The organism is Flavobacterium ginsenosidimutans, from assembly GCF_003254625.1.
Lineage (GTDB): Bacteria > Bacteroidota > Bacteroidia > Flavobacteriales > Flavobacteriaceae > Flavobacterium > Flavobacterium ginsenosidimutans.
Genome location: NZ_QJRJ01000077.1, coordinates 1 through 230,686 on the forward strand (window position 1 = coordinate 1; position 230,686 = coordinate 230,686).

The 230,686-nt window shown below is 32.9% G+C and carries 211 protein-coding genes, 2 tRNA genes and 1 pseudogene (1 of these 214 cut by a window edge); 82 read left to right on the top strand and 132 right to left on the bottom strand.

All coding sequences use genetic code 11. The annotated features are described in order from the left end of the window. Positions 1-203: 203 nt before the first annotated feature. From DM444_RS23630 to DM444_RS11880, 3 genes are all read right to left on the bottom strand, one after another. Positions 204-464, bottom strand: coding sequence for a hypothetical protein (locus tag DM444_RS23630; RefSeq protein WP_162614958.1), 261 nt, complete (start codon positions 462-464; stop codon positions 204-206). Between the two features lie 501 nt (positions 465-965). Next, positions 966-2,201 carry an ABC transporter permease gene (locus DM444_RS11875; RefSeq protein ID WP_111286899.1) on the bottom strand — a complete coding sequence of 412 codons (1,236 nt, stop codon included), beginning with the start codon at positions 2,199-2,201 and terminating at the stop codon, positions 966-968. Between the two features lie 99 nt (positions 2,202-2,300). Next, positions 2,301-2,795, bottom strand: coding sequence for a YkgJ family cysteine cluster protein (locus DM444_RS11880; protein WP_111286901.1), 495 nt, complete (start codon positions 2,793-2,795; stop codon positions 2,301-2,303). A 72-nt stretch (positions 2,796-2,867) separates the two neighbouring features. Here DM444_RS11880 and DM444_RS11885 point away from each other — a divergent pair, with 72 nt between their 5' ends. Together DM444_RS11885 and DM444_RS11890 are read left to right on the top strand one after the other, a co-directional pair. Continuing rightward, a complete protein-coding gene (locus DM444_RS11885; RefSeq protein WP_111286903.1) occupies positions 2,868-3,575 on the top strand; it encodes a class I SAM-dependent methyltransferase in 708 nt (235 codons plus the stop codon). Positions 3,576-3,595: 20 nt separating this feature from the next. Then, complete coding sequence (locus DM444_RS11890; RefSeq protein WP_111286905.1) at positions 3,596-4,141, top strand: YfiT family bacillithiol transferase; 546 nt, start codon at positions 3,596-3,598, stop codon at positions 4,139-4,141. Between the two features lie 75 nt (positions 4,142-4,216). On the opposite strand, the gene DM444_RS11895 is transcribed toward DM444_RS11890, so the two are convergent. From DM444_RS11895 to DM444_RS11930, 8 genes are all read right to left on the bottom strand, one after another. Next, the gene (locus DM444_RS11895) at positions 4,217-4,849 is read right to left on the bottom strand and encodes a 7-carboxy-7-deazaguanine synthase QueE (RefSeq protein ID WP_111286907.1); all 633 of its coding nucleotides are present in this window, start codon (positions 4,847-4,849) and stop codon (positions 4,217-4,219) included. 100 nt (positions 4,850-4,949) lie between these two features. Next, positions 4,950-6,617, bottom strand: coding sequence for a tetratricopeptide repeat protein (locus tag DM444_RS11900; RefSeq protein ID WP_111286909.1), 1,668 nt, complete (start codon positions 6,615-6,617; stop codon positions 4,950-4,952). Positions 6,618-6,635: 18 nt separating this feature from the next. Then, complete coding sequence (locus DM444_RS11905; protein WP_111286911.1) at positions 6,636-7,559, bottom strand: PstS family phosphate ABC transporter substrate-binding protein; 924 nt, start codon at positions 7,557-7,559, stop codon at positions 6,636-6,638. Between the two features lie 2 nt (positions 7,560-7,561). Further along, positions 7,562-7,792 (bottom strand): hypothetical protein, encoded by a 231-nt coding sequence (locus DM444_RS11910; protein WP_111286913.1) that lies wholly within the window; start codon positions 7,790-7,792, stop codon positions 7,562-7,564. Beyond that, positions 7,792-8,592 carry an energy transducer TonB gene (locus tag DM444_RS11915; protein ID WP_111286915.1) on the bottom strand — a complete coding sequence of 267 codons (801 nt, stop codon included), beginning with the start codon at positions 8,590-8,592 and terminating at the stop codon, positions 7,792-7,794. The genes DM444_RS11910 and DM444_RS11915 overlap by 1 nt, the downstream gene beginning before the upstream one ends. 30 nt (positions 8,593-8,622) lie before the next feature. Further along, the gene (locus DM444_RS11920) at positions 8,623-9,189 is read right to left on the bottom strand and encodes an ExbD/TolR family protein (protein WP_111286917.1); all 567 of its coding nucleotides are present in this window, start codon (positions 9,187-9,189) and stop codon (positions 8,623-8,625) included. A gap of 19 nt (positions 9,190-9,208) precedes the next feature. Next, positions 9,209-9,820: an ExbD/TolR family protein gene (locus DM444_RS11925; RefSeq protein ID WP_111286919.1), complete on the bottom strand. Its 612-nt coding sequence runs from the start codon at positions 9,818-9,820 to the stop codon at positions 9,209-9,211. Between the two features lie 41 nt (positions 9,821-9,861). Further along, complete coding sequence (locus DM444_RS11930; RefSeq protein ID WP_008464979.1) at positions 9,862-10,686, bottom strand: MotA/TolQ/ExbB proton channel family protein; 825 nt, start codon at positions 10,684-10,686, stop codon at positions 9,862-9,864. A gap of 381 nt (positions 10,687-11,067) precedes the next feature. Here DM444_RS11930 and DM444_RS11935 point away from each other — a divergent pair, with 381 nt between their 5' ends. Further along, positions 11,068-12,585 (top strand): helicase HerA-like domain-containing protein, encoded by a 1,518-nt coding sequence (locus DM444_RS11935; protein ID WP_111286921.1) that lies wholly within the window; start codon positions 11,068-11,070, stop codon positions 12,583-12,585. Between the two features lie 130 nt (positions 12,586-12,715). Here DM444_RS11935 and DM444_RS11940 read toward each other — a convergent pair whose 3' ends face one another. Beyond that, entirely contained in the window at positions 12,716-14,059 is a 1,344-nt protein-coding gene (locus tag DM444_RS11940; protein WP_111286923.1) for an FAD-dependent oxidoreductase, read from the bottom strand. Positions 14,060-14,274: 215 nt separating this feature from the next. Here DM444_RS11940 and DM444_RS11945 point away from each other — a divergent pair, with 215 nt between their 5' ends. Beyond that, complete coding sequence (locus tag DM444_RS11945; protein WP_111286925.1) at positions 14,275-14,868, top strand: GNAT family N-acetyltransferase; 594 nt, start codon at positions 14,275-14,277, stop codon at positions 14,866-14,868. Between the two features lie 50 nt (positions 14,869-14,918). On the opposite strand, the gene DM444_RS11950 is transcribed toward DM444_RS11945, so the two are convergent. Continuing rightward, positions 14,919-16,364: a DUF1214 domain-containing protein gene (locus DM444_RS11950; RefSeq protein WP_111286927.1), complete on the bottom strand. Its 1,446-nt coding sequence runs from the start codon at positions 16,362-16,364 to the stop codon at positions 14,919-14,921. A gap of 164 nt (positions 16,365-16,528) precedes the next feature. On the opposite strand from DM444_RS11950, the gene DM444_RS11955 reads away from it, so the two are divergent. From DM444_RS11955 to DM444_RS11970, 4 genes are all read left to right on the top strand, one after another. Beyond that, entirely contained in the window at positions 16,529-17,317 is a 789-nt protein-coding gene (locus DM444_RS11955; protein ID WP_111286929.1) for a helix-turn-helix domain-containing protein, read from the top strand. Positions 17,318-17,388: 71 nt separating this feature from the next. Then, on the top strand, positions 17,389-18,921 hold the full coding sequence (locus DM444_RS11960; protein ID WP_111286931.1) for a serine hydrolase: 1,533 nt from the start codon (positions 17,389-17,391) through the stop codon (positions 18,919-18,921). 371 nt (positions 18,922-19,292) lie between these two features. Continuing rightward, on the top strand, positions 19,293-20,753 hold the full coding sequence (locus tag DM444_RS11965) for a serine hydrolase (protein ID WP_111286933.1): 1,461 nt from the start codon (positions 19,293-19,295) through the stop codon (positions 20,751-20,753). Positions 20,754-20,895: 142 nt separating this feature from the next. Continuing rightward, on the top strand, positions 20,896-21,339 hold the full coding sequence (locus DM444_RS11970; RefSeq protein ID WP_111286935.1) for a hypothetical protein: 444 nt from the start codon (positions 20,896-20,898) through the stop codon (positions 21,337-21,339). A gap of 136 nt (positions 21,340-21,475) precedes the next feature. On the opposite strand, the gene DM444_RS11975 is transcribed toward DM444_RS11970, so the two are convergent. Next, a complete protein-coding gene (locus DM444_RS11975; protein ID WP_111286937.1) occupies positions 21,476-23,866 on the bottom strand; it encodes a penicillin acylase family protein in 2,391 nt (796 codons plus the stop codon). 116 nt (positions 23,867-23,982) lie between these two features. Here DM444_RS11975 and DM444_RS11980 point away from each other — a divergent pair, with 116 nt between their 5' ends. From DM444_RS11980 to DM444_RS11990, 3 genes are all read left to right on the top strand, one after another. Beyond that, complete coding sequence (locus tag DM444_RS11980) at positions 23,983-25,539, top strand: hypothetical protein (protein WP_111286939.1); 1,557 nt, start codon at positions 23,983-23,985, stop codon at positions 25,537-25,539. A 143-nt stretch (positions 25,540-25,682) separates the two neighbouring features. Further along, on the top strand, positions 25,683-27,479 hold the full coding sequence (locus DM444_RS11985) for a hypothetical protein (protein ID WP_111286941.1): 1,797 nt from the start codon (positions 25,683-25,685) through the stop codon (positions 27,477-27,479). Between the two features lie 178 nt (positions 27,480-27,657). Next, complete coding sequence (locus DM444_RS11990; RefSeq protein WP_162614959.1) at positions 27,658-28,023, top strand: hypothetical protein; 366 nt, start codon at positions 27,658-27,660, stop codon at positions 28,021-28,023. A gap of 292 nt (positions 28,024-28,315) precedes the next feature. Here the strand turns inward: DM444_RS11990 and DM444_RS11995 are convergent, their stop codons facing one another. From DM444_RS11995 to DM444_RS12080, 18 genes are all read right to left on the bottom strand, one after another. Beyond that, entirely contained in the window at positions 28,316-28,741 is a 426-nt protein-coding gene (locus tag DM444_RS11995; RefSeq protein WP_111286945.1) for a YMGG-like glycine zipper-containing protein, read from the bottom strand. A gap of 405 nt (positions 28,742-29,146) precedes the next feature. Continuing rightward, the gene (gene kynU, locus DM444_RS12000; protein ID WP_111286947.1) at positions 29,147-30,421 is read right to left on the bottom strand and encodes a kynureninase; all 1,275 of its coding nucleotides are present in this window, start codon (positions 30,419-30,421) and stop codon (positions 29,147-29,149) included. A 315-nt stretch (positions 30,422-30,736) separates the two neighbouring features. After that, positions 30,737-31,786 carry a tRNA preQ1(34) S-adenosylmethionine ribosyltransferase-isomerase QueA gene (queA, locus tag DM444_RS12005; RefSeq protein ID WP_111286949.1) on the bottom strand — a complete coding sequence of 350 codons (1,050 nt, stop codon included), beginning with the start codon at positions 31,784-31,786 and terminating at the stop codon, positions 30,737-30,739. Positions 31,787-32,060: 274 nt separating this feature from the next. Beyond that, positions 32,061-33,290, bottom strand: a complete 1,230-nt coding sequence (gene aroA, locus DM444_RS12010; RefSeq protein ID WP_111286951.1) for a 3-phosphoshikimate 1-carboxyvinyltransferase — start codon at positions 33,288-33,290, stop codon at positions 32,061-32,063. Positions 33,291-33,424: 134 nt separating this feature from the next. Further along, positions 33,425-33,751, bottom strand: a complete 327-nt coding sequence (locus DM444_RS12015; protein ID WP_012022600.1) for a nucleotide pyrophosphohydrolase — start codon at positions 33,749-33,751, stop codon at positions 33,425-33,427. A gap of 3 nt (positions 33,752-33,754) precedes the next feature. Continuing rightward, positions 33,755-35,746 carry a DUF3857 domain-containing protein gene (locus DM444_RS12020; RefSeq protein ID WP_111286953.1) on the bottom strand — a complete coding sequence of 664 codons (1,992 nt, stop codon included), beginning with the start codon at positions 35,744-35,746 and terminating at the stop codon, positions 33,755-33,757. Position 35,747: 1 nt separating this feature from the next. After that, entirely contained in the window at positions 35,748-37,760 is a 2,013-nt protein-coding gene (locus DM444_RS12025) for a DUF3857 domain-containing protein (protein ID WP_111286955.1), read from the bottom strand. Between the two features lie 34 nt (positions 37,761-37,794). Further along, positions 37,795-39,702 (bottom strand): DUF3857 domain-containing protein, encoded by a 1,908-nt coding sequence (locus tag DM444_RS12030; protein ID WP_111286957.1) that lies wholly within the window; start codon positions 39,700-39,702, stop codon positions 37,795-37,797. Positions 39,703-39,766: 64 nt separating this feature from the next. Then, a complete protein-coding gene (dtd, locus tag DM444_RS12035; protein ID WP_111286960.1) occupies positions 39,767-40,219 on the bottom strand; it encodes a D-aminoacyl-tRNA deacylase in 453 nt (150 codons plus the stop codon). Between the two features lie 148 nt (positions 40,220-40,367). Next, positions 40,368-41,345 (bottom strand): ribosome small subunit-dependent GTPase A, encoded by a 978-nt coding sequence (gene rsgA, locus DM444_RS12040; RefSeq protein ID WP_111286962.1) that lies wholly within the window; start codon positions 41,343-41,345, stop codon positions 40,368-40,370. 140 nt (positions 41,346-41,485) lie between these two features. Next, positions 41,486-44,557: a VIT domain-containing protein gene (locus DM444_RS12045; RefSeq protein ID WP_239455670.1), complete on the bottom strand. Its 3,072-nt coding sequence runs from the start codon at positions 44,555-44,557 to the stop codon at positions 41,486-41,488. Positions 44,558-44,778: 221 nt separating this feature from the next. Next, the gene (locus DM444_RS12050; RefSeq protein ID WP_053472520.1) at positions 44,779-45,861 is read right to left on the bottom strand and encodes a bifunctional 3-deoxy-7-phosphoheptulonate synthase/chorismate mutase type II; all 1,083 of its coding nucleotides are present in this window, start codon (positions 45,859-45,861) and stop codon (positions 44,779-44,781) included. Positions 45,862-45,873: 12 nt separating this feature from the next. Continuing rightward, complete coding sequence (locus tag DM444_RS12055; RefSeq protein ID WP_111286964.1) at positions 45,874-46,731, bottom strand: prephenate dehydrogenase; 858 nt, start codon at positions 46,729-46,731, stop codon at positions 45,874-45,876. 203 nt (positions 46,732-46,934) lie between these two features. Beyond that, complete coding sequence (locus DM444_RS12060; RefSeq protein ID WP_111286966.1) at positions 46,935-48,080, bottom strand: pyridoxal phosphate-dependent aminotransferase; 1,146 nt, start codon at positions 48,078-48,080, stop codon at positions 46,935-46,937. 90 nt (positions 48,081-48,170) lie between these two features. Further along, a complete protein-coding gene (locus DM444_RS12065) occupies positions 48,171-48,998 on the bottom strand; it encodes a prephenate dehydratase (RefSeq protein WP_111286968.1) in 828 nt (275 codons plus the stop codon). A 526-nt stretch (positions 48,999-49,524) separates the two neighbouring features. Beyond that, positions 49,525-51,918 (bottom strand): ribonucleoside-diphosphate reductase subunit alpha, encoded by a 2,394-nt coding sequence (locus DM444_RS12070; protein WP_111286970.1) that lies wholly within the window; start codon positions 51,916-51,918, stop codon positions 49,525-49,527. 265 nt (positions 51,919-52,183) lie between these two features. Then, positions 52,184-53,161, bottom strand: coding sequence for a ribonucleotide-diphosphate reductase subunit beta (locus DM444_RS12075; RefSeq protein ID WP_111287426.1), 978 nt, complete (start codon positions 53,159-53,161; stop codon positions 52,184-52,186). A gap of 334 nt (positions 53,162-53,495) precedes the next feature. After that, positions 53,496-54,065 (bottom strand): DUF3109 family protein, encoded by a 570-nt coding sequence (locus tag DM444_RS12080; RefSeq protein WP_111286972.1) that lies wholly within the window; start codon positions 54,063-54,065, stop codon positions 53,496-53,498. Positions 54,066-54,450: 385 nt separating this feature from the next. Here DM444_RS12080 and DM444_RS12085 point away from each other — a divergent pair, with 385 nt between their 5' ends. From DM444_RS12085 to DM444_RS12095, 3 genes are all read left to right on the top strand, one after another. Continuing rightward, positions 54,451-55,029: a MarC family protein gene (locus tag DM444_RS12085; protein WP_056208369.1), complete on the top strand. Its 579-nt coding sequence runs from the start codon at positions 54,451-54,453 to the stop codon at positions 55,027-55,029. A gap of 104 nt (positions 55,030-55,133) precedes the next feature. Continuing rightward, positions 55,134-55,337: a hypothetical protein gene (locus DM444_RS12090; RefSeq protein WP_008465053.1), complete on the top strand. Its 204-nt coding sequence runs from the start codon at positions 55,134-55,136 to the stop codon at positions 55,335-55,337. A gap of 1 nt (position 55,338) precedes the next feature. Then, entirely contained in the window at positions 55,339-55,944 is a 606-nt protein-coding gene (locus tag DM444_RS12095) for an FAD-dependent oxidoreductase (protein ID WP_111287432.1), read from the top strand. Positions 55,945-56,126: 182 nt separating this feature from the next. On the opposite strand, the gene DM444_RS12100 is transcribed toward DM444_RS12095, so the two are convergent. The 5 genes from DM444_RS12100 to DM444_RS12120 all read right to left on the bottom strand — a co-directional run bounded on the left by DM444_RS12100 (position 56,127) and on the right by DM444_RS12120 (position 59,524). Next, the gene (locus DM444_RS12100; protein ID WP_111286974.1) at positions 56,127-56,444 is read right to left on the bottom strand and encodes a hypothetical protein; all 318 of its coding nucleotides are present in this window, start codon (positions 56,442-56,444) and stop codon (positions 56,127-56,129) included. Positions 56,445-56,534: 90 nt separating this feature from the next. Next, positions 56,535-56,900, bottom strand: coding sequence for a nuclear transport factor 2 family protein (locus DM444_RS12105; protein WP_111286976.1), 366 nt, complete (start codon positions 56,898-56,900; stop codon positions 56,535-56,537). A 16-nt stretch (positions 56,901-56,916) separates the two neighbouring features. Beyond that, on the bottom strand, positions 56,917-58,494 hold the full coding sequence (locus DM444_RS12110) for a S41 family peptidase (protein WP_111286978.1): 1,578 nt from the start codon (positions 58,492-58,494) through the stop codon (positions 56,917-56,919). Then, positions 58,494-58,925, bottom strand: coding sequence for a deoxycytidylate deaminase (locus DM444_RS12115; RefSeq protein WP_111286980.1), 432 nt, complete (start codon positions 58,923-58,925; stop codon positions 58,494-58,496). Before DM444_RS12115 ends, DM444_RS12110 begins: the two co-directional genes overlap by 1 nt. 5 nt (positions 58,926-58,930) lie before the next feature. Further along, the gene (locus DM444_RS12120; RefSeq protein ID WP_111286982.1) at positions 58,931-59,524 is read right to left on the bottom strand and encodes a HupE/UreJ family protein; all 594 of its coding nucleotides are present in this window, start codon (positions 59,522-59,524) and stop codon (positions 58,931-58,933) included. A gap of 169 nt (positions 59,525-59,693) precedes the next feature. Between DM444_RS12120 and DM444_RS12125 the strand changes: the two genes are divergently transcribed. Next, positions 59,694-60,125: a TerB family tellurite resistance protein gene (locus DM444_RS12125; RefSeq protein ID WP_111286984.1), complete on the top strand. Its 432-nt coding sequence runs from the start codon at positions 59,694-59,696 to the stop codon at positions 60,123-60,125. 137 nt (positions 60,126-60,262) lie between these two features. Here the strand turns inward: DM444_RS12125 and DM444_RS12130 are convergent, their stop codons facing one another. Both DM444_RS12130 and fbp read right to left on the bottom strand, forming a co-directional pair. Then, positions 60,263-60,745 (bottom strand): hypothetical protein, encoded by a 483-nt coding sequence (locus tag DM444_RS12130; protein ID WP_111286986.1) that lies wholly within the window; start codon positions 60,743-60,745, stop codon positions 60,263-60,265. Positions 60,746-60,902: 157 nt separating this feature from the next. Continuing rightward, positions 60,903-61,907: a class 1 fructose-bisphosphatase gene (gene fbp / locus DM444_RS12135; protein WP_111286988.1), complete on the bottom strand. Its 1,005-nt coding sequence runs from the start codon at positions 61,905-61,907 to the stop codon at positions 60,903-60,905. 171 nt (positions 61,908-62,078) lie between these two features. Between fbp and DM444_RS12140 the strand changes: the two genes are divergently transcribed. Both DM444_RS12140 and DM444_RS12145 read left to right on the top strand, forming a co-directional pair. Beyond that, entirely contained in the window at positions 62,079-62,567 is a 489-nt protein-coding gene (locus DM444_RS12140; RefSeq protein ID WP_111286990.1) for a GNAT family N-acetyltransferase, read from the top strand. Between the two features lie 107 nt (positions 62,568-62,674). Next, on the top strand, positions 62,675-63,934 hold the full coding sequence (locus tag DM444_RS12145; protein WP_111286992.1) for an aspartate kinase: 1,260 nt from the start codon (positions 62,675-62,677) through the stop codon (positions 63,932-63,934). Between the two features lie 65 nt (positions 63,935-63,999). On the opposite strand, the gene DM444_RS12150 is transcribed toward DM444_RS12145, so the two are convergent. Beyond that, positions 64,000-64,341: a helix-turn-helix domain-containing protein gene (locus DM444_RS12150; RefSeq protein ID WP_162614960.1), complete on the bottom strand. Its 342-nt coding sequence runs from the start codon at positions 64,339-64,341 to the stop codon at positions 64,000-64,002. Positions 64,342-64,507: 166 nt separating this feature from the next. Here DM444_RS12150 and DM444_RS12155 point away from each other — a divergent pair, with 166 nt between their 5' ends. From DM444_RS12155 to DM444_RS12175, 5 genes are all read left to right on the top strand, one after another. Then, positions 64,508-64,735, top strand: a complete 228-nt coding sequence (locus DM444_RS12155) for a hypothetical protein (RefSeq protein ID WP_162614961.1) — start codon at positions 64,508-64,510, stop codon at positions 64,733-64,735. Positions 64,736-64,815: 80 nt separating this feature from the next. Next, complete coding sequence (locus DM444_RS12160) at positions 64,816-65,037, top strand: hypothetical protein (protein WP_111286998.1); 222 nt, start codon at positions 64,816-64,818, stop codon at positions 65,035-65,037. 130 nt (positions 65,038-65,167) lie between these two features. Continuing rightward, positions 65,168-65,809, top strand: coding sequence for a hypothetical protein (locus DM444_RS12165; protein ID WP_111287000.1), 642 nt, complete (start codon positions 65,168-65,170; stop codon positions 65,807-65,809). 164 nt (positions 65,810-65,973) lie between these two features. Beyond that, positions 65,974-66,495, top strand: a complete 522-nt coding sequence (locus DM444_RS12170; RefSeq protein WP_111287003.1) for a TlpA family protein disulfide reductase — start codon at positions 65,974-65,976, stop codon at positions 66,493-66,495. After that, the gene (locus tag DM444_RS12175; RefSeq protein ID WP_111287005.1) at positions 66,495-68,651 is read left to right on the top strand and encodes a peptidase domain-containing ABC transporter; all 2,157 of its coding nucleotides are present in this window, start codon (positions 66,495-66,497) and stop codon (positions 68,649-68,651) included. The genes DM444_RS12170 and DM444_RS12175 overlap by 1 nt, the downstream gene beginning before the upstream one ends. A 6-nt stretch (positions 68,652-68,657) precedes the next feature. Here DM444_RS12175 and DM444_RS12180 read toward each other — a convergent pair whose 3' ends face one another. The 3 genes from DM444_RS12180 to DM444_RS12190 all read right to left on the bottom strand — a co-directional run bounded on the left by DM444_RS12180 (position 68,658) and on the right by DM444_RS12190 (position 73,285). Next, entirely contained in the window at positions 68,658-71,057 is a 2,400-nt protein-coding gene (locus tag DM444_RS12180) for a TonB-dependent receptor domain-containing protein (protein ID WP_111287007.1), read from the bottom strand. Positions 71,058-71,169: 112 nt separating this feature from the next. After that, positions 71,170-72,225 carry a helix-turn-helix domain-containing protein gene (locus DM444_RS12185; RefSeq protein WP_111287009.1) on the bottom strand — a complete coding sequence of 352 codons (1,056 nt, stop codon included), beginning with the start codon at positions 72,223-72,225 and terminating at the stop codon, positions 71,170-71,172. A gap of 1 nt (position 72,226) precedes the next feature. Further along, positions 72,227-73,285: a helix-turn-helix domain-containing protein gene (locus tag DM444_RS12190; protein ID WP_111287011.1), complete on the bottom strand. Its 1,059-nt coding sequence runs from the start codon at positions 73,283-73,285 to the stop codon at positions 72,227-72,229. Between the two features lie 196 nt (positions 73,286-73,481). Between DM444_RS12190 and DM444_RS12195 the strand changes: the two genes are divergently transcribed. The 3 genes from DM444_RS12195 (at position 73,482) to DM444_RS12205 (ending at position 79,199) form a co-directional block, all read left to right on the top strand. Continuing rightward, entirely contained in the window at positions 73,482-76,916 is a 3,435-nt protein-coding gene (locus tag DM444_RS12195; protein WP_111287013.1) for a hypothetical protein, read from the top strand. Positions 76,917-76,979: 63 nt separating this feature from the next. After that, on the top strand, positions 76,980-77,576 hold the full coding sequence (locus DM444_RS12200) for a hypothetical protein (protein ID WP_204251681.1): 597 nt from the start codon (positions 76,980-76,982) through the stop codon (positions 77,574-77,576). Positions 77,577-78,119: 543 nt separating this feature from the next. Further along, positions 78,120-79,199, top strand: a complete 1,080-nt coding sequence (locus DM444_RS12205) for a glycosyltransferase (protein ID WP_111287015.1) — start codon at positions 78,120-78,122, stop codon at positions 79,197-79,199. Between the two features lie 157 nt (positions 79,200-79,356). Here DM444_RS12205 and DM444_RS12210 read toward each other — a convergent pair whose 3' ends face one another. The 3 genes from DM444_RS12210 to DM444_RS12220 form a co-directional block, all read right to left on the bottom strand. After that, the gene (locus DM444_RS12210; protein ID WP_111287017.1) at positions 79,357-80,667 is read right to left on the bottom strand and encodes a porin; all 1,311 of its coding nucleotides are present in this window, start codon (positions 80,665-80,667) and stop codon (positions 79,357-79,359) included. A 163-nt stretch (positions 80,668-80,830) separates the two neighbouring features. Beyond that, positions 80,831-81,916, bottom strand: coding sequence for a sensor histidine kinase (locus DM444_RS12215; protein ID WP_111287019.1), 1,086 nt, complete (start codon positions 81,914-81,916; stop codon positions 80,831-80,833). 236 nt (positions 81,917-82,152) lie between these two features. Next, a complete protein-coding gene (locus DM444_RS12220; RefSeq protein WP_008465097.1) occupies positions 82,153-82,836 on the bottom strand; it encodes a response regulator transcription factor in 684 nt (227 codons plus the stop codon). Positions 82,837-83,079: 243 nt separating this feature from the next. Here DM444_RS12220 and DM444_RS12225 point away from each other — a divergent pair, with 243 nt between their 5' ends. From DM444_RS12225 to DM444_RS12240, 4 genes are all read left to right on the top strand, one after another. Continuing rightward, positions 83,080-85,854 (top strand): TonB-dependent receptor, encoded by a 2,775-nt coding sequence (locus DM444_RS12225; RefSeq protein WP_111287021.1) that lies wholly within the window; start codon positions 83,080-83,082, stop codon positions 85,852-85,854. Positions 85,855-86,061: 207 nt separating this feature from the next. After that, on the top strand, positions 86,062-87,189 hold the full coding sequence (locus DM444_RS12230; protein WP_111287023.1) for a hypothetical protein: 1,128 nt from the start codon (positions 86,062-86,064) through the stop codon (positions 87,187-87,189). A gap of 230 nt (positions 87,190-87,419) precedes the next feature. Then, a complete protein-coding gene (locus DM444_RS12235; RefSeq protein WP_111287025.1) occupies positions 87,420-87,758 on the top strand; it encodes a T9SS type A sorting domain-containing protein in 339 nt (112 codons plus the stop codon). A gap of 207 nt (positions 87,759-87,965) precedes the next feature. Next, positions 87,966-88,946, top strand: a complete 981-nt coding sequence (locus DM444_RS12240; protein ID WP_111287027.1) for a LuxE/PaaK family acyltransferase — start codon at positions 87,966-87,968, stop codon at positions 88,944-88,946. A gap of 88 nt (positions 88,947-89,034) precedes the next feature. On the opposite strand, the gene DM444_RS12245 is transcribed toward DM444_RS12240, so the two are convergent. From DM444_RS12245 to DM444_RS12255, 3 genes are all read right to left on the bottom strand, one after another. Next, entirely contained in the window at positions 89,035-89,379 is a 345-nt protein-coding gene (locus DM444_RS12245) for a hypothetical protein (protein ID WP_111287029.1), read from the bottom strand. 344 nt (positions 89,380-89,723) lie between these two features. Next, positions 89,724-91,019, bottom strand: coding sequence for a tyrosine--tRNA ligase (tyrS, locus tag DM444_RS12250; protein WP_111287031.1), 1,296 nt, complete (start codon positions 91,017-91,019; stop codon positions 89,724-89,726). Between the two features lie 163 nt (positions 91,020-91,182). Continuing rightward, positions 91,183-91,677: a hypothetical protein gene (locus tag DM444_RS12255; RefSeq protein WP_111287033.1), complete on the bottom strand. Its 495-nt coding sequence runs from the start codon at positions 91,675-91,677 to the stop codon at positions 91,183-91,185. 209 nt (positions 91,678-91,886) lie between these two features. On the opposite strand from DM444_RS12255, the gene DM444_RS12260 reads away from it, so the two are divergent. Continuing rightward, the gene (locus DM444_RS12260) at positions 91,887-92,888 is read left to right on the top strand and encodes an NAD-dependent epimerase/dehydratase family protein (protein ID WP_111287035.1); all 1,002 of its coding nucleotides are present in this window, start codon (positions 91,887-91,889) and stop codon (positions 92,886-92,888) included. On the opposite strand, the gene DM444_RS12265 is transcribed toward DM444_RS12260, so the two are convergent. From DM444_RS12265 to DM444_RS12275, 3 genes are read right to left on the bottom strand one after another with little or no spacing between them, the layout of a single operon-like run. Continuing rightward, positions 92,883-93,371 (bottom strand): DUF4296 domain-containing protein, encoded by a 489-nt coding sequence (locus tag DM444_RS12265; RefSeq protein WP_204251682.1) that lies wholly within the window; start codon positions 93,369-93,371, stop codon positions 92,883-92,885. The two genes, DM444_RS12260 and DM444_RS12265, sit on opposite strands and share 6 nt — an antisense overlap. 9 nt (positions 93,372-93,380) lie before the next feature. Beyond that, positions 93,381-94,721, bottom strand: coding sequence for a dihydroorotase (locus DM444_RS12270; RefSeq protein WP_111287037.1), 1,341 nt, complete (start codon positions 94,719-94,721; stop codon positions 93,381-93,383). A 10-nt stretch (positions 94,722-94,731) separates the two neighbouring features. Continuing rightward, on the bottom strand, positions 94,732-95,457 hold the full coding sequence (locus DM444_RS12275; protein WP_111287039.1) for a polyprenol monophosphomannose synthase: 726 nt from the start codon (positions 95,455-95,457) through the stop codon (positions 94,732-94,734). A gap of 106 nt (positions 95,458-95,563) precedes the next feature. Here DM444_RS12275 and DM444_RS12280 point away from each other — a divergent pair, with 106 nt between their 5' ends. The 3 genes from DM444_RS12280 (at position 95,564) to DM444_RS12290 (ending at position 97,702) form a co-directional block, all read left to right on the top strand. Further along, positions 95,564-96,232, top strand: coding sequence for a DUF4271 domain-containing protein (locus tag DM444_RS12280; protein ID WP_111287041.1), 669 nt, complete (start codon positions 95,564-95,566; stop codon positions 96,230-96,232). A gap of 14 nt (positions 96,233-96,246) precedes the next feature. Continuing rightward, on the top strand, positions 96,247-96,996 hold the full coding sequence (locus tag DM444_RS12285) for a uroporphyrinogen-III synthase (RefSeq protein ID WP_109190797.1): 750 nt from the start codon (positions 96,247-96,249) through the stop codon (positions 96,994-96,996). A 235-nt stretch (positions 96,997-97,231) separates the two neighbouring features. After that, the gene (locus tag DM444_RS12290; RefSeq protein ID WP_035681816.1) at positions 97,232-97,702 is read left to right on the top strand and encodes an Lrp/AsnC family transcriptional regulator; all 471 of its coding nucleotides are present in this window, start codon (positions 97,232-97,234) and stop codon (positions 97,700-97,702) included. A 200-nt stretch (positions 97,703-97,902) separates the two neighbouring features. Here DM444_RS12290 and DM444_RS12295 read toward each other — a convergent pair whose 3' ends face one another. The 3 genes from DM444_RS12295 to DM444_RS12305 form a co-directional block, all read right to left on the bottom strand. Further along, positions 97,903-98,589, bottom strand: coding sequence for a zinc metallopeptidase (locus DM444_RS12295; protein WP_111287043.1), 687 nt, complete (start codon positions 98,587-98,589; stop codon positions 97,903-97,905). 102 nt (positions 98,590-98,691) lie between these two features. Beyond that, complete coding sequence (locus DM444_RS12300; protein WP_239455672.1) at positions 98,692-99,321, bottom strand: response regulator; 630 nt, start codon at positions 99,319-99,321, stop codon at positions 98,692-98,694. Next, positions 99,311-101,323, bottom strand: a complete 2,013-nt coding sequence (locus tag DM444_RS12305) for a tetratricopeptide repeat-containing sensor histidine kinase (RefSeq protein WP_111287047.1) — start codon at positions 101,321-101,323, stop codon at positions 99,311-99,313. The genes DM444_RS12300 and DM444_RS12305 overlap by 11 nt, the downstream gene beginning before the upstream one ends. 167 nt (positions 101,324-101,490) lie before the next feature. On the opposite strand from DM444_RS12305, the gene DM444_RS12310 reads away from it, so the two are divergent. Continuing rightward, positions 101,491-101,889 carry an MmpS family transport accessory protein gene (locus DM444_RS12310; protein WP_111287049.1) on the top strand — a complete coding sequence of 133 codons (399 nt, stop codon included), beginning with the start codon at positions 101,491-101,493 and terminating at the stop codon, positions 101,887-101,889. Positions 101,890-101,966: 77 nt separating this feature from the next. On the opposite strand, the gene DM444_RS12315 is transcribed toward DM444_RS12310, so the two are convergent. From DM444_RS12315 to DM444_RS12330, 4 genes are all read right to left on the bottom strand, one after another. Beyond that, positions 101,967-102,563, bottom strand: coding sequence for a hypothetical protein (locus tag DM444_RS12315; RefSeq protein WP_111287051.1), 597 nt, complete (start codon positions 102,561-102,563; stop codon positions 101,967-101,969). Continuing rightward, a complete protein-coding gene (locus tag DM444_RS12320; protein WP_111287437.1) occupies positions 102,550-103,023 on the bottom strand; it encodes an RNA polymerase sigma factor in 474 nt (157 codons plus the stop codon). Before DM444_RS12320 ends, DM444_RS12315 begins: the two co-directional genes overlap by 14 nt. Positions 103,024-103,028: 5 nt before the next feature. Continuing rightward, positions 103,029-103,874 carry an alpha/beta fold hydrolase gene (locus DM444_RS12325; protein ID WP_111287053.1) on the bottom strand — a complete coding sequence of 282 codons (846 nt, stop codon included), beginning with the start codon at positions 103,872-103,874 and terminating at the stop codon, positions 103,029-103,031. Between the two features lie 531 nt (positions 103,875-104,405). Beyond that, positions 104,406-107,498, bottom strand: a complete 3,093-nt coding sequence (locus tag DM444_RS12330; RefSeq protein WP_111287055.1) for a leucine--tRNA ligase — start codon at positions 107,496-107,498, stop codon at positions 104,406-104,408. Positions 107,499-107,693: 195 nt separating this feature from the next. Here DM444_RS12330 and DM444_RS12335 point away from each other — a divergent pair, with 195 nt between their 5' ends. From DM444_RS12335 to DM444_RS12370, 8 genes are all read left to right on the top strand, one after another. Beyond that, on the top strand, positions 107,694-108,041 hold the full coding sequence (locus DM444_RS12335) for a winged helix-turn-helix domain-containing protein (protein ID WP_111287057.1): 348 nt from the start codon (positions 107,694-107,696) through the stop codon (positions 108,039-108,041). Positions 108,042-108,220: 179 nt separating this feature from the next. Beyond that, positions 108,221-110,770 carry a TonB-dependent receptor gene (locus DM444_RS12340; RefSeq protein ID WP_111287059.1) on the top strand — a complete coding sequence of 850 codons (2,550 nt, stop codon included), beginning with the start codon at positions 108,221-108,223 and terminating at the stop codon, positions 110,768-110,770. A 12-nt stretch (positions 110,771-110,782) separates the two neighbouring features. Beyond that, positions 110,783-111,373: a molybdopterin-dependent oxidoreductase gene (locus DM444_RS12345; RefSeq protein WP_111287061.1), complete on the top strand. Its 591-nt coding sequence runs from the start codon at positions 110,783-110,785 to the stop codon at positions 111,371-111,373. A 483-nt stretch (positions 111,374-111,856) separates the two neighbouring features. Continuing rightward, on the top strand, positions 111,857-112,732 hold the full coding sequence (locus tag DM444_RS12350; RefSeq protein WP_111287063.1) for a cell division protein FtsX: 876 nt from the start codon (positions 111,857-111,859) through the stop codon (positions 112,730-112,732). 97 nt (positions 112,733-112,829) lie between these two features. Beyond that, positions 112,830-113,087 carry a DUF3098 domain-containing protein gene (locus DM444_RS12355; RefSeq protein ID WP_111287065.1) on the top strand — a complete coding sequence of 86 codons (258 nt, stop codon included), beginning with the start codon at positions 112,830-112,832 and terminating at the stop codon, positions 113,085-113,087. Positions 113,088-113,190: 103 nt separating this feature from the next. Then, on the top strand, positions 113,191-113,988 hold the full coding sequence (locus DM444_RS12360; RefSeq protein ID WP_111287067.1) for an undecaprenyl-diphosphate phosphatase: 798 nt from the start codon (positions 113,191-113,193) through the stop codon (positions 113,986-113,988). Beyond that, positions 113,988-114,674, top strand: a complete 687-nt coding sequence (truB, locus tag DM444_RS12365) for a tRNA pseudouridine(55) synthase TruB (RefSeq protein ID WP_111287069.1) — start codon at positions 113,988-113,990, stop codon at positions 114,672-114,674. The genes DM444_RS12360 and truB overlap by 1 nt, the downstream gene beginning before the upstream one ends. 56 nt (positions 114,675-114,730) lie before the next feature. After that, a complete protein-coding gene (locus tag DM444_RS12370) occupies positions 114,731-116,029 on the top strand; it encodes a DUF2268 domain-containing putative Zn-dependent protease (RefSeq protein ID WP_111287071.1) in 1,299 nt (432 codons plus the stop codon). A gap of 347 nt (positions 116,030-116,376) precedes the next feature. On the opposite strand, the gene DM444_RS12375 is transcribed toward DM444_RS12370, so the two are convergent. Both DM444_RS12375 and DM444_RS12380 read right to left on the bottom strand, forming a co-directional pair. After that, complete coding sequence (locus DM444_RS12375) at positions 116,377-116,994, bottom strand: thioredoxin family protein (protein ID WP_111287072.1); 618 nt, start codon at positions 116,992-116,994, stop codon at positions 116,377-116,379. A gap of 65 nt (positions 116,995-117,059) precedes the next feature. Beyond that, a complete protein-coding gene (locus DM444_RS12380; protein WP_111287074.1) occupies positions 117,060-117,320 on the bottom strand; it encodes a hypothetical protein in 261 nt (86 codons plus the stop codon). A 196-nt stretch (positions 117,321-117,516) separates the two neighbouring features. Here DM444_RS12380 and pyrH point away from each other — a divergent pair, with 196 nt between their 5' ends. From pyrH to DM444_RS12395, 3 genes are all read left to right on the top strand, one after another. Next, positions 117,517-118,224: a UMP kinase gene (gene pyrH, locus DM444_RS12385; protein WP_111287076.1), complete on the top strand. Its 708-nt coding sequence runs from the start codon at positions 117,517-117,519 to the stop codon at positions 118,222-118,224. A gap of 163 nt (positions 118,225-118,387) precedes the next feature. Continuing rightward, positions 118,388-118,951, top strand: coding sequence for a ribosome recycling factor (frr, locus tag DM444_RS12390; RefSeq protein WP_111287078.1), 564 nt, complete (start codon positions 118,388-118,390; stop codon positions 118,949-118,951). Positions 118,952-119,069: 118 nt separating this feature from the next. Next, positions 119,070-121,562 carry a DUF5686 family protein gene (locus DM444_RS12395; RefSeq protein ID WP_111287080.1) on the top strand — a complete coding sequence of 831 codons (2,493 nt, stop codon included), beginning with the start codon at positions 119,070-119,072 and terminating at the stop codon, positions 121,560-121,562. Positions 121,563-121,616: 54 nt separating this feature from the next. Here the strand turns inward: DM444_RS12395 and DM444_RS12400 are convergent, their stop codons facing one another. The 4 genes from DM444_RS12400 to DM444_RS12415 all read right to left on the bottom strand — a co-directional run bounded on the left by DM444_RS12400 (position 121,617) and on the right by DM444_RS12415 (position 126,164). Beyond that, positions 121,617-122,057 carry an ankyrin repeat domain-containing protein gene (locus tag DM444_RS12400; protein WP_111287082.1) on the bottom strand — a complete coding sequence of 147 codons (441 nt, stop codon included), beginning with the start codon at positions 122,055-122,057 and terminating at the stop codon, positions 121,617-121,619. A gap of 278 nt (positions 122,058-122,335) precedes the next feature. Then, positions 122,336-124,606, bottom strand: coding sequence for a cation:proton antiporter (locus DM444_RS12405; protein ID WP_111287084.1), 2,271 nt, complete (start codon positions 124,604-124,606; stop codon positions 122,336-122,338). Between the two features lie 114 nt (positions 124,607-124,720). Continuing rightward, positions 124,721-125,440 carry a LytR/AlgR family response regulator transcription factor gene (locus DM444_RS12410; protein WP_111287440.1) on the bottom strand — a complete coding sequence of 240 codons (720 nt, stop codon included), beginning with the start codon at positions 125,438-125,440 and terminating at the stop codon, positions 124,721-124,723. Beyond that, complete coding sequence (locus DM444_RS12415) at positions 125,403-126,164, bottom strand: sensor histidine kinase (RefSeq protein WP_111287086.1); 762 nt, start codon at positions 126,162-126,164, stop codon at positions 125,403-125,405. The genes DM444_RS12410 and DM444_RS12415 overlap by 38 nt, the downstream gene beginning before the upstream one ends. A 198-nt stretch (positions 126,165-126,362) precedes the next feature. On the opposite strand from DM444_RS12415, the gene DM444_RS12420 reads away from it, so the two are divergent. The 4 genes from DM444_RS12420 (at position 126,363) to rpoN (ending at position 132,813) form a co-directional block, all read left to right on the top strand. Beyond that, positions 126,363-128,729: an efflux RND transporter permease subunit gene (locus DM444_RS12420; protein ID WP_111287088.1), complete on the top strand. Its 2,367-nt coding sequence runs from the start codon at positions 126,363-126,365 to the stop codon at positions 128,727-128,729. Positions 128,730-129,225: 496 nt separating this feature from the next. Then, positions 129,226-130,671 (top strand): asparagine--tRNA ligase, encoded by a 1,446-nt coding sequence (asnS, locus tag DM444_RS12425; protein ID WP_111287090.1) that lies wholly within the window; start codon positions 129,226-129,228, stop codon positions 130,669-130,671. 197 nt (positions 130,672-130,868) lie between these two features. Next, complete coding sequence (locus DM444_RS12430; RefSeq protein ID WP_111287092.1) at positions 130,869-131,264, top strand: GxxExxY protein; 396 nt, start codon at positions 130,869-130,871, stop codon at positions 131,262-131,264. A gap of 88 nt (positions 131,265-131,352) precedes the next feature. Then, positions 131,353-132,813, top strand: coding sequence for an RNA polymerase factor sigma-54 (gene rpoN / locus DM444_RS12435; protein WP_111287094.1), 1,461 nt, complete (start codon positions 131,353-131,355; stop codon positions 132,811-132,813). A gap of 379 nt (positions 132,814-133,192) precedes the next feature. On the opposite strand, the gene DM444_RS12440 is transcribed toward rpoN, so the two are convergent. Together DM444_RS12440 and DM444_RS12445 are read right to left on the bottom strand one after the other, a co-directional pair. After that, positions 133,193-133,612, bottom strand: a complete 420-nt coding sequence (locus tag DM444_RS12440) for a hypothetical protein (protein ID WP_111287096.1) — start codon at positions 133,610-133,612, stop codon at positions 133,193-133,195. A 43-nt stretch (positions 133,613-133,655) separates the two neighbouring features. Further along, a complete protein-coding gene (locus DM444_RS12445) occupies positions 133,656-134,246 on the bottom strand; it encodes a thymidine kinase (RefSeq protein WP_111287442.1) in 591 nt (196 codons plus the stop codon). Between the two features lie 236 nt (positions 134,247-134,482). Here DM444_RS12445 and DM444_RS12450 point away from each other — a divergent pair, with 236 nt between their 5' ends. The 10 genes from DM444_RS12450 (at position 134,483) to DM444_RS12495 (ending at position 144,220) form a co-directional block, all read left to right on the top strand. After that, the gene (locus tag DM444_RS12450) at positions 134,483-135,532 is read left to right on the top strand and encodes a hypothetical protein (RefSeq protein WP_111287098.1); all 1,050 of its coding nucleotides are present in this window, start codon (positions 134,483-134,485) and stop codon (positions 135,530-135,532) included. Between the two features lie 111 nt (positions 135,533-135,643). Then, positions 135,644-136,363 carry a 16S rRNA (cytidine(1402)-2'-O)-methyltransferase gene (gene rsmI / locus DM444_RS12455; protein WP_111287100.1) on the top strand — a complete coding sequence of 240 codons (720 nt, stop codon included), beginning with the start codon at positions 135,644-135,646 and terminating at the stop codon, positions 136,361-136,363. A gap of 117 nt (positions 136,364-136,480) precedes the next feature. Continuing rightward, a complete protein-coding gene (locus DM444_RS12460) occupies positions 136,481-136,825 on the top strand; it encodes a HopJ type III effector protein (RefSeq protein ID WP_035681760.1) in 345 nt (114 codons plus the stop codon). Between the two features lie 288 nt (positions 136,826-137,113). After that, positions 137,114-138,826 carry a single-stranded-DNA-specific exonuclease RecJ gene (recJ, locus tag DM444_RS12465; protein ID WP_111287101.1) on the top strand — a complete coding sequence of 571 codons (1,713 nt, stop codon included), beginning with the start codon at positions 137,114-137,116 and terminating at the stop codon, positions 138,824-138,826. Next, positions 138,813-140,096 (top strand): MFS transporter, encoded by a 1,284-nt coding sequence (locus tag DM444_RS12470; RefSeq protein ID WP_111287103.1) that lies wholly within the window; start codon positions 138,813-138,815, stop codon positions 140,094-140,096. Before recJ ends, DM444_RS12470 begins: the two co-directional genes overlap by 14 nt. Beyond that, positions 140,097-141,011: an alpha/beta fold hydrolase gene (locus tag DM444_RS12475; RefSeq protein ID WP_111287105.1), complete on the top strand. Its 915-nt coding sequence runs from the start codon at positions 140,097-140,099 to the stop codon at positions 141,009-141,011. Between the two features lie 130 nt (positions 141,012-141,141). After that, the gene (locus DM444_RS12480) at positions 141,142-141,498 is read left to right on the top strand and encodes a hypothetical protein (protein WP_111287107.1); all 357 of its coding nucleotides are present in this window, start codon (positions 141,142-141,144) and stop codon (positions 141,496-141,498) included. 125 nt (positions 141,499-141,623) lie between these two features. Next, positions 141,624-142,487, top strand: a complete 864-nt coding sequence (locus DM444_RS12485; RefSeq protein WP_111287109.1) for a carboxypeptidase-like regulatory domain-containing protein — start codon at positions 141,624-141,626, stop codon at positions 142,485-142,487. Positions 142,488-142,568: 81 nt separating this feature from the next. Continuing rightward, positions 142,569-142,925: a hypothetical protein gene (locus tag DM444_RS12490; protein WP_111287111.1), complete on the top strand. Its 357-nt coding sequence runs from the start codon at positions 142,569-142,571 to the stop codon at positions 142,923-142,925. 83 nt (positions 142,926-143,008) lie between these two features. Further along, the gene (locus DM444_RS12495) at positions 143,009-144,220 is read left to right on the top strand and encodes a cytochrome c3 family protein (RefSeq protein ID WP_111287113.1); all 1,212 of its coding nucleotides are present in this window, start codon (positions 143,009-143,011) and stop codon (positions 144,218-144,220) included. Positions 144,221-144,296: 76 nt separating this feature from the next. On the opposite strand, the gene DM444_RS12500 is transcribed toward DM444_RS12495, so the two are convergent. From DM444_RS12500 to DM444_RS12510, 4 genes are all read right to left on the bottom strand, one after another. After that, on the bottom strand, positions 144,297-145,040 hold the full coding sequence (locus tag DM444_RS12500) for a UDP-2,3-diacylglucosamine diphosphatase (protein ID WP_111287115.1): 744 nt from the start codon (positions 145,038-145,040) through the stop codon (positions 144,297-144,299). An 87-nt stretch (positions 145,041-145,127) separates the two neighbouring features. Beyond that, positions 145,128-145,580 carry a 6-pyruvoyl trahydropterin synthase family protein gene (locus DM444_RS12505; RefSeq protein ID WP_111287117.1) on the bottom strand — a complete coding sequence of 151 codons (453 nt, stop codon included), beginning with the start codon at positions 145,578-145,580 and terminating at the stop codon, positions 145,128-145,130. A gap of 33 nt (positions 145,581-145,613) precedes the next feature. Further along, positions 145,614-145,790, bottom strand: coding sequence for a hypothetical protein (locus DM444_RS23775; protein WP_204251683.1), 177 nt, complete (start codon positions 145,788-145,790; stop codon positions 145,614-145,616). A gap of 90 nt (positions 145,791-145,880) precedes the next feature. Then, positions 145,881-146,645 (bottom strand): enoyl-CoA hydratase/isomerase family protein, encoded by a 765-nt coding sequence (locus DM444_RS12510; RefSeq protein ID WP_111287119.1) that lies wholly within the window; start codon positions 146,643-146,645, stop codon positions 145,881-145,883. A gap of 266 nt (positions 146,646-146,911) precedes the next feature. Between DM444_RS12510 and DM444_RS12515 the strand changes: the two genes are divergently transcribed. From DM444_RS12515 to DM444_RS12525, 3 genes are all read left to right on the top strand, one after another. Beyond that, a tRNA-Ala gene (locus DM444_RS12515) sits at positions 146,912-146,985 on the top strand. 68 nt (positions 146,986-147,053) lie between these two features. Then, the gene (locus DM444_RS12520; RefSeq protein ID WP_111287121.1) at positions 147,054-147,302 is read left to right on the top strand and encodes a GIY-YIG nuclease family protein; all 249 of its coding nucleotides are present in this window, start codon (positions 147,054-147,056) and stop codon (positions 147,300-147,302) included. 181 nt (positions 147,303-147,483) lie between these two features. Then, positions 147,484-147,885, top strand: a complete 402-nt coding sequence (locus tag DM444_RS12525) for a hypothetical protein (RefSeq protein ID WP_111287123.1) — start codon at positions 147,484-147,486, stop codon at positions 147,883-147,885. 75 nt (positions 147,886-147,960) lie between these two features. Here the strand turns inward: DM444_RS12525 and DM444_RS12530 are convergent, their stop codons facing one another. Continuing rightward, the gene (locus tag DM444_RS12530) at positions 147,961-148,182 is read right to left on the bottom strand and encodes a hypothetical protein (RefSeq protein WP_111287125.1); all 222 of its coding nucleotides are present in this window, start codon (positions 148,180-148,182) and stop codon (positions 147,961-147,963) included. A gap of 243 nt (positions 148,183-148,425) precedes the next feature. On the opposite strand from DM444_RS12530, the gene DM444_RS12535 reads away from it, so the two are divergent. After that, a complete protein-coding gene (locus tag DM444_RS12535; protein WP_111287127.1) occupies positions 148,426-149,010 on the top strand; it encodes an SMI1/KNR4 family protein in 585 nt (194 codons plus the stop codon). Between the two features lie 291 nt (positions 149,011-149,301). On the opposite strand, the gene DM444_RS12540 is transcribed toward DM444_RS12535, so the two are convergent. The 6 genes from DM444_RS12540 to DM444_RS12565 all read right to left on the bottom strand — a co-directional run bounded on the left by DM444_RS12540 (position 149,302) and on the right by DM444_RS12565 (position 154,184). Next, on the bottom strand, positions 149,302-150,318 hold the full coding sequence (locus DM444_RS12540; protein ID WP_111287129.1) for a type I restriction enzyme HsdR N-terminal domain-containing protein: 1,017 nt from the start codon (positions 150,316-150,318) through the stop codon (positions 149,302-149,304). A 167-nt stretch (positions 150,319-150,485) separates the two neighbouring features. Continuing rightward, positions 150,486-150,896 (bottom strand): hypothetical protein, encoded by a 411-nt coding sequence (locus DM444_RS12545; protein ID WP_111287131.1) that lies wholly within the window; start codon positions 150,894-150,896, stop codon positions 150,486-150,488. Positions 150,897-151,007: 111 nt separating this feature from the next. Then, positions 151,008-151,274, bottom strand: a complete 267-nt coding sequence (locus DM444_RS12550) for a hypothetical protein (RefSeq protein WP_111287133.1) — start codon at positions 151,272-151,274, stop codon at positions 151,008-151,010. 63 nt (positions 151,275-151,337) lie between these two features. Beyond that, positions 151,338-152,306 (bottom strand): lipid A deacylase LpxR family protein, encoded by a 969-nt coding sequence (locus DM444_RS12555; RefSeq protein WP_111287135.1) that lies wholly within the window; start codon positions 152,304-152,306, stop codon positions 151,338-151,340. Further along, positions 152,284-153,072, bottom strand: a complete 789-nt coding sequence (gene mtgA, locus DM444_RS12560; protein WP_111287137.1) for a monofunctional biosynthetic peptidoglycan transglycosylase — start codon at positions 153,070-153,072, stop codon at positions 152,284-152,286. The genes DM444_RS12555 and mtgA overlap by 23 nt, the downstream gene beginning before the upstream one ends. After that, positions 153,072-154,184 (bottom strand): NAD(P)/FAD-dependent oxidoreductase, encoded by a 1,113-nt coding sequence (locus DM444_RS12565; RefSeq protein ID WP_111287139.1) that lies wholly within the window; start codon positions 154,182-154,184, stop codon positions 153,072-153,074. Before DM444_RS12565 ends, mtgA begins: the two co-directional genes overlap by 1 nt. A gap of 352 nt (positions 154,185-154,536) precedes the next feature. Here DM444_RS12565 and DM444_RS12570 point away from each other — a divergent pair, with 352 nt between their 5' ends. Together DM444_RS12570 and DM444_RS12575 are read left to right on the top strand one after the other, a co-directional pair. After that, entirely contained in the window at positions 154,537-156,438 is a 1,902-nt protein-coding gene (locus DM444_RS12570; protein WP_111287141.1) for a S9 family peptidase, read from the top strand. A gap of 175 nt (positions 156,439-156,613) precedes the next feature. Then, the gene (locus DM444_RS12575; RefSeq protein ID WP_111287143.1) at positions 156,614-159,058 is read left to right on the top strand and encodes a hybrid sensor histidine kinase/response regulator; all 2,445 of its coding nucleotides are present in this window, start codon (positions 156,614-156,616) and stop codon (positions 159,056-159,058) included. Positions 159,059-159,086: 28 nt separating this feature from the next. Here DM444_RS12575 and DM444_RS12580 read toward each other — a convergent pair whose 3' ends face one another. The 12 genes from DM444_RS12580 to pdxA form a co-directional block, all read right to left on the bottom strand. Then, a complete protein-coding gene (locus tag DM444_RS12580) occupies positions 159,087-160,433 on the bottom strand; it encodes a sigma-54-dependent transcriptional regulator (protein ID WP_111287145.1) in 1,347 nt (448 codons plus the stop codon). A 137-nt stretch (positions 160,434-160,570) separates the two neighbouring features. Further along, positions 160,571-160,867 (bottom strand): hypothetical protein, encoded by a 297-nt coding sequence (locus DM444_RS12585; protein WP_111287147.1) that lies wholly within the window; start codon positions 160,865-160,867, stop codon positions 160,571-160,573. Positions 160,868-160,883: 16 nt separating this feature from the next. Continuing rightward, on the bottom strand, positions 160,884-161,177 hold the full coding sequence (locus DM444_RS12590; RefSeq protein WP_111287149.1) for a PepSY-like domain-containing protein: 294 nt from the start codon (positions 161,175-161,177) through the stop codon (positions 160,884-160,886). Between the two features lie 18 nt (positions 161,178-161,195). Beyond that, positions 161,196-161,486, bottom strand: coding sequence for a hypothetical protein (locus DM444_RS12595; protein ID WP_111287151.1), 291 nt, complete (start codon positions 161,484-161,486; stop codon positions 161,196-161,198). Between the two features lie 29 nt (positions 161,487-161,515). Then, positions 161,516-161,812 (bottom strand): hypothetical protein, encoded by a 297-nt coding sequence (locus DM444_RS12600; RefSeq protein WP_111287153.1) that lies wholly within the window; start codon positions 161,810-161,812, stop codon positions 161,516-161,518. Positions 161,813-161,886: 74 nt separating this feature from the next. Continuing rightward, entirely contained in the window at positions 161,887-162,183 is a 297-nt protein-coding gene (locus DM444_RS12605) for a hypothetical protein (RefSeq protein WP_111287155.1), read from the bottom strand. Between the two features lie 350 nt (positions 162,184-162,533). Beyond that, positions 162,534-163,880: an acetyl-CoA carboxylase biotin carboxylase subunit gene (gene accC, locus DM444_RS12610; protein ID WP_111287157.1), complete on the bottom strand. Its 1,347-nt coding sequence runs from the start codon at positions 163,878-163,880 to the stop codon at positions 162,534-162,536. 108 nt (positions 163,881-163,988) lie between these two features. Continuing rightward, a complete protein-coding gene (gene accB / locus DM444_RS12615) occupies positions 163,989-164,474 on the bottom strand; it encodes an acetyl-CoA carboxylase biotin carboxyl carrier protein (RefSeq protein WP_095928350.1) in 486 nt (161 codons plus the stop codon). 23 nt (positions 164,475-164,497) lie between these two features. Further along, the gene (locus DM444_RS12620; protein ID WP_111287159.1) at positions 164,498-165,496 is read right to left on the bottom strand and encodes a beta-ketoacyl-ACP synthase III; all 999 of its coding nucleotides are present in this window, start codon (positions 165,494-165,496) and stop codon (positions 164,498-164,500) included. Between the two features lie 175 nt (positions 165,497-165,671). Next, on the bottom strand, positions 165,672-165,866 hold the full coding sequence (rpmF, locus tag DM444_RS12625) for a 50S ribosomal protein L32 (protein ID WP_008465217.1): 195 nt from the start codon (positions 165,864-165,866) through the stop codon (positions 165,672-165,674). A 9-nt stretch (positions 165,867-165,875) separates the two neighbouring features. Then, positions 165,876-166,418: a YceD family protein gene (locus tag DM444_RS12630; RefSeq protein WP_111287160.1), complete on the bottom strand. Its 543-nt coding sequence runs from the start codon at positions 166,416-166,418 to the stop codon at positions 165,876-165,878. 105 nt (positions 166,419-166,523) lie between these two features. Further along, complete coding sequence (gene pdxA / locus DM444_RS12635; protein ID WP_111287162.1) at positions 166,524-167,573, bottom strand: 4-hydroxythreonine-4-phosphate dehydrogenase PdxA; 1,050 nt, start codon at positions 167,571-167,573, stop codon at positions 166,524-166,526. Positions 167,574-167,630: 57 nt separating this feature from the next. On the opposite strand from pdxA, the gene DM444_RS12640 reads away from it, so the two are divergent. Then, positions 167,631-168,221 (top strand): riboflavin synthase, encoded by a 591-nt coding sequence (locus DM444_RS12640; protein ID WP_111287164.1) that lies wholly within the window; start codon positions 167,631-167,633, stop codon positions 168,219-168,221. A 33-nt stretch (positions 168,222-168,254) separates the two neighbouring features. Here DM444_RS12640 and DM444_RS12645 read toward each other — a convergent pair whose 3' ends face one another. Continuing rightward, complete coding sequence (locus DM444_RS12645) at positions 168,255-168,524, bottom strand: hypothetical protein (RefSeq protein ID WP_111287166.1); 270 nt, start codon at positions 168,522-168,524, stop codon at positions 168,255-168,257. Positions 168,525-169,015: 491 nt separating this feature from the next. On the opposite strand from DM444_RS12645, the gene DM444_RS12650 reads away from it, so the two are divergent. Then, complete coding sequence (locus DM444_RS12650) at positions 169,016-170,002, top strand: DNA cytosine methyltransferase (protein ID WP_111287168.1); 987 nt, start codon at positions 169,016-169,018, stop codon at positions 170,000-170,002. Here the strand turns inward: DM444_RS12650 and DM444_RS12655 are convergent. From DM444_RS12655 to DM444_RS12700, 10 genes are all read right to left on the bottom strand, one after another. After that, a complete protein-coding gene (locus DM444_RS12655; protein WP_111287170.1) occupies positions 169,999-170,418 on the bottom strand; it encodes a very short patch repair endonuclease in 420 nt (139 codons plus the stop codon). The two genes, DM444_RS12650 and DM444_RS12655, sit on opposite strands and share 4 nt — an antisense overlap. 470 nt (positions 170,419-170,888) lie before the next feature. Then, positions 170,889-171,569 (bottom strand): DUF2290 domain-containing protein, encoded by a 681-nt coding sequence (locus tag DM444_RS12660; protein ID WP_111287172.1) that lies wholly within the window; start codon positions 171,567-171,569, stop codon positions 170,889-170,891. Beyond that, complete coding sequence (locus DM444_RS12665) at positions 171,569-171,856, bottom strand: hypothetical protein (RefSeq protein WP_111287174.1); 288 nt, start codon at positions 171,854-171,856, stop codon at positions 171,569-171,571. The genes DM444_RS12660 and DM444_RS12665 overlap by 1 nt, the downstream gene beginning before the upstream one ends. A gap of 170 nt (positions 171,857-172,026) precedes the next feature. Further along, the gene (gene istB / locus DM444_RS12670) at positions 172,027-172,764 is read right to left on the bottom strand and encodes an IS21-like element helper ATPase IstB (protein ID WP_041515719.1); all 738 of its coding nucleotides are present in this window, start codon (positions 172,762-172,764) and stop codon (positions 172,027-172,029) included. A 12-nt stretch (positions 172,765-172,776) separates the two neighbouring features. After that, positions 172,777-174,330 (bottom strand): IS21 family transposase, encoded by a 1,554-nt coding sequence (gene istA, locus DM444_RS12675; RefSeq protein WP_111287176.1) that lies wholly within the window; start codon positions 174,328-174,330, stop codon positions 172,777-172,779. A gap of 110 nt (positions 174,331-174,440) precedes the next feature. Then, on the bottom strand, positions 174,441-175,154 hold the full coding sequence (locus DM444_RS12680) for a phage integrase SAM-like domain and Arm DNA-binding domain-containing protein (protein ID WP_111287178.1): 714 nt from the start codon (positions 175,152-175,154) through the stop codon (positions 174,441-174,443). A gap of 224 nt (positions 175,155-175,378) precedes the next feature. Beyond that, positions 175,379-175,452 (bottom strand) — tRNA-Ile (locus tag DM444_RS12685). Positions 175,453-175,598: 146 nt separating this feature from the next. Further along, the gene (mce, locus tag DM444_RS12690) at positions 175,599-176,003 is read right to left on the bottom strand and encodes a methylmalonyl-CoA epimerase (protein WP_095928359.1); all 405 of its coding nucleotides are present in this window, start codon (positions 176,001-176,003) and stop codon (positions 175,599-175,601) included. Positions 176,004-176,013: 10 nt separating this feature from the next. After that, entirely contained in the window at positions 176,014-178,374 is a 2,361-nt protein-coding gene (locus DM444_RS12695; RefSeq protein WP_111287180.1) for a hypothetical protein, read from the bottom strand. Then, entirely contained in the window at positions 178,334-179,314 is a 981-nt protein-coding gene (locus tag DM444_RS12700) for a hypothetical protein (RefSeq protein ID WP_239455674.1), read from the bottom strand. Before DM444_RS12700 ends, DM444_RS12695 begins: the two co-directional genes overlap by 41 nt. 195 nt (positions 179,315-179,509) lie before the next feature. On the opposite strand from DM444_RS12700, the gene DM444_RS12705 reads away from it, so the two are divergent. Further along, the gene (locus DM444_RS12705) at positions 179,510-181,198 is read left to right on the top strand and encodes an Ig-like domain-containing protein (RefSeq protein WP_111287182.1); all 1,689 of its coding nucleotides are present in this window, start codon (positions 179,510-179,512) and stop codon (positions 181,196-181,198) included. Here the strand turns inward: DM444_RS12705 and DM444_RS12710 are convergent. Both DM444_RS12710 and DM444_RS12715 read right to left on the bottom strand, forming a co-directional pair. Further along, a complete protein-coding gene (locus DM444_RS12710) occupies positions 181,195-181,962 on the bottom strand; it encodes an amidohydrolase (RefSeq protein ID WP_111287184.1) in 768 nt (255 codons plus the stop codon). The genes DM444_RS12705 and DM444_RS12710 overlap by 4 nt on opposite strands. 40 nt (positions 181,963-182,002) lie before the next feature. Continuing rightward, a complete protein-coding gene (locus DM444_RS12715) occupies positions 182,003-182,779 on the bottom strand; it encodes a DeoR/GlpR family DNA-binding transcription regulator (protein WP_111287186.1) in 777 nt (258 codons plus the stop codon). 158 nt (positions 182,780-182,937) lie between these two features. On the opposite strand from DM444_RS12715, the gene DM444_RS12720 reads away from it, so the two are divergent. Beyond that, positions 182,938-185,229 (top strand): family 20 glycosylhydrolase, encoded by a 2,292-nt coding sequence (locus DM444_RS12720; protein WP_111287188.1) that lies wholly within the window; start codon positions 182,938-182,940, stop codon positions 185,227-185,229. A gap of 52 nt (positions 185,230-185,281) precedes the next feature. On the opposite strand, the gene DM444_RS12725 is transcribed toward DM444_RS12720, so the two are convergent. From DM444_RS12725 to DM444_RS12740, 4 genes are all read right to left on the bottom strand, one after another. Continuing rightward, entirely contained in the window at positions 185,282-186,298 is a 1,017-nt protein-coding gene (locus DM444_RS12725) for a hypothetical protein (RefSeq protein ID WP_111287190.1), read from the bottom strand. 103 nt (positions 186,299-186,401) lie between these two features. Further along, positions 186,402-187,148 carry a succinate dehydrogenase/fumarate reductase iron-sulfur subunit gene (locus DM444_RS12730; RefSeq protein ID WP_111287192.1) on the bottom strand — a complete coding sequence of 249 codons (747 nt, stop codon included), beginning with the start codon at positions 187,146-187,148 and terminating at the stop codon, positions 186,402-186,404. A gap of 51 nt (positions 187,149-187,199) precedes the next feature. After that, complete coding sequence (locus DM444_RS12735; protein ID WP_111287194.1) at positions 187,200-189,200, bottom strand: fumarate reductase/succinate dehydrogenase flavoprotein subunit; 2,001 nt, start codon at positions 189,198-189,200, stop codon at positions 187,200-187,202. A gap of 11 nt (positions 189,201-189,211) precedes the next feature. After that, entirely contained in the window at positions 189,212-189,877 is a 666-nt protein-coding gene (locus DM444_RS12740) for a succinate dehydrogenase cytochrome b subunit (RefSeq protein ID WP_111287196.1), read from the bottom strand. A 356-nt stretch (positions 189,878-190,233) separates the two neighbouring features. Here DM444_RS12740 and DM444_RS12745 point away from each other — a divergent pair, with 356 nt between their 5' ends. Next, the gene (locus DM444_RS12745) at positions 190,234-191,595 is read left to right on the top strand and encodes a hydroxymethylglutaryl-CoA synthase family protein (protein ID WP_111287198.1); all 1,362 of its coding nucleotides are present in this window, start codon (positions 190,234-190,236) and stop codon (positions 191,593-191,595) included. Positions 191,596-191,872: 277 nt separating this feature from the next. On the opposite strand, the gene DM444_RS12750 is transcribed toward DM444_RS12745, so the two are convergent. From DM444_RS12750 to DM444_RS12775, 6 genes are all read right to left on the bottom strand, one after another. Continuing rightward, positions 191,873-192,055, bottom strand: a complete 183-nt coding sequence (locus tag DM444_RS12750; RefSeq protein WP_111287200.1) for a hypothetical protein — start codon at positions 192,053-192,055, stop codon at positions 191,873-191,875. A 57-nt stretch (positions 192,056-192,112) separates the two neighbouring features. Continuing rightward, positions 192,113-192,484: a hypothetical protein gene (locus tag DM444_RS12755; RefSeq protein WP_162614962.1), complete on the bottom strand. Its 372-nt coding sequence runs from the start codon at positions 192,482-192,484 to the stop codon at positions 192,113-192,115. 37 nt (positions 192,485-192,521) lie between these two features. Then, a complete protein-coding gene (locus DM444_RS12760) occupies positions 192,522-193,010 on the bottom strand; it encodes a hypothetical protein (protein ID WP_239455675.1) in 489 nt (162 codons plus the stop codon). A 90-nt stretch (positions 193,011-193,100) separates the two neighbouring features. Then, a complete protein-coding gene (locus DM444_RS12765) occupies positions 193,101-193,541 on the bottom strand; it encodes a GNAT family N-acetyltransferase (protein WP_111287206.1) in 441 nt (146 codons plus the stop codon). Between the two features lie 4 nt (positions 193,542-193,545). Beyond that, the gene (locus DM444_RS12770) at positions 193,546-193,923 is read right to left on the bottom strand and encodes a nuclear transport factor 2 family protein (RefSeq protein ID WP_111287208.1); all 378 of its coding nucleotides are present in this window, start codon (positions 193,921-193,923) and stop codon (positions 193,546-193,548) included. 11 nt (positions 193,924-193,934) lie between these two features. After that, complete coding sequence (locus DM444_RS12775; RefSeq protein WP_111287210.1) at positions 193,935-195,287, bottom strand: polymer-forming cytoskeletal protein; 1,353 nt, start codon at positions 195,285-195,287, stop codon at positions 193,935-193,937. Positions 195,288-195,485: 198 nt separating this feature from the next. Here DM444_RS12775 and DM444_RS12780 point away from each other — a divergent pair, with 198 nt between their 5' ends. Together DM444_RS12780 and DM444_RS12790 are read left to right on the top strand one after the other, a co-directional pair. Continuing rightward, positions 195,486-195,887, top strand: a complete 402-nt coding sequence (locus DM444_RS12780) for a helix-turn-helix domain-containing protein (RefSeq protein WP_111287212.1) — start codon at positions 195,486-195,488, stop codon at positions 195,885-195,887. Positions 195,888-196,681: 794 nt separating this feature from the next. Further along, a complete protein-coding gene (locus DM444_RS12790) occupies positions 196,682-197,974 on the top strand; it encodes an aminopeptidase P family protein (RefSeq protein ID WP_111287216.1) in 1,293 nt (430 codons plus the stop codon). Between the two features lie 342 nt (positions 197,975-198,316). On the opposite strand, the gene DM444_RS12795 is transcribed toward DM444_RS12790, so the two are convergent. Both DM444_RS12795 and DM444_RS12800 read right to left on the bottom strand, forming a co-directional pair. Next, on the bottom strand, positions 198,317-198,835 hold the full coding sequence (locus DM444_RS12795) for a ferritin (protein WP_095928386.1): 519 nt from the start codon (positions 198,833-198,835) through the stop codon (positions 198,317-198,319). 89 nt (positions 198,836-198,924) lie between these two features. Beyond that, on the bottom strand, positions 198,925-199,281 hold the full coding sequence (locus DM444_RS12800) for a hypothetical protein (RefSeq protein ID WP_111287218.1): 357 nt from the start codon (positions 199,279-199,281) through the stop codon (positions 198,925-198,927). A 177-nt stretch (positions 199,282-199,458) separates the two neighbouring features. On the opposite strand from DM444_RS12800, the gene DM444_RS12805 reads away from it, so the two are divergent. The 3 genes and pseudogenes from DM444_RS12805 to DM444_RS24105 form a co-directional block, all read left to right on the top strand. Next, a complete protein-coding gene (locus DM444_RS12805) occupies positions 199,459-200,262 on the top strand; it encodes a TIGR00266 family protein (protein WP_095928388.1) in 804 nt (267 codons plus the stop codon). A 170-nt stretch (positions 200,263-200,432) separates the two neighbouring features. Continuing rightward, positions 200,433-201,209, top strand: coding sequence for an alpha/beta fold hydrolase (locus DM444_RS12810; protein ID WP_111287220.1), 777 nt, complete (start codon positions 200,433-200,435; stop codon positions 201,207-201,209). Then, a pseudogene (locus DM444_RS24105) lies at positions 201,182-201,247 on the top strand (hypothetical protein); the annotation flags it as partial. The gene DM444_RS12810 and the pseudogene DM444_RS24105, both read left to right, overlap by 28 nt. 46 nt (positions 201,248-201,293) lie before the next feature. Here the strand turns inward: DM444_RS24105 and DM444_RS12815 are convergent. Both DM444_RS12815 and DM444_RS12820 read right to left on the bottom strand, forming a co-directional pair. Then, on the bottom strand, positions 201,294-201,668 hold the full coding sequence (locus DM444_RS12815; protein WP_095928390.1) for a hypothetical protein: 375 nt from the start codon (positions 201,666-201,668) through the stop codon (positions 201,294-201,296). A 24-nt stretch (positions 201,669-201,692) separates the two neighbouring features. Next, the gene (locus tag DM444_RS12820) at positions 201,693-202,013 is read right to left on the bottom strand and encodes a roadblock/LC7 domain-containing protein (RefSeq protein ID WP_095928511.1); all 321 of its coding nucleotides are present in this window, start codon (positions 202,011-202,013) and stop codon (positions 201,693-201,695) included. A gap of 289 nt (positions 202,014-202,302) precedes the next feature. Between DM444_RS12820 and DM444_RS23635 the strand changes: the two genes are divergently transcribed. Then, positions 202,303-202,446, top strand: coding sequence for a hypothetical protein (locus tag DM444_RS23635; RefSeq protein WP_162614963.1), 144 nt, complete (start codon positions 202,303-202,305; stop codon positions 202,444-202,446). A 188-nt stretch (positions 202,447-202,634) separates the two neighbouring features. Here DM444_RS23635 and DM444_RS12825 read toward each other — a convergent pair whose 3' ends face one another. The 6 genes from DM444_RS12825 to DM444_RS12850 all read right to left on the bottom strand — a co-directional run bounded on the left by DM444_RS12825 (position 202,635) and on the right by DM444_RS12850 (position 212,551). Next, positions 202,635-205,397 (bottom strand): PD-(D/E)XK nuclease family protein, encoded by a 2,763-nt coding sequence (locus tag DM444_RS12825; RefSeq protein ID WP_111287222.1) that lies wholly within the window; start codon positions 205,395-205,397, stop codon positions 202,635-202,637. A 63-nt stretch (positions 205,398-205,460) separates the two neighbouring features. Continuing rightward, complete coding sequence (locus DM444_RS12830; RefSeq protein WP_111287224.1) at positions 205,461-206,927, bottom strand: OmpA family protein; 1,467 nt, start codon at positions 206,925-206,927, stop codon at positions 205,461-205,463. Positions 206,928-207,040: 113 nt separating this feature from the next. Next, positions 207,041-208,234, bottom strand: a complete 1,194-nt coding sequence (gene kbl / locus DM444_RS12835; protein ID WP_111287227.1) for a glycine C-acetyltransferase — start codon at positions 208,232-208,234, stop codon at positions 207,041-207,043. An 83-nt stretch (positions 208,235-208,317) separates the two neighbouring features. After that, on the bottom strand, positions 208,318-211,476 hold the full coding sequence (locus DM444_RS12840) for a UvrD-helicase domain-containing protein (RefSeq protein WP_111287229.1): 3,159 nt from the start codon (positions 211,474-211,476) through the stop codon (positions 208,318-208,320). Positions 211,477-211,615: 139 nt separating this feature from the next. Continuing rightward, positions 211,616-212,215 (bottom strand): lipoprotein signal peptidase, encoded by a 600-nt coding sequence (locus DM444_RS12845; RefSeq protein ID WP_111287231.1) that lies wholly within the window; start codon positions 212,213-212,215, stop codon positions 211,616-211,618. A gap of 120 nt (positions 212,216-212,335) precedes the next feature. After that, positions 212,336-212,551, bottom strand: a complete 216-nt coding sequence (locus tag DM444_RS12850; protein WP_111287233.1) for a hypothetical protein — start codon at positions 212,549-212,551, stop codon at positions 212,336-212,338. Positions 212,552-212,731: 180 nt separating this feature from the next. On the opposite strand from DM444_RS12850, the gene DM444_RS12855 reads away from it, so the two are divergent. Together DM444_RS12855 and DM444_RS12860 are read left to right on the top strand one after the other, a co-directional pair. Next, positions 212,732-213,088: a roadblock/LC7 domain-containing protein gene (locus DM444_RS12855; RefSeq protein WP_091494460.1), complete on the top strand. Its 357-nt coding sequence runs from the start codon at positions 212,732-212,734 to the stop codon at positions 213,086-213,088. Positions 213,089-213,124: 36 nt separating this feature from the next. Next, positions 213,125-213,505 carry a hypothetical protein gene (locus tag DM444_RS12860; protein WP_057115205.1) on the top strand — a complete coding sequence of 127 codons (381 nt, stop codon included), beginning with the start codon at positions 213,125-213,127 and terminating at the stop codon, positions 213,503-213,505. A 249-nt stretch (positions 213,506-213,754) separates the two neighbouring features. Here the strand turns inward: DM444_RS12860 and DM444_RS12865 are convergent, their stop codons facing one another. The 5 genes from DM444_RS12865 to gdhA all read right to left on the bottom strand — a co-directional run bounded on the left by DM444_RS12865 (position 213,755) and on the right by gdhA (position 222,214). Beyond that, positions 213,755-214,135 carry a TraR/DksA family transcriptional regulator gene (locus DM444_RS12865; RefSeq protein WP_012022792.1) on the bottom strand — a complete coding sequence of 127 codons (381 nt, stop codon included), beginning with the start codon at positions 214,133-214,135 and terminating at the stop codon, positions 213,755-213,757. 7 nt (positions 214,136-214,142) lie between these two features. Continuing rightward, complete coding sequence (gene ileS / locus DM444_RS12870; RefSeq protein ID WP_111287235.1) at positions 214,143-217,544, bottom strand: isoleucine--tRNA ligase; 3,402 nt, start codon at positions 217,542-217,544, stop codon at positions 214,143-214,145. Between the two features lie 130 nt (positions 217,545-217,674). Next, positions 217,675-218,388: a DNA repair protein RecO gene (recO, locus tag DM444_RS12875; RefSeq protein ID WP_111287237.1), complete on the bottom strand. Its 714-nt coding sequence runs from the start codon at positions 218,386-218,388 to the stop codon at positions 217,675-217,677. Positions 218,389-218,459: 71 nt separating this feature from the next. After that, the gene (gene porZ, locus DM444_RS12880) at positions 218,460-220,742 is read right to left on the bottom strand and encodes a type IX secretion system anionic LPS delivery protein PorZ (RefSeq protein WP_111287239.1); all 2,283 of its coding nucleotides are present in this window, start codon (positions 220,740-220,742) and stop codon (positions 218,460-218,462) included. A 128-nt stretch (positions 220,743-220,870) separates the two neighbouring features. After that, positions 220,871-222,214: an NADP-specific glutamate dehydrogenase gene (gene gdhA, locus DM444_RS12885; protein WP_111287241.1), complete on the bottom strand. Its 1,344-nt coding sequence runs from the start codon at positions 222,212-222,214 to the stop codon at positions 220,871-220,873. Positions 222,215-222,537: 323 nt separating this feature from the next. On the opposite strand from gdhA, the gene DM444_RS12895 reads away from it, so the two are divergent. Continuing rightward, positions 222,538-223,332, top strand: coding sequence for a THC0290_0291 family protein (locus DM444_RS12895; RefSeq protein WP_111287245.1), 795 nt, complete (start codon positions 222,538-222,540; stop codon positions 223,330-223,332). 79 nt (positions 223,333-223,411) lie between these two features. Here DM444_RS12895 and DM444_RS12900 read toward each other — a convergent pair whose 3' ends face one another. Next, positions 223,412-224,554 carry a cystathionine gamma-synthase gene (locus DM444_RS12900; RefSeq protein ID WP_111287247.1) on the bottom strand — a complete coding sequence of 381 codons (1,143 nt, stop codon included), beginning with the start codon at positions 224,552-224,554 and terminating at the stop codon, positions 223,412-223,414. A 104-nt stretch (positions 224,555-224,658) separates the two neighbouring features. Between DM444_RS12900 and DM444_RS12905 the strand changes: the two genes are divergently transcribed. Then, positions 224,659-225,402: a DUF3298 and DUF4163 domain-containing protein gene (locus DM444_RS12905; RefSeq protein ID WP_111287249.1), complete on the top strand. Its 744-nt coding sequence runs from the start codon at positions 224,659-224,661 to the stop codon at positions 225,400-225,402. 105 nt (positions 225,403-225,507) lie between these two features. On the opposite strand, the gene DM444_RS12910 is transcribed toward DM444_RS12905, so the two are convergent. From DM444_RS12910 to DM444_RS12920, 3 genes are all read right to left on the bottom strand, one after another. Then, positions 225,508-226,653: an ATP-binding protein gene (locus DM444_RS12910; RefSeq protein WP_111287251.1), complete on the bottom strand. Its 1,146-nt coding sequence runs from the start codon at positions 226,651-226,653 to the stop codon at positions 225,508-225,510. A gap of 111 nt (positions 226,654-226,764) precedes the next feature. Further along, positions 226,765-227,520: an SDR family NAD(P)-dependent oxidoreductase gene (locus tag DM444_RS12915; protein WP_111287253.1), complete on the bottom strand. Its 756-nt coding sequence runs from the start codon at positions 227,518-227,520 to the stop codon at positions 226,765-226,767. Between the two features lie 141 nt (positions 227,521-227,661). Then, the gene (locus DM444_RS12920; RefSeq protein WP_111287255.1) at positions 227,662-228,537 is read right to left on the bottom strand and encodes an aldo/keto reductase; all 876 of its coding nucleotides are present in this window, start codon (positions 228,535-228,537) and stop codon (positions 227,662-227,664) included. Positions 228,538-228,749: 212 nt separating this feature from the next. Between DM444_RS12920 and DM444_RS12925 the strand changes: the two genes are divergently transcribed. After that, positions 228,750-229,754, top strand: coding sequence for an AAA family ATPase (locus tag DM444_RS12925; RefSeq protein WP_017497457.1), 1,005 nt, complete (start codon positions 228,750-228,752; stop codon positions 229,752-229,754). A gap of 79 nt (positions 229,755-229,833) precedes the next feature. Continuing rightward, on the top strand, positions 229,834-230,686 hold the 5' portion of the coding sequence (locus DM444_RS12930) for a DUF58 domain-containing protein (RefSeq protein ID WP_111287257.1). The gene runs 11 nt beyond the window's last position; the window shows 853 of its 864 coding nt (coding positions 1-853); it begins with the start codon at positions 229,834-229,836; its stop codon lies beyond the right edge, outside the window.

Here is a 230,686-nt window from a genome sequence, read left to right on the forward strand (position 1 = left end):
AGCCTGCCGCTAGCGTTCATCCTGAGCCAGGATCAAACTCTTCATCGTATATTTTTATATTATATCTCAACGAAATCTATCGGTTCTTTTTCGAATCTTCCGATTCTACTGCTCTTATTCTTTTTGTTTTAAGACCTCTCTTAAAACGGCTGTCAATTCAATATGTCTACGAACGTATCTTTCTTTTTGTCTTCGCCTGTGTTTCAAAGCGGGTGCAAAACTAAAAATTCTTTTTGTCTCCTGCAAGAAAAACCTAAAAAAATTTGAAACTTTTTTTTCGTCCCATTTTTTCGTTTTTCCTCCCAGTCTGTCAATGAATTTTCCCTGTTTTGCGGGGTGCAAATATAAAAAGCATTTTCAAATCCCGCAAGCTTTTCCGAATCTTTTTTCAGAAAATTTCTTTTCATCCGATTCTTCTTTCCTGCCAGTATTTCGATGAGCGCCTTTCGCTGTTGCGGGTGCAAAAGTAGAACCTTTTTCCGCTTGCGCAAGCTTTTTATCCGCTTTTTTTGATCTTTTTCTAAACTTTTTCCTAACTCGCTGATAGCGGATTCTTTACAATCCGTATTTTCCTGAAGAATTATAGGTTTTTTCTGTACTGCAATAAAGCTTCTTCATTTTGAGGGCTTTTTTTGGATGGGATTTTGACAGTTTTCTGCTCTTCATGTCTGGTTTTTGAAGAAAAATCAAAGTTCAGGGGTTAAGCTTCTGCCGTTTTTAATCCCGCAATGGCGCCAAGGCGCAAAGTTCTGCCTTCCCTTTCTTCTGGAAACCGATGCCCTAGCCCCGATAGGAGCGGAAATCCTTTTGCTTTTTTCTTTAAAAAGCAAAAGATTGAAGCGGATAGCGGGAAACAGCTCCTTAAAAACCATAATATTCAAATCATACATATTATATATGTACACAAAAAACAAACCCGACAGGCTTTTAAAACCTGTCGGGTTATTTATTGATTAGATTTTGTTTTAATCGAAACGAATCGCTTTTACTGGAGATATTTTCGTTATTATATAAGACGGTATTAATAAAACTAGAAAACAAATGCCTACCGTAAGCAAATTCAACAATAATATATAAATCCAATTTAAATAAACTGGAGCTTGATTTACGTAATAATTTTCAGGATTTAACTGGATCACTCCAAATTGCTGCTGGATCAACAACAATGAAATTCCAATTAGATTTCCCCAAAAAAGTCCGCGAAGGATTAAATAGAAGGCATTATATAAAAATATTTTACGAACTGACCAGTTATTAGCTCCCATAGACTTTAAAATCCCAATCATTTGGGTTCTTTCTAAAATAAGAACTAACAAAGCTACGACCATATTAATTGTAGCCACAAGAATCATAACCGCTAAAATGATTATGATATTAAAATCAAACAGCTGGAGCCAGTCAAAAATGTAACTGTATTTTTCGACAATGGTTTTTGTATCGAGATTTGAAGACGTTTGTTCGTAAACTTTATTTCCTACTTCTTTAATTGTATTAAAATCTTTGACAAAAATCTCAAATGACCCGATTTGGTCTTCGTTCCACTTATTGATTCTTTGAATATGTCGAATATCACCAATAATATATGTGGCATCAAAATCCTGAAATCCTGAATTAAATATTCCAGCAATTTTAAATCGGCGACTGTTTGGAAGCTTTCCTTGTTCTTCCTTTATAAAAAAAGTATTGAATTGATCTCCGACTTTCAAGTTTAGACGATCTGCAAGAAATCTAGAGATAATTACATCTTCATTTAATGCTTTTGTAAAATCAGGCAGTTTACCTTCTACAATATATTCTTTTATATTATTCCAATCGTAATCGGCTCCAACTCCTTTAAATATAATTCCTTCAAATGCATTTTCTGTTCGTATAATTCCTGCTTTACTAGCCACTGCTTGGATATGACTGACTTCTGGAACTGATTTAAAATTTGGATAGAAATCTTGCTTCTTTGAAATTGGAACTGTTGTAACTTCAGAATTATTATTATCATAGTTCGAAATTATAATCTGACCATTAAAAGCAGAAACTTTATCACGAATTTTTTTCTGAAGACCAATTCCTGTTGCCACAGAAACAATCATCATAATCATTCCGATTGCGATCGCAGAAATAGCAATTTTTATAATAGGTGCCGAAATACTGCTTTTATAATCTTTTGCAGTAATAAGTCTTTTGGCTATGAAATATTCTAAATTCAAATTATGAGTTTTCTTTATGTTCTTTAATTATTCCTTTCTCAAAAATACATCTTAAAAAAGGAAATCAAGATATTATTAGAAACAATTACCAGTTTTTAGTTATAGTGGCAGTTTCTTTTTCATTTCTTCTACAATATTAAATGCTGCTGGGCAAATTTCAACATTTTTCAAAGTTAGATTTGAAATCTGATAAAATTTATTTCGGTCTGTATGTGGAAATTCTCTGCAGGCCTTTGGACGAACATCATAAATCATACAATAATTTTCATTATCCAAAAAAGTACACGGAACGCTTTTCAAAACATAATCTTTGTCCTCATCAATTCGAAGATATTGTTCGATAAATTGCTGTGGCTTTTGTCTAAAATGTTTCGAAATTCGTTCAATATCTGCCAATGTAAATAGCGGACCCGTTGTTTTACAGCAATTAGCGCATTTTAAACAGTCAGTTCTTTTAAATTCTGCATTGTGCAAATCCTGCATAATGTAATCTAAATTCTTTGGCTGTTTCTTTTTAAGCTTATCGAAATACTTTTTATTCTCGTTATGCTTATCTTTGGCTAACTTACTTAAGTTATTTAAAATCTGTTTCAAGTTTAAAATTTAAAGTTGATCTGCAAAATTAAACAACTTTGAACTTGAAACCTTAAACTTTACACTAAAACAATGAAAGATCTTTTTGGGAAAGCGATATTTGATTTTTACACCAAAAATTCGCCCGAGGATATTATTACCGAAACTTCAATTTCTGAAGAAGACGAAATGAGCGTTGAATATCTTTTTCGCAATTATAATGAAATGCCAAAAATTGAACAAAAGGCTTTACAATTGGCAAAAGGAAAAATATTAGACGTAGGATGCGGAGCCGGAAGTCATGCTCTTTCCTTACAAAATGAACGCAGTTTGGATGTAACTGCCATTGATATTTCAGAAAAAGCAATCGAAACTTGCCTACTTCGAGGAATAAAAAATGCTAAAGTTGAAAATATTCTAGATTTTGAAGGAGAAAAATTCGATACTATTTTACTTTTAATGAACGGAACTGGTATTTTTGGCCAATTAAAAAACTGCAATACCTATTTAACTAAATTAAAATCACTTTTAAATCCTGGAGGACAAATTTTAATTGACAGTTCTGATATCATTTATATGTTTGATGAAGATGAAGACGGCGGAAAATGGATTCCGTCTGAAAATGATTATTATGGAGAACTTGTTTTTAATATTAGCTATAAAGGAGAAAAAGAAGAGTCTTTTGATTGGTTGTATTTAGATTACAATACGCTTCAAAATGCAGCAATTTCGAATGGTTTTAATTGCGAACTTGTTCTTGAAGGCGATCATTATGATTATTTAGCGAAACTTTCCATTTAAAACAAACCACAATAAAACTTATGAAAGAACTAGATTTAGAAAAATTAAAATATCCCATCGGAAAATTTATTGCTCCAGAAAATTATTCAACGGAGTATCTTTCTGAAAGAATTAAAGAAATTGAAGCTCTTCCAGAAAAATTAGCAAAAGAAACAATTCATTTAACTGATGAGCAATTGGACACTCCATATCGTCCAGATGGATGGACCGTTAGACAGGTTATTCACCATTGCGCTGAAAGTCACATGAATTGTTACATCAGAATTAAATGGGCTTTAACAGAAAATAATCCTGTTATTAAAGCTTATGATGAAGTTCTTTGGTCTGAATTAAATGATAATTTAACTATGCCTATTCAACCGACTTTAGATTTACTGAAAGGTCTTCATTTTAGATTAGGTTATATTATGAGAAATTTATCTGAATCTGATTTAGAAAAAACTTTTATTCATCCTTCCGATAATTCAGAAAACAAACTAAAGAAGATTATAGGATCTTACGCTTGGCACGGTAATCATCATTTAGCTCACATTACAACTTTAAAAAATTATAAAAACTGGAAATAATTGATTGTCTATTTTTTATACAGTGTATACTCATAATAGACAAAAAATCTCTTCGCTTGAAGAGATTTTTTTGTTTTATGGAATATTAAGATACTTATGTGTTTGTAATGAAACCCTCCATTTTGGATTATTCATAACATAATCGACAATCAATGGGGTCATTTCTTCTTTTTTGCTCCATTCAGGCTGAAGGAATAAAATTGCATTATCGTTTACTAATTCTGCCTGTTCTTCGGCAAAAATAAAATCGTGTTTGTTGTAAATGATCACTTTTAGTTCGTGAGCATTGTCATAAACCGTTTGTGTAGGTAATTTATTTTTTTTCGGAGAAAGACAAATCCAATCCCAAGTTCCTGATAACGGAAAAGCACCAGAAGTTTCAATATGAACTTTTAAATTTCTTTCTTTCAAACGTTTTGTTAGAAGAGTCATATCCCAAGACAATGGCTCTCCACCAGTTACAACAACTGTGTCAGCGTACTTCGCTGCATTATCCACAATTAAATCAATACTTGTTGGCGGATGAAGTTCGGCATTCCAGCTTTCTTTCACGTCACACCAATGACATCCTACATCGCATCCTCCAATTCTAATAAAATAAGCAGCTCTTCCTGTATGCGAACCTTCCCCTTGAATGGTATAGAATTCTTCCATCAAAGGAAGCATAGCTCCTTTATTTACTTCTAATTGTATTTCTTTTGGTAACATTTTAATATTTTAAGAGTGCAAAGATAGTCAATAAAATACGTAACAAAAAAAACCGATAGCTTTTGAACTATCGGTTTTTCATTTATTTTAAAAATCTAAATTATTTTAAAGATTTTAAAGATTGTGTAGCGTAAGCATTTGCTGGATCCAACACTAAAGTTTTATTGAAGTACTCGATAGCTTTTGCTTTGTCAGTATTAGCGTAACTAGCAGCTATATTGTTGTAAGCTTCAATAAATTTAGTTTTTACTGCTGGTTTAGCTAACTCATCAGCACCTTTAGCAGTAATTTTAGTTACATAATCTTCGTAGTTTTTAGTCATTACATCATCTTTCTCTAACAATCTGTTGATTCTTGCTTTGTATAAGTAAGCCTCATCGTAATTTGGAGATGCAACTAAAATTTTATCGAAAGTAGCTTCTGCTTTTGCTAAAGCTGCAGCATCTGGAGCTCCTGTAGATTTATTTACGTTTGCATAATAAACAGAGATACCGTAGTAAACACTGTCATCTAAATAGTTTTTAGATTCTGAGTTGCCAGCTCCAAGTTCAAAAATAGAAGCAGCTTGTAAATATTGTTTTTTACCAAATAAAGCTTTTCCAAAATCAGCTAATTCTTCAACTACTAAAGGCTCCATTTCTACCGCTTTTTTAATATCTGCAAGACCTGCATCAAAAGCAGTTTGCTCTACATTTCCAGCTGCATCAGTTCCTTTTTTAATTTTAGAAAGACCTAAGTATAAATAATCTCTTCCAATTACTTTATTTGATGGAGTTTTGATATAATCTTCGATAGATTTAATAGCTACATCAACATTTCCGTTTTCGTATGCTGCGTAACCTAAATATCTAAAGATTCTAGGATTAACTTTATCTTGAGCAATCATTTTGTTAGCAACAACTTCTAAGTTTTTGTAATCTTTTACTAAAACTAAGAAATCTGCGTGACGCATTTTAGAATCAAGAGAATAATCTGTTAAACTTAAATACTTCTCGTAGTTTGTAATTGCATTTTGTAAATTAACTTTAGAAGTAGAAGGTTTATTTCTAGCCCATTTGTAATATGTTTCAGCAAGTTCTCTGTAAACTGGTCCGTAATTAGCATCTAATGCAATAACTTCATTGAAAGATTTAATAGCTTCATCATACGATTTAGCACCTTTTAATAAAACTCCTAATTGCATTTTAGCTCTTAACAAAGTATTGTCAGCTGTAAAAGCATCACGGTATGCTTTATAAGCATCATTTTGATTGTTTGCTCCGTAGTAAGCATCACCAATAGCCAAAAGAGCTTGAGCATTTTGAGGATCAACTAATAGAGCACGTTTTAAAACATCAGTAGCATTTTTATAATCTGGATTTTCAGAGTTCATGTAAGCTCTAGCGATATAAATAAACTCATTTACATCTTTTTTCTTCATGTCTTTAGTAGCTAAAGCGAAATTTGCTTGAGCTGCCGCTGTATTTTTGGCATCAAGATCTAATTGACCTAAACCAATATAGTTTAAGTTTTTCTTATCAGAAGCTTGTAATCCATTATTGTAATAGATTTTAGCAGAATCTACAACAGATTGATTTAAATAAACGTTTCCTAAAACAAAATTTGCCTCACCATCAGATGGTTTAGATTTGATGATTGATTTAAGCATTGTTTTAGCTTTATCAAATTGCTCTGCATCAATTGCCTTTTTTGCTTGGTTGATATCTTGCGCTTTTGCCGCCGTAGCAGAGGCAACTAGTGCAAGACCTAAAATTTTAAATTTATTCATCTTTTTATCGTAATTAATTTATTCTTTATCTTTTATAATTTCACTTCTAATTTTAAGCTTTCGTCCAGGAGTTTTGTATGGCAATAAACCTGATTTCAAAACTATACGCTGACCGATGTCTCCTGCGATGAATGAAGCAAACCCCATTCCTAGCCCAGAATAGCCTTGACAATTGATAATAAACAAATCACGTGCCAAAGGATATTTCTCTTCTCCCAGGTCGTTTTGTGTAGGACTATAGTATCCAGTACCATTTAATCCCTTTACACTCAAAACATTTATTTTTTTAATCGTTTCTGTCATATCTGGTGTTGGTTGATATAACCAATTTACACCAACAACTCCAATCATTCCATCATTTTCAGAAACAAACTTTATTACTTCATTGTTTGTTTTAAAAGAGAAAACTCCATTTGTTGGAATAGCATTAACCTTTGCTAATTCTTTCATGTAACGAACAGTACTAGAATTAGGATTATCAAAAACTAACCCTTTAATTTTAGAATCTGGCTTACCTTGTATAAAATCGATTACACTTTTCAACGCAATAAGTGTATCATTATTGTTCTTGTTTGAAATAAATGCAATTGCATCTTGAGCGAAAGGTGTTACTCTTGGATTGATTTTACTTTTATCAAAACGAGCTAATTCTTCTTTTGTTAAATTCCGTGTGGTAATTACAACTTTAGCCTTTTGATTTAATAAATCATTAATTACTTCGGCTTCAGATTTTGGTTTAACCGTAATTTTTGCATCATAGTAAGTACCCTCAAAAACTGCAACCTGATCGTCTACGATTTGTTTTACCGTTTCATCGACAGTAATATCAAGTGATCCTTTTAAAATTGTTTCTTTTTCAGTTTCACTTTTGCTTTTTTGGTTGCACATGGCAAACAAAAAGACAAAAACTATCAAACCTAAAGCCTTACTATATTTCAACATAATTATTCTTCTTTTGAATTAATTAATCTTAAAAATCTTATTCCCGAATATACAATTAGTAATCCACCAAAAGCATATCTATATTTTGGTTCCATATTTAATGGTAGTTTTTCCCAAAACATAATCATTAAACCGAGTACAAGATAAATTAAAAAAAACAGTATTCCTAAAACAAGAAGAAATCGCTCTTTGAGCGATTTCTTCTGAATATTATTAAGCATATCTTTTAACATTATTCTGCAGATTGAATAGTAATAGGCAGAGAGTAAAGTACTCTAACTTTTTTACCATTTTGCTCGCCGGGAGTCCATTTTGGACATTTTTTAAGAACACGAATTGCTTCTGCTCCTGTACCGTAACCGATATCTCTTAAAACTTTAATATCTGTTAACGACCCGTCTTTTTCAACTACAAACGTAACGTAAACTTTACCTTTTAAACCTTCTTCTTCTGGAGTTTTGTAATTGTTTCCTACGAATTTGTAGAATTTATCAATTCCTCCTGGGAAATCTGGTTTTACCTCGATACCAGCTGTGTTATAAACGTTGTTATCTTCTTCTACTACTTGAGAAACAGGTCCTGTTCCTACTGGTTCATCTACAGTTAATACTGCATCTGGATCTCCTTTAATAGTTTCGGCTCCAACTTTTTTGTCTTTCAAATCCACAATTTTTGGCGGATCCTCAGTAACTTCCTCAGCTTTCGCTACCACAGGTTTTACGAATTTTACCTGATCCACTTTTGGTGGTGGTGGTGGCGGTGGTGGAGTGTTTGGTTTAATTTCCTCTTTTTTAGGAGGTAATTTAACCGTTGCAATCTTGATATCTTTATTCACATCTTCTTCCGTAGAATCTGGTAAAAAACTTGCAATAAGAGGAGCAGCCACAGCAGCGCTAAAGATAAGTGAACCGATAACAAGTGCTTTCACAGTTGTTTTTCCGTTCGATTTTCTCAGCTCATATGCACCATATATCTTATTACGTCCTTCGAATACGATATCAAGCCACTGATTTTTTATAATATCTAATTTCATATCTCTTGATTTTTAATTTGATAAAAAAGATTATTCAGCTTTTTTATCTATTAATTTCGTTTCCTCTGGTGTAAACTCAGGAACAATCGCGTAAGTTTCAACTCCAGTAATAGCCATCTCGTCTAAGATATCAACCAAATTACGGTAATTTGATTTCTTCGTTGGTTTGATGATTACAATGATTCCGTTTTTAGGTTTCCCTAAAGCTGTAGAATAAGCTAAAACATTTTTCTTTTGTTTTAACAGTTCTTTACGGATACCATCTTTACCATATGCAATATCCTTTGGCCCAACTTTTGGTGTCGCTAATAACCCCATATAGAAAACCATCTTATTATCAGCCCCTAACATTACAGTCATGGTACGATTCTCATCTACCTTCGTGTCCACGTTTGGTTTATTAGGATCCTCATCTTTATTTGGCAATGATAAATCCATCGATTGAGGTTTTGACAACGAAGTAGTTAACATAAAGAATGTGATCAATAAGAATGCCAAATCCACCATTGCCGTTAAATCGACTTTCGAATTCTGCTTCTTGCTTCTTACTTTACCACCTTTACCACCACCGCCGTCGCCGGTATTTAATTCAGCCATTTTAGTGTATTTTTTTTAATTAAAAGTCTTTCCCTCTCGTACCTGTAACTAAGTTAAAGGAATTGATTTTCTGATCTTGTAAGATATCCATAATTTTTTTAATTTTTGGATATTCTTCCTTAGCATCTCCTTTAATTGCAATTTGCAATTCTTTGTCATCAAGGTCAATTGTAGCTCTTCGAGAAATTAGAAGCCATTCTTTTAATTGATTGTCTAAAGAGTCTAAAGGAATCCCAGGTTGATTTGCCTTGGTTCTGTCCGCCGCTTTCATATCAATGATTTGCTTTAAACCTGTAATTGGCACACCAAAATCATCCATAAGAGCAAATTTGGTTTTATCTTCTTCTGAAAATTCAATACCATATTTTGCACCCATTCCTTCAAGAGTTCTTTTACGAACCTCTCTTCCTTTGATGTCAAAAAATACTTTTCCTTTTCCTACTGTAATAATCGCCAAATCTGTATCTGGCAATTTAGTTTGTACAGTAGATGCAGGAGTATCTACAGGTAGTGCCTCTGGCACTTTAGCAGTCGCGGTTAAGATAAAGAACGTAAGCAAAAGGAACGCTACGTCACACATCGCAGTCATATCTGTCGATGTAGACTTCTTTTTCATTTTTATTTTAGCCATTATCTTTTATTTTATTTTTTTGATATAAAATCAAAAATTAATTATTGTCTTAAACTTCCTCTGAATTTTCTGTAAGTATTAACGATTGTAGTACCAGCCTCATCGATAGAGTAAGTTAAATCGTCAATTTTAGCAGTAAAGAAGTTGTAAGAAACAATTGCTAAGATAGAAGTAGAGATACCTGTTGCAGTGTTGATAAGTGCCTCAGAGATACCTGTTGCAAGAGCAGCTTGGTCAGGAGTACCAGCAGAAGCTAACGCACCAAACGCTTTAATCATACCAGATACAGTTCCTAATAATCCTCCTAATGTACCTAAAGATACTAAAGTAGAGATAATAGTCATGTTTTTCTCTAGCATTGGCATTTCTAATGAAGTTGCCTCTTCAATTTCTTTGTGGATTACTTCTGAAGCTTCTTCGCTATTGAATCCTTCTTTTTTAACATCTTGGTATTTTACCAAAGCAGATTTAATTGCATTTGCAACTGAACCTTGTTGTTTGTCGCAAGAAGCGATAGCAGCTTCGATGTTTCCTTCTTTAATACTACCTTGAACACTTTTCATGAATTTGTCAAGGTTAGTTTTTCCAGCAGCTTTACCGATAACAATAAATCTTTCGATAGAAAAAACAACAACCATTAAAAACATACCTAATAATACAGGTACAATGAAACCTCCTTTATAAACTTGTCCTAATGTATTGATTGGATGTCCAGTTTCTGGATTACCTCCTTCGAAGTTCGCAGAGTCCCCCATGATTACTTTCCAAATAAACACCCCTACTAAGATACACGCAACAATAATGATTCCAGTAATCATTCCTCCCCCATTTGAAGTGCTTTCTTTTTTAACTTTAACGTTTGCCATTTTTTTTAATTTTAATAGTTTTAAATAATTTTTATTTTTTAGTTATATTTAACTTGTAGAGGAGCAAATTTATACGTTTAGTTTAAATAAAAAAACTTTTTTTAATTTAATTGACCGAAATTTAACTTCAATTTAAAAAATATCTCATTAAATTGCCGGCATCATTTTTTAGATAAACCAAAAAAAAGGACTATAATTGGAAAAATTACAACGTTTTAGTAAATATTCAAAGATTCCTTTGATATCTTCTTAAAAAGCTGAGAATTTTTTTTTTATTAAATTTTCAATCAAAAAAAGCTTTTTCTTACTAAAAAAAACTATAATAAAAATGCCCAAACACACAGCAATACTCATATAACCAACTAAATTACAAATAAAAACATGAATAAAAAAGACAATTTTATTGCAGATATAAATACAGGGTATTCTTCTAAAGGTGACAGCATCATTCTAGGAGGCGCAATACTTGATGGTGAGCCACTTGCAGAAGCACATGTCAAAATTCCGCTGAAAACTTTAAATCGTCATGGCTTAATTGCTGGAGCAACAGGAACAGGAAAAACGAAAACAATTCAGGTCTTTTCTGAACAGCTTTCTAATGCTGGAATTCCTGTTTTAATGATGGATATTAAAGGAGATTTTAGTGGTATTGCTAAAGAAGGTAAAGAAGAAGGTTTCATTACAGAACGTCATGCAAAAATAAATATACCTTATAATGTATCATCATTTCCTGTTGAGCTGATGTCTTTATCTAAACAGGATGGAGTTAGACTGCGCGCCACAGTTTCTGAGTTTGGACCTGTCTTGTTTTCCAGAATCCTGGATTTAAATGACACTCAGGCTGGTGTTGTGGCTGTTATCTTTAAATACTGCGATGATAACCAAATGCCTTTGCTTGATTTAAAAGACATTAAAAAAGTAATCAATTATATTACTGAGGAAGGCAAGGATGAAATTGCTGCGAGTTACGGAAAAATTTCAACAGCAACAACTGGAACAATTCTTAGAAAAATTATTGAATTGGAACAGCAAGGCGGTGATTTGTTTTTTGGCGAATTATCATTTGAAACTGATGATTTGATGCGAATCGACGAAAACGGGAAAGGCTACGTAAATATCATCCGCTTGACGGATATTCAGGATAAGCCAAAATTATTCTCGACTTTCATGTTAAGTCTTTTGGCAGAAATTTATCAGAAAATGCCAGAAAAAGGAGATGCGGAACAACCTGAATTGGTAATTTTTATTGACGAAGCGCATTTAATTTTTAATGAGGCAAGCAAAGCTTTATTGGAACAAATTGAAACAATAGTAAAACTGATTCGTTCAAAAGGTGTTGGTATTTATTTTGTAACCCAAAACCCAATGGACGTTCCAAGCGGTGTTTTAGCTCAGCTTGGATTGAAAATTCAGCACGCGCTTAGAGCTTTTACAGCAAATGACCGTCAGGCAATTAAGAAAACTGCCGACAATTATCCTACTTCTCCATATTATAAAACAGACGAATTACTAACGAGTTTAGGAATTGGAGAAGCTTTGGTTACCGCGCTTAACGAAAAAGGTATTCCAACTCCGCTTGTTGCTACAATGATGCGTGCACCAATGAGCCGAATGGACATTTTATCTGCACAAGAAATTGAGGAAATAAATGGAAAATCAAAATTGGTTAAGAAATACGAAGAAGAAATTGACCGCGAAAGTGCTTTCGAAATCTTAAATAAAAAATTAGCTCAAGCAGCTGAAGTTGCAGCACAGCAAGAAGAACAAGCTCCAGCAAAATCGTCAAAATCAGAACCAAGTACTACAGAGGTTGTTACAAAATCTGTTTTGAAAGTTGTTACAAGCGCTACCTTTATAAGAGGCGTTTTTGGAGTTTTATCTAAATTTCTAAAGAAGTAAAAAACTTATTTAAACCATATTAAGTAATATTAGTTCATTTAATTTTACAAATACAAAACCCGACAGATTTTTAAAACCTGTCGGGTTTATTTTGCGCACAGTATTATATTTACTTATTGGTTTAAAAATTTTATCTTTTTTCTAGTAATTCCAGAATCTTATTTTCAACTTCTGGTGTATTCCAGATGTTTTCGACATTTTCCATTCGAAGCACTTCTTCCATAATTCCGTTTTGATAATCTCCAATTGCCAAGGCTTCGGCATACGGGCGATCACTAAAAGTAACACGGCTATAAAGCGGAATCCATTTATCTGGATGTTTGTCTGAAAAGACTTTTTCTATTTTTTTCTGCAATAAGAATTTTTCATCTGCAGTCTTGGTACTCATTTCCAAGAAATTTCGATACGAAAGTTCAGCAATTGCATCTGCATTTGGTTTTCTAGAAATTTGATATTCTGCGAAGATCTTTTTCCAATCATCTCCGTACTTTTCAATCATTTCGTTCAAAACCGTAATATCTTCAAAACCAGCATTCATACCTTGTCCGTAAAAAGGAACAATTGCATGGCAGGCATCTCCAATTAAGGCAATTTTATTTTCGTAAGTCCAAGGAAAACATTTCATTGTAACCAATGTACTTGTTGGGTTTTTAAAGAAATCGTTTGCCAATTCTGGAATCACTTCAATTGAATCTGGGAAATTTTTCTCGAAGAAATCTTCGACCATTTTTCGATCTACAAGCGATTCAAAAGAATTTTCTCCTTCAAAAGGCATAAATAAGGTACAAGTAAAACTTCCGTCTAGGTTAGGAAGTGCAATTAGCATGTACTCGCCTCTCGGCCAAATATGAAATGAATTTTTATCTAACTTATGTGTTCCATCAGGGTTTGCTGGAATATTCAATTCTTTGTAACCCATATTTAAAAATTCCTGAGAATAATTAAACATACTCTGACGCTGCATTCTATGACGAATTCTAGAAAAAGCTCCATCGGCACCAAAAACCATGTCGAACTTTCTTTCTTCCCATTCCCCTCTTTCGCTTTCGCCAATATGAAGTGTTGCATCGTTTAAAGTAACATCCCAAACTTTTTGTTCAAAATGAAATTCAGCTCCAGCTTCTTCAGCCAAATCGATCATTCTTCTGTTTAGTTTTCCTCTTGAAATAGAATAAATCGATTCGCCTTCTTGTCCATAATTCTGAAAATTCAATTTATCGACCAAATGAATTGCACGTTTATCCATCGGAATTGCAATTTCTCGAACCGAATCGCCAACGCCAACAGCATCCAAAGCCTTCCAGCCACGATTAGACATTGCTAAATTAATAGAACGGCCAGAGAAATTTATTTTTCGGATATCTGGGCTACGATCATAAACATGAACGGTGTGACCAGCTTTTTTAAGATAAATTGCCAGAAGCGACCCTACAAGTCCGGAACCAACAACAGCAATTTTTAATGAAGTTTGCATCGAGGAAAATCTAATATTGGGTCGTAAAAATAACTAATAATTATACATGAGCCGTAAAATAAATGAACAAATTGTGTGTAAATAGTGATTCAGAAAGATTAGTCTGTTTTATATCTTTTTAAAAATATAACAAATTGTTGTTTTATTTGATTTGTTTAAAGAAATCAAACAATTACTTTCGCTCTTCATTACTTCATTAGATAAAATAAAAATTCATGAACAGCGAAATAGTACAATCAGACATTATTTTAGAAAATGAGAAAGTGCTTTTAATTCCATTTGAAAACGAAAGGAATATAGAATTGAAAGAAATCATTTTTGATGACGAAATTTGGAAATATATGGAAATGTATGTTCGAAACGATCAAGATTTCGAAAACTATATAAAAAGTACATTTAAACAAAAAACAGACGGCATTTGTTATCCTTTTTTAATAATTGACAAAGCGACTAACAAAGTTGCTGGAAGTACGCGTTATGGCTATTTAAATCACGCCAGTCAAAAATGTGAAATTGGCTGGACTTGGTACGGAAAAGCATTTCAGGGAACTGGATTAAATCAGGCCTGCAAATTTGAACTGCTTAATTTTGGTTTCGAAAAAATTCAATTTAGAAGAATACAATTCAGCGCAGATCTTGAAAATATAAGATCACAAAAAGCCATTGAAAAATTGGGCGCTGTAAAAGAAGGCGTTTTCAGAAACAATTATGTTGATTCTGAAGGAAAAAGTAAATCTGATGTTTATTTCAGTATTATTTTGGAAGAATGGGAAAATACTAAAAAAGAATATTTTTCGGAATTTGTTTGAGACTTTTGAAATAAAAAACAACCCAGTTTTTAAGCTGGGTTGTTTTTGAGTCAATTAACCTTCTCGATATCATTCAGCTTCCAAGATTGATCGAACAATGCTGGAGTTGGTCCATAGAATCTTGCTAGTATTTCGAAATCGCCTTTTGGATCTGTCGGAACCCAATTACTTTCTCCTTCTGGCGGTGGTTTTGGCCCAAAGTACAAAGTAACTGTTCCGTCGGAATTCTTTTTAATTCCAGGTGTTTGAGAAGAACGCGCTGCCCATTTTAAATCTCGAATAAAAGTATGTGTATCACGGTTGTAAGCCGTCATTGACCAATATTGTTTTACCGGAACATTTGCAGGAACTATCACTTTATAAGAGGAGCTTCCTTTCAATATATTACCTTCTTTATCTTTTATCGCCATAAGATAATATTGAGATTCTCCTAGATGTTTTGCACTAAAAAAAGCTATCATATAACAAATGCCTCTATTATCAATTGGGTAAATTTCTTTTATACCAAAAGAACTCTTTACACTCTTTATATTCTCTTCATCTGCCGGAAAAAACCAATTAGCACTTCCGTAAAAAGGTTTTATATTTTCGTAATTATAAATAAGCCAGTCCCTCGCTTCATTAACAGCAGCTTTAAAAATTTCTTTAGTTCTTGCATCAGGACTAAAGTTTTGTCCCCTATTTATCCCAATTGTTCTTAGAGGATCAATCATTACTCTATCACGCTCAAGAAAAGGTTCTTGCTGAACTATTTCATTTAATGTTTGATAAAAACTTTCATCATATTTAATAGCGGAATCATAAACTGCTTTTGAAGCATCTACAAATGTTGTTTTTGGCGAATTTGAAGCTTCAGAATAAGGATATAATTTTACTCTTTTGCTATAATCAATAGCGGTTTTGACATCTGAGGGGCTACCGCTTTTTAGAACCGAACGCAAAAGTGCATAACCACGATACGTATCAGACTGCATTACAAAATAACCAGACGGAATTTTACTTTTATCATAACCAGGAGGCAGAATAAGATATTTTCCGCCTTTTCCTTTATCCATTCCTCCAGGCCCAACGTCTTCAATAGCTGCTTGCCAGTAATTCATCACGCTTCCGTTAAAAACGCCATTGTCTGCAGGAGGAATTTCTAAAACTACTGGCCCTTTTTCAGTATTGAAAAAAGGCATTAAATATATAACATCTGGATTTGGAGTAAGAGTTTGATTTTTCCAATTTAATAAACCCGGCCAATACACAATTTGATTGTAAGAACCGTTAAGTTTTTCCATCTCTTTATACATAAGCTGAAAATTTACTGCTGGTATTCCCCAAATAGCCGCTTCGACAGCTCTGTTGTAGAGTATTTTTTCTTTTATATTTTCAGGCTGAAAACTGGTTTGAGGAGTTTTTTCATTCTGATTAACTGCTGTTTCTTTATTTTCTTTTTTACAAGCTGTAATAAAGCACATTAACAAAAATATACTAGGAATAATTTTTTTCATCGCTTCTGAGTTAATTTGTTAGACAGGAATTTCCAATCAAATGTAAAGCATGCAAGGAAAATAAAATTATTCTCACAGTTCTATTAGGTTTCACTTTATAAAATGAAACCATTTTTTTGGCTTAAATTTGAAACAGAATAGGAGTTTTTAATTCAGAAAAATAAATGCAGTTATATTCAGAACATTATGTAAGTCCGAAAACCGAGAGATTCGTCAATAAAATTTGGTGTTTGAATAACAGCATTGGCGAAAGCCTGATAGAAAATAAACTCGTTTTACCAAATGGCTGTTTTAATTTGGCCGTTGTGAGCGGCAATGCAATTGAAGTCCATACGAGTAAAAACAAATGCGAAATGAACGAAGGCATTTATTTCTGTTCTCAAATGACTAATAAAGTGCTCGTTAATATTCGGCCGAAAACAAAAGTTACGATTATTCAATTGCATACATGGACACTTTCAATGTTTCCAAAATACGATTTGAACAATTTTACAGATTCGATTATTAAAATTAATTCAGCTGAATTGCCTTTTAAACTTGAGATTCAATCTGATATTGAAAAAGTATTAAAAACAATAAATACTTATTTTGAAGCATTAGCAGATTCAAATCAAAATACAATTGAAAAAATCTGTGAAATTATAAGACTTCATGAAGATGAAATTTCAGTTTCAGAAATAGGAAAATTGTTGAATTCTTCGCAGCGATTACTTCAAATAAAATTTAAAACGGCGACTGGGCTTACGATTAAAAAATACATTCAGATTTTAAAATTCAGAAAATCGGTTGATCAAATGCTGAATGCCGATTTAGAGAAAATGAGTTTAACCGAAATTGCGCTTTACAATAAATATTTCGATCAATCGCACTTTATCAGAAAGTTTAAAGACGTGACTAAAATAACTCCAAAAATGTTTAATCCAGAAATGTATTTTCTTTCGCAAAAAAGATAAGATTTCGCATTTGTACAATTTTGTTAATCTTGATTGATTTATTTTTGTAAAATCATCAATCAATCAACAAAATGAAAATCATCCATCACATTCATTTTCAATTAAAAACCTTCTTAATTGGAATTTTAGCTTTCTCTTTTCAAACCGTTTTTTCGCAAGAAGAAAAAAACTCCGAATTGTACAAAACCATCATGTCGCTCGACAGTTTGCTTTTTGATGTCGGTTTTAATACCTGCGACATTTCTGTATCTGAAAGCCTTTGTAGCGATCAATTAGAATTTTACCATGATAAAAACGGACTTTCGAATAAAGCGGATTTTGTAAAAACGATGAAAAGCGGTTTATGCGCTTCTCCAACAACGTATCAATCTAGAAGAGAACTAGTTGATGAAAGCACTAAAATTTATCCGTTATATAAAAACGGAGTTTTGTATGCTGCTTTACAAACTGGAATTCATTATTTCTATGAAAACAAGACAAACAAAGGCGAACCGTTCTTAAAGAAAAACGAAAAATTAGTTGGAAAAGCAAGGTTTTCACATCTTTGGGTTCTAGAAAACAACGTTTGGAAATTGAAACGAATTTTAAGTTACGATCATCAACCCACTAATTCGATAGAAGAAAAAAACAGTCTTTTTGACAATGATGCAGAAACTGAAAAATGGCTAAAAGAAAATAATGTTCCGACTTTAGGACTTGGAATTATTTCTGACGGAAAACTAAAACAGGTAAAAGTTTTTGGCAATCTTAAAAGAGGCGTTGCTGCGCCATATAATACGATTTGGAATGTCGCTTCGTTGACCAAACCTGTTACGGCAATTGTAACTTTAAAACTAGTTTCGCAAGGAAAATGGGATTTAGACGAACCGCTTGATAAATATTGGATTGATCCAGATATTGCTAAAGATCCGAATCATAAATTATTGACTACAAGAATTATTTTAAGCCATCAAACTGGTTTTCCGAATTGGAGGTATTTGAACGAATCTAAAAAACTGGATTTCAAGTTCAAACCCGGAACACAATATCAATATTCTGGAGAAGGCATGGAATATTTGCGAAAAGCTTTAGAAAAGAAATTCCATAAAACTTTAGATCAATTGGCTTCAGAATTAGTTTTTGATCCTTTGAAAATGGCCGATTCTCAATTGATCTGGAATGATAAAATTGATCTTTCGAGATATGCAACTAATTATGATAAAGACGGAAATGCTTATGAACCAACTAAAAATAAAACGGCAAGCGCCGCAGACGATCTTTTGACTACAGTTGAAGATTATGGCAAATTTTTATCAAGCGTAATGAACAGCGAAGGCTTAAGCCAAAAGGTTTTTGACGAAATGGTTTCGCATCAAGTCCAAACAAAAAAAAACAAATATTTTGGTTTGGGTTTTGAAATCTATGATTTAGGAAACGAAAATTACGCGCTTTCTCATGGCGGAGCTGATAAAGGTGTTCAGACTATCGTTTTTATGCTTCCAAAAACAAAGCAAGGTTTAATCATTTTTACGAATGTTGACGATGGCTACAAAGTTTATGAAAATATCCTCGTTCATTATCTAGGAGAAAACGGCAGAAAAATAATCGATATCGAAACCAAATAATTTCTATCACAATCAGATATTAACCTTAATCTGAGTAACATGCTAAAATTATTTATCCTTTTATTATTATATATAAGTAAAGTTTTAACTACTTAATATTCTTGAAAATATTTGTTAGTTATGAGCATAGGCCAGCTTTTAAAGTTACTTTGGTCTGTGCTCTACTTTTTTATATTTTGAAAAAAAATAAAAAAAATGGATTAATCTTGAAACCAATTCGCAAAATGATCGTCTAAACTTTTATCAGCATTAATTTTATTCAAGTAAAAATCGTAATTTCGATTTAACCTATTGAATATCTTTTTATTACGAAGTTTCAATCATCAATCAAAAACGAATCAATCATTAATCTAAACCATAATCAATCCATTATGAAAAAATCAATCAAACTTATTGCGCTCTTTGTCGCTTTTCAACTCTCAATGGTGAGCATTTTTGCTCAAAATAAAGCACAGCAAATCGAACAGCTTTTAAGCAAATACAACGAATACGGACAATTTAATGGTTCTGCATTGGTAGCTGAAAACGGAAAAGTGATATTCAAAAAAGGTTTTGGTTCTGCTAACATGGAATGGAATATTCCAAATCAGCCTGATACGAAATTTAGATTGGGTTCTATCAGTAAACAATTTACTGCGCTTTTAATTGTAAAATTAGCAGAAGAAGGAAAAATAAAACTGGATGTTCCAATTACTACTTACCTTCCAGATTATCCAAAAGAAAATGGCGATAAAATCACGATTCATCATTTATTGACGCATACTTCAGGAATTCCGAATTATACCAATTCACCAAATTTCTTTAAAGATAAAGCTAGAAATCCTTACACTCCAGCAGAATTTGTAAAAACGTTCTCAAGTTTGCCCCTTGAATTTGCGCCAGGTGAAAAATTCAATTACTGCAATTCTGGTTATTTCTTATTGGGATATATTATCGAAAAAATTACAGGTAAAACCTACGAGCAATATTTACAGGAAACTATTTTCACACCTTTAAAAATGGTTAATTCTGGATACGATCACAGCGATGTAATTTTAAAAAACAGAGCTGCTGGTTATGAAAGAAAAGGAAAATTAATTAGCAATGCACCTTATGTTGATATGAGTATTCCGTATGCCGCAGGATCTTTATACTCAACAGTAGAAGATTTATATTTATGGGATCAGGCACTTTATACCAATAAATTGCTTTCAGAAAAATCAATGGAATCTTTATTCAAACCTTACATAAAAGTTGGAGACGCCTCTTATGGTTATGGATGGTTTGTGGATGAATTTGATAATGGAGATAAAGGCAAACTGAAGATGGTTGGTCATGGCGGTGGAATAAATGGCTTTAATACCATCATTTCACGCATTTTTACAGATAAAAACTTGGTAGTTTTATTAAACAATACTGGTGGAACTGTTTTAGGTGAAATGACCGATGCAATTCAAGCTATACTGTACAACAAACCATTTGAGCAACCAAAAAAATCATTGGCGCTTGAATTATTAGATGTTTATACAGAAAAAGGTGCTGTTGCAGGAACTGAGACTTTTAAAAAGCTAAAAAATGATCCGTCTTATGCTATTAAGGAAGATGATATGAACAGAGTTGGATATCAGTTACTGCAAACTGGGAAAAAGAAAGAAGCTATTGAAATTTTCAAAATCAATGTAGAAACTTTCCCTAAATCTGGAAATGTTTATGATAGTTTAGGCGAAGCTTATTTAGCTGATGGTGATAAAAAATTAGCGATTTCAAATTATAAAAAATCCGTTGAATTAGATCCAACAAATGAAAACGGTAAAAAAGTTCTAGACGAGCTTTTAAAAAATAAAGCCAAGTAATTTTTTAGAAAATAATTTAAAAAAAAGCTCCGATAAATAAGATTTTATAGGAGCTTTTTTTGTTACAACTTGTAACAGTGAAATTTGAAGATTTATTTTAAAAAAGTACTATTTTCGCCTTTCCCAAAACAATTGAAAACCTATGAAAAATCTAAAAAACTACAGTTTTCTAGCTGTATTATTATGCCTTTTTATTTCTGCAAAATCTTTCTCTCAAAATAATCATCCGCTGATGCCAACGCAGCAAAACAAAATCATAATTGACAAAATTGTTGAAGCTGCCAATTATAAAAACTATGTTATTGATTTCTGTCTGGCAAAAATAAATGAAGCTTCCGCGAAAGAAGGCTGGAATGAACAAAAAGCAATGGAAATTACGGGAAGCATTAACTACAAAAATTTCAGAGATGCGATTTACAACAGTTTTGTTGTTTTTGATGAAGTTGAACTGGAAATTTTATTAAAAGCATATGAAAAAGACCCAGCTTATCAAAAACAAAATGTTATGACTAACAATAAGGTTCTAATTAATAATCTGAACATTTTTGCAAATGATATTGTTTTGGGGAAGTATATTTCTAAATAAGGCGTCAAGGTTCTGAGATGCTAAGTTTCTAAGCTTTTTAACCTTTGTCAAAGTTTAAAACTTTGACAAAGATTGTAACTTGAAACTTGAAACCTGACTCGAGAGCTTCAGTTCGAACAGGCGAAGCAAACAAAAACTATTTCGTTGGTTTCAGAACCAGTTTGGTCGAAGTTTTTATAATCTCTTCTTTGTTCAATTTCATTTTTCTGAACTTTCCTGCGTTGTACATTTCGGCTTGATCGTCGTAATGTTTGCTGAAAGGATTTCCAGATTGTCCTGTTGGTAAAATGCTCCAACTGTTTTCTACATCAGCAAAATCGACAATTCTTCTTGTTGAAGGTCCGCCTTTAGTGTAATATTTTCCTTCATCATTAAATCCGAAAAATAAATTATTAATCACTTCATTTGAACCTGGAGAATTAAAAGGTCCAACATTAAATAATCCGCGAAGTGCTGCAACTTTTCCAAGCGGATGTTCGTGTTCTACAGTATGTACTTTGCCCCAATTCCATTCTGAAACATTTTCTCCTAATTGATTTTGCAAAGCAATAACCGCATCGTGAAATGATTTTGAAACAATATCTGTTCTGGTTTCTTTTACATTTTTGGTTTTAATATTATCCCACCAAACCGAATTTTCATTTTTTATCTGATTTGCAATAACTTGTTTTCCAGTAGAAATTCCCAAAAATAAATTGAAATTGTCTTTACCCATTTCATCTTCAAATGTATTTTTCAGATACAAATAAATCCATTTATTGTAAATCGTTGGCGCAACATCTTCTAAGTTTGTTGTTCCTTTCCAAGATTTTAAAACTTTTAAAACTTCTTTTTCATTATTCGAAAGCAGCTTATTATCTAAACTTGCCATTAAATTTTTAGAAACCTCAACTGCAACATCCGAAGTATTATCGTAAATCATTTTACTGATCGCTTCTTTATCCCAATCTGATTTTGCATTTAGAATTCCCGAAATTCTTTTCGCACGATCTTCTGGCAAATAATACCCTGGATATAAATAACCATTATCAATAGCTTCTGGCTGATTGTTTGCAGAATAAACATATCCCCATTCTGGATTTTCCGCCGACGGATTTTGTTCGAAATCTAAAAATTTAGTGATATCCTCTTTTCCGCTTGAACCGTCTAAAATCAAATGTGTATTAACGCCTTCATTGTGCCTGTACAATTTCCCGCTCGCCCACCAAGCCACATTTCCTTTTGCATCTCCATACATTACGTTTAATCCAGGAGCAGCAATTAAAGAAACTGCTTTTTTAAAATCAGTTGTATTTTTAGCATGCGAAAGTCCGTATGCTGCATCCAAAATCTGAATTGGTTCTCTCGTGTAAGTCCACGACATTGCGATTGGATTTTTCTTTTCCAAACGTTCCATCAAATCGTTCATAATTGGACCGTGACGCGTTATTTTAAACGTCATCACAACATCTGAAGAATCTTTTACTTTTATCGTTTTTTTTCTGATTTCATATTTACTGAAACCCGTTGGAGTTTGATATTGAGAAGCATCGTTTGCTTTATTTTTTTCTTGGTAAAAATCGATATCATCATTTTCAAACATCGTTAATCCATAAGCATAATCTCTGTTGTGCGCTAAAAGCGGAAACGGAGTTCCTGCCAAATAACAGCCGTATAATTCATGTTGTGGCGTTACCAAATGTGCTTCGTACCAAGTTGCAGGTTGCGAAAACCCAATGTGCGGATCATTCGCAAAAATAACTTTTCCAGTTTTCGTTTTATGTGGCCCAACAACCCAGCTGTTACTTCCAACAAACGGCGGAATCGGAGATTGATCCAACATTGCAGTTATAGATTTTGAAATCTCGGTATATTCTTCTGTTTTTTCTTTTGAAATTTTAATTCTTGTGTTATTGAATTCTCCTTCAATCCCTAAATCTTTCAAATATGCAACGCCATATTTATTTTTAACATCCGTCAATAATGGATCTGTTTTCTGCGCCATCGCAAAACTGAAAGACATATATCCGAAAATATTATAAACATCTTTTATTGTGAATTTTTGTTTTTTGACACCAACCAAAGTGAATTCTATTGGCGTAACTCCTTCATCCAAATATTGGTTAATCCCGTCCAAATAGGCCTGAGTCAGTTTATAGCTTTCGCTGTTTTTATCCAATCTAGCAATGGCTTTCGCCGAAGCTTCTTCGATTCCAATTCCAGCAAAAAACTTATCGTTTTTAAGCGCAACCGTGCCGAAAATTTCAGACAAACGCCCTGGAGCAATTCGGCGTAATAATTCCATTTGCCACAATCTTTCTTGTGCATGTACATAACCAAGTGCGGTCATGGCATCTTTTTCAGAATCTGCATAAATATGGGGAACTCCAAAATCATCAAAATAAACCGTAGTTTCTTTTTCGAGATTTTTTAATTGAAGTGAACCTTCATATTTTGGTTTCAAATGAAAAATATAAGCGCACAAACCAATCGCAAGCACTGCAATCAAAACCAATAAAACAAGCAGGATTTTTTTAATTATTCTCATATTCTAAAAAAAGTAAAATGGATCAAAATTCGTAATGATGTAACTTTTCTATAAAATTTTATAAGAAACAACATTTTTTAAAGTCTAAATTTATGTATTTAAAATTAATACTATAAATGTCAATATATAAAAAAATAGCGATTGGACTAATTTCTCTATTTATCATTGTGATTTTGGCCAACGTTGGTTTGAATTACTGGATAAAAAAGCAACTTCCTATTATTATTCACGAAAAAAACAAAACGGCATATAATATTAATTATGAAAAAATTGAAGTCTCCCTTTTTTCTCGAAATATCTACGCACAAACATTATTGGTAAGTCCGAAAAACGAACCAAAAGACAGCAAAAATGGACTTTTTTCTAAAATAGAATCTATTACCATAAAACATTTCAATATTTGGGATTTGGCTTTTCGCGATATTATTCAGGCAGAAAGTATTATCATCAATAAACCTCGAATCATTTTATATAAAAAAGGAGAAAAATTAATTAATAATCACAAAAGCATTGAAAAAGAAATTATCGATCCGTTCCGAAAAATTGTTGCCGTTTCGAATATTTATTTGAACGAAGGAGTAATCGATGTTGTTTCTTTAGATACAGAAAAACCTATTTTCAGTATTAAAAAAATCCTTTTAAAACTGGAAGGAATTTTAATTACTGATGCAACTTTAAAAGAAAAAATTCCGCTTCAATATAAAAGTTATGCTTTAGTAATTGACAGTTTGTTTTATAGACCAAATGGTTTTTATTATATCAATATTGGAAAAATAAGCACCGAAAAGAATTTCTTAAAAATCAATAATTTCTCTACTCTGCCTCAATTTGAGCGAAATGATTTTCTAAAACGCCTTGAAAAAGAAAAGGATATTTACAACTTAAAGTTCGACTCGGCTCAAGTCGAAAAAATGGATTGGGGTTTTAAAAATGACCGTTTTTATTTCAAAGCAAATTCGCTAGTGATTAATCATTTTGATGCCAATATTTACCGCGGAAAAATGCTGAAAGACGATTTGAGCAAGAAATATCTATACAATCATTTACTGAGAAATCTAAAATTCCCGCTTCAAATTGATACGCTTCAGGTTTTAAAATCGAAACTGGTCTATGAAGAAGAACTTGATTTTGCCAAAGGGCCAGGAGTGCTAACTTTTGACAAATTCAATTTACAAGCAACCAATCTGCGAAGTGGTTTTGGTTTGAAAAAAATGGATGATGTGAAGATCAAAGTCAAATGTATTTTTATGAAAAATTCTCCTTTAGATGTCGATTGGAATTTTAATGTTCTAGACAAAAGCGACGGATTTCATATTCAAGGCGTGATTTCAAATTTTGATGTTGCGGCAATGACGCGTTTCAGCAAACCTTACATTGGCACAACTTTTACTGGAACTTTTAATAAATACCGTTTCAATTTTTACGGAAATGATAACGGCTCAAAAGGAAATGCTTCTTTAGATTATGATGATCTAAAAGTGAAATTATACAAAAAGAAAAACCCTGAAAAAGAAGCCAAACTTAAAACGGCTGTTGCCAATTTATTCGTAAAAAATGATTCAAAAGATAAAGCGAAAACGGCTGAAGTTGAAGTAGAACGGCTTCAAGATAGATCGTTTTACAACCTTTTATGGAGAAGCATTGCAGAATCTTTGAAGAAGATTTTGATATAGTTTTTTTCCGCCACGAATTGTTTTAAATTAAATTCGTGAATTCGTGGCGGAAAAACTTTCTCAACAATTTACAAACCTGACAATTATCAGGTTTTAGGATGAAATATTTTTCTTCATTTGTCTCTATTTTAATCCGAATACAAATGACAAAAAAAAATCTGCATACTTTTCATATTCCAGTAATGGGATTGGCTTATACGATAGACAGTCCGATTCGAGTGGCGCAGTATGGAATTTCATCTGTTATAGCTTTAGCCGACGATGATTTGATTGAAAAGATGCGTAATTTTTACAGCACAAAATTCAACTTCCCTTACGAAGAAATCAGTCAAAAATTTCACGATTACCGCGCAGAGCGAATTACTTCTTATTTAAATTTAGTCGATAAAATTGTCAAAGAGAAATTTGAAAATTTTAAAACTGAATTGGCCGAAAGCAAAACGGCTCTTGATAACTTTATGTCGATGTTACCCAACACTTCTGACATTAAGAAAGGATTTCAAAACTTACTAGATGATGGAATTTCCTTTAAAGAAAACATTCAAAATTATATTGAAACGCATCTCTTTCCTGGAGAAATCGATGTTAACATTATGACGAAACTAGATAAAGATAACTTTATCAAAAATGAACAATTACCAATTGAATTTAACGATGCGCATGCCGCTTTAAGAGGTTTTGCAAATAGTAATTTAGAATCTTCTGTTGTACTTTCCGCTGGAATGAACCCAAGATTGTTTGGTTATTTCGAAAACTTCAAAGATTTTTTTCCGAATGAAAATAACGAACTGAAAAAGAAAATCGTCTTAAAAGTAAGCGATTTTAGATCGGCGATGATTCAGGGAAATTTCTTGGCTAAAAAAGGACTTTGGGTTTCAGAATATCGAATTGAATCGGGATTAAACTGCGGCGGTCACGCCTTTGCAACCGATGGACTCTTATTAGGTGCCATTTTAGAAGAATTCAAGCAGAAAAAAGAACAATTGGTACAATCTGCCCACGATTTAATGATTAAAGCTTTACAGGCAAAAAATCAGCATTTTCCAGAAAACCCTTTAGAATTAAAAATTACAGTTCAAGGCGGTGTTGGAACTTCTCAAGAACATGAGTTTTTATTAGACGAATATCACGTAGATTCTATTGGCTGGGGTTCTCCATTTTTATTAGTTCCAGAAGCAACATCTGTAGATCAAGAAACTCGCAATTTATTGATGAATGCCAAAGAAGATGATTTCTATTTAAGTAACATTTCGCCTTTGGGAGTTCCATTCAACACTTTGAAAGGAACAACTAATGAATTTTTAAAACAGAAAAGAATTCAAGAAAATAAAGCTGGAAGTTCTTGTCCAAAGAAATTCTTAGCATTAAGTAAAGAATATGACCCACACGGAATTTGTACGGCTTCAAAAAAATATCAGGATATTAAACTGGAAGAATTAGAAGCAAGAAAAGATTCTTTATCTGCTGATGAATTTGAAAAAAGCAAAATCAAAATAACCGAAAAATCATGTTTGTGCGTTGGTTTAGCAAATGCATCTTATTTAGAAAATGACATAAAAGTTAAAGGCCAGGCTCAAGGTGTAGTAATTTGCCCAGGTCCGAATTTGGCTTATTTTGATCAAGAAGTTTCTTTGAAAGAAATGCTGCATCATATTTATCATGGAAAATCAGTTATCAGAACTGAGCGTCCTAACTTATTTATTAAAGAGCTTAAAATGTACATAACGTATTTTAGAAATGAAATTCAGTCTATTTCTGGAGAACTTACAACAGCTCAGCTTAAAAAATGGAATTCTTTTAAATCTAATCTGTTAGATGGAATTGAGTATTATAAAAATTTATTTGAATCGACGAAAGTCTTTAAAGGTGACCTTGATCAACTCGATTCTTGTAAATCAGAATTAGTTGGTATTAAAATTCCCGTTTCAGAGTTGGTTTAAAATTGAAAACCCCAAATTAAAAGTAATTTGGGGTTTGTTTTTCCACATTTTTTCTTTAAAAATGATTTAAAAAATAAAAAATTCAATTCAATTTTTTATAAACTAGAATTAAATATCATTCAGATTTCAACATATAAATTTAGCTTGAAATTATTATATTGATAAAACATCAAGAACCATGTTTAAAAAAACTATAGCGGCTAGTTTAACATTTGTATTATTCTCTCTGATGAATTGTTTTGCTAAAGAAAATTTAAAGATTAAAGATTTTTGTAAAATTAACATTGGAACAAAACGTGCTGATATAGAAAAATTTATTGGCAAACCGCAAGAAAAATTAAAATCAAATTTTATCTACAATTTAGATTATGAATGCAAAATGAAACTAATCTACAAAAACAACAAACTCAGTAAAATGTTTTTTATAGATCCTTGCAAAAGAGAATATCAATTAAAATCAAATCAAACTTCTGTTTCGTCTACAGCAAAAATAGGAATCCTTCATAGTGGACCAAATCAAAAACAGAACAATATCTATAAATGATTTCTGTAAAGTAAAAGAAGAAATTACACATAACAAAGCAATAAATTTAATTGGCCCTAGTATGGGTTCTATAGGTTTTGGAATGGTTTGGGATGTTTATGAATTCCCTGATGGCTCTTATATGAAATTGTGGTATAACAATAACATTTTAGCTTTTTTTAATTTTGTTGATTGTTGCAATAGGGAATATGCATCAGTAAATTAAAACATTAAAGTTCTTTAATAAACTAAAAATGGCAAACAAATAAATTGTTTGCCATTTTTTTATATCAAGTTATCCAAATGATTATTATTATTCTTTTTTCTTATTCTTACTGTCAATAACAGCTCCAGTTCCAGTTCCTACTGCAGCTCCAGCTAGACCTCCAATAATTGCACCTTCACCTTTTTTCTTACTGACAATGGCTCCAGTTGCGGCACCAACGCCAGCACCAATAACAGCGCCTTTAGCAGTTGCACTCCAACCTTTCTTTTTAGCAGTTGTGGCATTTGTTCCATCTTGTTGATGCACAACAACGACTTTCTCTTTTTGAGCTTCGATCTTTTCCTCGTTTAATTTAGCCATTTCTGTCTTCATCGAATCGATAACACGCTGTTTGTTAATCTCAACTTTCATTGAATCAATGCTGGCTTGCTTGGCTTTATTTATATCTTCTTTGCTTTGTTGCTGACAAGAAGTTAAAAATATCACGGTTAATAATATATATAAGCCTTTCATGACTATAAGTTTTAAAATTATACATTACAAAGTACTTAATATTTGTTTTAATACTTATTACAGGATTTTTTAGAAAGTTTATAAGATTTGAAGATTTCGCCGTATTTCTGGCTGAATTATTTTTTTTTAAGCTGTATGATTTAATCTCGCAAAGTCGCGAAGACGCAAAGTTTTATCTTTTAAGTACAATAGCTTCCTGCTTTAGCTGGATGAAAAATTGGTTAAAAGAAAAAGCTTTAACCAAACTATGCCGTTTGGCTAAAGCCTTCTTAAGTTTTATTTTTAATACCTCCAGTTAAAATTGGAGGCAATTCAAAAAAATCTTTTTAATCCTATTAATCTGTGGCTTTAAACAAAAAATGCTATTCAGCTCCCCGATGGCTATCGGGATTGCGAGATTAATTTTTACTTCCCTAAAATTCCTTTTTTCAGAATTTGTCCGAAATCATACATATCTTCATAAGAGCAGTACAAAGGAACCGGTGCCAAACGAATTACGTTTGGTTCACGCCAATCTGTGATTACTCCATTTTTCATTAAATAATCAAATAATGCTCTTCCTTCTCCGTGAAGGAAAACAGACAATTGTGAAGCTCTTTCACTTGGGTTTGAAGGCGTAATAATTTCAAAAGTGCTTTCTACTTCTTTATCAATTTCGTGTAGAATAAATTCCAAATAAGAAGTAATATGATCACGTTTTTTAATTAAGGCATCCATTCCAACCTCAGCAAACATTTCTACCGAAGCCAAATATGGCGCTAAAGATAAAACTGGAAGATTACTAATCTGCCATCCGTCTGCGCCGTGAACGGGATCAAAGTTTGGTTCCATTTTAAAACGACGTTCTTTGTTGTGTCCCCACCATCCAGCAAATCTTGGTAAATCTGAATTATGATGTTTTTCGTGAACAAAACAACCCGAAGCATTTCCAGGTCCTGAATTCATATATTTATAACTGCACCAAGCTGCGAAATCTACATTCCAGTTATGAAGTTCTAATTTGATATTTCCAGCAGCATGAGCCAAGTCCCAACCTACTTTTGCTCCAGCTTTTTGTCCAGCAGCAGTTATGGTTTTGATGTCAAAAACTTGTCCTGTATAATAGTTTACTCCGCCAATTAAAACCAAAGCAAGTTCATCTCCGACTTCTTCAATTTTTGCTAAGACATCTTCAAGACGAATATTGTGTTCCCCTTCTCGACGTTTAATTTCTACAATCGCATCTTCAGGCTTGTATCCGTGAAAGTTAACTTGACTTTGAAACATATATTGATCTGATGGAAAAGCTTTTTCTTCGCAGATAATTTTATAACGTTTGCCTTTTGGCTGATAAAAAGAAACCATCAATAGATGAAGATTAACAGTCAAAGTATTCATAACCGTAACTTCTGATGGAAGCGCGCCTACAATTTTACTCAAGGGTTCTGCAAATCTTTCTTGATAATCCCACCAAGGTTTTTCAGCATAAAAATGACCTTCAACTGCCAATTCTGCCCAATCGTTCATTACTTCATCAATATAAGCTTTGGTGCGTTTTGGCTGTAATCCTAATGAGTTTCCAGTAAAATAAATTACTCTTTTGTCGTTTACTTTAGGAAAAATGAATTGGTCTTGGTAATGTTTTAATGCGTCTTTCGAATCTAGCTCTCGTGCAAATTCGCGTGTATTTTGAAAAGTCATTGTGTTTTTGTTTTGTCTGCTAAAATAACAAATTTTGTTTGTTTTGTTTCAGGTTTAAGGTTTCAAGTTGAAATGCTTTGTATTTTTTAACCGCAAAGTTCGCAAGGATTTTTTATCAAGGTTAACGTTTACAAACGCTAAGTTCGCAAAGCTTTGCGTTCTTTTATATTTAGCAAACACAAACTAAGTAAAAAATCCTTGCGAACTTTGCGGTTAAACTTGAAACCTGAAACTTGAAACAAAACTATTAAAAACAAAAAAACCGACAGGTTCTAAAAACTTGTCGGGTCTTTTTTTTATAATATAAAACTCTAATTAAAGAATTAACATCGCGTCTCCGTAAGAATAGAATTTGTATCCTTCTTTGATCGCTTCTTCGTATGCTTTTTTCATTAAATCGTGTCCACAGAAAGCAGAAATCATCATTAATAATGTTGATTTTGGAGTGTGGAAGTTTGTGATCATACAGTTTGCAATACTAAAATCGTGAGGAGGGAAAATAAATTTATTTGTCCATCCTTCGTAAGGATTCAAAGTATTTGCAGAAGAAACAGAACTTTCGATTGCACGCATAGAAGTTGTTCCTACAGCACAGATACGTTTTTTCTTTGCTTTTCCTTCGTTTACGATATCACAAGCTTTTTGATTGATAATTAATTCCTCAGAATCCATTTTGTGTTTAGATAAATCCTCAACCTCAACTGGGTTAAAAGTTCCTAAACCAACGTGTAAAGTTACCTCAGCAAAGTTCACTCCTTTGATTTCTAATTTTTTCAAAAGGTGTTTTGAGAAGTGTAAACCAGCAGTTGGTGCCGCTACAGCTCCTTCTTCTTTTGCGTAGATTGTTTGGTATCTTTCAGCATCTTCAGCAGTTACTTCTCTGTTGATGTATTTAGGAATTGGAGTTTCTCCAAGTTCTGTCAATTTGTTTCTGAATTCTTCGTATGATCCATCGTATAAGAAACGTAAAGTTCTACCACGAGATGTTGTATTGTCGATTACCTCAGCAACTAATGAATCGTCATCACCAAAATAAAGTTTGTTACCAATACGGATTTTTCTAGCAGGATCTACTAAAACGTCCCATAAACGTTGCTCAGAGTTTAATTCTCTTAATAAGAAAACCTCAATTCTAGCTCCCGTCTTTTCTTTGTTTCCATACAAACGCGCAGGGAAAACTTTTGTATTGTTAAGAATTAAAACGTCTCCGTCATCAAAATAGTTGATAACGTCTTTAAACATTTTATGTTCGATTGTGTTTTTTTTACGGTCAATTACCATTAAACGAGATTCATCTCTGTTTTCTGCTGGAAATTCAGCCAAAAGTTCTTTCGGTAAATTGAAATTGAAGTGTGATAATTTCATATTTGAAGTTAGATTTTAAAATATCAATCTTAGATTTTTTTATCTAAAATTTTAAATCGACTGCAAATATACGATTGTGAAATAGGCGTTGTCAAGTGTTTTGGCTATTATTTTCAAAAGTCCTTGATTTACTGAGCTTTCAGATTGACTTAGAAAGCTATTCTTTAAGTCAATTTTAACTTTTTTGATTCATACATATAAAAAAACCTCTGGTTGAAACCAGAGGCTATGTTTTATGCAGCTTTTATTTAAATAAACTTTATATATTCAAAAACTACAATTCTGAGATTTGAAAATTTAATGCTTTTAAATCATTCCAGAAATCTGGGTATGATTTTGAAACAACTTCTGCGTCATCAATAATAATTGGCACATTGATAGCTAAAGGTGCAAATGCCATTGCCATACGGTGATCATTGTATGTTGCAATATGTACATCGTGCTTTATATTATCAGATTTAACTAAAGTTAAACTGTCATTAGTCACCGAAATATTAGCGCCTAATTTTGTCAACTCCGTTTTTAAAGCTTCCAAACGGTCCGTTTCTTTAATTTTTAAAGTATGAAGACCTGTTAAATGACATCCGATTCCTAAACCTAAACAAGTAACTACAATCGTTTGTGCGATATCTGGAGTATTATTCAAATCGAAATTTACATCTTGATAATTAAAACCAGCTACTTTTTCCAAAGTCATTTTATTGTTTTGGAAAGTCGTTTTCACACCCATTTTTTGGTAAAGAGAAACTAATTCTGAATCTCCTTGAAGGCTATTTTCTTTATAACTGCTCAAAGTAATTTTTGCAGCATCTGATAAAGCAACAAGACTGAAGAAATAAGAAGCAGAACTCCAATCTGATTCTACAACCATTTCTTTTGTTTCAACTGATTCTTTAGGAAAAACTTTAATTACATTTCCTTCAAAACTAGTTTTAATATCCAAATCATTAAGCAAAGCTAAAGTCATTTTGATATATGGAATTGAAGTAATTTCCCCTTCCAAAGTCAATTCTAAACCATTATCTAATTTTGAAGCCATTAATAAAAGTGCCGAAATATATTGGCTGCTCACATTTGCCGCCAGAGTTACTTTTGAAGCTGTAACTTTTTTTCCTTTAATTCTAATTGGCGGATATCCTACTTCTTTCTCGTATGAAATCTCAACACCTAATTGTGCCAAAGCTTCAACAAGAATTTTAATCGGACGTTCTTGCATTCTGCTAGATCCTGTCAAAACCACTTCTCTTCCTTCGTTAACCGAAAAATAAGCCGTTAAGAAACGCATTGCAGTTCCTGCGTGGTGTATATCTACAATTTCGTCATTTCCAGCTAAAGCTTTTTGCATTACTTCGCTGTCGTCTGAATTTGAAGTATTGGCTAAAGTGATATTTGGAAATAACGCTTTTAGTAACAATAAACGGTTAGTTTCGCTTTTTGATCCTGTAATATTTAATTGCGAATCATCAATGGTGAATGGTGAATTCGTGCTTAGTTTTAAATTCATTTTTTTAATTGTAAGTTGTGAATTATGAATTATGAATGATTAGATACATAATTCAGCACCGCAATTTACCACTCCCCATTCATAATTCAAAATTGAAAACTCATAATTCAAAACTTATGAGTGATATTTCACAATTATTTCAATTTATCATTGTTTTTATGGCGGTCTTTATCTCTAACCGATTTCAAATCCATTTTTTTATCAAAAGCCGCTTGCAAATCAATTCCTGTTTGATTGGCTAAACATAACACAACAAAAACAACATCTGCCAATTCTTCGCCAAGATCTTTATTTTTATCGCTTTCTTTCTCAGATTGTTCTCCATATCTGCGAGCAATGATTCTTGCTACTTCTCCAACTTCTTCTGTTAGCTGCGCCATATTGGTTAATTCGTTGAAATAACGAACACCGTGCTCTTTTATCCAAGTATCAACATCTAACTGTGCGTTTTTTAAATCCATTTCTTAAGCTTTTTTTAGAACAATTTTTTCATTTTGGCTTACGATAATCTTTTGAAAAAACTCTTTAAGCATTTCGTAATCCTCAGCTGCAAAAATACTATTGTTAATTTCTTTTATGCTCACAATTTGAATTTTGTTTTCTACAACTGAAAAATTTAAGAGAAATGACATTTGCTTGTCTTCTGAAGTAATTCTCACTGGTTTCGGAACTGATTCTATGGCGTAACCGTCTGGAATTTCAATGCTAAGACTAAACTTTTCTGAATTTTTATAGCCGAAATAAACAGGCATTTGTCTCTTTTCTTGATTAAATGGATTTTTACTTTTTGTAAAAAACAATAATGGGTTTACAAAAATTTTTCCTCCAATGATTTCTGTCTGTCCATTTGAAACAAAAGAAAAAGTCTCGACAATAGGCTGTCCAACATTTGATTTCTTGTTTTCGATTCTATAATTTGAAATTGTCAAACCTCCAAGTTCTTCCTCAAATTTCTCTAAATAATTGTCCTCCGATTTTGCATTATTCTCTACTCTAAATCGGTATGCATCGTAATCTGTTCGCTGAATTCTTGCACTACCATCCATTTTCCCTTCAGGACTAATTTTAACCATCAAATTAAAATTTTCTCTAGATGCCAAGGCTGGATCTAATTCTATTTCTTGCGAAGTCCCATCTTTTCTTACCAATCTTCCCTTCCAATTTAAGGTGTTTAATGGCAAAATATTAGGAGAGGTAAATTTGTGCGTTGCATCGAGCAAAGTTAATTTTCCATCAATTTCGGCAGCGGCAACTATGTAATTAAATCCTGCTCGTGTAGGGTAAACTGGCAATCCGTTTTCAACTGTGCTGACTAAAACTGGATTTGCAGTAACTCCAGCCATTCGAAGCATATTTATTAGAATAAAATTGATTTCGGCAACATTTCCCGTTTGATCTTGATAGGCTTTTTTGACACCTTTGTCAGTGTAACAGCCATAGGTTTCATTCCAATTCATTCGATTCTGAACATAGGTAAAAACAAGTTTTAATCGTTCATTTTGGGATTCTACATTAGCCAATAATTTTTTTAAATCTTCAGCAAAGAAAAGTGTTTCGTTTAATTGTTTTCCAAAATCATCATCTTTAAAGATTGTTTTTGCAACACCTTCCCAAGTTACACTGTAATCTTTAACGGGCTGTTCTGGCAGACGAACTCTTTCAAGCTCTTGCTGAATACTTCCGCGGTAATTTTCCAAATTATTTACATAAGGTTCATCTTTCAATGCAGGAATATCTTTTCCTGTATAGTATGATTCGATTTGTTTGTAAGTAAATGAATTTGTCTGGTTGAAATTGTTATCGTAACTCTGTGATCCGTTTGTTAATTTTGCTTCTGTTTCAAGCGGAATTCCTCCAATTAAAATAGGTTTATAAATATAGAATTCAGGGATTTGAGTTTTATAATAAAAATAATTAACTGGAATTTTGAACTGAATATCAAAATCAGGAAACTTTACCAGATTTTCAGATTTCAAAACATATTTATATTCTATAATAGAGCCCACTTTTACATTTGGTAAAGTGATTGTTTTCTCTTTCCAGTATTTATTAATTTTATTTTTAAATTCTCCTTGATTTTCAAGTTTCGTCTTTACAATACTTCCATTTTCTAAGTTATAGGTTACTGCTTCTGAGAATTCTAAACGGTCGTCATTTAGATTTTCATATCCAATATAAAAGCGCACTTTTTGATCGGCCCAACTCAAGCCTTCTTTTTTATAAATTTTGATTTTTACCTCGCAAATATGATTTGCAATAAAACCTGTATTTCGGTCGTATGTAAAATATGTTCTTCCCTTTTTAAACAAGATAGCAGCTGGTGCGCTGCTATCTTTAGGATGAATATTTTCTTTAAGTTCTGCTATTGTTACTTTTCCAAGCTCATAATTTTGAGCTTGTGTATTTGTAATGCTCCAAAAGAAAGCAATGCAAATTAGAAATGATCTTATAAACATATTAAATGCGTTTTAAAACAATTTTTTCGGTTTCTTTCGCAACCATTCCTTTGTAATACTCTTTCAGCATTTCATATTGTTCTGTATTAATAATTGCCTCATTGATCTGATTGACAATCATCAATTGTAAAACATCGCCATTTGCAGCAATATTAAATTTAAAACTTCCCAGATTGTTTTCCATACTATAAGCAACAGCAGTTGGCAATGTTTCTACTGCAAAACCTTCTGGAATTTTAATTGTGATATTGTATTTATCCATAAATGGATAACCAAAATCTACTGGATACTCGCGAGATTCTTGTTTAAATGGATTCTTGTCTTGACTAAAGAATAACATTGGACTAACATAAATCTTACCACCGATAATTTCGCATAAATCGTTTCCAGTAAATGAATAAGTCTCAAGTGTTGGAGAAAGTAACTCTTTTTCGTTTGTTCTTGAATATTCGCTTACCTCAATTTTTCCATTGTTATTTTCTAATTTTTCAAGATATTCTTCTTCTTTTAGTTTTTCGAAGTTTTCTCTGGCGATCATAGCGTTATAATCTGTGCATTGTCTTCTTGCTTTTCCAGTAACTTTTCCTTCAGCATTGATGTCATAATTCATGAAAACAAAATCATTTGATGTCTTTTTAGGCATTAAATCTATTTCTTGTGAAGAGCCATCTTTTCTGATTAATCTTCCAAGCCAATTTAATGTTCTAAAAGGAAGAACATTTGGAATCGAATATTTATCAGTTGCATCCAATAAAATATATCCGTCTGGTGTTTCAATAGCAGCAATTACATAATTAAAAGCATTTCTATTTGGGAACAATGCAATTCCATTAGAACGTGTACTAACTAAAACCGGATTTGCTGTTAAACCCGAAGAACGAAGCATTGCAGTAAGCATTAAATTGATATCTGCAATATTTCCTGTTTTTTCTTTATATGCTTTTTTAACTCCGCTATCACAGCTGTAACCTGTATAGCCATTCCATTTTATGGTTGCTTTCACATAATTGAAAATGGCCCAAATTCTTTCATCCTGCCCATTTAATCCAGTCAGAACTTTTTTCAAATCCTCTTCAAAATATCCTGTTTTGTTTAACTCTGGACCAAAATCATCATATTCGTAGATCGTTCTTACCACTGAATTCCAATCTGTAGAGTATTCTTTTATTGGACTATTTGGAAAGTGAGTCAACGACAATTCGTGCTGAACACTTGCTGTATAATTATCAATATTATTCACAAAACTTTCATCTTTCAACGCTGGAAAATCTTGTGCTACATACGTTACTTCAGTTTCTAAATAATCAATTTTATCTGAAGAGAAACTAGTTCCAGACACCAGTCCTACGTTTCTTTCTTTACTATTGATCGTTATCGATTTCGGATTTTTTAATGTTGTAGCTTTTGGAAATAAATATCCTTTTTGTACCGGTTTAAAGACATAATATTCTGGATAAGCGACTTTAAGTTCTGAATAGTTTACAGGAATTGACGTTTGAAAATCCCAGTCACGTATGATTCCTTCGTTAGGACATTTTATAGTATAACGAAATTCGATTACAGATCCTTCTTTTACATTTGGCATCGTAATCTTTTTTTGCCCTCTGTATTTAGAAATGACTTCATCAAAAGATCCGTCGCTTTTTAATTTTGTTTTCTCTATTTTACCATTCACTAAATTATAAGTATTTGCATCTGTAAAAAACACACGTTCTTTTAAGTTAGTAGTGTTGTAATACCAAACTTGCTGGTTTGCCCATTCATAGCCTTCTTTTTTATAAATTTTGATACGGGTTTCTACTTCGGTCATCATGTAAAAACCATCATTTTGATCGAACTCCATTCTTGAAACTCCTTTTTTGTAAAGAACTGCTGCTACTGCTGAAGTATCTTTTGGATGGACTTTCTGTTCCAATTCTGCAACAGAAACCTTTCCTAATTTGAATTCCTGAGAAATCGCTTTGGGAGCGATTAATAGAATCACAGAGAGGCTAAATAGTTTAATAATTTTCATTGGTAATTCTTGGTTTATATTGGTTATAATTGGTTTAATTTTTTGTCAATATTATTTTGGCATTATCGTTTCTAGAGACCTGCTCCATAAACAAACGGTATTCGTCATATTCTTTATTCGAATATTTACCTTTGTTAAGGAACATTGACCTTTTATACGTTAGTTTGTTATTTTCTTTTTTTATGATTTCGGTTTTATATTCACCAAATTTTCCTTTTAACTCATAATTTGAAGGAAGAAATTCGATACTGTAACCTGCAGGAAGGCTGATTTCGATTTCATCTGTATCCAAATATCCGCGCTGGATTTGAAATGGATTTTTACGATTTCTCATTCGTTTTATATTTCCCGTATATTGATTAAATGCATCAACTACAAAAATCATTTTATTGCCAGAAAGTGTTCCGTAATTTGAAGCACTTACTTGAATATCTTCTGTAAAACGAACATTTTCTTTATCGTTGGTAAAAGTTATTTTACCTAATTTTAAGTTATTGATATTATCCCAGTAATCTTTGTAGTGCTCCTCTTTTTCATTCGGCTGCATGGTTTCTACTCGAGATTTAGAAGCATATTGACTTCCTCGTGAAGCTATTTTTAAAACTCCCGAAAAATTCCCAGTTTCATCAATGGTATAAGTTCCTTTTCCATCTTGAGTATTTCCTTTGTCATCGTAGATTTTAGTGCGGACAATTTCTCCGCCTTCAGGTTTTACAACCAAAACATCGCGATCATCTGTAAAAACACCTTGATATCCAAACGGATCATCTTGACTTGTACATTCTAACCAGATATAATTATTCTCATTTGGGACCGCTAAAATCATGTGGTTTCCTTGCATCGAAACAAAATCAGATTGAATATCTGACTTGTAGCGATCTCCATATAAAATAGTATTATAAGACGGAACATCTACAACCTCCAAAAGTGCTTTTGTATAATTTGATAATGCTTTACAATCACCATAACCTAAACGATCTACATCGCTTGCCAACATTGGTTTCCATCCGCCAATTCCAACGGCAATATTTACATATCTGGATTTCTTTTGGACATAATCATAAATAATCTTTGCTTTCTTAACAGGATCTTTTTCGTTCCCAACCAAAGCTTTGATTTTTACTTTTGTCTCTTCTGGCAAAATGGTAGTTCCTGTTAAGATTTTTTCTCCATACCATTTACCAAATGCTTCCCATGTTGTAGCTTTTCCATCAACTCCTTCTAAATGGAAATTCTCTAATCCCATCATGACTTTAGGAAAAAGGTCTGATGGATTAGGACTAAGATCTTCTTGTTTTTGAGCAACAAGATTGGTAGCTAAATAACTTAGTTTGGTATCTGTCTCTTCTGTCTTTTTAATATTGAAACCGTTAAAACGGAACTCTTTCTTTTTAAAACCCAAGTCTTTAGGAAAAGTAACATTCAGAACACATTTTTCTACACTTAAGTAATAACCACCTAAAAAATACCATTGTGGTATAAATGCAGTATTCGAAGTTTCAACTTCGCATGTATAGACAATAGTAAAAGGATATGAAATTGGAGTATAATCTAAGTAAAGCACACGGTTATCTGAAAAAAGAGTACTGCCACTTACCGCGCTTTGATCTTTAAAATCTTTTCGTTTGATTTTTTTTATTTCGTTTCCGAATGCATCATAAACAATTGCTTCAATATTTTTGATTGAAGTTGTTTTATCATAATGACTAAAGGCGTCAATATCATTTAGTCCTTTATCATTTAAAACAGAAACTATTCTTTGAGTTTTGATGTTCATGCTTCTTTGCGAAGCAATAAGGATATCCATCTGGTCTAATCGAAGGACAGCATTGGCATTTTGCTTAAGACTATCGGGTATTGATAGTATAGAATAATCGCTCTTTTGAGCAGAAGAATTAACAAGAAATAAGAAAAAAAAGAATGCGCAAAAGAGTTTTTTCATTAGTAAGTATTTTCGTCAAATATATATTTTTTTGCGAAATCCTTAACAAATGTTTAATAATATTTTACTCCTTGTTTTTACTATCCATTACAATAGTTACAGGTCCATCATTTAGAAGATTTACTTTCATATCTGCGCCAAAAATTCCAGTTTGTACTTTCTTGCCAAACTCTTTTTCCAGAGATTTTACAAAGTTCTCGTAAGTTGGAATTGCAAAATCTGGCTTTGAAGCTTTTATATAAGATGGGCGATTTCCTTTTTTGGTTGATGCATGAAGCGTAAACTGACTCACGACAATAATATCGCCATCAATATCCTGAACCGAACAGTTCATAACATCATTTTCGTCACCAAAGATTCTCATTTTTATGATTTTCCCAGCAAGCCAATCAATATCTTCCTGTGTATCGGCATCTTCTATTCCGACTAAAACCAATAAACCTTTTTTAATATCTGCAACAATATTAGAATCGACAGTTACAGATGCTTGAGAAACTCTTTGAACGACTACTTTCATAGAAAATTGTGAATTGTGGCTCTATGCCACAGATTAAAGGATTTAACAGATTTTAAATTCTAGCGTTAGATGCACTGCAGTGCATCTCTACAATGCAAACTTTTCATGTTTCAATTGGAATTCACAATTTACCATTCACAATTCACAATTATTTTCTTGTTTCATCACTCGCAGCGCGATCTTCGCCATACGTATCGGTACGGTAATGCTCTTCGTCACCTTCAAGGATTTTAAGATAACTATTGTAACGTGACCACGCAATTTCGTCTTTTTCTAAAGCTGTTTTGATTGCACAATGCGGTTCTTCTTTATGTAAACAGTTGTTAAACTTACATTGATCTTTGAGTTTGAAGAACTCTGGAAAGTATCCGCTAATTTCTGATGGTTCCATGTCTACAATTCCAAAACCTTTAATTCCTGGTGTATCGATAATTCGGGCATCAAAAGACAAATCATACATTTCAGCAAAAGTAGTTGTGTGCTGGCCTTGCTTGCTTTGTTCTGAAATTACTGAAGTTTTTAAATGAAGACTTGGTTCCATTGCATTTACCAAAGTTGATTTTCCAACTCCAGAATGCCCAGAAAACATACTCACTTTACCCACCATCATTTCTTTTAGCTTGTCAACACCTTTATTTTCAGTTGATGAAATTCGAAGGCATTTATATCCAATTTCAGAATAAATATGCTGAAGATAAAGCTGATCATCTAAAGTCTGATCGTTTAAAGTATCTATTTTATTAAAAATCAAGATTGCTTCAATTCCGTATGCTTCGGCAGTTACCAAAAAACGGTCGATAAAACTTGTAGTTGTTGGCGGATTATCAATTGTAATCAACAAGAAAACTTGATCGATATTTGAAGCAATAATATGAATCTGCTTAGACAAGTTAACCGATTTACGAACGATATAGTTTTTTCGTTCATGAATATTATGAATCGTTCCCGTTACGGCATCTGAAGTTTCGTCTAATTCATAATCGACTATATCGCCTACAGCAATAGGATTGGTACTTTTTATACCTTTTATTCTGAATTTCCCTTTCATACGGCATTCCACAAAATCTCCATTTTCAGATTTTACGGTGTACCAGCTTCCTGTAGATTTATATACGGTTCCTGTCATTCTTTAATTTTAGATTGCTGATTTTAGATTTTAGATTACGCTTTAAAACCTAAAAAATAAAAGGCAAAATTACGTTTTTAGAATTGAACAACGCAACTTCGCCTTTTAAATTTAAAAAGTGAATTCTTAATTTACAGTCTTTACCAATTGATCTCGGCTAGAATCTCATTTTCTTTTACTTTTCCTAACTGAATTGTTTTCAAAGTTTTTGATGTTTTTCCAGCTTTAGTTGTATAAATTTCCAACATTACGGTTGCAGGACCATTTTCTGTTAATGTGCTTTCGCCAAAATAATTGGTTTTGATTTGATATTTTCCTTTTACCGCATTTCTAATCAAATATTGCTCTGGCCCATAACCTTGCGTAAAATCTTTTGAAAATCTTCCGCCAATCTCAGTGTTCTTATGGCTGTAGTAACATTCTTCTCCAGTTGGTTCAATTACATGTAAATCTAAATCGACATCCATTTGATTCCAGTTCATTATAATTCTGATATCTACAGGCATTTTTTCAAGATATTTTTTATCTAGTTTACCTGTTTTTAATCCTGGATGTTCACTCATCAAACGGTTAATATCCATTAAAATAATATCTTCTACACCTTCATATTGTCCACTCATTTCTCCATAATAATTTACTTCTAGAGATTTTACCAATTCGTCAAAAGCTGCCTGATATTTTCCTGCATCTTCAAGAGCCAATGCATAATCCCTTAAACTTTGTGGTTCATGCGCTCTCCATTTTGCCACTTGTTTTGCCGTAAATACTGCATCATCATAATCTTTCCATTGACGTAAAGTATAAGTAAGTGTTTTATAAAGCTGATGATTTTCTAAACCTAAATCGGCAATATTGCTGATTACTTGTAACGCTTTTTTCACGTCACCTTGATTATAGAAAAAATGTGCTACATCAAAATAAAAGCTCGGATTTCGTTCTTGTGATTTTCTAAGTTCAAAATACAAATCATATTGTTTTTCTTTTGGTGCTGAGGCTAAAGCTTTTAAATACAATCTGTCTGGATTCCAGATTTTATCTTTGTTTTTAGAATCAAAAGTTAGTGTATCAGTAACAGAATAATTTAAGGATGATACTGTCTCATTTCTTGTGTCAACTGCAACTCCCGCAACTCTTCCTTGCAATTTTTGCTGTACATCTCCATCCCTTGCAATAATTTGGCTAGAATTTGTGGTCATCCTCGCATATCCTACATAGACTACTTCTTCACTGGCTACTTTTTTATCTTTTATCTCTTCAATTTTTGGAGCATTATATACCGCATTATCTTCTTCCACAACACTCATTGCTGGAGCAGAGCCTACTGGTTCATCTATTGTTAAAACGGCATCAGGATCTCCTTTGATCGTTTCATTCGCTTTTTGCTTTTTGTATTTCGCTAAAGCTGCTGGGCTAGTTGTAACATTATTTTTCCACCAAGCATTAATACCTTTAAAATAGCTTTCAATACTTCCCCAATTATTTTTTTGTTGTGCCAATGCTCTATCTTGATCTTGTTTCTTAATTAGGTCAAAGTCAGCACGCAATTCTGCAGGTGGCAAAATATCATACATAATATAATCGCGGACCGTTTCCAGAACAATCAAAGAAGTATTTTTGGTTACGATTCCGAATTTCTTTCCGAGAAGCTCAATTTCATCAGCATTTTTAGCATATTCTAATTCAAGATTGGCGATTTTTTTCTGTGCCCAAAGTTTCTCAACATTAATATCAGTTGTGTTTTGAGTTGCTGCATCTAAAGTTATTTTTCGCTCTAAAACAACATCATTTCCATAACCAAAAAGCAAGGTGATTTCATTTTTTGGATTCAGAGAAATTCCTGAAAAACTAAAATTTCCAGAAACCGAAGTTCCTTCCATCGGAAATAAATCAGTCAAAGTTAGATTTTCTTTTATGCCTAAAAATTTCAAATTAACATTTGTCAATTTATCCAAAGCCGTTTCAGCATTTATCTGATTCAAATTGATCAGATTTCCACCTGTTTTCATTGAAGAAAAATTCAAAAAAGCAAAATCCGCAGAAACTGAAGATGTAATGGCATAAACAGGTTTTTTAGTTTTTGGAAGAAGATTTTCACTCAAAGAAGATAATCCGTCAGAGAAAAATAAATATTCATCTTGATTTTCAAAGTTAATTTGAGAGAAACGAGTTCCGCCATCGTATTTTGTTTTTTCTAAAATCGCTTTTAATTCAGACCAATTTCCATTCGAAATCACAAATTCTTTTTGTTTCTCAAAAGTATAATTCAAAAAGTATAAACTCACTTTTGTATTTTTTATCTTCTGAAAATAAGCGTCCAACAAATCCAATTCCTTTTTCAAATCTCGATTTTTGCAACTCAATGAATTATCCCAAATCAAACCAATTGAAGCTGGATTTTTTTTAACCATTTTATTTCCTTCAACAAAAGTGTTTCCATAGAAATAATACTGCCCGCCAACATTTTGGGTCACAACACTTGGAACATTTTGCTGTACTGGAATTTTAAATACTATTTTTTCAGAAGGCTGATAATTTTCTTTTTTTATAGACGCATTAAAAGACTGATTCCATTTCGAAAAAACAATTTCCTTTTCAGAATCTCCATTTACAGCCGGCTCCGCAGACGCTCCTAAAACCGAAACATTAATTTCAAATTTATCTAGTTTTTTAGGATAGCGACTCAACAATTGGTACACCAGATTGTCTTTATCGAAAGCTGAAAGTTCTTCTTCATAACCAATAACAACAATTCGCTCTCCATTTGGCATCAACGGATAAATTCTCGTTTTAAAGTTGTTCCCATCTACTTTTTCCAACAATCCGGGGTCAACACGTCGATGTTCAATTGCTTCAAAAACTTGTTTCCCTTTGTTTTTATTTACTGGAACAGCTTCGCGAAGTTTTCCGTTAATATCAATTGCATATCTAGAAACGGAAACATTTTCAGGCAATGGAAAAATAAGTTCGGCTTCCATTTGGCGTGTTCCAGAATTAAAAAAATGCATTTCAGAAGTGGTATAAGCAATATTGCCAACGACTTTTACATTGACTTTTAACTGACTCATTCTTACTTTCTCGGCATCATCACCTTTAACTGTCAATTCTGGACTTTGTGCAAAAGTTTTTGTTCCGATAAACAACAGAAAACAAAGTGATAAATAAAACTTTATTTGCGAAAACATCAACATTGAAAAAAGCGATTTTGATTTCATGGCATAGAAATTTAAAGTTGTATAAAAGTATAGAGAACAAAAAACTTAAAAAGGTTGGGAAAGATAAAAATATTTATACAAAAAAAATCCCCATCACTTCTTTCAAAGTAATAGGGATTCTTAAAAAACAATCTATTTTTAATTAATGCTATAAGAAAATTTAGAGATTCATTTTGCTTAAACTTAAATTATCTTATATCACTTATAGGATTTAAAGAAAATTATGCGTTGAAAATTTTCTCTTGGTGACCAATACTTTCTTGGTGAATTGCTTTGAACATTCTCAAAACGAACTCTTCTGTAAGACCTTTTTTCTCACCTTCCAAAATCATTTTTCCTAAAATTTCGTTCCAACGGTTGTTTTGAAGAATTGCAACGTTTGCATCTTTTTTCACTTGACCAATTTCGTCAGCAACTTTCATACGTTTTCCTAATAACTCTAATAAGTTAGCATCCAAAACGTCGATATTTGCTCTTAGTTTAGTCATTTTTTGGCTGTACTCGTCTGTAGTATCATCCGTTTTTCTGATAGTCAAATCTTTGATGATTTGTTTCAAAGCATCTGGAGTAACTTGTTGTGCAGCATCAGACCAAGCGTTGTCTGGATCAAAGTGTGTTTCGATGATCATACCATCGTAATTCAAGTCTAAAGCTTCTTGAGTTACTTCGAAAATCATTTTACGATCTCCAGTAATGTGAGATGGATCGATGATTAATGGTAAATCAGGGAATTTATTTTGTAATTCGATAGCAATTTGCCATTCTGGAATGTTTCTGTATTTTGTTTTTTCGTAAGTAGAGAAACCTCTGTGAATAACACCTAATTTCTCAATACCTGCCATGTGTAAACGCTCAACACCACCTAACCATAAAGCTAAATCTGGGTTTACTGGGTTTTTCACCAAAACAATTTTATCAGTTCCTTTTAATGTATCAGCAATTTCTTGAACTGCGAATGGGTTTGCAGTTGTACGTGCACCAACCCATAATACGTCGATATCGTGTTCTAAAGCTAGTTTACAGTGAGCTGCAGTTGCAACTTCAGTTCCCATTAATAAACCAGTTTCAGCTTTAGCTTTCTGTAACCATTTTAATCCAATTTCACCAACACCTTCAAATCCTCCTGGACGAGTTCTTGGTTTCCAGATTCCAGCTCTGAATACGCTTACTTTTGAATCTTTTAATTCGTGAGCAATTTTCAAAACCTGATCTTCAGTTTCTGCACTACAAGGTCCAGCTATCACAAGTGGGTGATTTAAATTGAAATCCTCTAACCACTTTCTCATTTCTTTCTTATTTTCCATCTTTTTTATAGTTTACTTTTTTATAGTTATTCCGTTTAATATTTCTCTAATTTTATTTACACCTTCCATTTCTTCAAAAATGGCACTGTAATTATCGTCTGCCAGCAAATCTCTAAACTGAGTTAAATTTGCAATATAACCTTCTAAGGTTTCCAGAACGTATTCTTTGTTTTGTTTAAAAATTGGTGTCCACATTGCAGGTGAACTTTTTGCCAGACGAACGGTGCTTTCAAATCCACTACCCGCCATATCAAAAATATCTTGTTCGTCTTTTTCTTTGATCATTACTGTTTTTCCGAGCATAAACGAACTAATGTGCGATAAATGCGAAACGTAAGCAATGTGTTTATCGTGCGAAACGGGATCCATATATCGAATTCTCATTCCAATTTCTGCGAAAAGATTTAATGCCTTTTCTTGCAGTTTAAAAGTGGTTTTTTCCACTTCACAAATAATGTTTGTTTTTCCTTTAAACAAACCTTTTATTGCTGCTGAAGGTCCAGAAAACTCTGTTCCTGCAATTGGATGCGTGGCAATAAAATTTCTTCTTTTCGGATGATTCGCTACTGCATCGCAGATTGGCTTTTTTGTCGATCCTACTTCAAAGACAATGGTCTTATCTCCAACGGCATCCAGAACTTTCGGCAAAACTGTCAGCGCAACATCTACCGGAACTGAAACGATTACAAAATCTGCTTTTTGCAAATCTTCAAAGCTTCCCGCTTCGTCAATAACTCCAAGATCAAGTGCTTCTTGCAAATGTTTTTCGTTATTGTCAATTCCGAAAATAGTCGCATTCGGATGCTTCTCTTTGATGTCCAACACCATTGAGCCGCCTATTAATCCTATTCCTATTACGTATACTTTCATATTTATTTTAAATTCCAAGTTTTAAAATTGCTTCGCCTGTTCGCTATCGCTCGAGTCCAAATCCAAATCTTGCTTTTCAATTTGTCACCCTGAGCGATCCCGAGGCTTCGGGAGAAGGGCGTTCCAATTGGCACGGGCTTCGACTCCGCTCAGCCTGACAATCTGGATAAAAATCTTAATACTTAATTCTAAAGTCTTAATACTTAAAACCTATCAATCGCTTCTTGTACTTTCTCTTCTTTCACACACAATGAGAATCTGATATACCCTTCACCGTTGCTTCCAAAAATGGTTCCCGGTGTAATGAAAATATGTTTCTCATATAATATTTCGTCAATGAACTTCTCTGCCGATTCGATTCCTTCCGGAAGTTTTGCCCAGACAAAAAGTCCAACTCCTTCTTTATATACTTTACAGCCTAATTTTTCTGCCAGTTTTTCGGTTAATTCTCTACGGCGTCTGTAAATTTTGTTTTGGTCTTCGAACCAAGATTTATCACATTTTAAAGCTGCAATTGCACCTTTCTGAATTCCGTAGAACATTCCGCTGTCCATGTTACTTTTCACTTTTAGAACCGCATCAATAATTTCAGGATTTCCTAAAACCATTCCTACTCTCCAGCCTGCCATGTTGAATGTTTTACTTAAAGAGTTTAATTCTAAAGCCACATCTTTCGCACCTTCAACTTGAAGTAAACTCATCGGATTATCATTCAAAACAAAACTATACGGATTGTCGTTGATCAATAATATGTTGTGTTTTTTAGCAAAAGCAACCAATTTTTCAAATAACGCTAAACTTCCTCTAGCTCCTGTTGGCATGTGCGGATATCCCAGCCACATTATTTTTACTTTCTCCAGCTCTAATTTTTCTAAAGCTTCGAAGTCTGGTTCCCATGCATTTTCTTCTTTCAAATCATAATAAACTGGAACTGCTTCAACCAAATTGGTTACCGAAGTATAAGTCGGATAACCTGGATTCGGAATTAAAACGTGATCGCCTGGATTTAAAAATGCAAGCGAAATATGCATTATTCCTTCTTTCGAACCCATAAGAGGTAAAATCTCATTATTAGGATTCACTTCAACACCAAACTGATCACGATAAAAATCTGCCATCGCCTGCCTCATTTCTGGTAATCCCTGATAGCTTTGATAGCCATGTCCGTTTTCGTCTTGAATTGCCGCAGCGACTGCTTCAATTACTGCTTTTGACGGACTCAAATCAGGGCTTCCAATTCCCATGTTGATGATCGATTTTCCTTCAGACATCAACTGACGAACTTCTCTTAGTTTTGATGAGAAGTAGTATTCTTCAACTGTGTCTAATCGTTTTGCTGTTGTAATCATTGTTTTTAATTTTTGCTATATGCTTTAAGCTTTACGCTGTATGCTTTTCTCTTCTTTACTTTAAGACTTTCGACTTTCCGACTTTAATACTTAAGGTCTGGTATTTTTATATTCTCCCAACACTTTAAAATATTCTGCCATAATATTTAATAATGCTTTGGCTTTTGCAAAATCTTCGTATTTCTCGAATGTCACGTCTACGAAGAATGAATATTTCCAAGGTGTTTCGATTTTTGGAAGCGACTGGATTTTTGTCAAATTCAGTTTGCAGTCACTCATTACATTCAAAACCGCAGCTAAACTTCCTCTTTTATGATCTAATTCAAATTTTACAGATGCTCTATTAATTTCGCTTTCTGGCAAAAATGAATTTTGCTTTTTGATGATTACGAAACGCGTCATATTGTTTTTAATCGTTTGAATCGACGGTGCAATAATATCTAGATCGTACATTTCAGCAGCCGTAACACTTGCAATTGCTGCAATTCCAGTCAATTGTTTTTCCTGAATTCTTCTTGCTGTTTCCGCTGTATCTTTATCCTCAACCAATTTGATATTTGGATATTGTTTCAAGAAATCCATACACTGCAAAAGTGCCATTGGGTGCGAATGAACTTCTCTAATATCTTCAATTTTCTGACCTTTTAAAGCCATTAAATTTTGCTGAATATTTAAATAATGCTCTCCAATAATGTGCAAATTATTCTTGTCGATCAAGGCATAATTTGGAATAATTGGCCCCGCAATCGAGTTTTCGATCGCCATAACCGCCTGATCTGATTTTCCGGCAATAAGGCTGTCGATCAATTCTTCAAAAGACAAACATTCATCAATATCCACACTTTCAGAGAAATACTCTTTCACAACTTGATGATGAAATGATCCTTTAATACCTTGTATTGCAATTTTCGTTGTCATATAGTCAAAAAAAAATCCTGATTTGCATCAGGATTGTATATTAGTTTTATTTGTCTTAAAATTTTATCTCAAATAACCATAGCACAATCCTGACTTCTACTAAAGAAGAAATAAAAGTTGTTGCTAAAATAAAAACGGTTACTTGCCATTTTGTTTGTGTTATTTTGTAAATTCTCTGCGAATGTATAAATTATTTTTAGTGCACCAAAAAAAAGATTGCATTTTATGAAACAAAAAAGGATTTCTTAACAAATTTAGCAGGTTTTGTATGATAATATAAAAATATGGGCTTAAAATGAGAATATTAAAATGAGTTTCTGAGGTTCTAAGTTACTGAGAGTCTAAGATTTTTTTGCCACGAATTCACGAATTGACTCAAATCATTATGATTATAAAATATAATTTCACTGATTTTTCAAATAAAATTCGTGAATTTGTGGCTATAAAAAAAGCAGCTATCATTACAATAACTGCTTTTATATATCAAATTAAAAATCTAAAATCTCAGATCTAAACTCTAAAATAATTAAGATCCACACATTTCACAATCCTCAGGATCTGCAGCTTGTGCTTTTAAAAGCATTGCTTTGTAATCCTCAACGCTGATTGATTCAGTTTCTGCAACTAATGTTGGAGCAGTTTCTTCTTTTTTATCGTTGTTTAATGTGAATTTAATTGCATCTACAGCTGCTTTTGTTCTTAGGTAATACATTCCTGTTTTTAAACCAGACTGCCAAGCGTAGAAGTGCATTGAAGTTAGTTTAGAATAGTTGGCATCCTGCATGAATAAGTTCAACGATTGAGACTGGTCAATAAAATAACCTCTTTGACGAGACATATCGATAATATCTTTCATCGACATTTCCCAAACTGTTTTATAAAGGTCTTTTAAGTCTTGCGGAATCTTATCGATATTTTGAACAGATCCGTTATGACGCATAATTTCTTGCTTCAAATCTTCGTTCCATAAACCTAGTTTTACTAAGTCTTCTAGTAAATGTTTGTTTACTACGATGAACTCCCCAGACAATACACGACGTGTATAAATGTTAGATGTATATGGTTCGAAAGCTTCGTTGTTTCCAAGAATTTGTGAAGTCGAAGCAGTTGGCATTGGTGCTACTAACAATGAGTTACGAACTCCGTGCTCTACAACTTCTTTTCTTAATGAAGCCCAGTCCCAACGACCTGATAATTCTTCATCTTTCATTCCCCACATATTGTGCTGGAATTCTCCTTGTGACATTGGCGAACCTTCGAAAGTTGAATATGGCCCTTCTTCTTTTGCCATTTCCATAGAAGCGGTTACAGCAGCGAAATATAATGTCTCGAAAATTTCTTGGTTTAATTTTTTAGCTTCATCGCTTGTAAACGGCATACGCAACATGATGAAAGCATCTGCTAAACCTTGCACACCTAAACCAACTGGACGGTGACGCATGTTAGAGTTTTCCGCTTCTTTTACTGGATAATAGTTTCTATCGATTACTTTGTTCAAATTACGAGTTACACGTTTTGTAACATTGTAAAGCGCTTGGTGATCAAATTGTCCATTATCAATAAACATTGGTAAAGAGATTGAAGCCAAGTTACAAACTGCAATTTCATCTTTAGAAGTAAACTCCATAATCTCTGTACACAAGTTAGAAGAACGAATAGTTCCTAAATTCTTGTGGTTCGATTTACGGTTTGCCGCATCTTTATACAACATATATGGTGTTCCAGTCTCGATTTGAGATTCTAGGATTTTTTCCCATAACTCACGAGCGCGGATTGTTTTTCTTCCTTTTCCTCTAAATTCATAATCTGTATATAATGCTTCGAATTCATCTCCGTAAACATCATATAATCCTGGACATTCGTTCGGGCACATTAAAGTCCACGTTGAATCTTCCTGAACACGTTTCATGAATAAATCTGAAGTCCACATTGCGAAAAATAAATCTCTCGCACGCATTTCTTCTTTTCCTGTGTTTTTCTTTAAATCTAAGAAATCAAAGATATCAGCATGCCAAGTTTCGATGTAAATCGCAAAACTTCCTTTACGTTTTCCTCCACCTTGATCTACATAACGCGCTGTATCGTTGAAAACTCTCAACATCGGAACAATTCCGTTTGAAGTTCCATTTGTACCACGAATATAAGATCCTGTTGCACGAACGTTATGAATAGAAAGTCCAATTCCTCCCGCTGATTGCGAGATTTTTGCTGTTTGTTTTAATGTATCGTAAATTCCGTCAATACTATCGTCTTGCATTGCCAAAAGGAAACAAGAAGACATTTGTGGTTTTGGAGTTCCAGCATTGAACAATGTTGGCGTTGCATGCGTAAAGAACTTTTTAGACATTAAATCGTAAGTTTCAATTACTGATTTTAAATCATCTAAGTGAATACCAACCGAAACACGCATCAGCATGTGCTGCGGACGCTCTACGATTTTTCCGTTTATTTTAAGAAGATAAGAACGTTCTAAAGTTTTGAAACCAAAGTAATCGTAATTAAAATCTCTTGTATAAATAATATGAGAATCTAAAAAAGCTGCATTTTCTTGAATCACTTTAAATACGTCATCAGCAATTAACGGTGCATCTTGACCATTTCTTGGATTAACGTAGTGATACATATCTTTCATCGTCTCTGAGAAAGATTTTTTAGTATTTGAATGCAGGTTAGAAATTGCTACACGAGCTGCCAATTGAGCATAATCTGGATGCGCAATTGTCATAGAAGCCGCTGTTTCTGCTGCAAGATTATCAAGTTCAGAAGTCGAAACCCCATCATACAATCCTTCGATAACTCTCATCGCTACCTTTACTGGATCTACGAGCTCATTCAAGCCGTAACACAATTTTTTGATTCTTTCTGTAATCTTATCAAACATTACGGGCTCTCTGTGGCCATCTCTTTTTACTACATACATAAGCTTACCTTTTATAGTTATTGAAAAAATGAAAGTACCTAGAGAACGAACTCCAGCACTTAAACATTGCGTGTTTTTAAATTATTTTTTGAGAATTACCGAATTCTCAATAGCTACTCGTTTCAAATTCGAATTTCGAATTTAAATGCGTCAAAAATTGCTATTGAATCTGCGACTTGGGGAAAGAGATTCAACCTTAAAATATTTTTTTGTAATCTTTTTTTCAGTATCTCTAGAAGATAGACACTAAAAGTATTTTTGTTGTCTAAAAATCTGCATCAAATGAAATTTTTTGAGCGTCACTATCTGTGTTCATCACACCAGATTTTTGATACTCTGCAACACGTTTTTCAAAGAAATTAGTTTTTCCTTGAAGAGAAATCATGTCCATGAAATCGAATGGATTTGCTGATCCATATACACGCTCGCAACCTAATTCTACTAATAATCTATCGGCAACGAACTCTAAATATTGTGTCATTAAAGTAGCGTTCATACCAATCAAACTTACCGGAAGAGATTCTGTTACAAATTGTCTTTCGATATCTAAGGCATCGACAATAATTTCTTTAATTCTTTCTTTTGGAACTTTGTTTACCAAATGGTGATTGTGCAAGTGAACCGCAAAATCACAATGTACGCCTTCGTCACGAGAAATCAACTCGTTAGAAAATGTTAAACCTGGCATTAAACCACGTTTTTTCAACCAATAAATTGAACAGAAAGCTCCTGAGAAAAAGATTCCTTCAACAGCAGCAAAAGCAATAAGTCTTTCAGCAAATGAATCAGACTCGATCCATTTTAAAGCCCATTCTCCTTTTTTAGCAATTGCAGGGAATACTTCTAAAGCGTTAAACAATTCTGTTTTTTCTGCTTCGTCTTTAACGTAAGTATCAATTAATAATGAATAAGTTTCACTATGGATATTCTCCATCATGATTTGAAATCCGTAGAAAAATTTCGCTTCAGCATATTGCACTTCATTTACAAAATTTTCAGCAAGGTTTTCGTTTACGATTCCATCAGAAGCCGCAAAAAATGCTAAAATATGTTTAATGAAATATCTTTCGTCGTCATTCAACTTATTATTCCAATCTGTCAAATCTTGGTGCAAGTCGATTTCTTCTGCAGTCCAAAAACTTGCTTCCATCTTCTTATACCATTCCCAAATATCATGATGTTTAATCGGAAAAATAACGAAGCGGTTTTTATTTTCTTGTAATATTGGTTCGATTTGTGACATGACAGATTCTGTTAATTTTTTTATTGAATTTTTACTCATTCAGTAGACTACAAAGATTGTCAATTAACGTCAAAAATAAAAGCCAAACTTATTCACAATCGGACGTAGTTTTTAACAAAGGCCTAAATTTGAAAAATTTTTCAGACAATAATTAATTTGCTGCTAATGAGTCGATTAAAAATGTTTTCTATTGCTCAAAGCCCGTAAAATATAGACTTTTTCGAATAAAAAGCAAGAAATTTTAAATAGTTTTAAAAAGTTTTTTTTGAGTCAAAACTTTATTTTTTCAAGTCAAAAGATGTAGTCAAAAAGACTATATTTTTCAGTGTGGATTTTATGAATTTTTATGCTCTTCAGCAACCTTTTCAAGTTCCAAATACCAGTCTTCGCCAAAACGTCTAATTAACGCTTCTTTTACAAATTTGTAAACTGGAACTTCTAATGCTGCACCCAATGAGCAAGCATCATCGCAAATATCCCATTTGTCATAATTGACCGCCGCAAATTCTGTGAAGTCTTTTACGCGAATTGGATACAAATGGCAAGAAACTGGTTTTTTCCAATCAACGACTCCTTGGTTGTACGCTTGTTCGATTCCGCAAAGTGCAGTTTTTCCGTCGAAAATTACATAAGCACAATCTTTATTATCAATAAGCGGAGTTTCTAAATCACCATCAGTTCCTTTTACCCAAGTTCCCTGCGCCTCGATTGCTTCTATTCCTTCTTTTCTTAAAAAAGGTTTTACTTTAGGATAGATTTCTTCTAAGATTTTAGTTTCAGCCTCATTTAAAGGCGCGCCCGCATCTCCATCAACGCAACAAGCTCCTTTACAAGCAGACAAGTTGCACACAAATTCTTTTTCCAGAATATCTTCTGAAATAATAGTTTTACCTAACTGAAACATGATATTTAATACTGTAATTTATAAAGTGCAAAGATAGTCAAAGAAAGCAGATAATTTTTTATTCTTTTTTCACGCAGATTTGGCAGATATGAGCAGATAAAGAGATTGATTTTATTTGGTAAATCTTAAAAACGATGAAAATGATTTAAGAAAATTGAAAATCTGCTCATATCTGCTAAATCTGCGTGAAATTTTTTTATACTATCCAAAAAAAATCTTCAGAGTTGTCTTTGATTTAGCAATCTAAACCACACAATTGTTACAAATATCACTTTTTTAGCTAATAAAACATGTTTTTATAACAAAAATACATTGTAACGAAAAATCACCTAACTTTATTAACTACTTTTGCAGCAGTTTTTTAAACCCTAAAAATCAAAGCGATATGTTAGAAATCGATTTTAAAGAAATCATTACCGTTAGTATGGTACTTTTTGCCGTAATTGATATTGTTGGATCAATTCCTATTATTGTGAATTTAAGAGCAAAAGTCGGTCACATAGAATCTGAAAAAGCTTCTATCGTTGCAGGAGCGATTATGATTGTTTTTCTTTTTGTTGGAGAAGGTTTACTGAACTTAATTGGCATTGATGTGCATTCATTTGCCGTTGCGGGATCGTTTGTATTGTTTTTTCTTGCTTTGGAAATGATTTTAGGAATCAGAATTTATCGTGACGAAGAACCTGGATCTGCATCTATTGTACCTTTGGCTTTTCCTTTGATTGCTGGAGCAGGAACAATGACTACTTTATTATCACTTCGATCTCAATTTCACACCATTAATATTATCATCGCAATTTTGCTAAATATTATCTTGGTTTACGTCGTTTTAAAGTCCTCGAAAAAAATCGAAAATTTGTTAGGAGAAAACGGACTTGGAGTGGTTCGCAAGACATTTGGAGTAATACTTTTAGCTATTGCTGTTAAATTATTCGCCGCTAATGTTAAAGGTTTGTTTGTCTAAAATTAATTTTTATACATTTACCCCGTAAATTATTCTAAAAATAAAACTCTTAATCATTTTTCTAGAGTTCTACTTTATTATTTTAGACAAACAAAAACAATCTTATGAAAATTTTCACTTCAATCTTAGTGCTTTTGGCATTAGCTTTAATTGTTTTTAATATTACGTTATTAGACTTTAAAAACCCTTTTCAAGGAGATAGTATGGTAGCTTTTATTGGAATCGCCGCTTCATTTTGCGCTGTTTTGATTCTTTTGATTTTTAGAATTTCGAAAAGAATTGAAGAAAAAATGAATGACAACAGATAATATGTTTGATGTTTTAATTATTGGCGGAGGAGTATCTGGAATGTCTTGCGCTCTTGTCTTAGGATCCGCAAAAAACAAAACTTTTGTTACTGACAAAAAAATCGGAATTTTTACTCATCAGAAAAATTCTTCTTTACAAGAGGCAATATTCTATAACGCTTACGGAATTACTCCAGGAAAATTAGGTTCTGAGCTTTTAACTGAAAGCACACAGGATTTAGCAACCACTTACCCGCATATTAATCAGATTCCAAATGAAAAGGTGATGAAAATTGAGGGCAGTTATCCTGAATTTACCGTAGTGACCAACAAAAATTCATACAAAACAAAAAATATCGTGGTCGGAATTGGTTCTGCTAATACTTTCGACATTGAAGGTTTAATGCAATTTGTTGAGCCTCATAAAAAAGCACTTCCTGAAAAACAACGTATTCAGCTTAAAAACGAAGATCATAAAGTTGCTGACGGAATTTATGCAATTGGGACTTTGGCAGGCTGGAGAAGTCAGCTTGCAATTGCAGCCGGAAGTGGCGCTGCTGTAGCAACAGATATTCTGACTTTATGGAATAACGGCGTACAGACTCACGCACACGATAGTATTCGATAATTTTTTTGTTTTTACCATTAAGAGATTAAGAAAAATTAAGTTTTATTCTGACGCAAACTTAATTATCAAGTTACATTAAGAAAAAAACTCAAAACATAAAACCATTAAGAGATTAAGAAAATAAGCCATACAGCTTAATAAACTTAATCTCTTAATGGTTTTAAAGTAATTTTATGTTTCTGTTATTTCACCGAAACGATTTCTGTTACTTTAATATGGTTTTCATCGTCGGTTTTCCATTTTTCTCCTTTTACAGAAACTACATCTCCAATTTTTAATTGTTTATAGTTTTGAGGTCCGCCAACGTTTACAATACTAATTGTTGCAAAATATACTTCTTTAGCATCTGTAGTAATTTTTGCTGTGTAACCATCTTTTCCAGCTTCAATAGAATCTACTTTTCCTGAAACTGCTGCATTAGCATCGTTTTTCATAGTGGTGCATGAGATTACAAAAGTCATTAGAAGTACTAAGAAACTTATTCTTTTTAGATTTTTCATATAATTTAATTTAACCGCGAAGTTCGCCAATGTTTATGCTTATTTCAACGGATTTATTTTAAGTTAATATTATTTTTCCAGCTTCAAACTTTATGCCAGCTGAACGCAGCTTCCTGCGATAACTTTTAAATTTTTACCCGATTTTTTCCAAACTCTAATATATTTGAAAACCCCATTTATTGGATTATTATCATAAGCTCCTTTTAATGAAACTGTAACAGCAACTATAGCCGAATCATCAATTATATTGACAATTTGATCTGAAGCTTCTAAAAAATCTATTTTCATTTTTCCCGAACGATACGATTGCAGATCAAAATCTTTAGTTATCGTTTGTCCGTCTGGCATATTGAATAATAAATCGTCATGAAGAATTGTTTCTAAAGCCAAAATATCCGATTTCTTAATAGCAGTTAAAAGTTCGATTTCTGCATTAATAACGGTTTCTACTTTCATGATATAAAGATTGAAGTTATTTCTTCGGATTAAGAATTGTTTTTATCATCGCATCTTCTTTCAAGATCACATCATAATAATACAATTCTCCATAAAGCTGGCGTGCAAATTCTGCCGTAATATATCTATTTACAAGCGCTTTGGTTTTGTCAAGTTTTAGATCTAAACCTGTCATCAGAATATAATTCTTGAATTTCTTAAAATAAACATCTGAGCTTTTCATTTTAGCTAAAAAATCAGCAAAGTTATCGCCTGCAAAAGCATTTCTGTTTTTATCTAACTCTTCAAAAACAAAATGACCAACAATTCCGGTTTGCAGTAAATAAGCAACGTTTTCATTTCCATGCTCTGCTTCCATCGGGACAAAAACATCTGGAACAATTCCGCCGCCGCCATAAACTATTTTCCCTTTTGGCGTTTTGAATTTTAAAGAATCGGCTACTTTTATACTGTCTTTTGCATAAAGTTCACCAGTAGCAATTCTTGATTCAGATTCTTTAAAATATTCTTCGTTTCCTTTTTTATACGGTTTTTGAATCGATCTTCCAGTCGGAGTATAATAACGCGCTACAGTTAATCTTACTGCAGATCCGTCATTAAAATCCATTTCCCTTTGAACGAGACCTTTTCCGAAAGAACGTCTTCCAACAATAGTTCCGCGGTCATTATCTTGTATTGCTCCTGCTAAAATTTCGCTCGCAGAAGCGCTATTTTCATTAATTAAAACATACACTTTCCCAGTTTCAAAACTTCCTGCTTTTGTTGCGTATGTTTTTTCGGTTGAGCCGTTTTTGCTTTTCGTGAAAACGATTAATTGTTTGTCTTTTAAAAATTCATCAGCAATGGCAATCGCTTCTTCCATATAACCGCCGCCATTATCACGAAGGTCAATTACAAGCGACTGAATTCCTTTTTGTTTTAATCTCGCTAAGCCAGTTTTAAACTCATTGAAAGTGGTTTCTGCAAAACGATTTATTTTGATGTAGCCAATATTATTTCCAATCATTAAAGAAGCATCAACGCTCTTAATTGGAATAATATCTCTTTTTACTTTAAACTTCAGTTTCTTTTGTTCTGATTTTCTAAAAACAGTCAGTTCGATTTCAGAACCTTGCAATCCTTTTAATTTCGAAAATAAACTATCAGAAGGCAGTCTTCTACCGTATAACTTGGTTTTTCCTGCAAATAAAATTCGGTCTCCAGATTTTAATCCCGCTTTCGCTGAAGGGCCATTTTCTACTGGTTTTATAATCGCAACTGAATCTTTATACATATAAAAATTGATTCCGATTCCAACGAAATCACCTTTCATACTTTCAGCAACTTCTGCTTGTTCGCTTGGCGGAATATAAACAGAATGCGGATCTAATTTGGAAAGAATATTATCGACTGTTAGATTTACAATCGAATCGGTATTGACACTATCAACATATTCTGTATTGATAAAATCAATTAGTTTATTCAATTTGGTTTTAGAGTAATTTTTAGCCAAAAGCTGATCGCTTGCGGGAGCATTCATAAGGCTTCCGACAATTGTTCCAAGAGCAAAAGTTGCTCCTATTACTATTGGTAAATATTTCGAATTAAATTTCATTACTCTTCTAAAACAGGAATATGTTCTACTTCGACACCCGCTTTTATTAAAAATTGAATTCCGGAATCATCGCGATATCCATCTTTATACACCACTCTTTTTATTCCCGACTGATGTATTAATTTACTGCATTCTTTACAAGGCGAAAGTGTAATGTATAATGTTGCACCTTCGCAAGACTGTGTTGATCTTGCTACTTTCAGGATTGCATTTGCTTCGGCATGCAAAACATCCCAGCGCGTTAATCCGTCTTCATCTTCGCAGCAATTTTCAAATCCAGATGGTGTCCCGTTGTAGCCATCCGAAATGATCATTCTGTCTTTTACGATAATTGCTCCGACTTGTTTACGTTTACAGTAAGAAAGCTGGCTCCACTCTTTTGCAATTCGCAGATATGCTTTATCGTATTTATTCAGTTTTTTTATTTCCATTTAATTTATCTGTTCCAAATTGGGCTTTCAATAATCATCGGAATTACAACTCCAATAACGAAAGCCGACATTACAAGTGCCCAGTCACGTTTTGAAAAACGAAAAACTGTCTGCACTATATATGAAATTACCAGAACAACAAAGACTACTATTAACTGAGCAGCTTCTATTCCTAAGGCAAACTCTCCCAAAGGTAACAATTTTGAGGTTGCTGAACCTCCTAAAATTGTTTTGAAATAATTAGAAAAACCTAAACCATGAATAATTCCAAAGAATAAAGTTATGAAAAATACCAGATTTATACTATCATTTTTAGAAGTCTTACCTGCCGTAAATAAATGATAAAGAGCGGTTATCAGAATTGTAATCGGAATCAGGAATTCTACAGTATTCACTTTTATTGCAATAATTCCGTAAACCGAAAGAATTAAAGCCAAAGTGTGACCAACTGTAAAAATAGAAACCAAAAGAAAAATTCTTTTCCAGTCTTTAAACAAATACGGAACCGTTAAGGCGATTAAAAAAAGAACGTGATCGTAAGCATTGATATCTAAAACGTGTTTTAATCCTATTTGAAAATAAATCCAAAATTGTGACATAGGTATAATGTAATTAAATAATTAGGGGTTGTAAACTTACGATTAATTTTCAGAATTAAAGATTCATGTTTCCAATTCCTTCAATAAAAATAAGTTAAATTTTATGAGAAATTTAAAATTGTTAATGTAAAATAAAATTTATATTTGTGTTTTAAAAATTTAAATAATTATGTCATTTTCAGAATTATTCGATAGCGAATTTAAACAAAGAAACAAAGGACACTTTTCTGCTATTGTTCGTGTAGCATTGGCTGACGGTGTTGTATATCCAGAAGAAAAAGAGTTCTTAGACAAATTGGCTTCTCGTTTAGAAATAACAGAGTCAGAATACGAAGAAATTCTTAGTGATCCTTTAAAATATCCTATTAATCCGCCATACTCTTATGTACAGCGTTTGGAGCGTTTGTATGATTTAACAAGAATGGTACATGTTGATCATCATCTTGAAGACAAACAAGAAGTATTATTGAAAAAAATAAGTGTTGCGCTAGGATTCACGCCAAGCAATGTAGATTATATCATTGCAAAAGCATTGTCATTAGTTGACAATAAAGTTGACGCAGATACTTTTATCTACGAAATGCAGCACATGCATAAATAATAGTTTTCAGTTTTCGGTCACAGTTTACAGCTTATAGTGATATTGGAAATTTGAAACTTCTAAAAGATAAAAACCCGACAGATTATCAAAAATCTGTCGGGTTTTTTATTTTCAATTGATTCTGAATTTTATTGAGGTTATTCCATTACGATTTTACCGTTTAATGCACCTTTAAAATTTACTTTTTTATTGTTTATTCCATCGTAAACTTCTGGAGAAACAAATTCAAAATTAAAATTAGAATCACCATTATCCGTTATTTTGAGAGAATATCCACTAATATAATATCTTTTATCTGGAGCATAAAACTCAGCCATTGCCAATAATTCATCAGCCGTTCCAATTCCAAATGAATATTCGCCAGTCAAACTTTTCTGAGTTGCAGGAAACGAAATATCAATATATAAGAATTCTTGCATTCCTTCATTGCTAATTACAAACCGAACTCTTTTCTGAGATTCAAAACTTGCCGGCTGATAAGAGTAAACTGCTTTATTGGGTTTAAAGGTTATTCCATCAATAACAATTGATGAATTCACTCCCGATTTACCGTCTTCATCAGATGAACACCCAACTGCAAAACCTAGCACTAGAAAAAGAATTAAAGTAATATTTTTCATATAATAATTTTAATCAAATATATGTAAAAGACTGAAATACGAGTAGTTTTTATTTTGTTTTTTAATTGATTAAAAAACAAAACCCGACAAGTTTTAAAAACCTGTCGGGTTTGCTATTTTATAGTCCAGACTGAAAACTGAGACTGAGACTGAAAACTTATTCAGCCGCCATAAATTCCTCTGCTTTTTCTACCATATCAAGGCTTCCGCAGAAAAAAGGAACTCTTTGATGCAGTTCGGTTGGCTGAATTTCCATGATTCTATTGAACCCGTCTGTAGCTTTTCCTCCCGCCTGTTCTGCAATAAAGGCCATTGGATTACATTCGTACAACAAACGTAATTTCCCTTTTGGCGCTTTTGAACTTGTTGGATAAATATAAATTCCGCCTTTAATCATATTTCGATGAAAATCGGCTACCAGACTTCCGATATATCGAGAAGTATACGGTCTGTCTTCTTCCTCCTTCTGGCAGTATTTAATGTAATTTTTTACGCCTTGCGGAAAATGAACATAATTTCCTTCGTTTACCGAATAGATATTTCCGATTTTTGGAAATTTCATATTCGGGTGTGAAAGGTAAAATGTACCAATCGCCGGATTTAACGTAAAACCATTTACACCATATCCAGTGGTATAAACAAGCATTGTCGAAGTTCCATAAATTACATAGCCTGCTGCAACTTGATTGATTCCCGGTTGTAAAAAATCCTCGCTAGTTACCGGAGTTCCTATGGGTGTAATTCTTCTGAAAACAGAAAAAATAGTTCCAACAGAAACATTAACATCAATGTTTGAAGATCCGTCAAGCGGATCCATTAAGATCACGTACTTATTATTATGACAGTTGTCGCTCCCCTGAACTGTAATAAAATCGTCGTTTTCTTCAGAAGCAATACCACAGACAATCTCACGGTTTATTAACGTCTGGATAAATACTTCGTTTGCATAGACATCTAATTTTTGCTGATCTTCTCCTTGAATATTCTGTTCGCCCGCGGCGCCAATAATATCCACTAAACCTGCTTGATTAACTTTATGATTGACAACCTTGGCTGCCAAACGAATAGAGTTGATAATTCGCGAGAGTTCTCCCGACGAATACTGAAATGCTTTTTGGTTCTCAATAATAAACTCTCCCAGTGTTTTATTGCGTTCTTCCATTGCTAAATCGTTATAGTTTTATTTTTAAGTCACAAATATCGTCTATTTTGTGAGAATGATTTAAAAATTATTTTGTTAGTTTGTTACTATTGTATATTTGCTAATAATCTTCAAAAAGCAACCTTTAAAACGTTGCTTTTTTAGATAATAAATACTTAAAAATACGAATACATGAATATTAGAAAAGGAAATCCTGAAGACATGAAATCGGTGCTGGGGCTTATTCAGGAGCTGGCTATATTCGAAAAAGAACCTGAAGCAGTCGTTATTACGGAGGAAGATTTAGTGCGGGACGGTTTTGGCGAAAAACCATTATTTCACGTTTTTGTGGCAGAGATTGAAAACGAAGAAAAACAAAAAGAAATTGTTGGAATAGCTTTGTACTATTACCGCTATTCTACTTGGAAAGGAAAGACAATTCATCTTGAAGATTTAATTGTAAAAGAAAAGATGCGTGGGACAGGTTTGGGCTCTGCACTTTATGCTGAAATCATGAAACAAGGTAAAAAAGACAATGTTAGAAGAGTGGAATGGAATGTTTTGGCATGGAATACTCCGGCAGTAAATTTCTATAAGAATTCTGGCGCAAGAATTCTGGAAGACTGGCAAGTTGTTCAAATGGATGAAACAGGACTTAATTCGTTCTTAGAAAAATTATAAAAATATAGTTTTGCTACTCCCGATAGTTATTGGGAGTGACAAAAAATCAAAAAATACTAGATTTCCTCAAATCTAAAATCTAAAATCTAAAAAATCTAAAATTAAAAATGAGAGTATTTAAATTTGGTGGTGCGTCGGTGAAAGATGCAGATGGAATTAAAAACGTATACGACGTTTTACAAAAAGTAGGTTATGAAGACGTAATTCTTGTGGTTTCGGCTATGGGAAAAACAACAAATGCTCTTGAAGTTGTAATCAAGAATTACTTTGAAAAATCGACAGAATTAAATTCTTCCGTTCAGGAAATTAAAAAATATCACAATCAAATCTTATTGGATTTGTTTGAAGACGAAAATCATGAAGTTTTTGCAGCTGTAAATGCACAATTTACTGAATTGGAATACTTTTTAGCTCATAATAAATCTCCAAATTACAACTTCGTTTACGATCAAGTTGTAAGTTTTGGAGAGTTGATTTCGACTAATATTTTAAGTCATTTTATGAATTTCATGGGAATTCAAACGCAATGGCTTGATGTTCGTAACTTCATTAAAACGAATGCAAATTACAGAGATGCAGAAGTTGATTGGGAAACGACTCAACAAAATATCAGTAAAAATGTTCCGAGAAAACAGCTAAATATCACACAAGGATTTTTAGGTGCTGACGAAAATAACTTTACCACAACTTTAGGCCGTGAAGGTTCTGATTATACTGCAGGAATTTTTGCTTATTGCTTAAATGCTGAAAGTGTAACGATCTGGAAAGACGTTCCTGGAGTTATGAATGCCGATCCGCGTTATTTTGAAAATGCAAGTTTGTTAAACCAAATTTCATATCGTGAAGCGATCGAATTAGCATTTTACGGTGCAACTGTTATTCACCCAAAAACATTACAGCCTTTACAGAAAAAAGAAATTCCTTTATATGTAAAATCATTCGTGAATCCTTTGTTGAAAGGAACTTGCGTTTCTAAAGGTGTTGATTTAGAACCACAATATCCATGTTTTATCGTAAAAAGAGAACAGCTTTTAATCTCTCTTTCTTCAATTGATTTCTCTTTCATTATGGAAGAAAACATCAGTGAGATTTTCGGATTATTCCACGAATTTAAAATCAAAGTAAACTTGATTCAGAACTCTGCAATTAGTTTTTCTGTTTGCGTGGAAGATAAATTTGGAAATTTCTCAGAATTGAATGCGATTCTTTCTAAAAAATTCAAAGTAGAATACAGCGAAAATGTAACTTTATATACAATCCGTCACTTTACAGAAGAAGCTGCTCAGACAGTTGAAGCTAATAAAGAAGTTTTATTGAAACAAGTTAGCCGTGAAACCATGCAGATTGTAACTAAAGAATTAAATTAATTTTCTAAGCGTTAATTATTTCAATTCATTATAAAAGGTTTCATCTTAATTGATGGAGCCTTTTTTTATTCTTTTCTTTTTAAATTTTTAATCGTTTTCTTCAATTCTTTTATGCGTGCTTCATATTGTTCAATTATTTTTTCTGATAATTGATTTACAATTTCTACAGAATCTGATTCCTTCTCGTAATTTTTAAATTCCTCTTCATTTTTACTTACTAGAATCTCAGGTTTAATTTCAAAAAGAGCGCAGATTTTATTAAAATGAGTTGCCCAAGAAGTACTCTCTCCTCTTTCCATTCTAGCATAAGCAGACTGCGAAATATTTAGATAATCTGCTATTTCTTCTTGTGACATGTTTTTTGCTTGACGAAGTTTTTTAAGTTTATTTCCTACAATTATATTCATATTTAACATTTTTACAAATATAAACATAAGAATTATTTTACAATTATTCGAATTTAGATTTTAAAAAATCGATTTTCGACTAAGAGTTTCTAACAACTCCAACTAAATTTGAAAAATATTATTCAATAAATTTTTAGTTATTATGAAAAAATTAGAATTAAATCAAATGGAAACTTTGATAGGAGGAGCTAATGTGCAATTAAAAGATGCAAATCAATACGATGCAACACATGGAGGTGGTGGTAGCTTTTTAACAAGCTGTGCAGGGGCATCTGTTGGTCTAGTAATAGGATTTGCAGGTCTAGTAGCTGGAGGTGCTTCTGTTGTAGGAGCAGGAATTGGTGCAGCTGGCTTCATATATGCTTCTGCTCAGTGGGGGGCAAGTTGTCGTTAAAAATCAAACTAACAGTTAAAAACACGAAAAGCAAAAATAAATTACTAAAAAACAGTAATTTCAATTAAACTTCAAAAATCATGAAAATTAACAAAAGTGTACTGTTCATTTTACTTGTGATTTCCTTATTTTATTTAGGTTTAACCTTAAGTTGGTTATTTGAAAGAAAAAATTTTGATGATTTAAAATTTTCAGATTTCAGATATTCGATAGGACCATTTTTATCCTCAATCGCAATTTTTATAGGATACATAAATGCTCTTAAAAAAAAAAACAAAGAAAAGTTAGAAACTAAGAGTTAGAAACAAAAACTAATCTAATGATAGCAAATAGAAGAGCATTATCCTTTAAAAGATAATGCTCTCTACAAAAAAATATACTTAACGTTTGTTTTTATGTCAGTAAAAAACACCCATAATTTCAAAATCTCTAATGCAAAAAAAAAAATACAGATCCCTTTTTAAGTTTATAATTCTAGCTGTAGCATTTGTATTTATTAATAAAATAACAAACGATCTATTAAATATAAACCAATTACTTCAACATTTTATGTCTGATCTTTTAACGCAAAGAGAAGTAAATAACTTTATAGAATTTCAAGATAAATGGCATTGGTTAACTTATTTATACATTCCTTTATTAATCTTAATTAAGACTTCTGTAATCTCTCTAATTTTATATGTTGGAATGTTTTTATTATCAAAAGAAACAAAGTATAATCAATTGTGGGATGCAACTATAAAAGCAGAATTTATTTTTTTGTTAGTACCCGTTTTTAAAATTATATGGTTTTACTTCTTCCAAACGAATTATGATTTAAATGATATTCAATATTTCTATCCACTCTCAGCCCTTAATATTACGGGTTATAAAGATTTAGAAACATGGTTTATTTATCCATTTCAAGTCTTAAATTTTTTTGAGTTTTTCTACATCATTTACTTAAGTTTTCAAATTGGCAAATTAACCAATACAAATGCTGATTATGGTCTAAAAATAGTTGGAATAAGTTATGTCCCTGCTTTGTTTTTATGGGTAGCAACAGTAATGTTTTTTACACTTAATTACAGTTAAAATGTCAAAACTTAAAAAAGTTTTTTTCGTATTATCCTGCATCATGATTATAATTTACATAATCAGATACTTTTTTATGACACTAATTTACTTCATGCCTTATCAGGGATCGTTTCAATGATCTTACTAATTATTATAACCTTATTGAAGGAAAATTAAGAAAAATGAGAAAATCACTTAAAAGCATTTTTATCTTATTATTTGTAAGCACTTTTCTTTTTCTAGGCTATCAAATACTCTCCAAAATAAATTATAAAAAAGAAGTTCAACAAAACATTAAAACGATTCCTAAATTTTCTTATCAAAATATAAAAGGAGGAATTTTTACCAATGAAAATTTAAAGACAGAAACTCCAGCTATTTTTGTTTACTTCAATACAGAATGTGAATATTGCAAGGAAGAAGCTCAAATGATACATCAAAATATAAAGAAATTTGTGAGTGTTCAAATCATCTTTATTTCATCTGAAAAGAACCAACAAATTAAAAATTTCGCTCAAAACCATCAATTAACTAATTATGATAATGTTCATTTTCTTTGTGATAGTAAAGTTACTTTCGCTAACACTTTTGATGTGAATTCAATTCCTAGTATAATTTTGTACGATAAAAATCATCAACTTATTGAAAAAATAAAAGGACAAACAAAACCAGAAATTTTGATTAAAAAACTGAATGCTGAATAATGAATTTAAAGCACATCCAAAAAACTCATACATTACAACTTGATCAATCAGATTGTGGTGTGGCATGTTTATTATCCATAATTAAATTTTATAATGGTAATAGTTCCTTAGAAAAAATCAGAGAATTAAGTGGTACAACAAAACAAGGAACAACCTTACTAGGTCTATATCAAGCTGCAAATAACTTAGGCTTTACATCAGATGGATGTGAAACTGATATTCAGAATTTAATTAATCATAAACAGCCTGTAATTTTACATACTTTATTCGATAATCAATTACAACATTATGTTGTTTGTTATGGTTACAGTGAAAAACAAGGTTTTTTGATTGGAGATCCATCCAAAGGAATATATAATCTAGTAAAAAATGAATTAGAAAAAATTTGGGTTTCAAAATCTTGTTTAACCTTAGAACCAAATGAAAATTTTAAGACCGAAAAAAGAGAAAAAAAAGATCAGCAAAAATGGTTTTTAGATATTTTAAAAAAAGACTATAAATTAATTTGGATTTCTGTACTCCTTGGTGTTTTTATATCAGGTTTAGGTATGGCAATGGCAATCTTTTCACAAAAACTTATTGACGATATATTACCCTCAAATAATATTTCCAAACTCATTTCAGGAATCACTCTTCTGACTATTTTACTTTTTGCACGTGTGGGAATTTCTTATTTGAGGCAATATTTTGCAATTCAACAAACCAAAGATTTTAATAATAGAATAAACAATACTTTTTTCTCAGCCTTACTAAACCTTCCAAAATCATTTTTTGATACCAGAAAAACAGGTGAACTTGTTGCAAGATTAAATGATACACAACGAGTGCAAAATGTTGTTAAAATCTTAGCAAATACATTAATTGTAGACATTTTAGCGGTTATAATTTCATGTGTTTTTCTAATCACGTATTCTTGGAAACTTGGTTTAATATGCCTTTTGAGTCTACCGTTTTATTTTTTTATAATTTACAGACATAACAAAAACATCATGCATTCTCAAAAAGAAATGATGCAAAGTTCTGCTATTAATGAAAGTAATTTTATTAGTACAATTCAAGGCATTGCTACCATTAAAAATGACAACAAACAGAATATCTTCAACCAATTGAACGAAAATATTTTTGCCAATTATCAGGAAAAAATATTTAATCTAGGAAAAGTCAACATGACTTTGTCATGGCAGTCTGGTTTGGCAAGTGTGGTATTTATTATTGGAATTTTGATTTATACCTCTTTTCAAGTTTTTAATCATGAAATAAAAATTGGAGAATTAATGGCAATTTTAGGAATTTCCAGTTCATTACTTCCCTCAATCGCTAGTTTAGCTTTAATTTCAATTCCAATAAATGAAGCAAAAATTGCATTTGACAGAATGTATGAATTCGCCTCAATGGAAAAAGAAAAAGAAGAAGGTTTAAAAATTTCTAAAATTGAATCTATTTCAATTCAAAATCTCTCTTTTAGATTTAGAGGAAGAAGCGAACTTTTTCATAATATAAATATTGAAATTGAAAAAGGAAAATTTATTACCATTGTCGGTGAAAGCGGATGTGGAAAAAGCACAATAGGGCAAATTTTACAACGTTTTTATTCATTCGAAAATGGAAATATAATCATAAACAATAAGCATAACCTACTTGAAATTGATCTAAAAAGTTATAGAAATCTATTAGCCGTAATCCCTCAAGAAATTACAATATTTAACGGAAATGTCATTGATAATATTCTTCTTGGGACTGAAAGTACTCCCGAAAACATGTTAAATTTTATTCAAGAATATGGATTTCAATTTTACATTAATCAATTACCTCAAGGCTTAATGACAATCGTTGGAGAAGAAGGAATCAATTTAAGTGGAGGACAAAAACAAATTATTGCTCTTGCTAGAGCTTTGTACAAAAAACCAAAGTTTCTAATTCTTGATGAGGCAACTTCTGCAATGGATAGAAATACTGAGAACTTTACAATGCAATTACTGCAAAAGATAAAAACAGATTGTGCAATATTGTTTATTTCTCATCGTTTACATACTTTAAAAAATTTAGCAGACCATATTTATATTTTAGAAAATAAAACCATAACAGAATCTGGTAGTCATCAAGAATTAATGGAAACAGCGAATTTTTACAGTCAATATTGGTACGAAACGGTTTAAATAGACTTACCTCGCCCTATTATTTTCCGACTGTTCAATTTCTGCTTTTTTATAAGTGGTCTTTTTCGAATTTCCAAAATTGTAGGTTGCGATCAATTTAAAATAATTACTCGTATAAGTTCGGTGATAATAAATTTGGGTTTGTCCAACATTGTAATCTCCCGAAACCATAAACTTGTGAAAAATATCATTAGCTGAAAAATTGAGTTTTAAAGCATCTCTGAAAAAGTTTCTTTCAATTCCTAAAGTTACTGTCGAACGGCTGTTATCGCTTCCTAAACCATAACTTCTATCACTTAAATACCAAGCCAAAAGCTGCAATTTAAAAAGCTTTGGAATCGTAAATGTATTATTCGAATACAAATAAAATTGTGGTTTTACTGGACTAAACTCAAATGCATAAAAATTGTCGACAGATTTCTGCCAAGTCACACTCATTGAATTCGTAGAATTCCACCATTTGAGGTTGAAAGATCTTGAAATCGAAGTAAAAAATGTATGCCCTTTTTCGAGATTTAAAGCTCTTAAAATATAACTGTTTGGCGTATCTCCACGCAAAGCTGCCGCAGAAATTGGATCAATCTTATAAGTGTATCCAATTTTAAAATCAAACTTTTTATACATCGTGCCAATTTCAAAAGCGTGTGTTTTTTCTGGAAGCAAGTTCGGATTTCCTTCTATTGTAGTAAATGGATCTTGGTAAATCACATACGGATTTAAAGCCTGATACCTTGGTCTCGATATTCTCGAAACATACGAAAAATGACCTTTCCAATCTTCTGAAAGATTAAAATTTAAAAGTACGTTTGGGAAAAAATTGCCGTATGATTTTTCGAATTTCTGAGTTCCATTGGCATTTGTAAATAAATTATAACTTGTTTTCTCTGCTCTTGCGCCAAGCGAAAAATTGATTTTTTCGCTCAATTCTTGGATATAATTAAAATAAACTGCGGCGATTTTTTCATTGTATTCAAAATCACTCGAAAGTTCATCGTCCAATTCAAAATCCATATCTTCGGGATCGGCAATCAGGAAATCCGTTCCTGATTTTATGGTGGCGTGACTGAACTTCGCTCCTATTTCCAGTTTTGTCGTTTCATTTATTTTCTTCGAATAATCAGCTTGAATTGCAATAATATTAATTCGGCTTCCGACATTATTTTTTAAATATCTTTTATCATCGGTTTCGTCGACAAAACTATTTTCTTCAATAAAATCTCCAATTGTCTGATTGTAATTGGAATATTGCGACCCAATAAACAATGCTGAACCTTTTTCATCGGTTTTCATATTATAATTTAAATTGACAAACTGATTCAGCAAAACATCATTTCGATCAACATCTGTGGCATAAAAACTACTTCCCGAATTATTAGTTATAGTATTTCTGCTTTCTGTAATTCCTCCTAAATCATTAACATTTCCGCTGTAAGCAAGGGAAATATAATTGTCAGGAGAAAAACTATATTGAAGTCCAATTCCGAAATTAGAATAATTATTAAATCTTCTTTTCCAATCAGTTGTCAATTCAGATTTCATGTATTCCTCAGGATTTGGGCGCGTTCTTGTGGTGTACAATAATTCACGATTTCTGCCCAATTGCAAACCATAATTGGTGATAAAAGAGAATTTTCCTTTAGAATAACTAAAATCAAGAAGCGTATTATAACTCGTTCCGCCAAATTTAGAAACCGATACATGCTGATTGGCAGTTCCCATAATACCGCTTTCGATATTTTGTTTGGTAATAATATTGATTACTGCTTTTCCTTCAGCATCATATTTGGAAGATGGATTAGAAATGACTTCGATTTTCTGAATCTGCGAAACTGGAATTGCCGCAAATCGTTCGTAATTGATTAAAATCCCGTTGAGATAAATAATTGCCTCGCCTTTTCCGAGAACGCTGATTTCTCCATCAGCCACCACAACATTTGGAACTCTTGACAATAATTCGTTTACCGAACTGCTTGTAGCCAAAACGGTTCCGTTTACATTGACATCTATATTTCCGTTTGCGCCATATTTTAATAATGAAGCTTGGCTTTTTACCACGACTTCATTCAATTTATTTTGATTTTCTGCTACGATAATTGCTCCTAAATCTACATTTTCTTTTCCATCAAAACTGATACGCAAATAACGATCAGCAAATTCAGTTGAAGTTAATTTTACCAAAACTTCTTTCTGATTAATATCTGAAATCTGAAAAGCGCCATCTAAAAAATCCTGATATTTTATTATCGTTGAATCTTTAATAGATAATATAGAAGCTGTCCCCATCATCAATTCGTTATTTGAATTGATGACTTTTCCAGAAATTTTCTGAATTGATTGTGCTTTAGATTCTGTTAAATTTAGAAGAAAACAATAAATGTAAAGGAAAATTAGAATTAAAAACCTCATAAAATTTAGCGATTAAGTTTGACTTTGATGAAACAAAAGTCAGTTCTTAATTGCGTTACAAGGTCGTCGAAAGCGAAATCAGGAGTACGGATTTATAAATTCACACTCCATTTTAAGATTGTAAAGCCTGAATTTGGTAATTAAGAGGTGTTGTTCCTGTGTGTTTTTTGAATGCCGCAAAGAATGTTGACTTGGAATTGAATCCAACATCGTAACCAACAGATTCTAGAGTCTGTTTATCATTTGAAGTAATTATTTCGCAGGCTTCATCAATTCGAAATTCATTTACAAAGCTGGTAAAATTCTTTCCTAGATTATTATTTAGAAACTGTGATAATTTATGGCTTGAGATATTAATTTCCTGAGACAAATCACTTAAACTTAAATTCGGATTTTTATATAATGCTTTTTCAAACATTATCTTTTTCAGTTTTTGAGATAAAATTTCGACTTCTTTTTTGTTTAATTTTTTCTCTTTTTGAACATTAATCACAAATAAATCATTCGTTTGTTTTCTGTGCAGAAGAACTAGAATAATCAGGTATAAAATAAAAGTAAAAGCAATTGCTCCAATTATGCAAGAAACAAAAGGCACCCGAGAAAACCCGAGAAAATAAGACAGAAAAACCAAAGCATTTCCTAGGAAAATTGCGCCAAACCATTTTTCTGACGGACTTGAATTTTGATAATCCTTAATTATTTTTTGAAGTACAAATCTGCTTTCAAAACCAGAAATAAAACTATATGTAAACCATTGAAAGAAAACGGCAGCTACAAAATAATCGTTCCATAAAACAGGATATTTTTCATAAGGAAATAACAGCCCGATTAATACAATTGCGATAAACCAACTTATCAAATGCAATTTCCATTTTACTGCACTAACATTAAATTTCTCCATTCCTGATTTTAAAGTATAATATAGAAATGGCCCAATTAACAAACAAGCTGAAAGACCAATTTGAAGATAAATTTTAGGTAAATCTAGATTAAAATACACAAAAACGGTTACCACAATTCTTGTGCATAATGCGAACAGCATTGCACCCAAAAAATAATTGGTCAAGTATTTTTTCTTTGTGAAGAAGAAAAAATAGAGACTTAAAATAAATCCGTTGAAAGCGCCTAAAGCACCAAAAAAGAACAATATTTCTTTTCCAATATTCATATTATGATTGTAAAGCCTGAATTTGGTAATTGAGAGGCGTTGTTCCTGTATGTTTTTTGAATGCCGCGAAAAAAGTTGATTTGGAATTAAAACCAACATCGTAGCCAACAGATTCTAGAGTCAATTTATCATTTGAAGTGATAATTTTACAAGCTTCATTAATTCTAAATTCATTTACAAAACTGGTAAAATTCTTTCCTAAATTATTATTTAAAAGTTGCGACAATTGATGGCTCGAAATATTGATTTCCTGCGATAAATCTTGAAGTGTCAAATTTGGATTTTTGTATAATCCTTTATCATACATCGCATTTTCTAACTTTTCAGACCATATTTTTGCTTCTGCCGAATCTATTTTTTTATTAGAAATCTTCCCGTTCAATAAAAATAAATCGTCTGTCTTTTTTCGGTACAAAAGAATTGAAATTCCTAAATATAAAATGAACGAAAAAACAACCGCGCCACTTATATAAGTTGCACCGGACGCTCCCATAATCGCTAAAAAATAAAATAGAAATAAGAGAAAAGTTCCAAAATAGAGCATCGAGAACCACATTTCGGCTGGAGTAGCTTTTTCTTTTCTGCTCAGGATTTTTTTCAAAACATTGCGAAGTTCAAAACCAGCAAATACAATATAAATAAACCATTGAAAATAAATGATTCTTATAAAATAACCTCCCCAAAGTTCTGGATATACTTCGTACGGATATAAAACGCCGACTGCTACAATTAAAGTTCCCCAAAATGCCAATATAAACTTCCAAGATTTAGGCATTATCTGAACTTCATCGACTGCAGATTTTACGAAATAATATAAACAAGGTCCAATGAAAAAACAAGCTGTAAGCCCAAACTGGAGATACATTTTTGGCAATTCGGGATGAAAATAAACAAATACAGATTTCCCAATTCGGATACTTAGTGCAAACAAAAGCGCACCCAGAAAATAATTCGTCAGATGCCTTTTCTTGGTAAAAAAGAAGAAATAAACTCCGAGAATAATTCCGTTGAAAGCTCCTAAAGCACTAAAAAAGAATAAAAGTTCTTTGCTAGTATCCATAATGTAAGTTCGTTATATCCAAAACAAAGCTAAAAAAAAGATTTACTAATTATGAGAATTCTACTTCAATTATTTTTTATTCTAAAATTTAAAAAGCAGACAATCAGCACCAAAGCATTTCATTTTTCAATAAATAAAAGCGTCGTAATTTCTTGATTATAAATACTACTTTTGACATTTTAGAGTTAAAGTGTTTATGTTGAAAAAATTACTGTTTTTGACGGTTTTCTTCTGTTTTTCTGTGCTTCAGGCTCAGGACACTGAAACGCTGTATAAAACCAAAAAAGTAATCGCTTCAAAAGATACAATCCGATTGGAAAAAGTTGCTATTAACTCTGGATTTTTTCAGATTCTAAATACCAAAAATGAACCTATCGATTCGACTTTTTACAAAGTTGATTTTCAAAAAGGCTTTTTACTTTTTAATGAAAAATTCCAATCGGTTTCTGATACTTTAATTGTCAATTATCTTCAATATCCCGATTTCTTAACCAAAGAATACAGCCTTTACAAAGCAGATCAGATGGTCAGCAGCGATGTGGGAACCGAAAAACTCTATCGAATAGATAATAATGCCAACGCTAAAAAAGCAGCTCCTTTTGATGGTTTAAATACTTCTGGAAGCATTACTCGCGGAATTACTGTCGGGAATAATCAAAGTACAGTTTTAAACTCCAATTTAGATCTTCAAATTACGGGAAAAATTTCAGACAAAGTTAGTTTGAGAGCCTCACTTCAGGATAGCAATATTCCGCTTCAGGATGGGGGTTATTCCCAAAAATTGGATCAGTTTGATAATATTTTCATGGAACTTTTCAGCGATGATTGGAACATTCGCGCCGGCGATGTCTTTTTAGAAAATAGAAAAACGCAATTTTTAAGTTTCAATAAAAAGGTTCAGGGGCTTTCTGCAAGTTTTGATTTTGACAATGAAAAAAGTAAAACCAATGTTTTTGCTTCGGTGGCTTTTGTAAAAGGCCAATATGCCAAAAGTACTTTTACTGGACAAGAAGGAAATCAAGGTCCGTATAAATTAAAAGGTCAAAACGGCGAATTGTATGTGCTTGTTATTTCGGGTTCTGAACGTGTTTATGTAAATGGAGTTTTGCTGAAACGCGGTGAAAACAACGATTATGTTATTGATTATAATGCGGGAGAAATTGTTTTTACTTCGCTTTTTACAATTACTTCCGAAATGCGTATTAATGTTGAATATCAATATTCTGAACGAAATTATAACCGACTGGTTACCTACGCGGGCGCAACGCACGAGAGTAAAAAATGGAGTTTTGGCAGCTATATTTATTCTGAAAACGACATGAAAAACCAGCCTTTACAGCAAAATCTTTCTACAGAACAAGTTGAGATTTTAAGTCAGGCGGGTGATGATACAAATTTAATGAAAGCGCCTTCTGCTTACGAAGATACTTATGCCGACAATAAAATTTTGTACAAGAAAACAATTATCAATTCAGTTGAAATTTATGAATATTCAAATAATTCGGCTGATGTTTTATATAATGTAAAATTTAGTCTGGTTGGTGCAAATGCTGGAAATTATATCATTCAAAATAATAATTCTGTTGAACGTATTTATCAATATGTTGAACCTATAAATGGCGTTTTACAAGGAAATTACGAACCAATTGTACAGCTTGTTCCGCCGATTAAACTTCAGGTCGCGACATTTTTAGGAAAATATAATCCAGACGAAAAAACTTTAGCAGATTTTGAATTGGCTGTAAGCAATAATGATCAAAACTTATTTTCTGGAATCGATGATGCAAATAATACAGGAATTGCTTTTAAAACCAATCTTAAAAAAAGGCTCTTTTCCAGAAGTTGGAATTTGGACGCTTTCGCGAATTACCAATTTGTACAAGAGAATTTTCAATCGGTTGAACGTTTGTATAATATCGAATTTAACCGCGATTGGAATTTAACCGGTACACTTTTAGGAAATCAAAGTCTTTTGGTAACGGGTTTAAATTTTGATTTATTCGCTCAGAAAAAAAACGCTAATATTGGTTTATTGACCTATCAATTCGAGAAATTAGATTATAGCGAAAGTTATTCTGGTTCAAGACATACCACAAATGCTTTGTTTAAAATTAAAAATTGGACAATAGAAAACAACGGAAGTTTCTTGAATTCTGATGCCACAGCTTCGACTTCAAAATTCATTAGGAATCAAACCAGAACAAAATATCATTTTGGCAAAAATTGGGTTGGTGGGACTTTTCAATTGGAAGACAATCAGGAAAAAGATAAAGTTACCAATGAGTTTTCGGCTTTAAGCCAAAGATTCTCAGAATATGGTGTATTTACTGGACGAGGCGATAGTACGAAAGTTTTTGTTGAAGTTGGTTTTCTGCAAAGACGAAATGATAGTTTACAAAACGGATTATTGCAACACGTTAATAATTCTCAGACGTATTATTTAAAGTCGAAATTAATTCAAACCAAAAAGACCGATTTAGCTGTTTACGCGAGCTATCGGAATCTTGATTTTACGGACACTTCCAGACAAAATGAACCTTCGTTAAACTCCAGGGTTTTATACAACGATCGCTTTTTTAATCAGTTCATGCAGATTGGAACAACTTACGAAACCAGTTCAGGAACTATTGCGCAACAAGAATTTACATACGTTGAAGTGCCAACTGGACAAGGAGTTTACACTTGGAACGATTATAATGGAAACGGCATTCAGGAATTGGAAGAATTTGAAGTTGCTGTTTATCAAGATCAAGCAAGATATGTAAGGGTCTTTTTGCCGAATCAGGTTTACATTAAAACGAACCAAAATAAGTTTTCGCAATCTTTAACTTTGAATCCATTGCAATGGCAAAATGAAAAAGGTTTCAAAAAACTGTTGTCTTATTTTTATAATCAGACTTCTTTTATAATGGATCGAAAGGTAAAAAGTGAAGGCGAAAAACTAGAACTTAACCCGTTTGATTCATCCGAAGAGAATATTTTAGGATTAAATTCGAGTTTCAGAAACAGCTTATTTTTCAATCGAGGCAAACAAATACATTCTGTTACTTATTCTTATTTGGTAAATAAAGGAAAAAGTCTGCTTTCTGTTGGTTCGCAGCATGTACAGAATTATTCGCATCAAATTCAATATACCCATTTATATCAAAAAAGCTGGCTGTTTAATTTCTTTACCAAAACCATAAAAACTGATTTGGTTTCAGAAGATTTTGTGGAGAAAAATTATGATATAAAAGGATGGCAAATTGCACCGAAAGTCAGTTATTTATTTTCAAAAAACACTAAATTGGATTTCTTTTATGAACTTCAAAATAAGAAAAACAAAATAGGGAATCTTGAAACTTTAGATCAGAACAGAATCGGGGTTTCTTTTTCTTATGCGGGAGAAAAGAAAGTAACGATAAATGGAGAATTTTCTTTTTATGAAAATAAATTTAGCGGAAACGAATTTTCTTCAGTAGGTTTTCAAATGTTAGAAGGACTTCAGGCTGGATCAAATTTGGTTTGGAAACTGCTTCTGCAAAAGAACATTACGTCTTTTTTGGATGTTAATTTAAATTACCAAGGCCGTAAAAGCGAAACAGGATCAACCATTCATACAGGAAATGTTCAACTTCGTGCATATTTTTAATGCGCTCCGAAAAAGATGACAATAAATTGTTTAATTTTAATTGAAATTTAAACATATGACCCTATGAAAAAATTAGTATTGTTCTGTTTAATGGTTGCTTTCTCTTCTAATTTTTACGCTCAGGAAACAACTGCAAAAACTGCGAAAAGCAAAACAGAAACTTCGGCAAAAAAAGCTAAAGCAAGCGCAGACAAAGCTTCGGCAGATGCTAAAAAAGAAGCAACGAAATCTAAAAAAGCAGCAGATGACGCAAAAACAGCTTCGTCTAAAGCAAAAAAAGAATCTGCAGACGCAGCAAAAAAAACTGCTGACAAAGAAGCTACAAAGGCAAAAAGCGAAGCAAAAAAAGCAACAGCAGAATCTGACAAAGCTAAAAAAACAGCAGACAAAGCAAAAGCTGATGCAAAGAAAACTACCGCAAAAGCTGATGACGTAAAAGCTGACGCTACTAAAACGAAAGCAAAAGCTGATGCTACCAAGAAAGATGCAACTGCTGCTAAAAAATCGGCTACAAAGACTTTAAAAGAAACTAACGAAAAAGCGCCAGCTGTACCAGATAAAGTTACTGGAGAATACAATGGTAAAAAAGTGTATACTGGACCAAGAGGCGGTAAATACTACATTAATAAAAATGGTAATAAAACGTATATTCAGGATTAAACTAAGGTACTGAGGGACTAAGGTTCTGAGGTGCTAAGTTTAGTACGAAACTTTAAAGAAGCTGTCTCAAAAGGACAGCTGTTTCTTTTTGTAAGCTTCAGGGAAGCGAAATATTTATAGAAAATAATCGCCATCAAGAATGTAAAGCTCCAGAGGAGCGACATAAAATTGTGAAAAAATATGTCGCTCCTCTGGAGCTTTTTCATTTGTATTATTAAAATCCTATAAATATTTTACCCCGCTGGGGTTTTAGCAAAATATCTTTTTATAAATATTGGCATTCAGTTAATTGAATTATTCTTTTCAGACAAATCTTACTTGATATATTGTAGCTAAACTTATAAATTTCCTTATTAAGGTCATTTCAAAAACTCAAAATCACTTAACATAGAGATAATCTTATTAGAAAAAACTTATTCCTTTTTAATATACCCCCTGAAATTCCAAGAGTTTTTTAAAATATAGAGTTAATAATTTAGTAATGCCCTCGAAATAACATAGAAAACATATTTCTTTATCTTCGTTTTTAAAACGTGTTAAAAAATGAGCATAGATTATTCTGCGAATAAAACTATTTTAGTAGCTCCATTAAATTGGGGACTTGGACATGCTACTCGATGTATTCCTATTATCAAAGCGCTTCAAGAGAATAATTACATTCCGATTATTGCTTCTGATGGAGTTGCATTAGCTTTATTGCGAAAAGAATTTCCTTATATACAAACTTTAGAATTGCCTTCTTATCATATTGAATATGCAAAGAATGGTAAAAACTTTAAATGGAAACTGATTAAAAATCTTCCTAAAATGATTACGGCCATTTTGGATGAGAAAAAAATGATCAATAATTGGATCAAAAAACATGGAATTGATGGTATCATTTCAGATAACAGATTGGGGGTTTTTAGCAAAAAAGTACCTTCTGTTTTCATGACGCATCAATTGAATGTTATGACAGGAAATACTACTTGGTTTACAAGTAAATGTCATCAGTATTTCATTAAAAAATACAATGAATGCTGGGTTCCTGATACTGCCGAAACAGTAAATCTTACAGGAGATTTAGGTCATTTAAAATCCAACGAACTAAATTTGAAATACATTGGTCCGTTGAGTCGTATGAAGAAAAAGGATACTCCAAAAATATATGATCTGATGATTATATTGTCTGGACCTGAACCTCAGCGTACTTTTTTAGATGAAAAATTACAAAAAGAAACAGCAAATTATCATGGAAAAGTTGTTTTTGTTCAAGGTGTTGTAGAAAAAACACAAACCAAAAAAGAGGTTGGAAATGTAACCTATTATAATTTCATGAACTCCAAACAGCTGGAACAGACTTTTAACGAAAGTGAATTTGTTCTTTGCCGTTCAGGTTATACTACTGTAATGGATTTGGCAAAATTGGGAAAGAAAGCTTTTTTTATTCCGACACCGGGTCAATACGAACAAGAATATTTAGCGATAAAACTTCAGGAAGAAAATCTTGTGCCTTATGCAATGCAAGACGACTTTACTATTGAAGATTTATCAAAAGTAAAATCGTTTAAAGGATTATCCCAATTTGAAAATAACATTGACTGGGATTCGTTATTTAAGGTTTTTGAAGACAAAATAGCATAATTTCACGCTGATAAAGCGGATCAAACAATACATTTCAAAATGATAAGGCTTTAACTAAACTAGTTTGGCTAAAGCCTTATTTATACAATAAAAAACCTCCAACTAAAGCTGGAGGCAATTCAAATTTTATATAAAAATCAGTTTAATCTGTGTCTTTTTAGAAGTTAAACTGTGCTTGCAATCTTAGTACATTTCCTTGTTGTCTGTTAATTGGAAGCGCACTATCTTCAAAAGTTCTGTCTGCTACTACGTATTCTGCTGTAAGTTCGAATGCTTTAATTGGCTGCCATTCGATACCAAATTCGTAATCTCTAACAACGTAACTTCTTGCATCTTTTTCGTATTTTTTACCTCCGTCATAATATTGAAATTTGGCGAAAGGATAAATACGTTGTTTTTTAATATCCCATTTATAATTTAATAAAACATAACCTCCGTTCAAATCAGTTTGGTCAATTGTATTCGTTAGCGTATTGTATCGAGGCCCAGTTCCGATGTTGTATTCCGTTTGGATTCCGAATGGTCTTGGGTATAATACAAAAGTTGCTCCAACTCTCTGATCTTTTACATACTGAGGATCATTAACAATTACTCCTGAAGAAACTTCTCCAGTAAAAGCCCATTTTCCTGTATAAGCCTGAATTCCTGGTTCGATGATTTGGCTTCCAATAACAAATGGATAAGTAACTCTCGCTACAACATTTAAATCTCTATTTCCGTCTAACTTATTCGCAATCTGGCCGTTGTAAACCCCAAAAGCGAAAACTCCAAAATCGCCAGAACCTTTGTAACCGTCTTTAACTAACATTTCAAAACGCTGTCTAATTTCGGCTGGAGCCCAGTAAAAGAATATTCCTAAATCACGTTCATTTAAGATTGAAGAGTTGATTGCATCGGCGCGATCTAAAGTTAAACGCTGTGAACTTGATTGCATATTTTCAAATCCGTACGGAATTTTACTTTGTCCAATACGAACGCGGTATTCTTTTTTCTTATCAAAAGAAAGATCAAAATACAAGTCACGTATCTGCACAAAATTATTAATTCCACTTGCTGGTGAGCTCGCAAAATCGGGTTGAAAATAGAAGAATACATTTGGATGCACTTGTCCAGAAAACACTAAACGTGCACGGCGAATAAAAAGTCCGTTGTTTGCTTGTGCATCTGGAGCTGTAGAAGTTGTTCCCCAAGATCTATCACATTGTTCACAAGAAACTTTATCATTTGTAGAAAACAAACCATTATATCTGATTTGGGCATAACCTCTAAGAGAGATTCTATCGTACCAATGTTCTTCAACTCCTCCTCCAGATTTTGTCTCTGGAAGTTTAGCTTTGTTTATAGAATCTAAAATACGCATTACTTCGTTTTTCACATCCTGTTTATTCAGTTCTTGCTTATTTGTTTCCTGTGCATTGGCAGCACAAGCTAGCAGTAATAAAACGGCTAAAAGTTTTCTTTTTATCATTAGTTCTGTAATTCCCTTAATTTCAGGATGCAAAGATGGAGCACCTATGTTAAGAAATCATTAACCAGATGTTACTATAATAAAAATTTAATGTTATGACCTAAATCGAAATGTTTATTTATCGTTAAACACCTTTGTTTTAGGGCTTTCAGCAAAACTGGCGTTACAATTTTTTAACGTCGATTTTTGTTGCTTTATTTGCTTTTTCGAGTGTAAAAGAGAATTCAGAGCCAATTCCGAACTCACTTTCTACATAAACTTTCTCTTTATGTGCTTCAATAATATGCTTTACAATCGCTAATCCTAAACCAGAACCTCCTTCAGAACGAGTTCCGCTTTTATCCACTCGGTAAAAACGTTCAAAAAGTCTTGGAATGTTTTGTTTTTCAACACCTTCTCCGTTATCACTAATACGTATTAAGACTTTTTTCTTGGTTAAGTTTACTACGCCAACTTCAGTCAGACCGCCTTCTTTTCCGTACTTAATAGAGTTTACAATCAGGTTTTCTAAAACTTGCTGAATTCTGTCCTGATCTCCTCTAATTATTACAGATTGAACATTTTTACTTTCAAAAGCTAGTTTAATTTTCTTTTTATCGGCCTTCATTTCAAGCAGTTCGAATACATTCTGAATTAATTCGACAATATCAAAATCAGTCATATTTAAATCTAAATCGCCTGATTCTAATTTGGTAATCATATCCAAATCTTCTACTATATAAATAAGGCGCTCTACTCCTTTTTCGGCACGTTTTAAATATTTTTTTCTGATATTTTTATCATCCATTGCCCCGTCAAGCAAAGTTGAGACATAGCCTTGAACAGTAAATAAAGGTGTTTTTAGTTCGTGTGAAACGTTTCCTAAAAATTCTCTTCTATATTGTTCGCGAATTTCGAGCATTTCGATTTCGAGCTTTTTATCTGTCGCAAACTTTTTCACTTCACGCGAAAGCGTTTCCATGTCTGTATTAATCGGTTGATTGATTAATGTTGTTGATTCTAACAACGAAACCTCATCGTAAATTTTCTTCACTCTTCGGTAAATAAAACGTTCTACACGATATTGCAAAACCAGAAAAGAGAAAATATAGATTGCGATAATGAAAATTATTCCAAACGCAACTTGGTGTTTTAATTGATTTTTATAAAATAATGACATTAACATCAGTACAAATCCTGTTGTAAAGAGACTGATATACAATGCCGATTTTATAGCAAATTTGTATGTTTTTTTAAAATTAATCTTCATTGAAAAATTGAACCATTAAGAAATTAAGAAAATTAAATTTTGTTTTTAAGCTGTTTTCTTCTGAGTAAATCAAAAAACAAAAAAGGAATAACTCAAAAACCATATAAGAAAATGAAGATTGTACAGCTTCAATTCTTATATGGTTTAAATGTATTGAATATTTTTAAAAGAATTTGAAAGGGTTTAAATCTTTACCAAAATTCTAAAATCACTTAGCAAATTAGTATCTTAAAAATCTAAACTTCAAATTTATAGCCTACTCCTTTTATGGTTTTAAAAAGATCTTCGCCTATTTTTTCGCGCAGTTTTCTGATGTGAACATCGATTGTTCTTCCTCCAACCACAACTTCGTTACCCCAAACTTTATCCAGGATTTCGTCTCTTTTAAAAACTTTTCCTGGTTTTGAAGCCAACAGATAAAATAATTCGAATTCTTTTCTTGGCAAAGCAATTTCTACATTGCCTTTTATGATTTTGTATTCCTCACGGTTAATCTCGATTCCACCTACATTTAGAGTATCTGTAACAACTTCTTGTTCTTTTAACCTTCTTAACAGCGCCTTTACTTTAGAGACCAATAATTTTGGTTTAATTGGCTTCGTAATATAATCATCAGCACCGGCGTCAAAACCAGCTACTTGAGAATAATCTTCACTTCTTGCTGTAAGGAATGTTATGATAACATTATTTAATTCTGGAATTTTTCTAATATGCTCGCAAGCCTCCATTCCGTCCATTTCTGCCATCATCACGTCCATAATGATTAGTTCTGGCAGCTCTTTCTGTGCTTTTGCTATAGCATCTTTTCCGTTAGAAGCTGTAACAATCTGATAGCCTTCCTGAGCGAGGTTATAGCCAACGATTTCTAAGATATCTGGTTCGTCGTCAACTAATAAAATCTTAGTTTGTGTTTTTTTCATAAATAGCAAAAATTGAGATTTTTATATCGAAACTTTTTCATTAGATATTCGATATTTCTTATTTCACAGGGTAAATATACTAATAAAAGAACCTTTAAAAAATGGTGTTAACCGTAATTTAATCTCGTAACAATTTGATAATCTTAACAACACAAAAACATAACAAGTCGGTAACATGGACTTCACAGAGCGGTTCTTTCTTTGCACCAAAATATTAAGACACAAACACAACACTGAAAAAAAATGAAATTTAATTTAAGATTTCTCTTTATTGCATTATTTATCTGTACGATTTCGATCGCGCAAAACAAAGGTACGATTTCTGGAGTTCTGACTGATAAGGAAATGAACAACGACGCTCTGCCATTTGCTAATGTATTAGTTAAAGGTACAAATATTAGCGTAAATACCGACGTTGACGGAAAATATTCGTTAAGCGTAAATCCTGGAAATTATACTTTGATCTTTAGTTTCCTAGGATATGAATCTGTAGAAGCTCCAGTTGTCGTAAAAGCAAACGAAACTGTAGTGGTTAATCAAGCTCTTTCTTCTGGAAGTTATACACTGAAAGATGTCGTTGTAAAATCGGCGGCAGTAAACAAACAAAAAGAATCAGCATTATTATTGGATCAAAAAAATGCAGTTCAATTTAAAGCTGCTATTGGTGCTGAAGAAATTGCAAGAAAAGGAGTTAACGACGTTGCAAACGCTGTTGCTAAAGTAAGCGGTGTTTCTAAGCAAGATGATTCTGGAAATGTCTTCGTAAGAGGATTAGGCGACCGTTACAATGTAACTACTTTAAATGGTCTTCCGTTACCATCAAACAATCCAGCAAACAAAAATATTCTTTTAGAAATTTTCTCTACAAACATTGTAGACAACATCGGAATTAGTAAAACTTTTGAATCTCAAAACTATGCAGATTTTGGAGGAGCTAATATCGATATTAGTGCAAAAAAATTCAGCGGAAAACCTTTTGTTACTTTTTCAATTGGTACTGGCGCAAATACAAATGTTTTAGGACAAGATCATTTCTATCTTCAAGACGGACCAAGTTATACAGGATTTAAAAAAGTTGGAGTTCCTGATTCTCCATTGTTGCCATATAGCTATGCAACAAGCTGGGATAGACAAGATAATAAGAATGTATTAAATGCTTTCTACACATTATCTGGAGGAAAGAGATTTACTATAAACGACGAAAGTTCGATTGGTACTTTTGTTACAGGTTCGTTTAGCGCAAAAAACAAATATACTCAAGGTTACAGCAGAGGAGGAATTACTTCTGACGGAGATATTTTTTCTGACTTTATCAGAACGGCTTACAAACATAGCACTACTACAACTGTTATGGGTACAGCTGATTATAAAATCAATAACAAAAACTCGATCTTCTTTACTTCTTTATTCTTAAATTCAAGTGATCAAGATTATAGCGAGTACGAAGGAACAAATCAGAATTTTGACGGTGGTGGAGACGCTCAACAACAAATTAGCGGTTTTATCAAACGTGGAACTTTCGAAAGAACTCAATTAATTGTAAACCAATTAACAGGAAAAAACAAATTCAACGATCAGTGGAATTTGAATTGGGGAGTAGGATACAGTATGTCTAATAGTGCTGTTCCAGATCGTATGCAAAACTCTTTTGTATATGCTCCAAATGCTATTGACTATACATTTTTCACTAATTCAAACATCAATAATCACAGATTTTTTCAAGACTTAAAAGAAAATGAAATCGCAGCAAATGTTGCTCTTTCTTATAACTTCAAAAAAGGCAGTGATGACACTTATAGAGGAAAATTAACTGTTGGTTATTCAGGAAAATTCAAAGATGTGGATTATGATATGCAGCAATATTCATTCTTCCCAGACAGAACTACAATTTCTTTCCCTAAAGAAGACATACACAATGTAGACAATTACTTAGATCCTGCACATTGGGGTTCATCTTACTCAAATAGAATTCACCAAATGTATACTGGAAATTTAGATATTAATGCTGGATTCCTTAATGTACAATATTCTTTAACTGAAAGATTGAGTGTAATATTAGGTGCTAGACTAGAACAGTTGACTCAGAATGTTTTCTTTGTAACAACAACAGTTCCAGGTGGAGGAAATTCTAATGATTCGAAGTTTAACATTTTACCGAGTTTAATTTCAAAGTATACGTTGAATGACAAACAAAATTTAAAATTCTCTGCAAGTAAAACTTACACACTTCCTCAGTTTAAAGAAAAAGTGCCAATTATTTACGAAGATGTTGCACAGGCATACGAAGGAAATCCGAACTTATATGCATCAACAAATTACAACTTTGATTTAGGATGGGAATTTTTCCCGAAAGCGAGTGAATTAATTTCTGTAACTGCGTTTGGAAAAATTATTCAAAACCCAATCAACGAAATGTTCTTGAACTCTTCATCAAATGATATTTCTTATGCAAATACAGGAGACAAAGGAACAGTAGCAGGAGTTGAAGTAGAATATAGAAAAGATCTTTTTGAAATTGAAAAAAGTGACAATCTAAAAACAAAACTTTCTTTTGACGCCAACGGATCATATTTATATACAAAACAAGATTTAAGCAACGAAAAAGTAAACAATGAAAATGATTTTGGAGCTAACTTTACTTTTACATCAAGTAAATTAACTGGAGCTTCTAATTTCCTTGCCAATGCGAACTTATCATTCTTAAACGAGTTTTCAGAAAACAAAGATATTTCAGCAACAGTATCTTACTCTTATTTTTCAGATAAATTAGCTGTAATTGGAACTTCAAGAGTTGGAAACATGGTAGATAAAGCAGTAAACAAACTAGACTTTATTGTAAACTCTAGCTTGACTAAAAACTTAAAAATTGGTCTTATTTACAACAACATTTTAAATCCAACTTTTAAACGTGTTCAAGAACAAGGAGAAGTACCAGGAAAAGAGTCTGTAGGTGATATTACTGTAACTTCATACAAAGCAGGTTCAGATCTTAGACTTACTTTAAACTATACATTCTAAAAAAGATTTTTTTACAAGCATAAAAAGGTGATTAGCAGTTTGCTAATCACCTTTTTTATTTGACGCAAGTCTAATGTAAATTTTATATTAAGACAAAACATTTTTACGCTCGTATACTTAATGCATTGTTAATATCGTCTTAACTCAGCAAAAACATATGTTCGTTTACTTTGCCTTGAATAAATAAAACAATAAAACACAACAAAAATGAAAAAAAGTTTATTTGCAATGGCTGCAATATTAGGACTTGCTTTAACAAGCTGTAGTTCTGATGATAATAACAACACGAACAATAGTTCTTTTGTTTTAAAAGTTGACGATTTAAAAGGAGAAATTAAAGACGGTACAGTAACTTTAGATCCTACTCAAACTTATACTCTAACAGGAGGTCTTATTGTTAAAGGTGGAGCTACTTTAGTTATTCCTGCTGGAACTGTAATCAAAAGTTCTGCTACTGCAGAATCAACTTCTTTATATATCGCTGTAGAGAGAAATGCTAAAATCAATATCAATGGTACTGCTGCTAAACCAGTTGTTATGACATCTGGAAAAGCAAGTCCAGCTCAAAGTGACTGGGGTGGATTAATCATCGCTGGTAACGCTAAAGTTAACACTGGAGACAATGGTACTTCTGAAGTAGGTTCATTAAGCTATGGAGGTAATGATAATGCAGATTCTTCTGGAAACATCAACTTCTTGAAAATTTCTTACACAGGTTCTAAATATACTTCTGAAAAAGAATACAATGGAGTTTCTTTCTTCGGAGTAGGTTCTGGAACAATCGTATCTGATATCTACACTTTCGAAAGTGGTGATGACGGAATTGAGTTCTTCGGAGGAGCAGTAAACGCTACTAACTTAGTAATCGTAAACTCTTATGATGATTCTCTAGATTTCGCTGACGGATGGCAAGGTACTGCTACAAACGTTTACATTAAAGGTGTTACTAAAGCAGGTGTTGAAGGATCTACTAACGCAAAAGATCCAAGTGGAGCTACTCCAATGACAAATGCTAAAATCAACAACATCTCTATCGTTAAAGGTGATGTTGCTTTCTTAGCTGACGAAAAAGCAATCAACTACAAAGAAGGTGGTGGAAAACAAGCTTACACAAACTTATATGTTGCTGACGGAATGCCTGCTGCTTTAGCTAAATTATCTACAGATGCTGGTGCAACTGCAAATATCGCTGCTGGTAACTTTACTATCACAAACTATACTTTCGGAGCTTCTATAACTGATTTTACAGGTCCTAAATTATCAGGAACAACTACTGGTGCAACTGGTGCTGGTGCTGGTGCTGATTTACCAACTTGGGCTAACTGGACTAAATAATTAAAGTTCTAATACCAAATAGAAAAGCTGTCTGAAATATTTCAGACAGCTTTTTCATTTTAATCTATTTTAGGAAAGAAATAATATACTCTGATTATAGATGTTTAAAGAACAACTATCTAATAACTTCGAACACATAATGTTAAAAACATCCTAAATATTTAGGATGTTTTTTTTTGGCGTGCTTTTTGTAATTTTTTTTGTATATTTACAATAATCAAATACACGCGATGGCAAAAAACTACTTTTATATTACTTTCTTATTGGCATTTTTCTTCACTGTAAGCGTATCAGCGCAAGACAGCAAGCAATTACCAAAAACTCAAGAATCTACTTCTATAGAGGGACTTAGCTTGTATCCTAACCCAGTGACTAATGGAAAAGTCTATATATCATCTAAAAACGATTTAGAGAAGGAAATTATTGTGTTTGATATTTTAGGTAAAAAAGTATTGCAGGCACATTTAGCCTCAAGAGAATTAAGTGTCTCAGAATTACCTCCAGGTGTTTACATCATCAAAATAAGCGAACTAAATGCATCGGCAACCCGAAAACTCATTATAAGATAAAAGCTCCTTTGGAGCTTTTTTTAGTTTTCAGTCGCAGTCGCAGTTTTCAGTTTATATACTTTGTCAAACACTGAGACGGAAAACTTTGACTGAACACTTTTTTAGTTTACAGTCACAGCCTGAGTTTTCAGTTTATAAACTTATCGAATACTGTGACTGAAAACTGAGACTGAAAACTAAAAAAAAGTATCTTTGCAAAAAAAAGTTTTGATCACAGCCCAAGATATATTTACCATTTCGAGTCAGAAACAATTTGAAAAAATAGCACTAAAAGTGTTTCGTTTTCAGCACGAGAACAACAAGGTTTATCGCGATTTCTGTGATTTTTTAAACGTTAATCCGCAACAAGTAAAATCGCTACAGCAAATTCCTTTTTTACCCATTCAGTTTTTCAAAAGTCACGAAGTAGTTTCTAATACAGAACCTGCTCAAGTAACTTTTACGAGCAGCGGTACAACTGGAATGATTACCAGCCGACATTTAGTGACCGATGTTTCCCTATATGAGGAAAGTTACCGCAAAGGTTTTTCTCAGTTTTATGGCAATATTGAAGATTATGTTGTTTTAGCCCTTTTACCCTCCTATTTAGAACGCGAAGGCTCTTCGTTAATTTATATGGTAGAAGATTTAATAAAACTCTCTAATCAGCCTGAAAGTGGGTTTTATTTGCATAATCACGACGACCTAATCAAAAAACTCCTTGAATTAGATGAAGCAGGTCAAAATGTAATCTTAATTGGCGTTACTTACGCTTTATTAGATTTGATCGAGAAACATCAATTCAACCTTCAAAATACCATTATTATGGAAACTGGAGGAATGAAAGGAAAACGCAAAGAAATGATTCGCGAAGAATTACACGAAATTTTATGCAAAGGTTTTGGTGTTTCATCCATTCATTCAGAATACGGAATGACAGAGCTTTTAGCGCAAGCTTATTCTTTAGGCGAAGGTGTTTTTGAATGTCCTTCTTGGATGCATATCTTGGTTCGCGATCCAGAAGATGCTTTAACTTACGTTAAAGATGGAAAAACGGGCGGAATTAATGTGATCGATTTAGCAAATATCAATTCGTGTTCTTTTATCGCTACGCAGGATTTAGGCAAAAAATATCCCAACAACTCTTTCGAGGTATTGGGACGTTTTGATAATTCTGATATTCGTGGCTGTAACTTGATGGTTCTTTAAATTGGTTAATCGTTGATTTGTGTAATCGTTTAATCGCAAAAAATCGATTAAACAGCTAAACAATTAACCGATTAAACAAAAAGAAAAATCAATTTTCCTCTGTTACACCTATACTTTCAATTCCTTCTATTTTTTGAAGCGCTTTTTCTTTTTCTCCTTTACTTTCTAGTAGTTTATAAACTCCATAACAAGCTAAAGCACCGCAAAGCACAAAAAGTATATTCCAACCTGGATTAGTAAAGCTATTATCGTCTACACTATCGACACCTCCAATCAAAACAGCCAAAAGTCCGGTGGCAAAACCTGCAACAAGAGTACCTCCATAATAAGCTACTATTCCGATAGCGAAATAACCCCATTTGTTCTTGTCATATTCAAGGGCCAAATTGGTATACCCTTTCCAAATCCAGTAAATAAGTAAAATTCCAATCATATTATTTTTGTTAGTTTTAGGGAATAAACTTAATAAAAAAAGGATTACATTTTCAAAAAGAAATCAAATAGATTCAATATTCCATAGGAATATCTCGTCAGAGCAAAAAAGGTATTGTATTTATGCAGTGTACAATAAAGACACCTGTTTTTATGAAACAAAAACCTCAACCGAATTAATCAAGCGTTCCTAAGAAACATATAACCGCAAACTAAATTTTAATTCTACCGATGAGACATTCCTACGGAATGATTTTTTCAATAAAAAATCCCAGCATTCTTAGAAAGCTGGGATTTATATATTCAATTTAAAAGATCCTGATTCGATTAAACAGTTAAACCCTTTTAAACCACTCTAATCACAAAATAATTTTTCTTTCCGCTTTGTAATAAAACGAATTGATTATTAATTAAATCATTTGCAGTTAAAACGAAATCTTCTTTTATTTTTTCTCTATTTACAGAAATTGAGTTTGCAGTTAACGCACGTCTCGCTTCTCCGTTTGATTTAAAGAAACCAGTTTTCTCGTTTAAAACAGTGATAATATCCAATCCGCTTTCTAAATCAGCTTTTGCGATTTCTGCTTGAGGAACTCCGTCAAAAACTTCTAAAAAAGTCGCTTCGTCCAATTTCTTCAAATCTTCAGCAGTTGAATTTCCAAATAAAATATTCGAAGCTTGAATTGCTTTTTCCAATTCTTCTCTGTTGTGAACAAAAACAGTAATTTCTTCTGCCAATTTCTTTTGTAAAACTCTTAAATGCGGAGCTGTTTTATGCTCTTCGATTAATGCATCGATTGTTTCTTTATCTAAGAAAGTAAAGATTTTAATGTATTTTTCAGCATCTACATCTGTTGTGTTTACCCAAAATTGGTAGAATTTGTACACAGAAGTTTTATCTGCATCCAACCAAACATTTCCTCCCTCAGATTTTCCAAATTTAGATCCGTCTGCTTTTGTAATCAAAGGAGTTGTTAAAGCATACGCTTTGGCATTCTCTCCTCCCATTCTGCGCACTAATTCTGTACCTGTGGTAATATTACCCCATTGGTCAGAACCACCCATTTGCAGAATACAGTTGTTGTTTTTATATAAATGATAGAAATCGTAACCTTGAATTAATTGATATGTAAACTCTGTAAAAGACATTCCCTCACCTTCTCCGCTAAATCTCTTTTTCACAGAATCTTTAGCCATCATATAGTTTACGGTAATTCTTTTTCCAACTTCACGTGCAAAATCGATAAAAGAGAATTCTTTCATCCAATCGTAGTTATTCACCATTACAGGTGCATTTGCTTCGGTTGAATTAAAATCTAAGAAACGAGACAAGACACTTTTGATTCCAGCTACGTTTTTAGCTAAAGCTTCTTCGTCAAGCAAGTTTCTTTCATCAGATTTACCAGAAGGATCTCCAATCATTCCCGTTGCTCCACCAACTAAAGCGATCGGTCTGTGGCCAAAATTCTTTAAGTGAACCAATAAAATAATCTGAACCATACTTCCGATATGCAGTGAATCTGCTGTTGGATCAAAACCGATATAGGCAGTGGTAGCTTCTTTAAGCAATTGTTCTTCCGTTCCAGGCATACTATCATGGTATAACCCGCGCCATTTTAATTCTTCAACTAGATTCTTCATTTTTTTAAATAATTTGCGCAAATGTAATCAATGTCAATGGTAATGACAAAAAAGTCTGCCACGAAGACACTAAGACAGAAAGCTTTTTATTTATATAACATTTACGCCTTAACTCTTTGTGGCAAAATTCAAAAAAACTATTTGATTAATTTTACAACCTAATTTACACTTTTAAATTCCCAATATTCCATGTCTTATCATACCAATCTTTATTACTATTAATTCCCAATTCAAAATTATCTTGATCGACATTCAATTCCGAAACAATCTTTTCAAAAGCCAAATTTCCAAATTTGACAAGAGTTGGATACCATCGAGAAGGTACAGAATCATGATTAAATTCCTCAAAAGATTCTAACTCAAAATCTGCTGGATTACAAAATCTATCGCTTTCGTTTGGTTTAAACATTTCTGCCATCTTAAGATCGCCTTCAGATGTATATTTTTCGTAATACCTTTCGTTATATATATTTGACTTATCTATATTTTGCAACGAATTACTTTTACTATCAAAACTTATAGCACTAACTTTAGCCAAACGGTCTGTCCAAATACTTGCAGTATAGATTACAAAATTTGGGTTTTCAATCTTCATTCGCTTTATAGCATTTTCGAGCATTTTATCTAATTCACGTATATAAGTATTTTGCTTTTCCATAATTTACAATTCCGCAACTTAATAATTGCAAAGATATTGATAGAGGTCTTTGTTTTATAAAAAAATAATAATATTCTTACTTTTTAGAATCGTTAAAAACTATATTTTCTAAATCTATAAAATGAACTTGTGTATCTGAATTCAAAATCCTTCACAACTTTGTCCCTCTGCAACTTTGCACCTTTACAACAAAAACTTATCTTTACAACATGATATTAGTAACTGGAGGAACTGGTTTAGTCGGCGCACATTTATTACTTCATTTAATTGAAAATGGAGAAAATGTTCGGGCAATTTACAGAAGCAAAAATAAGATTGAGAAAACAAAGGCGGTTTTTGATTTTTATAAAAAAACTGATTTGTTTGAAAAAATCAATTGGCTTGAAGCCGATATTCTCGACGTACCTTCACTCGAAACTGCCTTTATTGATATCAAACAAGTTTATCACTGCGCTGCTTTTATATCATTTGAACCAAGAGACGAAGAAATCCTTAGAAAAACCAATATCGAAGGAACTGCCAATATGGTCAATTTTGCAATTGCCAAAGAGGTAGAAAAATTCTGCTATATCAGTTCGATTGCCGCTTTAGGAGATATCGCTCCGCACGAAACCCATATTACAGAAGAAACAGACTGGAATCCAGAAAAGCCACACAGTGATTATGCTATTTCTAAATATGGAGCCGAAATGGAAGTGTGGCGCGGACAACAAGAAGGCTTAAATGTTATTGTTGTAAATCCTGGAGTCATTTTAGGTCCTCCACAAATGATGCATATTTTTGACGAAGGCAGTAGCGAAATCTACAGAAAAGTTTCTAACGGATTACCATTTTACACATTAGGAAGTACAGGATTTATTACCGTTGACGATGTCGTAAAAACTAGTTTTGAATTGATGAAAAGCGAAGTTAAAAACGAACGCTTTACGCTTATCTCAGATAATATCGTTTTTAAGGATCTTTTGAATACAGTTGCCGACACTTTAAAAGTAAAAAGACCTCGTTTTCATGCCAAGCCTTTTTTAATGAATGCGTTGTGGATTACAGATGGAATATTTTCGACTTTATTTTTCAGAAAAAGAAGCATTACCAAAGCAACGGCAAAAGCTTCTTATTCGAAGAATTTATATAGTAATGAAAAAATAAAAACCGCTCTAGGAACGGTTTTTACTGATATTCATAAATATATTTTAGAAAGCTCTAAACTATAAGTTTCTTCTGTGCTTTCTTTGTGCCATTTTTATAGAATCGATATTAATCTTCGGAATTGTTTTTTTAACTGAATCTTTTGAAGCTTCTTTTGATTCTTTTGGCTTATTTTTATTCTTCTTAGCTGCTTTTTTCTCGTCAATTTTAGCCAGAGAATCAGCCGCTCTTTGATTTACGGCTATTCTTTTGTTCACTTGAGCAAACATAGCTGCATAGTTTTCATAATCTGAAGCATAATACATATTGTTCTGCGCAAACTGAAGACTATCCACTTTATATTTCTTTAAAATAAACTTAGTTGCATCACTGTCTATAGAATCTAAAGACAATGGTTTTTGATATCTCATTGCTTCTAGAATAGACAAATCGTACATAATATCAACCATTTTTTCTTTCTCAATAAGCTTTGCAGGCTGTTTTACCAGCTCTTTTTTACAGCTTATAGAAAGAAACAAAACCAATATTATTACTATAAAATTCTTCATAGCTGTTTTTTATCTGTCAAACAATAATCTTTTTCCTGCTCTGGTATCTTTTACTTTAAAGTTATTGTATACCAATTCTCCGTTTACAAAAGTATGCGTAATTCTAGATTTAAAAGTAAATCCTTCAAAAGGAGACCATCCGCATTTGTATAAAATATTTTCTGGTTTCACGCTCCAAGGCAAACTTGGATTTACGATTACTAAATCGGCGTGATAGCCTTCTCTAATAAAACCTCTTTTTTCGATTTTGAAAATCTTAGCTGGATTGTGGCACATTTTCTCCACGATTTTTTCCACACTAATTTTCCCTTGATGATGTGCTTCGAACATTGCTACAACTGCATGCTGTACCAACGGACCTCCAGAAGGCGCATTCAAATAAGATTGCTGTTTTTCTTCTTTTGTATGAGGAGCGTGATCTGTTGCAATTACATCAATTCTTCCGTCATTTAATGCTTTCCAAAGTTCTGCACGATCTTCAGCAGTTTTAACAGCCGGATTCCATTTTATGAAATTTCCTTTTGTTTTATAATCTTCATCTGTAAACCAAAGATGATGTACACAAACCTCAGCAGTGATTTTTTTATCTTCTAAAGGAATTTTGTTCGTGAACAATTCCATTTCTTTCGCAGTTGAAAGATGGAAGATATGCAATCTCGCTCCAGTACGTTTTGCTAAAGCCACTGCTTTTGAAGAAGAAATATAACAAGCCTCAGCACTTCTAATTAAATTGTGAGCTGTTACAGGAACATCGTCTCCGTATTGCTCTTTAAAAGCGGCAAGATTATTTTTAATCGTAGTTTCATCTTCGCAGTGAACCGCAATTAACATTGGCGTGCTTGAGAATATTTTTTCTAAAACCGCTTCATTATCAACCAGCATATTTCCAGTTGATGAACCTAAGAAAATTTTAATTCCCGCAACATTTTTTGGATTTGTTTTTAAAACTTCTTCCAAATTATCGTTTGTTGCTCCCATCATAAACGAATAATTCGCAAATGATTTTTGAGATGCAATTTGATATTTATCTTCTAAGATTTCCTGAGTAACCGCATTTGGAACTGTATTAGGCTGTTCGATAAAAGAAGTAATCCCTCCTGCAACAGCTGCACGAGATTCCGATTCGATATCTCCTTTATGCGTTAATCCAGGTTCTCTAAAATGCACTTGATCGTCTATCGCGCCAGGCATTAAATAATTTCCTTCAGCATCGATTACGATACAATCTGAAGTTTTTAATGAAATGCTGTCTGCAATTTCAACAATCAAATCGTTTTCAATTAAAACATCACCTTCAAAAATTGTCCCTTCGTTTACAATTTTGGCATTTTTTATTAAAATCCTGTTCATTTCGGTTGGTTTATAATGAATTGACTAGTTTTCTTAATTTAAGGGAAATCACTCCAAGTATAGCTTCTTTAATAATAGCATTGCTCATTTTAGAAACTCCTTTTGTTCTATCTGTAAAAATAATTGGGACTTCGGTAATTTGAAATTTAGCACAGTAAGTTCTGTACTTCATCTCGATTTGAAACGCATACCCAACAAATTTTATTTTATTCAAATTGATTTTTTCTAAAACTTCTCGTTTATAGCAAACAAAACCGGCAGTTGCGTCGTGAATTTTCATTCCGGTGATAAATTTCACATAAACAGATGCAAAATAAGACATCAAAACTCGGCTTAAAGGCCAGTTTACTACATTTACCCCAGTTACATAACGAGATCCAATTGCAAGATCTGCTCCGCCAAAATGACAAGCATCATACAATTTTTCTAAATCATTTGGATTATGTGAAAAGTCGGCATCCATCTCAAAAATAAATTGATAGTCACGCTCCAAAGCCCATTTGAAGCCATGAACATACGCCGTTCCCAAGCCAGATTTTTTTGCTCTTTGTTCTAAAAAAAGTTTCCCTAGAAATTCTTCCTGCAATGCAATTACTTTTTTAGCAGTGTGATCGGGAGAATTATCATCAATAATCAGCAGATGAAAAGGTTTGTGCTGCGAAAGTACAGCCCTTACTATACTTTCTACGTTTTCAATTTCGTTATATGTGGGAATTATGACAATACTATCATTCATTTTTTTACGGTAATTTCACCGCAAAAGTAAACTTTTTATAGCATTTGATTCATAATAAATATATAATAAAAGTATTGCATCAAAAAATTACTAATTTTGTAACGCTATGATTGAACAATTACATCCTCGAATTCTTGAAAACAAAGACTGGGCAACACTTTTATTTGTGCTCACCTTTGCTGTTGTTGCGATGACAAAATCGGCTTACGAAACACGATTCAGTGAATTTAGTAAACTTATTTTTTCTGACAAATACGCCAAAATTTATCGCGATAACAACCACATGAAAAGCAGCTTTACGGTTGGTTTATTTTTTGTACAAGTTGTATCGTTTGCATTTTTCATTTTGCTTACGATGAATATTTTTGGTTACGCCTCAAAAACCGACTGGATTTTGTTTATTCAAATCGCCACTTTTCTTCTTTATTTTATTTTAGGAAAGTATTTAATCGAAAAAATTGTAGCAACTTCTTTCAACATCGACGAATTTGTAGAGCTTTTTAACTTGCAAAAAGTTACTTACAGAACATATATTGGCGTTTTGATCCTTCCAATCAACGCAGTTCTGTTTTATTACAACAATATTCCGCAAATCGTACCCCTTGTAATCATAGGTATTTCGCTGTGTATTAGTGTATACTCCTACTTTATTTCAATTAAAACGTATCAAAACGCAATAATCGGCAAGTTATTTTATTTTATTTTATATCTTTGCGCTCTTGAAATAGCCCCTTATTATTTTCTTTATTATTGGATAACAAAAGGGAGTGCTTAGAAAATGTTTATAATATGAAAGTGAAAACAATTTTGGTGTCACAGCCTGAACCTAAAGTGGAGAATTCTCCTTACTTTGAGCTCCAACAAAAACACAAAATAAAAATTGATTTCAGACCATTTATTCATGTGGAAGGGGTTAGCGCAAAAGAGATTCGATTACAAAAAATCGATCTTAATCATTACACTGCGATCATTTTAACAAGTAGAAATGCTGTAGATCATTTTTTTAGAGTTGCTGATGAAATGCGTTACAAAGTTCCAGAAGGATTGAAGTATTTCTGTCAATCTGAGGCTGTTGCGTTTTACCTTCAAAAGTATGTTGTGTACAGAAAACGTAAAATTTACGTTGGAGCAAAAGATTTTGCAGATTTATCTCCGCTAATTAAGAAGTACAAAGACGAAAAGTTCTTACTTCCAGCATCTGACCAATTAAATGCAGATGCTCCTGTAACATTAAACAGTCTAAAAGTAGATTGGGCACAAGCTATTTTCTACAGAACTGTAATGAGTGATTTATCTGATTTAGCAGACGTTTATTACGACGTTCTTGCATTTTTCAGTCCAACTGGAATCAAATCTTTGTTTAAGAATTTCCCAGATTTTAAACAAAATGACACCAGAATTGCCGTATTCGGAAGCACAACTCAAAAAGAGGCTTTAGATCATGGTTTAAGAATTGACATTCTTGCTCCAACTCCTGAAACTCCTTCTATGACAATGGCTCTAGAAAAATACGTTGCCGAGGCAAACAAAGGAAAATAAACCTGACCAAGAAAAAATATTTAGAATCCAAATTCCAACTTAACCACTGGAATTTGGATTTTTTGTTTTTATTAATCTTCATCATCGTTGGCTTCCAGTGTTGAAACCACGGGCTATATTCAAAATACTCAAATTTGGAATTTAATTTTTGGGATTTTCTTTTGTACAGCATTTTAACTACATTTGGTTTCTATTCTAAACCCAAATCACTAAAAAAAGTTTCAAATTGTAAGTTATGAAAATCAACTCCCTTTTAATTGAAATTGACGGAATCGACAAGGAAATCCTTCGTTACTTAATGGATGATGCCCGAAAACCGATTTTGCAAATCGCTAATAAAATTGGCATTTCTGGAGCCGCAATTCACCAGAGATTAAAAAAACTCGAACAATCGGGAGTTATTTCCGGGTCTAAATTTACTGTTAATCCAAAAGTTTTAGGTTATAATACAATGGCTTTTGTTGGAGTTTATTTAGACAAAGCTTCAAGAAATTCAGAAGCTGTAAAAGATTTGAAGAAAATCCCAGAAGTTTTAGAATGTCATTATACTACGGGAAACTGGTCGGTTTTAATTAAAATTATCTGTCGTGACAACGAACATTTGATGCAGCTTCTTAACACAAAAATCCAAGCTATTGAAGGAGTTTCAAGAACCGAAACTTTTATTTCTCTTGATCAGCAGATTGATAGGCAGATTCAACTTTAATTAGAAAATGTGTCAATTTTACAATTAGATAATTCTACTCTAGCTGTCACCTTGAGCGAAGTCGAAGGGCTTAATTACCTATTAGGGCTTCGACTTCGCTCAGCCAGACAAACTTGATAAAACACAAAACCCGACAGGTTTTAAAAACCTGTCGGGTTTGCTATAAATTATCTAATTGACTAATTATCTCAATTCACGAATTAATTCCTTCTGCTTCCAGAATATATCGAGATATAGTATAACAACGTTGCAATCGAACCAATAGCAGCTACTACATAAGTTCTTGCTGCCCATTTTAGAGCATCTTTTGCTCCTGCTTGTTCTTCTTGCGTTAGCATATGTTTGTTTTCTAACCAAGCCAAAGCACGGTTACTTGCATCATATTCGACTGGAAGTGTAATAATCGAGAACAAAGTTGTTGCCGCAAAAATGATGATTCCTACTAACAACAATCCAGGAAAAACTTTAATCATAAGAATTCCTGCAATCAAAATCCATTGTACAAAATTTGAAGCTACACTTACAATCGGGACTAATTTAGAACGCATCGTAAGCCATTCATAACCAATTGCATGCTGAACTGCGTGACCGCATTCGTGCGCTGCAACTGCCGCCGCTGCCGCATTGCGATGGTTATAAACTGCCTCACTTAAATTTACTGTTTTATCTGAAGGATTATAATGATCTGTTAACTGACCTGGCACTGAAATAACACGAACATCTGTAATTCCGTTATCAGAAAGCATTTTTTCAGCTATTTCACGACCGCTCATTCCGTTTCTCAATTGTAATTTCGAATATAACTCAAACTTACTCTTCAGCTGAGAGCTTACCAGCCAGCTGAACAACATTATAGCTCCAGCAATAATTAAATATCCTGATCCCATTTTTTTCTGTTTTTAGATTGATTTTTAAATTTACAAAACAAACATCAAATTATGAACCATTTTAACAAAATGCCATTTTGACATTTTTAAACCATTTTTGACTTAATTCAACATATTATTCTTCAATAAAAAAGCAATCAATTCTGCTACATTCTTCATCTTATATTTTTGAAGAATATTTCGTCGGTGTGTTTGAACGGTTAAAAAACTCAGAAACAAATCATCGGCAATTTCTTGAGTTGATTTTCCTTGCGAAAGCAATAATGCAATATCGCGTTCTCTTCGGCTCAATCCTGGAATTTTTTCTAAATCTTCAGACAATGGCTGACTAATTATTGTTTTTACTTCTTCGCTAAAAACAATTTCGCCATCAATAGCTTTATAAATACATTCTTTAAATTCATCAAAAGAGGCATTTTTAAGAATATAGCCGTTTCCGCCGTTCTGAATAAACTGCATTACCAAACTTCTTTCAGATTGGCTGCTCATACCGATAATTACAATTTTAGGATACTTTTGCTTAATTGTTTTACACAAATCAACTCCATTTATTACGGGCAGAAAAATATCCATTAAAATCAGATCTACTTTATTGTCTTCGATATAATCTAAAAGTGCAATTCCTGATTCGAATTTTTCTACAATTTCTATATTATCTAACTCTGATAACAAACCTGCAATTCCCGAAATCACAATCGGATGATCGTCTACTATTACTGTTTTATATTTCATAATCATGATTTGGATTGTATTTTAATTCAATATAAGTCGAAGTTCCTTTACCCGAAATAGAATCGATTTCTAATTTTCCATTTAAAAAAGCAACACGGTTTTTAATATTTCGAAGTCCCATTCCATCTCTTTTTTCCGCATATTCAACATTAAAACCAATTCCATTATCTTCAACCGTAATAAAAAATACATCTTTATTTTGCGAACAAGAAACTAGAATTTGAGAGGCTTTGGCATATTTTAATGCATTATTCAAAAGCTCCTGAATGATTCTGAAAATCATAATTTTAAAATGCTGTGGCAAAGTTGTTTTTTTAATCAAATACTGAAATTCGATTGTGGTTTCGACAGTTGAATGTGAAGCGCATAAATCTCGAAGAGCATGTTCGAGTCCTAATTTCATCAAACTTTCAGGCATTAAATTCTGAGAAATATTGCGAAGCTCTTTTATCGAATCATTGAGCATTCCGTTTATATTTGGAGCGTTTTCATTGTTTTCTCGATCCGCAAGATTCAAATGAATTTTTAGCCCAGAAAGCATACTTCCCAGTCCGTCATGCAAATCTCTTGCTATTCTTTTTCTCTCGATTTCTTCACCTTCAATCAAAGCGTTGGAAACAGATAATTTCTGCTGATTTTCTAATGCTTCAAGTTCTTGTTTATGATTGACTTCTTTTTGAAAACTTATTTTTTTCTGATAATTATTCCAGCTCCACAAAAACAATACAATCAGAAACAATACAAATGAAAGCACCGCAAAAAGCATCATATTCAAGCGATTATTATTGACCTGCAAAACTGCTTTTTCATTCTCAGATTGCAGCAGGCCAATTTTCTTTTCACTTTCTGCTTTCTTATATTTTGCTTCAAGTTCAATAATTTCACTTTTCAGTTTCGCATCGTTAAGACTGTCGTTTATTACATTGTATTTGTTCGAATAATAATAAGCCTTCGGATATTCTTTTGTCGCATTATAAACTTTAGATAACTCTTTGTAATAATTCTTTTTATCTACTATAAAAGGCGTTTTTTCGATTAGGTATTCTAAATTGCTTTTCGCTTTATCGTAATTTTTCAGTTTAAAAAGCACGACATATTCGGCAAACTTCAATCTGTTTACTGCCACAGCATTCTGATGGCTTTCTGCCGATTTAATCCCTTTTTCAAAACTTACTAACGCTTCGTCGTGTTTATTCTGTTTAGAATAGTAAAGCCCTTCCGAATAAAAATAAGAATCATTTAGATTTGATTCTGGATACTTTTCTAAAATTGCATAAGCTTTGTCTAGAATTTCTTTGGCGTCATAAAAATGTTTTAACTCAACTAAATTCTCTGCGTTTATAATATAAGTCTCCATCTTAGATTCTGCTAAGGTTGGAGATTTTTTAGTGGTGTTTTCAATGTATTTTTGTGCTTGATCCAGATATTCTGCCGCTTTTTCGCGTTCATCATTATTCATAAAAATAATGGCAACAGCTTTGTTTAATGCACTAATTAATTCATAATCGCCACTTTTTTTAGCAATAGGAATAGCTTCATTTACCAGCAATTTCATATAAGCGTTTTCGTTATTCTTACGCTGTTGCATTATACCGTAATTCTGAAGTATCACGGCACGAAGTTTATAAGCTTCTTTATTTCGATATTTTTTAAGTTTAGTATTTGCTTCGAGCAAAGCTTTTTCAAAACCTTCCAAATCTCCTTTTTCTATAAAACTGTACGAATTATAAAAAACAGAAGCATCTCTTAAAAAAGGAAATTTAGTTTTTAGCCGATTTGCTTGTTCCAAATATTCTTTAGACTTTTTTGCATCCTGAACCATTAAAAACAATTTGGATAATCTAAAACTGTTCAAACTTTTAATACTGTCCGATTTTTCAGTTTTTGTGACTTTTACAATACTGTCAATATAAACCGTATCGTCATCTAATGAAAGGATTACTTGTGAATGGGAAATTGCAGAAAAAAATAAAAAAATAAAAAAGGCGTAGAGTTTCTTCATAAATGTGGCATTTACTCAAAGTTATTAAAGCTTAATGACTTTCAAAAAGAAATATGGCGCTTTTACCTGATATCAGGTAATAAAAAATACATTTTATCAGGTATTGCCGTCCCGTAAGTAAGGGTCTAATTTTGTTGTAAATCTTACTATTAATTAAATAATATACTATGAAATCAATTTTGAAAACTTTAGCAATTGTTTTGACTCTTGCTTTTACTGCAGTTTCTTGCAGCAGCGACAATGATGATAATGGAGGAGCGTCTTCAAGAGATATAAAGTATGAAGTTTCTGGAAATTACGCTGGTACTCTTAGCGCTACTTATATTGAATCTGGTAATGGAGGACAAAACGTAGATATTACTTCATTGCCTTGGAGCAAAGAATTTACTGCTTCTGCAGATACTTATGGAGCTGGAATAACAGTAAGTGGATATGGCGGAACTCAAGGCCAAACTTTAACTGTCAAAATTATTGTTGGCGGAAAAGTAGAAAAAGAAACTACTGCAACAGCAACTAATGATGGAATTATCGTAGCCGCTCCAGGCTCTTTTGTCTTCGGACAATAATTTATAAAAATTTAGAATTTAAATTTTTTTGTTTTTGGTAAAAGAAAAGCTTCGTGTTTACGAAGCTTTTCTTTAATTTATGACTCTAATTGATGATTGACTTCTTCAAACTTTTCAATAAGACCATTTATTTTATCCTGCTGTTTTTTAATTTGTTTTGGACGAATGTAAAACCAATTGAACATCATCCAAAGTAAAGTTATTCCATAAGTTAAACTTGCTCCTAAAACGCTCATTCTGCTTGCGTATTCATACATGTATAAACAAATTCCAATTGTTAAAAATACAAAGTAAAAACTCATCATTTTGGTTTGCATAAATTGCTGTTTCTTTTTTATAAAAATCAACTTTTGAAGATATTCTTGATTCGTTGCTGTTGCATCGATATTTTTATAACTGCGTAATAGTTTATTGTACACAAATAAATAAATCACCATAGCAAGAATCGTTAAAACAATTCCGATTTTTGTCGAAATAAATTGCGGCTGATAGTAAATCCAAATAAAAACTATAAACGCACTAGTTAAACAAAGCAGAATATTACTAATCCATAAACTGCGTAAAGCTGCTTTTTTAAATTTCCCAACTCTCGCCAGTAAATCCTGAATATCGGGCTGACTTACGGATTGTTTTTTCCATAAATCTTTAAAATCTATATTATTATCGTTGTTCATTTTCTTTAAATTTTTGAGTCAGTTTTTCTTTTATTCTGTGAATTTTCACTCTAACATTGGCTTCAGAAAGTCCGACGATCTTAGCAATTTCATTTTGTTTGATGTCTTCCAATTCTAATGAAATAATGATACGATCTGTTTCTGGAAGCTCTGCAATACATTTGTATAAAAACTGAATTTGAGGTTCTAATGATGTTTGTTTTTCTTCTGAAAGATGTACCGGAAGTTCTGATTTAGGGAAACGTTTTTGTTTTTCAATTTGTCTCAAACAATTATTAGAAGCAATTCTAAAAATCCAAGTCCCAATTGCAGACTCGTTTCTAAAAGTTTCCAACTTCTGCCAGACAATTATAAAAGTTTCCTGAGCCAAATCCTGAGCGGCGTCGTAATCGTTTACGAAACCCATGCAAAGCCTGAAAATTCGATCCCAATACGTCTTGTAAATTTGTTCAAATTCCATTTTTACTATTTTAAAAAAATACTTAATTGTTCTAAATACCAAGCTGTATCATCATACATAATAAAATGCAAACCATTTGTAGCATATTGAAAATTAGCAGTTTTTAAATTTTTATACTGATCTTCGATAGTCGGTTTTAAATTTATAAAATAAGATTCTAATAAAATTAAAGCTGGACATTTTATCTGTGCGATTCTGTTTCTTAAATCGACATTATAGAAATCGCAAAACATCTGTCCAAAAGTTGCTCTGTCTGATTTCACACTCCAATCTACAACCATTTCCAATTTTGATTTATCTTCTAAAAGTCTTGGCATCGTTTGTTTTTGCATTTCGTAAAACTGAGTTTCATTCATTGCGGTCATTTGAGCAACCATTGGCGAACAATCATTATTTTCTTTTGATTTAAAAGCAGGATCAGTCATCGCCGCCAGACAAGGAAGCGCATCCACAATTACAATTTTCCCAATCAAATCTGGGTAATCTGCAGCGATGGCAAGTGCTAGTCCGCCGCCCATACTGTGACCTATTATGATTGGTTTTTCAATTTTATTTTCTTTGATATAATTGGCAATTCCTGTTTTCCAATTTTCAAATGAAGCATTCGGTTGTGGTTTGCTTCCCGCAAAACCTGCCATTGTAAGTGTATAACAGGTAAATTTATTTTCGAATGTAGCTCTGGTTTCATTCCAAACATCTCCAGAAGATGCAAAACCCGGAATAAATATAATAGATTGATCTCCATTTCCAGTTTTTAAAACTTCAAACGGAAATTGTTTTGTTTGTCCGAAAACATTTAAACATAATGCTGAGAATAAGAATGCGATAATTAAGATGATATACTTTTTCATTTTTAATAGTTTTAAGTTGTTAAAATTCTAATAGCAATAAATTGTTAATTAAATCGGATCCATGCTTTTGATACGGCAACTATTAAAATGTTACAAAAGTTTTTAAAATTTTAATTATTAAATTTCAAATTCCAATATTGGTGCGGGTTTTTAACCGCAAAGGACGCAAAGGTTTACGCAAAGAACGCGAGTTTTTTTGCTCGCAAAGACGCGAAGTCGCGAAGTTTTTTTCCCAATCTTGTCATCCTGAGGAACGAAGGATCACACAAGATACTCCGTAAACTGAATCGCCAATCTTTGTCGAGTTTCGCGTGCGATCCTTCGTTCCTCAGGATGACAAACTCTACGCATTGTCAGTCTGAGCGAAGTCGAAGACCACGCAAGAAGCTCCGCAATCAAAATCGCCAATCTTTGGAGAGTTACTTACGTGGTCTTCGACTTCGCTCAGACTGACAAAACAAGACGAAAAAAAAATCCCAAACCCCAATCGTAAAATTGGAATTTGGAATTTTTATATTGGAATTTATTTGGCTATCCTACCAAATTGATAATTTTCCCAGGAACAATAATCACTTTATTTGGCGTTTTTCCGTCTAAGTGTTTTTGTGTTCTTTCGTCTTTCATAACGATTTCTTCGATTTGTTCTTTGGTTAAATCCAAAGGCAATTCGATTGTGAAACGCATTTTTCCATTGAAAGAAACTGGATATTCTTTATTTGTTTCAATTAAATGTTTTTCATCAAAAATTGGGAATGCCACTTCAGAAATTGAAGTTGTATGTCCTAATTGTGACCATAATTCTTCTGCGATATGCGGTGCGTAAGGCGAAACTAAAATTGCTAATGGCTCTAAAATTGCTCTTGAATGACAGTTTTGAGAAGACAATTCATTTACACAAATCATAAATTGAGAAACCGAAGTATTGAAAGAGAAATTCTCGATATCTTCTGCTACTTTTTTGATTGTTTTATGTAACGATTTTAAGTTGTCTTTTGTTGGTTCGTCGTTGTTTACGATTAAACCATTATCATCAAAATACAATCTCCATAATTTTTTCAAGAAACCAAAAACTCCCGAAATTCCAGCACTATTCCATGGCTTTGCCTGCTCTAATGGCCCTAAGAACATTTCGTATAAACGTAAGGTATCGGCACCGTATTCTGCACAGATATCATCTGGAGTTACAACATTGTATTTCGATTTTGACATTTTTTCGACTTCACGACCTACAACATATTTATTATTCTCATAAATAACATCTGCATCTATAAAATGAGAATACCTATAATCTGAAAAAAATCTGGAAAAATCTAAAACATCGTTTTTCGCATCAACTAAATCTATATCAACATTAATTTTATTATAAGGCAAGTATTCAGAAATTTTGATCGAATTTCTATCTATTGAATCAAGCTTGAAAAGTTCTTTATATCTTTCTAAATCTGATTCAGTTAAATTATTTTTAACAAATTCTTCAATGATTTTATGTAATTTCTCATTTCTAACACTTGGAACAAGTCCCTCATCACTAACTTCAAAAGTTTTGAAGATATCATAACTAATCAAATATGTTTTTTTCCTAATGTGCTCTGGTAATGATGTAAAATGTCCCAAATAATCTAGTGAACTTGGAACAACTCTATAAACAAAAGCACTTGTACCCAAAATCATTCCCTGATTGATCAGTTTTTTGAATGGTTCTTCCGTTGGCGCGAAACCTTTGTCTTTTAAGAATTTGTTCCAGAAACGAGAATACAATAAGTGACCTGTTGCGTGTTCGCTTCCACCAATGTATAAATCTACATTTTCCCAGTAAGCTAAAGCTTCTTTGCTTGCAAATTCATTTTCGTTGTGCGCATCCATATAACGCATCCAATACCATGAACTTCCCGCCCATCCTGGCATTGTATTCAATTCTAAAGGAAAAATCGAAACATTGTCAACTAAATCTGTATTAACAACTTTATTTTGCTTTGTATCCCAAGCCCAAACTGCTGCATTTCCTAATGGAGGCAAACCGTCTTCTGTTGGTAAATATTTCTCAACTTCTGGCAAAATAATTGGCAAATGCTGCGCATCAATCATTTTTGGAAGTCCATTCACGTAATAAACTGGGAATGGTTCTCCCCAATAACGCTGACGAGAGAAAACAGCATCACGCAAACGGTAATTTGTTTTACCTTTTCCTTGTCCGATTTCTTCTAACTTATAAATCGCTTTTGCTGTCGCGTCTTTGTAATTTAATCCGTTTAAGAAATCAGAAGCTGCGATTTCAACATTGTCTTTTGATCCATAAGCAGCTTCAGAAATATCAATATTAGCGAAGATATTTTTGATTTCCTGCATTCCGTTCTGACCTTTAAAGAAATTAGCGAAAGCATAATCTCTTTCGTCTCCGCAAGGAACCGCCATTACAGCACCAGTTCCGTAACCAGCCAAAACATAATCACCAATCCAAACTGGAATAGCTTCTTTGGTAAAAGGATGTTCAGCATAAGCTCCTGTAAATACTCCAGAAATGGTTTTTACATCGGCCATACGCTCACGCTCCGAACGTTTTGCTGTTTTTTCGATATACGCTTCAACAGCTTCTTTTTGTTCTGGAGTCGTAATTTTAGCTACCAAATCATGTTCTGGTGCCAAAGTCATAAAAGTAACTCCAAAAATAGTATCAGGACGTGTGGTGAAAACCTCGATTACTTCATCATAATTTTTCACATTAAAAGTTACCAAAGCACCAACCGATTTCCCGATCCAGTTTCTTTGAGATTCTTTAATTGATTCACTCCAATCGATATCATTTAAACCTTGAAGCAAGCGTTCGGCATAAGCAGAAATTCGCATACTCCATTGTGTCATTTTTTTTCTTATAACAGGAAAGCCTCCACGTTCCGAAACTCCGTTTACAATTTCGTCATTTGCCAAAACAGTTCCTAAGCCTGGACACCAGTTTACTTCTGTTTCTGCCAAATACGTCATTCTGTATTGCAACAAGATTTTTTCTTTTTGATCTTCAGAATATGAATTCCATTCATCAGCAGTAAAAATCGCAACGTTGTCGTCGCAAACTGCTTCAACCAATGCATTTCCGCTTTCTTCAAAAACAGTTACAAGCTCTGAAATATCAAAAGCCTGACCTTGTTTTCTGCAATACCAAGAGTTGAACAATTGGATAAAAATCCATTGTGTATGTTTGTAATAATCAGGATTTGATGTACGCACTTCACGCGCCCAGTCAAATGAGAATCCGATTTTATCTAATTGTTTTCTGTAACCAGCAATTTGTTTTCCCTCTTTGTCTACTCCACCGTCAATATTTACACGCGTTGTATCTTCAGGACGTTGTCCTGTCTGAATCGCGTATTGTTCTGCCGGCAATCCGAAACTGTCGTAACCCATTGGGTGCAAAACATTGAAACCTTGATGTCTTTTGAAACGAGAATACACATCTGAAGCTATATAACCTAGCGGGTGTCCAACGTGCAGTCCTGCTCCAGATGGATAAGGAAACATATCGAGAACATAATGTTTCGGTTTTTCAGAGTTATTTTTTGCTGCAAAAGTTTGATTTTCTGCCCAATATTTTTGCCATTTGGCTTCAATTTCGTTTGGATTGTACTTCATTTCTAAGTGACTAAGATTCTAAGTTACTAAGGTTCTAAGCTTTTCACTAAATTAATTTAGCCGCAAATTTACATTTATTGCGCATTGTACCAAAGCTATTTCATTGACAAACATATAAAATAACAAATTACTTATTTTTAATTAAGTAAAAATACGTATTATTGCAATTGTAAATACGTATTTAAATCTTCTGATATGCCTGAAAACAAGAAATACAATATCGAAGTCCGAGTTTGGATTGAAGAAACTGAAGGCGCTTTCTTGGGAATTGGAAAAATCTGGCTTCTTGAAAATATCAGGAAAACGGGATCGATTACCAATGCTGCGAAAGAAATGAAAATGGCGTATCGTCAGGCTTGGCAATTGGTTGAAGAAATGAATCAGCGCGCAGAAAAACCATTAGTAGAAAAATTGCTTGGCGGAAAAGGCGGTGGCGGCGCTAAATTGACCGAAGCTGGAGAAAAAGCTATTGCTGTTTTTTATGAAATCGAAAAACGTATCAAAGAGTTTGCTCAGAAAGAAACTCAGAATTTGAAGTTTTAAAAATATATTTAAACACATAGCAAATCTATGTTTTAGAAACTGGTTTCTTTTTCATCATCTTTTTTAGAGTGAAAATCTATGTTTCTATGTGTTTAAAAAAATAAACATTTAAACCAAAACCATTTTTTTTAATCATCAGTATTCATTTCAAAACATACTGAATTTAACAGCCAAAAACCATGAACCAAAAACTGTATTTATTATTTGTTTTTATAAGCCTCAAAAGTTTTTCTCAAATCCAAAATTCGAAAACCCGAGATAGCATTAAAAAAGAAGAATTGAACGAAATTGTCATTACAGCATCACGTCGTTCTGAAAAATTAATGCATTCTCCCATAAGCATTGAGCAATTAAAATCGGCGGAAGCCAAAGCAATGGGATCGCCAAGTATTTACGAAGCGCTCGAAAATGTGAAAGGTGTACAGATCATTACACCGAGTTTAGGTTTTAAAGTAATAAATACGAGAGGTTTTGCTAATTCTACCAACGTCAGATTTGCACAATTGGTAGATGGAATCGACAATCAGGCTCCGCATTTGGGCGCGCCAATTGCAAACGCTTTAGGCGCAAATGATTTGGATATTGATAAAATCGAAATTATTCCAGGAACGGCAGCTGCTTTGTACGGAATGAACGCTATTAATGGTTTGGCAAATATTCAGACCAAAAATCCTTTTGAATATCAGGGAATTGCGATTCAGCAATTAACTGGAGTGAATCATGTCGGGAATATTGATCGGTTTTCACCATATTCTCAGTTTAATTTAAGAATCGCAAAAGCTTTCAATGAAAAATTGGCTTTCAAAATAAATGCTTCAACAACGGGCGGAACAGATTGGGTTGCCGATGATAGAACTGATCTTGCTCCAAACGCAAATGCTTCAACTGGTTTGCTTGGCGCAGATAATCCAGCTTATGACGAAGTAAACGGTTACGGAAATGAATCGGCTAACAGAAAAACTTTAAACTTAAATGGCAAAAATTATGTGGTTGCCAGAACGGGTTATCGAGAAACAGATATTTCTGATTATAACATTAAAAACTACAAAGCTGATTTCGGATTGTATTTTCGACCAAAGAAAGATCACGAATTGGCAGTAACTTATAAAACTGCTCTTATCAATACAATTTACCAGCGTTCCAACCGATTTAGATTAGACAATTATACTTTAAATCAATTTGCGGCAGATTATCACACACCCATTTTTCAGGTAAAAGCTTATGCAACAACCGAAAATACTGGCGATTCATACAACATGCGTTCGTTGGCAGAAAATATGGATCGTGCCTATAAATCGGATGATAAATGGTTTGCCGATTATAGTACGGCTTATAAAAATGCTGTTGCAGGCGGAGCAAGCGTTGCCGACGCACACAGAATTGCCAGAACACAATCTGATGCAGGAAGATTTTTGCCGGGAACCGAAGCTTACGAACAAAAGAAAAACGAATTGATCGATATTAATAATTGGGATATTGGCGCAGCTCTGAGAGTAAAATCAACTTTGGTTCATGGTGAAGGGTTGATAAATTGGGACAAAGCTTTTGCTTCTTTTTTCGAAAAAATTGATGCGAAACTTTTGAGCGGTGTCGATTATAGAAATTACATTATTGTTCCCGACGGAAATTATTTTATCAATCCAGTTCATGCTGACGAAAATCTGACGTATCAAAAAACTGGTGCTTTTACACAAGTCACAAAAGATTTTTTCTCTGATAAATTAAGATTGGGCGCAACTGTCAGAATGGACAAGGCTGATTATTTTGACGCGAAATTTACGCCTCAGTTTACAGCCGTCTATTCGCCAAAAGAAAGCCTAAATTTTAGAGCTTCTTACCAAAACGGCTATCGTTTCCCGAGTATTTTTGAAGGATTTTCGAATGTAAACTCAGGCGGTGTAAAACGTGTTGGCGGATTGCGAATTATGTCTGATGGGATTTTCGAAAATTCATATACAAAAGCTTCGATTGATAAATTTCAAGCGCAGGTAAATACCGATGTGAATACAAATGGTCTCACTCAAGCGCAGGCGATCGAAAAAAACAAAAATACGATTCAGAAAAATCCTTATACGTATTTAGAACCCGAATTTGTAAAATCATTTGAAGTTGGTTTTAGAGGAATTGCTTTAAATAGAAATCTTTTTATTGATGCCGATTTTTATTACAACTCATATAAAAATTTCATTGCGCAAGTCGAAGCCAGCATTCCAAATACGACAGATCCAAATTTGATTCCGACTGCTTTATATTCCAAAAACACTCAAAATCGTTACAGACTTTGGACCAATTCTAAAAGTAAAATTTACAATTATGGAGGAAGTTTAGGTTTGAAATACCGTTTTGATAATACTTTCAGCGCTCTTACCAATTTAACTTATACCAAATTGGATAGGACAGATGATAAAGATGGTTTGGAAGACGGTTTCAACACGCCAGAATTTAATGTAAACGGAACTTTGATTGCTCAAAATATTTGGAAAAATCTTGGCGCAAGCGTAACGGCGCGTTATCAAAACAACTTTGATTATGTTTCTTTCTTAGTCAGCGGAACTGTTCCTGCTTATTGGACAATGGATGCGCAGGTAAATTATGCTTTCAAAAAAGGCATTTCGGCTAAACTAGGCGGAACCAATATTTTGAATAAACCTTACACTTCTATTCTCGGCGGACCATCAATTGGCGGATTATATTATTTGTCGCTTGTTTGGGAAACCAGTAAAATTTAAAACACAACTTTTATGAAAACTCAAAATTACATTCTCATTTTGCTGATTGCATTTTCGTGCTCAATGTGCAATTCTTCCAAAAAAGAAGAAAAAAAATCAACTGAAAAAACTTCTGAAACTAAAAATCATAAACATGATGCTCTTTCGGCAAAAGACAGCTTAAAATTAGTAAATCATCAAATCCAAGTAAAAGGCGAGGTTGAATTTCCATTGCAATTGACTGTTGATTCATTAAAAAAAATGAAAGTTGTTACAATTGATAATCTAAAAATAACTGGCAAAAACGGAGAAGTCAAAAGAGAAGTTAAAGTTTGCAAAGGTGTTCTTTTGAAAGATATTTTAGAAAAAGCCAAAATCAAACAGGAAGATCATAAAGACCGAAACTTCTATATTGTTGCAAGAGCTTCGGACAATTATAAAGCGACTTTTTCATGGGCAGAACTTTTCAATAATCCAACGGGAGAAAATACTTTTATTCTTTTTGAAGAAAATGGAAAACCAGTTAAAAATGGCGAAATGATTGCAATCTGCAAAAATGATATTAAAACTGGACCGCGTCATGTTTATTGGCTAAAAAGCATCGAAGTTTATAAGGTTAAGTAAAAGTTCTGAGATGTTAAGATTCTAAGTTACTAAGTTTTTTTTGCTCCCAAAGTCGCGGAGTCGCAAAGTTTTTGTTCAATTAATTTTAAATATCTGCTTGTCAAATATAGCCCGTGGTTTCAACCACGGGAACCGTATTTGCATATTCTGCGTGCCATGATTGTGTACCCGTGGTTGAAACCACGGGCTATATTTAAATACCATACGTACAAAACTCAAAGCTTTAATTTTTTTGCCACAGATTACAAGGATTTACGGAGATTTAAAAAATCATTTTAATCTTTTTAATCTGTGGCTATATTTTTTATTTTGCGAACCTTGTGAAAGGCTTTGCGTTCTTTGCGGTTAATTTTTCACACGAAGCTTTACGGTTAAATAAAAACTTTATTCAAGATTTAAATCGTACTTTTAAGTATAAAAGTTTGTTATTAACTTTAAATAAAGAAATTCTTTATTATTTTTACCACATAATTTAAGCAGACTATGAGTTCTAACTTTGATAAATTTCAAAAGCGCAGGTTAATTTCCTCTTATTTTTCGGTAGTATTAAGTGTATTCTTGGTTTTATTCCTTTTGGGAGTACTAGGATTATTCATTATTAATTCAAAACAATTGGCAGACGATTTTAAAGAAAAAATCGCAATGACGGTTTTCTTTAAAAATGAAGCAAACGATAGTATTATTAAAGCATTTAATACTGAACTTAAAAGAGCGCCTTTTGCTAAATCTTTTGTTTATGTATCCAAAGAAAAAGCAGCAAAAGAGCATACTGATATTATCGGAGAAGATTTCTTAACGTTTTTAGGAGAAAATCCTTTATTGAATTCATACGACATTCACTTAAAAGCAGATTATGTTGAAAGAGACAGTATCGTGAAAATCGAAAACCGTTTCCGCAAAAATGCTATGATTTCTGATATTGTTTACGACAAACAATTGGTAAATCTGGTAAATGACAACATCAGAAAAGTAAGTATGTGGATTTTGATTATCAGCGGTTTCTTGACTGTAATTGCTGTTTTATTAATCAACAGTTCACTGCGTTTATCGATACATTCAAATCGTTTTATTATCAAAACCATGCAAATGGTTGGCGCAACAAAAGCGTTTATCCGTAAACCATTTGTAATGCGAAGCGTAAAACTTGGAATGCTTGGCGCAGGTTTGGCTATTATTGCTTTAATCGCACTTTTACTATATGTAGATACTAATTTCCCAGGTTTAGGAATTCTAGAAGACAAAGTTTTAACTGGTTTAGTTTTGGTTGCCGTTTTCGGATTAGGAGTTCTAATTACTTGGGTAAGTACGCATTTTGCAACACAACGTTTCTTGAATTTAAGAACTGACGATCTTTATTAATTTTTGATTGCAGATTTTAGATTGCAGATTTTAGATTGCAGATTTTAGATTTAAAAAAAATGCCTTCGACTTCGCTCAGGCTGACAAACACATAAAAATGAAAAACAACAATAATAAAGAAGAACAACAAGTTCAAAAACAGGAATTCCTTTTTGACAGCATCAATTATAAAATCCTATTAATCGGAATTGCGGTTATAGCACTTGGATTTGTCTTAATGTCTGGCGGAGGAAGTACAGATCCTAATGTATTCAACGAAGACATTTTCAGTTTTAGACGTATTCGTTTAGCACCAACAACTGTTTTAATCGGTTTTGGAATCACGATTTATTCTATTTTCAAAAAATCAAAATAGACTTTCTTAGACAGCTTAGACTTCTTAGATCTTTAGATTATTAAATTAATCTTTTTAAATCTAAAAAGTCTAAGAAGTCTAAAAATCTAATAATCTAAATTAAATGAACACATTACAAGCTATTGTTCTTGCCATTATTGAAGGAATTACAGAGTTTTTACCTGTTTCTTCAACTGGACACATGATTATTGCTTCTTCTTTTTTTGGAATAGCAAAAGATGATTTTACTAAACTTTTTACCATTGTAATTCAGCTTGGCGCGATACTTTCGGTTGTAATTTTATACTTCAAACGTTTCTTTCAAACTTTTGATTTTTACTTTAAGCTTCTTGTTGCTTTTATTCCTGCGGTTGTTTTAGGATTATTATTAAGTGATATTATCGACGGTTTATTAGAAAATCCGGTAACAGTTGCTATTTCTCTTTTAATTGGAGGAATTATTTTATTGAAAGTTGATGAATGGTTCAACAAACCAAATGATCCAGAAGTTTCAACTGAAATCACTTATGCTAAAGCTCTAAAAATTGGTTTATTCCAATGTCTTGCTATGATTCCTGGAGTTTCTCGAAGCGGCGCAAGTATTGTTGGAGGTATGGCTCAAAAACTGACTAGAACTTCTGCGGCGGAATTTTCATTTTTCTTAGCCGTTCCAACTATGTTGGGCGCAACTGCAAAAAAATGCTACGATTATTACAAAGCTGGTTTTGAATTATCTCACGATCAAGTAAACATGTTGGTTATTGGGAACATTGTTGCTTTTGCTGTAGCACTTTTAGCAATTAAAACTTTCATCGGATTTTTGACTAAAAACGGATTTAAAGTTTTTGGTTATTACCGAATCATTGCTGGAATCATTTTATTATTGATTCACTTTTTCATTCATCCGCTTACGATTATATAATGACACCTGAAGAATATTTAGAAGGACAAGTTTTATTGATTGACAAACCATTAAAATGGAGTTCATTTCAAGCTGTCAATAAATTAAAATACCTTTTAATTAATAAAGTTGGACTTCCAAAAAAGTTCAAAATTGGTCATGCAGGAACTTTAGATCCTTTAGCGACTGGACTTTTATTAATCTGCACAGGAAAATTCACTAAAAGAATTTCAGAACTTCAAGGTCAGGCAAAAGAATATACGGGAACTTTTTATATTGGAGCCACTACTCCATCATACGATTTAGAAACCGAAATCGATCAGACTTTTCCAACTGAACATATTGATGAAGCTTTGATTCATGAAACGGTAAAACAATTTTTAGGCGAAATCGATCAAAAACCGCCTATTTTTTCTGCTATTAAAAAAGATGGAGTTCGTTTGTACGAACATGCACGTGCAGGAGAATCTATTGAAATTGAAAGCAGAAAAACTACGATTCACGAATTTGAAATCACTAGAATCGAATTACCTGAAATAGATTTTAGAGTCGTTTGCTCTAAAGGAACTTACATTCGTTCCCTAGCTTATGATTTTGGAAAAGCAATGAATTCAGGTTCGCATTTAACTGTTTTACGCCGAACTAAAATTGGCGATTACGACGTGAAAAATGCGATTGATATTACCTTATTCGAAGAAAATCTATAACATTAGTTATATTTCCTTTTTTGTATTTTAGAGGCGTGCTTTTAAAATTCGAAAAAATGAGAAATTTCTTTTTAGCATTATTTTTGATTTTCATCAAATCATCTTATTGTCAGACAGCAAACCAGAAATTTGTCTCTACAGATATTGAAAATTTTTGGAATGCATACGACAAAATCATTTCTACAAATGACAGTATTTCGCAACTGCGATTTTTAAATGAATTTTATTTAGAAAAAGCTTCTCCAGGTTTGAAAAGCTTGATTGAAGTCCGTCATTATACACCTAAAGAATTTCTTGGCGCTATTACTAAATATCCTAAATTTTGGAATTCCTTAAAGCCGAACACTACAAATCTCAATTCGATTTATTCAGAAATCGAAACAGATATTAGCAAATTAAAAGAAGCTTATCCTGAATTGAAACCTTCTACGATTTACTTTTCTATTGGCGCTTTTAGAACAAACGGCACAATTCAAAACGATCGAATTTTAATTGGTTCTGAATTGTCTTTAGCAGACGAAAATACTTTTATTGACGAACTTCCAGAATGGAGAAAAGCATTTTATAAAGAATACAATCCGAGAAAAAATATTGCTTTGCTGTGTACGCACGAATATATTCATACGCAGCAGAAAGAATTTTCAGAAAACCTGCTTTTAATGTGTCTTTACGAAGGAGTTGCAGAATTTGTATCTTGTAAAGTAACGGGCAAAAAATCGAGCAGTCCAGCAATTGAATTCGGAAAAAACAATGAGAAAAAAGTAATCGATCAATTTGTTTCAGACTTGTATATTATGAGCAATAATTACAATTGGCTTTGGGGCGAAAATAGAAATGATTTAAAAGTTCGAGATTTAGGATATTATATTGGTTATGAAATCTGCGAACGTTATTACAATGCTTCTAAAAACAAATCGGAAGCCATAAAAAAATTAATTCAGCTAGATTTTGCTAATGACAAAGAAGTTGAAAAAATTGTAGATGCTTCAAAATTACTTCCCAAAAGTTTAAACCAGCTTGAAAGTGATTACGAAAAACAACGTCCAAAAGTTACTGCAATAGCTCCTTTTAAAAATGGAGATCAAAAAGTAAAATCTGGCGTAACAGAATTTACCATTACTTTTTCTGAACCTTTAAACGGATATAATACCGGATTAGATTTTGGACCATTAGGCGAAGAATCTTGTCCTAAAATAAAACCAGAAAGAAATTGGTCATCTGATAAAAAATCGTGGACTTTTAAAGCCGATTTAGAACCTAACAAAAAGTATCAGATCTTAATCACAAATAATTTTAGGAAACAAAATGGTGTTAGATTAAAACCTTATCTAATAGAATTTCAAACCGAAAAATAAAATTGAAGCATAATAAAAAAGCACATTACTTTTTTTATTCAGTAATGTGCCAGGCTCTTTCTTAAATAAGTAATCCTATTTCATACTTACTTAAATTCAATAGTGAGGCACATTTTTTCCTCCGAATAAAAATTGAGAGAAGAAATCATAAAACCTTTCGAATAACTTTTTCATAATAGTGCACTTTTAATTGTTAAACATTTAAATAAACACCAATAAAAAGAGTAAATCAGAAAGTTATAATAGACGTGGGTTAGCATCACTAAGATACAAAATTCTATTGAAGTCAAAAAGACTTTAAGATAATTTTATCAACAAATCATCTGTTTATCAACACATTAATCCGATTAAAGACGATTATATTTGATGTTTTCCATAATTTCGACCAATTCTTCCTGAACCGAAATTCCTTTATCTGCCAAATACCACAACTGAAGATCAGTTTTTATTTTTTCGTCAATAGCACCAACTTCTCTTTTATGTTTTGCCATTAATTCGGTAGCACCTTTTGGTCTTGGTCCCCAATCGGCACGAACAATTCCAGCTTCTTTACAAATTACAATTACTTTCGGAATTCCTCTTCCGCCGTTAGTTAGATAGTGGCTCATTAAATCATCATTTTCATCGCGAAATGCAATTTTTAGTTCGATTTTCTTGTTTGAAGCCAAAGCCATTTTATTTAAAATTGGAAGAATCTGCGCCGCATCTCCGCACCATCCTTCTGAAAGAACCAGCCAAATATAATGATTGTCTAAGTTTTGAAGTTTAGCCACAATGTTATCAGAAATGGTAATCGTTTTCTCCAAACGGTTCATTCTTGCTTCATTCAATTTTGAATAATTGGTCAAACTTTCTGATTGTTCGTTTCCTGTTGATTTTCCTTCAGACAATAAATCGGTTACTATTTTTCTATATTCAACATAAGGATGACTATTGAATAATGATTTGGCTACGATGCTTTTCATATTTATTTCATTTTTAGGATACAATAAAAATACGAAATTTAGGAAGACGAGGGAAATGACATTTATCACATCTCCGAATTGAAAATTTCATCATATATATTTCCTGTTTCAAGAGAATTCCAATTCTCGCCATACTTCTCAGCAATCTGAACTAAACCTAGAAGAGATAAGGGATTAAAAGCAGAAACTGATATGTCATTATTTTTTGCTATCCAAAAAAGTATTTCGTCTTTTGAATGATTCATTTCCAACGATACTTCAAATCCTTTATATTTAATTGCAAATAATGCAATATCATAAGTGTTCATGGCCTCTGTTATCTTCATTACTGATTAAATTAAAATTAGACAATTATAAATATTCTTTTGATTCCTCTATACTTTTAAAGAAATAATTATTCAAAATAAAAATCCTACAAATTTAAACATTCTAATTAATGCAACGATTCTAAAATAATTTTGCAAACATTATTTTTAAAAATCAGAATATGTCTATATTTGCACAAATTAACGCGACACACACATGAAATATAAAAGAATTCTTCTAAAACTTAGCGGCGAAGCGCTGATGGGTGATTTACAATACGGTATTGACCCAAAAAGATTAGCCGAGTATGCAGATGAAATTAAGCAAATTCACAACAAAGGAGTAGAAATTGCAATTGTTATTGGAGGAGGAAATATATTTAGAGGCGTTGCAGGAGCAAGCTCAGGAATGGACAGAGTTCAAGGCGATTACATGGGAATGCTTGCAACTGTAATTAACGGAATGGCATTACAAGGCGCTCTTGAAGATAAAGGAATGAAAACTCGTCTTCAAACTGCTCTAAAAATGGAATCTATTGCAGAACCTTATATCAAGAGAAGAGCTGACCGCCACCTTGAAAAAGGAAGAATCGTAATTTTTGGTGCTGGAACCGGAAATCCATATTTCACAACTGATACTGCTGCCGTTTTAAGAGGTATCGAAATCAACGCTGATGTTATTCTTAAAGGTACTCGCGTTGATGGTGTTTACGATTCTGACCCAGAAAAAAATGCTTCTGCAGTAAAATTTGATTTTATTTCGTTTGACGATGTAATCAAAAAAGGATTAAATGTAATGGATACTACTGCATTTACCTTAAGCCAAGAAAACAAATTGCCTATCGTAGTTTTTGATATGAACAAAATTGGAAACTTATTGAAAATCTGCGACGGAGAAAATATAGGAACTGTAGTAAACATATAGACTGCTTAGATTATTAGAATTTTAGATTTTCTAAATTCTTCGCAACCTTAAGGCAATCAAAAAAAACAAAATAACATTAGTTCGTAAATTAGAAGAAATTATTTTTATAGTCTAAAAATGAAATCTTCTATCCCGAAGCTTCGGGACTAAAAATCTAAACAAAATGACTGAAGAAATAGATTTTATTTTAGAAAGTACTGAGGAATCAATGAATGGTACTATTGCACACTTAGAGAAAGAATTTCTTAATATTCGTGCAGGAAAAGCTTCTCCAGCTATGCTTGGAGGTGTGTTTGTAGATTATTACGGATCTGCAACACCGCTTTCTCAAGTATCTAAAATCAGTGTTCCAGATGCTAGAACAATTACATTACAGCCATTTGAAAAAAATATGCTGCAAGCAATTGAAAAAGCAATCTTAATTGCAAACATTGGTTTCAACCCAATGAACAATGGAGATATGATTATCATTAGTGTTCCGCCATTAACAGAAGAGCGTCGTCGCGATTTAGCAAAACAAGCAAAATCTGAAGCTGAAGATGCTAAAATTGGTATTCGTAACTCTCGTAAAGATGCTAATACTGATATCAAAAAATTAGAAAAAGAAGGAACTTCTGAAGACATCTGTAAATCAGCTGAAGAAGAAGTTCAAAACTTAACAAACTCTTTCATCAAAAAAATCGATGAATTATTGGCTGCGAAAGAAGCTGAAATCATGAAAGTATAAGGTTGAGATTTGATATAAAATAAAAATCCGTCTGGTTTAGCGCCAGACGGATTTTTTTATTACTATTTTTGCATACGAAAATTAAATTCTTTTCGTTTTTGAAACTATATCATTCTGTATGAAGCTATTTTGTTTTTTGACTTTGTTTTTTACGCTTACACTTCAAGCGCAAATTCAAATAAACGGAATCGTAACCGATTCAAACAACAAACCTCTTCCGTTTGCTACAATTACGACTTCAGAAAACAATAACACAATTACAGATGTTGATGGTAAATTTATTTTCAAAATTAGCTCATCTGCAACTTCACTTACCGTTTCTTATATCGGTTTTCAAACCAAAACAGTAGCTTTAATCAGCAACAAAACTTTTTATGCGGTTTCGCTTTCGCAGAAGACAGACGACTTGCAAGAAGTTGTAGTTTCTAATGAAAATCCAGCTTTAACAATCATTAAAAAAGTTATTGCCAATAAATCGCTAAATGATCCGCAGAAAAAACTCAGCAGTTTTGAGTATAAAACCTATAATAAACTTATTGTAACTGCAAATCCTGACTCGATTGACGGACGTATCGATACTTCGGCAACGTATAAAGATTTAAACAAAAAAATCATCATTGATTCTTCCGATTACAAGTTTAAAGAAATTGTAAGCAAACAGCATTTGTTTCAAACCGAGAAAGTTTCGCAATATCAATTTGCAAACAGCAAATTAAAAGAAACAGTTTTAGGAACTAAAATAGCAGGTTTCAAACAGCCTATTTATGAAGTTCTGGCTTTCAACCTTCAGTCGATTTCTATTTATGATTCGAATTACGAATTATTTGAAACCAGATATGAAAACCCTATTTCGAAAAACGCTCCTTCGACCTATAATTATAAATTGCTGGATACTGTAAGCATTCGAGGTCGTGACACGTATATGATTTATTTTAAAAATAAGTCAAACCATAAAACATCTGGATTAGAAGGCGTTTTATATATCGACAGGGAAAATTTTGCTGTCGCGAAAGCGGTAATGCGAATTAAAGGCGTTTTGGACATTAGCGGTATTCATGAATTTGAATATATTCCGAAAGAAAAAATATGGTTTCAAAGCAATACGACTTTTAAAATTGTAAAAGGAAAAAACGACGACGATATCAGAATTTTAGGCGGAACTATTCAATTTGACGGAGACGTTGAAGATAATTTCGAACCTAGAAAAAAAGTGGCTTCAGATTTTACTTATCTCCTTTCTGAAAGTAATAGCTTCGATATTCGCGTTAATACCAACAATCCCATTAAAAACCCTTCGCTTTACATCGAAATTAAAGACGACGCGGCCAAAAAACCTGAAAGTTTCTGGGAAGCTTACCGAAAGGAAAATCTTGACTTAAAAAGCCAAAAAACCTATTTATTACTAGATAGTCTTTCTGTTCGCAACAGAATTGAAAAACGTCTTGGAATTGGCCGAAAAATAATCAATGGATTTTACCCAATTGGCCCAATCGATTTGGACTTGAAAAAAATCATAAGTTATAATAATTACGAAGGTTTCCGTCTTGGTGTGGGCGGAATTACAAACGATCGTTTGTCAAAAAACTTTCGTCTTGAAGGCTATACCGCTTACGGAACAAAAGATGGTGTTTTTAAATACAGCGTTGGAGCTGGAGTTTTATTAGACAAACATACCAATACTTGGTTTAATGGATATTATGCTGATGATGTTCGAGAAATTGCAAGTACTGTCTTTTCGGTTGATAAACGTGTTTTCAAAATTTACGACCCACGTCCAATCAACATTAGTACTTTCTATGAATACACGGGATGGCGAGGGAATATTCAAACCAAATTTATTCCGAAAACCGAAGCTGTTTTAGAACTTTCAAGAAATTATATCGAGCCAAAATTTGATTATCTTTTTAATCTAAATGGAAAATTGTATTCGAGTTATATTATGACTACGGCAATGCTTTCTATTGTTTGGGCACCTTTCAGCGATTTTATGCAAACTCCAACCGGAAGAAATGAAAGCGATAAAAGATTTCCGAGATTTACTCTTCAATACACGCAATCTTTACCAAATGTATTTGATAATGATTTTACTTTTAGCAAAATAGATTTTAAAGCCGAATACGAAAAGCAATATTTAAATCGTCAGAAAACGAGTTTGCTTTTGCAAGCAGGTTATGCAATGGGAGATGTTCCAATTACGCATTTGTACAATACTTCTCCAAATAATTTAACTAAAGAAACCGTTATTCAGCGTATCACTTTTTCAGGAAGAAATGCTTTTGAAACCATGTTTTTCAATGAGTTTTTCTCAAGCCAATATTTAATGTTCCAAATAAAACATGGTTTTGACCGAATTACACTTTTCAAAAAAGTTAGACCTTCTTTGGTTTTAGTAACGAGAATGGCTTGGGGAAATATGGAAAAACCCGAACAGCATGTTGGTCCAGATTATAAAACACTTGACAAAGGCTATTTTGAATCGGGAATTGAATTAAACAGAATCTTTAAAGGTTTTGGTTTGGGAGGATTCTATCGTTATGGTCCAAATCAGCTGATGAAGTTTGAAGATAACGTTGCTGTTAAGATTTCTTATGTTCTTGATCTTGGACTTTAAAAGTTAAATTCCAAATTCCAATTGCAATCTTTGAACTTACAACTTTGTCAAAGATCACTCTAACAGATCTTTAGGTGAAACACCATTTTGGTTTTCTAAGTTAATGTTTGATCCGTTCTCTAATAATAGCTTAATTATTTCTGAATCACTTTCCAATTCCATTGCTGCTCGCCATAAAGCAGTGTTTCCAATATTATCAACAACATCAATCTTTGCCTTAAAATCAAGTAATATTTTAACTGAATCAATTTTATCATTTATTGCTGCAAGATGTAAGGCGGTCAAACCCTGCTCATCTTGTTTATTCATATCGCAACCAATCAATAAAAGTTCTTTAATGATAGAAACGTCTCCATGTACTATGGCAGACATTAAAAATGTTCGACCATCCCTATCTACACTGTCTAAACCATATTTTTCTAAGAAATCTTTAATTTTAGAAAAATCTTTCCCATATAATAATTTATAAAGCTGGGTATCGTCAAAAGTTTTCATAACTATAAATTTTTAAAATAAAATCTTACAAATTTAAAAATTTTCATTTGAATATTATTCGAATTATGACCTTTTAATTTTAGTTATAAGCAAAGTTTGTCATTTCGACGTAAGGAGAAATCGCACTAGAAATTCCACATAGAAAATTGCTAATCTTTATTGATTTACGAGTGTGATTTCTCCTTACGTCGAAATGACAAAAAAGGGGATATATAAAAAATCCCAAACTCCAATAGTCATTTGGAATTTGGGATTTAAAATTTTGAAATTTCTAACCCTTATGGTTTAAGAATCAAAACCGAAGGTGAATTATTCAGCCAAATACTTTGTGATTCTATTAATTTTTTCCAGCTATCAAGACTAATAATCATTAAATCCTGACTTTCTAAAAACTCTTTTTTCAATGTTCTGTCATTCATAATCATGATATGATTTGGCGCAATCTGTTCGATAGAACGAATTGTTTCCTGAATTTCACGTGTACTTCTAACTTCACCACTTGCATCCAAAACCGTAATTTGAGAACCATTATTATTGATTAATTTTTTAGCATAATCAATCAAAAAAGCATCTTCTTTACTAAATACGGGCATAAAAATCTGGTTTACTTCTTCTAGATCTTTATCAATAAAAATTCCAACTGGCATTTTTGTTTTAGTAATAATGTGACGCGTTCTCTCATCAAACGGATTATTTTCAAACAAACCTTCTTTTCCCGTAAACTTATCAATCAAACGATCTGGATTTACAATTCGAGTTGTGAAACCAAGTATTTTACCTAATAAAGTTCCATCAAAAATAGATTGTCCTAAACCAACCAAAAGCAAATCGTATTCTCCGTGATTTGCGGTATCAATAATATCCGAATCAATATCATTAGAAACTTTAAATAAACTAACCATGTTTTGATTCAGCAACTGTGATTCTTCAACCACTGGCCCAATCATTTTACGTTCATGCTCTTTCACATCAAACGAATGTATTTCTGTACTTAAAGAAATATGCATCGCCGTTACAACCGAATTATCTGCTTGTTTTTTAACAAGGCTGTTTGCAATTTTAAGCAACTTTTTTCCTTTTTCTGGAGTTGCAAACGAAAGCAGAATCTTGAATTTGATTTTACTTCCAATCTCTTGCTGAACGGCAGTAATATTATCTTTAAAAATAAATCCGATAAAGTCTAATGCTGGACCCGTCATAAAGGTAGTAAGGAGTGCCATAATTACCATCATGGTAAAAATCTCAGTTGATAAAACTCCAAGGTCATAACCTATATTCAATACTACCAATTCCATTAAACCACGAGTATTCATTAAGGCTCCAATAGACAAACTGTCTTTCCAGTTTTGCCCCATAAATTTGGCTGCCAAAGCACTTCCGAAGAATTTACCAACTACCGCAACCAAAATAATCAAACCTGTAATTTTCCATAATTCAGGATCGTTTAACAATCCTATTTGTGTGCGCAAACCTGTAAACACAAAGAATAATGGCAATAAAACGATTATCGAAACGTCTTCAACTTTTTCGATAAATATATTTCTGAATTTATTGTTTTCAGGCATAATAGCTCCAGCTAAAAAAGCCCCGAACAAAGCATGAATTCCAATTAATTCTGATGCATAAGAAGAGATTAAAAGTGTAATAAAGAAAATGGCAACAACTGGTTTATTTAAACTCTCGCGCGTTGCATTCAAATCTCCTACTCTTTTTAAGAACGGACGAACGATTTTCAACATGATAATCACGTACAAAATCGCCATTCCGATTACATAAAGCGAACTAGAAAGCGAACCTGCTTTAACAATCGCAATTACAACTGCCAAAATACACCAAGCCGTAATATCATCTGCCGCAGCGCAAGTAATCGCAATAGTTCCTAGTTTTGTTTTTTGCATGCCGCGTTCCTGAACAATTCTAGCCAAAACTGGGAAAGCTGTAATACTCATCGCAATACCCATAAACAAACCGAATGAAGAAAATTCAACTCCCAGCGGAGCATACGTTTCATAAATAAAATAAGCCAATGATAAACCTAAAGCAAACGGAATTACAATACTAGCATGACTAATTACGACTGCATCATGAGCTTTGTTTTTTAGCACTTTCAAATCCAATTCCATCCCAATTACAAACATGAAAAGGATTAAACCAATCTGGCTTAAAAATTGTAAGTTCCCTAAAGATTCTTTTGGAAATAAAGCTGCAGAAAATTCCGGAAAATACATTCCGACTAAAGAGGGTCCAAGTACGATTCCGGCGATCATTTCGCCAATTACCGAAGGCTGCCCAATTTTTCTAAAAAACCATCCAAACAAACGAGCAACTAAAATGATGGTAACTATTTGTGCCAGTAAAATTGCCAATGGATGCTGTAAATTGTCTACCATCGAGTGTAAAAAATCTTTCCAATGATTACTCTCAACACTTTTCTTTACAATATTACGCCCTACTTCTAACGAGGCACCTTTTGAAATTACCCAGTATATCAGTGCTGTAAAACCACCAATGATTGTAACATAGAATAAGGAATTCCTAATGTTATTCATAAACTCGTTCTTTAGATTATTGCGCAAATATCCGCACTGTGAATTTAGTGAAAAAGAAATTCAGTTGTTAATTTTTATTGCATGTAACAAGTCGGGAAAAAATTGTAATAAGTTTTAGATCTTAACTTTCTTTAAGAAGTCAGCGCGGTAAGTTTCGCTTAAAATTAGCGTTACGCTTTTATTGTTTTCTTCTACGTGATGCAGAACAATTTCGTTATGATTGAAGAATTTTATTGCTTTTACAGCTACTATTTCTTTTTTGTTTATTCGGCAAAAATCAGCATCTGGCAATTCGTTTAAAAGAGTATCAAATTTTACATTTTTCAAATTCAGATAACTTCCATCAGTAAGTAAAACAGCTTTATCACGACTGTCACTCAGAGCCGTTTTTATATATTGGATTTTATTAAAATACAAAAGCGTTTTTCCTTTGTCTGTATTCAGCTGAATAAATTTTTTAGCTGAATTTGATTTTTCAAAACGTTCAGATGCTTTCGTAATTGCTTTTTGCAAACGTTCCAACTTCACAGGTTTTGTGATATAATCAACCGCATCAATATTAAAAGCCTCGGCAGCATATTCTTTATACGCCGTGCAAAAAATCACCAATTTGTCCTGCAGTTTTTCGGCAAGATGAAGACCATCGATTCCAGGCATTTCTATATCCGAAATCAACAAATCAAAATCAAGGTTCGAAAAATCAGACAGCAATTTCTCAGGATCGTTGCACGTTTTTACAATTTCCAATTCAGGAATTTGTTCGCAAAGCATTTTTAGGTACGTTAATCCTGGAAGTTCATCGTCCAGAAGCAAGCATTTCAGTTTTGTATTCAAGTAAATCAATTTTTAGATGAGCAATATAAACATCGTTTTCTACAAACTTATCGAGTTTGAAATTATTCTTATAAATAATGCGAAGACGATGTTCGAGTGTGGCGTGGCCAAAACCACTTCTTTCTTTTTTCAAAACCTTTTTGTCTGAGATTTTATTCGAAACCGTCATAAAAAAAGCATTGTCTTTAAATTCAAAAACAACCGAAATAAAAGCATCAGCACTTTGAAGATCAGCGTGTTTAAAGGCATTTTCAATTAAATCAATAGAAATTAAAGGCGCCAGCAAAGGCTGATCGTACAATTTATCTTCTTTGTTAATGTTCGTTTTGATCTTTAACTCAAACAGCGGACTAATCTTGATTTTATTGATTTCGATTAAATTCAAAGCAAAATCAATTTCTTCTTTAGCAGTTACAAATTTCTTTTTGCTTTCGTATAAAATATAATCGAGAACATTCGCCAGTTTATCCAAAGCAAAATAAGTTTGGTAAGCGTGCGACTGAATCGAGTTTAAAATATTCTTAAACAAATGCGGATTCAGTTTTGATTCCAGATTTTCCAGCTGTAAGTCATTTACTTTTGATTCTAAAGCATAAAAGCTTTTCTCTGCATCATCTTTCGCTTTTTTGGTTTGCATTAATTGGTAAACCATAAAACAAATGATGACGATTAACAGCAACAGAATTGCCAGAAAAATAAAAGTTGTTGTATTGTTTTGTTGCATTTAGCTTGTTTTGAATTGTATTAATCAATTGTAAATTCACTACAAATATGGGAAAAGCTACTGGTTCTATAACAAAAAACAAGAAAATTATCACAAACCTAAAGCTGGCAAATTTGTGTTAACATTAAGTAAAATACAAACGATTGTTTATGATTTCGAGCACTTTTCACTACATTTGCAACCATTTTTAAAGAATTTATGAAAAACACTATTCAAGTTGGATTTTGGGAGAAGTTGGCCCGAATTATACTTAAAAACAGAATAACAATTCTGGTTATCCTATCTGCCTTAACTATTTTCCTTGGTTACCAATGGAAGAATCTTTCTATGACGTATACCGAAGCAAACCTGCTTCCTAAAGATCATATTGCGAATAAAGAATACCAAAAATTCTTAGATAAATTTGGTGAAGAAGGAAACCTTGTGGTTATTGGTTTTCAGGATAAAAACTTTTTTACGCCTAAGAATTATGCCGCTTGGAATGAGTTGATGACAGGTTTAAAAAAGTCTAAAGAAGTTGATTTAGTAGTTTCTTTAAATGATTTAAAAAAACTGGAAAAAGATACGATTAACGAAAAATTCGTTTTAACTCCATTTATCGATCAAAGCAAAGTTTTAGATCCAGCATATTTAAAAAGCGTTCAGCACGAATTATTCAACAACCTGCCATTTTACGAAGGATTATTGTTTAACAAAGAAAGCGGAAGTGTCCGTTCTGCGATTTATATCAATAAAGCTTTAGTAAATACGCCACAAAGAAAGGCTTTCATACTTGAAAATTTAGTTCCGAAAATCGATAAATTCGAAAAAACAACAGGAATCGATCTTAAAGTTTCTGGAATGCCATACATTAGAACGATTAATGCTGCCGATATGAAAGGCGAAATCGGACTTTTCATTGGCGCGGCTTTATTGACCGTTTCTCTGATTTTCTTTTTCTTTTTCCGTTCGTTTAGAGCGACATTTATTTCAATTTGTATTTTAATAGTCGGCGTAATCTGGTCATTTGGAACGTTGGGATTATTTGGTTATAAAATCACGATTTTAACAGCTATTATTCCACCGCTGATTATTGTAATCGGAATTACAAACTGTATTTTCTTAATCAATAAATACCAGCAGGAAATCAAATTGCATAATAATCAGGCAAAAGCTTTACAGCGTGTTATTTCTAAAATTGGAGTTTCGACTTTAATGACAAATTTAACTACCGCGATTGGTTTTGCAACATTCATGATTACAGGAAACGATCTTCTTTTCGAATTCGGAATGGTAACTTCAATCAACGTGATTTCTGTTTACTTATTGACGCTTTTCATCGTGCCAATTATTTACAGTTTCATGCCTTTGCCAAAAGAAAAACACTTATACCATTTAACAAAAACATACATTTCGACTTTATTGAATGTTGTAGAAGACTTGGTAAAATCAAAACGTAAAGTTGTTTATATTGTTTATGGTTTGCTTTTGGTTTTCAGCGTAATTGGAGTTTCACAAATGAAAGTTTCAGGAAGTTTGATTGGCGAAATGCCGAAAAGTGCTTCTTTCTTTAAAGATATTTTATTTTACGAAAAAGAATTTAACGGAGTTATGCCGTTGGAAATTATGATTGACACCAAAAAGAAAAAAGGTGTTATGAAGGCTTCTACAATTCGTAAAATGAATGAATTGCAAAATACTATTGCTGAAATTCCAGAATTGGCAAAACCAGTTTCGGTTGTGAATTTGGTTAAATATTCGAAACAAGCTTTCTACAACGGAAATCCAGAATATTATCAATTGCCAACTTCACAAGAGCAGACTTTTATTTTAAGTTATGCCAAAAATGCTACGAAAAACAGCAAAGAAAATCTAATGAAAGCTTATGTTGATTCAACTGGACAATATGCCAGAATCACGACTTTCATGAAAGATATTGGAACAGATGAAATGGCAAAAGTGGAGAAAAAATTACATTCAAAAATTGATGAAATTTTCCCAAAAGACCGTTTTGAAGTTACCGTTACCGGAAAAGCATTGGTTTTTCAGAAAGGAACATCATACTTAGTTGACAACTTAATCGAATCTTTGATTTTCGCAATTTTGACAATTGCAGTTTTAATTTTGTACTTATTCCGTTCTTTCAAAATGGTAATGGCATCAGTAATTACAAATATTTTACCGCTTTGTATTACGTCTGGATTAATGGGTTATTTCGGAATTCCGTTGAAACCTTCTACGATTTTGGTATTCAGTATCGCCTTCGGAATTTCGGTTGACAATGCGATTCAGTTTATGGCAAAATACAGACACGATTTGCTTCAAAGTGGCGGAAAAGTGAAAAAATCGGTTTTCAGTGCATTAAGAGAAACTGGAATTAGTACTTTCTATACTTCTGTAGTTTTGATTTTAGGTTTTGCGACTTTTACTTTATCAAGCTTCAGCGGAACCATTGCGCTTGGTGGATTAATTTCTTGTACTTTGGCTTTTGCGATGTTTGCGAATTTGGTTGTATTACCTTCGTTGGTTTTGACTTTTGAAAAGAAGAAAACTAAGAAAGAGGAATTGGAGAATTTGGAAAAATAAAACATTAAATATGCTAGGTTTATTTACAGCAGTAATACCAATTGTCTTTGGAATAATTTTAAAATCCTCAAACAGAGAAGATTTAAAATCTCTAAAAAAATATTGGCTATTTTTAATTATTGCGGGAAGCATATTATTTATTTTAAGATTATATGATTTCTTAAAATAACTATTTCACAATATTGTCATTTCGACGAAGGAGAAATCACACTCGAAGCTCGACAACTTTGTAGACTTTCTTTGCGGAATTACTAGTGTGATTCCTCGTTCCTCGGAATGACAAAAAAGAAAAACAATTTGGTTATCTTGAAAACGAATGCCCTAGCCCTGATCGAAGCGGCATCCTTTCTATTTTTTCTTTAAAAATAGAAAGATACAGCGGAGAGCAGGAAACAGCTTCAAAAATTAATTATTATCGTTTATATTTGCAATTCGATATAAAAAACACTGGTTTTATTTTGATATAAAATCAGCAATCTATAAATCTAAAATTAAAATGAGACACACAAAGGTTAAAGACTTATTAAACAGTACGACGACGCTACAGGAAGTGAATGCAAAAGGATGGGTGAGAACTTTTAGAAATAATCAGTTCATCGCGCTTAATGACGGTTCTACAATTAATAATATTCAATGTGTTGTTGATTTTGAAAATACACCAGAAGAGACTTTAAAAAGAATCACGACTGGAGCTGCGGTTTCTGTAATTGGAACTTTGGTTGAAAGTAAAGGTGCGGGTCAGAAATATGAAATTCAGGTTACAAAACTTGAAATTCTTGGAGATTCAGACGCGGAGAAATTCCCAATGCAGCCTAAAAAACACTCTTTAGAATTTTTACGTGAAAACGCTCACTTGCGTGTACGTACAAATGCTTTTGGTGCAATTATGCGTGTGCGTTCGGTATTGTCTTATGCGGTTCACAGCTATTTCCAGCAAAAAGGTTTCGTGTATGTAAACACGCCAATTATCACTGGAGCTGATGCTGAAGGTGCTGGAGAAATGTTCCAAGTTACTTCTTTACCATTGGATAATCTTCCAAAAAATGAAGAAGGAAACATTGATTTCAAAAAAGATTTCTTCGGAAAACATACGAACTTGACCGTTTCTGGACAATTAGAAGGGGAAACTTTCGCAATGGCTTTGGGTCAGATTTATACTTTTGGACCAACGTTTAGAGCAGAGAATTCAAACACTTCTCGTCACTTAGCAGAATTCTGGATGATCGAGCCGGAAGTTGCTTTCAACGACTTGGATGACAACATGGATTTGGCTGAAGATTTTATTCAGTATGTAATTAAATATGCTTTAGACAACTGTCAGGATGATTTGAAATTCTTGGAAGGAAGACTTTTGGAAGAAGAAAAATCAAAACCACAAGCTGAAAGAAGCGAAATGGCTTTGTTAGAGAAATTGAACTTCGTGTTAGAAAACAACTTCAAACGTGTTTCTTATACAGAAGCAATTGACATTTTAAGAGATTCAACTCCAAATAAAAAGAAGAAATTCCAATACTTAATCAACGAATGGGGAGCTGATTTACAATCAGAACACGAACGTTTCTTAGTTGAAAAACACTTTAAATGTCCGGTAATTTTATACGATTACCCAGCAAACATTAAAGCGTTTTACATGCGTTTAAACGACAACACAGAACCTGGAAGAGAAACTGTTCGTGCAATGGATATCCTTTTCCCTGGAATTGGAGAAATCGTTGGTGGTTCTGAGAGAGAAGAGCGTTATGACGTTCTTGTTGAGAAAATGGAAAAACTAGGAATTGATAAAGAAGAATTATACTGGTACTTAGACACCAGAAGATTTGGATCGGCAACTCACGCAGGTTTCGGTTTAGGATTTGAACGTTTAGTATTGTTTGTAACTGGAATGACAAACATTAGAGACGTAATTCCTTTCCCAAGAACTCCTGGAAGTGCAGAGTTCTAAGAAATAAAATTTTTGCCACAAAGGCACAAAGACGTTAAGTTTATTTTTAAATTAACTGAATTAAAGACTCAAAAAAAATTAAAATAATACCACGAAGACACAAATTCACAAGTATTATTTTAATTTTTTAGTGAAGATTTAAAAACTTAAAAAAACTTTGTGCCTTCGCGCCTTCGTGGCAAAACCCTTAAAAAAATATGCTCTCTGAAAGAACGGAAGAAATTGGAAAAATAATTGTAAACTCAGCATTTAAGGTTCACAAACAACTTGGACCTGGATTATTAGAAAGAGTTTATGAAGTTTGTTTAGCTCACGAAATTGCTAAAACTGGTCTTGATGTAAAACGCCAAGTTGATATTCCCATCTTTTATGACGGAATTGAATTTAGCGAAGGATTAAGATTAGATTTACTAATTGAAGATTCTATAATAGTAGAAATAAAAGCAGTTGAACAAATAAATCCCGTTTGGGAAGCACAAATCATAAGTCAATTAAAATTACTTAATAAAGATTTAGGCTTTTTAATTAATTTCAACGTACCACTAATCAAAAGTGGTATTAGACGATTTATAAATACAAAAAGAGCATTTTAAAAAAAATCAAATAAAAGCCTTATAGGCAAATAAAAATAAAAACTTTGCGCCTTCGCGTCTTAGTGGCTAAAAAAAGTAGTGCCTTATCATGCTAAAGCAATTTTTAAATTTAAAATTATCCCAAAAATTATCTCCACAGCAAATTCAGCTGATGAAGTTAATTCAATTGCCTACGCAAGCTTTTGAACAACGTTTATTGGAAGAAATGAACGAAAATCCAGCACTTGAAGCTGGAAAAGAAGACGATTACGAAGCTGATGAATACGCTAATGAAGACTACGACGATTATGATGATGCAGAATCAGACAGAATCGAAGCAGACGACATTAATATTGACGAATACTTAAGCGACGACGATACGCCTGATTACAAAACTCAGGTAAACAATTATAGTGACGACGAAGAACGTGAAACGCCTTTTGCGGCTCCGATAAGTTTTCATCAGGATTTAATCAATCAGCTGAATACTTTTATTTTGAATGATGAAGAGCGCGAAATCGCTGAGTTCTTAGTAGGAAGTATTGATGATATGGGTTACATCCGCAGAAGCATTCCAGATATTGTTGACGACATGGCTTTTACTCAGGGAATTTATACTGATGAAGCAATGGTCGAAAAAATGATGACCGTGATTCACGAATTGGAACCTTCGGGAGTTGGAGCGCGTGATTTGCAGGAATGTTTGTTGCTTCAATTAAAACACAAAACACCAACTGAATATGTTGATTTAGCGATTGACATTATCGAAAATCAGTTTGATGCTTTTACGAAGAAACATTACGATAAATTATTACAGAAATACAGCATTTCAAACGAACAGCTTAAAAAAGCGATTCACGAAATTGAAAGACTGAACCCAAAACCAGGCGGTTCTTTTACTGGAAATAATAAAGTTACAGAAAATGTGGTTCCAGACTTTGCGATCAGAATTGTTGACGGCGAATTGGAATTGACTTTAAACGGACGTAATGCTCCTTCTCTGCACGTTTCTAAAGATTATCAAGAAATGATGCAAACGTATAAAGAATCTCGTGATAAATCAACTGCTCAGAAAGATGCGGTTCAGTTTATCAAACAAAAACTGGATTCTGCAAAATGGTTTATCGATGCGATTAGACAGCGTCAGGAAACACTTTTTGTAACGATGAATGCAATTATGCATTATCAAGAAGAATATTTCTTAGACGGCGACGAAACCAAACTAAAACCAATGATCTTAAAAGACATTGCTGATATGGTTGGTCTAGATATTTCAACAATTTCACGTGTTGCCAACAGTAAATATGTTGAAACGCCATACGGAACGAAACTGATTAAAGAATTCTTCTCTGAAGCCATGAAAAATGATCAGGGAGAAGATGTTTCGACTCTTGAAATCAAAAAAATTCTTCAAAACACAATTGAGGAAGAAGATAAAAGAAAACCGCTTCCAGACGATCAATTGGCTGAAATCTTAAAAGAAAAAGGCTATCCAATTGCTAGAAGAACAATTGCTAAATACCGCGAACAACTTGATATTCCGGTGGCGAGAATGAGAAAGAAGATTTAAAACTTTCTCAAAATATAAAGTTCATTTAAATAGCAAACCCGATAGATTTTAAAAACCTGTCGGGTTTTGTTTTCATCAATTAGCTCATCTCAAATAATACAATTTGTTATTCCGTAGGAATATCTCGTCGGTAGAAAAAAAAAATAGTAACGTTAATTCGGTTGTGTCCTGTAGGGACACTTGTTATAACCAATAAATATTTTTGAAACGCAATCAAACGTTCCTACGGAACGTGTATCTGGTGAATCAAATTAAAAAATTCTACCTACCAGACATTCCTACGGAATGAATAATATTTCAGGACGAGACAATAAAAAAACAAACCCGACAGGTTTTAAAAACCTGTCGGGTTTAATTCTAATATCAATAGAGTCTGTCTTTATTTATACTGGTCGGGCAAAATCTTCACATCAAATAAAAACACTTTCTTTTTGTCGCTGTAATGATAAATCAACGTATAATCATTATCTCTAAAAACCTGAAGTCCAGGATTTGCTTTTGCAGTGCTGATTAAACTTTTTTCAATTTCTTCTTGAATTACATTTACTTCAGCAGTTTCTTTTGCAACATTCAACAATGTCAAATTATATTGAACTTCTCTTTCTTCACCCAAAGTCACACTATCTAATCGGATGCCTTCCTGAATATTTAACGGACAGTTTTTATTATATTTTTCAACTAATTCTGTGATTTCTGTTTTTACTTCGGTAGCATTTTCAGAAAGATAAAACTGAAAAAAAACAGCCAAAGCCACTGCAATTCCAATTATAACTAATAATAAAATATTTTGTTTTCTCATACTTTGTATTGTTTATTAAGGCCTATAAATGGAATTTAAAAATCTATTTTTCCTGATTCTTTTTCATTGCATTAAAATATGCCGCACGGCTTAACGGCTCGTATTCTTCGGTTTCGCCAAGCATAACCAATTTATCATTAGCGGTTTTTCTAAAACTATAATTGGCTAAATTTCCAGTTCGCGTACAAACAGCATGAACTTTTGTTACATATTCAGCAGTTGCCATAAGTCCAGGCATTGGTCCAAACGGATTTCCTTTAAAATCCATATCCAATCCAGCCACAATTACACGAATTCCTTGATTTGCTAAATCATTGCAAACGGTAATAATTTCATCATCAAAAAACTGCGCTTCGTCAATACCAATCACATCACAGCCTTGTGCCAAAATCAAGATATTAGCCGCTGCAGGAACTGGTGTAGAACGAATTTCGTTTGCATCGTGAGACACTACCATTTCGTCATGATAACGGGTATCAATAGCGGGTTTAAAAATTTCGACTTTTTGTTTGGCAAATTGAGCACGCTTTAATCTTCGGATCAGCTCTTCGGTTTTACCCGAAAACATTGATCCACAAATAACTTCAATCCAACCAAATTGTTCTTTGTGATTTACTGTATTTTCGAGAAACATTTTGTATTTTTCTACCTTTAAAAATGAATAGTTTTTATTACTTTGTACTGGCAATAAATTAATGTAAAAATGTACTGTTTTACATTTTTTCAAAAGTAGAAAATTTTTACCAAACCTTAGATTCGCGAAAGCGTATTAACAGAAATAAAAAATTATCTTTTGAATTTCCTTGAGAATAGAGACATTCAGACATCAAATACACTAAAATACCTTATTCACTATAATTTTCAACAGTTATGAAAAAAAAATTGGAAGCTGATTTAATCAGCATTGCACATCGAATTTTGAAACTTAAAAACAAATCCGATATCAATCAATTGTACCTTGAAACTCAGAAATTATATGAGAAATTAGCCGTATTAAAATTTGTTGACGAAAATTTCGACACCTTAAAACCAACAATCGGACAAACTGAAATCAATGCTGAATTGGAAACTATTTTCGACAAAGAAGAAAGTGCAATTCCAGCTTTAATCGAAAATGAAGCTCCAACTGCAGAAAAAGTAATTGCACTTGAAGAATCTTACGAACCTGAAATTTCAGAAGAACAACCAGTAGAAATTATTGAAACTGCTGAACCAATTGCTGAAGAAGTTAAAGAAACTGTTGAATCTGTTGCAGAAATTGAAGAACCAGTTATTGAAGAAACAATTGAACCAATTGTTGCTAAAATTATAGAACCTGAAGCTGAAAAAGAAATTGAAAAGGTAGAAGAATCTAAAAATGATGAACTTTCATTTACAACTGTAAACGATTTAAAACCAATTTCTGATTTCAAACCTGCTTTCGAATTAGAAGTAGAAGAAATCAAAGATGAAGTTAAAGAAGAACCAAAAGCTCCAACTTCTTCAATTCCGACAATACAGTTTGAAGATTTTGGCGTGAATTATGCCGATGCGCAATTTGTAAAAGTAGATAGTTTTGAAGCTGTTCCGCCTGCAAAAACTCCTTCAATTAATGATTTTAAAGAAGAAAAAAAGGAAGAGAAAAAAATCGAAACAGCAATTCTTGAAACTCCTGCACAACCAAAAGCAGTAAGTTTAAATGAAAAACTGTCAAGAGGATTTCATATTGATTTGAATGATCGAATCGCTTTTACTAAAAATCTTTTTGGAAACAGCACCGAAGATTACAGCCGTGTTTTAAACCAATTAATGACTTTTGATTCTTATAGCGAAGCTAAAGATTTTATCGAAAACATGGTCAAACCAGATTATAATAACTGGGATGGAAAAGAAGATTATACCGAGCGTTTTATGGGAATTATCGAGAAAAAATTCGCTTAAAAACAAAACACAAATTTCACAGATTAACACGAATTTATAGTTAGTGCAATTTTTCGAAAGATTAGAATCTGTGACAATTTGTACAATCCGTGTTAAATATTAAAATAGAATATGTCAAAATTATATATCGTTCCAACGCCAATTGGCAATCTTGAAGACATGACTTTTAGAGCCATTAGGGTTTTAAAAGAAGTCGATTTGATTTTGGCGGAAGACACCCGAACAAGCGGAAAACTCCTAAAGCATTTTGAAATTGGCACGCACATGCACAGCCATCATATGCACAACGAACACAAAACTACCGAAAACTTAATTGCACGTTTGAAAGCGGGCGAAACTATCGCTTTGATTTCAGACGCTGGAACTCCCGCGATTTCAGATCCTGGATTTTTATTGACGCGTGCTTGCGTAGAAAATAAAATTGAAGTAGAATGTCTTCCTGGAGCAACGGCTTTTGTTCCTGCATTGGTAAACAGTGGACTTCCAAATGATAAATTCGTTTTTGAAGGTTTCCTACCTGATAAAAAAGGACGTCAGACTCGTTTTTTGGCTTTAGCCGAAGAAACTCGAACGATGATCTTATACGTTTCTCCGCATAAACTCGTTAAAACTTTAGCAGAATTTGTGCAATATTTTGGAGAAGACCGACAAGTTTGCGTTTCACGCGAATTATCAAAATTACACGAAGAAAATGTACGCGGAACTGCAAAAGAAGTTTTAGCGCATTTTGAAAAAACAGCACCACGCGGCGAAATTGTCGTTGTCGTTGCTGGAAAAACAATAACAAAAGAACCTAAGAAAAGTAAATTTTCTAAGGATGACGAAGAATAAAAAATAATGTTAGTTCAATTCCATTTGTCACATCGAGCGGAGTCGAGATGCAGATTTAGTTCTCGACTCCGCTCGAACTGACAATATGAACCAAAAAATATAAATAAAGAATAAATCATGAGCATACAAGCCTTTTTAGAAAAAGTAAAACAAACTCCGACACAAATCACATTTCCAGAAACTATTGCAGTAATTGAAGAAAACTACAACTTTACTCCAACAGCTTTTCAAAACGGAACACAACATAATGCAGCTGGTGAAAATTCTGGTTCTTGCAAATTATTTTCTTTCGCGAAATTGCAGAATTTAAGCAAAGAAGAAACATTAGCTTGTTTTGGAGCATTTTATTTTGAAGAAGTTTTAGGCGATCCAAACGGAACAAATCACCAAAATATTAGAAACTTCATCAACTTAGGCTGGGACGGAATTAAGTTCGAAGGAAATGCTTTAGAAGCAAAATAACGTTTGTCAGGCTGAGCGAAGTCGAAGCCCTTTTTATATACAAAAAAATATTTCTGCAAAATCTGCGTGAGAAAATTAAACACATAGAAACATAGATTTTTGTTTGCGAATAAAAGAAATTAGAAAGAAACTAGTTTCTAACACATAGAGCTATGTGAATTTATGCAAGTGAAACGCCTTTTTTAAGTTTCCAATAAGCTATGTTTCTATGTGTTTAAAAAAAATTACCAATCAGATTAAACGATTTCAAAAATCTGAAGTCTAAAATCTAAAATTTAAAATCAACCCATGCGTTGGACCTTAAAACCAAAACCTTCTGAAGAAAAAGTCAAACTTTTGGCACAAGCTCTAAATGTAGAAGATTTTGTAGCAACACTTTTGATTCAGCGAGGAATTGAAACTTTTGATGAAGCGAAGAATTTCTTTCGTCCGTCATTAGAACATCTTCATGATCCGTATTTGATGAAAGATATGGATAAAGCCGTTGCGAGAATCGAACAAGCGATCGAAAATGGAGAAAATATCTTAGTTTTTGGCGATTACGATGTCGACGGAACAACAGCAGTTTCTTTGGTTTCTTCGTATTTAAAATCTCATTATCCTCATATTGCGACTTACATTCCGGATCGTTATGACGAAGGTTATGGAATTTCCTACAAAGGAATTGATTACGCTGACGACAACGGAATTTCTTTAATTATCGCTTTAGACTGCGGAATCAAATCGATTGATCATATCGCTTACGCGAAAGCAAAAAACATCGATTTCATTATTTGTGATCACCACCGTCCAGGAGAAATTCTTCCAGATGCCATTGCCGTTTTAGATCCAAAAAGAGAAGACTGCTCCTACCCTTACGATGAATTGTGCGGTTGCGGAGTTGGTTTTAAATTGATTCAGGCTTTGGGCCAAAATCGAAATGAAACTATTGAAGATTTAGTTCCATACCTTGATTTGGTTGCTACTGCAATTGCTGCCGATATTGTTCCGATTACAGGAGAAAATCGTGTTTTAGCTCATTTCGGGTTGAAAGTCATTAACAGCGAACCAAGACCAGGAATTAAAGCTTTAACGCATCAAGTAAAAAAGAAAGTTCTTGATATTACCGATGTTGTTTTTATAATTTCACCAAGAATTAATGCGGCGGGAAGAATCAAACATGGAAATCATGCAGTTGAATTATTAACGGAATTCAACTTTGAACAAGCACAGCAATTTGCTTCAGAAATTGAACAATACAACGCCGACCGAAAAGATTTAGATAAAAAAATTACGAAAGAAGCGTTTAAGCAGATTATCGAAAATAATGAAGAAGAACGTTTTTCGACTGTAGTTTTTCAGGAAGATTGGCACAAAGGCGTAATCGGAATTGTAGCTTCAAGATTAATTGAAACCTATTATCGTCCAACTTTGGTTTTTACTAAAAGTGGTGACAAATATGCTGCTTCTGCCCGATCTGTAAAAGGTTTTGATGTTTATAATGCATTAGACGCCTGCGCTGAACATTTGGAACAATTTGGAGGCCACATGTACGCTGCTGGAATGACTTTAAAAGCAGAAAACTATCAAAACTTTAAAGAGGCTTTTGAAAAACAAGTTGCGGAAACCATTTTACCTGAAATGCGAACTCCAGAAATCGAAATCGATGCTGAAATCAATTTCTCTGATATAACGCCAAAACTCATTCGGATTTTAAAACAATTTGAACCTTTTGGTCCGCAAAATATGACACCCGTTTTTATGACTTCTGATGCAATAGACACCGGTTATGCCAAAACTTTAGGCGCAGAAGAAGAGCATTTAAGGCTTTTTGCCAAACAATCCCGAAGCCTCGGGACTGACGGAATCGCCGCAATTGGCTTTGGACTCGGAAAAAAATTAAACATTGTACAAAATCAAAATCCGTTTCAATTGGCGTACTGCATTGCAGAAAACGAATGGAACGGAACTATTTCAACACAGCTTATGCTGAAAGACATTAGAACAAATGGAAGAAATTAAATCAAATAAGCCAGATCCTTATCAGGCACTTCGATATAGAGAATTCAACGTATTTTTATTATTGCGTTTTGCAATGGTTTTTGCCTGGTCAATGCAATTTATTGTAATTGAATGGGAAGTTTACAGTTTAACCAAAAACCCGCTTTCTTTAGGAATTATTGGTTTAATGGAAATTATTCCTGCTGTTTCAATGTCTTTGTTTGCAGGACATATTGTAGATCAAAGAGAAAAGAAAAGCTTATTGGTAAAATGTATTTTAGGATTTTCTGTAATTAGTTTTGGGCTTTTCTTGTTGACTTGGCCAAAAGTAATTGGAGGCTGGTCTACGTATCTTATTTTGTATTCCATTTACGCTTTAGTATTTTTTGGAGGAATCGTTCGTTCTTTTATGGGACCAACTATCTTCTCGCTTTTATCATTGATTATTCCTAAAAAAGTATATCCAAATGCTGCAACTTGGAGCAGTTCGGTTTGGCAAATTGGAGCCGTTATGGGCCCAGCATTGGCAGGTTTCTCAATTAACTGGATTGGGGTTCACTGGTCAATGTGTTTGGTTTTTGGATTTTCAATTCTTTCGTTAGTTGCCCTATCACAAATCAGCCAAAAACCGATCGTAAATCCAAAAATGGGAGAATCTATAAAAGACAGTCTTATGGAAGGCTTGACATTTGTTTTTAAAAACAAAATTGTTCTTGGCGCATTATCACTCGATATGATTGCAGTACTTTTTGGAGGTGCCGTAGCATTATTGCCCGTTTTTGCCCAAGACATCTTGAAAGTTGGTTCTGAAGGTTTCGGAATTTTAAGAGCCGCACCTGCTGTTGGTGCTTTTATCACAATGCTAGTTTCGGCTTATGTTCCTTTGTATGAAAATGCAGGAAAGAAACTTTTAATTGCCATTTTTGTTTTTGGTTTATCCATCATTCTCTTCGGATTATCGACTTATTTCTGGCTTTCTGTTTTTGCCTTATTTTTAAGCGGATTAGCTGATGGAATTTCAGTAGTGATACGTCAGACTATTTTACAGCTAAAAACTCCAGATCATATGCGCGGACGCGTTGGTGCCGTAAACTCGATTTTTGTTGGATCTTCAAATGAATTAGGCGCTTTTGAAAGTGGTGCAACTGCCAAATTGATGGGAGCAGTTACTTCTGTAGTTTTTGGAGGAAGTATTACGCTTTTAACTGTAGTTTTCACTGCATTGAAATCTCCAACTTTTAGAAATTTAGATTTGAAAAAAGATATGGATGATCATCATAAATTAGAATAGATGAAATCCTTTTTTCTTTCTTTGTTTTTTATATTTTCCTTTTTTGCAAATGGACAAAATCTTTATATCAAAACCTACGGAAACGAAAAGAATAAAACCATAATTTTCATTCACGGCGGGCCAAGCGGCAATGCAACTTTGTTTGAAGGAACAACAGCTCAAAAACTGGCTGATTTAGGTTTTTATGTTATTGCTTATGACCGAAGAGGCGAAGGAAGATCTTCAGATCCAAATGCAAAATTTACTTACGAAGAAGCTTTTCAGGATTTAAATTCGATTTATGCAACATACCATTTAAAAAAAGCTATTTTGCTTGGCCATAGTTTTGGCGGTTTAGTCGCAACACTTTATACCGATAAATATCCACAAAATGTGAGCGCTTTGGTTTTGGCTGGCGCTTTATTTTCACAGCAAGAAACTTATGATCACATTTTAAATGCGCTGAAGAAAAAATACAATAGCAATTCTGAACAATTGAAAAAAATCAGCATTGTAGAAAATTTAGATAAAAACTCTGCCGAATATAGAAAAGGCTGTTACGAACTTGCAGGAGAAAATGGCTTTTTTAAAATGCCAAATCCTACCCCAGAATCTAAAAAACTTTACGCCGATTACGAAGCTGGAGATTTTTATAAAACTAATATTCGAAATAAAAATGCGCCGTTAGTTTTTTATCAAAACGAAAAACAAAACAACATCGACAGCAGGCCTTATTTAAAGAAAATCAAATCTGCTGGAGTTCCTATTTATGGAATTTACGGAAAAGATGACGGCATTTTTTCATCTGCTCAAATTAATTCTATGAAAGCTATAACTGGAGAAAAACACTTCGCTTTTCTGGACAATTGCTCACATTATTTATTTGTTGACCAACAGGCAGCATTTCTTTCCAAACTAAAATATTGGCTGAAATAATCCATCTAAAAACCGAATTATAAACAACTCAAAATCAAATACTAATAAGATTTTTTAGCTTTTTTTTATGCTTTTATTAATCAAGTATTAATACAAACAGAGTGTATCTTTGTGGCCTAAAAAATTTGTCATGAAAGACATCGAGCAGATATACCGAAACGATTTTGGAATTTCATTTTATTGGAAAGAAGGCAACGAAGTTATATCAGATAAAATTCAGCTGCTTTTTAAACAAATGGGATTTTATTTTTCAGTTCAAGAATTAAATGAATTTCACGATTTAATTGAAGACTGCGTAACAGACCATAACGATTATGATACACGTGGTGTAAAACGTGCCTTCGATAATTTTTTATTGAAAACACCCTATGTTGCGATAGATTTAGAAATATCACCAATTGAATTAACTTCCATAAAAGACTTGGTTGAAGGTTCTTTATTTCGACTTAATCTCAATGAATATATTCATGGCGCGGGCATGAATTAAAACTTTCTTCGATTGTAACTCTTTATAAATAGCTGTAAAAGAGTTTATTTTCAAATGTTAAAAATTGAATAAAAGAGTATTCAATTTTAATCTTATTTCATTTCTTTATTCTAAAAATCAAGCAAATGAAATATACCGCATTTTTATTTTCTGTTATTTTTACATCTACTATTTTCGCTCAAGAATCTGCTATTTCAGGTAAACTGAAAAATACGCAAAACAACGAAGATCTCGATTATGTAAATATCGGAATCGCTAATAAAAATGTCGGAACTGTTTCAAATTCTAAAGGGATTTTCAAATTAAAATTAAATGAAAAAGTAAATCCTAACGATACAATTGTCTTTTCTCATATTGGTTTTGAAACCAAAAAATTACTGGTCAATCAACTGAAATCTGACCATAATGTTATTGAAATGATTCCTTCTGAAAATTCTTTGAAGGAAGTTGTGGTCTCTTTCAAAAAACCTAAACCAAAACAATTTGGCAGAAGCTCAAAAGGACTTGGTCTTATGCATTTCAATTTTTTTACTGCTTTAGACAAAACCGTTGATGATTATTTAAGCCGTGAAAGAGGAATGGAATTTCAAATCAAAAAAGACTGCAAAGCAGAAAATTTTAATTTCAACATTACTTCAAACGAATTTAAATCGGTTAAATTTAGATTGAACTTTTATAAAGTTGAAAACGGTCTTCCTTCCAAAATCTTAATTGAAAAAGACATAATTTTTGAAGTAAAAGACAACAAACTTGGATTGTTTACGGTCGATTTAAAACCTTACGACATTTATCTGGATAAAGAAATGGGAGATATTGCTGTGACAATTCAATGGATTGAAAGCATAAAAACCAATGAAAAAAGCAAATTCTTCTCTATTTCTACAGCCGCATCCGTAACCGAAAATAGTTTTTACAGAGAAAAAAATATGGCCAATTGGTTTAAAAGCGGACAAAGCTTGACTTTTTACCTCAACATGATGTGTCAGTAAAAGTTTTACTCTTTTTTATGATTCTTTTATTTAGAATTAATATAAATAATATTTATATTTGTTGAAATTAAAGGATTTACGATGAGAGAAATTGAACAAATATATCATAATAACTTTGGCATAGCTTTTTACTGGAAAGATCATAACACTACAATTTCAGACAAAGTGCAATTAGTTTTTAAAGAAACTGGCTTTTATTTTACAGTTCAGGAATTGAATCAATTTTGCGATTTGATTGAAGATAGTATGATTGAAAACTCTTGTTGTGAAGCTTGTGAAATGAAATATTCTTGCCATAAGTTTTTATTGAAAACACCATGCAATTCGATAGATTTGGCTGTAAATATGACTGAATTAAAATCGATTAAAGATTTGGTCGAAGGCTCTTTATTCAAAATTGAACTGGATGAATATGTTTACGGAGTTGGCATGAATTAAGAAGCATTCTAAATATTTTAACAACATTTTTTCATTATTGAAATATATTTTGATTCAATTCAAAAAAAAGTATATTTACAGCAATGAAAAAAGCTGTATTTCTACTTACTACTATTCTTGCGACAATTTTCATTGTCAGCTGCAACAATAAATCTGAAGAATATATCGATCCGCGTGGAACTGATTATGCAGGTTCTGAAAGCTGTGTGCAATGCCATAAAGTGCAATCAGAAATGGTTTTTAACAGTTCACATTTTAAAGCGACAGCTCCAGCTATTTTAGGAAATGTTTCTGGAGATTTTGATTCTAAAAACCATACTTTCATTTATGATAAAGATACCAAACTGGTGATGGAAAAACAGGGAGACAGTTTGTATCAGGTTTTGTATAAAAATGGAAAAGAAACTGAAAGATATAAATTCGAAATTGTATTTGGAACGAAGCACGCACAGACATCTGTTTATTGGAAAAACAATAATACTTACGAATTACCGCTTTCTTTTTATCACTCGATAAACAATTGGGCAACAAGTCCAGGATTCCCAGCTGATAAACCATATTTTGACCGAATGGTCGTTAAAGATTGCTACGCTTGCCACAGTTCAAATATCAGTTCTCGAACTGTTGATCAGAGTTCTGCGGAAAAAAACTTCATGTCAATGGATATCGAAGATGTAATCAATAAAAAAACTATTGTTTACGGAATTGACTGCGAACGCTGCCACGGACCCGCAAAAAAACATGCCGAATTTCATTTGAAAAACCCAAATGTAAAAGTTGCCAATAGCATTACAAGTTTCAAAACCCTTACCAGACAGCAAAAATTAGACGTCTGTGCATTGTGTCATGCAGGAAATGACGGAATGAAATTAAAATCTCGTTTTGAGTTTAAACCTGGAGATAACTTATCGGAATTCTTTCGTGAAACGAGAAGTATTACAGATACCGCAAAATTTGATGTTCATGGAAATCAATTTCGTTTAATGGCGCAAAGCAAATGTTTTGTGAACAGCGAAAAAATGGATTGTATTACTTGTCATAATCCGCATGAAAATGCTTCTAAGAATATGGCTTCTTATTCTAAAATCTGCATGAGCTGTCATCAAGGTTTAAAACACAATCAAACGACGCTTAAAACAATGCCTGAAAAATTATTAGCCGATAATTGTGTAGAATGCCACATGCCTAAAAAAGCTTCAAACGCCATTAGTTTTCAGCTTTCAAACAGCAAACAATTATCAAATTATATTTTAAGAACCCACAAAATTGGAATTTATCCAGCGAGTGCGAAATAAAGATTTTGTTTTAAAATTTCGGCTGTAGTAATTTGTCCTTTCGACTTTTAACTTTTGACTTTCGACTAACTTTAAACTATTTTTCGAATTTTTTAAGTTCAAAATTTTCTCCATCAAAAACTCCATACGTAAAGTAACCAATCCAATCGCCTAGATTAACATATTTAGAATCTTCGCCAATAGGAATTATCATTGGTAAATGACGGTGTCCGAAAATGAAATAATTATAATGTTTCGTTTCTAGTTTTCGTTTCGCATATAAAACTAGCCACTCATTTTCTTCGCCTAAAAACTTTACATCATCAGCGCCAGAAATCAATTTGTTTTTGACTGATAAATATTGGGCTAAACTAACGCCAACATCAGGATGCAACCAACGGAAAAGCCATTTTGAAAACGGATTTGTAAATACCTTTTTCATTCTTTTATAACCTTTATCACCAGGACCTTTTCCGTCGCCGTGACCAATTAAAAAAGTCTTTCCGTTAAACGTAAATTCTTTATTATCGTGATAAACCGGAATGTTCAATTCAGTTTCAAAATAATCATCCATCCAAAGATCATGATTTCCAACGAAAAAATAAATAGGAATTCCGCTGTCGCGAATTTCGGCCATTTTTCCTAAAATTCGAACAAAACCTTTTGGAACAACTGTTTTGTATTCAAACCAAAAATCAAATAAATCTCCAAGTAAAAAAATCGCTTCTGCATCTTCTTTTACCTCATCTAACCAAGCCACAAATTTTTTCTCACGCGGAAGACTCAATCCTGGAGTTGGCGCACCAAAATGCTGATCTGAAGCAAAATATATTTTTTTCATTTAATATGAGATGTGAATTGTGAGATGTAAGATGTGAAATGAAAAAGCATTTTTCAATTTACTTTTCACATTTCACTTTTAACTATTTTACAGATTATCTGAAGCGTACCATTCTGCAAAAGAAGATTCAGTTTCCTGAAGTTTTAATGAGAAAAGAGAAATTCCAGCAGGCAGACGGTTTTTAATTCTTTCTGCAAAATCAACCACCATATTTTCACTAGTTGGCTGATAATCTACTAAAATAACGTGATGTCCGCGATTTTTTAATTCAGCAGCTAATTCAACATGCGGAGTTGTCTGATTAAAAACAGTTGCATGATCAAATTGATCGACGATTTCTTCTTTTACAATTTTCTTTAGGTCAGAAAAGTCAATAACCATTCCGAACTTCACATTCGATCGGTCTGTAATTGGCGAGCCAATAACCGTTACCGATAATTTATAACTGTGTCCGTGAACGTTCTTGCATTTTCCGTCGTAACCGTACAAAGCGTGACCGGTTTCGAAACTAAATTGTTTTGTAATTCTGATATTACTCATCGAAGTTTAATTTTAAGCTTGCAAATTTACAAATTAATAACCGTTTTTGTCTCTTTTTTTAGCACGGTTATACATCCACAAAGCAATTCCGCCCAAAATCAGAAACGGAATAAACGATCCAATTACAACACCAATTTGATAACCACTGTCTGGAGCATCTTTTATTTTCTCTGCAATGTCAACTTTTTGTAGCAACGAAATGATAGTCATGTTCAATAATTTATATAGTGAAAATTTGATTTTAAAACATTTTCCAAAACTATGTTTCTGTTTATTTAAAATTAATGACTTATATCATATCTATTTTTTAAACTGAAGCAATGCATTTCTTGTAAAATCGGATAATACCAATCTTCCTGTAATCGCTGCACGTTCAAAAAGAAGTGATTCCCAGGTTTCTGTTCCTTCCCAGATAATCTTTTTCATTTCGTATAAAGCTTCAGGATTGTACGAACTTAACTTTTTAGCAAAATCATCTACTTTTTCATCTAGATTTTCAGCATCGCATAAAACGGAAAAAAGTCCTTTTTGAAGCGCCCATTCTGCCGATTTCCATTCATGTCCGGTCAAAGTCATTTCAGTCATTGCTGTTTTACCAATTTTACGAGAAACCGCCGGTTCTATAACAAATGGCCCAATTCCGATTGCTAATTCAGATAATTTAATTTCGCTTTGTGGAGTTCCAAAAACATAATCGCAAGCCGAAATAATTCCAACTCCGCCGCCAACCGCTTTTCCCTGAACACGGCCAATAATTAGTTTATTGCAATTTCGCATTGCATTGAGCAAATGTGCAAAACCAGAAAAGAATTCTAAACCTTGTTCTTCATTTTCTACTTTTAAAAGTTCATCAAAAGAAGCTCCGGAACAAAAGGTTTTAGTTCCTTCACTTTTCAAAATAATAACTGAAACTTTTTCGTTTCTGCTTAAAGAATTAATTTCAGAAGTCAGGCGATCTAACAATTCACGCGGAAAAGAATTACTTGCTGGGTGACCAAATTTTACTGTCGCAATTGTATTTTGAAAGGTCGTTTCTAAACTTCCGTTAGTATTTTCTAAACTCATAAAATTAGATTTAAAGGTAAAGTTACGCTTTTGAAAAATAATTCACTCGGACTTCTTGAAATTTGTTTTTTGAGAATTAATTGACTTTATTTGTTTAACACATTGGGGGATTAGCTCATTTGGCTAGAGTGTCCCGATGAAAAATCGGGAAGGCGACGGTTCGAATGCAAAACCCAAAATAACTAGGGGGATTAGCTCATTTGGCTAGAGTGTCCCGATGAAAAATCGGGAAGGCGACGGTTCGAATGCAAAACCCAAAACAACTAGGGGGATTAGCTCATTTGGCTAGAGCGCTACGCTGGCAGCGTAGAGGCGACCGGTTCGAATCCGGTATTCTCCACAAATAATTCAAAAAATACCCAAACAGAATCATTATCTGTTTGGGTATTTTTTTTAAACAAACATTTTATGTTTTATATCTACATCATATATTCGAAAACATTAGACAAATACTATGTCGGTTCATGTCAAAATATTGAACAGCGTTTACAAGACCATTTAAATAGCAGAAGTAAATTCACAAAAGTTGCGAAAGACTGGGTATTAAAATACTCAGAAGCTTTCAATACCAGAAGTGAAGCTTACCAAAGAGAAATACAAATCAAAAAAATGAAAAGCAGAAAATATATTGAAAACCTGATAGGGACAAAAGACTAGAGTATCCCGATGCATCGGGAGGGCGACCGGTTCGAATCCGGTATTCTCCACTACAAGCCGTATTACTTAACTGTGATACGGTTTTTTCATTTCTAAAAATACCCTAAACTATTACAATTAAACCTTATTGAGGCAAAGCAACAAAACTTTCAATCCCATCTTTGCAAAAAAATAAAAGACGATGAAAAAGTTATTAGCATTATTATGTGTAGTTTTTATGTATGCCTGCACATCTGAAGATCAAGATATTGTTGACAGCAACGGAAAGAAAGCCCAAACAAGCATTAACCCACCAGCATGGATTTGTGGATCTTGGAGCGATAGTAAAGGAAAAATAATTGAATTCACAAAAAATGATATTATTATTGATCCAAATGGAAATTCTTATTCAGCAAAAGGTGAAATTACCTATTTTATAATAAAAGGTGAAGATCCAGAAATTGTTGAGACAGCAACAGATAGCACTTATAACCTGCAATTTAACGAAATTGGTTCTGCTAAAAGAAATCTTAAGTTTATTAAAATTTCTGATAGTCAAATAGAATCAAAAGGCAGTTATAAAGGAATTTACACTAAAAAATAAGTCTTAGTTTTTTTAGTACAATACAACATAAAACCGTTTTTAGTTATCCTAAAAACGGTTTTTTATTATTATTCTTTATTTCTCATTAGCAGAATCATCTGCATCCACTCTATCTTTCTCAGCTTTTTTAAAATCGTTGTTCAGCAAATTTTCAAGTTTCTTTTTTTCACGCTGATTTTTTCTGATTGTTAGCACAACAAGGATAATCACCAATATTGCTACAATCGCTATTATACTCCAATTAATATCCACGATTAAATTTTTAATTAAAAATAAATAATTAAAATCATCTTTCATGTTATCAAAGAGTTAAGTGTTTTACTTCCAAATCAAAACTTACTCTGGCACAACTAAATCTTTTGAAAGATATTTCTTTAATAAACGTTTTATATTTTTGTATGAAATGCCAATAATCCTTAACCAAATGGAACAAACTTATCCAAACAAAACATTTCAATTACTCAAAAAATATACTTTAATCGGATTTGTTCTTTTCATTTTTACATTCTTACACTCACTAAAAAATTTATACCACACGATATGGAACAAATAAAAACACGCCTTTCTGTTTGCGAACTTGAATATGATGAAATAAAAGAAGCAACTCCAGCAACAGACGAAGAAATAGATAGATTAGCTTCTCATTTTTCGCAACCCATTCCAGAACAATTAAAGGCATTTTACAAAACGATTGGCGGCATCGAATCGGAAGAAATTTTCAGTATTTTTTCTCCTCAAAGTCTTCTTTCTAATATTGAAAGACGATCTGGATTTGTGCATAAATCTACCGGAATTATCGATATGATTGTGGCCTTTTGGGGAAATGACAGACCCGAATTTCAGGAATTTGAGCTGCTTACAAAAGAACAAACCGCAAAAATCAATGAAGCTTTTCCTTGCATCGGCTGGATCATGGCTGAAGAAGACGGATGTGAGAGTGGCGAATACATAATTTTTGACCAAAATGGAAATTTTATGAATTTATATTCTCATCAAGATGATCTTGGAAAAACTGCAAATCAATTACTTAAGATGTTAGAAACGGGAATTCCTGAAAGAACACTAAAAAGTGTATTGCAAGAACTTTTTGAAAGAGCTGAAGGAAATTTAAGTCGATGGGATTAAACTGTTATAAAAAAAATAATAGCCAATATTTCGTTGTAATCAAAACAACAAATAACAAACGTTAAAAATCATGTGCGAATTAAGCTCATTATAATGAGAGAAACATAACAATAACTATATCGAATTATTAAAGAAATAAATTGCCTCCAGCTTTAGCTGGAGGTCAAAAAATATTGCCTTCAAATAGGCTTTAGCCAAAATATTCTATTAATTTGGCTAAAGCCCATTTGCTTAAATTAAAAACCTCCAGCTAAAGCTGGAGGCAATTGAAAAAATATCTTACTAGACTTATTATTCAAGCAAAAGTAGCGTCCTATTTATTAATTCATTTTTATACTTCAAAACATCATCTACATTACTTAATAAATACTCATTATTTTCAATAGCGATTTTCAATTTTGCATCAGTAAAAACCAATTTGCAAATAACTTTTTTAGGATGATCATCAATACTAATGTTAAAAAAGCTCTTAAAATCTTTAAAGAAAATTCTCTGACTTGGAATTTTCTTATTTTGTATTAACAAAGTTCTTATCGTATGATAAGCCTGAATTTCTGTTTCAGTTGTAATAATTCCACCAGTATTTGAATTTGATTCAGCAAGTACTTTTTTATCATATAAAGATTTCAACAAAGCAGAATTAATCATTGTAATCATTTTACCTTGCGTTTCATCATTGAATTTGGTCTTAAAGTTCATATTCCTGTGAATAATTTTCAACAAATCTTTTGAAGGCACTATAAACTCCTTTAACAAACCTGCTTCAAAATCTTCCGCAAAAACACAATCTTGCGCAGTTTTAATTATCTCACTAATTACCACATATCTTTTATCAAACTTAATAAGAGTTTCTAGATCTTTATCAGAATAATTAGATAAATTGAATATAAAAAAAGGTTTAGAGTCAATTACATTTGGTAATAAAATATCTGAATAGAATCTATATTCAATTCCATTAGTTAAAATTGCAATTCTTGAACTTTTTGTATTACTAAAATACCCGTTAAGCTGACCCGCTTCTTTATCACTTAGTTTACTATTATATTTTTTTGCTTCTATAAGAATGGTTTCCTTCTTATTAAGAAATATAGCGTAATCAATTTTCTGACTTACACGTTCTCCAAAATCCGCATTGAATTCTGGAATCAAATCATTAGAAATATAGTTTAAAAGTTGAAAAAATGGTTCAATCAAAAATTTACGAGTTTGGGCTTCATTGGTGCAAAGCTCTATTGCCTCGTTAATTTTAAAATTTTCAAGAGTTTTTCTTAGCTGATTAATGGATTGCTTAGGTATGTTTGTGGTCATTTTCTGGTTGATGGTTAGTTAGACAAACTGTAAAATCAGAACTAAACTAATAAAAATAAATCAATTACTAAGATTTTAAAAATCATTAGCTTACACAAACAAATATCAAATTTTATTTACAATAAATTTTACGGAAAACCATATTCGTTTTATTGTGTTGTAAAACATCAAACTTCCTCTTTGATATATTTAAAATAGTACTTTAAAAAATATATAGGAAAAAAAGCTAATGCAATAGGAAGATACATTCCCAAAAAAGCATCATTAAAATTTAATATCATCTTTTCTATCACCATTAAAAAAACAAATCCAAGGACGGTAAATATCCAGTAACTTCTTTTTTCGTTTCCTTTATCAAAATAAATGAATACAGACGAAATAAATTGAAAGAGATAGAAAATCAAATTCATCAAAAAGATCAGAATTGTACCTTTATTAAAATCTTCAAAATGACAATAAGTAAAGAAAACGGACAAAATAAGTCCCGCTATTAAATCTGAAATCAAAAATGTTCCCCATCTAATACAAGCAAAAGTAAAAATGGCTAAGAAAACGAAGAAGACAATATATCCAATCATATTGATTTAAATTTTACTCAAAAAATTACCTAATTAAAAACCCCGTCCTTATTACCTCAAAAACAACCTCAAGCTAAAACAGTTTAATTTGAAAATGACTTTTAATCCAATTCAGCCCATTGATAAAATCCACTTTCTCAAACAAACCATTATTCTTTCAACTTCATCCAAATCATATTCTTTATTTGCAATGACATGATATATTTCGTTAAGTAATATAGTTTCATCTAGATCATACAAACAAGAAATAAACTTGGCTAGATTTCTGTCTGAGAAATATTCGTAAAATAAATAGATCATATTTTTATAATCTATATCATCTAAATTGATTGAACTATTTTTTACTAACGCTAAAGATTTTTCTAACCAGATTTCCATAACTTTTTTTAAATTTTATTCCGAAAAAATCTTAGTGTCTTTGTGCCTTTGTGGCAAGAATACTTAACGAAGCAAAAACCCCATCCTTATAGACCCATAAAAATATCCCGAATTAGTATCAATTCCTGGATCATTCAATTCTCTTCCGCGGTATAGGAAAGAATACGAGATATTGAAGTTGTTGTGTCGGTATTTTAAACCAGCTTCGGCATTGAAACGAAGTGGCTCCAATTCAAAAGTAATTGGACTTGTGTCGTTAAACATGCTTCCCTCAATTGTGGCATCATAAAACTGATAATTTACACTTGGTGCTGCGTAGAAATAAAATTCTCTAATATTTGGCTGATCATGCACACTTACGGAAGCATCATACATATTAGAATCGTAAATTGGAAGCAGTTTTTTAAACCCAAATCGAGCCATAAATCCTGTTGAAACACCTGAAAAAATGGTTCCCAAATTACCTTCTGACTGCCAATGAAGATCTACAAAATCATTATGTTTTGAAGGAAACATTTTTTTAGAGTAAATGGCATGAGCCTGAACGCCGAAAGCATTATGCAACTGGTTTTCCCAACCATAAACTTTTTTGTAACCTATAATGTTGTGAAAACCAACCTGAGTTTCTTCTCCCAAAGCATTTGGTCCCATAAAACCCAATTGGAAATCGGTTTTTAATACCGATTCGCTTTCGTAAAAAAAACTTCTACCAGCTTCTGCAAAAAGATAAGCTGTAAACGGTCGGTCGTTTACTGTAACTGCTTCTTTGTTTAAAAATCGCGGATTGTAAATATATTGCCCGATACGAAATTCGGTGATTTTTTTATTGATTTTGGGATTATCGTTTTTTGATAAAAACCTGTAAAAAAGCTCCAGCCCATTCGTATAATACATATCATATTTAGACGATGTGTATAAATCGTTATCAGATATAAAACCTATTTCTGCAGTTTTTCCTTGTCCAAAAGTGAGCGTTACAGTCAATATCAGAAAAGCAAAAAGTGTTTTTTTACTTCTTCTCTTCTTTACCATTATAATATATTTTTCCAACGTAACGCATCTCACGAACAATTCGTTCTTTTCTTCTACTGATATAACTTGAAGAACCCGTAGCTTTAAATTTTCTTGGATTTGGAAGAATTGCCGCAATTCCCGCTGCCTGCATTGGCGTTAAACTAGAAGCATCACGTCTGTACCAATGTTCAGTTGCCGCATAAGCTCCGTAAACTCCGTCGCCCATTTCAATACTGTTCAGATAAACTTCCATGATACGTTCTTTCCCCCAAATCAATTCAATTAGAACTGTAAAATAAGCTTCTAGGCCTTTACGGAAATAACTTTTTCCTTGCCATAAAAAGACATTTTTAGCGGTTTGCTGCGAAATGGTGCTTCCGCCACGAATTCTACGTCCGCGTTCGTTACTTTTATATGCTTTTTGAAGTGCTTTAAAATCGAAACCGTTATGCGTTAAAAATGTTGCATCTTCACTCGCGATAACTGCTTTTTGAAGATTCATTGATATTTTTTCGATCGGTTCCCAATCATGGTCAAAATATACTTCTTTTCCTGCCATTTTATTTTCGATAGCACGAATAATCATTAAAGGAGTAAATGGCACCGGAACGTATTTAAAAAATATAACCGATCCAATTGATATTCCAAAAAACCATAAAGCAGCTTTGATAAAAAACCATTTTATTTTTTCACCCAAAGAACGATTTCCTTTTTTTGAAGACGTTTTTGGTTTAGGTTTAGTTGCTGTTGTTTTTTTTGGTGCTGGTTTTTTGGTTGCTGCCATTATATTAAATCTGCTAAATCTGTTCCTATTAAACTTCCTATTGCCACTCCCATTCCGCCTAAACGTACTCCGCAGAACACATTTTCAGAAAGTTGAGTAACGACAGGATTCTTACTATTTCCAATTCCCATAATGCCGCTCCATCGGTGCGCAATCTGAAAATCCTGATTTGGTAAAATTACATTTTTCAGTAAATCTTCCAATTTATTTTGAATAATTTTCGTCTGTCCAAATTCGGTTGTGGTTTCACCTTCAAAATCAAGATTTCGACCTCCGCCTAATAAAATTCGGTCACCAATATTTCTGAAATAATAATACCCACGATCTAAATGAAACGTTCCTTTGACATCTAAATTGTGAATAGGCTCTGTAATAAGCACTTGCGCTCTTGCTGGTTTTACTTCTCCGTTTGTTAAAGATCCTGCAAAACCATTGGTTGCAAAAAACAATTTTTGAGTTTTAAAACTAAAATCATTTAAAACTACTTCGACATGATTTCCTGTATCGACATAAGAAGTCACCGTCTGCTGATTTAAAATTAAAATATCTGCCGAAACTGCTTGTTTCAATAATTCCTGCATCATATTTCCAGTATCAATTTGTGCTTCAAACGGATTAAAAATCAAATAATCTTGAATATTCTGAAATCCGAAACGGTCTACTTCTTTCGAAAAAACATCGGCTTTAAAAAGCGGTTTCAAAACTTCATTGATAAACGGAATTTTAGCAACACATTCATTAAATCCGAATTCGTCTTCTTTCAAAAATAATTCATATCCGCCGTGAGGTTTAAAATCAATTGCCGAATCTCCTAATCTTTTTCGAAGTAATTGAAGCCCTTTCCAACGTTTCTCAATCAAATGCACTACGTCCTCTTCTGAATGCGTTTTCAAATCTTCTAGAATTTCAGAAATACTTCCGAAACAAGCAAAACCGGCATTTTTGGTACTTGCGCCTTGTGGCAGCATTCCACGTTCTAAAACCAGAATTTTAGCAGCAGGAAATCTTTCGCGCAAGCGTAATGCTGTATGCAAGCCAACGATTCCACTGCCAACAATTGTGTAATCGACATTCGTAAACCAATTTTTAAGTTCCCAATAGCTTAGTTCCATCTTTGTGTTGAATTAAATTCCAAATTTAAAATTCCAAATTCCAATCTTGGGTTAAATTACAATTTTTTAAATTTCGAAACCCTCAACGATTTCATTTTTTTGTATGATGAACGTCCCGAGACTTTTGGAGAAGCCTCTCAACTATGCGCCCTTCGACTTCGCTTAGGGTGACAAGACGAAAACTTGAAATTGCTTTTTTGATAATGTTTAAGAATAAAAATTCGTGAATTAGTGGCGAATAAAAATTTAAAGACAGCGTTTTTGAAATTTTAACAATAATTGGGATTTGGAATTTTAAAGTTTGGGATTTTAAATTCGTATTTTTAGCGCCACAAAAAATAGAATTTTTATTATGAAAAAAGTAGTATTAACAACCTTAATAATGATGAGTTTAAACGCTATCGGACAAAATGTAATGTCTCCAGAATTGTTATGGAAATTAGGAAGAGTAACGCCTCTTGGCATTTCTAAAGATGCTAAAAATGTTGTTTTTAAAGTTTCTACGCCTTCTGTAGAAGAAAATAAATCGGCTTCTAAAATTTATACAATTCCCGTAAATGGCGGAAATGCAACTGAAATTAAAGACACCAAAGATATTTTGGCAGACAAAAACATTTCGCCTGACGGAAAATTTTTGGTTTACAATGAAGAAGTAAAAATTGACAAAGTTTTAGGAAAAGATTTTTATCCAAGTCTAACAAAATCTGATGCTCAAATTTATGACGGATTAGATTATCGCCACTGGGACACTTGGAACGAAGGAAAATTTAATCACGTTTTTTATAAAGAAAACAAAGACGGAGCAAAAGGAATCGACATCTTGAAAGGTGAAACTTTCGATTCTCCGCAAAAACCTTTTGGCGGTGACGAAGATTATATTTGGTCGCCAGACAGCAAAAGCATTTTTTACGTTTGCAAGAAAAAAGCAGGAACGGCTTATGCTATTTCAACTAACACGGATATTTATGAGTACAATTTAGAAACTCAAAAAACAACAAATAAAACCGAAGGTAATTTAGGTTACGATACCGCTCCGCAATTTTCTCCAACAGGAAATTTATCTTGGTTGCAAATGAAACGTGACGGTTACGAGTCTGATAAAAACGACATTATTGTTGAGTTTAAAGGAATCAAAACTAACTTAACGGCAAACTGGGACGGAACTGTTGATAATTTTATCTGGAGTAAAGATGGAAAAACGGTATTTTTTGTTGCGCCAATTGATGGAACAAAACAACTTTTCTCGGTTAATTTTCCTGGTTTAACTAAAATCGCGATCAATGTTCGTCAATTGACAAACGGAGATTTTGATGTGAATGATTTAATTGGTTTCTCTGGAGATGATATTATCGTTACCAGAACAGACATGAATCATGCGGGAGAAATTTATTCTTTCAACTTGAAGAAAAACACTTGGAAACAATTATCAAACATCAATACTGAAACGTACAAAACTTTAGCGTTAAGCAAAACAAAAAAACGTTACGTTACAACAACTGACGGTAAAAAAATGCTAGTTTGGGTAATTCTTCCTCCAAATTTTGATGCTTCTAAAAAATATCCAACTTTGTTATTCTGCCAAGGCGGACCTCAAAGTGCGCTAACACAATCGTATTCTTTCCGTTGGAATTTCTCTTTAATGGCTGCTAAAGGTTATGTAGTTGTGGCTCCAAACCGTCGTGGAATGCCAGGACACGGAGTTGAGTGGAACGAGCAAATTAGTAAAGATTGGGGCGGACAAGTTATGGATGATTATCTTTCTGCAATTGATGATGTGGCAAAAGAAAGTTATGTTGACAAAAGCCGTTTAGGTTGCGTTGGAGCTAGCTACGGAGGATATTCTGTATTTTATTTAGCTGGAATTCACAAAAACCGTTTCAAAACTTTTATCGCTCATGATGGTGTTTTCAATACCGTTTCAATGTTAGGAACAACTGAAGAAGTTTTCTTTAACAACTGGGATTTCGGCGGACCATATTGGGAAAAAGATAATGTTGTAGCACAAAAAGCTTATACCACATTTAATCCTGCAACTTTGGTTCAAAACTGGAACAAGCCAATTTTGATTTTCCAAGGAGGTAAAGATTTCCGTGTGCCAATTGGACAGGGACAAGAAGCTTTTCAGGCGGCTCAGTTAAGAGGACTTAAGAGTAGATTTGTTTATTTCCCAGACGAAAATCACTGGGTTTTAAAACCACAGAACGCTCAAGTTTGGCAAGGTGAATTCTTCAAATGGTTAGATGAGACTTTGTAATTCATAAAACAACATTTTTTGACAGCCGTAGATTTACATAATCTACGGCTGTTTTTGTTTGTTCACCTTACAATTATATAACATATTGGTACATTTACTATTCCGAAAACAGATTTTTTTAGATAAATTGCAAAGGTTTATAATATCCCAAATTCCCAATACCTTTCAGCAAAATATGGAGAGCAAAAAAAGTTACACCGCAATCAAAGTTTTATTCAGCTATGTTGCATTATTGGCTTTGGTTGTAACCGTTGGATGGTTTCTATATTCTGAAAATGTCGTTTACAACAAACTGGAAGATAAAATTGCTTTAGAAAAAACCAAAATTCTTAGAGTCAGCAGATTGTATTCTAATGTTTATAAAACCGAAAGTTTAGCAAGGCAAACCATTCAAAATAACTCCGAAAAAGATTTTAAAAATTATCTGATCGAAACCGATTCTCTTCGTAAACGTATCGATACTTTAAAACAAATTGTTACTACTGAATATCAGAAAACGCTTTTAGATAGTGTGAATTATTTTTTGGCTGAAAAGACAGAAAACATCAAACAATTAAGAGAAATCAAGAATAAAGCAGACGACGAAACTTCGGTAAATACAGCGATTGATGAAATCACGAAAATGGAGTTTAATCTTAGAAAACTCGAACTTCAGGATTTCACCAAAAACCCAAATCAGTTGGGAAGTTACCAGCGAAGTGTTTTACAGCAATATGTCGATTATTTAAACTCGAATATTCCTGACGACAGCACCAACACATTAAGCAAAAAAGCCTCTGATTCGATTTTGGCCAATTCTAAAAAGCTTTTGAGTTCTGTAAAATTAAAAGCCGAAAAAAAGAAAGAATCTCTGAATTTTGAAGAAAACAAACTGCTTCAAAATGAAATTGCAATTTCGGATCAGCTTCGAAAAATACTTCGAATTATCGAGCGAGAAATCATCATCAATTCGATAAAAAACAATTCATTAAAAGAAAAATCATTAAAAAGAGTCAACGAAATTGTCACAGCATCTGCCGTAATTGGTTTATTGCTGACGATCTTTTTCTCGATTCTAATAGTAAGCGATTATTCGAAATCTCAATTGTATAAAAAACAGTTGGAAATCGCCAATTTCAAAACAAAGAATCTGCTAAAAAGCCGTGAACAATTAATTTCGACCGTAAGTCACGATTTGAAAACGCCTTTGAGTACGATTGTCGGATATTCTGAACTTTTAGGAAATTCAGATATTAATACCAAGCAATCGTATTTCATTAAAAACATAAAAAATTCGTCTGAATATATTACGCAACTAGTTCAAGATTTATTGGATTTTTCACAAATCGAAGCAGGGAAAATTTCGATCGAAAAAGTTCCGTTTTCATTGCCAGAAATCATTGAAGATGTTGCGAGAAATATCCAAACCGTTTACAAACAAAAAGATATTGCTCTTATAATTAATGTTGATGAAAAATTTCAGAAACGTATTGTTGGAGATCCATTTCGTTTAAAACAAATATTGACAAATATTGTTGGTAACGCATATAAATTCACTGAAGAAGGTCATATTCGAATTGCCGCTTACGCGAATGAAGACCAGTTCTTTACAATTTCGATTCAAGACACTGGAATTGGAATTGAAAAAGGGAATCAGAAATTGGTTTTCGAAGAATTTGCACAAGCGAATGAAAACATTGAAAAGAAATATGGCGGTACTGGTTTAGGATTATCAATCTGCCAAAAGATTATTTCTATTTTGGGCGGAAGCTTAAGTTTGGACAGTATTTTTGGAAAAGGAAGTACATTCACCATTCAATTACCGTTATTGTTTGATAACAGTCAGACTGCACCAATTGTTTCAAATAAGGTTAAAAACAAACTTTCAAAAAACACTAAGAAACAAACTTTCATTGTAGTTGATGACGATATTAACCTTCTGAATCTGACCACTGGAGTTTTAAAACAAGAACAACATCAAGTATTTTCGTTTACGAATCCTGCAAAGGCTTTAGAAACGATTAAAAACACGCGTTTTGATTTCGTTATTACTGATATTCAAATGCCGGAAATTGATGGTTTCTTGTTTTTAGAAAAACTTCGCGAACTTCCAGAAACTATCTTTAAAAATCAGCCTGTAATTGCACTTACTGGCCGCACAGATCTGGATCTTTCGGTTTATAAAAATGCTGGTTTTACAACAGTTGTAAAGAAACCATATTCTCCAAAAATTTTATTGGAAACGATTCAGCATATTTTGGATCACGAAGAAGTTCCCGCAACCGAATTTAAAGAAACTGAAAACAATCATTCTTCTCAAATGTATTCTTTAGATACTTTGAAAGATTTTCTTGGACAAGACGAATTGGCTTTAAAAGAAGTTTTAAACTCTTTCATAGATACATCTATAGAAAATTTAGGCTTTTTAAAAACAGCTGTTCAAGAGAAAAATCATGAAGAAATAAAATCAATCGCGCATCGCATTGCGCCAATGTTTAAGCAAATTCAGGCAAATGAAATTGGTGAGCTTCTTAAAAACTTAGAGAAAGAAGATCTAAATACGATTGACGTAGAAAGTACGTTCTCAGATTTAAAAGAAAAAGTAGACGTTCTTTTTGAAGGACTAAAACAAGAGATTTAAAAAAAAGCAGTCTAAAATGACTGCTTTTTTATTGAATATTATATTGCTTCAACTTATTATAAAGTGTTTTTCTGGTAATTTTCAGAAGTTTTGCCGCTTCCGATTTATTGTTCTGTGCTTTTGACAAAGCATGAATAATAGCTTCTTTTTCATTTTCAGATAAAGAGAAACTGCCGTTTCCTCCTGATTGTTTTTGGATTTGGAAAAATTCCGCAGGAAGTACGTCTGCTTCAATAAAATCTCCACGTGTTAAAAGCGTTGCTCGTTTTACGCAATTTTGCAATTCACGTAAATTTCCTGGCCAGTTATAATTCTGAAAAATAGAAACTACTTCTGGAGAAAATCCAATAATTTCTTTATTTAACTGTTGATTGGCTTTTTCAAGGAAATAATCAGCAAAAACCATTAAATCTTCTCCACGATCTTTTAAAGATGGTGACTGAATCGAAAATTCATTGATTCTATGGTATAAATCTTCTCTAAAATCGCCGTTTTTTACTGCCTCGCGCAAATCTTCGTTTGTAGCTGTAATGATGCGTATATCGACGTTTATTTCTTTATTGCTTCCAACAGGTTTAATTTTTCTTTCCTGAAGCGCTCTCAATAACTGAATTTGATTTTCGTATGAAAGATTTCCGATTTCATCCAAAAATAAAGTTCCACCGTTTGCTGCTTCAAAATAACCTTTTTTATCGCTAATTGCTCCTGTGAAGGATCCTTTTAAATGACCAAAAAATTCGCTTGCTGCCAATTCTTTTGGTATGGCTCCGCAGTCAACAGCAATAAAATTGTTGTCTTTTCTTTGACTTTGCTGATGAATGCTTTTAGCTATGATTTCTTTTCCTGTTCCGCTTTCGCCAATAATCAAAACCGACATATCTGTTGGACTTACCAATTGAATATGATCCAGTAGTTTTTTTGATGCAACTGAAATTCCTTTTACAAATTCATTTTCGCCCGAAGTTTGTTTTTTAGGCGCTTTTTTTTCTTTTACGGGAGCTTCTTCCTTTACCTGTGGAGTTTGCAATGCATTTGTAATAACAATCAAAACCTCATCAGGATTGAAAGGTTTTGAAATATAATCTGATGCACCGTTCTTGATTGCCTTTACAGCAGTATTTACATCAGAGTAACCCGTCATTAAAATAATTGGAATATGCGGGTGCGAATTTTTAAATTCAGACATAAGTCCAATACCGTCAGAATCAGGCAAACGAAGGTCTGTCAAAATCAAATCAAACGATTCGTTTTTAACCGCTTCTCGTGCTTCTGCTGCAGAGAAAGCTATCGCTACATCATACGCTTTTTTGATTAGAAATTTTTCTAATAATTTACAAAACGCGATGTCATCTTCTATCAGTAATATCTTTGACATTTGTTTTTAGTGACTTTTTTGCTAAAATAATATTATTAAACTTGTTATTTCATAAAATTATGTAAAATATGTAAAAAAAAAGAGATTGCATGACGCAATCTCTTTTTCACCAAAAACATAAATCTAAATTCACCTAATTATATCTTCAACCAGTTACCATTGACATCTGAGTAAACAGTAGCCTTCTGGTCTCCAACTGATATTTCTAGTTTGTATTCTTTTTTTTCGTTTACAAATGCTTTTTCCAGTTTTGCTCCTGGATAAGCTGTCTGCAAGGCTGTTTTTACAGCTGCAGGCACAGCATCTGCAGTAACTTCTGTATATTCTGATTGAATAATTACAGTTGTTTTAGTTTCTTGTGGAACTGGCAATACATTTGCTTGAATTGACATTGTTCCAAAAAGAACTACTGCTGATAAGATTAGTTTTTTCATGATGCTGATTTTTTAATTATTTCTTGATGATATTACCAGAAGCATCTGTAAAAATAGTATACTTCTTTTCTCCACTTGAAATTTCAAGTTTGTACTCGTTTTTCTCGTTTTTATAAGCCTTTTCAAGCTTAGTATTTGGGAAAGATTTTTCAACTGTAGATTTCACAGCTGCTGGAACAGCGTCTGCTGTTATTTCAGTAAATTCATCTTGAATAAGTACTGATTGAGTAATCGAAATTGCTGGAAGGACTGCAGCACTTACTGACAGACTTCCTAAAACAATCGCTGCTGATAAGATTAACTTTTTCATAATATTTAGTGGTTTAAATTATTTTTTAAGAATGTTACCAGAAGCATCTGTATAAACGATCGATTTTTCTCCTCGAACGGTTATCTCAATTTTGTACTCCTTTTTATCATTTACCCATGCTTTTTCAAGCACTACACCAGGATAAGCTTCGTCTAAAGACTTTTTAATAGCTGCTGGAACTCCATCTACTTCTTTATATCCATCCTGATCATTAACTGTTTGTACCAATGGGCTTGCTACAACAGCGGTTTCTGCATGCATCGACAAACTGCCTAAGACAATTGCTGCCGATAGAATCAACTTTTTCATAGTAATAGCTTTTTAGGGTTAGATTTAAATTATTTTTTAATCCAGGTTCCGTCTGCGTTTGCAAAAAGATTTCCTGTTTTATCTCCAACAGTTACTTCTAACTTATATTCAGATTTAGTGTTTTTAAATGCTTTAGAAAGCACTGCATCTGGATATGCTTTTTTAAGTGCGTCTGTTATAGCTGATGGAACTTCTTCCAATTTAATTTCTGTATAATCATCTTGGATAGAGATTGTTTTTACGATTGTATTTGAAATTGGCGAAGTTGAAGCAAATGATGTTAAACCTCCCAAAACGATTGCGGCTGATAAAAATAAATTTTTCATGATAGTTGTTTTTTAATATAGTTAATTTGATCTTAGTATTCTTGATCTGGATTTTCACAATACCTTAGATTAGATTATTGTTTGATCCAAGTTCCATCTGCATTAGCAAATAGGTTACCTACTTTGTCACCAACAGTAACATCAAGTTTATACTGTGCTTTTTCGTTTTTATATGCTTTTGTAATTACCGCTTCTGGGTAAGCTTTTTTAAGAGCTTCTGTAATTGCAGAAGGTAATTCTTCTAATTTGATCTCAGTATATTCGTCTGCAATAGAAATCACCTTTGCGTTTATGTTTACTACTGGTGAAGTTGAAGCGAATGAAGTTAAACTTCCTAAAACAATTGCGGCTGATAAAAATAATCTTTTCATAACGTATATATTTAAATTAATAGTTGTTTACGCTTTAGATAATGAAATTATTATGCCGTAAAAGAAAAGAACTATGCTAAATAGCCTAAAAGCCTATTTTTAAAGGTTTTAAATCAATATGCCAATAAAAGACAAATTTCAAAAAGTGTGTAAAAGATAAAAAAAGTGTGTAATAAGTAAACACTTAAAGTGTAACCTTTGAAGGAAATTTCAAATTCCAAAATCTAGATTAAAGTTTCAAGTTCCAAGTTTAAGGTTTCAATATTGGAATTTGGAATTTTCTTTTTTTTGGAATTTTAATAAAGGCTTATAAAGAAAAAAGGCTGTCAATAAATTGACAGCCTTTATAATTATTCTGGATTATTCATTTTAAATGTATCCATAAATGCAGTTGTATAATCTCCTGCAATATATTTTGGATCATCCATTAATTGTCTGTGGAAAGGTATTGTAGTTTTCACACCTTCAATTACGAACTCATCTAAAGCTCTACGCATTTTGCTGATAGCTTCTTCACGAGATTGCGCTGTTGTAATTAACTTGGCAATCATAGAATCGTAGTTTGGCGGAATGCTGTAACCTGAATATACGTGAGTATCTAAACGTACTCCGTGTCCTCCTGGCATATGAAGCGTAGTAATTTTTCCTGGTGAAGGGCGAAAATCGTTATAAGGATCTTCAGCATTAATACGACATTCGATAGCATGTAATTCTGGAAGGTAGTTTTTTCCAGAAATCGGAATTCCAGCAGCCACCATAATCTGCTCACGGATCAAATCATAATCAATAACTTGTTCTGTAATTGGGTGCTCTACTTGGATACGAGTATTCATTTCCATGAAATAGAAGTTTCTGTGTTTGTCCACTAAAAACTCTACAGTTCCAGCTCCTTCATATTTAATGAATTCAGCAGCTTTTACAGCAGCCTCTCCCATTCTTGTACGAAGTTCGTCTGTCATGAAAGGTGAAGGTGTTTCTTCAGTTAATTTTTGGTGACGACGTTGTACTGAACAATCTCTTTCAGAAAGGTGACATGCTTTTCCGTAAGCATCTCCAACAACCTGAATTTCGATATGACGTGGTTCTTCAATAAGTTTCTCCATGTACATTCCGTCATTTCCAAACGCTGCAGCAGCTTCTTGACGCGCACTTTCCCAAGCTTTTAAAAGCTCTTCTTCTTTCCAGATTGCACGCATTCCTTTTCCACCACCACCAGCAGTAGCTTTCATCATAACTGGATAACCAATTTCTTTAGCTGTTTTTTGTGCATGTTCGTAAGATTCTAATAATCCGTCTGAACCTGGTACACAAGGAACTCCTGCCGCTTTCATTGTAGCTTTTGCAGAAGCTTTATCTCCCATACGGTCGATCATTTCTGGAGCAGCACCGATAAATTTAATTCCGTGCTCTTGACAGATTTTTGAGAATTTAGCATTCTCAGAAAGAAATCCATAACCTGGATGTATTGCGTCTGCATTTGTAATTTCTGCAGCTGCAATGATATTTGACATTTTCAAATACGATAAGTTACTCGGAGGAGGGCCAATACAAACCGCTTCGTCAGCAAATTTAACGTGTAAACTTTCTGCGTCGGCTGTAGAGTAAACTGCAACAGTTTTGATTCCCATTTCCTTACATGTACGAATTACACGTAGTGCAATTTCTCCTCTATTCGCAATTAATATTTTTTTAAACATCTTACTTTAATTAGATAATTAGACAATTTGATAATTAGATAATTTTAGATGATTAACAAAACTTTTTTCGAATCCTTCTAAAATCTAAAATCTAAAATCTAAATTTATTTATGATGGATCTACTAAGAATAAAGGTTGGTCAAATTCTACTGGAGACATATCGTCAACTAGAATTTTCACAATTTTACCAGAAACTTCAGATTCGATTTCGTTGAATAATTTCATTGCTTCAATTACACAAAGAACATCTCCTTTAGATACAGTGCTTCCAACTTCTGTAAAAACTGGTTTGTCTGGAGATGGTTTTCTATAGAATGTTCCAATGATTGGAGATTTTATAGTAATATATTTAGAATCGTTAGCAGCTGGTGCTTCTGGAGTTACACTTACAACTGTTGGAGCTGTAACTTGTGGAACTGCCGCTTGAGGTAAAGCTGCCTGAGCTGGCAATTGTTGTACATAAGTTGCCTCAGTTACATTTGTTTCTAAAGTTGTTCTGATCGTGATTTTTACATCATCCATTTCTAACTTAACTTCTGCAACGCCCGAATTTGCAACAAATTTGATTAGGTTTTGAATTTCTTTTAAATCCATAATGATTCGTTTTTAGTTTTAATTTATTTCTTATCGTAAGCCCATTTTAAATAGATAGATCCCCAAGTGAATCCTCCACCAAAAGCGGCAAAGATAATATTATCTCCTTTTTTAAGCTTATCTTCAAAATCAGCTAATACTAATGGTAAAGTTCCAGAAGTAGTATTACCGTATCTTTCGATGTTTACCAGAACTTTAGATTCGTCTAATTCTAATCTTCCAGCCGTAGCATCAATAATACGTTTATTAGCTTGGTGTGGCACTAACCAGTCAACATCTTGATTTGTCAAATTATTTCTTTGCAAAATCAATTCGCTGGCATCTGCCATATTTGTAACAGCATATTTGAAAACAGTTTTCCCGTCTTGCATAATATTGTGCTGTCTGTTTTTTACAGTGTCTTCTGAAGGTGGAATCAAAGAACCTCCAGCAGGAATTTTAAGGAAATCACGACCAACACCGTCACTTCTTAAATATTCATCCTGCAAACCTAAGCCTTCATAATTTGGTTCGAAAAGAACTGCACCAGCTCCATCACCAAAAATAATACAAGTTGCTCTATCTGTATAATCTACAATTGATGACATTTTATCTGCACCAATTAAAAGTACTTTTTTGTAACGTCCAGACTGTACATAAGCCGCAGCAGTTGACATTCCGTATAAGAAACTTGAACATGCAGCTTGCAAATCGTATGCAAATGCATTTGTTGCTCCAATTTCTGTTGCAACAAAAACTCCTGTAGAAGCCACCATCATATCTGGTGTTGCAGTTGCCATTATAATCATATCAATCTCAAGCGGATCAATATTTGCTTTTGCAATCAAATCCTTTGCTGCTTGTATAGCAAGGTAAGATGTACCTTTATCAGCATCTTTCAGGATTCTTCTTTCTTTAATTCCTGTTCGAGCGGTAATCCACTCATCATTGGTATCAACCATTGTTTCTAGTACTTGGTTCGAAAGAACGAAGTCAGGAACATAAGCTCCAACAGCGGTAATTGCGGCTGTGATTGTATTCATTATATTCTATTATTTTCTTTTCAAATTATGATTAATTTGAAAAATTTTTAAAAGACTTGAAAATTACAAAAAAAAACGTAACGAATTTGTCTATATTTTCCTAAAAAACGAAAATTATAACCAACAAAAAAAACTCTCACTATGTGAGAGTTCTAGTATAATTTACAAAAACGTATTAAGCAACCGCTTCAGATTTATCGATAACAACTTGCCCTCTGTAGTACATTTTACCTTCATGCCAGTAAGCTCTGTGGTATAAATGCGCCTCACCTGTAATAGGACATGTAGCGATTTGAGCTACAGTAGCTTTGTAATGTGTTCTTCTCTTATCTCTTCTTGTTTTCGAGGTTTTTCTCTTAGGATGTGCCATTTTACTATATTATTTATCCGTTAATAGTTTCTTTAATTTTTCCCAACGCGGGTCAATATCTTCTTCTTGTTTACTCTCTTCCTTTTGTTCTTTTACACTCAGCTCATTCAGTTTTGTTAAAGCTTCTGTTTGCAAACTTCCATCTTTAACTCCTGGATGAATTCTCTTTTGAGGTACAGAAAGCGCGATCATTTCATAAATATACTGCGCAACATCTATCTCAAATTCACCATGCGGCAAAATCAACAGCTCTTCATTATCATTGTTAAATTCATCTCCAAAGCGAACAATCAACTTCATTTTCCCTTTTATAGGTAAATCAAAATCTTCGCCTGTTAGATCACAAGGCACATTTACTGTTCCTTTGTGTTTGAATTCTAACTCTAACATAGTACTTTTCTTTTCGAAAAGTAAATTGACTTTAATATCCGAACTTTGAAACTCATCGTATTCAAAATTCTTAAAGAACTCGTTATTTATTTGATACTCAAAATGGTGTTTTCCTAGTTTTAATCCTACGAAAGGAATTAAAAATTCTTTTGTTTTGCTCATTTCAACATCAATTTGATCAATTCGATTCTAAAACTAGATATCTGAATTGGGGTGCAAAGATATAAAATTATTACAAATCTAATAATCTTATTCACCTTTTTTTGTTTATAACTGTTTTTCTTTTATTTTAAGAGGTTTTTGGCTAATCTCCTCATACTGATTACGCGAGCGAAAAATATCAATCGCAAGATATACTGCTTCTTTAAAAGAATTGTAATCTGCCATGTCTTTCCCAGCAATATCATAGGCTGTACCATGATCTGGAGAAGTTCTAACTCTGTTTAAACCTGCTGAATAATTAACTCCTTTTCCAAAAGACAATGTCTTGAACGGAATTAATCCTTGATCGTGATACATTGCTACAATAGCATCATATTTTTCATAATGACCGCTTCCAAAAAAACCATCTGCTGGAAATGGACCAAAAACCATTGTTCCAGAATCAAATATTTTCTTTAAAGTTGGCTTTAAAACCAAATCGTCTTCTTTTCCAATTACACCACCATCACCAGCGTGCGGATTTAATCCTAAAACTGCAATTTTCGGCTTTACAATACTAAAATCTTGAACTAGAGATTTTCTAATAGTTTCAATTTTTTTAGTAATTAATTCTTCTGTTAAATGAGAAGCGACTTCATTTAAAGGCACATGATCTGTAATTAAACCTACTCGAAGATTATCTTGAACCATCATCATAAGCGCATTGCCTTCTAATTCTTGATCTAGATAATCCGTATGTCCTGGAAATTTAAAATCTTCAGACTGTATATTGTATTTATTAATTGGTGCTGTAACCAGAACATCAATTTCACCCTCTTTCAAAGCTTTAGTTGCCGCTGTAAATGATTTTATTGCGTATTCACCTATCTTAGGATCGTTTACACCAAAGTTTATATCAACACCTTCTCTCCAAAGATTTAAAACATTTACTTTTCCTGGTATAACTTGATCTAATTTATCAACTCCGTGAAATTGAATCGTAGATGTAAAACTTTTTCTAACGAAAGAAAGAATTTTAGCATTTGCAAAAATAACCGGCGTACACAATTCCAACATACGAGAATCCTCGAATGTTTTCAGTATAACTTCGCTTCCAATACCGTTTAAATCTCCAACAGAAATTCCAACAATTATATTTTCTGCTTTTTTATTCATGAGCTCAGTTTATTTATTACTAATTTTGATGTGCAAATTTAGTAAAATAAAACCACAATGTTCACAGGAATTATAGAAACACTCGGCAGGATTCATGAAATTCAAAAAGACCAAAACAATCTTCACATAACAGTTGACTCATCCATAACTCACGAATTGAAAATAGACCAAAGTGTTTCGCACAACGGAATATGCCTTACTGTTGTTGCCATTAAAGATTCTCTTTATACGGTTACTGCAATTGATGAAACCATTTTAAAGACCAATATTGGCGACTGGAAAACAGGCGATATTGTAAATTTAGAAAGAGGAATGAAGCTTGGAGACCGTTTGGACGGACATATTGTTCAAGGTCACGTAGATCAAACTGGAACTTGCATCAAAATTGAAGAAGCCAACGGAAGCTGGAATTATACTTTTGAGTATGATAAAACCCTAAACAACATCACAATCGAAAAAGGTTCGATTACTGTAAACGGAGTAAGTCTTACGGTTGTAAACTCTAAAACAAATGAATTTAGCGTTTCAATTATTCCGTATACTTATGAGCATACTAACTTTAAAGATTTCAAAGTTGGAACAAAAATCAACCTTGAGTTTGATGTAGTAGGAAAATACATTTCTAGACTTTATTCGATCAACAAATAAAATCTAACACTTTTCCATAAAAAAAGCTTCAATTTATATTGAAGCTTTTTTTGTTTGATTTTTATATATCACGGTTGCACCTAATGCTAAACCGCCAATTACTAGAAAAACAATATTTTGGTCTATTGGAAACGTAGGATTACAACCAAAATCTTCACATTCATCGTCAAGTGTACCTGCGGTACCATTCGTAGTGGCCACTTTTGCTGTAGGAGCAGGTGGATTTGACGATCCGGCCAACATGAATGAGACATTTAATAATATTAAAGTAACTGCTAAAAAAGGGGCTTTTAGATTTTTCATAAATTCAAGCTGTTAAAAACAGCAAGTCTGTAATTATTAACAAATATTCTTTAATAGAAATTTCGCACAAGACATTTCTGCCTGCAAAATCTTGGACAAAAGTATAAGTTTTTTGCACAAAAGCAACTTTTAAAACGAAAAACATGGAAACAAATTTTAACAGTTTCCGTTTTTAAAGACCTAATACCTTTTCTGAAAACGTTATAGAACATAAAAACCTCATTTTCATCATCCTTTGCAAAATTCTCAAGCTTATAAGAATTTCCTGATTTTAACAAAAGTACATAAATGTCCGTTTTTCAAAAAATTTAATTTATCAGAATTTACGTAAAATTAAAACGATTGGTTTTTCACTTTTATTATTTACTGTTAAAACTTTTTTTCGAAATAAATATCTTTGCAAAATAATACCTTTAAAAAGGAGTCTTTTTCTATTTTTACTTTTAAAGAGACCCATTTCAAAAACTGAAACTTATTTTAATCCAAAACAAATGAAAAACAAATATACCGTAGGAAGTCTATATGCTGGTGTTGGCGGTATTTGTTTAGGTTTTGAAAATGCGGGATTCAAATTAGAATGGGCAAACGAATTTGACAAAAAAGCCTGTGTTACGTACAGAAACAATTTTGAACATACTCTCATCGAAGGTGATGTAATGCAAATTGACGTAAAAGAACTTAACAAAATAGATATTCTTACTGCTGGATTTCCGTGTCAACCTTTTTCTTTGGCTGGACATAGAAAAGGCTTTAAAGACAGTCGCGGAAATCATTTCTTTAAAATTTTAGATTTTATTGACGAAATGAGACCAAAAGTCGTATTTCTTGAAAATGTCAAAAACCTAAAAGGACACGACAAAGGAAATACGATGAAAGTTATTCAGCGTGAGATTAAAAAACGCAATTACACTTTTGACAGCGCAATTTTAAACACCAAAGATTTTGGAAATATTCCGCATAATCGAGAGCGAATTTTTATGATTGCTTTTGATAAAGACTTCGTTAAAAAAGGCTTCAAATTCAGTTTTCCTGAAAAAGAAGAATTAACAAAAAAGGTAACCGATTTAATTACCAAAGAACAAGTCGAAAAGAAATTCTATTATACTGAAGACAAATATATGTACAATATGCTAAAAGAGGCTGTTGTACGCGAAGACCGAATTTATCAGTTTAGAAGACAATATGTACGAGAAAACAAAAAAGAAGTTTGCCCGACTCTTACAGCAAACATGGGAACTGGCGGCCACAATGTTCCAATTATTACAACAGAATTTGGTTTTAGAAAATTAACTCCGAGAGAATGTTTTCGTTTTCAGGGATTTCCAGACAGTTATAAATTACCAAAAATTTCAAATTCTAATCTTTACAAACAAGCTGGAAATTCAGTAAGTATGCCGGTTATTGAAAGATTGGCTTCTGAAATTTTCAAATGCATTGAAAAAATCGAAACTAAAAAAGCAAAAGCAGAAAAAGTTTAAATACTCAAAAGCATTATTGTTCCTTCAATTCTGGCTAAACAAACTTCAAGATTTTTTTCAATTTCTTTACTCCAAAATCGCAGAACCGTCCAGTTTTCAGAAATTAAAAACGCATTTACTTCTTCGTCTCGCTGTATGTTTCTTTCAATTTTTGGAATCCAATATTCCCGATTCGATTTGATTCTAAGTTGTTGCGTTTCCCAATCTTTTCCATGAAAAAACTCGCTATCGACAAAAATGGCAATTTTATATTTGGCAAAAGTAAGATCAGGTCTTCCAAATATCTTTTTATTATTTTTTCGATATCTGTGACCCAATTTCCATAATGCTTTAGCAAGCCTTACTTCGCCTTTTGTTGCAGTACTTTTTATCGCCTGCATCGTTTTACTCCTCTGTTCGGGAGTTAATCTATCCATCTGAAGATTAAATTTGTTTCGGATGGATAAAGTTAAGGGATTTTAGGAAAAAGGAAGTTTATTTTTGATGTGGAAAATTTCAATTTTCACATTTAAAAAATGTCTAAAACAAAAAAAGCCTCTACATTTCTGTAGAGGCTTTGTGTTTCTAAAGAAGTGGTCCCACCTGGGGCGCCCAGCTACCTATTACGCACTTGTTTTTCAAACAATTAAGTATGCTATATTTTTTATGGCATCCGAATTGTATGCCTATTTTATTTTTTTATAACATTTTTCTTTAAGACGAAGTCATTGTTAATCTTGTTAAATTTAATTTCTTTATTCTTTAAAAATTTCAGGGTATTTATTTCTTAAGGGTCTTACATAACTATAATTAAGTCAGAATTCTAATTTTTAGACAAATCTGAAGCACTTGCAAGTAATTCCATATTTTATGTACTAGCACTAACCACATCATTAGAATTTAAATATTAAGTGAGGTACATCTCCAAATTATCTAGAGGCTTATTCCAATACTTTTCATCAATTACATCTAATTTATTTTTATCGACAGCATACCTTTTAAAAAATTCATTTTGCTCCTCAATTAAAAGCTTCCAATATGCAGGATAGTGTTGTCTAAAGACCAATGAGACAAAAGTGATTACATTAAAAATCTTATCAACTCCTATCCTTGTATTATTTTTAAATCCAACATGTAAATGTGAAACTGGGTGCAATCCACTCAAATAAGAATCAAAATCTAAATCATATCTAAAGGTTACAGGATGTTGCTTTAAACCACATTCATTATTTAAATAATCTTCATACAAAGGTCTAAAAGTTTTATCACGCAAATTTTTCACACCATTCTCATGCAAAAATTCTTTATATGTCATGCATTCATATGGACAATCATAATAAGAAAAACTTATCTTTTTTTCTGCAGAATTAAGCTTAAAAACAAATATTGAATTATCTGTCAAATAGAAATTATAAATATTATCCTTTATTAAATTTTCCCAATTTTCCTTGTATGTATATTTTCTATATACAGAAACGTCAAGATTATCATTTGGCAAATAGTTTCTTTCATCCAAAAGAGAACTAAACTTTAAAAAACTCTCTATTTGATTTAACTCTGTGTTAAATTTACCTACCGCGAATGACATTACTTCTTTTTACTTTTTAATTGTCTCTGTTCTAAAAATAATTTGATTTCTTCAGGAGACATATCTGATAATAATTCATCTAGCATTTTAGCTTGCTTGCTTTTTCTTAAAGCACCATCTTGTAAATCTCTCCCCATTATTTTCATTTCAGGTTCACTTGGATAAGTAAATCTTAAATTCGGAAAATTCTTTTTTGCTTTATTAACTTCTTCTTCCCAATTTTTCGAAGCTGTTCCAATACCGCTAATTGTAACCCAGCCTTTAGTCCTTGTAATTGCTGTAAACATCAAATTTCTTTCCCTTATTGTAAAACTCAGTGATATTGACCACTGTTTTCCAATTTAAAGTGACCACTTCGTTTCGGTTTAAAGTGACCATCTAATTTCGGTGCAAAGTGAGCACCTAAAAAACTACTTTTTTTCGTGTGTTAATTATTGTTTCAAATATAGATAAATAATTATTCCTTGATTATGCTTTTTTTCTTTCTCATTGATTCCCCATGCAGCTCAACCCTGTGGGCCTGATGTATTAATCTGTCAAGGATTGCATCTGCTATGGTTTTCTCGCCGATTATGTCATACCATCCCTGAACGGGGATCTGCGAGGTGACAATAATAGAACCATTGTTGTGCCTGTCCTCGATGATTTCTAAAAGTGTGATTCTGTTCTGACTGTCCAATGCCTGGAGTCCAAAGTCATCGAGTATAATAACGTCCTGCCTTTGTATTTTCATCAGTTCTCTCAGGTATGTGCCGTCTGCCTTTGCCATTTTCAGCTTTGCAAACAATTTTGCAGTATTAAAATAGCTTACTTTATAGCCTTCGATGCAGGCCTGATAGCCAAGTGCTGTTCCTAAAAAGCTTTTACCGACACCTGTACTTCCTGTGATTAGTATATTTTCATTCTTTTCTACAAAACTGCATTCGGCAAGCCGGAGTATAAGATTTCTGTCAATATTCCGGGACTGGTCAAAATTGATGCTTTCAATATTTGATTTGTAGTGGAAGCGTGCATTGGCAATACTGCGTTCAATACGCCTGTTGTGGCGTTCATCCCATTCGGCATCTATTATCATTGACATAAACTGGTCAATGGTATAATGATCGGTTTTTCCGCTCTCGATAGCTGTCATGAAGGCGTTATGCATTCCATGAAGCTTCATCTGTTTCATTTTTGCTACAGTAGATTCATTCATTGTAAATTGATTTTAGTTATAATAATTTTTTCCTCTGATATTGCCGTGGTCGGGAAGATCCTGATCTTCTTCCTTTTCGTGTTCCATGGGTATCTTATCCAGACTGTTTTCTAAGATGTTCTGTATGGTTTTAAAATTATAAATCTTAAAGTCCAGAGCACGTTTGCAGGCATTTATCAATCTTTCTGCACCTACTTTCTTCTCAAAAGATAATATGCCTAGACAGCTTTTATAGGCCTGCTCGGGGTGGTTCCTGCTTTCTATTATCTGCATAATATATTCTCCTACTGCCGGATCAATACTGTTGGCCCATTCAATAAACCTTAAGGCATTCCACTGCGCTACAAACTGATGTGTGCTTGCCATATGTTCTGGATTTGTGGTATAGATGTAGGGCTTTGGATTTCTGATGTGTGTGGCTATACGGTTGTATTTGAAGTATATTTCGACAGTAGAGCTGGTGTACAGCAGCTTCACTTTTTTCTTTAAATATTGATAAGGCACGCTGTAGTAGTTTTTGTCCTGGCTTAATTGGACGTGTCCGTTCTGCATTACTGTTGCCAGAGACTGGTATTTAATCTCAAAGCGTTCCAGTGGAAGAGGCTGGAGTTCATGCCTTTCATCCTCCATGAAGAGTTCAAAACGAGAGTATGGTCTTCCGGTAAGTTTCTTGTTGTTATGCGTATCGAGCAAATTCCATATTTCCTGGTTCAGATCTTCTATGCTGAAGTATTTAGAGTCTTTCAGATTTGCATAAATTCTTCTGTAAAGTATCTTAACAGCACCCTCGACTAAAGATTTGTCTCTGGGCCTGTATGCTCTTGCAGGCAGAATAGTAGTTTCATAATGTTCAGCTAAATCTGCAAGAGTTTCATTAATGGTAGGTTCAAAGCGGCTGGTTCTGACGACGGCAGATTTTAGGTTGTCGGGAACAATTGCGGCAGGCGTTCCTTGAAAAAAGCGCATTGCATTCTCCACCGAAGCTACAAAATCTTCCTTCTGCTGGCTCATTGAAGCTTCTGCGTAAGTATACTGGCTGGCACCGAGTATGGCAACAAAAAATTGCACTTCCTGAACCTCGGACGTGTTTTTGTCTATAATTGAGAGTGTCTTTCCAGCATAATCCACATACATTTTATCGCCAGCCTTGTGATTCATATGCATCACAGGGTTTACCTTGTTGCTCCAGTCTCTGAAGCGATTCCTGAACTGCGTTACTCTAAGACCATCGGGATGGGTTTCAATATACCTTTCCCACATGGTCTGTATGGTGATGCCCACCTTTTTTAATTCCCGTTCCATCTGAGGAAAATAAGCATACAGATCTTCGATTCTTGAGGAAACAACTTCTGTCGGACCCTGAGAAAACAGCTCGTCCAATTCAGTGTCAGTTTTCTTGTTGACAGTTTCCAGGCTTAATCCCAGCACTTCAAATAAAGAGATATATTTTTTTACAGTATTTCTGGAAAGAGATAAATATCGGCTTATAAACAGCTTGCTTTTGCCGTTGCAGTGCAACTTAATGACTTTTCTGATTTTGTTCATGTCTAGTTTGTTATTTGCCATAGTCTGTAGTTTTTATACAGATCCATGGTTTAACAGCATGAAAAAAAAATAGTGTTTGGTGGTCAATTTGAACCGAAACTGGGTGGTCAGTTTAAATTGAAAAGGAGTGGTCAGTTTGACCCGAAATCGGTGGTCACTTTATGCTGAAAAAGCGTGGTCAATTTGACCGCTTTTTCCACTCTATAAAGAATAAATGGATCTTTGTTTAACACATCTTCTGCTATAGCTATTTTTATGAGTTTTCTAAATCGTTGTATAGCTTTATTGATTGTAGATTGACCTTGATTCTGCTCAGTTTTAAGATAATATTCAAAATCTATTAAAAATTGTAATGTGATTTTATCTAATGGATAATCATTCTTTTTAAATTTCCATTTAATAAAGCCAGCGATCTGAGTATTTACATAATTATACTTTTTCCAAGTTGCTAATTGCAAATCTTTACCTATCAGTCTATATATCTTGTTTAGGTACTTCTGAAAGTAACTTATGACGAATTCACTTTCTTTCAAAGGTTTCCCTAGATATTTTAAGTAGATATCGTTTACATCGAATTCTTCTAATTCTAATAGCAAAGACAGATAAGAATTTTTGATTTTTTGTTTTATCAGCTCCAATTGAGTATTATCATTAAGAGCATCCGATGATTTTGAATTTATTAACTGACGACTTGCATCCCACTGTTTTGGAGCTACAAAATAACCCGTTGCATTTTCTTTACGTTTACCTCTATAAGTAATCCGTACATTAATAGGACAAAGTCCTTTATTGTTTAGTCTAACTTTTTTCAAGACAAACAAAATTGTAAAATTTTCTTTTTTCATAGCTAATTGATTTAAAATTAATTAGCATACTATCAAACTTGAAAAATTGTACTCCTCGTAAATTGACAATGTACTCCGAGTAGCAACCCGCTATTTTTATCAAAAGTCATAGAGTAACGATTAAAATGGAAAGTTCTTCATTTCTAAAGTCTCTAATCTACAAGGATTTAATCCATAAAAAAAGCCTCTACATTTCTGTAAAGGCTTTCTATTTTCTAAATAAGTGGTCCCACCTGGGCTCGAACCAGGGACCACCTGATTATGAGTCAGGTGCTCTAACCAGCTGAGCTATAGGACCGGTTTAGAGGATGCAATATTACTACTATTTTTCATTCACTCCAAATATTTTAAGACATCATTTGAATTTAATTTTAAATCTTTCTTCGAATCTCAAAAACGAAATTGATTTTCAATACCTTATTCAAAAATAAAAATGATATTTTTTTATTTAATTTCCTGACAAAGCTCTACTAAAACGCCATTTGTGTTCTTGGGATGCAAGAAAACAACCAATTTATTGTCGGCTCCTTTCTTCGGAACTTCATTAATAAGCACAAAACCTTCATTTTTTAAACGGGCAATTTCAGCTTCGATATCATCAACGTCAAAAGCAATGTGATGAATTCCTTCTCCTTTTTTCTCCAAGAATTTAGCAATTGGACTTTCTGGATTTGTTGCCACCAAAAGTTCAATTTTATTGTTTCCTGTTTGAAAAAATGAAGTTAGAACACCTTCGCTTTCTACCGCTTCCATTTTGTAAGACGGAACGCCAAGCATTTTTTCGAACAAAACATTCGCGTCGTCCATATTTTTTACCGCAATTCCAATATGTTCTATTTTGTTTACCATCGTTTTAAATTTATTGGTTCACATAAGTACTAAAATAACCGCATTCTGCAATTACATCCTGATAATATTTCGTATCCGAATAGTCTTTTCTTAAAGTCTTGAATGCGTTCCAAGCAATAAAATTAACTTTATCCTCGCGAATTTCCCAATAGTTATTTACGTCGCTGTATTTTTTATTGTAATAATCGTTTCGTTCGCATTTCGAAATCAAATACAAACATTTTGCTTTTTGATCTCTAGTAGAAGCCGCTTCAAAAGCTTTTTGGTAATACATTTTCGAAACCGAATTGTCTGTAATCATATCTTTCATCGAATTTCTAAATGAATACGGACTTGATCCATAACCTACAATGGTGATTTCGTAGAAAGTTCTTCCGTTTCCAAAATGAGAAATATTATAAAATGCATTTCCTAACAAAAGACTATTCGTGTAAACATCTTCTTTTTGAGCCAATTTCTCTTGCATTGATTTTATCGTAGTCAAGAAATCCATATAAGTATATTTTCTTTTTTGATACGCCGCGTGCTCGCAATCGTGACAATCCTTGATATTTCCGTTAAACGGATTTCCTAAGAATTTATAATATTGAACAGAATCCGCTTGTTGCATAAACGCAATTGCTTCTGGAATTTTGTTTTTGAAAGTCGCCTGAACTGCTTGGAAATTATTGATATCTTTCAGTTTCAAACTGTAAATTCCTGCACCAATCTTCTCGATTTCTGACTTATTAGATTTTTCCAAAAAGCTTTTAATCGCTAACAAATCTTTTTCATTATCATAATATGCATTTCCATCATTCCAATAACTGTAACGTGATTCGCCAAAAATCTCAGCCATAACTAGATTTCCTTTTTCTTTGTAAAGATGAGACAAATAGCTTCTGCTCCATGACGAAGCATTCTGATAACGAAACTCCTGCCCTTTATAAGTTTTAGGAAGTTCATAATACAGCCAATTCAAATCGGCTAGGATTGTTTTTTCATTTTTATCGGTCAGTTTATCAATCTTATTTAAATTATTTACAAAACGCAATAAACGAAGCTGCATTCCAGCCAGTTCTGTTTTCGGAAGCGTTTTTTCAGCTTTGCTGTAATTTTTATCTGCATTAGCATAATCTCCTTTTAAAGTCTGAAGATATCCAATCGCAATATCCCATAAATAAGGTTTCTCAGTATTTCCTGCAGCAGAAATTTTCGAAATCAAATCAACTGCGCTGTTGTCTACTTTTGCTTTGTTTTCTGTTTTATTTTCTGCAACGGTTTGTTGTTTCGGCGGCTGATTTTCTCCTTGTCCTGTTAGCTGAAACGAGTTATTTATAGATTGTTCTAATCTATTTACCAATCGCGTTGCCAGATAATTCAAATGTTCACTTTTCGGATTTAGCTCATAAATTTTCTCAATCGCCTGTTTTTCATCTTTATAATATCCGTGAATTGCCCAAAGTGCGGCTTTCTCATCATTATTTTTTGCCATCGCCAAAGCCTTTGTCCAATCTGATTCATTTTTTGGACGGAAACTATACGCCGTTACAACTCTTAATTCTGGACATTTATCAAAAACCTGGGCGTACAAATAATTGGAAACAGCATATTTTTTCTGTTTGAAATTAACCCCAGCTACATAAGCCAAAGCACGATAATACAAAGTATTTTTTGGAACAGAACTTTCTGTTTTATTAAAAAAGTCAATTGCTTTTTGTTTGTCATTACTATAAAAACGCGCTTTCACGGTCAAAAACCAATATCTGTTTTTCAAAAACGGATCTGATAAAGTGTTGTAAACATTTTCTATCGACTGAATCATTTTGGCATCATTGAAGGTTTTTGCCACAACTGGATCGTAACTCCAATAATCTTCGCCAATTGAAACCGTTTCTATTTTTTGAGCCAAATACAAAAATTCAACAAAGTTTTTGACTTTATCATCTTTTAAATTCAACTTTTTGCCCCATTTCTGAGAACCTTTATTTTCCTTTTTTGTTTTATAAAAAGCATGCAGATCTGTTATTTCTTCTTTATTCTGGATCGCATTTTTTTCATCAGAATAATATCTTGGCTTTTCATCTCCAATCAAAAAATAATTTACTGTTGTTGTATCTACTTTTCCTTTTAAATAAGTAGCCCAATCTGATTTGATATTAGAATTGAAACGAGAATTGTGCTGCGTATCAAAACCAATTCCGTAGAAAATTCCGCCCGATAAAAACAAAGGCGAATACGATTTATCGGCAAAAGTTTCAGGAGTAAAATTTGAATTATAGCCAAAGAAATCCCAATCGTCTCCTCCGGCGCAGGCATATATAATTCCGTATGCAGAAAGCAAAACGGCACTAGAAACAAGAAATAATCTGCTCAAAAGTGTTTTTTTCATAATTGTTTAAATTGAATTCGTCTAAATCGTAAAATATAATTTCGTTTGGCTTTTCGATAAGATTACCCTGCAAATCTTCTGCCATTTCTTTTAAATCGTCTTTTGTAATTTCTTCTATTTTCAAAAGATCATTTTCTTCATAAAAAACCCCATTTTTATAATTGGATTGTTTCGCTCTGAAAAAAATCGGGCTTGTTTTTTCAAAATTTGAATCTTCTTCCAATTCTTTCCTATTCATTTTCGAACGAAGTCCGATTACTTTATTATTTCTAATATGAACTCCCCAAGAATAAATTGGAAATGCAAAATCCAGATGAAGCGGATATTTCTTTAAACTCTTAAGATATCGTTCGGCCACTTTCTGATCGTAAATCGAATTGAGAGAATCGGGCGCGATTGATCCCATGTTGTAATACATTAAAACTCCAGAATCGACGCTTGGAATTTTTGTTTTCTTGAAATATTTCACTTGATGCAATCGAATTGTTGCCGAAAGTTTTTTCCTCGAAAGCTTCTTAAAACTCTTTATAAACTTGAGATAATTTTCTTTGCTTTCTAAAGACCAATCGCAATCAATCTGAATTTCTTGAGAAACGATTTTATTTTTAGAATTGATCTGTTCGATAAAATCAAAAGTTTTTTGAGCCAAATCTTCAACATCAAGATTCTTTTGCAGCATTACTTTGTTCTGAATAAAAACAACTGGAACAATCGTATATCCGCTCGGATTTATTTCAAAACGAATTGGACTTATCGGAATTGGGAATTTAGATTCAGGATGAAGCCCTATATCAAAATATCGAACATAAAGCTTGCTGACGTTGTTTTCTTCTAAAACTTCTTTTTCAATTTTAGAAAATTTGAAGATCGTTTTCCAGTAATAAAAAGAGATAACTGGTTTTTCGTTTTTAGTGCATGAGAACATTAAAAAGAGAAACAAAACTGAAAAAATTCGCTTTAACAAAACTTAGAAAATTACATTTTTATCCAAAAGTAAGAAATTATGTCTTTTTAAAATATTCAAACAATAAAAAACTGAAGAATCGCAAAAGTTTGAAATCCTAATAAATGGCCAAAAAATTTCAATTAAAGCAAATATAATTGTTATTTTGTGCAATCAAATTGAAAAACCGTTATGTTGAAAGACACCTTAAAATACATTGCATTTATAATTCTAATCTCAATGATAAGCTGCGCGAAAAGAGGCAGCATTACCGGCGGTTTAAAAGATACGTTACCTCCTGTTTTAACATCTAGTTTTCCTAAAAATTTCAGCACTGATTTTAAAGGAAATACGATCACTTTAAATTTTGACGAATATGTCAAACTAAAAAACACAAATAAACAGCTGATTATTTCTCCTCCATTAAAGTACGAACCTTTAATTACGCCATCTACAGCCAGCAAATTTATAAAGATCGAAATTCGTGATACTTTACAGCCAAACACAACTTATAGTTTCAATTTTGGACAAGCTATTACGGACAATAATGAAGGAAATGCGTTAAACCAATTCAAATATATTTTTTCGACAGGACCTTATATTGATTCTTTAAAATTGAGCGGAAGAATTAAAGACGCACGCGAGAAATATGTCGATAATTTCGTTTCTGTAATGTTATACGAAGTGAATGACAAATTCAAAGATTCTACTATTTACAAAGAATTTCCTCGTTACATTACAAATACTTTAGATAGTATGAGAACTTTCCAGTTTGAAAATTTGAAAGCAGGAAAATATCTTTTAATTGCACTAAAAGACAAAGGTTCAAACAATAAATTCAATCCGAAAGACGATAAAATCGGATTTTTGAAAAACTACATTACAATTCCAACAGACACGGTTTACGAGTTAGAATTGTTTAAGGAAGTTTTGCCTTTAAAGACTTTCAAACCTATTCAAGCTTCTGGAAACAGATTATTGCTTCCGTATGAAGGAAAACAGAATTTCAAGAATTCGAAACCAAAAATTGCACTTAAAAATGGCGGTGAAGTTCTAGAAACTATCATTACACAATTCCCGAAAAAAGATTCGCTTCAAGTTTGGTATAAACCCCTAAAAGTCGATTCTTTATCAATGGAAGTATCAAAAGGGGATTATAACAAAAAGTTTACTTTTAAGATTAAAGCCCTTAAAAAAGATACTTTAGCTATCAAACCAGTACAAAATGGGCAAATTAATTTTAGAGAACGTTTTACTTTAGAAACCGAAACTCCATTGGTTAAATTTGATGAAACTAAAATCAAATTGATAAACAAAGATTCTGTTGCTGTTCCTTACACAACCGAATATGACGAATTTGACCAAAAACTATATATTGATTTTAAGAAAGAGCCTTTAGAAAAGTATCAAATGACATTTTTCCCTGGCGCTTTGACTGATTTTTACGAAAAAAGCAACGATACTTTATCGTATAAGCTCGCAACAAAAGAATTAGAAGATTACGGTAATCTGGTATTGAACTTAAAAAATGTAAAACGTTTTCCAATTATTGTAGAAATTACCAACAAAAAGGGAGATAATGTGCTCGCCAGCGAATATTCTGAAGGAGCAACCAAAATCTCATTTAATTTAATGGTTCCAGAGGAATTTACGATTCGAGTTATTTATGATGACAACAAAAATAAAGTTTACGATACTGGAAATTTCTTAAATAAAACATATTCTGAGGAAGTATTTTATTATCAAAAAGGTGTCGATGTCCGCTCTAACTGGGACGTAGATGAAACTATCGATTTAAGCGTTCCTTTTAATCCTGAAGTCGAGAAAAAACAAGACGATAAAAAGAAAAAAGAAGCAGAAAAGAAACGGAAAGCATTCTAGATTTTAATTTCGAAAGTATCCTGGTCACCTAGGAAATTTAGTTTTCTTCGGGTTTCCAACATTATATCTTTATCCAATTCAGCCACAAAAACACCTTCTGTTTCTTGTGGCTTTATTATATAATTTCCCCAATAATCAATTAATTGAGTATGTCCATTATGCTCAAAATTATTATCATCAAAACCAATTCTGTTTACGCCGGCAACATAACTCAAGTTTTCTATCGCGCGAGCATTTAGCAAAGTATCCCAAGCGCTTGTTCGAACTTTTGGCCAATTGGCAACATACAAAAGAAGGTCGTAGTTTTCGACATTTCGCGCAAAAACAGGAAAACGTAAATCGTAACAAATCTGAAGGCAGATTTTCCAGCCTAAATATTCCACAATTACTTTTTGAGTTCCTGGAATATAAAATTCATTTTCTCCCGCAAGCGAAAACAAATGTCTCTTGTCATAATATTGAAAATCTCCTGACGGAAAAACAAACAGCATTCGGTTATAATATTCTCCATTTTCAGTAATTACAAGACTTCCTGTAATTGCTGCATTTTTTTCTCTTGCTTTTAATTTCATCCATTCGATAGTTTCACCTTGCATCGTTTCTGCAACTTCAGAAGCATTCATGGTAAACCCAGTCGAAAACATTTCAGGAAGTACAATTAAGTTTATTTCTGAATCCAATTCATTTATCTGGTCATCAAATTTTTCTCGGTTTGCAGCAGCATTTTCCCAAATAAGATCGGTTTGAATTAAAGCAATTTTCATCTCGTTTATTTTTTATATAAAGGTAGAAAATAATGATTGATTAGATCACAACCAAACTTGGAACGGCACTTTTGTACTTCTGTAATTTTTCGTGATTCGGTTCTTCTTCGGTAATAACATAATTCACTTCAGACAAACTAGCAATTTTCATTTTAAGAACTGTATTTAGTTTCTCTGTAATAGTTAAAACCGCTGTTTTCTTAGAAGCCTGAATCATTGCTTTTTTTACCTGAACAGTTTCCCAATCAGAATCAGAATAACCGCCGTCTACGTCTAAAGCATTTGTTCCTAAAACCAAAAGATCTGCTTTTATATTGGCTAATTGATGAAAAGCTTCTCCGCTCACACACATCTGACTGTACGAAGAAATACTACCGCCAATCATAATCGTTTTGATATTTGGTTTATCCAAAAGCTGAACCGCTGTTAAAGCTGTAATTGTAAAAACAGTCAAATTAAGATCGTTTGGAATTAATCGGATGAACTCACGAATCGTTGTTCCTCCATCAACAATTAAAACCATTCCGTCATGAAGAAGACCAACGGCTTTTTGTGCGATAACTTGTTTGGCCTCGACAGCATAAGTCTGGTTCGATGAAGAATAGTGATATCCTTTGGTCATGGCGCCACCTTTCACTTTAATTAAAAGTGCGTCAGCATCAAGTTCATTAATATCCCGACGAACAGTATCTTCGGAAACACCAAGTTTAGCCGAAAGAGTTTCAAAACTCACACGCGTGTGCAGGTTGATCTCTTTTAGAATATGATTTTTACGTTCTTCTTTACTGTAATTTAAAACTTCATTTTCAGTGCTCATGCCGATCGATTTTTTGTAATTACAAAAATAAACATTTCATTAAATAATTCATCGAAACCAAAAGCCGTATTGGCAATAAAAATTTTCAATAAATTAGTTTTAAAAGCATTTCGGTATCTTTAAAACTGTTTTTAATAAAAATCTAAAGTTTTTCTCCCATGAAAAAATTCCTTTTTTTATTTTTTGTTCTTTCTTTTTTAAACGGAAAAGCACAAAACTCTCAACAAAACATTTCTATTATTCCCGCTCCAAATTTTTATAAATTGACTGGAGACAGTATTCGGATAAATGGAAAAGTTCAGGTTATTTTTAAAAACAAAAATTATAGCGAAAAGGAATTAAAATCGGCTAAAATTTTAGAATCAGCATTTAATGCGAAAGCCAATTTGAAAAAATCTAATCTTAAAATTGAATTTGATTCAAGCAAAAATCTTTCTTCAAAAGAAGAATATAAAATTGAAATTACTTCAAATAAAATTACAATTATTGGTCAAGAAGAAGGGCTTTTTTATGCCGTTCAATCTTTAATGCAGCTTCTTCCGAACAAAATTTCTGTCGAAATAAAATTGCCGTGCGTAATTATCGAAGATTCACCCCGATATTCTTACCGAGGCTTACATTTAGACGTCTGCCGTCATTTCTTCTCTGTTACTGTTATAAAAGATTTTATTGCACAAATGGCCAGTTATAAATTAAATAATTTTCATTGGCATTTAACCGACGATCAAGGTTGGAGAATTGAGATTAAAAAATATCCAAAACTAACTGAAATTGGATCGAAAAGAAATCAAACCTTAGTCGGAAACAAATTCGAAAGAACTCCATTTTTTTTTGACGGAAATCCGTATGGAGGATTTTATACTCAAGAAGAAATCAGAGAAGTTGTAAAATTTGCTGAAGAAAATTATGTAAATGTAATTCCTGAAATCGAAATGCCTGGACATGCTTCTGCAGCTGTAACGGCTTATCCAAATTTGGCTTGTTTTCCAGATCGAAATTATAAAGTGGTAGAATCTTGGGGAGTTTTTGAAGATGTTTTTTGTGCAGGAAAAGACGAAACTTTTACTTTTTTAGAAGATGTTTTAACGGAAGTTATGGTTTTGTTTCCGAGTAAAAACATTCATGTTGGCGGAGATGAATGCCCAAAAACAAGATGGAAAGTTTGTCCAAATTGTCAAAAACGAATCAAAGATCTAGGTTTGAAGGACGAACATGAATTGCAGAGCTATTTCATTAAAAGAATTGAAAAATTCTTGAATGCAAATGGAAGACAGATTTTTGGTTGGGATGAAATTTTAGAAGGCGGGATCGCACCAAATGCAGCCGTTATGTCTTGGCGCGGAGAATCGGGCGGAATTCACGCGGCAAAACTGAAACATCCAGTTGTAATGACGCCAGAAGGAACTGTTTATTTTGATTACAATCAAGGATATTCGCCAAACGAACCGCTTACGGTTGGTAGATTGAGCACTTTGAATAAAGTGTATCATTACAATCCAACTCCAGTTGACAGTTTATCAGTTGAAGAACAAAAATATATTATTGGAGTTCAAGCCAATCTTTGGTCGGAATATTTGACAAGTCCTGCAAAATTAAATTATATGCTTTATCCACGTGTTTTGGCTTTAGCAGAAATCGCTTGGACTGCACCTCAAAACAAAAATTACGATCATTTTCTTCAAAATCAACTGCCTTATCATTTAGAAAAACTGGAACTGCAAAATCGATTGTATAAAGTTCCAACGCCTTTTGGTGCTGATGAAACGGCTTTAATTGCATCAAAATATATTTTAGATTTAAAACCAACCATCAAAAACGGGAAGATATTTTATACGATTGATGGTTACAATCCTGATGAAACAGCAAACCTTTATCAAAATCCTGTTACGATAAATATCCCAAAAGGAGAATATAGAATCATTAAAACAATTCAAATCAGCGAAAGCGGTAAAAGAAGCTCTATTAATAAAATCATTGTTCGAAATCCTGATTTAAAATCTGCTTTGGCAATTCAACCCAAAAAGAGTGGTTTGAAGTATGAATATTTTACTGGAAATTTTTCACAAGTTCAAGATTTAGAACTTTCAAAACCTGTTTCTTCAGGGGTTTTAGAAGGCAAAATTAGTGCTGAAAAATGGAAAACGAAATTAGAGCGTTATATCGGTTTAAAATTCGACGGATATATCTTTATTCCAGAAACGGGAAATTATACTTTTTCGACACTTTCAGACGACGGATCGAAGCTTTTTATAGATAATGAACTCCTTGTAAATAATGACAACATTCATTGGGCAAATGAAGCTTATGGTGCTGTTAAACTGGAGAAAGGTTTTCATAAACTCAACATCAGTTATTTTGACTTAACTGGCGGCACAATTTTAAACTGTTTTATAAAACAAGAAGGAAAAGAAAAACAAGAAATAAGCGCTTCGCAATTGTATTATGAATAAAAACAAAAAACGCATCAAACTAAATTGATGCGTTTTTTTATTATTTCAAAAACTATTTACTAATTGCTTTACTCAAATCTTTAAAGTCATTGTCTTTTAAATTATAAGCAAAACCTGCTCCATAAAAATAGTAAATACCGTCTCCTGTTTTAGCATTTACAACTTGCAAATATTTGTTTCCGTTCATACTTACATATCGTAAATAGTAGATTTCTTCATTGTTAAGAATTTTTCTTTTAAGATCCTCATCTCTAATAAACTGATATTTGTATTTATAATCTTCTACAAGTTTTTTAAGATCTTTTTCGTCTCTCAATTTTTCAGTTCCTTTCCACGGGTTATATTCCATCAAGTAAGCTTCAGGAATATATAGTGTATTATCTTTAAGTTTTTTCACCTCAGGTTTTACAAAATCATCATAAAGTCCGATATGTTCTCCAGCACTGATCAACTGATTGATAAGCTGAAAATAGTTTTTTAGCATTCCAAGGTTTGTATTGGTAAAACTATTTTCTGTATACATTTTTTCATAAAGAATTGAGATTTTCTCATCTGACCTAGCTGCCATTGCTTCTCCTAAGAATGCATTATTAACGCAAAGCGGAACCCTTGCAACATACTTCATATTCTCATTCAAAAGATTATTCAATTTTCTATTATATTTTTTGTCATCTGATTTAAGCTTAGCTAAACCTTTATCAAATTTTTCTTTATCCAAAACTCGTATTGCAAAATTGGTATGAATATAAACAGTTCCTTTGCTTGTTTCAACTCGATCTCCAATGAATTTTGCAATAGAATATGTTCCATCAATATAATCCAAGATATTAAAATCTTTATATTCTACTACTTTAAATGGAGTAACAGTCCATGTTTCTTTTAAAATTTTCTCATAATCTTCTTTAGAGTTTACTTGAGGAAGCACAAAAACTGTAGTCGTAGATTTAAATTTCTCTAATTCCCCTTTTTCAAATTCATCGTTTGCTCCACGATCAGAAGAGGTAATGGCAACCTGAGCAAAATTTTGAATGCTTAGGGCAAGCATTGCAAATAGTAAAATTCTTTTCATTAATTTAATTTGTTTTTGGTTATTATTTATGGAATAAAAGTAGTACAAAAAAACGCATTCAAACTAATGAATGCGTTTTTTTAAATATACTAAATTGTATTCTTTATCCTTTCAAGCTTGCAGCTAAATACTCACGGTTCATTCGTGCGATATTTTCAAGCGAAATTCCTTTTGGACATTCGATTTCGCAAGCTCCTGTATTTGTACAGTTACCAAAACCTTCTAAATCCATTTGGTGAACCATGTTCAATACACGGTCAGTTGCTTCAACTTTACCTTGTGGCAATAATGCATATTGAGAAACTTTTGCAGAAACGAATAACATTGCTGAAGAGTTTTTACAAGTTGCAACACAAGCTCCACAACCAATACAAGCAGCAGCATCAAATGATTTGTCTGCATCGTCTTTTGGAACTGGAATAGTATTCGCATCAATTGTGTTTCCTGAAGTATTAACAGAAATAAATCCTCCAGCGTGTTGAATTCTGTCAAAAGAACTTCTGTCAACAACTAAGTCTTTAATTACTGGGAAAGCTTTTGCTCTAAATGGCTCGATAAAAATTGTATCGCCATCTTTAAACATACGCATGTGCAACTGACAAGTTGTAACACCTCTGTCTGGTCCGTGCGCTTCACCGTTAATGAATAAAGAACACATTCCGCAGATTCCTTCACGACAATCGTGGTCGAATGCTACAGGCTCTTCTCCTTTGTTGATTAAACCTTCGTTAAGAACGTCTAACATTTCAAGGAAAGACATATCTGGTTCGATTCCATCGATAGGATATTCTACAATCCCTCCTTTATCTTGAGCGTTTTTTTGACGCCATATTTTTAATGTAAGTTTCATTTTGTATCAGTATTAAGTATTAAGAAAAAAGTATTAAGACTTTTCTAAATACTATTTATAGCTTCTTTGAACTAATTTAATGTTTTCGTAGTTAAGAGGTTCTTTGTGTAATACTGCATCACTTGGTTTTCCTTTGTATTCCCAAGCAGCAACATATGCAAAGTTTTCGTCATCACGAAGTGCTTCTCCTTCTTCTGTTTGGTATTCCTCACGGAAGTGACCTCCACAAGATTCGTTACGGTGTAAAGCATCTTTCGCGAACAATTCTCCTAATTCTAAGAAATCGGCAACACGAGTTGCTTTTTCTAATTCCTGATTAAATTCGTAAGCGCTTCCTGGTACTTTTACATCTTTATAAAACTCTTCACGTAAAGCAGCAATTTCTTCGATAGCTTCAGTTAACCCTTTAGCGTTACGAGCCATACCTACTTTATCCCACATGATTTTTCCTAATTTCTTGTGGAAATAATCTACAGAATGTTTACCGTTGTTATTGATGAATTTATTGATTTGATCAACAACCGCTTTTTCAGCTTCAACGAATTCTGGTAAATCTGTAGAAATCTCTCCCATCTTAATATCTGGAGCTAAATAATCTCCGATAGTATAAGGAAGTACGAAATATCCATCAGCTAAACCTTGCATTAAAGCAGAAGCTCCAAGTCTGTTTGCTCCGTGATCAGAGAAGTTAGATTCTCCAATTGAGAAACATCCAGGAATTGTAGTCATTAAGTTATAATCAACCCAAGTTCCACCCATTGTGTAGTGAACCGCTGGGTAAATCATCATTGGTGTTACATACGGATCTTCGTCAACAATTTTCAAGTACATTTGAAATAAGTTTCCGTATTTACTTTTCACGATTGCAGTTCCTAATTTAGTAACTAAAGCAGAATCATTAGCATCTAAACCTTTTACGTAAGCTTCTTCAGTTCCGTAACGTTTGATAGCTGCTGCGAAATCTAAGTAAACTGCTTCTCCCGTTTTGTTAACTCCAAAACCAGCATCACATCTTTCTTTTGCTGCACGAGACGCAACGTCACGAGGAACTAAGTTACCAAATGCAGGATATCTTCTTTCTAAGAAATAATCTCTTTCTTCTTCAGATAAATCTGTTGCTTTTTTCTTTCCTTCACGGATTGCTTTTGCATCCTCAAGATTTTTTGGTACCCAAATACGACCATCATTACGCAAAGATTCAGACATCAAAGTCAATTTAGACTGGTGATCTCCTGAAACCGGAATACAAGTTGGGTGAATTTGTGTATAACAAGGATTTGCGAAAAACGCTCCTTTTTTATGAATTTTCCAAGCTGCTGTTGCGTTACTTCCCATAGCATTTGTCGAAAGGAAAAATACGTTTCCATATCCTCCAGAACCAATTACTACCGCGTGAGCAGAATGTCTTTCTATTTCTCCTGTAATTAAGTTACGAGCGATAATACCTCTCGCTTTTCCGTTCACGATTACAATGTCAAGCATTTCGTGACGGTTGTACATTTTGATTTTTCCACGACCAATTTGACGGTTCATTGCAGAATAAGCACCTAACAATAATTGTTGTCCAGTTTGTCCTTGTGCGTAGAATGTACGAGAAACCAAAGTTCCTCCAAAAGAACGGTTATCAAGAAGTCCGCCATATTCACGAGCCAATGGCACACCTTGAGCCACACATTGGTCAATAATATTTGCAGAAACTTCAGCCAAACGGTGAACGTTTGCTTCACGTGCACGGTAGTCACCACCTTTTACAGTATCGTAGAACAATCTGTAAACTGAGTCACCGTCACCTTTATAATTTTTTGCTGCGTTGATACCTCCTTGTGCCGCAATAGAGTGCGCACGACGTGGAGAATCTTGGAAGCAGAATGCTTTTACGTTATATCCTAACTCAGCCAAAGTAGCCGCAGCCGAACCTCCAGCTAAACCTGTACCAACAACGATAATATCTAAATTACGTTTGTTAGCAGGGTTTACTAAATTAATATGATCTTTATAATTTGTCCATTTGTCCGCTATAGGACCATTTGGAATTTTTGAATCTAATGCCATTATAATTGATATTAATTATTGAAATGATGAAATAATGCGATAATTACGAAAAGTGCTGGAACTACAACTGCAAAACCATAACCTACTTTACTTAAAAATCTTGAGTATTTGTTGTGCATTCCCATTGATTGAAGAGAAGATGCAAACCCGTGCCATAAGTGGAATCCTAAAAGGATAAATGACACACAGTATAATCCTGTACGGATTGGGTCATGAAATTTGTGAACTAACTCACCATAATATCTTGTAGCATCTGGTGCTGTACCCGCTATGTATTTGTAGCTAACTTCAGGAAACCAGAAATCATAAAAATGCAATCCTAAGAAAGCTAAAATAACCAATCCAGAAATAATCATATTTCTAGAACTCCAAGAAGCGTTTGCAGCTCCGTTGTATTTAGCGTAAGCAATTGGTCTTGCCGCGCTGTTTTGTGCCGTAAGTACAAATCCCATTACGAAATGGAAAATTACTCCAAATGCCAAAACTGGCTGCATTACATACTGAATCAGCGGATTGTATCCCATAAAGTGAGAAGCTTCATTGAAAACGTCTTCACTAAGAATAGAAATAAAATTTAAGGAAACATGCAGCGCTAAAAACGTGATTAAGAATATTCCCGAAAGAGCCATAGCGACTTTCTTTAAAATGGAAGCATTCAACTGTGCAGATTGTGCCATAAGTGTTAAGTAGTTTGTTTTAAAAAATTACACAAAAATAATTCAATTACAAAAGAACTACAACCATTTCGCTGTTATTTATAATGATTTTAAAATAGCACGCGTCTACGTATTTTTACGTACAAAAACTAAGCTGCTAAAAAATAATTCACTATGGAAAACTTCAAAACACTGCTTTTTAAGCTTTAAAGAAAAAATTGAGCTCTAAGTAGATTACTAAAAATTTATCATATTGTTATTTTATTCAAACTTTTGATTTATTTTCTTCAAAAGTGCTCTTCGGCAGAAATTTTGTCTAAGTAAAAAATTGTCATTCCACAACATAGTTTTACCTTTAGCGGCTCAAAAAATTAAGAATGAAAACAGGAATTGATGCTATCTCTTTTGATGTAGCAAACATACATTTACCCATAAAAACTTTGGCAATTGCCAGAAATATTGAACCAGAAAAATTAGAAAAAGGTCTTGGATTACTAAAAATGACCTTTCCAGATGTTCATCAGGACGCTGTAGTTTTTGGAGCAAATGCTTTGACTAAACTTATCATTGATAATAAAATCAACCTAAACGAAATTAGCAGAATCTATGTTGGTACTGAAAGCGGTATCGACAGTTCTAAACCAATTGCTTCTTATTTAATTAGTTTAATGGAGCAGAAATTTGGCGAAGATTCTTTAGCAGAATGTGATGTTGTAGATTTCACTTTCGCTTGTATTGGCGGAGTTGACGCTTTACAAAACTGCCTTGATTTTGTAAAATTAAATCCAACTAAAAAAGCAATTGTAGTTACTTCTGATTTTGCCAAATATGATTTAAATTCTGGAGGAGAATACACTCAAGGTGCTGGAGCTGTGGCAATGTTGATCACAGCAAACCCAAAAATCATTGCTTTTGATGAAAATTGGGCAACGAGCACAAAAGGTGTTTTCGATTTCTTTAAACCATACAGAACGATTTCTAAAGAAGAAATTACTCAAAACACTAACAACGATTCTTGGTTTGATAATTTAGAAGCTGAAATTGAAATCCACAAAGATCAACCGGTTTTTGACGGACAATATTCGAACCAATGTTATATGGATCGTACGCGAAACGCTTACTTTTCATTTAAAAAACTAAAAAACGCAACCGAAACTTTATACAATACTTGGCATAGTATCGTGATGCATTTACCATATTCTTTCCAAGGAAGAAGAATGTTATCTGAAATCTACGCTTTAGACAGTGCCGAAAAAATTATTGCTGATGATATCGCACCAGCTGATTATCAGACAAAAATTAAAGAAGTAGCAAAATCTGAAGATTACAAAACATTTGTAACGGAGAAATTACAGCCTGCAGAATTAGCGTCTTCTTTAATTGGAAACCTTTATACAGGTTCTATTTTCATGGGATTATTATCGACTTTGGCTCATTTTTATGACACGAACAAAGAAGTTGCAGGAACTAAATTCGGTTTCTTAGCTTACGGAAGCGGATCGAAATCAAAAGTTTTTGAAGGAACAATTCAACCAGAATGGAAATCGGCTTTAGAAAATGTGAAGCTTTTTGAAAATTTAGCGGAAAGTGTAGAAATTGATTTCAGCACTTATGAAAGTCTTCATAAAAAAGAACAAAAACAAAGCGTAAGAACTCCGAAAAACGAATGGGTTTTAGACAGAATTGAAAAAGAAATTCCTGTTTTGATTGGGGCGCGTTATTATAAATGGATTGATTAAATTTCAATAAAGAAATTCCAATAAAAAACCGAAGCAAATTGCTTCGGTTTTTTTGTTTTACACGCAGTTTGTCATTTCGACTGAAAGGAGAAATCACACTCGAAACTCTACAAAGATTAGCGATTTTGCATGTCGAATTACTAGTGTGATTTCTCCTTTCAGTCGAAATGACAAGATTGCGCAAAAACCTTTGTCAAAGTTCAAAACTTTGACAAAGGTCGCATCAAATAGAAAGCATTCTCTAATTATCGCATTGACATATTCTCTAATTAAAAAATCAATCCTTTTTATGCTGTTCAGTATAATTTTGATTTCCTTTAATTCGGATATCTTCACTCTGCATTCCGTTTGCCATTCCTAGCATAAAGGCTGTAATTACGATTATAAATTTTCTTTTTATCCAATGAAGAAGCGGTCGTTTAGATTGCTCCAAACGAGAATTTTTATTTTGTTTATACATTTTGAAAATGATAAATGATTAGACATTATTAAATCATCTATGCTCAGAAATAATTTCTTAAGCGCTGTATAAACTTTTATCGAAGTGTTTTGAAGTGATTATTTCATTTATAAAAACAGATTGATTTATAAATGAAGTTAGTTTTTGATGAAGCAGATTTTGCAGTTTCAACAATTTCTTGATTTGAAAAGTAAAGATGTTTTCGGTTTTAAGAAAATTCAAAACAATCGAAAATCCTATTTTTTCAGAAGAAACAGCTTGTCCGAATTTATATAAACGAGAACCTTTAAGATTTAATTCTCTTCTTAAAACTACAAACGAAGATTGGTAATATTCTGCCGATTTAGATTGAGAATATAAAGTACCATCGCCCGCAATCACGACAAAAGCCAGAAAGAGTGCAATTAGGTATTTTATATGTTTTTTCAATCTTTATGTTTTAGATTATGAAACGAAAATACAACTTTTATTTGTTCAGCATTGTTTCGGCTTCATTTTTATAAAGAAGCAATCCCAATCCTAAAACAAAAACCGCACAACTCAAAACCATCAAAATTCCATTTTTCAAAGCAAAAAAGGAAAATCCCACACCAACCGAACCAACAATTACCATCAAAGACTTTAAGGTTTCTGTTTTCATAAAAGCAAGTGCATGCAATGCCAAACCCAGAAAAAGCAAAGACGGACCAACAGCCACAAATGGATAAAAAATCAATGGCGAATTGCCGATGTGCTGGCTTAGCTGTTCTTTTGCAATTTCATTATTTCCATAACTCGACATGATAAAATCGATTGTACAAAGTCCGATATGCGCAATAACGCCTAAAGTTGTCAAAACTGAAGCTACTTTATTTGTCTTTGTTTTAGGAAATGCATCATTAAAAGACAACAAAAAACAGGCGCCAATTAAATTGAACCAATGCGCAAAATCTACTGAATCGCTTAAACTTGGCAAAAGTTTAGAAAAAAATAAATAACTGACTAGAAAAAAGACTAACCCGATCAAGCAACGTTGTTTTGTATTCATAGTTTGTTTTCTCAACTTTTATAATTTATAAATCGTAAACTTATTATGACTCAAAGTAAAACCGAGATTTTCATAAATAGCTACGTTTTCTATTCGTTTTTTGTTTGTAGTTACTTCTATGCTTTTTAGATTATTTTGTTCTGAATATTTTAAAATTTCATCAACCAATTTCCTCCCAACGCCTTGACCACGGTATTTTTGATGAATAAAAAACTCCTGAATTTCACCAACCAATCCGCAATGATGGAGAAGATTTTGGGTATGAAAGCTAATAAAACCTAAACCTTCATTTTCGTTTTCAGCAATCAGATAAAGATTTTTTGGGTTTGAAATGTTTTCATTGAATATTATTTCGAACATTTTAAAATCTAAAACTTCATTTTCAAGTTCGCAGATTGCTTTGTAGACGAAGTCTAAATCGTAATTTTCTACTTTTCTGATGTTTACTTTTAGATTCATAACTCTAACTAATATCAGTCAGTTTTACAATTTTATCGTCCAAGAATTGAAAAATCGATTTTCCTTTCATATTTAATTCTTGACCAGCTTTTAATCCGTTTGGGAAATCTATTGCTAGAACAGCATAATAATCAATGTCAATTATTGCTGTAATTTCATCTTGCTTAATTGATGTAATAGTTTGTTTTCGTGCTGAGAAATATTCTTTTCCTTTTTCGGCTTGGGCAGAAAATTCTTTTATTCCATTCAAAGTCAGGTTGATTTCGCCATTTTGAATGTTTTCAAAAATAACCGATTCGTCAAAATCAGCAATCATTTTGTCAATATCAAATTGATTGTATCCTTCAATATAATTTTGGATTATTTTTTCCTTCTCAATCATAATATATTGTTTTATAAATGTTCATTCAACCCAAGTCGTTCAAATTTCTGTTTATACTTTTGAACATAATTATTCCATGTTTCTTTAAAAGCTTCATTATCATAAACTAAAGCAGCATAACCTACTGTTTCTTGGCTAAAATGATTTCCAAAAATATTGTCCAAATATTCAATTCCTGAATCGATTACTTTTTTTAGAATTTGTAATTTATCAATTCCACTTCCTTTGCAGGCTTTATCCAGCCATAATCCTTTTCCAATTTTCACATATTCTACAAGAAGGTTTTCTGTTATAAATTGAGAAGGAACATCGTTTATATCAGGTTCATGTTTTCCATTTTTAAAAACTAATAATATTAGTTCTTCTGAATAATATGCTGACGGAATTAATCTCAGCATTGTACCGCTTTCAGCCGCTTTGAAACAAAGGTCTTTTGTGATAAACTCATCAGGAATTACCTGAATTGCAAAACCATCTTTTTTCACCAGTTTTTCGCAAAGTTCTGGCGTAATAAATTCTTCGTTTACATAGGGCAAAGCATGAAATGTATTTTCTAATGCCATTTCGCACAATTCTTTGGTTTTATACTGAGACGGAACCAATTTCAAATCTCTATAATTCGCTTTTACTCTTAATTCCCAATAAGCATAGGTTTTTGGAGCTGGATTGCTTTGCTTTAAAACAAATTCGCCTCTTGCCAAATCCCGTTCCAATTCTTCAAAAGTTTCAATTAACGGATTATCTAACAACTTCCTGAGTTCGTTCGAAATAATTTCATCGCCCGTTTCATCGTCATATTCGCATTCATTTTTAGGATCAATTTCATCTCTATCGTTATAATAAAACAGCTCATTTTTCCTTTCTGCAAATGTTGTATTGTGATCTGTTACAATAAAAACAGGAGCTTCAATTAAACCTGTGCAATTAAAATTACCATGATTATAATACGTCATTACAACTTCTTTTGCTGTAACATTCCCGTTTATTTCCACATACGAACCGCCTAAAAGTAAACTTTTGCAGAAAACATTTCCGTTTATAAAAACATACGGACCATAATCTCCTTCAGCATTAATAATAGAACCGCTAATGAAAGCATTTCCGTCAATTAAAATTCCTTCAATTCTAAATTCATCAATGCTTTTAAAGGGAAGATTAAAAATATTGAGATACCATTTCTTTATTTTATCCTCATAAATATCCAAATGAAAATTAGAATCAAAAAGCACATCTTTATCTGCTACAAGAAAAAAATCTTCATCGTCCCATTCATCGAAATAATCAAATCCTTCTCGATCAAGTAAAAAGGGATATTTAGATTTTACTTCTTTTATAGTAACTAATTTAAAAGCTGAATTGTGCATTTTTTATTCTTATTAAACCAAATTTGTCTGGCATTTATTTTATATCAAGATTACACAATTCTAAATTCAAAACCAATTCGATAGTCAGAAAAATTGTATTTTTACCCACGAAAAGATTTACAATTTGTATCTCACAAATAAAATCTTGTTTCCTACATAGACCAAAAAAGGTAAAAGAATTTTAAATATCTTTGAATCATGAGCACAGTAAAACCAAAACATATAGGCAGAAACATAAGCCGAATTAGAGAACTGAGAGATATGAAGCAGGAAGCGCTTGCTATTGCAATTGGCACAAACCAGCAATCTATCTCGATTATTGAAGGAAGTGAAAGTGTTGATGAAGAAAAACTAAAGAAAATTGCTCAAGCCTTAGGAGTTCCTGTTGAAGTAATTAGAAACTTTTCTGAAGAAGCTGTTTTTAACATTATGGGGAATACATATGATAATGGTTCTTCTTCTGTAAATCATGGTTGCACATTTAATCCCTTAGATAAACTTATTGAATCGTATGAAGAGAATAAAAAACTTTACCAACAGTTAATTCAAGCTGAAAAAGAGAAAGTGGCTCTTTTGGAAAAGTTACTTGATAAGAAATAGAAAATTATTTTTATAAAAGAAAAAACCGAAGTTTTGAAATTTCAAAGCTTCGGTTTTTTTTATGCTCATGTTTTTTTGTCATTCTGAGGAACGAAGACACGAGCGATAGCAAACTGGCGAAGTAATCACACTAGAAATTCTACAATCAAAATCGCCAATCTTTATCGAGTTCCGAGTGTGATTCTTCGTTCCTCAGAATGACAAACTTTGTGTTTATCAATCTTTGTAGAGTTACTTGCGGAGATTTCTCCTTCGTCGAAATGACAAGATTGTGGTTAATTACAAATTTGAAAAGAAAAAATCTACAGAATCTGCTAAATCCGCGTGAAACAAAACCGCTAATTTTTGTGGAATTTCGAGTGTGATCTCTCTTCGTCGAGATGACAAAACTGTGTGTATACAAATCTTTGTAGAGTTACTTATGGAGATTTCTCGTTCCTCGAAATGACAAGATTGGGTAAATACTTTGCGCTTAGCTACTTTGTAAGATTATTTCGTTACTGTTTAAAGAAATACTTTGTGCAGATCCTTCGACTTCGCTCAGGAAGACAAAACAGAACTTATACTTTGTGTTCTTTGCAACAAAAAAACTTTGTGACTTCGCATCTTTGCGAGCAAAAATCTCTTGCGCACTTTGCGTCAACCTTAGCGTTCTTTGCGTTAAAAAAACTTCACACCTTAGCGCCTTCCTGGCAAACCCCAAAAACAAATAAGAAAACTTTAATAAATCTGCTATACGCCACTAATTCAAAAATTAGTAATTTTGAAATTCGAAGTTCAAAAACGAAATAATTATGAAATATCATCAAATAAACAGTGGTCTTTTTGTAAAAAACCGCAAAAAGTTCATGGCAGAAATGAAACCAAATTCTGTTGCCGTGTTCAATTCAAATGACATTTACCCAGTTAGTGCCGATAGTACTTTACCTTTTGCTCAACATAGAGATATTTTTTATCTAAGTGGTGTTGACCAAGAAGAAAGCGTTTTGCTTTTATTTCCAGATGCGCCTTATGAAAGTCAGAGAGAAATTCTTTTCTTGAGAGAAACAAATGATCATATCGCAGTTTGGGAAGGTGAAAAATTGACTAAAGAACGTGCTTTTCAGGTTTCAGGAATTAGAACAGTTTATTGGTTACAGGATTTTCATAAAGTTTTGAACGAAATGATGACGTATGCCGATACGATGTACATCAATACAAACGAACATTACCGCGCTTCTGTTGAAACAGAAACCCGCGAAGCTCGTTTTGTGAAATGGTGGAAAGAGCGTTATCCAGCACATAATGTTGCAAAAAGCAACCCAATTTTACAAAGACTTCGTTCTGTAAAAGAAAGCGAAGAAATCGATTTGATTCAGCATGCTTGTGATATTACAGAAAAAGGTTTCCGCAGATTATTAGGATTCGTAAAACCAAATGTTACAGAATATGAAATCGAAGCTGAGTTAGCGCACGAATTTATCCGTAACCGTTCTAAAGGTTTTGCTTATACGCCAATTATTGCTTCTGGAAACAATGCAAATGTTTTACATTACATCGAAAACAATCAGCAATGTAAAGACGGAGATTTGATTTTGTTAGATGTTGCAGCTGAATATGCAAATTATTCAAGCGACATGACGAGAACAATTCCAGTTTCTGGACGTTTTACAGATCGTCAGAAAGCGGTTTATAATGCTGTTTTAAGAGTGAAAAACGAAGCGGCAAAAATGCTTACGCCTGGAACGCTTTGGAAACAATATCATATTGAAGTGGGTAAAATCATGACTTCTGAATTACTTGGTTTAGGTTTAATAGACAAAGCCGATGTTCAGAACGAAAATCCAGAATGGCCTGCTTACAAAAAATATTTCATGCATGGAACTTCTCACCACTTAGGACTTGACACGCACGATTACGGATTGCTTCACGAACCAATGAAAGCGAATATGGTTTTCACGGTTGAGCCAGGAATTTACATTCCAGCAGAAAAATTCGGAATCCGTTTAGAAGACAACGTTGTGATTCAAGAAAAAGGAGAACCTTTCAACTTAATGCGCAACATTCCTGTTGAAGTCGATGAGATTGAGACTTTGATGAATGAATAGATAAACAAGAGGCTGTCCAATATTTTTCGGACAGCCTCTTCTCTTTTAATTTTATTAAGCCCCAGCGGGGCAAAATATTTATAGACATTCAATCATATTGATATAAAAAAGCTCCAGCGGATCAAAATATAATAACATGGAAAAAAATCATATGTCGCTCCGCTGGAGCTTTTATGTCGGCAATACATAAAATTTCTATAGATATTTCGCTTCTCCGAAGCTGATCTTCCGAAACAAAAGAAACTGAAATTCTATGAACTTTGGAAAGTGATATCTTAAACCAATAAAAAAGCCCTTAATATAAAATATTAAGGGCTTTTTAAATTATAATAAATCGGTTAATTATCCGATTTTTGAGATTTGTACATCCAATTGGAATTTACCGTCAGCTTCATTTCCGTTGATTAGATCAAAAAGTTCTAAAGCTCTTCTCGCGTTTTTCTCTTCTTCTCTTTGCTCAGCTACATACCACATCATAAAATCTTCTGTAGCGTAGTCATTTTCAGCTCTACATTTTGCAATTACTTTATTAATTGCTTGAGTAACTGCAATTTCATTTTGCAAAGCAATTTCAAATACTTCTTTAAAAGAAGCAAATTCTTGCTGCACTTCTGGAACAGATGGCGTAATTGCAATCCCTCCCATATCTGTAATGAATTTGAAAATTTTCAGAAAATGCTCTCTTTCTTCTTCAGCTTGCTTATACAAATACGATGCTGTATTAGCATAACCATTTCTATCCAACCATGCAGCCATAGCTAAATATTTGTTAGAAGCGTCACTTTCTAATTTTGCTTGTAAATTCAATATATTTTCTACACCTTCAACTAATGAAGTACGTGTTCTTAGTAAATCTTTCATGGCCTTTAATTTTTATACGTGTAAAATTACAAAAATTAAAGAAGCCGATCGTAACCCCTTGAAAATTTGGATTTAATCTAAGTAAGAATCTAAATAAGCTCTACGTTTACCATATTGCAAAGCATAGAATGCAAGTTGAGGGTAAATTTTGTTCCGTTTAATAAATCTCTTAACTGAACGATTTCGCAGATCGTAAGATTTCTGGAAAAATTTCTTTTGGTAGTTTCAATCAGCTGTGCATCTGATTGGTCAGATAAGTCATAAAGCATATCAAGAATATCAACGCTATTAACCTTTCTTTGAAAAATCAAAAAATCATGAATTTTATAACTTGACACAGTATCAATAAAATTGATAATTATACTATTGGTCAAATCACATTGGTAACTATATCCTTTTTCGGTTTCAAATAATACTTTGGTGGTCAAATCGCTAACTAATGCCATTCTGATAAAAATTATTACGGTGCAAAAATATATAATTTGAAACAATTAAACACATAATTAAGACTAATTTAAAATAACAAAATGATATAATGTTCTTAAAAACAGCTCAAGTCTATCAAAACTGTAACATTCTACAACATTATTAGTCTAATTTTAAAAACAAATAACTAAGAAATCATGCAAGCACACGAAATAGATTATCAGATTTTTGGAGAAGAAATGCAGTATGTGGAAATAGAATTGGATCCACAGGAAATTGTAATTGCCGAAGCTGGCAGCTTTATGATGATGGAAAACAATATCCAGATGGAAACTATATTTGGAGACGGTTCGCAACAACAAGGTTCAGGTTTGTTTGGCAAACTTTTAAATGCAGGTAAAAGAGTTCTTACTGGCGAAAGCTTGTTTATGACTGCATTTTTAAACCAAGGCAATACTAAAAGCAAAGTTTCATTTGCATCACCTTATCCTGGAAAAATTCTTCCAATTGATTTAACTCAATTTCAAGGTAAATTTATCTGTCAAAAAAGTTCTTTTTTATGCGCTGCCAAAGGTGTTTCTGTTGGAATTGAATTTTCTCAGAAACTAGGTCGCGGTTTATTTGGCGGTGAAGGTTTTATCATGCAGAAAATTGAAGGAGATGGAATGGCATTTGTACATTCTGGAGGAACAATGGCTAAAAAAGAGTTAGCTCCTGGCGAAGTCCTAAAAGTAGATACTGGATGCATTATTGGTTTTACCAAAGATGTCGATTATGATATTGAATTTATTGGCGGTATTAAGAATTCCATTTTTGGTGGCGAAGGTTTATTTTATGCCACTTTAAAAGGTCCGGGAACAGTTTTTATACAATCGTTACCTTTTTCTAGATTAGCAGATCGCATTATTGCATCGGCACCAAGGTCTGGCGGAAACAGTCGTGACGAAGGAAGTCTGCTTGGCGGATTAGGAAATCTTTTAGATGGCGATAATCGATTTTAATTTATAGAAATGGCTTTCAGAAATGGAAGCCATTTTTTATTATTTCACAAAGCAAACAATGTTATAAATAATTTTATGACTGTTTTAAAGATTTCCCAATTAAATCAAGACATCGCGATATTTTACTTCAGCTTTCTTAACTTTGCATTTCAAAACAAAAATCTTTCATTTTGAAAACGCTTTTATATAAAAATACCAAAATATCATACTCCGATTCGGGAACTGGAAACGCAATTGTTTTGCTTCACGGCTTTTTGGAAAACAAAAAAATGTGGAAAGAATATGTTGATTTTTTTGCAGAAAAATATCGTGTCATAACAATCGATTTATTAGGTCACGGCGAAACAGATTGTTTGGGTTATGTTCATAAAATGGAAGATAATGCCGATGTAGTGAACGAGGTTTTGGAACATTTAAAAATTGGAAAAGCCATAATTCTTGGACATTCAATGGGCGGTTATGTTGGTTTGGCTTTCGCTGAATTATACCCAGAAAAAATTCAAAAGTTAGTTTTACTGAATTCAACTTCTAAAGAAGACAGCGAAGAGAAAAAATTAAATAGAACTCGTGCAATTAAAGCGGTAAAACAAAACTATGTAAGCTTTGTAAGTTTAGCAATTGCAAATTTGTTTAGCGAAAACAACAGAACTCGATTGGCAGAAGAAATCGAAAAAGTAAAAGCCGAAGCTTTAAAAACACCTTTACAAGGAATCGTCGCTTCTTTGGAAGGAATGAAAATCAGAAAAGACAGAGAAGAATTGGTGCGCAAGAATTTATTTCCAATTCTTTTGATTCTAGGAAAAAAAGATCCTGTTTTAAACTACGAAGAAAGTCTTTCGCAAATCGAAGACACAACCGCAGAACTGGTTTCTTTTGAGGACGGCCATATGAGCCAAATCGAAAACAAAGAAGCTTTAAAAACAATTTTACTAGACTTCTTCGAATAAAATCCAAATACTATAAGATCAAAAAAGGCCATTTCTAACCGAGGTTGAAATAGCCTTTTTCTCATTCTTGGGGGCAAAATATCATTATAACTTTGAAGTAATATCTTTTTTGTATTTAGATAAAGTCGCTCTTGTTAAACCAAGATTTGCCTTTGTAGAGTCTACAGCTAAGTAGATAAAGTATCTTCCATCTTCAGAAACATCAATAATATGAATCTGATCTGTAAGAGTAATTAAAATATCATTAATTTTTTGATTTAATCCTAAAGCTCTAAGTGCGTTTAATTTAGCTTTTACAACTTCTAAATTATAAGCCGAAGCCAATTCTGGATCAAAATCAGATTTTACTGTTAGAGAGCAGTAAGACATTCCTGTTTCAACTTCTGTAACCGAAACAGCGATAAATCCGTTAACATTCTCTTTTAAATCGTTTTGAAAATTTTGTAAAAAATCTGACATGTGTATTAAATTTTTGGTTTTAAATTAGTTGTTAAAAATAGAATCCATTTTTCTCAGCAATAGACCCATTTTGCTTAAATCTTTAGAAAGCAACGCGATGCAATTATCATCTTGATTTTTGCTTGCCACAACAATTCCGTCATTGTTCTTAATCATTACTTGTTTAAGATCTCCGTTGTTAACGTCTTCCGACATTTCAAGGCACATCTTTAAGATCATTCCGATCATTGCTGCAACATTCCCGTCGTATTCTAAATTAACAGACTCGTTTAAGATTCCATCAATATTAAAACTAAGTCCAGACTCTGCGCCAGTCTCTTCTACTAGTGTTTGTAAATCAATCATATACTTTTCTTTGTCATGTTTTTGGAAGCGTCAAAGATATTTCAATATTGGCAATTGTGCGATAAACACTTGTTAAAAAAAAGTGTAGTATAACGTACTGACTCACTTTTGTTTATCACTTAATTAATCCTATTTTTTTGCGTAAAATGTTTAAAAAAAAATAACATAAAAAACATATTATATTAAAATCATAACATTTCGATTGATAAAATTCATTTCTAAGGCTAACGTTTACAAATTGTTGTATTAGGCAAAAGTTTTTCTATAGATTTGCAAAAAATTTATTCAAATGAAAACTGTTGACGAATTACGCTTTGACTTAAATGTAAAACTGGAAAAGTTTAGAAGATTTCGTATTGAAAACGGACACATTAATAATAAGGCTTCTGGAGAAAAATCTAAAAAAGGTTTCTTCAAAAAAATATTCAGCTAAAAGCACCTTAAAAAATAGCCGAACTTCTTCAAAAAAGTTCGGCTATATTATTATAGATCTCTAGCGTTTTTCGCAACTAAAAAGCACATTTTGTTTATCAATAGAGAATTAAAACTATCTCAAAATTCAAAAAGAAATCCAGAAGAAATTCGTTTTAAAAGAGATACTGAATTGATTTAAAATCGTGATTATACTTTTTCCTCAAAGGGAATGTTTACATCAAAAATTTCGCCCAGCAAATTGGCGATTTCTTCTAAATAAGAATTCAAAATTTGAGATGTTACAATTACATCTAAATCTTTTTCTTCTTTAAAACCAAAAGGTAAAAATCCTGATTTTAAATTTTTGAATGAAATAATGCCAACTTCCATAGGAAGTCCTCCTGCTTCTTTTTCAAACATGAAAGCATACGCCAAAACCTGAATGATTTTATCATTTTTAAGCTCTTGCGTTAACCCATTCCATGTTTTCAATACCACATTCGCCTTTTCTACTTTTCCTGTCTTATAATCAATAATTCGGATTTTACCATCTCGTCGTTCAATACGATCGACATTTCCTTTAATTAAAACAGGAAATGGCAATTTTGGATGAACAAATTCTCGCTCAAAAGTTTGCTCCAAAGCAATAATCTGAATCGCTTCATTATTTCGAACCGACTCCAATTCCATTTTCAGAAAATTCGAGACATTTCTTTTTGCAACTTCAAAAGCCAAAAGGTTTCGTCCTTTTTTGATTTCACCTTCTTTATAAACCAATTTAAATTGCTTCAGAACTTCATCGTCCAGCAATTTAAAACAATTTAAAAGATCGTTTTCTGAAATAAATTTCCCGATAAAAGGATCATAAAGCGCTTTAAGCGTTTCGTGAATAATAGTTCCCAAAGTATTCAAAGCAATATTTTCTTCTACTTCTTCCACTTCACGAATTCTCAATATTTTCTGAAAATAAAATTCAATCGGATTCCGAATATAACTCGTCAAAGCAGAAGGCGAAAAACCAACTGTCGCGATTTCCTTTAAACGTTCCATCACCAATTCAGATTTAGGGACAGAAATTGGTTCGTATGCTGTATTAGGAAGCTCTGGATTGTAAATATCGAAAGTAATATTATGTCTTATTTTTTTCTCAACTTCCAACTGAGTTATAAAACGGCTTCTTTCGCCTGCATCGAGTCCGTCATTTTCAGTATTGTAAATTAAGTATATGTTTTTTGCTCTTTGAAGCAGATGATAAAAGTGATAAGTATAAATCGCATCTTTTTCCTTGAAAGTTGGAAGCCCTAACTCGCGTTTTACATCATAAGGAATAAATGAATTCTGAGATTTTCCAGCAGGAAATTTCCCTTCATTCATAGAAGTTATTATAACTGTTTCGAAATCCAAAACACGGCTTTCCAAAACTCCCATAATCTGCAAACCTCTTAAAGGCTCTCCTTCAAAAGAAACTTCAGCTAAATCTATAATTTGCTTATAAATCGCATGAAGCGTATCAATATTATCGATGTGATGATGTTTGGAATAGTAATTTATAAGTTTATTGATTACTTTAAAAACACCATAAACAAAAGCTTTTGCAATTTTTTCTTCTTCATTATCATTACTAAAATGCTCTTTAATAGTGATTAATAAAGTAGAAATATTTTTTAAAACCGCAACCGAACCGTTTTCCCACTTCTCAAATAACAGATTAAAAAACGGAGAAGGTTCTGGATGAAGTTCCAAAATTTTATTGTGAGTGATAAACGTATAATTATTCTCTTTAATAATTTTTACAAGTTTTTGCGCATTCGCGTAAGGCTCAACTAATGGATGCGTTAAAATATCAAGCACATCTTTATAATAAAAAACATAGCTTCCGCCTTTTCGAGAAAGTGCATTCGTATGCATTTTGAACAACTTAGCAACAAAAATTTGCGACGGATTATTCTTTCCTGAATATCCCATCGTAATATTTAAAGCTCCAACCGAGGAAGGAAGCGAATATAAAACCGGAACCAATAAATTCTCCTCACCAAGAACTACCGCAACTTTATCTAGAGAAGCATTAGGGTTTTGATCAATTAAATCTTCAATAATGCTTCCTGCTAGTTTTGCTTGTCCGATTGTTTTTGGGGTTCCAATAATTTGAATATTCTTTGACTGCGAAAAATCATCAACAATCCACTCAAAAGTATTTGCTTTATAATGTTTCCAACTTTCTTTAAAACGTCTTAAAAAAAGTCCCGCATCATGATACGGATCATTTAAAAAAGCCTGGTCAGCATCCCAATAAATTTTAGCCTGATCAAGAGCAAGCAAATGCTGAACGATTTTTTCTTCTGCTGCATTCAAAGCATTGAATCCTGCAAAAATGAAAGTGCGTTTTTTAATCGTATTTGAAAAATGATTCAAGTTGTTTACTGCCTCTCTATAAATTAAACCTTGGTAACCAATTGATTTAAACAACAAATGATTATATAATGATTCATAATACAGAGGAAGTAATTTCCAGAAATCAATATAATTTTCCAGAAGTTTTGTTTTCTGATCAACTTCAAGTCCCCATCTTTTTATGTCTTCTATATCTTTCAAATAAGATAAAACATGTGATGGATCTAAAAGATACCTGTCAATTTCATTAAAGTCCTGTAAAAGAGTTTTAGCCCAATTTGCAAATAGTTCAAAAGACTGCTGATTCTTTTTTTCTGTAATCGATAAATAAACTTCATAGAATTCGAACAAAAGTTCGATAGAATCTATTGAACGAATTGAAGCAACATCCTGAACAAAATCTTCAATACTTGTAATCTCAGGCGCAATAATAGTTTTTGAAGTCTCTTTTTTAAGAGCTTCAATTAAAAAGACTTTTGCCCTTTTATTAGGAAGTATTATTGTTATTTCAGAAAGTTTATCTGCAAAATCCTGAATTACAACAGAAGCAATTTTTTGAAGAAAAGAAGTATTTACCATATGATAAAAATAAAAAAAGCCATTCAATTAAGAATGGCTTTTCATATTTATTTAAAAACTGAATTATAGTTTTCCTTGGTATTTAGAACCAATGTGTCTAATTTCAGTTCTTCTGTTTTGAGCTTTACCTGCAGCAGTTTTGTTACTTGCAACTGGTTGGCTAGAACCAAATCCTTTAGACTCTAAGTTCTCTGGGTTTACACCTCTTTGAACTAATGCATCCAATACAGCTTTAGCTCTATCTTCAGAAAGTTTTTGGTTTACTTTAGCAGAACCTGTACTATCTGTGTGTCCTTCGATAGAGAATTTCGCGTTTGGATAGTTTTTAAGGATTTCTTTAATAGCATCTAATCTAGCTTGAGTTTCTTTATCTCCTGTTTTGAAAGTAGCTTTTCCTGAGTTAAAGTATACCGCTCTAGCTTGAACTTTAAGATCTTCTAACGCCTCAGAAGTTACTTCTGGACATCCTCTGTTACTAGCAGGACCAGCAACTGTAGGACAGTCGTCATCTTTGTCAGCAACACCGTCTTTATCAGCATCTAAGAATGGGCAACCACCGTTTTCTTTAGGACCAGCAACTGTAGGACATTTATCGTCTTTATCAGCAATTCCGTCTCCGTCAGTATCAGGACAACCTTTTAAAGCAGCTAAACCAGCAACATCTGGACAAGCATCATCTTTATCAGCAATTCCGTCTCCATCAGTATCAGGACATCCGTTTAATGCAGCTAAACCAAATACATCTGGACAAGCGTCAGAAGCATCAACGATTCCGTCACCGTCAGTATCAGGACATCCGTTGAATTGTTTTAAACCAGCAACATCTGGACAAGCATCATCTTTGTCATAGATTCCGTCTCCGTCAGTATCTTTACCTCCGAATTTGAAAACTAAACCTGCAGTGTGTTGGAAGTGAGATGGAGCATCTGGAGCACCATTTGCATCTTCTCTATCTCCACTAACTGACCATTTGTATCTTGTAGCAAGCTCAAGACCAATAGCATCTGTAAACCAGAAAGTAACACCAGCACCTGGGTTAACAGTTCCGTAGCTGCTATCTCCGAAGAAAGTGTAACCTCCACCAACAGATAACGAAGGATCAACTACTTTAGATTTGATCAATTCTTGGAAGCTATATTTTACCGTAGCATCAATTCCGTAGTACATTAAGTCCCCAGGATTTGTTACGATCATACCTCTTCCATCATGACCTGCTGCATTTGGTGCAAAAACAACATATTTGTCGATTTTGTTTACAGATCCTTGTAAACCTACAGAGAAACCATGCCCTACATATCTAGATACTCCAATGTAAGATAAAGAAGGAAGAATATTCCAGTTATCCTTTACAGCGAATGGCTGAGAAAAGTGTGCAGGAAAAAAGTCAACATGTTCTGGACTTGCACTAGTCCTTGTATCCACAGCATTAACCCCGAAAGAGATCGCCCATGGATTGTTACTGTCTTGCGCGTGAGAACTTAAACCCATCGCCATCAATACAGCAACTAAAAGTTTGTTAAGATGTTTCATACTTAATTTTTTTAATTACAATTTAGTTAATTACAAGCAAAAGTAACACCAAATTTTTTAAATACAAAATGAAATGTTAAAAAAAACCTACAAAAATTTAACCAAAGTGGTAATTATATAACTTTTAACATTTTACCGACAACTGAGAAGGCATTTATTGCCTTGTCAAGGTGCTCTTTTTCATGCGCTGCAGACAGCTGGACACGAATTCTTGCCTTTTCTTTTGGAACTACTGGGAAGAAAAAGCCAATAACATAAATTCCTTGCTTCAAAAGTTCGTTTGCCATAGTTTGAGATAATTTGGCATCATATAACATAACAGGAACAATTGCAGAATCTCCATCAATAATATCAAAACCTGCTTTTTTCATTCCTTCTTTAAAGTAATTAGTATTCCATTCTAATTTATCTCGAAGTGTTGTATCTTTTTCTAATAGCTCAAAAACCTTTATTGAAGCTCCAACAATTGCAGGTGCTAATGAATTTGAAAACAAATAAGGTCTAGATCTTTGGCGTAATAATTCAATTATTTCTTTTTTTGCAGTAGTATATCCTCCCATTGCGCCACCTAAAGCTTTACCAAGGGTCCCTGTAATAATATCTACTCTTCCCATAACTTTTTTCGCTTCAAGAGTTCCTTTTCCTGTTGCGCCAATAAAACCAGCAGCATGGCATTCGTCTACCATAACCATTGCATCATATTTATCAGCTAAGTCACAAATTTTGTCTAATGGCGCTACAAGTCCATCCATTGAAAAAACACCATCGGTCACAATTAATTTAAAACGTGCCCCAGCTTCATTTGCCTTAATCAACTGCTGTTCCAGCTCTTCCATATTATTGTTCTCATAACGATAACGAGCCGCTTTACACAAACGAACTCCATCAATAATAGAAGCGTGATTTAAACTATCTGAAATAATTGCATCATTCTCACCAAGCAAAGGTTCAAAAACACCTCCGTTAGCATCAAAAGCTGCAGCATATAATATAGTGTCTTCTGTACCATAAAAATCTGCAATCTTTTTTTCTAATGTTTTATGAATATCTTGCGTCCCGCAGATGAAACGAACCGATGACATTCCGAAACCATGTGTGTCCATTGCGTCTTTAGCCGCCTGCACCACTTCTGGATGCGACGAAAGTCCTAAATAATTATTAGCACAAAAATTCAAAACTGTTTCTCCAGTCGAAATTGTAATTTCTGCACCTTGAGGAGAAGTAATGATACGCTCCTTTTTGAAAATTCCATTTTCTTCGATTGTCTGCAGCTCACTTTGCAGATACTCCTTAATTTTACCGTACATTTTTCTATTTATTTAAAACGTTAAAAATTAACAACTTAACAAAAATAAAGCTTCGTTATTTCTTTAACATCTGATTAATTTTTTCACAAATTTACCACTTCAATTTCTGCTCCAATATACACCAATGCTTTTTTTAACACTTTGTATCCTAAATCTTCAATTGCATCTTGATATTCCTGAATTTGCTGTTGGTATTTAGCATTTACAGCTCCTGTTTTATAATCCAGCAAATAAGCTTGTTTATTTTCTAAAAACACAACTCGGTCTGGTTTTAAAATTCTTCCTTCCTTCTGAACAATTGTTTGCTCATTTAGAACAGTATCTTTCCCATTAAAACAGACATCCAATTCTGGATGATTTACTATTTCCCTTAAAGTCTGAAGCACCTGCTCTACTTGATCAAAAGTTATTAATCCATTTTCAAGTGATTTTGTTACTGCTAAATCGATATCCGATTTATCTTTAACAAAAGCCAAAATCTCATGCACAATATTTCCGTACGAAATTGCTTCCTGCTGATGAGTTCCCCACATTAAAGCTTCGCGCTGTGCTATTTTAATATTCTTTGGATTCAAAACTTCTCTCACAATCGGAATTGATTTGACTAAATTGACTGTTTCAGAAAGTTTCGAAAGTCTCATTTTATTTCCAAATTCGTAGTTTAATTTTTCTTCTTCATAAACCCCTTCATTAATTAAAAATTTAATAAAAAAGGAAGCCATATTATTTGGATATTCTCCATCATTTTTTGCTTTTAATGATTGAGAAATCACATAAAGTTGCTCTTCTGCACGAGTCAAAGCCACATATAACACATTTATATTATCTAAAAGCTCTTCTTGCTTTTTCAAATTAAAAACTGCCGAGGCATTTTCGCCAAATCCTTCAACTGCGCTACTATTATCTACCAGTGCTTTTGGAATTCCTAAATCAATTTCTTCTGTATCGAGCCAAAGTTTATCTTTTGGCTTCCTATTATAATCTTCGTCAGCAAAAGGCATAATTACAACTGGAAATTCTAATCCTTTTGATTTATGAATAGTCATAATTCGAACTGCATTGTTTCCTTCTGGTGACGGAATACTAAATTTCTCTGCATTTTTATCCCAGAAAACTAGAAAGTCTGCAACTCCAGATTGATTTCGGATATCTCTTTCTAAAACAATATCTAGAAAAAACTGAACATAAGCATTTCCTTCAGACGGAAGAATAAACTTAGAAATGACAACTTCTACCGCTTCATACAATGATTTTTTTCTAACATCTTCAAAAGAAAAAGAAACATCAAAAGTCAGAAGCCATTCTTCAAAATCTTTTTCAAATCTATGATTCATTCCCATTGCAATGAAATCATGAATAGGCATTGCCAAATCTTTGCTCGATGCTAGGAAATGTAAAAAATGTGCTTTCGATTCTAAATCTGCACTATTATTTAAGTATCTAAGAAGATGAACGATCAAACGAACTTCTGATGCATTTTGAATCATTAATGTTTCCGAAGACAAAAGAGGAATTCCTTGCTCGGTCAAATAATTAGCAATTGCAATTCCCTGATCTCTTTTTCTGGTAAGAATTACAATATCTTTATATTCAAAACCTTGTTTCACAACTTCCTGAATTGTGTTTAAAGTTGCTAAAACATACAAATCAGATTTTTCAACAACTTCTTCTTCATCTACAAATTCATTTTTATCTACGATTGGAAGAAATGATATATTTACATAACCACCTTTCTTCGAATTTGTGTTCTGAAAACTATGATTCTCATATAAGTCTTTATAATCTTCATTTGAAAATTCAGCCGAAATCAGTTTAAAAAAAGCATTATTAAACTCAATAACTTCGCTATAACTTCGATAATTAGTGTTTAAATGTTTGATTTGTTTGTCCGGATTATTAAACGGATTCACATCTTTACTCAATTCAATAAATTGTTCCGCTTTACCTCCGCGCCAGCGATAAATAGATTGTTTAGGATCGCCAACAATCATTAAAGTTCCTTTATTTCCTAAATCATCTAAACCCGAAAGTGAGTTATCTATTAAAGGAATCAAATTTTGCCATTGCATTTCTGAAGTATCCTGAAATTCATCAATGAAAAAATTACGATAACGCTCGCCCAAACGTTCATAAATAAAAGGTGCAGGCTGATTCTGAATTTCGCGATGAATAATTGCGTTGAATTCTGAAATGGATAAAATATTTTGTTCCGATTGAATTTTTGCAAGTTCATTACTTACTGTATTCAATAAAGAAAGTGGTGTAATATTTTTCAAAAAGGCTTTATAAAAATCTCTTTTTTCAAAGTTTTGATAAACCTCTTTTAATATTTGAAGTAATTCTGGAATAATATTTTCAATTAACGCTCGGTCTTTTGCCGTTTTGTTAATCGCAATATCATCGAATTCATGGAATGTTTTATTTTTTGGATTGAATTTTCCGCTTCGAATGCTTTCTAAATGATTTGGAAAAGTTCCTCTTGAAAATGATTTTGGATCAATTCCGTTTTTATCAATCAATTCAATCGCTTTGGATGCAAAACCCTCATTGGTTTCTTCAAGCCCTTTACAAAGTACTTGCATTTTTGTTTTAATTTCAACAAACTCTCCGATAGTTTTGTCTTGAAAATGCAGAATTTCGTTTCGATTGTTTTCATTCAAAACCAATCTTCCAGTATCAAGAATCTCACGCGAAATATCCCAACTTTTGTCATCATCGGTTTTTTCCATAGTGAAATCGATGAGCAGTTTGGTTAATGTTTCATCTTCTCCAGCTTGCGCAATAATTGCATCAACTGCTTCGACCAACAAATTTTCGGTATCCAGAGTGACTTCAAAAGTCATTGGAAGATTTAAATCGTGTGCAAAAGCACGAATAACTTTGTGGGTAAATTTATCAATTGTCGAAATATCAAAAGCAGCGTAATTATGAATTAAGTGCTTAATAATCTGTTGCGATTTGGTTTTGATTTTAATGATCGAAAGTCCTGTATCGCGTGACAGATCCTCCATTAAATCAGCCGCTTTTGGAGACGGATCATCTTTTGCGAATTCAGAAAGATTTCCAACAATACGGCTTTTCATTTCATGAACTGCTTTGTTGGTAAAAGTGATTGCTAAGATATTTCGATATGCATCGTTTTTTGGAGAAGAAAGAATAATTTTTAAATATTCTTTTACCAATGTATATGTCTTTCCTGATCCTGCAGAAGCATCATAAATGGAGAAAGACGGACTTTGCATAGTTTGATTTTTTGTATCGTAAAAATAACACAAAATATTCAACCCTCAATAATGAAAAATTCCAAATTCCAATATCTGTCTGTTGCGAATGCCTTAAATATTGGAATTTGGAATTTTGAAAATTTTGGATTTTTTAAATTTATCCGTGTTTTGGAAAAGCTCTTTTATTAAAAACCAAAAGTATTCCTACTCCTGTAGAGATTGCTACATCGGCAACATTAAAGATAGCATTGAAAAAAGCAAAATGTTTTCCGCCAACCATTGGAAGCCATTCCGGAAGATTTCCTTCCCATATTGGAAAATAAAACATATCTACCACCAAACCATGAAACCAAGTTCCATAAGGCGCAGGTGAAAAAAGAGTTGCTAAGTTATGTGTGCTGTCATCAAAAATAACTCCGTAAAAAACAGAATCAATAATATTTCCTGCCGCTCCTGCAAAGATTAATGCAATTGCTACAACTAAATAAGTCGAGTGACGCTTTTTTATAGAATCAGAAAGCCACCAGCCAATTCCGAAAACAGCAACAATTCTAAATACAGTCAAAATTAATTTTCCGTATTCACCTGGTATTTTTGTTCCCCAAGCCATTCCTTCATTTTCAATAAAATGAATTCTAAACCAATCAAAAATTACCACTTCTTCACCAAGAATGAAATTTGTTTTGACATAGATTTTAGAAAGTTGATCAACAATTAAAACTAAGAATATAAGGAAATACGCTTTTCGTAATGACATTTTATGATTTTTTGATGGGCAAAAATAACAATTTAATCAAAAAAAACGCTCCTTAAGGAGCGTTAATTGTTTTCTAATAAACTAAAGAAGGTCGAAATGCTAATCTAAACCCGATAAAGTTTATTTTTTTACAGGAGCATTCGCTGGTGTTTTTGGACTGTCGGAGAAAAAATCTGAAAGAGACTTAAATATTCCTTTGCTCTCTTTTCCGGCAGCCAATTTCTTTGCTTCGCCCTTCTTTACATCTGCTTTAAACTTAACACGCAGTTTTTCAAATTCTTTCATTCTGCGCTCTACGTCAGAGTTTATTTCTTTGAATTTCAATACTTTAGCCATAATGTAAGTTTTTTATAGTAAATAATTTAAATTATTAATGATTTGGTACTACAATGATACATAATTTAATTTATATTTGTTAATAAAAATTAACACTTGTTTAGGATCATTGTCGTTAATTTTTATTTAAACCAAACACCAAAAACTAAATTTAATATTCCTCCCTAAATCCTACAAATCATGAATGAAATTACAACTACCTTAAACGACTTTCTTGTCAGCACCAAATCTACCGCTGCATTAATCTTGAACGGAAAAGGAAAACTTATAACTTCCTTAAACCTAGACTATGGCGATAGTATCGCCGCAATGAGCGCAGCTATTTTATCTATGAGCGAAAAATTTTTAATTGATTTAGAAAAAGGCTCATTAAAACAATTATACCTTAAAAGTGCCGAAGGCGTTATTGTTGGAAACAAAATTAGCGGTTCTAATTTTATCGTTGCTTTTTCTAAAGAAGGCAGCAATCTAGCACTACTGATGCGTTCAACAGAAGAAGTTTCTGCTGAACTAAGCAAGAATTCCCTATTAAAATAACATAAATCTATCTATTAACAACAAACCGAACGTACTATGAGCAATGATTTTTTAAACGTGTTTTTAAACGAAATGAAAACTAACGTAAACGGCTTTATCGCTGTGGCTGTAACAGAAATTGAATCTGGATTAAGCTTTGGAAATTTAACTATTGACCCAAGTTTTGACCCTGAACTTGCCGCAGCTTATAACTTAGAAGTTGTAAAAGCTAAATTGAGTGCTGTAAAAGCATTAAACTTAAACCAGGACATCGAAGATATTTTGATTACACTTTCTAATCAAATTCACATTATCGATATTTCTCCAAACAAAAAATTTATGATCTACCTAGCTGCAGATGCTTCAAAAGCTAATTTAGGTATGACCAGAGCCATTTTGAGAAAACATAAAGCTGAAGTTGAAAAAAATCTAGCTTAATCATTTCTTTTGATTTCAAAATAAAAACCGTCTTTCTCAAGACGGTTTTTTTATTGTATTTAATTATTAACCTGCAATTTATCTATCGAATAAGTTCTTACAAAAACAAGCATCTATTAACTATGTTTATTTTGATCAATTATAAATAATTTCTTTCAAACCATAAATCCAACAACAGCGCTAGATAAAGTTAAACATTAAACAAAAAAAGCGCCCCTTAAAGGAGCGCTTTTTTTACATTTCTGTAGTTTATCGTTGCAAGTTTTTAGCTTCGATACTCATCGTTGCATGAGGAACGATTTTAAGCCTTTCTTTGCTGATTAATTTACCTGTTACTTTGCAGATACCGTATGTTTTATTTTCTACACGGAATAAAGCATTTTTTAAATCGCGAATGAATTTCTCTTGTCTGATAGCCAACTGAGAGTTTGCTTCTTTAGACATAGTCTCACTTCCTTCTTCAAAAGCTTTAAAAGTTGGAGAAGTATCGTCAGTACCGTTATTCAAATCGTTCATATAGGCACTTTTGATCAAATCAAGATCTTCTTGTGCTTTTTTAATTTTTGCTTGGATTATTTCTTTGAACTCTGCTAAATCTGCGTCAGAGTATCTTGTAATTTCATCTATCATTTTCTAACTATTTTGAAATTAATATAATGGTTCTAATATCATCAAACTCAATTTCTGTGCCGTTTTCTAACGTGTCAGCAAAAACCAGTTCGTCTGTTAATGTTTCAGACTTAATATAGTCTTTGTTTTTTGAAACTGCATCTTCTAAAATGCCGTTTCTTTTTATTTGAACTTTAATCTTATCCGTAACCTCAAATCCTGAATCTTTACGAATGTTTTGTATTCTATTTACTAATTCTCTAGCGATACCTTCATTTTTTAATTCTTCGGTAAGAGTAATATCAAGCGCAACTGTTATTCCGTTTGAATTAGCAACTAACCATCCTTCGATATCTTGTGATGTAATTTCCACATCTTCTAGTGATAAAGTTACACTATTTCCTGCAATAACAATATCTAGCGTTCCTTGCTTGTCTAATTGATTAATCTGATCTGCAGAAAAACCTTGTATCTCCTTAGAAATCAAGCCCATGTCTTTTCCAAAACGTGGCCCAAGAGCCTTAAAATTAGGCTTAATTTGTTTTACCAAAATACCTGAAGCATCGTCTAAAAGTTCGATTTCTTTCACGTTTACCTCAGCTTTTACAAGGTCAGAAATCGCTTCGATTTCAGCACGCTGATTCTCGTCAAGTACTGGAATCATTACCTTTTGCAGAGGTTGACGAACTTTAATCATCTCTTTTTTACGTAGTGATAAAACCAAAGATGAGATGGTTTGCGCCTTCTGCATTTTGCTCTCTAACGTTTTATTAACAAAGTTTTCGACAAATTTTGGAAACTCAGCCAAGTGAACACTAGCAAAATCCTCGGTTCCCGTAGAAGCTGTCAAATCTCTGTATAATTTATCCATAAAAAATGGAGCTACCGGAGCGCTTAGTTTACTAATTGTAAGCAAACAAGTATAAAGCGTTTGGTAAGCTGCAATTTTATCTTTTGCATATTCTCCTTTCCAGAAACGACGACGGCATAAACGAACGTACCAGTTACTTAAATTCTCCTGAACGAAGTCAGAAATGGCTCTTGTCGCTTTTGTTGGTTCATAATCTTCGTAGCATTCGTCAACAAATTTGATTAACGTATGTAATTCAGAAATAATCCACTGATCGATTTCAGGTCTTTCGTTTAATGGAATTTCAGCTTCGGCATATTTAAATCCGTCGATGTTAGCATATAACGAGAAGAATGAATAGGTATTGTAAAGTGTTCCGAAGAATTTACGTTTAACCTCAGCAATTCCCTCAAGGTCAAACTTCAAATTATCCCACGGATTTGCATTCATAATCATATACCAACGTGTAGCATCTGGACCGTTTTCTGCAATGGTTTTAAAAGGGTCTATAGTATTTCCTTTACTCTTAGACATTTTAATTCCATTTTTATCCAAAACAAGACCGTTTGAAACTACGTTTTTATACGCTACTTTATCAAAAACCAAAGTTCCAATAGCGTGTAAAGTATAAAACCATCCACGAGTCTGGTCTACTCCTTCAGCAATGAAATTCGCTGGAAAATCTTTGTTTCCGTCAATTTTATCTTTGTTCTCAAAAGGATAATGCCATTGTGCATAAGGCATAGCTCCAGAATCGAACCAAACGTCGATTAGATCACTTTCGCGCTTCATTGGTTTTCCAGAAGCTGAAACTAAAGTAATAGCATCAACAACATTTTTGTGCAAGTCAATTAAATCATAATTTGACTCAGACATATTTCCGATTTCAAACCCTTTAAATGGATTTTCTTTTTGGAAACCTGCTTCGATCGATTTTTCGATTGCATTGTACAATTCTTCAACAGAACCGATAATAACTTCTTCTGTTTTATCTTCTGTTCTCCAAATTGGTAATGGAATACCCCAATATCTAGAACGAGATAAGTTCCAATCGTTGGCATTTTTAAGCCAATTTCCAAAACGTCCTTCACCAGTAGATTTAGGCTTCCAATTGATAGTTTCGTTCAGGTCGAACATTCTATCTTTTACGTCGGTTACTTTAATAAACCACGAATCTAATGGATAGTATAATAACGGCTCATCTGTTCTCCAGCTGTGTGGATAACTGTGCACGTATTTTTCAACTTTAAAAGCTTTGTTTTCTTCTTTAAGGCGAATAGCAATTTCAACATCAACAGATTTCTCTGGAGCTTGTCCTGCATCGTAATATTCGTTTTTAACATATTTACCGGCCAAATCACCTACATGAGAAGTGAATCTTCCTTGTAAATCAACTAAAGGAACTGCTGTTCCGTTTTCGTCAAGAACCAACATTGGCGGAACTTCTGGCTTTGCTTCTTTTGCTACTTTAGCATCATCTGCACCAAAAGTTGGAGCTGTATGCACAATTCCTGTTCCATCTTCTGTTGTAACGAAATCCCCAGAAATTACTCTAAATGCATTTTCAGCATTTTGATATGGCAATACGTAAGGCAATAATTGCTCGTAACGGATTTCTACTAAATCTGCTCCTTTTGCTTCAGTTAAGATTTTGTACGGAAGTTTTTTATCTCCGTTTTTAACGTTATCAAAATCAGCATCGTCTTCACTTACGAAAAATCCTTTTCCGAATTGTTTTCCAACTAAGTTTTTAGCCAGAATCACATTAATTGGCTCAAAAGTATATTGATTGAAAGTTTTAACTAAAACATAATCGATTTTTGGACCAACTGTCAAAGCTGTATTTGACGGAAGTGTCCAAGGAGTTGTCGTCCAAGCTAAAATGTGAATATCTCCAAAACCTTGTAAAAAGCTCGGAAGTGTTTCTGGCAAAGTTTTGAACTGCGCTACAATTGTAGTATCGGTAACATCACGGTAAGCTCCAGGCTGATTTACTTCGTGAGAAGACAATCCAGTTCCTGCTTTTGGAGAATATGGCTGAATTGTGTATCCTTTATACAACAAACCTTTATCGTAGATTTGTTTCAAAAGCCACCAAACAGACTCCATATATTTTGGTTTATAAGTCACATACGGATCTTCCATATCAACCCAATAACCCATTTTTTCGGTCAAATCATTCCATACGTCAGTATAACGCATAACGGTTTTTTTACACGCTTCGTTATATTCTTCGATTGAAATTGTTTTACCAATATCTTCTTTTGTAATTCCTAATTCTTTTTCGGTACCCAATTCTACAGGCAAACCGTGAGTATCCCATCCGGCTTTTCTTTTAACCTGAAAACCTTTTTGAGTTTTATATCTGCAAAAAATATCTTTAATCGCACGTGCCATTACGTGGTGAATTCCAGGCAATCCGTTTGCTGAAGGCGGACCTTCAAAAAATACGAAAGGCTCAGCACCTTCGCGAGTTGTTACACTCTTTTCAAATATATTTTCTTTCTTCCAAAAATCAAGAACTTCAGACGCTACGGTTGGTAAGTCAAGTCCTTTGTATTCAGTAAATTTTGTACTCATTTTATCCTTTTCTTAAACGAGGTGCGAAAGTAAGGAATTTTGAGGAAAATAGATAAAAGATAACGGAAAAAAGACCGATTTCAGGAAATTTCGAGTAGATTCCGCAACAAATATTGCCGTTTTAATTGATTTAAGAGAAAACTTCTTTTAAAATCTCCAAAGATTTAGGTTTTTTGAATCCTTCTAGATGAAGACTGTAATAATCAATTATAATTTTTAGAAGGATTTGTCTTTCCAAAACATGAAAGATTTTTTGATCATTATCGAATTTTAAATCAAGTAATTTTTTAAACAGATTGGTTTCGTGTTCAGACAACACATTTCCATTTTGAAAAAGCGTAAAAACACCTTCATTCATTTCAAAAAAAGGAAGATTATTTTCTGAAAGATCTGGATAAAAGCCAAGATATTTTGTGATTTCTAAAAGCAGAATTAAATGAAAATTAGAAATTTCATCATGATGATCGAGCCAAGTCAGTGCAGTTTCTAAAAACAAGAAAAGCTGTTCGTTTTTTTCCTCTTCTTGAATCGAATGATGTAGCATTTCTGAAAGAAACATTACCATCGTACTTTTCACAATATCAGTATGAATACTTTGAAACGGAACAGCACTTTTTATTTCTTTAAAATTTTCTAAAGTGCCCTTGTTTTTATGAACCGCTTCAATTTCTAAAATCGAAAATGGCTGAAAATAAGCAATCTTCTGACTTGCTTTCCGACTTGAAAAAGCGTCACGCACAAAATAAGATTTCAGTCCGCTTGAAAGTGTAAAGCATTTTACGATCAAGCTTTTTTCCTGAAATTTTAAAGAGGAGATTACTATGGCTTTGGTTTTGACAAGCAAAATTTTTGTTTTTTTGTTTCAAGTTTAAGGTTTCAGGTTTTGAACTGAAAACTGAGACTGCGACTGGATACTTAACGAATAATCATCACTTTTTTTACTTTAGTTTCTCCTCCGTCTTGCGCGGAAATAAAAACCATGTAAACTCCAGAAGCTACTTTGTATTTTCCAAAAGCTGTTGTGTCCCATTCGATTGTTCCGCCTGAAGATGTTATTTCGAAAACCAAATTACCCTCAATATCTGTGATTTTGACATTTGCTTTATCAATTAATCCAGCAACTTTTACCGTTCCTGAATAAGTTGGACGAACTGGATTTGGATACACATATACATTACTCAAATCATCATTTGCATCTGTTGAAATTCCATTAAAGGAAACTAAACCTTTACTGGTTGCAATAAAAACCTCTCCAGTTTTACCATTTATTTTAATATCATTTATATAATTGCTTGGCAACGGAGAATTATTTATGGTAAAATGATATTTCGTTTCCTGTCCATTTGATGAAACCATAAAAACACCCGAATCTGCTGTTCCAATCCATTTATTGTTTGCCCCATCGACTGCAATAGAAGTCACAAATTGTTCATACATTAATTCTTGCGCCAAATTATCCTCAGTAATAATAATTGCATTCGCTTTTAATTGGCTCTCCGTTTGAAAATTATTAACATTTGATAAAACTCTTAATCCTTTTGTTGTTCCTATCCAAAGCTGATTTTTTGTATCTATTGCCAAAGTTCTAACATCTTCTACTGGTAAGTTTCCTTCATCGGTACCAGAAGTCATTTTCTTAAATGTATTAGTAGTTTCATTAAAACCAACTACTCCATCTCTATTGGTTCCAATCCATTTTACATTGTTCTTATCTACAACTATACTAGAATAACTACTAGATTCTGGATTGATCAAAATAGAAGTCATTGCATAACTGCCCCATTGGCCATTTGTTTTTAAAACTTTTAGACCATTTTTAACTCGGCTATTGGTCACCCAAAGATTTCCTGTTTTATCAAAAGCAGTTGCATTAATACGAACATCTATATAATCTGGACCTTCTGTTGTAATAGATTCCAATCCGCTGTTTGTCTCATTATATAAAAAATTCGGAACATCATCTTCAACTTTCAGCAAACCAGAAAAGAACGAACTTGCATAAACTTGCTTTTCGTTGTTTGGGTTTACAAGAATTCTTGTAATTGATTTTGCGTCATAAACTTCAGAATAAGGAATATTCAACCAACCCGAAGTATTGTATTTACTAATTCCATAACTATCCAAACTATAAGGATTATAAGAAGCATCGTAATCACCATAAACTGCCCACAAAACATTGGCAGTTGCATCTAATGAAAAAATATTATTTCGAACAGGTCCTGCTGGCGTTGTGCTTGCAAATGTCGACGCTGTACCTAATGTAGAAACAAACAGTCCGTTTTCTTTTGTTCCAATAAAAAGCTGATCTCCAATTGCCGTTGCACACGAAAAACTCAGCGTATTATTTAAAACTTGTGTATTTGTAATTTGTCTATTCAAAACCATCTGATTATTATAGACATAAACAGTGCTGGCCGTTGTAATAAATAAATTATGATTTTTAGCTCTCATGTCAACAGAAGCCTGAGGCAATTGAGAAAAACCTACAAATGTACTTGAGTTAAATCGATGAATATAGCCAGAATCGTTTACAGCAATAAGTTCTGTATCTAAAGCTTCTACACTAGACCAACTTCCTGTATTTACTACCGACCATTGATTATAATCTATTAGATTAGGATTGGTGCTATCTGCTTTTCTTATGCCACTTGTAGTTGCTGCAAAAATAAATCCGTTAAAAAAAGTAGTTTGTTTCACACTGATTTCAGCTCCATTGTCGCCAATAAAATAAGTATCGCCAAATTGAGAAGTAGTTAAATTGAATTGTACAATTCCAAAATCACAAGAAACATAAATCAAACCATTGTATTCCATAAAATGATTGATCTTTTTTGTATTTGCTGGAAGTTGTTTATTAATTATATCTACAACTTTTAATATGCTTCCATCAGTTTCATTAATTAAAATCATCAAACCATTCTCATAACCGATAATTGTTTTTTTGAAAGCTTCACTATAATAAACCGCTGAAATAGTTTGTCCTGATAATCCATCAACTGTAGTGGTTGTTTTTAGAACGTTAGTTGAAATATTTTTAGAAAACAAAGCATTCTCTGATGCTGCAAAAACACTAGTAGAAGATTCTGAAACATCTTTTATTTCATTAAACGAAAAATATCCCTGCCAAGACAATTTACCCTGAGCTTGGCAAAATTGAATTAGAACTAAAAATAAACCACAGAAGAATGTTTTTTTCATTATTAATGTATTCGGATAGACAAATATACTACAAACGAGAATTATTTAATTTTTGATATAAATAAAAAATGCCTTCGAGATATCTTAATAAAGATAACTGAAGGCATTTTTATAATTACAACTAAGTTTTAAACTACACCTTGTGCAAGCATAGCATCGGCAACTTTTACAAATCCAGCGATGTTTGCTCCTTTTACGTAGTTTACATATCCGTCTTCTTCTGCACCGTATTTTTTACATTGGTTATGAATTCCGATCATGATTTCTTTCAATCTTAAATCTACTTCTTCACTAGTCCAGTTTAAACGAATAGAGTTTTGAGTCATTTCTAATCCAGAGGCAGCAACACCACCAGCGTTAGCCGCTTTTCCTGGAGCAAATAATACTTTATTATCTAAGAAAAGTTTAATCGCATCTAAAGTAGAAGGCATATTAGCAGCTTCAGTAACGCAAAGAACTCCATTGTCAATTAATTTCTTAGCGTCATCTCCATTCAATTCATTTTGAGTTGCACATGGAATTGCGATATCTACTTTTACTTCCCAAGGACTTTTTCCTTTATGGAATATTGCGTTTGGATATTTCTCAAGATATCTTTCCGCTCTATTATCTCCTGTTGCTCTCATTTCAAGCATGTGGTCTATTTTTTCTCCAAAAATTCCTTCTTCATCATAAATATAACCATCAGGTCCAGAAATTGTAACTACTTTACCTCCAAGTTCATTTACTTTCAAGGCAACTCCCCAAGCTACATTTCCAAATCCAGAAATAGCAACTCTTTTTCCTTTGATTTCATGACCAATAGTACGAAGCATTTGATCAGTGAAATAAACTACCCCATATCCTGTAGCCTCTGGTCTAATTAATGAACCACCGTAAGCCAAGCCTTTTCCAGTTAAAACTCCAGTAAATTCATTTCTAATTCTTTTATATTGTCCGAATAAATATCCAATTTCACGAGCTCCAACACCAATATCTCCAGCAGGAACGTCAAGGTCTGGACCAATGTGACGGCATAATTCTGTCATAAAAGATTGGCAGAAACGCATAATTTCGCCATCTGATTTTCCTTCTGGATCAAAATCAGAACCACCTTTACCTCCACCCATTGGAAGAGTTGTTAAACTATTTTTAAATACCTGTTCGAAAGCAAGGAATTTTAAAACTGATAAATTTACTGTATGGTGAAATCTAATTCCTCCTTTATAAGGTCCAATCGCAGAGTTCATCTGAATTCTAAAACCTCTATTTACAATAATTTCTCCCTTATCGTCTACCCACGGAACTCTAAATATAATTGATCTCTCCGGTTCAGCGATTCTTAGGAGTATATTCTTTCCATCGTATTTTTTACGCTCAGATATAAAAGGAATTACAGTTTCTGCAAATTCTCTAACAGCTTGAAGAAATTCTGGTTCGTTTGGGTTTTTTGACTCAATTAGAGCCATAAATTCATTTATTTTTTGTTCCATTTTGAAATAAATTTTTCAGATAATTTGATTTAATTCCTATTCTTATAAATAAGAAATCATGTTTAAGAAAACGTTTTCGTTTTAACACACAAAGATATATCAAATAATGATTCGATGTTATATTTTTCACTTTTTTGGAGCGATTTGTGTTTTTTTCAAATATTACAAAAAAACACATTTTACATGTAGGTGTTTACATATAAATCACCTTTTAAAAGTTAGGAAATTAAGTATTTTGATACTTATTTTTCAATACAGCAATTTAATATTTTGAATCGATTAGGTTTTTTATATATTTGCCGAGATTTGTAAGCCCCTAGAAAATGCCTAAACACCTATTTATCACATTATTTGCCATCTTTGGTATATCAACCGTAGCATCAGCGCAGTCGGACCTAGCTCAAGAGATAGGAATATTTGCAGGACCAGTTACATTACAGTCAGATTTTGGTGAAAGACATAACGTTGACACCAATGTTGGGAATACTGGTTTTGGAGTTGGAATTATGCATTTCATCAACTTTTCTGCAGCCAACAATAGAGAGAGCTTCTTTACAGAGCACTTTAAAGTTAGGTCAGAGTTGTCTTTTAGTAAAACAACTTTGAAGCACTTTGGACAATGGGTTGAAAGAAAACCTGACGGAGTATTTGCTCAACAATTAAAGAACATGCATGCAAGTTCTTCTGTAGTAAATCTTGGTGCTCAATTGGAGTTTTCGCCTTTCATGAAAATTCATGATTTCGAAAATACAATTGGTAGCTTCAGTCCGTACGGAAGTTTAGGATTTCAAATAAGTTATTATTCAACTAAAGTTGGATCTAATTTAGGAGATATCACTCTTCCTAATGTTACTCCAGGAAAATACTTAACTCCATCTGATGGACGTGCGCATGGATTTTCTACAGAAACTGGTGTAGCTTTATCTGCAACAGCTGCTGTCGGGGTTCATTATAAATTAACTGAAATGAGCGATTTAATGTTTGAAACTCGTTTCCAAATGTACAACTCAGACTGGATTGACGGTTTAAATCCTAATAAAGATATTTATAAAGAAAACAAATCTAACGACTGGCAGGTTTGGTTTAACTTTGGATACATCTACTATTTAGAATTTTAATTTTAAATAAGTTACAAAATAAAAAATCCCAAATTCCAAAAAGTAAAATTGGAATTTGGGATTTTTTTATTGCTTATTTTTAAGATAAAGCTTGTTCTAAATCTGCAATTAAATCTTCTGCATCTTCAATACCAACACTTAATCGAACCAAATCATCAGTAATACCAACCTCAGCTCTTTTATCTGCAGGAATTGATGCGTGTGTCATTAAAGCAGGATGATTTGCTAATGATTCAACTCCGCCAAGAGATTCTGCCAATGTAAATACTTTCAGTTTTTCTAAAAAAGCAATTGAATCTTCTTTTTTACCCGACTTAAAATCAAAAGAAACCATTCCTCCAAAAGCTTTCATTTGTTTTTTTGCAATTTCATGAAATGGATGATTTTTTAAACCTGGATAATAAACCGTTTTAATTTTAGGATGATTACTTAAGTATTCTACCACTTTCTCTCCATTCTCACAATGTCTTTGAACTCTTAAAGCCAAAGTTTTTATTCCTCTTAAAACCAAGAAACTATCCATTGGTCCAAGAGTTGCTCCAGTTGCAAATTGCTGAAAATGCAATTGTTCTCCAAGCTCTGCATCTTTTACAATTAATGCTCCCGCAATAACATCAGAGTGTCCTCCTAAATATTTTGTTGCTGAGTGCATTACAATATCTGCTCCTAAATCTAAAGGTTTCTGTAAATAAGGGGTTGCGAAAGTATTATCTACAGCAAGAAGAATTTTTTTCTCTTGTGTAATTTTTGCTATTTCCTGAATGTCCGCTAATTTCATCAACGGATTTGTTGGTGTTTCTACCCAGATTAACTTCGTGTTTTCGTTGATTAAACTTTTCAATTTTTCGATATTCGTCATATCAACAAAATGAAATTTAATACCTGAATCTTTATAAACACGAGAAAACATTCTATACGTTCCGCCATACAAATCATCCATAGCAATGATTTCGTCTCCAGCTTTAAAAGATCTCAAAACGCAGTCTGTCGCCGCAAGACCAGATGAAAATGCTAGTCCGCGAGTTCCATTTTCTATACTTGCCAGCGCCTCTTCTAAAGCAGTACGCGTAGGATTTGAAGCCCTGCTGTATTCATAATCCGCCAAAGGTTTACCTGGGCTTGTTTGCACAAATGTTGAAGTTTGATACACTGGTGGCATAACTGCCCCAGTACTTGGATCATGATGCTGTCCTCCGTGTATTACTTTTGTATTGAATTTCATATAGTTATAAATTTTAATTCCTTATTTCTTGTACAAATTTACCGCTTAATTTATTTTATCCTGATACAACTTCTTACCTTTGTAGATAATTAACACTTTTTGATATGAAAAATTACATATTTACAATCTTATTGTGTTTGATTTTTACAAGTTGCAAAAAAGAGCTTTCGTTTGAAAATGAAACCTTTGAAGAAAAATCTACTATTCCGTGCAAAAATGACTGCCCGAAAATCACAATAGAAGTTCCAATTGCTAAAAATATTAAAGTAACATCAGACAGCATCAATAAAAAAGTATTTGCTGTCATTAAAGAAATTGTATTTTTTGGCGAAGATTCGACGAAAGTCAATGATTACAAATCATTGGCAAAATCGTTCATTGCTTCGTACGAAGAAATGCATGAAAAATTTCCAAATGACACTTTTGGCTGGGAAGCGAAAATAACAGGAAATGTCGAATTTGAATCTGATCAAATTTTAAACCTTAAAATTGATCATTACACTTTTACTGGCGGCGCTCACGGATATCAAGGTTATCGTTCCTTATTATTTAATAAAAAGACAGGAAAAACGATTTTCAATAATCAGTTATTTAAAAACGAAAATGAGTTCAAGGCTTTCGCCGAAAAAACTTTTAGAGCAAAGTACAAAATCCCAGAAAAAGCTAATATAAATGCTACAGGATTAATGTTTGAAAACGACAAATTTCAACTGCCTCAAAACATTTTTTATACTTCGTCGGGTTTACTGTTATATTATAATTCATACGAAGCCGCTTCTTACGCAGACGGCCCAAAAGAGCTTTTATTTTCTTATGATGAAGTGAAAAAGTATTTGAATTTTCAATAAAACTAAACTGAATCTTTACCGATATGGTGGATGTAGACGCACTGCAGTACGCCTCTACAGAAAAAAAACCTAGAACCTTAGTATCTCAGTAACTCAGAACCTTCCCTACTGAACATCGTACTTCATTTTACGCAAAACCCTCAAAGCTTCTTTAAAAGAAGAATAGACATTTTTATAAGGTTTGAGAAGCATTTTTGCATCAATTAATTTTTGTCGGGCATCTTCAAAACCATTCAAATGACAAATCATAAAAGTAGAAGGCAGATTTTCTAAATCTTTCATTTCTCGTTCAGACAAATTGATTTCTTTTTGAAGTTTCGCCAATAAAGCCATATTGGCATTATAAATATGGTAGAGCATTTTTCGGTTAAACTCAGGCGGCTGAAAAAGCATTTGACGGTCAATTTTATAATAACCGTTATCAAAGAAATGGATAGTTTGTTCTTCTAACGGATAATAACTTGTTTTGTCATTTAATCCCAACGGAACATATTCTGTAATAGTAAAAGTATCATCGTTAAATTCGATAGTCACAACATCTTGTGCCGAATAAAAAAGCTTGATTTGTTCGTTGATCAATTCTATATCTACACGAGACAAATAAGTTTTATCACGCATTTTTTTTGGAACTCCAGCCCAGCAAATCACAAATAATTCTTTGAAAACGCGATATTTCGGAGACATATCTTTATGCCTGAAATTCATAAAATCGATAACACCGTCTAAAGTATACTGAATGCTATTTCGAGAACTATTTTCGATTCCGATTACCGTTTCGGTATTTTGATTGTTTTTTTCGATTACTTCATGTTCTTCTAGAGGAATCGAATTACTGCCGCGTCTAACAAAAACGCTGTTGGCAAGAATGGTATGAATTCCTTTTTTAAAGTATGAGATTTTGTTTTTTGGTTTTATGGTAACCAAACCGATTACTTTGTCTTTTGGAAGATTTGGAAACGGAACGTTTTCGTATTGAATTTTAGGAGGATTTTCTAAAAAAGCATTTACCAGATTCTGAATTCGGCTGTCGTCGAAGAAATCATCGCCTACAATTTCGTTATCTTGATCTTCTACCCCAACAACGATATAAGAATTATTGTTCGGATTGGAATTGGACAAAGCGCAAATGTGTTTTAAGAACTTTCCTTTTCCTTCCCGCGAATGAAGATTCAACTGCCTTTTCTTATCATAAAAACTGCTCTCGTCATTATGAGCGAGAAGATTTTTTATTAAAAGGCGTTTATTAATCATTATTCTAGATTATTAGACTGACTTAGATTTTTAGACTTCTTAGAGTTATGATTTTCAGATTCCTAAGATAATCTAAAGATCTAACTTTCTAAGAAGTCTAATCATCTATTTTTAAATATTTTTCTTGACAATTGTCGAAGACGCCTGCGCCGTACTCATAACAACCAAATCTGCAATATTTACATGATAAGGTCTAGAAACGACAAAGTGAATGATATCGGCAATATCTTCTGCTTTTAATGGATCAAATCCTTTATAAACATTTGCAGCTCTTTCGACATCGCCTTTAAAACGAACTTCGCTAAATTCTGTCGCCACCATTCCTGGATGAATTCCACCAACTCTAATTCCAAACGGATTTAAATCGATTCGCATTCCTGCGGTAATTGCATCAACTGCATGTTTAGAGCCGCAGTATACATTCCCGTTCGGATAAACTTCTTTTGCAGCAGTTGAACCAATATTAATAATATGTCCAGATTGTCTTTCAACCATTTGAGGAATTATTGCTTTTGAAACATATAAAAGTCCTTTCACATTAATATCGATCATGGCATCCCAATCGTCTAAATCTCCATTCTGAATTGGATCTAAACCGTGAGCGTTTCCTGCGTTATTTATTAAAACGTCAATTGTAGCAAAATCATTGGGTAAAGAACCTATTTTTTTCAAAACATCTTCTTTATCGCGAACATCAAATGCTAAAGAATGTACTTCTGTAAAAGCAGAAAGTTCTTTTTGAAGTTCTTCTAAACGGTCTGTACGTCTTCCACAGAGAACAACCTTATAATTGTTTTTCGCTAAAATCTGAGCGGTTGCTTTTCCAATTCCGCTCGTAGCACCAGTAATTAAAACTGTTTTTTTCATTGTTTTTTCTTTAAAAAAGATTTTTTGCCACAGATTAAAGAATTAAAATGATTTTTTTGAAATCTGTGAAAATCTTTTAATCTATGGCAAATATTTAGCATCGTAAACTGAAAACTGTCACTGCGACTGAAAACTTAAAAATTAAGGCACATCATCGCCCATACTTTCTGTCCAGATTGCGAACCAGTCTTCTTTATCCATTTGCAATTCGATTGCTTTTGATAAAGATTGAATTCTGGCAATATTTACAGTTCCAGCGATCGGAATTACTTTTGCTGGATGTTTTAAAATCCATGCTAATAAAAGTGTATCTGCACCTAAATGATATTTCTCCAATAAAGTGGAGAACAGTTTTTTCAAACGGCGAGTCTGTTTGGTGTCTTCTCTAAAAACAGTTCCAAGAGGGTTCCATGATAACGGACGAATTCCGTGTGTCTGCATATAATCAAGACTTCCATCTAACATTGCGTCATAATGGGTTGCAGAAAATTGCACTTGATTATAACTAACTTCTGTTTTCTGACGAATTAATTCGGTTTGAGAACTTGTAAAGTTTGAAAGTCCAAAATCAATGATTTTTCCTTCTCCTTTTAATTTTTCAACTGCTTCTGCAATTTCATCGGCTTGCATTAACGGACTTGGTCTGTGCAATAAAAAAACATCAACATAATCTGTTTTCAAATTTTTCAAAGATCCTTCCACAGACTTAATGATATAATCTTTAGAGTAATCGTAATGTTTAATTTTGTTTTCAGGGCGTTTATCAGCAATCATCTGAATGCCGCACTTTGTAATTAATTGTAATTTTTCACGATTAATTTTACTTGCGTGAAAGGCTTTTCCAAAATCGGCTTCGGTCGTATACGAACCGTAAATATCCGCGTGATCAAAAGTCGTAATTTTGTTTTCGATACACATTTGTATCATGTTTTCCATTTCTTTAGTTGTAAGGTTTTTATCCCAAACTCCCCAATTCATAGTGCCCGAAATTATAGGCGATAAGACTGTTTTGCTCATAATAGTTATGCGTTATTTTTGGTAATAATTATGCTTTCATAAAACATAATCATCAAAGTTCTTAAAAATATAAAAATAGATTCACAATTAGTCCTTAAAATTAGGTTGTTGGTCGAAGTTTTAACCATTCTTTAACATCTTACTTCTCAAAAAATATTCAATTTGCACTCTCAAAAATTAGGCGTAGAAATCAAGGTTTTAAAAATATTTATATGGAAGAAAATACAACGACTTTAGACATTAGAGCGATAAATGAAAAAATTGAAAGAGAAAGTGCTTTTATAGACCTTCTTACAATGGAAATGAACAAAGTTATTGTGGGTCAGAAACATATGGTCGAGCGTCTATTGATCGGATTACTTGGACAAGGGCATATTTTATTGGAAGGAGTTCCGGGACTGGCAAAAACTTTAGCCATCAATACGCTTTCACAAGCGGTTCAAGGATCTTTCAGCCGTATCCAGTTTACGCCAGATTTATTACCTGCCGATGTTATCGGAACCATGATTTACAACATTAAAGCAAACGAGTTCTCTATTAAAAAGGGACCAATTTTCGCCAATTTCGTACTTGCCGATGAGATTAACCGTGCTCCGGCAAAGGTTCAATCTGCGTTATTAGAGGCGATGCAAGAGAAACAAGTTACTATTGGTGACACTACTTTCAAATTGGATCGTCCGTTTTTAGTATTAGCTACACAAAACCCGGTTGAGCAAGAAGGAACTTACCAATTACCTGAAGCACAAGTTGACCGTTTTATGTTGAAAACCGTAATTGACTACCCAAAAATTGATGAAGAGCGTTTTGTAATTCGTCAAAACTTAAAAGGATCTTACGAAAAAGTAAACCCAGTGGTTTCTGTTGAGCAGATTTTACGTGCGCAAGAAGCCGTTCGTGAAGTTTACATGGACGAAAAAATTGAGAAATATATTCTTGATATCATTTTCGCTACACGTTACCCAGAAAAATACAAATTAGCCGATTTAAAACCGCTTATCAGTTTTGGAGCTTCTCCTCGTGGAAGTATCAACTTGGCTAATGCTGCTAAATGTTATGCTTTCATCAAACGTCGTGGTTATGTAATTCCAGAAGACGTTCGTGCAGTTGTTCACGATGTTTTACGTCACAGAGTTGGAATCACTTACGAAGCAGAAGCAGAAAACATTACTTCTGTAGACATTATCAACAAAATCGTTAACGAGATTGAAGTACCTTAAAAAGTTGATGGTTGATAGTTTTTTGTTGATGGTTCATACGCCATCAACCAACAACCATAAACCATAAACCAAACAAAAAATGGATACAAAAGAGCTTTTAAAAAAAGTACGGAAAATAGAAATCAAGACCAAAAGACTGAGTAATCATATCTTTTCGGGAGAATACCACTCTTCATTTAAAGGACGAGGAATGACGTTTAGCGAGGTGCGTCAATACCAATACGGAGATGATATTCGTAACATCGATTGGAATGTAACCGCACGCTACAACGAAGCTCACGTTAAAGTATTTGAAGAAGAACGCGAATTAACCATGGTTTTAATGGTTGATATTTCGGGTTCTGAATCTTTTGGTTCTAAAAATCAATTCAAGAAAGACATCGTAACCGAAATTGCGGCAACGATGGCTTTTTCGGCTACACAGAATAATGACAAAATTGGTTTAATATTATTTTCTGATACAGTAGAATTATATATTCCGCCAAAAAAAGGACGTTCGCACGTGCTTCGCATCATTCGTGAATTGATCGAATTTGAACCAAAAAGTCACAAAACAGACATTGCTCAAGCTTTGAAGTTTTTGTCTGGAACTCAAAAAAAGAAAGCCATTATTTTCATGATTTCCGATTTCATGTCTGATTCTTATGAGCATACTTTAAAAATTGCTTCTAAAAAACATGACATTACGGGTGTTCGAGTATACGATATGCGCGAAGAAAAAATTCCAAATTTAGGAATGGTTTCCATGCTGGATTCTGAGACAGGAAAAATACAATTGGTTGACACAAGTTCTAAAACTGTCCGTCTGAATTACGAAAAACATTATCAAGAAAAATTGAATTATTTTAAAGATACATTCCGTAAATCTGGAGCAGGAATTGTCAACACCAGAGTTGACGAAAATTATGTAACTAAACTATTAGGCTATTTCA

Excerpts from the sequence above, each read along its gene's own strand:
- DM444_RS11885 (WP_111286903.1), top strand. The coding sequence starts at position 2,868 with ATGAAAGATCTTTTTGGGAAAGCGATATTTGATTTTTACACCAAAAAT.
- DM444_RS11890 (WP_111286905.1), top strand. The coding sequence starts at position 3,596 with ATGAAAGAACTAGATTTAGAAAAATTAAAATATCCCATCGGAAAATTT.
- DM444_RS11895 (WP_111286907.1), bottom strand. The coding sequence starts at position 4,849 with ATGTTACCAAAAGAAATACAATTAGAAGTAAATAAAGGAGCTATGCTT.
- DM444_RS11900 (WP_111286909.1), bottom strand. The coding sequence starts at position 6,617 with ATGAATAAATTTAAAATTTTAGGTCTTGCACTAGTTGCCTCTGCTACG.
- DM444_RS11905 (WP_111286911.1), bottom strand. The coding sequence starts at position 7,559 with ATGTTGAAATATAGTAAGGCTTTAGGTTTGATAGTTTTTGTCTTTTTG.
- DM444_RS11910 (WP_111286913.1), bottom strand. The coding sequence starts at position 7,792 with ATGTTAAAAGATATGCTTAATAATATTCAGAAGAAATCGCTCAAAGAG.
- DM444_RS11915 (WP_111286915.1), bottom strand. The coding sequence starts at position 8,592 with ATGAAATTAGATATTATAAAAAATCAGTGGCTTGATATCGTATTCGAA.
- DM444_RS11920 (WP_111286917.1), bottom strand. The coding sequence starts at position 9,189 with ATGGCTGAATTAAATACCGGCGACGGCGGTGGTGGTAAAGGTGGTAAA.
- DM444_RS11925 (WP_111286919.1), bottom strand. The coding sequence starts at position 9,820 with ATGGCTAAAATAAAAATGAAAAAGAAGTCTACATCGACAGATATGACT.
- DM444_RS11930 (WP_008464979.1), bottom strand. The coding sequence starts at position 10,686 with ATGGCAAACGTTAAAGTTAAAAAAGAAAGCACTTCAAATGGGGGAGGA.
- DM444_RS11935 (WP_111286921.1), top strand. The coding sequence starts at position 11,068 with ATGAATAAAAAAGACAATTTTATTGCAGATATAAATACAGGGTATTCT.
- DM444_RS11940 (WP_111286923.1), bottom strand. The coding sequence starts at position 14,059 with ATGCAAACTTCATTAAAAATTGCTGTTGTTGGTTCCGGACTTGTAGGG.
- DM444_RS11945 (WP_111286925.1), top strand. The coding sequence starts at position 14,275 with ATGAACAGCGAAATAGTACAATCAGACATTATTTTAGAAAATGAGAAA.
- DM444_RS11950 (WP_111286927.1), bottom strand. The coding sequence starts at position 16,364 with ATGAAAAAAATTATTCCTAGTATATTTTTGTTAATGTGCTTTATTACA.
- DM444_RS11955 (WP_111286929.1), top strand. The coding sequence starts at position 16,529 with ATGCAGTTATATTCAGAACATTATGTAAGTCCGAAAACCGAGAGATTC.
- DM444_RS11960 (WP_111286931.1), top strand. The coding sequence starts at position 17,389 with ATGAAAATCATCCATCACATTCATTTTCAATTAAAAACCTTCTTAATT.
- DM444_RS11965 (WP_111286933.1), top strand. The coding sequence starts at position 19,293 with ATGAAAAAATCAATCAAACTTATTGCGCTCTTTGTCGCTTTTCAACTC.
- DM444_RS11970 (WP_111286935.1), top strand. The coding sequence starts at position 20,896 with ATGAAAAATCTAAAAAACTACAGTTTTCTAGCTGTATTATTATGCCTT.
- DM444_RS11975 (WP_111286937.1), bottom strand. The coding sequence starts at position 23,866 with ATGAGAATAATTAAAAAAATCCTGCTTGTTTTATTGGTTTTGATTGCA.
- DM444_RS11980 (WP_111286939.1), top strand. The coding sequence starts at position 23,983 with ATGTCAATATATAAAAAAATAGCGATTGGACTAATTTCTCTATTTATC.
- DM444_RS11985 (WP_111286941.1), top strand. The coding sequence starts at position 25,683 with ATGACAAAAAAAAATCTGCATACTTTTCATATTCCAGTAATGGGATTG.
- DM444_RS11990 (WP_162614959.1), top strand. The coding sequence starts at position 27,658 with ATGTTTAAAAAAACTATAGCGGCTAGTTTAACATTTGTATTATTCTCT.
- DM444_RS11995 (WP_111286945.1), bottom strand. The coding sequence starts at position 28,741 with ATGAAAGGCTTATATATATTATTAACCGTGATATTTTTAACTTCTTGT.
- kynU (WP_111286947.1), bottom strand. The coding sequence starts at position 30,421 with ATGACTTTTCAAAATACACGCGAATTTGCACGAGAGCTAGATTCGAAA.
- queA (WP_111286949.1), bottom strand. The coding sequence starts at position 31,786 with ATGAAATTATCACACTTCAATTTCAATTTACCGAAAGAACTTTTGGCT.
- aroA (WP_111286951.1), bottom strand. The coding sequence starts at position 33,290 with ATGAATTTAAAACTAAGCACGAATTCACCATTCACCATTGATGATTCG.
- DM444_RS12015 (WP_012022600.1), bottom strand. The coding sequence starts at position 33,751 with ATGGATTTAAAAAACGCACAGTTAGATGTTGATACTTGGATAAAAGAG.
- DM444_RS12020 (WP_111286953.1), bottom strand. The coding sequence starts at position 35,746 with ATGTTTATAAGATCATTTCTAATTTGCATTGCTTTCTTTTGGAGCATT.
- DM444_RS12025 (WP_111286955.1), bottom strand. The coding sequence starts at position 37,760 with ATGAAAATTATTAAACTATTTAGCCTCTCTGTGATTCTATTAATCGCT.
- DM444_RS12030 (WP_111286957.1), bottom strand. The coding sequence starts at position 39,702 with ATGAAAAAACTCTTTTGCGCATTCTTTTTTTTCTTATTTCTTGTTAAT.
- dtd (WP_111286960.1), bottom strand. The coding sequence starts at position 40,219 with ATGAAAGTAGTCGTTCAAAGAGTTTCTCAAGCATCTGTAACTGTCGAT.
- rsgA (WP_111286962.1), bottom strand. The coding sequence starts at position 41,345 with ATGACAGGAACCGTATATAAATCTACAGGAAGCTGGTACACCGTAAAA.
- DM444_RS12045 (WP_239455670.1), bottom strand. The coding sequence starts at position 44,557 with ATGAAATCAAAATCGCTTTTTTCAATGTTGATGTTTTCGCAAATAAAG.
- DM444_RS12050 (WP_053472520.1), bottom strand. The coding sequence starts at position 45,861 with ATGGAAAATAAGAAAGAAATGAGAAAGTGGTTAGAGGATTTCAATTTA.
- DM444_RS12055 (WP_111286964.1), bottom strand. The coding sequence starts at position 46,731 with ATGAAAGTATACGTAATAGGAATAGGATTAATAGGCGGCTCAATGGTG.
- DM444_RS12060 (WP_111286966.1), bottom strand. The coding sequence starts at position 48,080 with ATGATTACAACAGCAAAACGATTAGACACAGTTGAAGAATACTACTTC.
- DM444_RS12065 (WP_111286968.1), bottom strand. The coding sequence starts at position 48,998 with ATGACAACGAAAATTGCAATACAAGGTATTAAAGGATCATTTCATCAT.
- DM444_RS12070 (WP_111286970.1), bottom strand. The coding sequence starts at position 51,918 with ATGTATGTAGTAAAAAGAGATGGCCACAGAGAGCCCGTAATGTTTGAT.
- DM444_RS12075 (WP_111287426.1), bottom strand. The coding sequence starts at position 53,161 with ATGTCACAAATCGAACCAATATTACAAGAAAATAAAAACCGCTTCGTT.
- DM444_RS12080 (WP_111286972.1), bottom strand. The coding sequence starts at position 54,065 with ATGTTTCAGTTAGGTAAAACTATTATTTCAGAAGATATTCTGGAAAAA.
- DM444_RS12085 (WP_056208369.1), top strand. The coding sequence starts at position 54,451 with ATGTTAGAAATCGATTTTAAAGAAATCATTACCGTTAGTATGGTACTT.
- DM444_RS12090 (WP_008465053.1), top strand. The coding sequence starts at position 55,134 with ATGAAAATTTTCACTTCAATCTTAGTGCTTTTGGCATTAGCTTTAATT.
- DM444_RS12095 (WP_111287432.1), top strand. The coding sequence starts at position 55,339 with ATGTTTGATGTTTTAATTATTGGCGGAGGAGTATCTGGAATGTCTTGC.
- DM444_RS12100 (WP_111286974.1), bottom strand. The coding sequence starts at position 56,444 with ATGAAAAATCTAAAAAGAATAAGTTTCTTAGTACTTCTAATGACTTTT.
- DM444_RS12105 (WP_111286976.1), bottom strand. The coding sequence starts at position 56,900 with ATGAAAGTAGAAACCGTTATTAATGCAGAAATCGAACTTTTAACTGCT.
- DM444_RS12110 (WP_111286978.1), bottom strand. The coding sequence starts at position 58,494 with ATGAAATTTAATTCGAAATATTTACCAATAGTAATAGGAGCAACTTTT.
- DM444_RS12115 (WP_111286980.1), bottom strand. The coding sequence starts at position 58,925 with ATGGAAATAAAAAAACTGAATAAATACGATAAAGCATATCTGCGAATT.
- DM444_RS12120 (WP_111286982.1), bottom strand. The coding sequence starts at position 59,524 with ATGTCACAATTTTGGATTTATTTTCAAATAGGATTAAAACACGTTTTA.
- DM444_RS12125 (WP_111286984.1), top strand. The coding sequence starts at position 59,694 with ATGTCATTTTCAGAATTATTCGATAGCGAATTTAAACAAAGAAACAAA.
- DM444_RS12130 (WP_111286986.1), bottom strand. The coding sequence starts at position 60,745 with ATGAAAAATATTACTTTAATTCTTTTTCTAGTGCTAGGTTTTGCAGTT.
- fbp (WP_111286988.1), bottom strand. The coding sequence starts at position 61,907 with ATGGAAGAACGCAATAAAACACTGGGAGAGTTTATTATTGAGAACCAA.
- DM444_RS12140 (WP_111286990.1), top strand. The coding sequence starts at position 62,079 with ATGAATATTAGAAAAGGAAATCCTGAAGACATGAAATCGGTGCTGGGG.
- DM444_RS12145 (WP_111286992.1), top strand. The coding sequence starts at position 62,675 with ATGAGAGTATTTAAATTTGGTGGTGCGTCGGTGAAAGATGCAGATGGA.
- DM444_RS12150 (WP_162614960.1), bottom strand. The coding sequence starts at position 64,341 with ATGAATATAATTGTAGGAAATAAACTTAAAAAACTTCGTCAAGCAAAA.
- DM444_RS12155 (WP_162614961.1), top strand. The coding sequence starts at position 64,508 with ATGGAAACTTTGATAGGAGGAGCTAATGTGCAATTAAAAGATGCAAAT.
- DM444_RS12160 (WP_111286998.1), top strand. The coding sequence starts at position 64,816 with ATGAAAATTAACAAAAGTGTACTGTTCATTTTACTTGTGATTTCCTTA.
- DM444_RS12165 (WP_111287000.1), top strand. The coding sequence starts at position 65,168 with ATGCAAAAAAAAAAATACAGATCCCTTTTTAAGTTTATAATTCTAGCT.
- DM444_RS12170 (WP_111287003.1), top strand. The coding sequence starts at position 65,974 with ATGAGAAAATCACTTAAAAGCATTTTTATCTTATTATTTGTAAGCACT.
- DM444_RS12175 (WP_111287005.1), top strand. The coding sequence starts at position 66,495 with ATGAATTTAAAGCACATCCAAAAAACTCATACATTACAACTTGATCAA.
- DM444_RS12180 (WP_111287007.1), bottom strand. The coding sequence starts at position 71,057 with ATGAGGTTTTTAATTCTAATTTTCCTTTACATTTATTGTTTTCTTCTA.
- DM444_RS12185 (WP_111287009.1), bottom strand. The coding sequence starts at position 72,225 with ATGAATATTGGAAAAGAAATATTGTTCTTTTTTGGTGCTTTAGGCGCT.
- DM444_RS12190 (WP_111287011.1), bottom strand. The coding sequence starts at position 73,285 with ATGGATACTAGCAAAGAACTTTTATTCTTTTTTAGTGCTTTAGGAGCT.
- DM444_RS12195 (WP_111287013.1), top strand. The coding sequence starts at position 73,482 with ATGTTGAAAAAATTACTGTTTTTGACGGTTTTCTTCTGTTTTTCTGTG.
- DM444_RS12200 (WP_204251681.1), top strand. The coding sequence starts at position 76,980 with ATGAAAAAATTAGTATTGTTCTGTTTAATGGTTGCTTTCTCTTCTAAT.
- DM444_RS12205 (WP_111287015.1), top strand. The coding sequence starts at position 78,120 with ATGAGCATAGATTATTCTGCGAATAAAACTATTTTAGTAGCTCCATTA.
- DM444_RS12210 (WP_111287017.1), bottom strand. The coding sequence starts at position 80,667 with ATGATAAAAAGAAAACTTTTAGCCGTTTTATTACTGCTAGCTTGTGCT.
- DM444_RS12215 (WP_111287019.1), bottom strand. The coding sequence starts at position 81,916 with ATGAAGATTAATTTTAAAAAAACATACAAATTTGCTATAAAATCGGCA.
- DM444_RS12220 (WP_008465097.1), bottom strand. The coding sequence starts at position 82,836 with ATGAAAAAAACACAAACTAAGATTTTATTAGTTGACGACGAACCAGAT.
- DM444_RS12225 (WP_111287021.1), top strand. The coding sequence starts at position 83,080 with ATGAAATTTAATTTAAGATTTCTCTTTATTGCATTATTTATCTGTACG.
- DM444_RS12230 (WP_111287023.1), top strand. The coding sequence starts at position 86,062 with ATGAAAAAAAGTTTATTTGCAATGGCTGCAATATTAGGACTTGCTTTA.
- DM444_RS12235 (WP_111287025.1), top strand. The coding sequence starts at position 87,420 with ATGGCAAAAAACTACTTTTATATTACTTTCTTATTGGCATTTTTCTTC.
- DM444_RS12245 (WP_111287029.1), bottom strand. The coding sequence starts at position 89,379 with ATGATTGGAATTTTACTTATTTACTGGATTTGGAAAGGGTATACCAAT.
- tyrS (WP_111287031.1), bottom strand. The coding sequence starts at position 91,019 with ATGAAGAATCTAGTTGAAGAATTAAAATGGCGCGGGTTATACCATGAT.
- DM444_RS12255 (WP_111287033.1), bottom strand. The coding sequence starts at position 91,677 with ATGGAAAAGCAAAATACTTATATACGTGAATTAGATAAAATGCTCGAA.
- DM444_RS12260 (WP_111287035.1), top strand. The coding sequence starts at position 91,887 with ATGATATTAGTAACTGGAGGAACTGGTTTAGTCGGCGCACATTTATTA.
- DM444_RS12265 (WP_204251682.1), bottom strand. The coding sequence starts at position 93,371 with ATGAAGAATTTTATAGTAATAATATTGGTTTTGTTTCTTTCTATAAGC.
- DM444_RS12270 (WP_111287037.1), bottom strand. The coding sequence starts at position 94,721 with ATGAACAGGATTTTAATAAAAAATGCCAAAATTGTAAACGAAGGGACA.
- DM444_RS12275 (WP_111287039.1), bottom strand. The coding sequence starts at position 95,457 with ATGAATGATAGTATTGTCATAATTCCCACATATAACGAAATTGAAAAC.
- DM444_RS12280 (WP_111287041.1), top strand. The coding sequence starts at position 95,564 with ATGATTGAACAATTACATCCTCGAATTCTTGAAAACAAAGACTGGGCA.
- DM444_RS12285 (WP_109190797.1), top strand. The coding sequence starts at position 96,247 with ATGAAAGTGAAAACAATTTTGGTGTCACAGCCTGAACCTAAAGTGGAG.
- DM444_RS12290 (WP_035681816.1), top strand. The coding sequence starts at position 97,232 with ATGAAAATCAACTCCCTTTTAATTGAAATTGACGGAATCGACAAGGAA.
- DM444_RS12295 (WP_111287043.1), bottom strand. The coding sequence starts at position 98,589 with ATGGGATCAGGATATTTAATTATTGCTGGAGCTATAATGTTGTTCAGC.
- DM444_RS12300 (WP_239455672.1), bottom strand. The coding sequence starts at position 99,321 with ATGAAATATAAAACAGTAATAGTAGACGATCATCCGATTGTGATTTCG.
- DM444_RS12305 (WP_111287047.1), bottom strand. The coding sequence starts at position 101,323 with ATGAAGAAACTCTACGCCTTTTTTATTTTTTTATTTTTTTCTGCAATT.
- DM444_RS12310 (WP_111287049.1), top strand. The coding sequence starts at position 101,491 with ATGAAATCAATTTTGAAAACTTTAGCAATTGTTTTGACTCTTGCTTTT.
- DM444_RS12315 (WP_111287051.1), bottom strand. The coding sequence starts at position 102,563 with ATGAACAACGATAATAATATAGATTTTAAAGATTTATGGAAAAAACAA.
- DM444_RS12320 (WP_111287437.1), bottom strand. The coding sequence starts at position 103,023 with ATGGAATTTGAACAAATTTACAAGACGTATTGGGATCGAATTTTCAGG.
- DM444_RS12325 (WP_111287053.1), bottom strand. The coding sequence starts at position 103,874 with ATGAAAAAGTATATCATCTTAATTATCGCATTCTTATTCTCAGCATTA.
- DM444_RS12330 (WP_111287055.1), bottom strand. The coding sequence starts at position 107,498 with ATGAAGTACAATCCAAACGAAATTGAAGCCAAATGGCAAAAATATTGG.
- DM444_RS12335 (WP_111287057.1), top strand. The coding sequence starts at position 107,694 with ATGCCTGAAAACAAGAAATACAATATCGAAGTCCGAGTTTGGATTGAA.
- DM444_RS12340 (WP_111287059.1), top strand. The coding sequence starts at position 108,221 with ATGAACCAAAAACTGTATTTATTATTTGTTTTTATAAGCCTCAAAAGT.
- DM444_RS12345 (WP_111287061.1), top strand. The coding sequence starts at position 110,783 with ATGAAAACTCAAAATTACATTCTCATTTTGCTGATTGCATTTTCGTGC.
- DM444_RS12350 (WP_111287063.1), top strand. The coding sequence starts at position 111,857 with ATGAGTTCTAACTTTGATAAATTTCAAAAGCGCAGGTTAATTTCCTCT.
- DM444_RS12355 (WP_111287065.1), top strand. The coding sequence starts at position 112,830 with ATGAAAAACAACAATAATAAAGAAGAACAACAAGTTCAAAAACAGGAA.
- DM444_RS12360 (WP_111287067.1), top strand. The coding sequence starts at position 113,191 with ATGAACACATTACAAGCTATTGTTCTTGCCATTATTGAAGGAATTACA.
- truB (WP_111287069.1), top strand. The coding sequence starts at position 113,988 with ATGACACCTGAAGAATATTTAGAAGGACAAGTTTTATTGATTGACAAA.
- DM444_RS12370 (WP_111287071.1), top strand. The coding sequence starts at position 114,731 with ATGAGAAATTTCTTTTTAGCATTATTTTTGATTTTCATCAAATCATCT.
- DM444_RS12375 (WP_111287072.1), bottom strand. The coding sequence starts at position 116,994 with ATGAAAAGCATCGTAGCCAAATCATTATTCAATAGTCATCCTTATGTT.
- DM444_RS12380 (WP_111287074.1), bottom strand. The coding sequence starts at position 117,320 with ATGAAGATAACAGAGGCCATGAACACTTATGATATTGCATTATTTGCA.
- pyrH (WP_111287076.1), top strand. The coding sequence starts at position 117,517 with ATGAAATATAAAAGAATTCTTCTAAAACTTAGCGGCGAAGCGCTGATG.
- frr (WP_111287078.1), top strand. The coding sequence starts at position 118,388 with ATGACTGAAGAAATAGATTTTATTTTAGAAAGTACTGAGGAATCAATG.
- DM444_RS12395 (WP_111287080.1), top strand. The coding sequence starts at position 119,070 with ATGAAGCTATTTTGTTTTTTGACTTTGTTTTTTACGCTTACACTTCAA.
- DM444_RS12400 (WP_111287082.1), bottom strand. The coding sequence starts at position 122,057 with ATGAAAACTTTTGACGATACCCAGCTTTATAAATTATTATATGGGAAA.
- DM444_RS12405 (WP_111287084.1), bottom strand. The coding sequence starts at position 124,606 with ATGAATAACATTAGGAATTCCTTATTCTATGTTACAATCATTGGTGGT.
- DM444_RS12415 (WP_111287086.1), bottom strand. The coding sequence starts at position 126,164 with ATGCAACAAAACAATACAACAACTTTTATTTTTCTGGCAATTCTGTTG.
- DM444_RS12420 (WP_111287088.1), top strand. The coding sequence starts at position 126,363 with ATGAAAAACACTATTCAAGTTGGATTTTGGGAGAAGTTGGCCCGAATT.
- asnS (WP_111287090.1), top strand. The coding sequence starts at position 129,226 with ATGAGACACACAAAGGTTAAAGACTTATTAAACAGTACGACGACGCTA.
- DM444_RS12430 (WP_111287092.1), top strand. The coding sequence starts at position 130,869 with ATGCTCTCTGAAAGAACGGAAGAAATTGGAAAAATAATTGTAAACTCA.
- rpoN (WP_111287094.1), top strand. The coding sequence starts at position 131,353 with ATGCTAAAGCAATTTTTAAATTTAAAATTATCCCAAAAATTATCTCCA.
- DM444_RS12440 (WP_111287096.1), bottom strand. The coding sequence starts at position 133,612 with ATGAGAAAACAAAATATTTTATTATTAGTTATAATTGGAATTGCAGTG.
- DM444_RS12445 (WP_111287442.1), bottom strand. The coding sequence starts at position 134,246 with ATGTTTCTCGAAAATACAGTAAATCACAAAGAACAATTTGGTTGGATT.
- DM444_RS12450 (WP_111287098.1), top strand. The coding sequence starts at position 134,483 with ATGAAAAAAAAATTGGAAGCTGATTTAATCAGCATTGCACATCGAATT.
- rsmI (WP_111287100.1), top strand. The coding sequence starts at position 135,644 with ATGTCAAAATTATATATCGTTCCAACGCCAATTGGCAATCTTGAAGAC.
- DM444_RS12460 (WP_035681760.1), top strand. The coding sequence starts at position 136,481 with ATGAGCATACAAGCCTTTTTAGAAAAAGTAAAACAAACTCCGACACAA.
- recJ (WP_111287101.1), top strand. The coding sequence starts at position 137,114 with ATGCGTTGGACCTTAAAACCAAAACCTTCTGAAGAAAAAGTCAAACTT.
- DM444_RS12470 (WP_111287103.1), top strand. The coding sequence starts at position 138,813 with ATGGAAGAAATTAAATCAAATAAGCCAGATCCTTATCAGGCACTTCGA.
- DM444_RS12475 (WP_111287105.1), top strand. The coding sequence starts at position 140,097 with ATGAAATCCTTTTTTCTTTCTTTGTTTTTTATATTTTCCTTTTTTGCA.
- DM444_RS12480 (WP_111287107.1), top strand. The coding sequence starts at position 141,142 with ATGAAAGACATCGAGCAGATATACCGAAACGATTTTGGAATTTCATTT.
- DM444_RS12485 (WP_111287109.1), top strand. The coding sequence starts at position 141,624 with ATGAAATATACCGCATTTTTATTTTCTGTTATTTTTACATCTACTATT.
- DM444_RS12490 (WP_111287111.1), top strand. The coding sequence starts at position 142,569 with ATGAGAGAAATTGAACAAATATATCATAATAACTTTGGCATAGCTTTT.
- DM444_RS12495 (WP_111287113.1), top strand. The coding sequence starts at position 143,009 with ATGAAAAAAGCTGTATTTCTACTTACTACTATTCTTGCGACAATTTTC.
- DM444_RS12500 (WP_111287115.1), bottom strand. The coding sequence starts at position 145,040 with ATGAAAAAAATATATTTTGCTTCAGATCAGCATTTTGGTGCGCCAACT.
- DM444_RS12505 (WP_111287117.1), bottom strand. The coding sequence starts at position 145,580 with ATGAGTAATATCAGAATTACAAAACAATTTAGTTTCGAAACCGGTCAC.
- DM444_RS23775 (WP_204251683.1), bottom strand. The coding sequence starts at position 145,790 with ATGACTATCATTTCGTTGCTACAAAAAGTTGACATTGCAGAGAAAATA.
- DM444_RS12510 (WP_111287119.1), bottom strand. The coding sequence starts at position 146,645 with ATGAGTTTAGAAAATACTAACGGAAGTTTAGAAACGACCTTTCAAAAT.
- DM444_RS12520 (WP_111287121.1), top strand. The coding sequence starts at position 147,054 with ATGTTTTATATCTACATCATATATTCGAAAACATTAGACAAATACTAT.
- DM444_RS12525 (WP_111287123.1), top strand. The coding sequence starts at position 147,484 with ATGAAAAAGTTATTAGCATTATTATGTGTAGTTTTTATGTATGCCTGC.
- DM444_RS12530 (WP_111287125.1), bottom strand. The coding sequence starts at position 148,182 with ATGAAAGATGATTTTAATTATTTATTTTTAATTAAAAATTTAATCGTG.
- DM444_RS12535 (WP_111287127.1), top strand. The coding sequence starts at position 148,426 with ATGGAACAAATAAAAACACGCCTTTCTGTTTGCGAACTTGAATATGAT.
- DM444_RS12540 (WP_111287129.1), bottom strand. The coding sequence starts at position 150,318 with ATGACCACAAACATACCTAAGCAATCCATTAATCAGCTAAGAAAAACT.
- DM444_RS12545 (WP_111287131.1), bottom strand. The coding sequence starts at position 150,896 with ATGATTGGATATATTGTCTTCTTCGTTTTCTTAGCCATTTTTACTTTT.
- DM444_RS12550 (WP_111287133.1), bottom strand. The coding sequence starts at position 151,274 with ATGGAAATCTGGTTAGAAAAATCTTTAGCGTTAGTAAAAAATAGTTCA.
- DM444_RS12555 (WP_111287135.1), bottom strand. The coding sequence starts at position 152,306 with ATGGTAAAGAAGAGAAGAAGTAAAAAAACACTTTTTGCTTTTCTGATA.
- mtgA (WP_111287137.1), bottom strand. The coding sequence starts at position 153,072 with ATGGCAGCAACCAAAAAACCAGCACCAAAAAAAACAACAGCAACTAAA.
- DM444_RS12565 (WP_111287139.1), bottom strand. The coding sequence starts at position 154,184 with ATGGAACTAAGCTATTGGGAACTTAAAAATTGGTTTACGAATGTCGAT.
- DM444_RS12570 (WP_111287141.1), top strand. The coding sequence starts at position 154,537 with ATGAAAAAAGTAGTATTAACAACCTTAATAATGATGAGTTTAAACGCT.
- DM444_RS12575 (WP_111287143.1), top strand. The coding sequence starts at position 156,614 with ATGGAGAGCAAAAAAAGTTACACCGCAATCAAAGTTTTATTCAGCTAT.
- DM444_RS12580 (WP_111287145.1), bottom strand. The coding sequence starts at position 160,433 with ATGTCAAAGATATTACTGATAGAAGATGACATCGCGTTTTGTAAATTA.
- DM444_RS12585 (WP_111287147.1), bottom strand. The coding sequence starts at position 160,867 with ATGAAAAAACTAATCTTATCAGCAGTAGTTCTTTTTGGAACAATGTCA.
- DM444_RS12590 (WP_111287149.1), bottom strand. The coding sequence starts at position 161,177 with ATGAAAAAGTTAATCTTATCAGCAGCGATTGTTTTAGGAAGTCTGTCA.
- DM444_RS12595 (WP_111287151.1), bottom strand. The coding sequence starts at position 161,486 with ATGAAAAAGTTGATTCTATCGGCAGCAATTGTCTTAGGCAGTTTGTCG.
- DM444_RS12600 (WP_111287153.1), bottom strand. The coding sequence starts at position 161,812 with ATGAAAAATTTATTTTTATCAGCCGCAATCGTTTTGGGAGGTTTAACA.
- DM444_RS12605 (WP_111287155.1), bottom strand. The coding sequence starts at position 162,183 with ATGAAAAGATTATTTTTATCAGCCGCAATTGTTTTAGGAAGTTTAACT.
- accC (WP_111287157.1), bottom strand. The coding sequence starts at position 163,880 with ATGTTTAAAAAAATATTAATTGCGAATAGAGGAGAAATTGCACTACGT.
- accB (WP_095928350.1), bottom strand. The coding sequence starts at position 164,474 with ATGGATTTAAAAGAAATTCAAAACCTAATCAAATTTGTTGCAAATTCG.
- DM444_RS12620 (WP_111287159.1), bottom strand. The coding sequence starts at position 165,496 with ATGAATACAATCACAGCCGCAATTACCGCTGTTGGAGCTTATGTTCCT.
- rpmF (WP_008465217.1), bottom strand. The coding sequence starts at position 165,866 with ATGGCACATCCTAAGAGAAAAACCTCGAAAACAAGAAGAGATAAGAGA.
- DM444_RS12630 (WP_111287160.1), bottom strand. The coding sequence starts at position 166,418 with ATGAGCAAAACAAAAGAATTTTTAATTCCTTTCGTAGGATTAAAACTA.
- pdxA (WP_111287162.1), bottom strand. The coding sequence starts at position 167,573 with ATGAATAAAAAAGCAGAAAATATAATTGTTGGAATTTCTGTTGGAGAT.
- DM444_RS12640 (WP_111287164.1), top strand. The coding sequence starts at position 167,631 with ATGTTCACAGGAATTATAGAAACACTCGGCAGGATTCATGAAATTCAA.
- DM444_RS12645 (WP_111287166.1), bottom strand. The coding sequence starts at position 168,524 with ATGAAAAATCTAAAAGCCCCTTTTTTAGCAGTTACTTTAATATTATTA.
- DM444_RS12650 (WP_111287168.1), top strand. The coding sequence starts at position 169,016 with ATGAAAAACAAATATACCGTAGGAAGTCTATATGCTGGTGTTGGCGGT.
- DM444_RS12655 (WP_111287170.1), bottom strand. The coding sequence starts at position 170,418 with ATGGATAGATTAACTCCCGAACAGAGGAGTAAAACGATGCAGGCGATA.
- DM444_RS12660 (WP_111287172.1), bottom strand. The coding sequence starts at position 171,569 with ATGTCATTCGCGGTAGGTAAATTTAACACAGAGTTAAATCAAATAGAG.
- DM444_RS12665 (WP_111287174.1), bottom strand. The coding sequence starts at position 171,856 with ATGTTTACAGCAATTACAAGGACTAAAGGCTGGGTTACAATTAGCGGT.
- istB (WP_041515719.1), bottom strand. The coding sequence starts at position 172,764 with ATGAATGAATCTACTGTAGCAAAAATGAAACAGATGAAGCTTCATGGA.
- istA (WP_111287176.1), bottom strand. The coding sequence starts at position 174,330 with ATGGCAAATAACAAACTAGACATGAACAAAATCAGAAAAGTCATTAAG.
- DM444_RS12680 (WP_111287178.1), bottom strand. The coding sequence starts at position 175,154 with ATGAAAAAAGAAAATTTTACAATTTTGTTTGTCTTGAAAAAAGTTAGA.
- mce (WP_095928359.1), bottom strand. The coding sequence starts at position 176,003 with ATGGTAAACAAAATAGAACATATTGGAATTGCGGTAAAAAATATGGAC.
- DM444_RS12695 (WP_111287180.1), bottom strand. The coding sequence starts at position 178,374 with ATGAAAAAAACACTTTTGAGCAGATTATTTCTTGTTTCTAGTGCCGTT.
- DM444_RS12705 (WP_111287182.1), top strand. The coding sequence starts at position 179,510 with ATGTTGAAAGACACCTTAAAATACATTGCATTTATAATTCTAATCTCA.
- DM444_RS12710 (WP_111287184.1), bottom strand. The coding sequence starts at position 181,962 with ATGAAAATTGCTTTAATTCAAACCGATCTTATTTGGGAAAATGCTGCT.
- DM444_RS12715 (WP_111287186.1), bottom strand. The coding sequence starts at position 182,779 with ATGAGCACTGAAAATGAAGTTTTAAATTACAGTAAAGAAGAACGTAAA.
- DM444_RS12720 (WP_111287188.1), top strand. The coding sequence starts at position 182,938 with ATGAAAAAATTCCTTTTTTTATTTTTTGTTCTTTCTTTTTTAAACGGA.
- DM444_RS12725 (WP_111287190.1), bottom strand. The coding sequence starts at position 186,298 with ATGAAAAGAATTTTACTATTTGCAATGCTTGCCCTAAGCATTCAAAAT.
- DM444_RS12730 (WP_111287192.1), bottom strand. The coding sequence starts at position 187,148 with ATGAAACTTACATTAAAAATATGGCGTCAAAAAAACGCTCAAGATAAA.
- DM444_RS12735 (WP_111287194.1), bottom strand. The coding sequence starts at position 189,200 with ATGGCATTAGATTCAAAAATTCCAAATGGTCCTATAGCGGACAAATGG.
- DM444_RS12740 (WP_111287196.1), bottom strand. The coding sequence starts at position 189,877 with ATGGCACAATCTGCACAGTTGAATGCTTCCATTTTAAAGAAAGTCGCT.
- DM444_RS12745 (WP_111287198.1), top strand. The coding sequence starts at position 190,234 with ATGAAAACAGGAATTGATGCTATCTCTTTTGATGTAGCAAACATACAT.
- DM444_RS12750 (WP_111287200.1), bottom strand. The coding sequence starts at position 192,055 with ATGTATAAACAAAATAAAAATTCTCGTTTGGAGCAATCTAAACGACCG.
- DM444_RS12765 (WP_111287206.1), bottom strand. The coding sequence starts at position 193,541 with ATGAATCTAAAAGTAAACATCAGAAAAGTAGAAAATTACGATTTAGAC.
- DM444_RS12770 (WP_111287208.1), bottom strand. The coding sequence starts at position 193,923 with ATGATTGAGAAGGAAAAAATAATCCAAAATTATATTGAAGGATACAAT.
- DM444_RS12775 (WP_111287210.1), bottom strand. The coding sequence starts at position 195,287 with ATGCACAATTCAGCTTTTAAATTAGTTACTATAAAAGAAGTAAAATCT.
- DM444_RS12780 (WP_111287212.1), top strand. The coding sequence starts at position 195,486 with ATGAGCACAGTAAAACCAAAACATATAGGCAGAAACATAAGCCGAATT.
- DM444_RS12790 (WP_111287216.1), top strand. The coding sequence starts at position 196,682 with ATGAAATATCATCAAATAAACAGTGGTCTTTTTGTAAAAAACCGCAAA.
- DM444_RS12795 (WP_095928386.1), bottom strand. The coding sequence starts at position 198,835 with ATGAAAGATTTACTAAGAACACGTACTTCATTAGTTGAAGGTGTAGAA.
- DM444_RS12800 (WP_111287218.1), bottom strand. The coding sequence starts at position 199,281 with ATGGCATTAGTTAGCGATTTGACCACCAAAGTATTATTTGAAACCGAA.
- DM444_RS12805 (WP_095928388.1), top strand. The coding sequence starts at position 199,459 with ATGCAAGCACACGAAATAGATTATCAGATTTTTGGAGAAGAAATGCAG.
- DM444_RS12815 (WP_095928390.1), bottom strand. The coding sequence starts at position 201,668 with ATGTCAGATTTTTTACAAAATTTTCAAAACGATTTAAAAGAGAATGTT.
- DM444_RS12820 (WP_095928511.1), bottom strand. The coding sequence starts at position 202,013 with ATGATTGATTTACAAACACTAGTAGAAGAGACTGGCGCAGAGTCTGGA.
- DM444_RS23635 (WP_162614963.1), top strand. The coding sequence starts at position 202,303 with ATGAAAACTGTTGACGAATTACGCTTTGACTTAAATGTAAAACTGGAA.
- DM444_RS12825 (WP_111287222.1), bottom strand. The coding sequence starts at position 205,397 with ATGGTAAATACTTCTTTTCTTCAAAAAATTGCTTCTGTTGTAATTCAG.
- DM444_RS12830 (WP_111287224.1), bottom strand. The coding sequence starts at position 206,927 with ATGAAACATCTTAACAAACTTTTAGTTGCTGTATTGATGGCGATGGGT.
- kbl (WP_111287227.1), bottom strand. The coding sequence starts at position 208,234 with ATGTACGGTAAAATTAAGGAGTATCTGCAAAGTGAGCTGCAGACAATC.
- DM444_RS12840 (WP_111287229.1), bottom strand. The coding sequence starts at position 211,476 with ATGCAAAGTCCGTCTTTCTCCATTTATGATGCTTCTGCAGGATCAGGA.
- DM444_RS12845 (WP_111287231.1), bottom strand. The coding sequence starts at position 212,215 with ATGTCATTACGAAAAGCGTATTTCCTTATATTCTTAGTTTTAATTGTT.
- DM444_RS12850 (WP_111287233.1), bottom strand. The coding sequence starts at position 212,551 with ATGGCTAAAGTATTGAAATTCAAAGAAATAAACTCTGACGTAGAGCGC.
- DM444_RS12855 (WP_091494460.1), top strand. The coding sequence starts at position 212,732 with ATGAATGAAATTACAACTACCTTAAACGACTTTCTTGTCAGCACCAAA.
- DM444_RS12860 (WP_057115205.1), top strand. The coding sequence starts at position 213,125 with ATGAGCAATGATTTTTTAAACGTGTTTTTAAACGAAATGAAAACTAAC.
- DM444_RS12865 (WP_012022792.1), bottom strand. The coding sequence starts at position 214,135 with ATGATAGATGAAATTACAAGATACTCTGACGCAGATTTAGCAGAGTTC.
- ileS (WP_111287235.1), bottom strand. The coding sequence starts at position 217,544 with ATGAGTACAAAATTTACTGAATACAAAGGACTTGACTTACCAACCGTA.
- porZ (WP_111287239.1), bottom strand. The coding sequence starts at position 220,742 with ATGAAAAAAACATTCTTCTGTGGTTTATTTTTAGTTCTAATTCAATTT.
- gdhA (WP_111287241.1), bottom strand. The coding sequence starts at position 222,214 with ATGGAACAAAAAATAAATGAATTTATGGCTCTAATTGAGTCAAAAAAC.
- DM444_RS12895 (WP_111287245.1), top strand. The coding sequence starts at position 222,538 with ATGCCTAAACACCTATTTATCACATTATTTGCCATCTTTGGTATATCA.
- DM444_RS12900 (WP_111287247.1), bottom strand. The coding sequence starts at position 224,554 with ATGAAATTCAATACAAAAGTAATACACGGAGGACAGCATCATGATCCA.
- DM444_RS12905 (WP_111287249.1), top strand. The coding sequence starts at position 224,659 with ATGAAAAATTACATATTTACAATCTTATTGTGTTTGATTTTTACAAGT.
- DM444_RS12910 (WP_111287251.1), bottom strand. The coding sequence starts at position 226,653 with ATGATTAATAAACGCCTTTTAATAAAAAATCTTCTCGCTCATAATGAC.
- DM444_RS12915 (WP_111287253.1), bottom strand. The coding sequence starts at position 227,520 with ATGAAAAAAACAGTTTTAATTACTGGTGCTACGAGCGGAATTGGAAAA.
- DM444_RS12920 (WP_111287255.1), bottom strand. The coding sequence starts at position 228,537 with ATGAGCAAAACAGTCTTATCGCCTATAATTTCGGGCACTATGAATTGG.
- DM444_RS12925 (WP_017497457.1), top strand. The coding sequence starts at position 228,750 with ATGGAAGAAAATACAACGACTTTAGACATTAGAGCGATAAATGAAAAA.